The organism is Georgenia deserti (genome assembly GCF_042680605.1).
GTDB classification, from domain to species: domain Bacteria; phylum Actinomycetota; class Actinomycetes; order Actinomycetales; family Actinomycetaceae; genus Allobogoriella; species Allobogoriella deserti.
Genome location: NZ_JBHUEE010000006.1, coordinates 114,335 through 286,762 on the forward strand (window position 1 = coordinate 114,335; position 172,428 = coordinate 286,762).

At 71.3% G+C, this 172,428-nt stretch carries 159 protein-coding genes, 1 pseudogene and 1 riboswitch (1 of these 161 running past the window's edge); of the genes and pseudogenes, 88 read left to right on the forward strand and 72 right to left on the reverse strand.

Translation table 11 applies throughout. The features are described 5' to 3' along the window. Both ACFSE6_RS12160 and ACFSE6_RS12165 read left to right on the forward strand, forming a co-directional pair. On the forward strand, positions 1 to 1,055 hold the 3' portion of the coding sequence (locus tag ACFSE6_RS12160) for a PepSY-associated TM helix domain-containing protein (protein ID WP_388007182.1). The gene continues 364 nt to the left of window position 1, outside the view; the window shows 1,055 of its 1,419 coding nt (coding positions 365-1,419); the start codon falls outside the window, past its left edge; the stop codon is at positions 1,053 to 1,055. 77 nt (positions 1,056 to 1,132) lie between these two features. Beyond that, complete coding sequence (locus ACFSE6_RS12165) at positions 1,133 to 1,858, forward strand: class I SAM-dependent methyltransferase (protein WP_388007185.1); 726 nt, start codon at positions 1,133 to 1,135, stop codon at positions 1,856 to 1,858. 41 nt (positions 1,859 to 1,899) lie between these two features. On the opposite strand, the gene ACFSE6_RS12170 is transcribed toward ACFSE6_RS12165, so the two are convergent. Then, positions 1,900 to 2,745, reverse strand: coding sequence for a helix-turn-helix transcriptional regulator (locus ACFSE6_RS12170; protein WP_388007188.1), 846 nt, complete (start codon positions 2,743 to 2,745; stop codon positions 1,900 to 1,902). Between the two features lie 101 nt (positions 2,746 to 2,846). Here ACFSE6_RS12170 and ACFSE6_RS12175 point away from each other — a divergent pair, with 101 nt between their 5' ends. Continuing rightward, positions 2,847 to 3,851: an aldo/keto reductase gene (locus ACFSE6_RS12175; protein WP_388007191.1), complete on the forward strand. Its 1,005-nt coding sequence runs from the start codon at positions 2,847 to 2,849 to the stop codon at positions 3,849 to 3,851. On the opposite strand, the gene ACFSE6_RS12180 is transcribed toward ACFSE6_RS12175, so the two are convergent. From ACFSE6_RS12180 to ACFSE6_RS12190, 3 genes are all read right to left on the reverse strand, one after another. Next, a complete protein-coding gene (locus ACFSE6_RS12180; protein ID WP_388007194.1) occupies positions 3,809 to 5,473 on the reverse strand; it encodes a hypothetical protein in 1,665 nt (554 codons plus the stop codon). The genes ACFSE6_RS12175 and ACFSE6_RS12180 overlap by 43 nt on opposite strands. Continuing rightward, positions 5,470 to 6,225: an ABC transporter ATP-binding protein gene (locus tag ACFSE6_RS12185; RefSeq protein WP_388007197.1), complete on the reverse strand. Its 756-nt coding sequence runs from the start codon at positions 6,223 to 6,225 to the stop codon at positions 5,470 to 5,472. The genes ACFSE6_RS12180 and ACFSE6_RS12185 overlap by 4 nt, the downstream gene beginning before the upstream one ends. 167 nt (positions 6,226 to 6,392) lie before the next feature. Next, complete coding sequence (locus ACFSE6_RS12190; RefSeq protein ID WP_388007200.1) at positions 6,393 to 7,412, reverse strand: aldo/keto reductase; 1,020 nt, start codon at positions 7,410 to 7,412, stop codon at positions 6,393 to 6,395. Positions 7,413 to 7,516: 104 nt separating this feature from the next. On the opposite strand from ACFSE6_RS12190, the gene ACFSE6_RS12195 reads away from it, so the two are divergent. The 3 genes from ACFSE6_RS12195 to ACFSE6_RS12205 all read left to right on the forward strand — a co-directional run bounded on the left by ACFSE6_RS12195 (position 7,517) and on the right by ACFSE6_RS12205 (position 8,811). Then, positions 7,517 to 8,110, forward strand: a complete 594-nt coding sequence (locus ACFSE6_RS12195; protein ID WP_388007203.1) for a TetR/AcrR family transcriptional regulator — start codon at positions 7,517 to 7,519, stop codon at positions 8,108 to 8,110. An 84-nt stretch (positions 8,111 to 8,194) separates the two neighbouring features. After that, positions 8,195 to 8,422 carry a FitA-like ribbon-helix-helix domain-containing protein gene (locus tag ACFSE6_RS12200; protein WP_388007206.1) on the forward strand — a complete coding sequence of 76 codons (228 nt, stop codon included), beginning with the start codon at positions 8,195 to 8,197 and terminating at the stop codon, positions 8,420 to 8,422. Next, entirely contained in the window at positions 8,419 to 8,811 is a 393-nt protein-coding gene (locus ACFSE6_RS12205) for a type II toxin-antitoxin system VapC family toxin (protein WP_388007209.1), read from the forward strand. Before ACFSE6_RS12200 ends, ACFSE6_RS12205 begins: the two co-directional genes overlap by 4 nt. Positions 8,812 to 8,826: 15 nt before the next feature. On the opposite strand, the gene ACFSE6_RS12210 is transcribed toward ACFSE6_RS12205, so the two are convergent. Continuing rightward, entirely contained in the window at positions 8,827 to 10,689 is a 1,863-nt protein-coding gene (locus ACFSE6_RS12210) for a glycoside hydrolase family 2 protein (protein ID WP_388007212.1), read from the reverse strand. 64 nt (positions 10,690 to 10,753) lie between these two features. Here ACFSE6_RS12210 and ACFSE6_RS12215 point away from each other — a divergent pair, with 64 nt between their 5' ends. Continuing rightward, on the forward strand, positions 10,754 to 11,761 hold the full coding sequence (locus tag ACFSE6_RS12215) for a LacI family DNA-binding transcriptional regulator (protein ID WP_388007215.1): 1,008 nt from the start codon (positions 10,754 to 10,756) through the stop codon (positions 11,759 to 11,761). 19 nt (positions 11,762 to 11,780) lie between these two features. Here ACFSE6_RS12215 and ACFSE6_RS12220 read toward each other — a convergent pair whose 3' ends face one another. Both ACFSE6_RS12220 and ACFSE6_RS12225 read right to left on the reverse strand, forming a co-directional pair. Then, complete coding sequence (locus ACFSE6_RS12220) at positions 11,781 to 12,650, reverse strand: EamA family transporter (protein WP_388007218.1); 870 nt, start codon at positions 12,648 to 12,650, stop codon at positions 11,781 to 11,783. Between the two features lie 42 nt (positions 12,651 to 12,692). Next, entirely contained in the window at positions 12,693 to 12,818 is a 126-nt protein-coding gene (locus tag ACFSE6_RS12225; RefSeq protein ID WP_388007221.1) for a hypothetical protein, read from the reverse strand. 220 nt (positions 12,819 to 13,038) lie between these two features. On the opposite strand from ACFSE6_RS12225, the gene ACFSE6_RS12230 reads away from it, so the two are divergent. Genes ACFSE6_RS12230 through ACFSE6_RS12245 form a run of 4 tightly spaced genes read left to right on the forward strand, consistent with a single transcriptional unit; the run spans position 13,039 to position 16,471 of the window. Then, complete coding sequence (locus tag ACFSE6_RS12230) at positions 13,039 to 15,210, forward strand: FAD-dependent oxidoreductase (protein WP_388007224.1); 2,172 nt, start codon at positions 13,039 to 13,041, stop codon at positions 15,208 to 15,210. A gap of 33 nt (positions 15,211 to 15,243) precedes the next feature. Next, complete coding sequence (locus ACFSE6_RS12235) at positions 15,244 to 15,810, forward strand: TetR/AcrR family transcriptional regulator (RefSeq protein WP_388007227.1); 567 nt, start codon at positions 15,244 to 15,246, stop codon at positions 15,808 to 15,810. Beyond that, positions 15,807 to 16,160, forward strand: coding sequence for a DMT family transporter (locus ACFSE6_RS12240; protein WP_388007230.1), 354 nt, complete (start codon positions 15,807 to 15,809; stop codon positions 16,158 to 16,160). Before ACFSE6_RS12235 ends, ACFSE6_RS12240 begins: the two co-directional genes overlap by 4 nt. Beyond that, a complete protein-coding gene (locus ACFSE6_RS12245) occupies positions 16,157 to 16,471 on the forward strand; it encodes a DMT family transporter (protein ID WP_388007233.1) in 315 nt (104 codons plus the stop codon). Before ACFSE6_RS12240 ends, ACFSE6_RS12245 begins: the two co-directional genes overlap by 4 nt. A 160-nt stretch (positions 16,472 to 16,631) precedes the next feature. Here the strand turns inward: ACFSE6_RS12245 and ACFSE6_RS12250 are convergent, their stop codons facing one another. The 3 genes from ACFSE6_RS12250 to ACFSE6_RS12260 all read right to left on the reverse strand — a co-directional run bounded on the left by ACFSE6_RS12250 (position 16,632) and on the right by ACFSE6_RS12260 (position 21,555). Beyond that, positions 16,632 to 17,960 (reverse strand): multidrug effflux MFS transporter, encoded by a 1,329-nt coding sequence (locus tag ACFSE6_RS12250; RefSeq protein WP_388007236.1) that lies wholly within the window; start codon positions 17,958 to 17,960, stop codon positions 16,632 to 16,634. 126 nt (positions 17,961 to 18,086) lie between these two features. Then, entirely contained in the window at positions 18,087 to 20,231 is a 2,145-nt protein-coding gene (helR, locus tag ACFSE6_RS12255) for an RNA polymerase recycling motor ATPase HelR (protein WP_388007239.1), read from the reverse strand. Between the two features lie 112 nt (positions 20,232 to 20,343). Further along, positions 20,344 to 21,555, reverse strand: a complete 1,212-nt coding sequence (locus ACFSE6_RS12260; RefSeq protein WP_388007242.1) for an MFS transporter — start codon at positions 21,553 to 21,555, stop codon at positions 20,344 to 20,346. A gap of 36 nt (positions 21,556 to 21,591) precedes the next feature. Between ACFSE6_RS12260 and ACFSE6_RS12265 the strand changes: the two genes are divergently transcribed. The 3 genes from ACFSE6_RS12265 to ACFSE6_RS12275 are packed head-to-tail and all read left to right on the forward strand — an operon-like array spanning position 21,592 to position 24,010. Continuing rightward, on the forward strand, positions 21,592 to 22,203 hold the full coding sequence (locus ACFSE6_RS12265; RefSeq protein ID WP_388007245.1) for a sugar O-acetyltransferase: 612 nt from the start codon (positions 21,592 to 21,594) through the stop codon (positions 22,201 to 22,203). Between the two features lie 3 nt (positions 22,204 to 22,206). Then, positions 22,207 to 22,794 (forward strand): TetR/AcrR family transcriptional regulator, encoded by a 588-nt coding sequence (locus ACFSE6_RS12270; protein WP_388007248.1) that lies wholly within the window; start codon positions 22,207 to 22,209, stop codon positions 22,792 to 22,794. Between the two features lie 4 nt (positions 22,795 to 22,798). Next, positions 22,799 to 24,010 (forward strand): MFS transporter, encoded by a 1,212-nt coding sequence (locus ACFSE6_RS12275; RefSeq protein ID WP_388007251.1) that lies wholly within the window; start codon positions 22,799 to 22,801, stop codon positions 24,008 to 24,010. Positions 24,011 to 24,116: 106 nt separating this feature from the next. On the opposite strand, the gene ACFSE6_RS12280 is transcribed toward ACFSE6_RS12275, so the two are convergent. From ACFSE6_RS12280 to ACFSE6_RS12300, 5 genes are all read right to left on the reverse strand, one after another. Next, positions 24,117 to 25,061: a glycine betaine ABC transporter substrate-binding protein gene (locus ACFSE6_RS12280; protein WP_388007254.1), complete on the reverse strand. Its 945-nt coding sequence runs from the start codon at positions 25,059 to 25,061 to the stop codon at positions 24,117 to 24,119. Between the two features lie 36 nt (positions 25,062 to 25,097). Beyond that, positions 25,098 to 26,012 (reverse strand): ABC transporter permease, encoded by a 915-nt coding sequence (locus ACFSE6_RS12285; RefSeq protein ID WP_388007257.1) that lies wholly within the window; start codon positions 26,010 to 26,012, stop codon positions 25,098 to 25,100. After that, entirely contained in the window at positions 26,012 to 27,259 is a 1,248-nt protein-coding gene (locus ACFSE6_RS12290; RefSeq protein WP_388007260.1) for a quaternary amine ABC transporter ATP-binding protein, read from the reverse strand. The genes ACFSE6_RS12285 and ACFSE6_RS12290 overlap by 1 nt, the downstream gene beginning before the upstream one ends. A gap of 147 nt (positions 27,260 to 27,406) precedes the next feature. After that, on the reverse strand, positions 27,407 to 28,489 hold the full coding sequence (locus ACFSE6_RS12295; protein WP_388007263.1) for a proline racemase family protein: 1,083 nt from the start codon (positions 28,487 to 28,489) through the stop codon (positions 27,407 to 27,409). Further along, entirely contained in the window at positions 28,476 to 29,585 is a 1,110-nt protein-coding gene (locus ACFSE6_RS12300) for an alcohol dehydrogenase family protein (RefSeq protein ID WP_388007266.1), read from the reverse strand. The genes ACFSE6_RS12295 and ACFSE6_RS12300 overlap by 14 nt, the downstream gene beginning before the upstream one ends. Positions 29,586 to 29,712: 127 nt before the next feature. Between ACFSE6_RS12300 and ACFSE6_RS12305 the strand changes: the two genes are divergently transcribed. From ACFSE6_RS12305 to ACFSE6_RS12335, 7 genes are all read left to right on the forward strand, one after another. Continuing rightward, positions 29,713 to 30,657 (forward strand): NAD(P)-dependent oxidoreductase, encoded by a 945-nt coding sequence (locus ACFSE6_RS12305; RefSeq protein WP_388007269.1) that lies wholly within the window; start codon positions 29,713 to 29,715, stop codon positions 30,655 to 30,657. After that, a complete protein-coding gene (locus ACFSE6_RS12310) occupies positions 30,654 to 31,316 on the forward strand; it encodes a DUF998 domain-containing protein (RefSeq protein ID WP_388007272.1) in 663 nt (220 codons plus the stop codon). The genes ACFSE6_RS12305 and ACFSE6_RS12310 overlap by 4 nt, the downstream gene beginning before the upstream one ends. 168 nt (positions 31,317 to 31,484) lie before the next feature. Next, positions 31,485 to 32,432, forward strand: coding sequence for a mechanosensitive ion channel family protein (locus tag ACFSE6_RS12315; RefSeq protein ID WP_388007275.1), 948 nt, complete (start codon positions 31,485 to 31,487; stop codon positions 32,430 to 32,432). A 144-nt stretch (positions 32,433 to 32,576) separates the two neighbouring features. Beyond that, on the forward strand, positions 32,577 to 32,744 hold the full coding sequence (locus tag ACFSE6_RS12320; protein WP_388007278.1) for a hypothetical protein: 168 nt from the start codon (positions 32,577 to 32,579) through the stop codon (positions 32,742 to 32,744). A gap of 204 nt (positions 32,745 to 32,948) precedes the next feature. Further along, positions 32,949 to 34,235 carry an aspartate aminotransferase family protein gene (locus ACFSE6_RS12325; protein WP_388007281.1) on the forward strand — a complete coding sequence of 429 codons (1,287 nt, stop codon included), beginning with the start codon at positions 32,949 to 32,951 and terminating at the stop codon, positions 34,233 to 34,235. Continuing rightward, positions 34,235 to 35,509, forward strand: coding sequence for an ectoine hydrolase (gene doeA, locus ACFSE6_RS12330; protein ID WP_388007284.1), 1,275 nt, complete (start codon positions 34,235 to 34,237; stop codon positions 35,507 to 35,509). The genes ACFSE6_RS12325 and doeA overlap by 1 nt, the downstream gene beginning before the upstream one ends. An 11-nt stretch (positions 35,510 to 35,520) precedes the next feature. Further along, complete coding sequence (locus ACFSE6_RS12335) at positions 35,521 to 36,909, forward strand: NAD-dependent succinate-semialdehyde dehydrogenase (RefSeq protein ID WP_388007287.1); 1,389 nt, start codon at positions 35,521 to 35,523, stop codon at positions 36,907 to 36,909. A gap of 103 nt (positions 36,910 to 37,012) precedes the next feature. Here ACFSE6_RS12335 and ACFSE6_RS12340 read toward each other — a convergent pair whose 3' ends face one another. Continuing rightward, positions 37,013 to 38,500, reverse strand: a complete 1,488-nt coding sequence (locus ACFSE6_RS12340; RefSeq protein ID WP_388007290.1) for an LPXTG cell wall anchor domain-containing protein — start codon at positions 38,498 to 38,500, stop codon at positions 37,013 to 37,015. A 109-nt stretch (positions 38,501 to 38,609) separates the two neighbouring features. Beyond that, on the reverse strand, positions 38,610 to 41,783 hold the full coding sequence (locus ACFSE6_RS12345; RefSeq protein WP_388007293.1) for an AfsR/SARP family transcriptional regulator: 3,174 nt from the start codon (positions 41,781 to 41,783) through the stop codon (positions 38,610 to 38,612). Positions 41,784 to 41,943: 160 nt separating this feature from the next. Between ACFSE6_RS12345 and ACFSE6_RS12350 the strand changes: the two genes are divergently transcribed. Beyond that, a complete protein-coding gene (locus tag ACFSE6_RS12350; protein WP_388007296.1) occupies positions 41,944 to 43,347 on the forward strand; it encodes a UTP--glucose-1-phosphate uridylyltransferase in 1,404 nt (467 codons plus the stop codon). On the opposite strand, the gene ACFSE6_RS12355 is transcribed toward ACFSE6_RS12350, so the two are convergent. From ACFSE6_RS12355 to ACFSE6_RS12365, 3 genes are all read right to left on the reverse strand, one after another. Further along, on the reverse strand, positions 43,348 to 44,637 hold the full coding sequence (locus ACFSE6_RS12355; protein WP_465254152.1) for a DEAD/DEAH box helicase: 1,290 nt from the start codon (positions 44,635 to 44,637) through the stop codon (positions 43,348 to 43,350). Between the two features lie 212 nt (positions 44,638 to 44,849). Then, positions 44,850 to 45,641, reverse strand: coding sequence for a siderophore-interacting protein (locus ACFSE6_RS12360; protein WP_388007302.1), 792 nt, complete (start codon positions 45,639 to 45,641; stop codon positions 44,850 to 44,852). Between the two features lie 51 nt (positions 45,642 to 45,692). Beyond that, the gene (locus ACFSE6_RS12365) at positions 45,693 to 47,048 is read right to left on the reverse strand and encodes an alpha-amylase family glycosyl hydrolase (RefSeq protein ID WP_388007305.1); all 1,356 of its coding nucleotides are present in this window, start codon (positions 47,046 to 47,048) and stop codon (positions 45,693 to 45,695) included. A gap of 142 nt (positions 47,049 to 47,190) precedes the next feature. On the opposite strand from ACFSE6_RS12365, the gene ACFSE6_RS12370 reads away from it, so the two are divergent. From ACFSE6_RS12370 to ACFSE6_RS12390, 5 genes are all read left to right on the forward strand, one after another. Next, the gene (locus tag ACFSE6_RS12370; protein ID WP_388007308.1) at positions 47,191 to 47,364 is read left to right on the forward strand and encodes a hypothetical protein; all 174 of its coding nucleotides are present in this window, start codon (positions 47,191 to 47,193) and stop codon (positions 47,362 to 47,364) included. Between the two features lie 68 nt (positions 47,365 to 47,432). Further along, on the forward strand, positions 47,433 to 48,221 hold the full coding sequence (locus tag ACFSE6_RS12375) for an IclR family transcriptional regulator (protein ID WP_388007311.1): 789 nt from the start codon (positions 47,433 to 47,435) through the stop codon (positions 48,219 to 48,221). 167 nt (positions 48,222 to 48,388) lie between these two features. Beyond that, on the forward strand, positions 48,389 to 49,420 hold the full coding sequence (locus tag ACFSE6_RS12380) for a zinc-dependent alcohol dehydrogenase (RefSeq protein ID WP_388007314.1): 1,032 nt from the start codon (positions 48,389 to 48,391) through the stop codon (positions 49,418 to 49,420). A gap of 2 nt (positions 49,421 to 49,422) precedes the next feature. Further along, positions 49,423 to 50,613, forward strand: coding sequence for an L-rhamnonate dehydratase (rhmD, locus tag ACFSE6_RS12385; protein WP_388007317.1), 1,191 nt, complete (start codon positions 49,423 to 49,425; stop codon positions 50,611 to 50,613). A 70-nt stretch (positions 50,614 to 50,683) separates the two neighbouring features. Next, on the forward strand, positions 50,684 to 52,015 hold the full coding sequence (locus ACFSE6_RS12390) for a GntP family permease (RefSeq protein ID WP_388007320.1): 1,332 nt from the start codon (positions 50,684 to 50,686) through the stop codon (positions 52,013 to 52,015). A gap of 20 nt (positions 52,016 to 52,035) precedes the next feature. On the opposite strand, the gene ACFSE6_RS12395 is transcribed toward ACFSE6_RS12390, so the two are convergent. Beyond that, positions 52,036 to 53,085: a homocysteine S-methyltransferase family protein gene (locus ACFSE6_RS12395; protein WP_388007323.1), complete on the reverse strand. Its 1,050-nt coding sequence runs from the start codon at positions 53,083 to 53,085 to the stop codon at positions 52,036 to 52,038. A gap of 509 nt (positions 53,086 to 53,594) precedes the next feature. On the opposite strand from ACFSE6_RS12395, the gene ACFSE6_RS12400 reads away from it, so the two are divergent. Both ACFSE6_RS12400 and ACFSE6_RS12405 read left to right on the forward strand, forming a co-directional pair. Next, a complete protein-coding gene (locus tag ACFSE6_RS12400; RefSeq protein WP_388007326.1) occupies positions 53,595 to 54,200 on the forward strand; it encodes a DUF222 domain-containing protein in 606 nt (201 codons plus the stop codon). Positions 54,201 to 54,427: 227 nt separating this feature from the next. Then, positions 54,428 to 55,189, forward strand: coding sequence for an HNH endonuclease signature motif containing protein (locus ACFSE6_RS12405; RefSeq protein ID WP_388007329.1), 762 nt, complete (start codon positions 54,428 to 54,430; stop codon positions 55,187 to 55,189). An 81-nt stretch (positions 55,190 to 55,270) separates the two neighbouring features. Here the strand turns inward: ACFSE6_RS12405 and nhaA are convergent, their stop codons facing one another. The 6 genes from nhaA to ACFSE6_RS12435 form a co-directional block, all read right to left on the reverse strand. Beyond that, positions 55,271 to 57,106 carry a Na+/H+ antiporter NhaA gene (nhaA, locus tag ACFSE6_RS12410; RefSeq protein WP_388007332.1) on the reverse strand — a complete coding sequence of 612 codons (1,836 nt, stop codon included), beginning with the start codon at positions 57,104 to 57,106 and terminating at the stop codon, positions 55,271 to 55,273. Positions 57,107 to 57,144: 38 nt separating this feature from the next. Further along, positions 57,145 to 58,137, reverse strand: coding sequence for a helix-turn-helix transcriptional regulator (locus ACFSE6_RS12415; protein ID WP_388007335.1), 993 nt, complete (start codon positions 58,135 to 58,137; stop codon positions 57,145 to 57,147). A 314-nt stretch (positions 58,138 to 58,451) separates the two neighbouring features. Then, a complete protein-coding gene (locus ACFSE6_RS12420) occupies positions 58,452 to 58,988 on the reverse strand; it encodes a TetR/AcrR family transcriptional regulator (protein ID WP_388007338.1) in 537 nt (178 codons plus the stop codon). A gap of 88 nt (positions 58,989 to 59,076) precedes the next feature. Continuing rightward, positions 59,077 to 60,009, reverse strand: a complete 933-nt coding sequence (locus ACFSE6_RS12425; RefSeq protein WP_388007341.1) for an aldo/keto reductase — start codon at positions 60,007 to 60,009, stop codon at positions 59,077 to 59,079. A gap of 50 nt (positions 60,010 to 60,059) precedes the next feature. Beyond that, complete coding sequence (locus ACFSE6_RS12430; protein ID WP_388007344.1) at positions 60,060 to 62,408, reverse strand: GH116 family glycosyl hydrolase; 2,349 nt, start codon at positions 62,406 to 62,408, stop codon at positions 60,060 to 60,062. A gap of 8 nt (positions 62,409 to 62,416) precedes the next feature. Next, positions 62,417 to 63,205, reverse strand: a complete 789-nt coding sequence (locus ACFSE6_RS12435) for a DeoR/GlpR family DNA-binding transcription regulator (RefSeq protein WP_388007347.1) — start codon at positions 63,203 to 63,205, stop codon at positions 62,417 to 62,419. Positions 63,206 to 63,313: 108 nt separating this feature from the next. On the opposite strand from ACFSE6_RS12435, the gene ACFSE6_RS12440 reads away from it, so the two are divergent. Genes ACFSE6_RS12440 through ACFSE6_RS12485 form a run of 10 tightly spaced genes read left to right on the forward strand, consistent with a single transcriptional unit; the run spans position 63,314 to position 75,311 of the window. After that, entirely contained in the window at positions 63,314 to 64,249 is a 936-nt protein-coding gene (locus ACFSE6_RS12440) for a PfkB family carbohydrate kinase (protein ID WP_388007350.1), read from the forward strand. Beyond that, positions 64,246 to 65,136, forward strand: coding sequence for an aldolase (locus ACFSE6_RS12445; RefSeq protein WP_388007353.1), 891 nt, complete (start codon positions 64,246 to 64,248; stop codon positions 65,134 to 65,136). Before ACFSE6_RS12440 ends, ACFSE6_RS12445 begins: the two co-directional genes overlap by 4 nt. After that, positions 65,133 to 66,542, forward strand: a complete 1,410-nt coding sequence (locus tag ACFSE6_RS12450; protein ID WP_388007356.1) for a hypothetical protein — start codon at positions 65,133 to 65,135, stop codon at positions 66,540 to 66,542. The genes ACFSE6_RS12445 and ACFSE6_RS12450 overlap by 4 nt, the downstream gene beginning before the upstream one ends. A 25-nt stretch (positions 66,543 to 66,567) precedes the next feature. Then, positions 66,568 to 67,875: an ABC transporter substrate-binding protein gene (locus ACFSE6_RS12455; RefSeq protein ID WP_388007359.1), complete on the forward strand. Its 1,308-nt coding sequence runs from the start codon at positions 66,568 to 66,570 to the stop codon at positions 67,873 to 67,875. 20 nt (positions 67,876 to 67,895) lie between these two features. Beyond that, entirely contained in the window at positions 67,896 to 68,849 is a 954-nt protein-coding gene (locus ACFSE6_RS12460; protein ID WP_388007362.1) for a carbohydrate ABC transporter permease, read from the forward strand. Between the two features lie 10 nt (positions 68,850 to 68,859). Further along, positions 68,860 to 69,675, forward strand: coding sequence for a carbohydrate ABC transporter permease (locus ACFSE6_RS12465; protein ID WP_388007365.1), 816 nt, complete (start codon positions 68,860 to 68,862; stop codon positions 69,673 to 69,675). Positions 69,676 to 69,704: 29 nt separating this feature from the next. After that, positions 69,705 to 71,978, forward strand: coding sequence for a glycoside hydrolase family 31 protein (locus ACFSE6_RS12470; RefSeq protein ID WP_388007368.1), 2,274 nt, complete (start codon positions 69,705 to 69,707; stop codon positions 71,976 to 71,978). Positions 71,979 to 72,033: 55 nt separating this feature from the next. After that, on the forward strand, positions 72,034 to 73,092 hold the full coding sequence (locus tag ACFSE6_RS12475; RefSeq protein WP_388007371.1) for a M24 family metallopeptidase: 1,059 nt from the start codon (positions 72,034 to 72,036) through the stop codon (positions 73,090 to 73,092). Between the two features lie 24 nt (positions 73,093 to 73,116). Then, positions 73,117 to 74,571: an NAD-dependent succinate-semialdehyde dehydrogenase gene (locus tag ACFSE6_RS12480; protein WP_388007374.1), complete on the forward strand. Its 1,455-nt coding sequence runs from the start codon at positions 73,117 to 73,119 to the stop codon at positions 74,569 to 74,571. A 2-nt stretch (positions 74,572 to 74,573) separates the two neighbouring features. Continuing rightward, positions 74,574 to 75,311 (forward strand): TSUP family transporter, encoded by a 738-nt coding sequence (locus tag ACFSE6_RS12485; protein WP_388007377.1) that lies wholly within the window; start codon positions 74,574 to 74,576, stop codon positions 75,309 to 75,311. Positions 75,312 to 75,327: 16 nt separating this feature from the next. Here ACFSE6_RS12485 and ACFSE6_RS12490 read toward each other — a convergent pair whose 3' ends face one another. Genes ACFSE6_RS12490 through ACFSE6_RS12500 form a run of 3 tightly spaced genes read right to left on the reverse strand, consistent with a single transcriptional unit; the run spans position 75,328 to position 77,610 of the window. Further along, complete coding sequence (locus tag ACFSE6_RS12490; protein ID WP_388007380.1) at positions 75,328 to 75,993, reverse strand: cation diffusion facilitator family transporter; 666 nt, start codon at positions 75,991 to 75,993, stop codon at positions 75,328 to 75,330. Further along, complete coding sequence (locus tag ACFSE6_RS12495; protein ID WP_388007383.1) at positions 75,990 to 76,319, reverse strand: ArsR/SmtB family transcription factor; 330 nt, start codon at positions 76,317 to 76,319, stop codon at positions 75,990 to 75,992. Before ACFSE6_RS12495 ends, ACFSE6_RS12490 begins: the two co-directional genes overlap by 4 nt. A gap of 55 nt (positions 76,320 to 76,374) precedes the next feature. Continuing rightward, positions 76,375 to 77,610 (reverse strand): MFS transporter, encoded by a 1,236-nt coding sequence (locus ACFSE6_RS12500; protein WP_388007386.1) that lies wholly within the window; start codon positions 77,608 to 77,610, stop codon positions 76,375 to 76,377. A 300-nt stretch (positions 77,611 to 77,910) separates the two neighbouring features. Between ACFSE6_RS12500 and ACFSE6_RS12505 the strand changes: the two genes are divergently transcribed. The 6 genes from ACFSE6_RS12505 (at position 77,911) to ACFSE6_RS12530 (ending at position 84,342) form a co-directional block, all read left to right on the forward strand. Continuing rightward, positions 77,911 to 79,329: a hemolysin family protein gene (locus ACFSE6_RS12505; protein ID WP_388007389.1), complete on the forward strand. Its 1,419-nt coding sequence runs from the start codon at positions 77,911 to 77,913 to the stop codon at positions 79,327 to 79,329. Continuing rightward, positions 79,326 to 80,357: a CNNM domain-containing protein gene (locus ACFSE6_RS12510; protein WP_388007392.1), complete on the forward strand. Its 1,032-nt coding sequence runs from the start codon at positions 79,326 to 79,328 to the stop codon at positions 80,355 to 80,357. Before ACFSE6_RS12505 ends, ACFSE6_RS12510 begins: the two co-directional genes overlap by 4 nt. A 139-nt stretch (positions 80,358 to 80,496) precedes the next feature. Next, positions 80,497 to 81,612 (forward strand): alpha/beta hydrolase, encoded by a 1,116-nt coding sequence (locus ACFSE6_RS12515; protein ID WP_388007395.1) that lies wholly within the window; start codon positions 80,497 to 80,499, stop codon positions 81,610 to 81,612. 76 nt (positions 81,613 to 81,688) lie between these two features. Continuing rightward, the gene (locus tag ACFSE6_RS12520; RefSeq protein ID WP_388007669.1) at positions 81,689 to 82,576 is read left to right on the forward strand and encodes an aminoglycoside phosphotransferase family protein; all 888 of its coding nucleotides are present in this window, start codon (positions 81,689 to 81,691) and stop codon (positions 82,574 to 82,576) included. A 46-nt stretch (positions 82,577 to 82,622) separates the two neighbouring features. Continuing rightward, positions 82,623 to 83,507 (forward strand): transglutaminase-like domain-containing protein, encoded by an 885-nt coding sequence (locus ACFSE6_RS12525; RefSeq protein WP_388007398.1) that lies wholly within the window; start codon positions 82,623 to 82,625, stop codon positions 83,505 to 83,507. Between the two features lie 4 nt (positions 83,508 to 83,511). Further along, a complete protein-coding gene (locus ACFSE6_RS12530; protein ID WP_388007401.1) occupies positions 83,512 to 84,342 on the forward strand; it encodes a MerR family transcriptional regulator in 831 nt (276 codons plus the stop codon). A gap of 40 nt (positions 84,343 to 84,382) precedes the next feature. Here the strand turns inward: ACFSE6_RS12530 and ACFSE6_RS12535 are convergent, their stop codons facing one another. Together ACFSE6_RS12535 and ACFSE6_RS12540 are read right to left on the reverse strand one after the other, a co-directional pair. Further along, a complete protein-coding gene (locus ACFSE6_RS12535; RefSeq protein WP_388007404.1) occupies positions 84,383 to 85,285 on the reverse strand; it encodes a M56 family metallopeptidase in 903 nt (300 codons plus the stop codon). Positions 85,286 to 85,298: 13 nt separating this feature from the next. After that, positions 85,299 to 85,667, reverse strand: coding sequence for a BlaI/MecI/CopY family transcriptional regulator (locus ACFSE6_RS12540; RefSeq protein WP_388007407.1), 369 nt, complete (start codon positions 85,665 to 85,667; stop codon positions 85,299 to 85,301). A gap of 109 nt (positions 85,668 to 85,776) precedes the next feature. Between ACFSE6_RS12540 and ACFSE6_RS12545 the strand changes: the two genes are divergently transcribed. The 3 genes from ACFSE6_RS12545 to cydC are packed head-to-tail and all read left to right on the forward strand — an operon-like array spanning position 85,777 to position 91,851. Then, on the forward strand, positions 85,777 to 87,303 hold the full coding sequence (locus tag ACFSE6_RS12545) for a cytochrome ubiquinol oxidase subunit I (RefSeq protein ID WP_388007410.1): 1,527 nt from the start codon (positions 85,777 to 85,779) through the stop codon (positions 87,301 to 87,303). A 46-nt stretch (positions 87,304 to 87,349) separates the two neighbouring features. Then, positions 87,350 to 88,333 carry a cytochrome d ubiquinol oxidase subunit II gene (gene cydB / locus ACFSE6_RS12550; protein WP_388007413.1) on the forward strand — a complete coding sequence of 328 codons (984 nt, stop codon included), beginning with the start codon at positions 87,350 to 87,352 and terminating at the stop codon, positions 88,331 to 88,333. Then, positions 88,330 to 91,851, forward strand: coding sequence for a thiol reductant ABC exporter subunit CydC (gene cydC, locus ACFSE6_RS12555; RefSeq protein ID WP_388007416.1), 3,522 nt, complete (start codon positions 88,330 to 88,332; stop codon positions 91,849 to 91,851). The genes cydB and cydC overlap by 4 nt, the downstream gene beginning before the upstream one ends. Positions 91,852 to 91,926: 75 nt before the next feature. Here the strand turns inward: cydC and ACFSE6_RS12560 are convergent, their stop codons facing one another. Together ACFSE6_RS12560 and ACFSE6_RS12565 are read right to left on the reverse strand one after the other, a co-directional pair. Beyond that, a complete protein-coding gene (locus ACFSE6_RS12560) occupies positions 91,927 to 92,475 on the reverse strand; it encodes a hypothetical protein (protein WP_465254153.1) in 549 nt (182 codons plus the stop codon). Between the two features lie 164 nt (positions 92,476 to 92,639). Next, positions 92,640 to 93,611 carry an Acg family FMN-binding oxidoreductase gene (locus tag ACFSE6_RS12565; RefSeq protein ID WP_388007422.1) on the reverse strand — a complete coding sequence of 324 codons (972 nt, stop codon included), beginning with the start codon at positions 93,609 to 93,611 and terminating at the stop codon, positions 92,640 to 92,642. A gap of 121 nt (positions 93,612 to 93,732) precedes the next feature. Here ACFSE6_RS12565 and ACFSE6_RS12570 point away from each other — a divergent pair, with 121 nt between their 5' ends. The 6 genes from ACFSE6_RS12570 (at position 93,733) to ACFSE6_RS12595 (ending at position 100,073) form a co-directional block, all read left to right on the forward strand. Continuing rightward, entirely contained in the window at positions 93,733 to 94,404 is a 672-nt protein-coding gene (locus ACFSE6_RS12570) for a response regulator (RefSeq protein WP_388007425.1), read from the forward strand. Between the two features lie 8 nt (positions 94,405 to 94,412). After that, a complete protein-coding gene (locus ACFSE6_RS12575) occupies positions 94,413 to 96,164 on the forward strand; it encodes a sensor histidine kinase (protein WP_388007428.1) in 1,752 nt (583 codons plus the stop codon). Between the two features lie 74 nt (positions 96,165 to 96,238). Continuing rightward, positions 96,239 to 97,783 (forward strand): RNA polymerase sigma factor, encoded by a 1,545-nt coding sequence (locus tag ACFSE6_RS12580; RefSeq protein WP_388007431.1) that lies wholly within the window; start codon positions 96,239 to 96,241, stop codon positions 97,781 to 97,783. A gap of 8 nt (positions 97,784 to 97,791) precedes the next feature. Further along, positions 97,792 to 98,082 carry a DUF1905 domain-containing protein gene (locus tag ACFSE6_RS12585; RefSeq protein ID WP_465254154.1) on the forward strand — a complete coding sequence of 97 codons (291 nt, stop codon included), beginning with the start codon at positions 97,792 to 97,794 and terminating at the stop codon, positions 98,080 to 98,082. Between the two features lie 244 nt (positions 98,083 to 98,326). Continuing rightward, positions 98,327 to 99,298, forward strand: a complete 972-nt coding sequence (locus tag ACFSE6_RS12590) for an RNA polymerase subunit sigma-70 (RefSeq protein ID WP_388007437.1) — start codon at positions 98,327 to 98,329, stop codon at positions 99,296 to 99,298. Positions 99,299 to 99,473: 175 nt separating this feature from the next. Beyond that, the gene (locus ACFSE6_RS12595; protein ID WP_388007440.1) at positions 99,474 to 100,073 is read left to right on the forward strand and encodes a maleylpyruvate isomerase family mycothiol-dependent enzyme; all 600 of its coding nucleotides are present in this window, start codon (positions 99,474 to 99,476) and stop codon (positions 100,071 to 100,073) included. A 19-nt stretch (positions 100,074 to 100,092) separates the two neighbouring features. Here ACFSE6_RS12595 and ACFSE6_RS12600 read toward each other — a convergent pair whose 3' ends face one another. Genes ACFSE6_RS12600 through ACFSE6_RS12610 form a run of 3 tightly spaced genes read right to left on the reverse strand, consistent with a single transcriptional unit; the run spans position 100,093 to position 103,870 of the window. After that, entirely contained in the window at positions 100,093 to 102,087 is a 1,995-nt protein-coding gene (locus tag ACFSE6_RS12600) for an ABC1 kinase family protein (protein ID WP_388007443.1), read from the reverse strand. A 59-nt stretch (positions 102,088 to 102,146) separates the two neighbouring features. Next, positions 102,147 to 102,758: an MBL fold metallo-hydrolase gene (locus ACFSE6_RS12605; RefSeq protein WP_388007446.1), complete on the reverse strand. Its 612-nt coding sequence runs from the start codon at positions 102,756 to 102,758 to the stop codon at positions 102,147 to 102,149. Then, positions 102,758 to 103,870, reverse strand: coding sequence for an S-(hydroxymethyl)mycothiol dehydrogenase (locus tag ACFSE6_RS12610; protein WP_388007449.1), 1,113 nt, complete (start codon positions 103,868 to 103,870; stop codon positions 102,758 to 102,760). The genes ACFSE6_RS12605 and ACFSE6_RS12610 overlap by 1 nt, the downstream gene beginning before the upstream one ends. Positions 103,871 to 104,022: 152 nt before the next feature. On the opposite strand from ACFSE6_RS12610, the gene ACFSE6_RS12615 reads away from it, so the two are divergent. Both ACFSE6_RS12615 and ACFSE6_RS12620 read left to right on the forward strand, forming a co-directional pair. Next, positions 104,023 to 104,907 (forward strand): GNAT family N-acetyltransferase, encoded by an 885-nt coding sequence (locus ACFSE6_RS12615; protein ID WP_388007452.1) that lies wholly within the window; start codon positions 104,023 to 104,025, stop codon positions 104,905 to 104,907. 110 nt (positions 104,908 to 105,017) lie between these two features. After that, positions 105,018 to 106,220, forward strand: a complete 1,203-nt coding sequence (locus ACFSE6_RS12620; protein WP_388007455.1) for a low temperature requirement protein A — start codon at positions 105,018 to 105,020, stop codon at positions 106,218 to 106,220. Here the strand turns inward: ACFSE6_RS12620 and ACFSE6_RS12625 are convergent. Further along, positions 106,172 to 106,567 (reverse strand): hypothetical protein, encoded by a 396-nt coding sequence (locus ACFSE6_RS12625; RefSeq protein WP_388007458.1) that lies wholly within the window; start codon positions 106,565 to 106,567, stop codon positions 106,172 to 106,174. The two genes, ACFSE6_RS12620 and ACFSE6_RS12625, sit on opposite strands and share 49 nt — an antisense overlap. Before the next feature lie 4 nt (positions 106,568 to 106,571). Next, complete coding sequence (locus ACFSE6_RS12630; RefSeq protein ID WP_388007461.1) at positions 106,572 to 106,973, reverse strand: nuclear transport factor 2 family protein; 402 nt, start codon at positions 106,971 to 106,973, stop codon at positions 106,572 to 106,574. A 94-nt stretch (positions 106,974 to 107,067) separates the two neighbouring features. On the opposite strand from ACFSE6_RS12630, the gene ACFSE6_RS12635 reads away from it, so the two are divergent. Both ACFSE6_RS12635 and ACFSE6_RS12640 read left to right on the forward strand, forming a co-directional pair. Continuing rightward, on the forward strand, positions 107,068 to 107,811 hold the full coding sequence (locus ACFSE6_RS12635; protein ID WP_388007464.1) for a sigma factor-like helix-turn-helix DNA-binding protein: 744 nt from the start codon (positions 107,068 to 107,070) through the stop codon (positions 107,809 to 107,811). Positions 107,812 to 107,850: 39 nt separating this feature from the next. Beyond that, entirely contained in the window at positions 107,851 to 108,147 is a 297-nt protein-coding gene (locus ACFSE6_RS12640; RefSeq protein WP_388007467.1) for a DUF1540 domain-containing protein, read from the forward strand. A 32-nt stretch (positions 108,148 to 108,179) separates the two neighbouring features. On the opposite strand, the gene ACFSE6_RS12645 is transcribed toward ACFSE6_RS12640, so the two are convergent. Then, entirely contained in the window at positions 108,180 to 109,661 is a 1,482-nt protein-coding gene (locus ACFSE6_RS12645) for an aminotransferase-like domain-containing protein (RefSeq protein WP_388007470.1), read from the reverse strand. Positions 109,662 to 109,784: 123 nt separating this feature from the next. Here ACFSE6_RS12645 and ACFSE6_RS12650 point away from each other — a divergent pair, with 123 nt between their 5' ends. From ACFSE6_RS12650 to ACFSE6_RS12680, 7 genes are read left to right on the forward strand one after another with little or no spacing between them, the layout of a single operon-like run. Continuing rightward, a complete protein-coding gene (locus ACFSE6_RS12650; protein ID WP_388007473.1) occupies positions 109,785 to 111,077 on the forward strand; it encodes an ABC transporter substrate-binding protein in 1,293 nt (430 codons plus the stop codon). A 27-nt stretch (positions 111,078 to 111,104) separates the two neighbouring features. Beyond that, positions 111,105 to 112,073 carry a carbohydrate ABC transporter permease gene (locus tag ACFSE6_RS12655; RefSeq protein WP_388007476.1) on the forward strand — a complete coding sequence of 323 codons (969 nt, stop codon included), beginning with the start codon at positions 111,105 to 111,107 and terminating at the stop codon, positions 112,071 to 112,073. A 5-nt stretch (positions 112,074 to 112,078) separates the two neighbouring features. Then, positions 112,079 to 112,900 carry a carbohydrate ABC transporter permease gene (locus ACFSE6_RS12660; RefSeq protein WP_388007479.1) on the forward strand — a complete coding sequence of 274 codons (822 nt, stop codon included), beginning with the start codon at positions 112,079 to 112,081 and terminating at the stop codon, positions 112,898 to 112,900. 11 nt (positions 112,901 to 112,911) lie between these two features. Beyond that, positions 112,912 to 113,988, forward strand: coding sequence for a Gfo/Idh/MocA family protein (locus ACFSE6_RS12665; protein WP_388007482.1), 1,077 nt, complete (start codon positions 112,912 to 112,914; stop codon positions 113,986 to 113,988). Positions 113,989 to 114,028: 40 nt separating this feature from the next. Next, positions 114,029 to 114,394 carry a cupin domain-containing protein gene (locus ACFSE6_RS12670; RefSeq protein ID WP_388007485.1) on the forward strand — a complete coding sequence of 122 codons (366 nt, stop codon included), beginning with the start codon at positions 114,029 to 114,031 and terminating at the stop codon, positions 114,392 to 114,394. A gap of 2 nt (positions 114,395 to 114,396) precedes the next feature. Next, a complete protein-coding gene (locus ACFSE6_RS12675; RefSeq protein ID WP_388007488.1) occupies positions 114,397 to 115,626 on the forward strand; it encodes a Tm-1-like ATP-binding domain-containing protein in 1,230 nt (409 codons plus the stop codon). Position 115,627: 1 nt separating this feature from the next. Next, positions 115,628 to 116,455, forward strand: coding sequence for a phosphoenolpyruvate hydrolase family protein (locus ACFSE6_RS12680; RefSeq protein ID WP_388007491.1), 828 nt, complete (start codon positions 115,628 to 115,630; stop codon positions 116,453 to 116,455). 24 nt (positions 116,456 to 116,479) lie between these two features. On the opposite strand, the gene ACFSE6_RS12685 is transcribed toward ACFSE6_RS12680, so the two are convergent. Further along, positions 116,480 to 117,016 (reverse strand): dihydrofolate reductase family protein, encoded by a 537-nt coding sequence (locus ACFSE6_RS12685; RefSeq protein WP_388007494.1) that lies wholly within the window; start codon positions 117,014 to 117,016, stop codon positions 116,480 to 116,482. Positions 117,017 to 117,206: 190 nt separating this feature from the next. Between ACFSE6_RS12685 and ACFSE6_RS12690 the strand changes: the two genes are divergently transcribed. After that, the gene (locus ACFSE6_RS12690; RefSeq protein ID WP_388007497.1) at positions 117,207 to 117,911 is read left to right on the forward strand and encodes a DNA alkylation repair protein; all 705 of its coding nucleotides are present in this window, start codon (positions 117,207 to 117,209) and stop codon (positions 117,909 to 117,911) included. A gap of 38 nt (positions 117,912 to 117,949) precedes the next feature. Here ACFSE6_RS12690 and ACFSE6_RS12695 read toward each other — a convergent pair whose 3' ends face one another. Next, complete coding sequence (locus tag ACFSE6_RS12695; RefSeq protein WP_388007500.1) at positions 117,950 to 118,501, reverse strand: NUDIX domain-containing protein; 552 nt, start codon at positions 118,499 to 118,501, stop codon at positions 117,950 to 117,952. A 181-nt stretch (positions 118,502 to 118,682) separates the two neighbouring features. On the opposite strand from ACFSE6_RS12695, the gene ACFSE6_RS12700 reads away from it, so the two are divergent. Further along, entirely contained in the window at positions 118,683 to 119,303 is a 621-nt protein-coding gene (locus ACFSE6_RS12700; protein WP_388007503.1) for a P-loop nucleotide/nucleoside kinase family protein, read from the forward strand. 29 nt (positions 119,304 to 119,332) lie between these two features. On the opposite strand, the gene ACFSE6_RS12705 is transcribed toward ACFSE6_RS12700, so the two are convergent. Further along, positions 119,333 to 120,676: an FAD-binding oxidoreductase gene (locus tag ACFSE6_RS12705; protein WP_388007506.1), complete on the reverse strand. Its 1,344-nt coding sequence runs from the start codon at positions 120,674 to 120,676 to the stop codon at positions 119,333 to 119,335. A 120-nt stretch (positions 120,677 to 120,796) separates the two neighbouring features. On the opposite strand from ACFSE6_RS12705, the gene ACFSE6_RS12710 reads away from it, so the two are divergent. Further along, a complete protein-coding gene (locus ACFSE6_RS12710; protein ID WP_388007509.1) occupies positions 120,797 to 121,252 on the forward strand; it encodes a MarR family winged helix-turn-helix transcriptional regulator in 456 nt (151 codons plus the stop codon). Between the two features lie 27 nt (positions 121,253 to 121,279). Here ACFSE6_RS12710 and ACFSE6_RS12715 read toward each other — a convergent pair whose 3' ends face one another. From ACFSE6_RS12715 to ACFSE6_RS12735, 5 genes and pseudogenes are all read right to left on the reverse strand, one after another. Then, the gene (locus ACFSE6_RS12715; RefSeq protein WP_388007512.1) at positions 121,280 to 121,786 is read right to left on the reverse strand and encodes an SRPBCC family protein; all 507 of its coding nucleotides are present in this window, start codon (positions 121,784 to 121,786) and stop codon (positions 121,280 to 121,282) included. Beyond that, positions 121,786 to 122,118 carry an ArsR/SmtB family transcription factor gene (locus ACFSE6_RS12720; RefSeq protein WP_388007515.1) on the reverse strand — a complete coding sequence of 111 codons (333 nt, stop codon included), beginning with the start codon at positions 122,116 to 122,118 and terminating at the stop codon, positions 121,786 to 121,788. The genes ACFSE6_RS12715 and ACFSE6_RS12720 overlap by 1 nt, the downstream gene beginning before the upstream one ends. Positions 122,119 to 122,163: 45 nt before the next feature. Then, entirely contained in the window at positions 122,164 to 122,835 is a 672-nt protein-coding gene (locus tag ACFSE6_RS12725) for a DUF6596 domain-containing protein (protein ID WP_388007518.1), read from the reverse strand. A gap of 370 nt (positions 122,836 to 123,205) precedes the next feature. After that, positions 123,206 to 123,505, reverse strand: a pseudogene (locus tag ACFSE6_RS12730) (hypothetical protein); the annotation flags it as partial. Then, positions 123,387 to 123,773 (reverse strand): YciI family protein, encoded by a 387-nt coding sequence (locus tag ACFSE6_RS12735; RefSeq protein WP_388007521.1) that lies wholly within the window; start codon positions 123,771 to 123,773, stop codon positions 123,387 to 123,389. The pseudogene ACFSE6_RS12730 and the gene ACFSE6_RS12735, both read right to left, overlap by 119 nt. A gap of 166 nt (positions 123,774 to 123,939) precedes the next feature. On the opposite strand from ACFSE6_RS12735, the gene ACFSE6_RS12740 reads away from it, so the two are divergent. The 3 genes from ACFSE6_RS12740 (at position 123,940) to ACFSE6_RS12750 (ending at position 126,781) form a co-directional block, all read left to right on the forward strand. Continuing rightward, positions 123,940 to 125,373, forward strand: a complete 1,434-nt coding sequence (locus tag ACFSE6_RS12740) for a DHA2 family efflux MFS transporter permease subunit (RefSeq protein ID WP_388007524.1) — start codon at positions 123,940 to 123,942, stop codon at positions 125,371 to 125,373. A 185-nt stretch (positions 125,374 to 125,558) separates the two neighbouring features. Beyond that, positions 125,559 to 126,179 (forward strand): ClpP family protease, encoded by a 621-nt coding sequence (locus tag ACFSE6_RS12745; RefSeq protein WP_388007527.1) that lies wholly within the window; start codon positions 125,559 to 125,561, stop codon positions 126,177 to 126,179. After that, positions 126,176 to 126,781, forward strand: a complete 606-nt coding sequence (locus ACFSE6_RS12750; RefSeq protein WP_388007530.1) for a ClpP family protease — start codon at positions 126,176 to 126,178, stop codon at positions 126,779 to 126,781. Before ACFSE6_RS12745 ends, ACFSE6_RS12750 begins: the two co-directional genes overlap by 4 nt. A gap of 46 nt (positions 126,782 to 126,827) precedes the next feature. Here the strand turns inward: ACFSE6_RS12750 and ACFSE6_RS12755 are convergent, their stop codons facing one another. From ACFSE6_RS12755 to ACFSE6_RS12770, 4 genes are all read right to left on the reverse strand, one after another. Next, complete coding sequence (locus ACFSE6_RS12755; RefSeq protein WP_388007533.1) at positions 126,828 to 127,427, reverse strand: hypothetical protein; 600 nt, start codon at positions 127,425 to 127,427, stop codon at positions 126,828 to 126,830. Between the two features lie 36 nt (positions 127,428 to 127,463). After that, positions 127,464 to 128,144, reverse strand: a complete 681-nt coding sequence (locus tag ACFSE6_RS12760; RefSeq protein WP_388007536.1) for a hypothetical protein — start codon at positions 128,142 to 128,144, stop codon at positions 127,464 to 127,466. Positions 128,145 to 128,202: 58 nt separating this feature from the next. Continuing rightward, the gene (locus ACFSE6_RS12765; protein ID WP_388007539.1) at positions 128,203 to 128,589 is read right to left on the reverse strand and encodes a helix-turn-helix domain-containing protein; all 387 of its coding nucleotides are present in this window, start codon (positions 128,587 to 128,589) and stop codon (positions 128,203 to 128,205) included. A 96-nt stretch (positions 128,590 to 128,685) separates the two neighbouring features. After that, entirely contained in the window at positions 128,686 to 129,327 is a 642-nt protein-coding gene (locus ACFSE6_RS12770) for an SRPBCC family protein (RefSeq protein WP_388007542.1), read from the reverse strand. A 103-nt stretch (positions 129,328 to 129,430) separates the two neighbouring features. On the opposite strand from ACFSE6_RS12770, the gene ACFSE6_RS12775 reads away from it, so the two are divergent. Then, positions 129,431 to 129,901: a GNAT family N-acetyltransferase gene (locus ACFSE6_RS12775; protein WP_388007545.1), complete on the forward strand. Its 471-nt coding sequence runs from the start codon at positions 129,431 to 129,433 to the stop codon at positions 129,899 to 129,901. Between the two features lie 18 nt (positions 129,902 to 129,919). Here ACFSE6_RS12775 and ACFSE6_RS12780 read toward each other — a convergent pair whose 3' ends face one another. Then, positions 129,920 to 130,525, reverse strand: a complete 606-nt coding sequence (locus ACFSE6_RS12780) for a GrpB family protein (RefSeq protein ID WP_388007548.1) — start codon at positions 130,523 to 130,525, stop codon at positions 129,920 to 129,922. An 82-nt stretch (positions 130,526 to 130,607) separates the two neighbouring features. Between ACFSE6_RS12780 and ACFSE6_RS12785 the strand changes: the two genes are divergently transcribed. Then, positions 130,608 to 131,636, forward strand: a complete 1,029-nt coding sequence (locus tag ACFSE6_RS12785) for a GNAT family N-acetyltransferase (protein ID WP_388007551.1) — start codon at positions 130,608 to 130,610, stop codon at positions 131,634 to 131,636. Positions 131,637 to 131,653: 17 nt separating this feature from the next. Here the strand turns inward: ACFSE6_RS12785 and ACFSE6_RS12790 are convergent, their stop codons facing one another. Then, complete coding sequence (locus ACFSE6_RS12790) at positions 131,654 to 132,337, reverse strand: SRPBCC family protein (protein WP_388007554.1); 684 nt, start codon at positions 132,335 to 132,337, stop codon at positions 131,654 to 131,656. 82 nt (positions 132,338 to 132,419) lie between these two features. On the opposite strand from ACFSE6_RS12790, the gene ACFSE6_RS12795 reads away from it, so the two are divergent. Continuing rightward, a complete protein-coding gene (locus ACFSE6_RS12795; protein ID WP_388007557.1) occupies positions 132,420 to 132,977 on the forward strand; it encodes a TetR/AcrR family transcriptional regulator in 558 nt (185 codons plus the stop codon). A gap of 293 nt (positions 132,978 to 133,270) precedes the next feature. Here ACFSE6_RS12795 and ACFSE6_RS12800 read toward each other — a convergent pair whose 3' ends face one another. From ACFSE6_RS12800 to ACFSE6_RS12810, 3 genes are all read right to left on the reverse strand, one after another. Beyond that, positions 133,271 to 134,866, reverse strand: a complete 1,596-nt coding sequence (locus ACFSE6_RS12800; RefSeq protein ID WP_388007560.1) for an MDR family MFS transporter — start codon at positions 134,864 to 134,866, stop codon at positions 133,271 to 133,273. 95 nt (positions 134,867 to 134,961) lie between these two features. Then, positions 134,962 to 135,576: a TetR/AcrR family transcriptional regulator gene (locus ACFSE6_RS12805; protein WP_388007563.1), complete on the reverse strand. Its 615-nt coding sequence runs from the start codon at positions 135,574 to 135,576 to the stop codon at positions 134,962 to 134,964. A 63-nt stretch (positions 135,577 to 135,639) separates the two neighbouring features. Next, positions 135,640 to 135,888 (reverse strand): hypothetical protein, encoded by a 249-nt coding sequence (locus tag ACFSE6_RS12810; protein WP_388007566.1) that lies wholly within the window; start codon positions 135,886 to 135,888, stop codon positions 135,640 to 135,642. 136 nt (positions 135,889 to 136,024) lie between these two features. On the opposite strand from ACFSE6_RS12810, the gene ACFSE6_RS12815 reads away from it, so the two are divergent. The 7 genes from ACFSE6_RS12815 (at position 136,025) to ACFSE6_RS12845 (ending at position 143,986) form a co-directional block, all read left to right on the forward strand. Further along, positions 136,025 to 136,915 (forward strand): AAA family ATPase, encoded by an 891-nt coding sequence (locus tag ACFSE6_RS12815; RefSeq protein ID WP_388007569.1) that lies wholly within the window; start codon positions 136,025 to 136,027, stop codon positions 136,913 to 136,915. Then, complete coding sequence (locus tag ACFSE6_RS12820) at positions 136,912 to 138,021, forward strand: vWA domain-containing protein (RefSeq protein ID WP_388007572.1); 1,110 nt, start codon at positions 136,912 to 136,914, stop codon at positions 138,019 to 138,021. The genes ACFSE6_RS12815 and ACFSE6_RS12820 overlap by 4 nt, the downstream gene beginning before the upstream one ends. Before the next feature lie 66 nt (positions 138,022 to 138,087). Next, positions 138,088 to 139,242, forward strand: coding sequence for an XdhC family protein (locus tag ACFSE6_RS12825; protein ID WP_388007575.1), 1,155 nt, complete (start codon positions 138,088 to 138,090; stop codon positions 139,240 to 139,242). 98 nt (positions 139,243 to 139,340) lie between these two features. Continuing rightward, positions 139,341 to 139,880: a (2Fe-2S)-binding protein gene (locus ACFSE6_RS12830; protein WP_388007578.1), complete on the forward strand. Its 540-nt coding sequence runs from the start codon at positions 139,341 to 139,343 to the stop codon at positions 139,878 to 139,880. Beyond that, complete coding sequence (locus tag ACFSE6_RS12835) at positions 139,877 to 142,360, forward strand: xanthine dehydrogenase family protein molybdopterin-binding subunit (RefSeq protein ID WP_388007581.1); 2,484 nt, start codon at positions 139,877 to 139,879, stop codon at positions 142,358 to 142,360. The genes ACFSE6_RS12830 and ACFSE6_RS12835 overlap by 4 nt, the downstream gene beginning before the upstream one ends. Next, positions 142,357 to 143,214, forward strand: coding sequence for an FAD binding domain-containing protein (locus ACFSE6_RS12840; protein WP_388007584.1), 858 nt, complete (start codon positions 142,357 to 142,359; stop codon positions 143,212 to 143,214). Before ACFSE6_RS12835 ends, ACFSE6_RS12840 begins: the two co-directional genes overlap by 4 nt. A gap of 4 nt (positions 143,215 to 143,218) precedes the next feature. Further along, positions 143,219 to 143,986 (forward strand): SRPBCC family protein, encoded by a 768-nt coding sequence (locus tag ACFSE6_RS12845; protein WP_388007587.1) that lies wholly within the window; start codon positions 143,219 to 143,221, stop codon positions 143,984 to 143,986. A gap of 65 nt (positions 143,987 to 144,051) precedes the next feature. Here the strand turns inward: ACFSE6_RS12845 and ACFSE6_RS12850 are convergent, their stop codons facing one another. Continuing rightward, complete coding sequence (locus ACFSE6_RS12850) at positions 144,052 to 144,438, reverse strand: peptidoglycan-binding domain-containing protein (RefSeq protein WP_388007590.1); 387 nt, start codon at positions 144,436 to 144,438, stop codon at positions 144,052 to 144,054. 223 nt (positions 144,439 to 144,661) lie between these two features. Here ACFSE6_RS12850 and ACFSE6_RS12855 point away from each other — a divergent pair, with 223 nt between their 5' ends. Beyond that, positions 144,662 to 145,765, forward strand: coding sequence for a GntR family transcriptional regulator (locus tag ACFSE6_RS12855; protein WP_388007593.1), 1,104 nt, complete (start codon positions 144,662 to 144,664; stop codon positions 145,763 to 145,765). A gap of 4 nt (positions 145,766 to 145,769) precedes the next feature. On the opposite strand, the gene ACFSE6_RS12860 is transcribed toward ACFSE6_RS12855, so the two are convergent. The 6 genes from ACFSE6_RS12860 to ACFSE6_RS12885 are packed head-to-tail and all read right to left on the reverse strand — an operon-like array spanning position 145,770 to position 152,610. Next, positions 145,770 to 146,954 carry a glycoside hydrolase family 76 protein gene (locus tag ACFSE6_RS12860; RefSeq protein WP_388007595.1) on the reverse strand — a complete coding sequence of 395 codons (1,185 nt, stop codon included), beginning with the start codon at positions 146,952 to 146,954 and terminating at the stop codon, positions 145,770 to 145,772. A gap of 42 nt (positions 146,955 to 146,996) precedes the next feature. Then, a complete protein-coding gene (locus tag ACFSE6_RS12865) occupies positions 146,997 to 148,106 on the reverse strand; it encodes a glycoside hydrolase family 76 protein (protein WP_388007597.1) in 1,110 nt (369 codons plus the stop codon). Next, positions 148,103 to 149,380, reverse strand: a complete 1,278-nt coding sequence (locus ACFSE6_RS12870; RefSeq protein WP_388007600.1) for an ABC transporter substrate-binding protein — start codon at positions 149,378 to 149,380, stop codon at positions 148,103 to 148,105. Before ACFSE6_RS12870 ends, ACFSE6_RS12865 begins: the two co-directional genes overlap by 4 nt. Then, on the reverse strand, positions 149,364 to 150,254 hold the full coding sequence (locus ACFSE6_RS12875) for a carbohydrate ABC transporter permease (RefSeq protein WP_388007603.1): 891 nt from the start codon (positions 150,252 to 150,254) through the stop codon (positions 149,364 to 149,366). Before ACFSE6_RS12875 ends, ACFSE6_RS12870 begins: the two co-directional genes overlap by 17 nt. Continuing rightward, on the reverse strand, positions 150,251 to 151,198 hold the full coding sequence (locus ACFSE6_RS12880; protein WP_388007606.1) for a carbohydrate ABC transporter permease: 948 nt from the start codon (positions 151,196 to 151,198) through the stop codon (positions 150,251 to 150,253). Before ACFSE6_RS12880 ends, ACFSE6_RS12875 begins: the two co-directional genes overlap by 4 nt. Positions 151,199 to 151,248: 50 nt before the next feature. Continuing rightward, the gene (locus ACFSE6_RS12885) at positions 151,249 to 152,610 is read right to left on the reverse strand and encodes a glycoside hydrolase family 125 protein (RefSeq protein ID WP_388007609.1); all 1,362 of its coding nucleotides are present in this window, start codon (positions 152,608 to 152,610) and stop codon (positions 151,249 to 151,251) included. Positions 152,611 to 152,743: 133 nt separating this feature from the next. Between ACFSE6_RS12885 and ACFSE6_RS12890 the strand changes: the two genes are divergently transcribed. The 3 genes from ACFSE6_RS12890 to ACFSE6_RS12900 all read left to right on the forward strand — a co-directional run bounded on the left by ACFSE6_RS12890 (position 152,744) and on the right by ACFSE6_RS12900 (position 159,457). Beyond that, positions 152,744 to 157,705, forward strand: a complete 4,962-nt coding sequence (locus ACFSE6_RS12890) for an NAD-glutamate dehydrogenase (RefSeq protein ID WP_388007612.1) — start codon at positions 152,744 to 152,746, stop codon at positions 157,703 to 157,705. Positions 157,706 to 157,934: 229 nt separating this feature from the next. Then, the gene (locus tag ACFSE6_RS12895) at positions 157,935 to 158,861 is read left to right on the forward strand and encodes a helix-turn-helix transcriptional regulator (RefSeq protein WP_388007615.1); all 927 of its coding nucleotides are present in this window, start codon (positions 157,935 to 157,937) and stop codon (positions 158,859 to 158,861) included. Beyond that, a complete protein-coding gene (locus ACFSE6_RS12900; RefSeq protein WP_388007618.1) occupies positions 158,858 to 159,457 on the forward strand; it encodes a dihydrofolate reductase family protein in 600 nt (199 codons plus the stop codon). The genes ACFSE6_RS12895 and ACFSE6_RS12900 overlap by 4 nt, the downstream gene beginning before the upstream one ends. Before the next feature lie 62 nt (positions 159,458 to 159,519). On the opposite strand, the gene ACFSE6_RS12905 is transcribed toward ACFSE6_RS12900, so the two are convergent. Further along, complete coding sequence (locus ACFSE6_RS12905) at positions 159,520 to 160,818, reverse strand: TrkH family potassium uptake protein (RefSeq protein ID WP_465254155.1); 1,299 nt, start codon at positions 160,816 to 160,818, stop codon at positions 159,520 to 159,522. 338 nt (positions 160,819 to 161,156) lie between these two features. Here ACFSE6_RS12905 and ACFSE6_RS12910 point away from each other — a divergent pair, with 338 nt between their 5' ends. Both ACFSE6_RS12910 and ACFSE6_RS12915 read left to right on the forward strand, forming a co-directional pair. After that, entirely contained in the window at positions 161,157 to 162,428 is a 1,272-nt protein-coding gene (locus ACFSE6_RS12910; RefSeq protein ID WP_388007624.1) for a sensor histidine kinase, read from the forward strand. Further along, entirely contained in the window at positions 162,425 to 163,099 is a 675-nt protein-coding gene (locus ACFSE6_RS12915) for a response regulator (protein ID WP_388007627.1), read from the forward strand. The genes ACFSE6_RS12910 and ACFSE6_RS12915 overlap by 4 nt, the downstream gene beginning before the upstream one ends. A gap of 6 nt (positions 163,100 to 163,105) precedes the next feature. Here ACFSE6_RS12915 and chrA read toward each other — a convergent pair whose 3' ends face one another. The 5 genes from chrA to ACFSE6_RS12940 all read right to left on the reverse strand — a co-directional run bounded on the left by chrA (position 163,106) and on the right by ACFSE6_RS12940 (position 168,471). After that, on the reverse strand, positions 163,106 to 164,266 hold the full coding sequence (chrA, locus tag ACFSE6_RS12920) for a chromate efflux transporter (protein WP_388007630.1): 1,161 nt from the start codon (positions 164,264 to 164,266) through the stop codon (positions 163,106 to 163,108). A 128-nt stretch (positions 164,267 to 164,394) separates the two neighbouring features. Then, positions 164,395 to 165,078 carry an arsenate reductase ArsC gene (locus ACFSE6_RS12925; RefSeq protein ID WP_388007633.1) on the reverse strand — a complete coding sequence of 228 codons (684 nt, stop codon included), beginning with the start codon at positions 165,076 to 165,078 and terminating at the stop codon, positions 164,395 to 164,397. Between the two features lie 10 nt (positions 165,079 to 165,088). Continuing rightward, complete coding sequence (locus ACFSE6_RS12930) at positions 165,089 to 165,514, reverse strand: arsenate reductase ArsC (protein WP_388007636.1); 426 nt, start codon at positions 165,512 to 165,514, stop codon at positions 165,089 to 165,091. Next, complete coding sequence (locus ACFSE6_RS12935) at positions 165,511 to 166,224, reverse strand: arsenate reductase/protein-tyrosine-phosphatase family protein (RefSeq protein ID WP_388007639.1); 714 nt, start codon at positions 166,222 to 166,224, stop codon at positions 165,511 to 165,513. The genes ACFSE6_RS12930 and ACFSE6_RS12935 overlap by 4 nt, the downstream gene beginning before the upstream one ends. Positions 166,225 to 166,275: 51 nt before the next feature. After that, positions 166,276 to 168,471 carry a heavy metal translocating P-type ATPase gene (locus ACFSE6_RS12940; protein ID WP_388007642.1) on the reverse strand — a complete coding sequence of 732 codons (2,196 nt, stop codon included), beginning with the start codon at positions 168,469 to 168,471 and terminating at the stop codon, positions 166,276 to 166,278. Positions 168,472 to 168,617: 146 nt separating this feature from the next. Here ACFSE6_RS12940 and ACFSE6_RS12945 point away from each other — a divergent pair, with 146 nt between their 5' ends. After that, positions 168,618 to 169,925 carry an MFS transporter gene (locus ACFSE6_RS12945; RefSeq protein ID WP_388007644.1) on the forward strand — a complete coding sequence of 436 codons (1,308 nt, stop codon included), beginning with the start codon at positions 168,618 to 168,620 and terminating at the stop codon, positions 169,923 to 169,925. A gap of 157 nt (positions 169,926 to 170,082) precedes the next feature. Here ACFSE6_RS12945 and ACFSE6_RS12950 read toward each other — a convergent pair whose 3' ends face one another. Together ACFSE6_RS12950 and ACFSE6_RS12955 are read right to left on the reverse strand one after the other, a co-directional pair. Continuing rightward, the gene (locus ACFSE6_RS12950) at positions 170,083 to 170,805 is read right to left on the reverse strand and encodes a C40 family peptidase (RefSeq protein WP_388007646.1); all 723 of its coding nucleotides are present in this window, start codon (positions 170,803 to 170,805) and stop codon (positions 170,083 to 170,085) included. Continuing rightward, positions 170,805 to 170,970, reverse strand: a riboswitch (cyclic di-AMP (ydaO/yuaA leader). It overlaps the preceding gene by 1 nt. A 214-nt stretch (positions 170,971 to 171,184) precedes the next feature. Beyond that, on the reverse strand, positions 171,185 to 172,428 hold a 1,244-nt coding region (locus ACFSE6_RS12955), incomplete at its 5' end, for a DUF222 domain-containing protein (RefSeq protein ID WP_388007648.1).

Below are 172,428 nucleotides of genomic sequence, written 5' to 3' on the forward strand. Positions count from 1 at the left end.
GCGCCATCTTCATCGACCCGGTAACAGCCGAGGTGCGTGGTGACCTGCCCGTTTACGGCACGAGTGGAGCCCTGCCCTTACGCACGTGGGTGGATCAGTTCCACCGAAGCCTCGGGCTCGGCGACGTCGGCCGCCACTACAGCGAACTCGCCGCGAGCTGGGTGGGAATCGTCGCGGCCGTCGGAGTCGTGCTGTGGTTGCAGCGGTGGCGCACCACCCGGCATCGTCGCGAGCTGTTCATACCGGCCAGAACTCGGCGGGGCCACCGTGGGACGTTGTCCTGGCACACCTCGATCGGTATCTGGGTGGCTCTGGGTGCCCTGTTCCTCTCAGCCACCGGGATCACCTGGTCCCAGCATGCCGGCGCTCACGTCACTGACCTCAGAGCGGCCCTGAGTTGGCAGACTCCCGCTGTCTCCACCGAGCTCACGGCCGACGCCGATCCGTCCGCAGATCCGCACGCGGGTCATCACATGACAGAGCCGGGTGCTTCCCATGTCGATGCTGGGACGATCGACGACGTCCTGGCAGCCGGGCGGGAGGCGAACATCAACAGCGGGCACGTCGAGATCATGCCCCCGGCGGAAGCAGGCCAGGCCTGGACAGTCACCGAGATCCAACGGAGTTACCCCACCGAGGTCGACGCGGTCGCGGTCGACGGCGACACGCTCGAGGTCACGGATCGGGTGGACTTCTCCGAGTTCTCACTGCCCGCCAAGCTGGCGCGCTGGGGTGTCGACATCCACATGGGAACGATGTTCGGGCTACCCAATCAGATCCTGCTCATAGCGGTGGCCTTGGGAATCGCCACGATGGTCGTTCTCGGCTACCGCATGTGGTGGCAGCGGCGACCGACGCGCCCGCCGGGGACGTGGCGGCCCGGCCCGCCACCGGAGCCCGGTGCGCTCGTGCGGGCGCCGTGGTGGGCGATCTGCCTCGTGGTCGCCTGCGGCGTCGCCGTCGGTGTGTTCCTTCCGCTGTTCGGCCTGAGCCTGGTGGCGTTCGCCGTCGTCGACACCTTGGTCACCTTCCGACGGCGGACGCGAGGCTCCTAGGCGACGGACGGTCGAGCGGATTTGCCGGCACGGCAACGTCGGTTGCGGCAGGAGACCGGGGCGGGTGAGGTAGCTGTATGAGTACACACCGGCACCGGGAAGCACCGGCCTCGCCCCCGACGGCAAGCTCGCCCCCGACGGCAAGGCCGCGCGAGGAGGACTGGCCCGACGTCGCCGCCGCTGATTTCTGGGAGGAGCGCTACGCGGGCTCCGACCAGGTCTGGTCGGGCCGGGCCAACCGGACCGTCACAGACGTGGCCGCGGGTCTGACTCCAGGACGCGCGCTCGATCTGGGTTGCGGCGAGGGCGCCGATGTCATCTGGCTCGCGCGGCACGGCTGGGACGCGACCGGCGTCGACATCTCGCCCACGGCGGTCCGGCGTGCCACGGCGGCGGCCGAGACGCTCGGCCTTGCTGCCGAGGTCATCCGGTTCCACGCCGCCGACCTGTCCTCGTGGACCGCCGGCCGGCAGTACGACCTCGTCACCGCGAGCTTCCTGCACTCGCCGGTCCAGCTGCCACGCGAGGCGATCCTGCGCCGAGCCGCCGAGTTCGTCGCTCCCGGCGGTCACCTGCTCGTCGTCGCCCACGCGGCCCCGCCGCCGTGGTCGACGCACGCGCACGAGCACGAGGGTGGGCCGGCCCACCAGTTCCCGACGCCGCAGGAGGAACTGGACGTCCTCGCGCTCGATCCCACTGACTGGTCGACCGCCGTCGCGGAGATCCGCAGCCGCACCGCGGCGGATCCGGACGGTCATGAGGCGGTGTTGGAGGACAGCGTCCTACTCCTTCGACGCCGTTGACCTCTGGCGACGGGAGCCTGCGGCACGCCGATGCCGGCGTATCACCTCGCGGCGGTGAAGTCCTGGGTGCCGATCACCTGCAGTAGGGCGAGCTTCTCGGCGGCGTCGGTGCCCTCGACGGGGAAGAACGCGAGCATCTGCACATCCTCTTCTGGGGTGCGCAGCACCTCACACCGCAGGCAGATCAACCCGAGTTCGGGGTGCTGGATGTCCTTCCGGTCCTCGCGCCGTACGGCGACCTCGTGACGGTCCCACAACTCACGGAACTCCACGCTCGCGGCCAGCAGATCCCGGACCAGGGCGGCCACATCCTCGTCGGCCCCGCGGCGGGCGTAGGTGGCCCGCAGGTCGCTCACGTGCGCGGCGGACAGCCGGGCCCAGTCCTCACGCGGGAATAGCCGGGTGGTCGGCGGGTCGGTGAACCAGCGCCAGATGAGGTTCTGCGCACGGTTCTCCCGGGTCTCGCCGAGGCCCGAGAGGGTCTCGAACAGTGTGTTCGACCACAGGATCTCACCGAGGTCGCTGCAGATGCTGACCGGGATCTCGCCGAGACGTGTGGCGAGAGCGATGAGCCCGGGACGTACGTGCCCGCCGGCGATCCGGGGCGGTGGCGGAAACCCGGTGAGGTGGAAGAGGTGGTCGCGTTCGTCGAGGTCACACCGCAGAGCTCGGGCGATCGAGGCGACGACTGATTGCGACGGCGCGGAGCCGCGCGCCCGTTCGAGCCGTGTGTAGTGATCCGTGGAGACTCCGGCGAGTTGGGCGACTTCCTCACGGCGCAGCCCCGGGGTACGGCGCCGGGCCCCGGCCGGCAGACCGACGTCGGACGGGCGCAGCGTCTCGCGGCGGCGGCGCAGGAAGTCGGCCAGGCCGGCACGGTCGATCATGACGCCATCCTCCGCCCGGGCCCGCCCGATATCCAGGTCGAGCCAGTCCCTGGATAGGCCGTGCCTGGTGCGTGCGGGGCGCCGGGGCGACGCTCGAGGACATGGCTACTACCACGCACCACTCCGCCCCCGCCTTCCGCCGTCTGGGCCGCACGGGTCCGACCGTCAGTTCCCCCGGCCTTGGTTGCATGGGCCTGTCCGGCACCTACGGCCCGACGGACGACGACGAGAGCGTCCGCGTCGTTCACGCCTACCTCGACGGCGGTGGCACGTTGCTGGACACCGGTGACTTCTACGGCGTCGGCCACAACGAGCAGCTCATCGGTCGCGCGCTGGCCGGCCGCGACCGCGACGATGCCGTCCTGTCCGTGAAGTTCGGAGCTCGCCTGGACCCGGGTAGCCCGATGCCGAGCGGCTCCGACGGGCGACCGGCCGCAGTCCGCACCGCGCTGACCTACTCCCTCCGGCGGCTCGGTACCGACCACGTCGACATCTACCGCCTCGCCCGCCTCGACCCCGACGTGCCCATCGAGGAGACGGTTGGCGCCATGGCCGAACTGGTCGAGCAGGGCCACATCCGGCACATCGGCCTCAGCGAGGTCAGCGCCGAGACCATCCGCCGGGCCGCCGCCGTCGCACCGATCAGCGACGTCCAGCTCGAGTACTCCCTGCTGACCCGGGACATCGAGCGCGAGATCCTGCCCACCTGCCGCGAGCTCGGCATCTCCGTCACCGCCTACGGCGTGCTGGCCAAGGGACTCATCGGCGGAACGTCCGACCTCGGACCCCGGGCGATCTTCCCCCGACTCCAGGGGGCGAACCTCGAGCACAACACCGCACTCATCGAGCCGCTGCAGGAGATCGCCGAGGCCAAGGGCGGCACCCTCGCCCAACTCGCGATCGCGTGGGTCGCGGCGCGGGGCGAGGACATCGTGCCGGTTGTCGGGGCGCGGCGCGTGCCGCAGGTCGAGTCCATGCTCGGCAGCAACGCGCTGATCCTCGGCGCCGACGATCTCGCCCGCATCGACGAGCTGGTCCCGGCGGGGGCCGCACGCGGGACGCGTTACCCCGAGTTCGCGATGGCGGACCTGGACAGCGAACGCTGACCAGACTGACCCGACTGGCCTGGCCGGGTCAGCCGGGTCAGGTCGTCCGACTCCATCGCCGCCAGCAGCTCGGGCCCGCGGCGCTCCAGGTACCGTCGCGTCAGCGGCGCCAGCCCGAGCAGCGCCGCCAGGCCGATGGCTGCGCCGAGAACCACAGGGACCGGCCAGAGTGAGCCGGCGCCGACCAGCTGAGTGAGGACGACCGGCACCACTGCGACGGCGATCACGGCGGCGAAGATCGTCCACTGGCCACCGGCCGGGTTCCCGGCGTGGCTGGACGGGGACACCCGCTCGCGGGCGTCAGCACCGATGGCCGGCATCATGGCGCCGAACAGCGGGGCGCACGCGCACGCAGCCCCCGTCGCTGCCAGCGTCATCCCGAGCGCAACCGCCCACAGGGGCGAACCGCTGACCAGGCACAGCAGGACAGTCAACGCGAGGACCGGTAGGCCGAACAGCTGCAACCAGGCGAGGTACCTGCCGCGGACATCGGCGCGGACGGCTCCGGGAACGGTCAGCAGCTGCCACAGCGCGGTGCCGTCCAGGGCGTAGGTGTTGACCGCGACCATCGCCCCCAGCACCGCCGCCATGACGCCGATGAACGGCAGCGCCCAGTCCCAGGTGGTCGGCGCGACCAGGGCGATCATGAGCAGCGGGGTGAGCCAGGCGTGACCCAGGCCGAGTTTGCGGTGCGGGTCCCGGAACCACGTGGTGAGTTCCCGGCTTGTGACCGCCCGAACGGGGCCGCCGCCGGGGGACCGGGAGAACCCGGCGCGCTTCGCCGTGACGTTGCTCTGCGCCCGGGCGGGTGGCCGGCGCAGCGTGTACGCGGTGAGGGCGATCCACAGCATCCGAAGCCCGGTCCCGACGGCGAACAGGCCCACGACCGGCAATAGGACGGCGAGGAGCGAGGCCGACGACGTCACCGCCTCGAGGGCGGCCAGGCTCCAGCCGGTCGGCAGCACCAGCAGCACCCGCTCAACGGCCACGGGCACCGCACCGCCGACCGCCGGAGTGACGATCTCGGCGCTGCCCTCGCCCATGTCCGGCAGCACGAGCGCCACGATCGGCACCCAGCCGGCGAAGGAGATCGCCAGCAGCACGGACATCTGCAACGCCGTCAGCCACATCCCGACGCTCGTGCGGAGCATGCGAGCGACGGCGGCGCTCGCGCACCGGCCGAGCCACAGCAAGAAGTGCAGCTGCGCCAGCGCTGCCACGACGGCGACGACGACGGCGCCCGCCCCGTGCGGTGCGGCGAGCACGACGAGCCCGGCAAGCGCGACGGCCGTGACGACGGTCCCCACGCTGATCGCCTCGCTCGGCGCCATCTCGCGGGTGATCACGGCCGGCCGCCGTGGCAGGGTGCGGAACCACTGCGGATCCAGGACCGGTGCGGAACCGGGCAACAGCACCGGACCGAGCAGCCACATGAGGCCGAACGCGGAGACCGCCGCGGTCATCCAGCTCGGGTGCACCGTCCCGTCCCGGCCGAGCACGGCGAGGACGACGACGCCGGCCGCCGCCAGCAGTCCGGTGACCAACCCGAAGCCGCGCTCGTCGTTCGGCCCGTGCCGGATGATCCGCCATCGCAGTGCGGCGAACGCCGCGCGCATCCTCATTGCAGCCACGAGATCGGCCGCTGCGGCGCCGCGCCGACGAGGTCGACGAACGTGTCGTTCAACGTTCCGCCGGCGCGCACGTCGTCGATCGTGCCCTCGGTGAGGATCTTCCCGTCCTTGATGAGCGCCACGCGCTCGCAGGTGCGCTCGACGACGTCCATGATGTGGCTCGAGAGCAGGACGGTCCCGCCGCCGCGGACGTATTGGCTCAGCAGCCCCTCGATGGCACGGGCGGAGACCGGGTCGATGGCCTCGAACGGCTCGTCCAGGACCAGCACCCGCGGGCGGTGCAGCATGGCGACCGCCAGACCGATCTTCTTCCGCATGCCGGTGGAGTAGTCGACGATCAGCGTCGACGGCGCCCGGTCCAGCTCCAAGACCTCCAGCAGATCGGTCGCGCGTGAGCGCCACTCGCCCCCGATGCTGCGCAGTCGCGCGGTGTACTCCAGCAGCTCTGCACCGGTCAGCCGCTCGGGCAGCGACAACCCTTCCATCATGATGCCGAGCGCACCGAGCACGTCCTCGCGCTGGCCGGCGGCGTCGAACCCGGCGACCGTGACGGTGCCGGAGTCGGGAGTCAGCAGCCCGGCGATCATCGACAGCGTGGTGGACTTGCCCGCGCCGTTCGGCCCGACGATGCCGTAGAACATGCCGGCCGGGACGGTCAGGTCGATGGCGTCGACAGCAACGTGGTCGCCGAAGCGTTTGGTGAGCTGGGAGAGTTGGACGGCCGGGGTGCTGGACGCGCTCATGCGGACGTCGAACCGTCGGCGTCGGTGATCTCGCGGGTGGTGGGCCTTGCTGGAGCGGGGCTCCGGCGGGGATGGGGGCGCACGTATTCCTCCAGCGTCGTCCGCATCAGGAGTATCACGCCCCGGGCGAGGCCGTCGAGAGTCCGGCCCGCTCGAGCCGGCTCGCGTCAGGCCGCGGCGCGGTCGGCGGCAAGGCGGCGCCGCAACCCCACCTCCTGGATCGCCGGCGGCTGGTAGTCCTGGTCGAGCGTGCCGACGTCGGTTCCCGGCGGGACGATCTCGTCGATCCGGTCGAGGACGTCGTCCGGCAGCTCGACGTCTAGACCCTGGAGCAGGTCGTCGAGATGCGCCATGGTGCGTGGCCCCAGCAGGGCGCTGGTGATGCCCGGATGGGCGATGACGAAGGCCATGGCGAGGTGCGTCATCCGCAGCCCGGACTCCTCCGCGAGCGGGACGAGCTGCTCGACGGCGTCGAGTCGCCGTTCGTCGGTGAGGTGGCGGAAGACCTGGCCCCGTAGCAGGTCGTTCTCACCGCCCTTGCGGACGCGTCCGGTGAGCAGTCCCTGCCCGAACGGCCCCCAGGCCAGGGTGCCCATCCCGTACTGCTGCGCCAGCGGGAGGACGTCGCGCTCGCGGCCACGGTTGAGGATCGAGTACGGCGGCTGCTCGACCCGGAACCGCTGCAGCCCGGCCCGCTCGGCGACCCACTGTGCCTCGACGATGGTTGCCGGCGGCGTCGTCGACGAGCCGATCGCGCGGACCTTCCCGGCGCGGACGAGGTCCGTCAGGACCGAGAGCGTCTCCTCCAGGTCGGTGGCGGGATCCGGTCGCTGCAGCTGGTAGATGTCGATGTGGTCGGTGCCGAGTCGGCGCAGCGAGGCCTCGACGGCTCGGGTGATCCACCGACGCGAGGCTCCTTGCTGATTGGGGTCCTCGCCCATCGGCATGCCGACCTTCGTGGCCAGCACCACCTCGTCACGGCGGCCCTTGAGCGCCCGGCCGACGACCTCCTCCGCGTCGCCGTACCGGTCGGCGCAGTCGATGAGGTTGATGCCGGCGTCCAGTGCTCTGTTGATGATCCGGCCGGACTCGTCCGGGTCGTTACCCATCTGGCTGGCGAACATCAGGGTGCCGAGCGCGTACGGGCTCACGCGGATGCCGGTCTGGCCGAGGAGGCGGTACTTCATGGCGGGATCCTCACGGTGGGAGATGACATGCTAACCGGAACAACGTTCAGGAACTATACGGAACGCGGCTCCGGTTATCAACGGCTCCAGGCATACTGGACGGCATGACGACGGCGGAGCAGCGGACGGGCGAAGGCCGGCAGCGGCGGCGGCGCGTCGATGCCGAGCGGAATGTGCACGCCCTGCTCGAGTCCGCCAAGGCGGTGTTCGCCCGCTCCGGTGTCGACGCGCCGGCCCGTGAGATCACGGACGCGGCGGGTCTCGGCGTCGGCACGCTGTACCGGCACTTCCCGCGGCGTGCCGACCTCATCCTCGGCGTGCTGCAGCACGAGATCGACGCGTGCGCCGACGCCGCCCTGGCCATGCGCTCCGACGAGGCGCCGTACGCGGCGCTGCGCGCGTGGGTCGAGCAGTACGTCGAGCTGGTCGCCACCAAGCGGGGTCTCGCCGGTGCGTTGCACTCCGCGGATCCGGCGTTCGAAGGCCTGCACGACCGCGTCACCGAACGCCTCGAGCCGGCGGCCGCGGCGCTCCTGGCGGATGCGCACGCCGCGGGCGAGATCACCGGTGACGTCAGCGCTCGGGAGCTGCTGTACGCCGTCGGGTTGCTGTGTCAGCCCGTCCCCGCTGCCGACTTCGGCCTGGCCGAGAACCGTCGGATGGTCGAGGTGTTCGTGGGCGGGCTCCGGAGCGGCTGAGAGCTCGTACTCGCGTGCACGGCGCCGAGCCGGTGGGGTGAATCCCAGCCCGAACCCGCGCTTGCGGAGTGCTAGCATCGAGGCGTGCCGACGCTCTACATACGTCACGTCCCCGACGACGTCGCTGAGACGCTGAAGGAGCGCGCCGCGGCCGAGGGGAAGTCGTTGTCGGCCTACGTGGCCGCGGAGCTGGGTCGACTCGCCGCCCGTCCCACCAACGCCGAGGTCGTGGCCCGGCTACGACGGCGAGACCGCACCGAGGGGCCCAGCGCCGCAGAGATCGTCGACGTCCTGCGGGAGTCCCGGCGGTGATCGTCATCGACGCCTCGGCGATGGTCGAGGCGCTGATCGGCCGCGACGTCGACGGCGGGCTGCTCGAGGCGATGAGCGCGGAGGTCGCCGCCCCGCACCTGCTGGATGTCGAGGTCCTGTCGGTCCTGCGAGGGCTGGTTCTTGGCGGCAAGCTGCAGTCCGACGTCGCAGAGGCCGCACGTGCGGACCACTTCGAGCTGGCCGTCGACAGGTATGACACGGCCTCCGTGGCGGAACGGCTATGGGACCTGCGCCATCGCTACACCAGCTACGACGCGGCCTACCTCGCCCTGGCGGAGACCCTCGACGTCCCGCTGCACACGTGCGACACGAAGCTCGACAGCGGGGGGCACGACGTGACGGTGCGCGTCCACGCTCGTACGCACTGAGTCACCGGTCGGCCGTCAGTCCCGGCCGGTGACCGCCCGGCGGATCTGCTCGATAGGCACCTTCGGGGTGCGGTCGGCGGTGAGCAGGCCGTTGGTCTCCTGCATGGTGTCGGTGAGCTGGGTGTAGCAGGAGCCGGTGAGGAAGGAGCTGGCGCGGATCGCGTCGTACAGGGCGGTGATCCGGGCGATCCAGTCCTCGCCGTCGGCCGCCGTGGTGTACCCCCAGGCGTCCTCGCGGGCGGTGCCCGGCTGGTAGTTGACCCCACCGAACTCGGTGAGCATCACCGGCTGGCCGTGGTCGACGGCGTCGCCGACGAGGATTCGCCGGCCGGCCGGTCCGAACCCGACCATGAGTCGTGCCCGTGCGTCCTCGTCCGCGTAGGTCGTCGCCAGCACCGCGCCGTCGCCCTCGTAGTCGTGGACGGTGATGATGTCGGTGTTCTGCAACTCCCAACCGTCGTTGGAGACCACCGGTCGCGAGGGGTCGAGCGCGCGGGTGAGGTCGGTCAGTGCGCGGGAGTACGCCTGGTGCGCCGGGTCGTCGGCGACGTGCTGGATGCCCCAGGACTCGTTGAACGGCACCCAGGTGACGATGGAGGGGTGGGAGGCGTCGCGCTCGACGGCGTCCATCCATTCCCGGGTCAGTCGCTGGACGGCCGTCGCGGAGAACTCGTACGCCCCGGGCGTCTCGCCCCAGACGAGAATGCCGAGCCGGTCCGCCCAGTACAGGAACCGGGGATCCTCGACCTTCTGGTGGATCCGGCACGCGTTGAAGCCGAGTTCCTTGATGAGCTCGACCTCGCGCCGCAGCGCCTCGCGGGACGGAGCCGCGATGTGGCTCTCGGGCCAGTAGCCCTGATTGAGAACGGAACGCACGTGGTACGGGCGGCCGTTGAGCAGGAACGCGTCCCGGTCGGTCGCGGTGGTGCGCACACCGAGGTAGGAGCTGACGGCGTCGAGCGTGGCGCCTGCCGCGTCGGTCAGACGCACGGTCGTGTCCACCAGCCGCGGATGCTCGGGGGACCAGGTCAGCTCGTCCGCGGCTTGCCCGTTGCGCTGGCGGGCGATCGGCACGGTCAACTCCACCTCGGTCCTGGTGCGCGGAACCTCCACCTCGACCGTGCCGAAGTCCTCGTCGCGCTCGTCGAACCGCAGGTGCACGCCGATGCGGCTCCCGGCGGGCGCCGCGCCGCGCAGCCGGACGGTGAGGTCGACGGCGTGCGGTCCGGCGGGCAGCCACCTGAGATCGGCGATGCTCGCCTCCGGGACCGCCTCCAACCACACGGTCTGCCAGATGCCGGTGGTCCGCCGGTACCAGATCGCGTGGGCGCGCTCGTGCCAGTCCTGCTTCCCGCGCGGCTGGGTGAGGTCGTGCGGGTCGTCCTCGGCCCGCACCACCAGCGTGTGCTCGCTCTCCTGATCCAGCAGGTGGGTCACGTCGAACGTGAACGGGGTGTGCCCGCCCTCGTGCTCGCCGACGAACGCGCCGTCGATCCACACCGAGGCCCGGTAGTCGACCGCGCCGAAGTGCAGCAGAACCCTCGGCGAACGCTCGGACACCCCGGCCCCGGCCAGGTCCGCCCGGGTGATGCTCCGCTGGTACCAGACCACGGGGTGGAAGCCGGGCTCGTCGACGCCGGAGGCGACCGACTCCGGCGGGAACGGCACCCGGATCTCCCGGCTCGTGGGCAGCCCCGCGGCCCATCCCTCCGTGAGGCCGGTGTTGTCGTCGTCGTGCTGGAAGGCCCACACGCCGTCGAGGTCGGCCCAGGCGGCGCGCATGAGCTGGGGCCGCGGGTAGCTGCCGTCCTGCCGGCTGGCGAGCGGGAGGCCGCCGGGAGCGGGCGCGGTCTGGGCACGGGTCGCGTCGGAGGTCATACGGGCGAGCCTACCGATCATTCCAGCGCTGTAAAGCGGCGTCCGCGGCCGATACGGTAAGCCCGTGAAGAGGGTGACCCTGCAGGACGTCGCGGACCACGCCGGGGTGTCGATGAAGACCGTCTCCAACGTGGTGCGGAACTACCGGCACGTGAGCCCGGCGATGCGGGCGCGCGTGCAGGCCGCGATCGATGAACTCGGCTATCGACCCGACGTGCGGGGCCGTAACCTCGCCACCGGCCGGTCGGGGATGCTGGCGCTCGCGTTCCCGGACCTTCGGCGGCCCTACTTCGCCGAGCTGGCCCACACCTTCGCGCGGGTGAGCGTGGCCCGCGGGTACCGCCTGCTGCTCGAGGAGACCGGCGCCGACCCTGACGGCGAGCGCGCCGCGCTGCGCGACCGTGACGCCGGCCTGGTGGACGGCCTGATCGTCCACCCGCAGGCCTTGTCCGCCGCGGAGCTGAGCGAGCTGAGCCAGGACACGCCGGTGGTCTTCCTCGGCGAGGACGAGCAGCCGGCGGGCGCCGACCAGGTCGCCATCGACAACGTGGCCGCCGCCGACGACGCCGTCACCCATCTGGTCCGTGCCGGTCGGACCCGCATCGGGTTCCTCGGACACGAGACGGGCGCCCTGTCACGAACCTCGCAGCTGCGACTCGAGGGGTTCCGCCGGGGACTGGAACGGGCCGGCAGGCCCCTCGAAGAGACCCTGCTCATCGACCGCGACGAGGGAGACGCGGTCGGCGGTGAGCACGCACTCGCCGCCGCCCTCGACGGCGGTCTCGAGGTGGACGGGCTGGTCTGCCGCGACGACCTCGCCGCCGTCGGGGCGCTGCGGGCCCTGCGGCTGCGCGGGATCTCGGTACCGCAGGAGGTTGCCGTTGTCGGTTGGGACGACATCGAGCTCACGGCCAGTACAGTTCCCTCGCTGACCACGGTCGCGCCGGACGTGGATGCACTTGCCGAGCGTGCGCTCGACCTGTTGGTGGAGCGGATCGACGGCTCGGACGCGCCGGGTCGGAACGTGACCGTGCCGTACCAGCTCGTTGTCCGTGAGAGCGCGCCCGGGTAGTCAGCCCTTGGGCGCCGCCTCAGTTCGCCGTCGGCGCCGGCGGGTTCTGCCGGGTGATGCCGATGCTCGCCGCGACGACGCACGCCAGCGCCGCCCACTGCGCGAGGCCGAGATGCTCGGCGACGAAGAGGAAGCCGGCCAGCGCGGCGAATGCCGGCTCCAGGCTCATCAGGATCCCGAAGACGCCGGGCCGTAGTGACCGCAGGGCGACGAGCTCAGCGCTGTACGGGATCACCGAGCTCATCAGCGCCACCACGGCGCCGACGGCGAGCAGATGCAGCGAGGCGAGCTCGCCGGCGTGCCCGATCAGCTGTACCGGCGCGATCCCGACGGCGCCGACGAGCGAGGCGATGGCGAGTCCGTCGAGGCCGCGCCACCGTGCACCGGTGGACTTGCTGAGCAGGATGTAGCACGCCCACGCCGCTCCGGCCAGGAGGGCGAAGCCCACGCCGGGCGCCGTGATGTCGCCGGGCTCCAGCCCGAGCAGCAGGACTCCAACCGCGGCGAGTAGCACCCAGATCAGGTCCCGCGCTCGGCGCGAGCCGAGCAGGGCGACGGTCAGCGGGCCGATGAATTCGATGGTGACCGCGATGCCGATCGGGATGCGGGCGAAGGACTGGTAGATCGACCAGTTCATCAGCCCCAGGGCCGCGCCGAAGCCGAGGACCACGAGCCAGTCCTGCCGGCTGCGGCCTCGCAGGCGGGGCCGGGTGATCGCCAGCAGGATCAGCGTCGAGAAGGCCAGCCGGAGCCAGACCAGCGTGGTGGGGGAGGCCTCGTCGAAGAGCGTCTTGGCGATCCCGGCGCCGAACTGGACGGAGCAGATGCCGATCAGGACGAGCAGGACGGGGGCCCGGGCGGCCGACCGTGGCGACAGGCGAGGGATCACCGGGCCAGGCTATGTCGGCCGCGCGTCGACTTCGCCGTCGGCCTAGCCGGGCAGCAGGTCGAGGGTCGACAGCGCCGCCGCGAGAGCGGCCGCGACGGCGAGGACCGTGACGGGCACGATGACGATCGCCCGCTGACGTTGCCTGGTCCGGATGTCCGACGTGGCCATGGGTTTCTCCCGTTCCGTGGTGTCGAAGGCCGACGGCGCACCGGACGAACCGGCGCGGTAGCTGATGCAGGCGACCCTACGGAGCTCCTGATGGCGCCGTCGTCGGCCGCAGGGATGGTTGCGGTGCCGGTGCGGTCATTCCGTGGTCGGATATCGCCGCGGGTACCTTCCCTGCCGGTCACCCGGGGCGCGATGCTGAAGGCGGCCCGGGAGGACGCCGATGGATCACCACGGGAAGCCGGCCGCGAGTGCGGCACAGATGGACGCCGACGCGATCGTCGTCGGCAGCGGATTCGGCGGCGCCGTGGCCGCCGCGCGGCTCGCGCAGGCCGGGTTCTCGGTGCTCGTCCTGGAACGTGGTCGGCGGTGGCACGCCGGCACCTTCCCACGCGAGCCACGCCTCGAGGCCGGATGGCTTTGGCAGCTCGAGCAGGGCCTGTACGAGATCCGCTGGCTCGGCCGGATGGCCAGCGTCCACGGCGCAGGCTGGGGCGGTGGCTCGTTGGTGTACGCCAACGTCTTCGCGCGGCCGTACGACGCCGCACTGGATCCGCGTTGGCCCCGTCACCTCCGGCGGCACGCGCTCGACCCGTACTACGACCTCGCGGCGCACATGCTCGGTGTCGGCCCGGTGGCGGACGACCCCAGGACGGGCCGCCCACCGGCGCGGACCTCAATCATGGAGCATCTGGTCGACGACATGGGCATCGCTCCCGGGACGGTCCGCCCGAACGTCGCCGTGACGTTCGGCGAGACCGAACGGTGGCGACCGAACAGGCACGGCGCCGCGCGTCGCGGTTGCGCCTTCGTCGGTGAGTGCGTGCTCGGATGCAATCACGGCGCGAAGAACACCCTCGATGTGACCTACCTTCACGCCGCCGAGAAGGCCGGTGCCCGCGGCGTCACCGACACCGAGGTCCGGCGGATCGAGCAGGTCGAGGGCGGCTATCGCGTCATCGCCACGCGCCCGTCGGACCCGCGCTCACCGGATCGCGCATGGCAGGCCCCGCGACTGGTGCTGGCCGCGGGGGCCGTGGCCACCACGGAGCTACTGCTGCGCGCCCGCGACCTCGACCGGACCCTTCCTGACCTGTCACCTCGGCTGGGCGAGGGCTTCTCCGGGAACGGCGACTTCCTCACCCTCGGGGAGCTGCCCCAGCCGCCGGGCGACATGACCACAGGGCCCACCATCACCACCACGACGGTGCTCGACGTGCCCGAGGGCCGGACCACGGTCTGGTTCCAGGTCCAGGACGGCGCCTACCCGGTACCGCTGCGCGACCTGGCCGACGCCGTCCTCCCGGCACGTCGGTTGCGGGCCCTGGTCCGCAGGTGGCGCAAGACGGACCCGCGGCACGGGTTCGCCGTCCTCGCCATGGGCAAGGACTCTGCGGGCGGCCGCCTCCACCTCGGGCGCAACGGCCGCGCGAGGCTGCGCTGGCGCAACCGTTGGCAGGGCCACCTCTACCGGTCCCAGCGGCGCGTCGGTCCGCTCCTGGCCCGAGAGCTGCGTGCCCGCCTCTACAACCCGGTGACGTGGTCGGTGCTGCGCCGCACGGTCACCGTGCACCCGCTCGGTGGTGTCCCCGTCGGCCCGGACAAGGCGAGCGGTGTCGTGGACGAGGCCGGTGAGGTCCACGGCTACCCCGGCCTGTCCGTGATGGATGGATCGGTGCTGCCCGCGGCGACCGGTGTCAATCCCTCCGCCACGATCCTGGCGGTCGCGGAACGGTCGATCGAGACCGCCATCCGACGGTCGGGCCGGGAGCAGTGGCGGGCACCGGAGTGGGCCGAGGTGAAGCCAGTGCCGGTCCCGGAGGACGCCGCGTTCGCGTACCGGGCCGGCGTGCGAGCGGCGACGGCGGGTGACGGCGTCAGGTTCGACGAGCAGATGCGCTCGCGCCCGGGGCGGCGGCCGCACGTGACGATGTCGCTGCACGCGGACCTGCCGAGCCTGGACCGATTCCTCGCCGACCCGGACCACGCCATCGCCATGGACGGGCACATCGACATCGATGGGCTCGCCGTCGGCGCCGCGATCAGCGGCACACTCTCCCTCTTCCCGGACGGGCGCGCCGTGGCGATGCGCTACGACCTGCATTTCGAGGACGACGGCGGCCGGCCCTGGCACCTGAGCGGCGGCAAGAGTGTGCGGCGCCGGACGCCGGCTGGTCTGTTGACCGGCCTGACCCGCCTGCACACCGAGATTGGCCCGGACGACGGCGGCACAGGGGGAGGCCGCGTGCGGTTGGAGATCAGTGCCTCCGGCGTCGTCGGCCTGCTCCGCTCGATCCGGGGGGTGGGCTTCACCCGTCTCCGGCGGGTGCGGGCGGTGGTCCGGTTCGGTGCCTTCTTCGTGGCATCCGCACGACGGCGGCGTGAGGCGGCCTGACAGCTTTACCTTCCGGTTGGTAAAGTGCGTGGTATGGCCCCCACCACCCGCGAACGGATCCTGCACGCGGCGAAGGAACTTGCCGAGGAACATCGGTCCGTCACCGGCGTCACGATCTCGCTCGAGTCCGTCTCGGAGAGGTCGGGCCTGACCAAGCCCGGTCTGATGTACCACTTCGCCTCCAAGGAGGCGCTCATGGTCGGCCTCGTCGAGCAAGCGGCCGAAGAGTGGGACCGACGAATCCGCAACGCAGCCGGAGCCGACCCGGCCGACCTGTCCCCGTTCGACCGCCACCGCGGCTACGTCCGCACGGCGATGACCGCGGAACTCTCCCGCGCCGACTACTGGATCTTCGCCGATGCGCTCTACCAACCGAGCCTGGCGAGGCCCTGGCAGGAGCGGCTCGCGTCCTGGTTCGAGACCGATGGCGTAGGGCAGCAGGCGCGCGCCCTGCTCACCGCCGCCCGGTTCTGCGCCGATGGGGCCTGGGCCGCCGAGGCGACCGGTGTCTTCCCCGCTGAGGATCTGGCCGCCGTGTGCGAGCGCGCCCTGGGCCTGGTCGACGCCGCGGAGTTCGGGCAAGGCGAGGCGACCGCGTGAACCGCTGGGGCCTGCTCGCCGGCGCGATCCTCGCGGAGGTGGCAGGGACAATGGCGCTGCGTGCCAGCGTCGACCATGCCGGGTGGGCGCCCGTCGTCGTGGTGGGGTACGCCGCGGCCTATACCCTCCTCGGGCTCTCGCTGCGCAGCGGCCTGACGATCGGTGTCGCCTACGGCATCTGGGGCGCGTGCGGTGTGGCCCTGACCGCCGTGCTGGGCACGGTGCTCTTCGGCGAGGTCCTGAGTGGGGTGGCGATCCTCGGCCTCGGCCTCATCATCGTCGGCGTCGTCCTCATCGAGACCGGGGCACGCCACACCGAGCGCGCGGCGACGCAGGAGGTGAGGTCATGAGTTGGGTGTGGCTGGCCGTCGCGATCGCCGCCGAGATCCTCGCCACGCTGAGCCTGCGAGCCTCGGACGGGCTCCGCCGTCGCCGTTGGCTGATCCCCGTCGTGGCCGGGTATGCCGTGGCATTCGTCTGTCTCGCCCGTGCGCTCGCAGCTGGCATGGCCGTCGGCGTGGCCTACGGGATCTGGACGGCCGTCGGCATCGCCCTGGTGGCGCTGTTCGCGAGGGCGATCTGGAACGAGCCGCTGACCCGGCGGATGATCGCGGGCATCGCCGTGATCACGCTCGGCGTCGTCCTGGTCGAGGTGGGATAGCGGCAGGCGGCCCCGGGTGGACGCGGCGGCCAAGCGTGCCGGGCCGGACAAGGCGACGGGTTCGTGAGTCGCATCCTGTTCGAGGTGCTGCTTCCCCTCGCGACCCGCGCCGTCCGCCCATGCTCGAGGCGCGCGTCGGATCTGACCGGTCGCCACGCGGTCACCGGGTCGATCTGGCCGGCTCCGGTGTAATCTGCCGCGGCCGGACCACCAAGACCACGACGACGTTGGCGAGGACCATGCCGCCGGCGATGACCAGGGCCATCGCCGTTGCCCCGGTGCCCAGGATGCCGACCAGCGGCGCGGTCAGGGCCCCGACACCGAACTGGACCGCTCCGAGCAGCGCCGCGGCGGTGCCGGCGGCCTCGCCATGCCGCGACAGCGCCAGCGCGGGGGCGTTCGGCAGGGCCAGGCCCGCGGAGGCCAGCACCAGCCACAGTGGGATCAGGAGGCCGAACATCCCGGCGGTCTCGGTGGCGGCGAGCAGGAGGAGGACCAATCCGGCGACGGCACCGGCGGCCAGGGCACCGGTGAGGATCTGGGCCGGCGCGAAGCGCCGTAACAGGCGGACGTTGAACTGTGTGGCCGCGATCAGGCCGATCGCCCCCGCGCCGAAGACGAACCCGTACTCCTGCTCGCTCAACCCGTACTGCTCCTGGAACACGAACGAGGACCCGGAGACGTAGGCGAACATCGCCGCCATCGCCAGGCCGGCGACGAGGATCAGCCCGACGTAGGTCCGGTCTGTCAGGAGCCGACCGTAGACTCGGATGGTCCCGAGCGTGCCGCCGCTGCGGCGGGCAGATTTCGGCAGCGACTCCGGCAGGGCGAGCGCGGTGATGGTCAGGATCGCGACGCCGAGGACGGCGAGGACGACGAAGACGCCGCGCCACGAGGTCACGCCGAGGACGACTCCGCCCAGCGTCGGCGCGAGCACGGGTGCGGCACCCATGACGAGCATGAGCCGGGAGAGTGTCTTGGCCGCCGCCAGTCCGGTGAACAGATCGCGGACCACGGCCATGGCGACCACCGTTGCGGCGGCGGCGCCCAGACCCTGCAGCACGCGCAGCACGCCGAGTGTCGCGAGGTTCGGTGCGACGGCGCAGGCGAGTGAGGCCAGGACGTGCACGCAGACTCCGGCGAGCAACGGCGGGCGGCGGCCGACGGCGTCCGAGACCGGCCCGACGAGCAACTGGCCCAACGCCAGGCCGACCAGCGTCCCGGTCAGCGTGAGCTGGGCCGAGGCAGCCGTGGTCATCAGATCGTCGGTGATGGTCGGCAGCGCCGGCAGATACATGTCCACCGTCAGCGGGCCGATCGCGATGAGCACACCGAGAGTGAGGACGAGCCGCAGCCGCTCGCCGGACGTCATGCGTTCCCCGGGTGTGAGCGCCGGCCGCTCCGGGTCGTCATAATCTGGAGCTGGCCGGGCCGGCGCCTCCTGCTGCATCGGCGACGTCGTCACACGATCCTCATCCCCGTGCGTCATTCGCACGACTCCCTTCGCTCGACCGATGCCCGACGTCGCCAGCGTCCGGAAGCGTGCCGGAATTCCCGGCCCACTGCCGGCGGGTGCGCAGCCTCCTGCGCCGTCCCGACGCTGCGTCTCACACGTTCACGCCCGCAGGATCACCAACTGCTGAGTCGCTCGCGTCATGGCGACGTACTGGTCGACCGCGCCGGTGACACCGGCACCGAAGGACGCCGGCTCGATAAGGATCACGAGGTCGAACTCGAGTCCTTTGACCATGGCCGGACTCAACGAGCGCACCCGGTCGGTCGCGACGAACGTCGGGTCGCCGACGACGCAGGCCGTGCCGGCGGCATGCTCGGACAGCCACTCTTCGAGGATCGTCCCGAGCTCGTCCGAAGATCCGTACCTGACGGGCAGGCCGGTGCTCCGCACGGAGCTCGGCACGTTCGCGTCCGCGACGGCTGTGCGGATCACCGGTTCCGCCGCCGTCATGACCTCCTCAGGTGTGCGGTAGTTGACGCTCAGCGACGAGACGCGGACCTGGCCGAATCCGATGCGGGTCAGCCGCTCGGTCCACGGCTCGCCGAATCCGTGCCGGGCCTGCGCCCGGTCGCCGACGATGGTGAAACTGCGGGACGGGCAGCGCGCCAGCAGCATCTGCCACTCGGCGTCGGTCAGCTCCTGGGCCTCGTCGACGACGATGTGCGCGAACGGGCCGGCGAGCAGGTCTCGGGCCGTCCGCGGCAGCGCCGCCTCCTCGGTCAGTGCCTGCTGCATATCCGTGCCACGTAGCATCCGCATGAGCAGCAGATCGCTGTCGTCGGCATGGACGAGATCCTCGATGACGTCGGCCCGGCGTTGCCGTTCGAGTGTCGCTGCCGCCTCCTCACTGCGCCGGCGTCCCTGCGGGGTCCGATCGCCGAGGCGTCGGCGGGCGGCGTCCAGCAGGGGAAGGTCCGCGTCGGTCCAAGCTCGTGGGTCCGGACGGCGCAGCAGTCGGCGCTCGTCGCTGCTCAACCACGGTGCACACAGGCGCAGATAGGCGGGCACCTCCCACAGATCCGCCACGAGATCGCTCGCTTCCAGCATGGGCCACGCACGGTTCAGGGCCTCGGCCAGCTCCCGGTTCCGCCGCACCGAGGCGCTGACCTGCTCGACCGGGACCTCGGCCTCGTGACGTTCGGCGACGACGGCGACCACCTCGTCCCAGATCGTCTCGCGCGCCTCGTTGTGGGGTGTCCCCGGCTCGGGAGCCTCGAAGGCCCGCGCCCAGTCGTCCGCGTCGAACCAGACGTCCTCCCACGGTGTCTCGACCACGAGGCCGTCGGTCGGCGGCTCCCCGTAGATCGCGACCGCGGAATCGATGGCAGACACCATGTCCGCGGTCGACTTCAACCGCGCCACCGTGGGGTCCGCCTCGTGCCGGGCCTCGGCTCCCTCCGGGACGAGGTCGCGCAGCGTGCACGCCTGGACTCCCTCCTCGCCCAGGCTGGGTAGGACGTCCGCGATGTAGTTCAGGTACGGCCGGTGCGGGCCGACGAACAGCACCCCGCCGCGCCGGTGCCCGAGCTGGGGATCGGAGTAGACGAGGTAAGCGGCACGGTGCAGCGCGACGACGGTCTTGCCCGTCCCGGGTCCACCGTCGACCACGAGCGCACCGCCGGAGCCGGCGCGGATGATCGCGTCCTGGTCCGCCTGGATCGTGCCGAGCACGTCGCGCATTCGCGGTGACCGGCTGCTGCCGAGGCTGGCGATGAACGCCGACTGGTCGTCGAGCGCCGCGTGTGCGTCGAGTTCGTCGGGTGTGAACACCTCGTCCCAGTAGTCAGTGATCCGCCCACGGGACCAGCGGTACCGCCGTCTGCTCGCCAGACCCATGGGCTCGCCGTGCGTGGCGGCGAAGAACGGCTCCGCCGCCGGTGAGCGCCAGTCGACAAGGAGTCGACGGCCGGTAGCGTCGGTCAGTCCGAGCCGGCCGACGTAGACCGGGTCCGCGCCGCCGTCCGGCACCATGCGTCCTAGGCACAGGTCGAGCCCGAAGCGCCGCAGCGTGCGTAGCCGGGCGCTCATCCGGTGGATCTGCTGGTCGCGCTCGAGTGCGGCCGTCCCCGACCGCCCGGGTGATCTGCGTGCGGCCGCCAGACGGTCGGACGTCTCGACGATCGACTCCTCGAGCGTGCGGGCGATCGCCGAGAAGTGCCGCTCGTCGTCGGCGATGAGGGTCGGGTCCGCCTTGGCGGCGAGACGGGCCGGCAGGTCAAAGGCGCTCGTGGTGGCAGCGGTCACGGTCAGCTCCCGTGGCAGGCGGCGGGTGGACCGGCGATTCTGCGGCACCACGGGGGTCTTGCGGCAAGACCCCCCATGAGCTATAGCTTGAAACTGGCGGGGTACGGCGCCCTCACCCCTGGGCAGTGAGCGCGAGTGGTTGCCGCGGTCGCGCGGCCCCGGCGGCGAACGCCGCCACCACCAGCAGTGCGACGACGACGAGCATCGCCAGGCGCAGCCCGAGATGCTCGCCCACGAAACCGAGCAGGGGCGGCCCGACGAGGAAGGCCAGGTAGCCACTGGTCGCTACGGCACTGACGCGCTCCGAGGCCCGGTCGGGGTCGTCGCCGGCCGCGGAGATCGCCACCGGGAACCCCAATGAGGCACCGAGACCCCACAGGACGACGGCGACGCCCGCGGCCACGGCCGACGGCACGAAGACGACGACCGCGATGCCCGCCACCGCCAGGACGGCGCTCGCCCGCAGCACCGGCGCCCGACCGAGCCGCTCGACGACCGGGCCACCGGTGAACCGTCCGAGTGTCATCGCCGCCGCGAACCCGGCGTAGACCAGGGATCCGCTCGTCGCCGAGACGCCGTGCCCGTCCACCATGAGCAGGGGGAGCCAGTCGTTCGCGGCCCCCTCGGCGAAGGCCATGGCGAGGACGACGGCGCCGATGAGGAGCAGCCGTGAGTCGCGCCAGACGCTCGTGCGTGTCCCGGCCGCCTCCGGCACCGACCCGGCCGTCGCGTCGTCGGTGGCCGGGCGGACCGCACGTCCCGTGCCGGTGGGCAGTCCCGGTAGCGCCCAGGCCGCCAGGGCGGCCATCACGGCCGCCGCGGCGAGCAGGTGCCACGCCGGCGGGAACGCGATTCCGGTCAGCCCGATGCCGACCAGTGCCCCGATCACGGTGCCGAGACTGAAGCAGCCGTGCAGCACCGGAAGGACCTGTCGCCCGGTCTGTCGTTCCACCGCGGCACCTTCGATGTTGAGCCCGATCTCGCCGAGCCCGCCCCCGATGCCGAACGCGAGCAGGCCGGCGAAGACGCCGGGAGCGGACGAGGCCGCGCTCGCGATCCCGACCGACGCCGTGCCCACGAGGATGGCGATCGTGCCTGCGACGACGACCGGCCGTGCGCCCCAGCGCCGAACCAGCGGACCAGCGGAGAGGACGCCCGTCATCGAACCCACGGACAGGCCGAAGAGCACCAGGCCCATCTCGGCGGTGGAGGCGCCGACCGCGTCACGTACCGCCGGGGTGCGCGTCACCCAGGAGGACAGGCCGATGCCGACGAGCAGCGTGAGGGCGAACAGCGAGAGGCGACGGCGTCGCAGGTCGGTCACCGCGCCATCTTAGCCTCGATGTGTACGATCGTACACATGAGATCTCGGCCGCTGAGCACCGCGGAGGCCGCGCGTGCCTACTTTGCCGACGACGCGCGCAGCAACCACGAGCGCATGCTGGCCGGCGACCTGTATCTCTCCGACGACCCCACGATCGCCCAGCGCCAGGCCGACGCCGTCCGGGCGGTCGCTCACTTCGAGTCCGCCTACCGGGAGGACCCGGCGGGCGCCCAGGAGCTGCTCCGGGACCTGCTCGGCTCCGTCGGAGCGGAGGCGTTCCTGCGCGCACCGCTGTACCTGGATTACGGCAGCAACATCCATATCGGCGCGCGGACCTTCGTCAACAACGGCCTCACGGCCGCCGATGTCGCCGAGATCAGGATCGGTGACGATTGCCAGATCGGCCCCCACGTCCAGCTGCTCACCCCGACGCACCCGATCGACCCGCAGCAGCGGCTCGACAAGCTCGAGGCCGCTGAACCGATCACGATCGGCGACAACGTCTGGCTCGGCGGCGGCGTCATCGTCTGCCCCGGCGTGAGCATCGGCCGCGACTCGGTCGTCGGTGCCGGATCGGTGGTCACCCGCGACGTGCCTGCGGGCGTCGTCGCCGTCGGGAATCCGGCGCGCGTCATCCGCACGATCTGAGCTGTGCCCACCACCGAGCCGCCAGATCGCAAGACACCGGTTCGGCCGGCCCGCCGCCGGTACGACCCGGACCGGCGCGAGCGCATCGTCGAGGCCTGTCTCGACGTGATCGCCGCCGCCGGTGTCTCCGGGACATCCCACCGGCGGGTGGCTGCCGCCGCAGGGGTGCCGCTCGGTTCCATGACCTATCACTTCGACGGCATGGACGACCTGCTGCGCGCGGCGTTCACCCGATTCGCCGACGACGTGGCAGACGAGTTCGAACGTCGTATGCGGGCGGCCGGCAGCCGGCGCGAGGCCGCCGACGCCGTCGTCGCCCTCATTACCGGTGACGTCTTCAGCACCCGGCGCGAGCTCGTCCTCGTTCACGAGCTGTATGTGCTCGCCGTCCGCGACCCCGGCTACCGCACCGTGACGGCCGCGTGGATGAACCGCAGCCACCGGGCGCTCGAGCGGCACTTCGATCCCGCCACGGCCCGGATGCTCGACGCCCTCATCGAGGGACTGACCATTCAGCGCGCGCTGGAGACCGGTCACGAGGAGGCCGCCGACGTCGCCGAGGCTGTGCGCCGGATCGCCATGGCAGGATGAGCCGGTGAGCGTGGCGGCACCGGTCCGAGGTTTCTTCCGGGGGCGCCGCACACTTCCGCGCAGCGTCCTCGTGCTGGCGTCGATCTCCTTCACCGTGGCCGTCGGCTACGGCGTGATGCTCCCGGTCCTGCCCGTCTTCGCCTCGAGTTTCGGGGTGACCACCTTCGCGGCCTCCGCCGTCGTCTCCGCGTTCGCCTTCGCCCGGCTGGTGACTGCTCCCGGGGTCGGCCCGCTGCTCAACCGGATCGGCGAGCGTCCGGTGCTCGTCGCCGGGATCCTCATCGTCGCCGCCTCCAGCGCGGCGAGCGCGCTCGCCGCCAGCTATCTCCAGCTCCTGGTCTTCCGCGGACTCGGCGGTATCGGGTCGGCGATGTTCACGGTCTCGGGCATGACCCTGCTGCTGAACTCGGTGGCTCCGGAGGTCCGCGGACGTGCCTCGAGTCTGTACATGGGCGGGTTCCTGCTCGGAGGCATGGCCGGCCCGGCGGTCGGCGGCGCGCTCGCGGCCATCTCCCTGACGGCGCCGTTCTACTTCTACGCGGCCGCCCTCGTGGTCGCCGGAGCGATCGGCGCCCTGCTGCTGCGCTCCTCGGGCCGCGGCCGTGAGGAGGACGGTGCGGACGTGCGCCAGTTCCGGCTCGTGGCACGCGACCCGCGGTTCCAGGCGGCGGCCGTTGCCGGGCTCGGCCAGGGGTGGACGGCGTTCGGTGTCCGCTCCTCGCTGGTGCCGATCATGGTGGTCGAGGTGCTTCACCGCGAGCCGACGTGGACCGCCGTGGCGTTCACCGTCTCCTCCGTGGTGCAGGCGATCGCGCTGGGCCCGGCGGGGCGGTTCGTCGACTCCGTAGGGCGCCGCCCGGCCCTCATCGCCGCGGGCCTCCTCGGTGCGGTCGCCGTCGTCGGCGCGTCGTTCGCCACGGACATCTGGGTGCTGACCGCGGCGCTGTCCGTGTACGGCATCGCGGCCGCCTTCCTCTCCACCGCGCCCGCGGCGTCGGTGGGCGACGCGGCGGGCGCGCGGTCGGGGACGCCGGTCGCGGTCTTCTCGATGATCACCGACGTCGGCGCCATCTGCGGCCCGCTCGTGGCGGGATGGATCGCCGACGAGGGCTCCTACCCGCTGGCGTTCGGCGTCGGCGCCGTCATCATGGTCGCCGGCTCCGCGCTCGCGCTCCGGATGCCGAGCGGCCGGCCCGAGACCGGCGCGCGGGGGTAGCCCACGAGAGCCACAGGCTCACGCCGCGACCGCGAGCACACCGGGCATGACGAAGGCCGGGCGACGTCGTCGCCCGGCCTTCGCGGTCATGCTCAGTGACGCAGGATCACTCCAGCGGCTCGACCGCGTCGGGGTGCTCCTCGAGGAACGTCTCGGCGCCGGCGGCCGGGTCGTCCTCGTTGTCGACGGCGACGGTCTGCTCGAGCGCGCCGTAGGTGTCGTCGTCGAGGTGGATGCCGCCGATCCACTCGGCGACCTCCGGGAACTCCTCGCTGAAGCCGTCGCGCGCGAGGAAGTGCAGACCCTCGGACTCGCCGAGCGAGCCCTGCGGGTCCTCGAGGTCCTTCACCGGGTACTCGGCGTTGGCCCAGAACGGACGCCACAGCGTGACGAGGATGTCCTCCTCGTTGTTGGTGGCCTGCTCGAGCTCGGTGATCATCGCCGACGTCGAGGAGGTCTCCAGGGTGAAGCCGGCCTCATCGAGTCCGTAGTCGGGGATGACGTTGTCCTGCACGGCCTCGGTCAGGCCGGCACCGGCCTCGATGCCGACGATGCGGCCGTCGAACATGTCGACGTTGTCCGGCAGCTCCTCGATGGAGTCGATGTCGGTGTACTCCGGCACCGCAAGCGTGAGCTTGGCGTTGTCGTAGTAGGTGCCGATGTCCTCGATCGAGTCGGAGTACTGCTCCATGTAGGAGGCGTGGGTGACCTCTGGCCACGCCGAGGGGTAGATGTCGACGTCACCCTGCGACAGACCCGTGTAGAGCACGCCCGGGTCGTTGATCTCCTCGTGCTCGACCGTGTAGCCGGCTTCGGTGAGCATCTGGTCGAGCAGGTACGCGGTGCTCAGGCCGTCGGTCCAGGACGGGATGTAGCCGAGGGTGATGGTGCCGCCCCCACCGTCGCCACCATCCCCGCCGTCTCCGCTGCCGCCGCCGGTGTCGTCGCCGCCGCTGTCGTTACAGGCGGCGAGGGCGAGCCCGAGGGCGGCCGCGCCCGCTACGACGGCGGTCCGCCGACGGCGATGGCTCATCGTGCGGTGGGTTCTCATAGAGGTTCCTTCCCTTTCCGTTGGAAGTTCGTTCGTTCAGGAAGCCACGCCGGCCGACACGGCCGACTGTGCCTTGGCGGCGTTGTCGGCGCGCCGCCGCTTGACCATGGCGCCGAGGGACTTCTCGGTCGGCTGTCCGATCGCCCCGGTGAGGCGGTCGAGGAAGATCGCCAGGATGACGACGGCCAGACCGGCCTCGAATCCTTGGGCGACGTCGACTCGGGAGATGGCCTGCACGACCTCGTTCCCGAGACCGCCGGCGCCGACGAGTCCGGCGATGACGGCCATGGACAGGGCGAGCATGATGACCTGGTTGACGCCGGCCATGATGGTCGGCAGACCCAGCGGGAGCTGGATGCCGCGGAGGATCTGGCCGGGTGTGCCGCCGAACGCCTCGCCGGCCTCGACGGTCTCCTTGTCGACCTGGCGGATACCGAGTTCGGTCAGGCGTACTCCGGGTGCCATCGCGAACACGATCGTCGCGCAGACACCCGCTGCGACGCCGATGCCGAAGAAGATCACCACCGGCACCAGGTAGACGAAGCCCGGCATCGTCTGCATGAAGTCGAGGATGGGCTTGACGACGGTGCTGACCGCGGTGTTCCGCGCGGCCAGAATGCCGACGGGGATGGCGATGACGAGCGCGATCACGGTCGCGACGAGCACCAGGGAGAGCGTCTCCATGGCGGGTTCCCACATCTCCATGCTGGCCACCAGCAGCATGGCGATCAGGGAGAAGATCGCGAAGTTCCAGGAACGCACCACCAGGGCGAGGAGGGTGAAGATCGCGATCATCACGAGCTCGATGGGTGCGAGTAGCACGTCCGCCAGGCCGTCGACGAGGAACCGCAGCAGGTCGCTGATGAAATCGAGCAGCCAACCGAGGTTCGCGGTGATCCAGTCGATAGCACTGTCGACGGCGTCACCGATGGGAATACGTGGCAGGTTCATCAGAGCGCTCCGGCGGGGGCAAAGCGGGTGTCGTCGCCGGAGTCTGCGCCGGCGTCACCGTGGTTTCCGTTGGACTGGTGGGGTGAGAGCGCGCTGAGCAGCGTGACCCGCGGGATGATGCCCTCCAGGCGCCCCGCCTGGTTGACCACCGCCAGCGGCGCGCGGCTGGCGGCCGCGTGATGGAACAGCTCGGCCAGCGCGGTGTCCGGCGAGACGCGGATGACGTCGTCGCTCTTGATCGGCAGGGCCTCGGAGCCCTGGCGGACGGCGTCCGCGACGTCGTCCTCCCAGATCAGGCCGTGCACGGTGCGGTCTCGGCTGACCACGAGCAGCGAGGAGACCTGGTGCTCGCGCATGAGCTTGTGTGCGGCGCGCGGTCCGCTGTCCGGTCCGACGACGGCGACCGGCCGCTCCATCACCGTGCCGGCGGTCAGCACCTTCGTGCGGTCGACGTCCGCGACGAACTGCGCCACGTAGTCGGTCGCCGGCTCGTTGAGGATCTGCTCGGCGGTGCCGGACTGCACGATGCGGCCGTCGCGCATCATCGCGACGTGGTCACCCAGCCGCATCGCCTCGTTGAGGTCATGGGTGATGAACAGGATCGTCTTGCCCAGCTCGGACTGCAGCTCCAGGAGCTGGTCCTGCATCTCCTTGCGGATCAACGGGTCGAGTGCGCTGAACGCCTCGTCCATCAGCATGATGTCGGTACCGGCCGCGAGCGCGCGGGCGAGCCCCACGCGCTGGCGCATACCGCCGGAGAGCTGCGAGGGCAGGGAGTCACCCCAGCCGCCGAGGCCGACCATGCCGAGCGCCTCCTGGGCGCGCTGCTCGCGCTCGGCGCGGGAGACTCCGCGTAGTTCGAGCGCGTACGCGGCGTTCTCGCCGACGGTGCGGTGGGGCAGCAGGGCGAAGTGCTGGAACACCATGCTGACCTTGTTGCGCCGCACGTCGCGCAAGCCGGCGTCGGACAGGTTCGTGACTTCCTGGCCGTCGATGGTCAGGCTGCCGGCGGTCGGCTCGAGCAGCCCGTTGACCATGCGGATCAGGGTGGACTTGCCGGAGCCGGACAGGCCCATGACGACGAAGATCTCACCTGGCTTGACCTCGAAGGTGGCGTCGATCACCGCGGCGGTCAGCCCTTCACGTTGCAGCTGTTCGCGGTCGGCTCCCTCACGAAGCATCCGGACGCCCCGCTGCGGGCGGCGCCCGAAGACCTTCGTCAAGCCGGATGCCTCAATGGCTGGCACGGTTCTCCCGGGAGGGTCGGAAATTGGATTGTGGCCGGGCAGCACGGAGGGCCGCCCGAGCGCGGGAGTGTCGCTCGCGCCTTAATACCCTATCCACCGATCACGGAGATTGTGCCCAATCCACATCACGACGGCGTCACGGTCGTGTCAAGAAGAGGTATCGACTCCGGCCATGGGCCTGGCCAACGGTGGTGCCGGCCGCGAGAGCACGTTCTCCAGGTCGGAGTCGTCCACGAGCGGGTCGTCGAGGTCGACGGTGAGGCGTGAGTGCGCCATGAGGCGCGCACTGCCGGTGATCGTCGAGTGCAGGGCGGCGTAACTGCCGACCTGCGTGGGTTCACCGGCGGTGCCGACGAACCGGTTGCCGCGCGGTGAGATCGTCTCCAGCGACTCGCCCGGGCGGATGAGGCCGTGGCGGGCCATGAGCGCGAGCCGGGCCGAGGTCCCGGTCCCGGTGGGACTGCGGCAGAGCACACCGGGGTGGACGTAGGTCGCCGACCGCGCGGTGAACCGGCCGCGGCCGACGTCCTCGACCGGGCCCATGAAGTGGGCGAAGGGCAGCGGGCCGAGCGCTCCGAGCGCCGGGTGATCCTCGCGCAAACCCGGCCGTGCGGCTCGGACGAACGCGTCACCGAACGCGGTCAGGGCGATCTGTTCCTCGGCCACCAGGCAGAACCCGTGCGCCGAGGCGTCGATCATCGCGTAGTAGGCGCCGGACCACACCAGATCGAACTCCACCGTGCCGTAGTGCGGCACGTCCACGCTCAGGCCCTCGTCGGCGACATAGGCGGGCTCGCCGCGGGTGGTGACCGACCGCACACGCCCGTCGGTCACCAGCGCGGTGATCCGGGCCAGGCCGGCCGGGGACTCGAGGACGACGTGCTGCAGACCCTCCTGCATCGGGATCGCACCGCTCTGCAGCAGGGCTGTCGCGGTACAGATGGTGTTCGATCCCGAGTACAGGGGATAGCCCATCGCTTCCATGATGATGTAGCCCGCCTGCGCCTCCGGGTGGTTCGGCTCCACGATCAGGTCGACCGACATCGCGGGATCGCCGTACGGCTCGGAGAGCAGCAACCGTCGCAGTCCGTCGCCGTCCCGCTGGAGGTAGCGGGCCTTGTCGAGGACGGTCGCGCCGGGCAGCGGCTCGACACCGGCCGTCACGATCCGGCTGACGTCCCCGCCGGACTGGGTGTCGATGAGCTCGAGTGTGCGTTCACGGTGCGACATGGGGTGCTCCGACGGTGTCCCAGTGCCGGTCGGGAACCACGACCAGCTTGCCGATGTAGGTCTTGTGCATGAACGCGCGCTGCGCTGCGTGGAACTCGGACAACCGATAGGTGCGATCGAGCAGCGGCCGTACGGACCCGGACTCGATGTAGCCCACGATACGGCGGAAGTCTGTGCGGGTGCCCTGCGACGAACCGTGCAGCTGGAGCTGCTTGAGGTACATGGTCCGCAGATCGAGCTGCACCACGGCGCCTCCGATCGCTCCAGCGGTGGTGTAGCGGCCCTCCGGCCGCAGGATGCGCAGCAGGTCGTTGAACATCGGCCCGGCCACCAGGTCCGCGACCACGTCCACCGGCCCGTCGACGACCCGCTCCACCTCTGCGACCAGGTCACCGGCGTCACGCAGGATCACCGCCTCGGCGCCGATGTCGAGCAGCGCCTGCTCCTTCCCCGCGCTGGAGACCGCGTAGGGGATCGCACCACGCACACGGGCCAGCTGGAGGATCGCCGAGCCCACACCACCGGATGCGCCGGTGACCAGCACTCGCTCGCCTGCGCCCAGCTGGGCCCGCTCGAGCATCTGCTCGGCGGTCAGGTAGGCGCAGCAGAACGTGGCCAGCTCCGCGTCGGAGATGTCGGCGGCGACCTCGTGGGCGTTCTCGGCCGGCACCACCTGATACTCGGCGTAACCGCCGTCGCGGCCGTGGCCGATGTAGTCGATGTCCGCGAGGCTGTCGTCGCCCTCCGGACGGTTGTAGATGCTGAAGTCGACCATGACCCGCTGGCCGACCCGGTCCTCGGACACGCCGTCGCCGACGGCGACGATCTCACCGACGGAGTCCGTGCCCTGGATACGCGGGAACGTCAGCGTCGAGCGGCCGCGTCGCCAGGTGGAGACCGATCCCGGGTCGGTCTCGGTGCCGTAAGCCCCCTCCCGGACCCAGACGTCGGTGTTGTTCATGCCGCACGCATGCACGTCGATGAGCACCTCGCCGGGGGCCGGCACCGGGGTGGGCACGTCGCGGTGGACCAGCTGATCGAGGCCTCCGTGGCCGAGGAGCTGGACCGCCTTCATCACCCGAGGAATCGCCGCCATCTCCGCATGCTAGGGCGTGCGATGTTTCCGGTGGTTTACGGCGCGATCACGCCTCGGCCGCACCCTGTTGCCTAGGCTGGGGTGCGATGTCGAGAGCCCGCCGAACCGACGCCCAGCGGCGGCACTGATGCGCGTCCTCGTCCCCGACGCGCGACTGGTCGCGGCACTCGCTCCGGCCGGTGCGGACCATCCCGATCTCGACGTCGTCGTGTGGCACGTGGACTCCGATGCCGAGCCGCCCGCCGCCGAGGTGCTGGTCACCGAACGCCCGTCCGCACGCGAGCGGTTCGACCGTCCGGCGCGCATCCACCGCCTACGGCACATCCACCTCCTCTCGATCGGATACGAGTGGGTGCTGCCGCACCTGCGCCCGGATGTGGGGCTGAGCAACTCCCGCGGCGCCGTCGAGGACGCCACCGCCGAGTTCGCGCTCACGTTGCTGCTCGCATCCCTGCGCGATCTGCCTCGCGCCCACGTCCAGCAGCGTGAGCAGCGGTGGTCCGGATACACGACCCGGTCCCTGCACGGCGCCCGTGTGCTCGTGCTCGGCCACGGCGGCGTCGGCTCCGCCGTGGTCCGCCGCATCGAGGCGTTCGCCCCCGCAGCGGTGACCGTGGTGGCCGGCCGGGACCGGACCGAGGACGACGGCCGGCATGTCCACGGTGCGGCCGACCTGCCCGCGCTGGTCGCCGACGCGGACGTCGTCGTGGTGACGCTTCCGCACACTCCCCAGACCGAGCGAATCGTCGACGCCGACGTCATGCGCCGCATGCGCGACGGCGCGCTGCTGGTCAACGTCGGACGCGGCGCCGTCGTGGACACCGAGGCGCTCGTCGCCGAACTGCGCGCCGGACGGTTGCGTGCCGCGCTCGACGTCGTCGACCCCGAACCGCTGCCGCCCGGGCACCCGCTGTGGGACCTGCCCGGTTGCCTTCTCGCGCCGCACAACGGCGGTTCTACCGAGGAGTTCTGGCGGATCGCCACCGACCTGGCCCTCGCGCAGGTGCGGCGCCTGGCGTCCGGGCAGGTGCCGCTGAACCTCATCCGGGCCGAGGGCGGCGCCTGGGGATGAACCGGCCTGGCACGACGGCGGCACGCCGGTTGCTCGCCTGCGGCGCGGCGTCCGGGCCGGTCTTCCTGGGGAGCTTGCTCGCCCAGGCCGTGTGGCGCCCCGGGTTCGAGCTCGGCGAACACGCCATCTCGCTGCTCAGCCGCGGCGAGCACGGATGGACGCAGATCACCGCGTTCGTCCTCTCCGGCGCCCTGGTGCTGGCGGGAGCGCTCGGGGTGCGCGGGACGTTGCCACGCCTCGTCGGCACCTGGACCGGTGTGCTGCTCGGCCTCGTCGGCACCGGCATGGTGGTGATGGGGGTCTTCGTCGTCGACCCGGGTGTCGGGTTCCCGCCGGACGGGGAGCCGCCGGCCACCAGCTGGTCCGTCATCGGCGTGGTGCACAACCTCGGCACCGCCGTCGCGGTCAACGCCGCCGTCGTGGCCGCACTAGTCCTCGGTTGGCACGGTGCCCGTACCGGTGCCTGGGCCGCGGCCCTGGTCTGCCTGACCGTCGCCGCGACCGTAGGCGCCTGCGCGTGGCAGACCGGCCCGGGAGTGCCGGTCCGGATGAGCGTCGTCGCCGTCGTCCTCGGGTTGTTCCTCACCGGGGTGTTCCTGGTGCTGCGCCGCCGCTGCACCGTTGCGCCGGCCGCGCCGAACGACTCGCCCGGGGCGTGAGCCGATCCTGCGCCGCGCCACCCGCACGAGCGCGCGTCTCGGGGGCGGCGTGACCAACCGCATGCCGCTGCGCAGTTGCCGACAGCGGGGGACGAGTTGAGATTCTGGGACCGCACGCGCCCCATGCCCTGCGGTCTCCCGCCGTCGGGCTGACGGAAAGGGATCCAATTGTCAGGCATCTTCGCGCAGGCCGGGCCGCTGGCCGACTGGTTCTCGACCCGGGCCGGTGACCTGCTCTCGGGCCTGATCAACGTCGTCGTCATCATCCTGGTGGCGCTGGTGCTCCGCGCCGTCCTCGGGCGGGTCATCATGCGGGTGGTCGACAAGATCGTCCACTCCCAGCGCAAGCTCGGCCAGGCCCGCGCCACGGCGGGCCGCCTGGTCACCAAGCAGGTCGACGACAACGACGTGCGCCAGAAGCGTCAGGAGCAGCGCGCTCAGACCATCGGGTCGGTGCTGCGCTCGATCGCCTCGTTCGTCATCTTCGGGATGGCGTTCCTCATGATCCTCGGCGAGTTCGGCATCAACCTCGGGCCGGTCATCGCCAGCGCCGGTGTCCTCGGTCTCGCGATCGGCTTCGGCGCGCAAAGCCTCGTCCAGGACTTCCTCTCTGGCATCTTCCTCATGAGCGAGGACCAATTCGGCGTCGGTGACGTGGTCGACGTCGGGGACGCCGTCGGCACGGTCGAGTCCATGACCATGCGGATCACCAAGATCCGGGATCTCGACGGCAACCTCTGGTACGTGCGCAACGGCGAGATCCTGCGCGTGTGCAACATGAACCAGGACTGGGCGAACGCGGTCATCGAGATCCCGCTCGACTACTCGGTGGACATCCCGCGCGCCAAGGAGGTCATGGAACAGGGACTCGCGGACTTCGCGGCGGACCCGGAGTTCGCTCCCGAGCTGCTCGACCAGCCGATGGTGGCCGGCGTGACGGCCATCGGCAACGGCGCGGTGACCATGCGCGTGATGATCAAGACCAAGCCCGGCTCGCAGTTCGGCATCGGCCGCGCGGCCCGCGCCCGCCTCAAGGAACGGCTCGACCGCGAGGGCCTCAAGGTCGCCCTGCCGGTCTTCCCCGCCGCCGGCTCCGGAGCCACCGCCTCGGGCTGAGATCGCGGACCGATGTTTCGGTGCGATGACGCCGAAACAGCTCTGCAACAGAAGCGCTTGACCCCCGCGCCTCAAGGGTTCATATTCGCTACATGGCGTGACCCTGGCACGTGCTGAACGTGCCCCGTCCTGAGGGGGTCGATGATGGATCGCTGGTCCACCGTCGTCGAGGGATCCGACGCGCGCCGTCGCGCGCTGGCCCCGGGAACCGCCTGCGGGTCCGACACCGGGATCGCCGTGCGCCTGCCGCGCCGCCGCCGGGGCGCTCCCTCCTCCTCGCTCTACCGACATCGACGCCGCGCCGGGGTGTGAGACAGCCGGCGTGGCGCGTGACGGCCTGCCTCGAGGCAGCCGCAGCGCCCCCGCATCCCGGGGAGGAGTGACCACCTGAGGGCGACGTCGTCGTCCTCGGGCCCACTCATCCCTGAAACGCACCCCGACACCCGATCCGGCCGGCCCACCGGCCGCTGAAGGAGTTCACCACCCGCATGTAGAACCACGAGAAAGGTGCCGGCCATGGACACCAGTCCCTTCGAGGAGCGCGAGTCCGCCGTCCGCGGCTACTGCCGTGCGTATCCCACCGTGTTCGCCTCCGCGTCCAACGCGCGGCAGGTCGATGAGGACGGCAGGTCCTACATCGACTTCTTCGCCGGCGCCGGAGTGCTGAACTTCGGGCACAACAACCCCAGGATGAAGGAAGCGATGATCGCCTTCCTCCAGGCCGACGGCGTCGCCCACAGCCTCGACACGTACACGACGACGAAGCGGGACTTCGTCGAGAAGTTCCGGGACGTCGTGCTCGTGCCGCGAGGCATGGACCACCGCATGCAGTTCATGGGTCCGACCGGCACCAACGCCGTCGAGGCGGCGCTGAAGCTCGCTCGGCTCGCCACCGGCCGGCGGGAGGTCGTCGCCTTCAGTCACGGCTTCCACGGCATGACGCTCGGCTCGTTGGCCGCGACCGCCAACCAGGCGTTCCGGCAGTGGGCCGGCGTGCCGCTGACCGACGTCGTCCGACTCCCGTACGAGACGGCACCGGGCGGGCCGACCGCGATCGCCGAGTACCGCGAGGCGTTGCGTGACCCGTCCAGCGGCCAGCTGCCGCCGGCGGCGTTCCTCGTCGAGGTGCTGCAGGCCGAGGGCGGCGTCAACGCCGCCTCCGCGGAATGGCTACACGAGGTCCAGGACCTCGCCCGCGAGGTCGGCGCCCTCTTCATCATCGACGACATCCAGGCCGGCTGCGGCCGCACCGGGTCCTACTTCTCCTTCGACGGCATGGGCCTGGATCCGGACATCATCACCCTCGCCAAAGGGCTCGGTGGTTTCGGGACACCGATCGCGATGAACCTCAACAAGCCGTGGGTCGACGACCACTGGTCACCCGGCGCGCACACCGGCACCTTCCGTGGGCAGGGACTGTCCTTCGTAGCCGGCGCCGTCGCCCTCGACTACTTCACCGACGACGTCCTCATGCGAGAGGTGACCGCGAAGGGCGAACGGATGCGCGAGCGGCTCGAGCGGATCGCCGCCGCGCACCCCGACCGGGGCTGGGAGGTCCGCGGCCGCGGCATGATGCAGGCCCTGGACACCGGCGACGGCGCGTTCGCTGCCCAGGTCCAGCGTGCGGCGTTCGAGGCCGGTCTGCTCATCGGCCCGTGCGGCAGCGGTGGCCGCGTCATCAAGCTCATCCCGCCGCTGACCATCCCGGACGAGGACCTCGCCGAGGGCCTCGACCTGCTCGAGCAGGCGATCACCACGGTGGCGGACCGCGACAGCGCGGCGGCGACGGCGGAGGTGCACTGATGCGGATCCGTGACGACATGACCTTCCCACCGGCCGAGTACGAGCGCCGGCTGAACGAGCTGCGCCACCGGATGGCCGAGCGGCGGCTCGACGCGGTGGTCATCACCGACCCCGAGAACCTCATGTACCTCACCGACCACCAGACGACGGGGTACTCGTTCTTCCAGGCTCTGGTGGTGCCTCTCGAGGACGAGCCGTTCATGATCACCCGGGCGATGGAGGAGTCCAACGTCATCGAACGGACCTGGGTCGAGCACAGCCGGGCCTACCCGGACACCGGCGACGCGATCCAGGAGCTCGTCCTCGCGCTGAACCAGGCCGGTCTCGGGAACAAGCGGGTCGGCTACGAGCGCAACAGCTACTACTTCCCGGCCTACCAGCAGGACCGCATCCACACCTCGTTCCAGCACGGGGTGCTGATGGACTGCTTCGGCATCGTCGAAGCCGGCCGGATGCGCAAGTCCGACGTCGAGATCGAGGTGATGCGCAAGGCCGCCCGGGCAGCCGAGGCCGGGATGGCCGCGGGCCTCGAGGCCGCGGTGCCGGGCGCCACGGAGAACGAGGTCGCGGCGGCGATCTCCTCGGCCATGTTCCGGGCAGGCGGTGAGTTCCCGGCCGTCATGCCGTACGTCGCCTCCGGGCCGCGCACCATGATCGGCCACTCCACCTGGGAGGGCCGGACGATCCAGCCGGACGAGCCGGTCTTCCTCGAGGTCGGCGGGTGCTTCCGGCGGTATCACGCGGCGCTGATGCGCACCGTCTACACCGGTGAGCTCACCGAGTCCCTCGTCAGCGCGCAGGAGCGGATGAAGCTCGCGCTCGCCGAGCTCAAGAGCCTCATGGGGCCGGGTATGACCGTCTCCGACGCCGACTCGATCGTCCGGCGGATCATCTCCGACAACGAGGTGGGCGCCCGGCTCGTCACCCGGTCCGGGTACTCGATCGGCATCGCGTTCCCGCCGGCCTGGGACGAGGGGTACATCCTCTCGCTCAACCCCGGCGACTTCACCGTCCTCGAGCCGGGCATGACCTTCCACGTCATCCCGTGGATGTGGGGCGTCGACGGGGACAAGACCGTCGGCATCTCGGACACCATCCGCATCACCGAGGACGGCTGCGAGTCGTTCTTCACCCTGGACGAGGACTTCGTGGTCCATGACGGCGCCGGTGCCACGCTGACGCCGGTGGCCGACTTGGAACCGTCCGCCGAGGAGCGCGAGGCTCACGCCGAGGCCGAATCCGGGAGCGCCGCGGCCGGCGCCGAGATGCGCTGAGGAGGCACATCATGACTGTCACGACCGAGACCCTCGCCGCCGTCGACCCCAGCACCGGCGAGGTGGTCCGCGAGGTGCCCGCCGCCGGCCCGGACGAGATCACCGCCACGATCGACCGCGCACACCAGGCGTACCGCAGCTGGCGCGAGACCAGCTTCGCTGAGCGCGCGGAGGTGCTTCGGGCGGTGGCGAGGTACATGCGCGAACACACCGAAGAACTCGCCCCGCTGATGACCGAGGAGATGGGCAAGCCGATCACCGAGGCGCGCGGTGAGGTGGCGAAGGCGGCCTGGGCGGCCGAGCACTACGCCACTCATGCCGAGGAGTACCTCGCACCGGAGACGCTGGGCTCGGACGCCACCTCCAGCTACGTGCAGTACCTCCCGCTCGGACCCGTCCTCGGCGTGCTGCCGTGGAACGCCCCGTTCTGGCTGGCGTTCCGCTTCTGTGCGCCCGCCCTGATGGCCGGCAACACCTGCGTGATGAAGCACGACCCGCATGTGCCGGGGTGTGCTGCCGCGATCGCGCAGGTGTTCGACGCCGTCGGTGCGCCGGCCGGGATTTTCCAGGCGCTGCAGGCCCGCACCGCGGATGTGGAGCAGGCCGTCCGGGACCCGCGTATCCAGGCCGTCTCGTTCACTGGGTCGGACCGGGCCGGATCGGTCGTCGCCTCGATCGCGGCGAGTGAGATCAAGCCGGCGGTCCTCGAGCTCGGCGGCTCGGACCCGTGCCTGATCCTGGCGGACGCCGATCTGCGCCAGGCGGCGGACGTCGTCGCCCTGTCCCGGATCATCAACGCGGGCCAGTCCTGCATCGCGGCCAAGCGGATCATCGTCGAGCGGTCGGTGCACGAGGAGTTCGTCGAGCTCCTCTCCGAGCGCCTGGCCGCTCTCGTCGTCGGCGACCCCCGGGAGGAGACCACGCAGGTGGGGCCGATCGCCCGTGCGGACCTGCGGGAGAACCTGCACCGGCAGGTCACCGAGTCGGTCGCGGCGGGCGCCACGTGCGTCCTCGGCGGGGAGCTGCCCGACGGCCCGGGCTACTACTACCCGGTGACCCTGCTCACCGACGTCACACCCGGGATGAAAGCATGCACCGAGGAGACGTTCGGGCCGGTCGCCGTCGTCATGGCGGCCGAGGACGCCGAGGAGGCGATCGCCCTCGCCAACGACACCCCGTACGGCCTCGCCGCCGGCGTGTGGACGACGGCGGAGCGCGGCGAGGCCATGGCCCGCCGGATCGAGGCCGGCCAGGTGGCGGTCAACGGCATCGTCAAGACCGATCCTCGGCTGCCCAGCGGCGGGATCAAGCGCTCCGGGTACGGACGCGAGCTCGGCCCGCACGGCATCAAGGAGTTCGTCAACGCCCAGCAGGTGTGGGTCGGCCCGAAGGTCGAGTGAGTCCGTCGGACGGTGGCGATCGACAGCGACAGGGCCGCTCCCGTCGCCGGGAGCGGCCCTGTTCTGTGTCAGGCGTTCAGCCCGTCAGGCTGCGGCTGATCTGTCAGACGCGGTCTGCGATGAGCTGTCGCCGGGTACGCAGCAGCACCGCACCACCGGCGACGAACCCGAGGGCGATGAGCCCGAGCAGCGCGTGCTCGGCACCGGTCTCGGGCAGCGAACCCTCGCCCGCGCCGGCCTCGTCGTCACCGTTCTCCTGACCGGAGCCGGCCTCGTCACCCGAGCCCGCCTCGTCGTCACCGGAGCCGGAGCCCGGGTCCTGACCCGAGTCGTCCCCGTTGTCACCGTTGCCGGCGGCGACCACGGTCGCGGTGGTCTCGGCCGTGGCACCGGAGACGTCGGTCATACGCACGCCGTAGGTGCCCGGCTCGAGCTCCTCGGGGACCACGAGGTCCTGGGAGAAGGCGCCGTCGGCGTCGGCCTCGGCGGTGAACTCGTTCAGGGCGTTGCCCTCGGCGTCCAGGGTCTCGCCCTGGATGGTCGAGTTGGGGGTGTAGCCCTCGCCGGAGAGGGTGAACGCGTCACCCGGCGCGAGCTCGTCCGGCTCGATGCTGACGCTCGGGTCGAGCGTCTCCTCGACGTAGGTGACGGTGGTCTCCGCGGTCGCGCCGGAGGGGTCGGTCATGCGGATCACGTACTCGCCCGGCTCCAGCTCGATGGCCGAGCTGCGTGCGGTGAAGGCGCCGTTCGCGTCCGTCTGCACGGTCGACTCGCCGACGACGTTGCCGTCCGCGTCCAGCGTCTCGCCCTGCACGTCGGCGTTCGGCGTGTACCCCTCACCGGAGAGGGTGACCTCCTGGCCCGGGGTCAGCTCGCTCGGATCGACGCTCACGCTCGGGTTGAGCGAGTCGTCGAGGACCGTCGCGGTGGTCTCGGCCGTGGCGCCGCCGGCGTCGGTCATGCGCACGCCGTAGGTGCCCGGCTCGAGGTCGGCCGGGACCTCGAGGTCCTGGGAGAAGGCGCCGTCGGCGTCGGCCTCGGCGGTGAACTCGTTCAGGGCGTTGCCCTCGGCGTCCAGGGTCTCGCCCTGGATGGTCGAGTTGGGGGTGTAGCCCTCGCCGGAGAGGGTGAACGGGTCACCGGGGAAGAGCTGGTTCGGCTCGATGGTCACGCTCGGGTCGACGGACGCGTCCACGATCGTGACGTCGTCCTGCGCGGTGGCGCCGCTGACGTCGGTCAGCTGGACCACGTACTGGCCCGGGGTGAGCTGGTCCGGGACGATCAGGCCGCTCTCGGAGATCGCACCGGCGCTGTTCGCCTCGAAGCTCGCCTCGCCGACCACGTTCCCGTCGGAGTCGAGCGTCTGACCTTCGACGGTCGAGTCGGGCGTGTATCCCACACCCGACACGCTGAACTCGTCACCGACTGCCAGCTCGGAGGGGTCCACCACCACGGTGGGCTCCGGCGGGTCCACAGCGGCGGCGGCCGGCGCGGCGAGCCCCAGCGAGGCCAGCGCGGCGGCGGCCACCGCGGTCAGCCCGCGCCGGACGCGCGCACCCGCGGGTGCGGAGTGTCCTGAAACGGTCGTCATATCGCCTCTTTAGTTCGTCAACGTTCGGGCGCCCGCGCACACGGACGCCAACCATCCATGACATCGGCGGACGCTGACCGACCGCTTTCCGTTCGCTTACCGTCGTGGCTCACCCGCGCGCTGCCGGCGGGGCACCGGCGCCCTCGAGCGACGCAAGGGCCTCGCGCGCCCGGGTGTCGACGAGCCGGAGGCCGGACCGCTCGGCCAGGAGCAGGGCCCGCTCGAGGTGTCCTCGTGCCCGGTCGAGCTCACCGAGATCGCCGAGCGCCCGACCGGCCTCGATCTGCGCGCGCGCCTCGATGCCCCACATACCGGTCCTCGCCATCGTGTCCAAGGCACGCTCGGCCTCGGCCGACGCGGCCGCGGGGTCACCGAGGCCCCGGTGCGCGGCAGCCAGACCGCAGCGGATCGAGACCTCGCCGAACCGGAAGCCGATCGCCTGCGCCGTGGCCAGCGCCGCGCGGTAGTCCTCGAGGACCCCGTCGGTCCGTCCGCTGCGGAACCGTGCGGTGGCGAGCACCTCGACGGCGCCGACCTCGTGCCGGGGCTCGCCCAGGCGGCGGCCGAGCTGCAACGCCTGCTCACCCGCCTCCAGCGCCAGGTCGTACTCGCCGGTGTCGCAGCGCGTCTCCCCGAGGCAGATCAGCGCGTTGGCCTCCATGCCGCGGTTGCCGAGACGCCGCGCGATCTCGAGGCACTCGACGTACCGCGCGACGGCCGTCTCCAGTTCGCCGCGGTAGAGGGCCGCGTTCCCGAGCGCGCCGAGGATCCGCGCGCGGACGGAGTCGTTGTCCCCGGCGAGCGCCAGCGCGCGCCGGTGCTCCTCCAGGGCCAGGTCCGCCCGCCCCGCGGCGAGCCGGGCCACGCCGATGTAGTTGGTGTTCAGCGCCTGGGCGTCACGGTCACCGAGCTCGCGGGCCAGTTCCAACGCCTGCTCGTGGTACTCGGCGCTGCGCTCCGCGGGGCCGAGCTGCCCGGTGACCCGACCCAGGTGGTACAGCGAAGAGAGCTCTTCCTCGCGGTCGCCGATCTCCCGGCTGATCTCCCAGGCGCACAGGTGGGACGGTTCGGCGTCCTGGAATCGGCTCAGGGCGAACTGAGTCAGCCCGGTGAGGTTGAGGACCCGTGCCTCGGCCCGCCGGTCACCCTGTGCGCGGGCCGCCGCCAGGGCCGCCTCGCAGACCGTCAACCCCTCGGCGCCGTGCCCCCGCGTCCAGAAGTAGCCGCCGAGCGCGTCGGCGATGAGCCAGGCGTACCGGTTCCGTCCGCGGCGACCGGCGGCCAGCACCATCGCCACGAGGGTCGACCGTTCCTGGTCCAGCCACTCCAACGCCGCGGCCTCGTCTCCGGGGAACGGCGAGCCGCGGCGTCCGGTCGCCGGCGGCACCCGCCGCACGTCCGGGTGGACGACGTCGGCGGCGGCCCGGGCGGTGTCCAGGAAGTGATCCCAGAGCCGGTCCTCCGCCTCTCGAGTCTCCGGGTCCTCATCGGCTCGCGAGCGCGCGTACTCGCGGACGAGGTCGTGCAGCCGGAACCGGCCCGGCTCGCCGGCCGTCAGCAGATTGGCCGCGAGCAGGTCGTCGAGATGCTCGGCAGCGGTGACCGTGTCGCACCCGGCCAGTGCCGCGGCCGCGTCCGTGGTGACGTCGGGGCCCGGCACCACGCCGAGGAGCCGGAACAGTCGCGCGACGTCCGGGGCGAGCCGGGCGTAGGACAGGTCGAACGCCGCGCGGACCGCGGCCTGCTCGTCCCCCGGCACGCGCAGGTGGGCGAGCCGGCCGTGCCGGCGCATGGCGCTCACGTGGTCCGCGAGGCTCCGTCCCGGGTGGGCGCGCACGTTGGCGGCGGCGATGCGCAGCGCGAGCGGGAGTCCGGCGCACAGGGTCGCGAGCTCGGCGGCCGCGTCCGGCTCGGCCGCGAGCCGGCGAGCCGGGATCACGCCCGCGAGGACCTCCCGCGAGGTCGCCTGGTCCATCGGCTCGAGGACGACTTCCTCCGCACCGTCGAGCGCGACCAGCCCACGCAGTTCGTTCCGGCTCGTCACGAGAGCTGCACATCCCGTCCGTCCCGGCAGCAACGGGCGCACCTGGTCCGGGCCCGCCGCGTTGTCCAGCACCACGAGGACGCGGCGGTCCGCGAGCAGGGAGCGGTAGAGCGCGATCTGATCGGCCGGATCGGCGGGGAGTTGGCTGCCGACTACGCCGAGCGCCCGCAGGAATCGCTGCAGCACCGCCCCGCACGGCGACGGCCCGCCGGTGGAATGTCCGCCGAGGTCCGCGTACAGCTGGCCGTCCGGGAAGTGCGCCCGCACGGCATGGGCCACGTGGACGGCGAAGGCCGTCTTGCCCACGCCCGGCGGCCCGCACACGATCGTCGGTGGCGCGGACCCGGAACGGAGCCGGGCGGTCACCTCGGCGACGTGGGCGGTTCGGCCGGCGAAGCGCCGACTGTCCGGCGGAAGCTGCGCGGGCCGGACCGCCGGTGCCGTCGCCTCGTCCGCGGCACCGCCCTCGCCCGGTGCGCCGTCGTCCGCGCCGGCCAGGGCCTCGGCGTGCAACTGCCGGATCTCCTCCCCGGGCTCGATACCCAGTTCGTCGCGCAGGTGGCGCCACAGATCCTGGTAGACCTCGAGGGCCTCGGCACGCCGGCCCGTGTGCAGCAGGGCGCGCATCTGCAGGGTCCGGAAGCGCTCCCGGGCAGGGTGATTCGTGGTCAGGCCGGCGAGCTCGCCGAGCACCTCGCGCCCCCGGCCCAACTCGAGATCGACCTCGACGCGGCGCTCCAGCGCTTGCAGCCGGTCCTCCACGAGTCGGGGCACCACGGTGTGCTGCAACGCCTCCGAGTCGACGTCGGCGAGCGGCGTGCCACGCCACAGGTCCAACGCCGTGGTGAGGAGCTGCGACTCGCCGGCGATGTCCCCACTCGCTTGTGCCTGCCGCGCGCGGCGCACGCCGTCGGCGAAACGCGCGACATCGACCTGATCGCGGTCGACGTCGAGGAGGTACCCGTTCGGACGGGTGTGCAGCACGCGGAACTCGGGCCCGTCGTCCCCGAGGAGCCGGCGCAGACGGTTCGCGTAGACGTGCACCGTGGAGCGCGCCGACGACGGCGGGTCCGCGCCCCACAGTGCGTCCACGAGCCTGCCGTACGGCACGGTCCGGCCGACGTCGAGCAGCAGCGTGGCGAGCAGGATCCGCAGCGTGCTCCGACCCACCGGGATCCGCTCGGACCCGCGCCGGACCTCGAGTTCGCCCAGCAGCCCGAACCACAGCCGAGACGTCACGCTGCTGCGTTCCCCCCTGAAACCGATGACGTGCCCCGACGTCGAATCTAGTCCATGCGCGATTCCGCGCCGCGGCCGGTAGGTTTCCCCGGGGGTGCGCGCGGGTTGTGCGAGGGCCGGCGCGCCGGATCACGCTTCCTGGACGAAGGGCACGAAGACGATGAGTGACCGCGGACTCGAGCTGGCACGCGAGAAGATGACCGACGCCGGCGTGGCACCGGCGGCGATCGAGACGTTCACCCGGTTCTACCGGATTCTGGAGTCCGGCGAATCCGGTCTCATCCGCGAGGACGACGTCGAGCCGCTGCGGGACATCCCGCGCCACGCGGACCTGGACATCGCGGACGCGGACGCCGCCGCTGCGCTGGACCGCACCGCGATCATCAAGCTCAACGGGGGGCTCGGCACCTCGATGGGCATGGACAAGGCCAAGTCCCTGCTGCCGGTGCGTGCGTCCGGCGGCGAGATGCTCAGCTTCCTCGACGTCATCGCCGGCCAGGTCCGTGCCGCACGCGCTGCCACCGGGGCACGCCTGCCGCTCATCCTCATGAACTCCTTCCGCACGCGGGAGGACTCGCTCTCCGCACTCGCTCGTGCCGGCGACCTCGCCGTCGACGGGCTGCCGCTGGACTTCCTGCAGAACCGGGAGCCCAAGCTGCGCGCCGACACCCTGGAGCCGGTCGAGTGGCCGGCGGCTCCGGACCTCGAGTGGTGCCCACCCGGCCACGGCGACCTGTACCCGGCACTGCACGCCTCCGGCGTCGTCAAGGCCCTGCTGGAGGCGGGCTTCCGGTACGCCAGCGTGTCCAACGCGGACAACCTCGGGGCAGCGCCGGACGGCCGGATCGCCGCGTGGTTCGCCGCCTCGGGCGCGCCGTACGCCGCAGAGATGTCCCTCAAGACACCCGCGGACGTCAAGGGCGGACAGCTCGTGATCCGCAGGTCCGACGGACGGATCATCCAGCGCGAGACCGCGCAGACGCATCCCGATGACCTCGACATCGCCCTCGATCCGGAGCGGCACCGCTACTTCCACACCAACAACCTGTGGTTCGACCTCGAGGCGCTCGACGCTGAGTTGGAACGCACCGGCGGGGTGCTGGAACTGCCGCTCATCCGCAACGAGAAGACGGTGGACCCGACCGATCCCGACTCGCCTGCCGTGATCCAGATCGAGTCGGCGATGGGAGCCGCCGTAGCGGTGTTCGAGGGCGCGCAGGTCATCGAGGTGGGCCGGGAACGATTCCTCCCGGTGAAGACGACCAACGACCTGCTGCTCCTGCGCTCGGACGTCTACGACCTCACCGAGGACTACCGTCTGCGCGCCACGGCGACCCCACCACTGGTCAAGCTGTCCAAGACCTACAAGACGATCGGCGACTTCGATGCGAGGTTCCCGGCCGGTGCACCGTCGCTGCGGTCCGCCACGGCGCTGACGGTCGAGGGGGACTGGACGTTCGGCGCGGGTGTCACGGTCGAGGGTGACGCCGCGCTGCCCGACCGCGCGGAGCCCGCGAGAGTGCCGGACGGAGCGCGGGTCACCGCCGAGGGCGTCAGCGGCTGATCACCTCGCCGGGGACGTCGCCGCACGCCCGCGGGAGCGGCCGCGACCACCACGGCGCCGTCGGCCACGGCCGGATCCGCCGGGCTTCCCGGACGGAGCGCCGGCACCACCGCGAGCGGGTGCGGCCGTTGGGGATTCCGGTGCCGTCCAGGGCCCCGGGCGGCTGCGCTCGCCGGGTGCGAGCTCACGCAGCACCGGATGGTCGACCGTCCCGACGGACGTCGTGGCCGGCTTGATCCGCGCAGCCCGCATGAGGGCGCGCACGTCGCGGAGCTGGTCCTCGGTGGCCAGCGTGACGACCGTCCCGGCGGCACCGGCGCGCGCCGTGCGACCGGAGCGGTGCAGGTACGCCTTGTGCTCGGCCGGCGGGTCGGCGTGCACCACCAGGGCGACGTCGTCGACGTGGATACCGCGAGCGGCGATGTCGGTGGCCACCAGGGCGGTCGCCGTGCCGTCGTGGAACGCCGCGAGATTGCGGGTGCGGGCGTTCTGGCTGAGGTTGCCGTGCAGGTCGACGGCCGGGACGCCCTGGCCGTTGAGCTTCCGGGCGAGCGCCTTGGCGCCGTGCTTGGTCCGCGTGAACAGCACCGTCCGGCCGGGCGCGCTGGCCAGGTCCACGAGGACCGGGAGCCGTAGATCGCGCGGCAGCGTCAGCAGGTGGTGGTCCATCGCGGCCACGGGGGACTGGGCCGAGTCGGCTTGGTGCACTCGCGGGTCGGTGAGGTAGCGCCGGACGAGCACGTCGATGGCGTTGTCGAGAGTCGCCGAGAACAGCATGCGCTGGCCCCGCCTCGGCGTCGCGTCGAGAAGCCGGCGCACGGCGGGCAGGAACCCGAGGTCAGCCATGTGGTCGGCCTCGTCCAGCACCGTGATCTCGACCTCGGTCAGCGAGCAGTGCCCCTGACCGATGAGGTCCTCGAGGCGGCCGGGGCAGGCGATGAGGAGGTCGACGCCGCGGCGCAGTGCCTCGACCTGCGGTTGCTGGCCGACGCCGCCGAAGACGGTGGTGATCCGCAGCCCTGCCGCCTGGGCGAGCGGGCGGACGGCCTGCTCGATCTGGGCGGCCAGCTCCCGGGTCGGGGCGAGGACGAGTGCGCGCGGCCGACGCGCCTGCGGGCGGCGACCTGAACGGCGCAGCCGGGTCAGCAGCGGCAGGGCGAAGGCGAGCGTCTTGCCGGAGCCCGTCCGGCCACGTCCGAGGACGTCGCGGCCGGCGAGGGAGTCGGGCAGTGTCGCGGCCTGGATGGGGGTGGGGACGGTGATCCCGGCGTCGTGCAGGACGGCGGCCATGTCGCCGGGAAGGCCGAGGTCGGTGAAGGTGGACAGGGAAGGGCTGACTGAAGCAGCAGAAGTCACAGAGAATCTTTCGGTCGGCGTCTCGCCGCGGAGGTCCCCGCCGGCCGGCGGGATCGCGGAAGCGGAGCCCGCGATGGCGCGACATGTGCATCGCGCAGGGCCGGGGCAAGACCAGCCGGCCGCGAACCAGTCTACACGCGCGCCGCTCAGGAGCCGGTGAGGGCGGCGTCGTCCAGCTCGACGGCGGCCACCCACTCGCGCTTCAGGGCTCGCCACCGCTCGTCGTCGACCCCGCGGCGCCAGTACCCGGACGCGGACAGCTGCTCGCGGCTGACGCCCAGCTCGGCGCGCGCCCAGCGTCGCAGCACCCGCACGCAGTTGGCCTCGCCGTGGAGGAAGGCATGCGGAGCGCCGGCGGGCAGCTCACCGCGCTCGTGCGCGCCGATGACCGCCTCCTCCAAGGATTCGGTCCCGCGGATCACCCAGCTGATCCGGGTATCGGCCGGCGCCTGGAGGTCCTGCCGGTCCGCCTCGCTGGGCACCTCGACGAACGCGCGGGCGACGGCGTCGTGCGGCATGGCCTCGAGCGCGGCAGCGATCGCCGGCAGCGCGGCGTCGTCCCCGGCGAGTAGGTGCCAGCGAGCCTGCGGGTCGGGAGCGTAACCGCCACCGGGCCCGAGGAAGGTCACCTGATCGCCCGGCCGGACCCGCTGCGCCCAGGGACCGCCGTACCCCTCGTCGCCGTGCACCACGATGTCGATGTCCCAGGCGTCCTCCCGGACGTCGCGGATCGTGTAGGTGCGCAGGGTGGGACGTCCGTCCGGTTCCTCGGGCTCGGCCATGACCAGCTTGATGTACCGATCCGTGTACGAGGTCGGGTCCACGCGCGCGAGCTCGTCACCGGTCAGGGTCACCCGCACGAGATTCGGCGTGACGCGCCACGCAGCCGCGACGTCGACCGTGTGCGGTACCCGCTTGCGCTTCGGTGTCTCCGTCATGGTTAGGCAAGCCTAACCTCCGGACGGCCGTGGATGTCAGGACCGAGTGACTCAGCTCACGTCGGCTGCCTCGCCGGCGCCGAGCACGGCCCACCCGCGAGGGGGCACGGTCACGGTGGCGGCGTGCTCGTCGAGCTCACCGGACCCGGCGAGCAGCACGGTCGCGTCCGCGGCCGGAAGCCGCGCCCCGTCGTCGGCGATGTTGAGGGCCGTGACGACCGCCGCGCCGTCGGTCCCGGTGCGCAGTACCAGCCAGGTGTGAGCGACGTCGACGACGTCGGTGGCCGCCTCGTGCAGCCACGGGTTCCGGCGCCGGACGGCGATCAGGTCGCGGTGGGCTCGCCAGATCGGGTGGTCCGCCAGATCCCCCGGGCCGGGCGGCTGGGCCGGGAACGCCGGCCGGACGGCGTCGTCGCCGCCGAGCCGGTCCTCCTTCACGCCCGTCATGCCGAGCTCGTCGCCGGCGTAGACGGCGGGGGTACCGGCCACGGTCAGCAGGATGGCGACGGCGTGCGGGACCAGATCCTCGCCGACGGCGGAGGCGATCCGGGTGACGTCGTGGTTGCCGACGAAGGTGGCGGGGACGAACGTCTCGAGCATGCCGCGGTGGCGACCGAGGGCGTGCTCGGTCTCGAAGAGGTTGCGGTCCGCGATCCCGTGCCAGATGCCCTGCCACAGCTCGTACTGGGTGACGGTGTCCATCCCAGACCCGGCCACCAGCTGGGAGTAGTCGCCGTGGATGACCTCGCCGAGGAACCAGGCGTCCGGGTGGCGTTCGCGCACACGCGGCAGCACGGCCTGCCAGAACTGCGGCGGCACCGCGTAGGCCGCGTCGAGGCGCCAGCCGTCGATGCCCCGCTCGAGCCAGTACGTCATCACGTCGGTGACCTCGTCCACGACGGCCGGGGAAGAGTGGTCGAGCTCGACGAGGGCCTCGTGCCCCTCGAACACGTCGGCGGGGACCGGCCCGCCGGGTTCGTAGGAGTCCCAGTGGATCCGGAACAGGTTGGCCGTGGCGGCGTCACGGCCGTGGGCCTCGACCTCGGCGAACGCGGGATGGATGCGGGCCACGTGGTTGAAGACGCCGTCGAACAGGAGTCGGATTCCGCGCTCGCGGCACGCGGCGACCAGGCGGTCCACGTCGGCCTCGTCGCCCAGGCGCGGATCGAGGCGATAGTGATCGACCGTGTCGTAGCCGTGCGTCTCGGAGGCGAAGACCGGACCGAGCAGCAGGCCGTTGAGGCCGAGATCGACGAGGTGATCGAGCCACGGCTCGAGGTGGCGCAGCCGGTGGGCCGGGGCGCGCTCATCGTCCGTGGCCGGGCGGACGGGGGCGCCGGTGAAGCCGAGCGGGTACACGTGCCACCACAGGGCGTGGCGAACCCATTCCGGCTCGTCACGGGTCATGCGTCGGCCCTCCGCACGGTCAGGCGCCATCGATCGTCAGGCACCGTCGGTCGGTTCAGCTTCCCATGTGGCCGACGGATGCGAACGCGATGCAACTCCTGGCGTGGCCTGTCCGTTGGCCAGGGGTGGGAGGAGATGTCGCATGCACGAGCAGGACGACGCAGTGATCACTGACCGCCGGGCCGAAATGGCCGCCGAGCGGGCGCTCGTCGAGGCCGAGCGCGAGTTCTGGGATCGCATGGCGCGGGCGGGCCTCGACGAGGACACGGCCGAGGCTGATCCGGTGCTCAGGTCGACGGCTCGCGACGCAGGGTGACCCGGACCGCACCCGGTGTCGACCACCTGGGACGATGCTGACTCCGGTGATCGAGAGGAGGCGGCCCGATGAGTGTGGCGGAGCAGCCGGCGCGGACCGTGAAGTCCGCGGGGCGAGCACTGGAGCTCGTGGACCTCGTGGCCGAACGCGGCAGCGTGACCTTCCAGGACGTCGTCGACTCCGGCATCCCCAAGTCGAGCGCTCACGGCCTGCTCAGCACCCTGGTCCGCTCCGGGTGGCTCGAGCACTCACCGCAGGCGCGCCGGTACCGCCTCGGGCTGCATGCCTGGCAGGTGGGGCAGGCCTATGACGGTCACCGCACACTGCTGGAGTCCTCGCAGGCCGTCATGGACGACGTTCGTGACCGGGTCGGGGAGACCGTCCAACTCGCGCGGCTGGAAGGGATCGAGAACGTCTACATCGCGATCCGCCCGTCACCCAAGCCGATGCGGATGGCGTCCTCGGTCGGCATGCGGCTACACGCGCACGCCACCGGCATCGGCAAGGCGCTGCTCGGCACGCTCGACCCGGCCGAGGCGCGCCGGCGCCTGTCCGCCGTCGCGCTGCCGCGGTTGACGGAGAACACGGTGACCGACGTCGGCGCACTGATGCGGGTGATCACCCGCGCCCGCGAGGCGGGTTTCGCCGTCGACGACGAGGAGTTCATCGAGGGGTGCCGCTGCGTGGCCGTTCCCGTGACCACGGAGGCGGAGACGGGCGTCTGTGCCGCGCTGAGCATCACCATGCCGACCTCGCGCACGGCGGAGCGGTGGCCGCACTCGCTGTACCCCGTGCTCCGTGATGCCGCCGGGAGGATCCGCGCGGCCATGGGGGTGCCCGGATCGCTCTCGCCGTGAATCGGCCACGGCCGAGCATGGCTTGAACCATCACGGCGCCGCCTGCCATACTCCCGCGATTTCACGACCAGGAACCAAGGTTCACACATGTGAACCACCGGTTCGAAGGAGAATCGCGTGACGTATCCGGACGCCCCATGGCGGGGCGCAACCCTGGCAGGCGCCCGATGAAGGCCCTGCGCATGGCCGACGTCGGCCGCATGGACATCGTCGACCTGCCGGACCCGCACCCGGGTCCGGGCGAGGTCCTCATCCGGGTGATCGCCACCGGCATCTGCGGCTCGGACCTGCACGGCTTCACCGGTGAGAACGGCCGCCGGGTGCCGGGTCAGGTCATGGGGCATGAGTCGGTCGGGACCGTCGCAGCGGTCGGTGACGGTGTCACCGGGTTCCGTGTCGGAGCCCCGGTGACGTTCAACCCCGTCGTCGTCCCGGAGGCCGACGTCGAGGCGTACGCGGGACGCGAGCAGCTCAGCCCGAACAAGACGGTGGTCGGCGTCGCCCCCGACGTGGTCGCCTCCTTCGCGCAGTTCGTCGCCCTGCCGGCCCGCAACGTCGTGCTGCTCGAGGAGACGATGCCCCTCGAGTTCGGTGCGCTGGTCGAGCCGCTCGCGGTGGCCGTGCACGCGGTGCGGTGCGCCGGCGCCGGCTCCGAGGACGCCGTCCTCGTCACCGGTGCGGGGCCGATCGGTCAGTCCGTTGTCCTCGCGCTGCAGATGCACGGGGTGAGCCGGATCGCCGTGACCGAGGTGATGGCCTCGCGGCGCGAGCTCGTCGCCCAGCTCGGCGTGGCCGCCATCGACGCGACCCGCGCGGATGCCGGCGACGCCGTGGCCGCGGCGTTGGGTGGCCCGGCCGACCGGGCGATCGACGCCGTCGGCATCGAACCGACGCTGCGCTCGGCGCTGACCGCCACGCGCATCGGCGGCACCGTGTGCCTGGTCGGGATGGGCGCGCCGCAGCTGGCCCTCGACGCGTTCGCGATCAGCACGGGTGAGCGCGCGCTCGTCGGGTCCTTCACCTACTCCGCGCAGGACTTCGCCGACGCCGCCGCCTGGATCGGCACCGCGCCGGACCAGGCGCGCGCGCTCATCTCCCGGCAGGTGCCCCTCTCGGAAGGTCCGCAGGCCTTCACCGACCTCGCGGCCGGTGCCGACGTGCCCGGCAAGATCCTCGTCCGCCTCGACCAGGAGGGCTGAAGGTGGCCACCGCATCCGCCACGACACCTACGATCGCCCAGGTCCGCGCCTACACCGTCCGCGGCAAGGGCGCCGACTACCACGACCAGTCGGGCTACCACTGGATCGACGACCACATCGCGACGCCGATGTCGATCTACCCCGAGTACCGGCGGTCCCGGCAGAGCTTCGGCATCAACGTCCTCGGCACCCTCGTCGTCGAGATCGAGGCCGACGACGGCACCGTCGGATTCGCGGTCACGACGGCCGGCGAGATCGGCGCCTGGATCGTCGAGAAGCACCTCGCCCGGTTCCTCGAGGGCCGCCCGGTCACCGACCTCGAGCGCATCTGGGACCAGATGTACCGCTCGACCCTCTACTACGGCCGGCGCGGCGTGGTCCTCAACGCCATCAGTGGCGTCGACCTCGCCCTCTACGACCTGCTCGGGCGTCTGCGCGAGGAGCCGGTCTACGCCCTGCTCGGCGGTCCCGTGCGCGACGAGCTGCAGTTCTACGCCACCGGCGCCCGGCCCGACGTCGCGAAGGAGCTCGGGTTCATCGGCGGCAAGATGCCGCTGCATCACGGGCCCGCCGAGGGGGAGGAAGGCCTGCGGAAGAACCTCGACGCGCTCGCGGACATGCGCAGCCGGGTCGGCGAGGGCTTCTGGCTCATGTGGGACTGCTGGATGTCCCTCGACGTCGACTACGCCACCCGGTTGGCCGGCCGCGCCGCCGAGTACGGGCTGCGGTGGATCGAAGAGGCGCTCATCCCCGACGACTACTGGGGCTACGCGCAGCTCAAGCGCCAGGTCCCGGCAGGGATGCTGGTCACCACGGGCGAGCACGAAGCCACCCGCTGGGGATTCCGGCAGCTGCTGGAGACCGGTATCGACATCATCCAGCCCGACGTCGGCTGGTGCGGCGGCATCACGGAGCTGCTCAAGATCTCGGCGATGGCGGACGCCCACGGGACGATGGTCGTCCCGCACGGCTCGTCGGTGTACTCGTACCACTTCGTCGTCACGCGCACGAACAGCCCGTTCGCGGAGTTCCTCATGATGCACGAGACCGCGGAAGAGATCGTGCCCATGTTCGCCCCGCTGCTCCTCGGTGAGCCGGTGCCCGAGAACGGGCGGTTGCGCGTGCCGGACACGCCCGGCTTCGGCGTCGAGCTCAACCCCGAGGTCGAGCGCACCCGGCCGTTCACCCACTGACCCCGCCACCACCGGCCGAGAGCACCGGCGTGCCCCGGGATCACCGGCCACCCGAGTCCAAGGACGGACCATGATCGACATTCTCTGGCTCGCGCTCAGCATCGCGGTCATCGTGCTGCTGATCATCAAGGTCAAGCTGCACCCCGCCATCTCGCTCGTCCTCGGGACCCTGCTGCTCGGCACCCTGACGCAGGTCTCGACGGGTGAGCTGGTCGGCGTCGTCACCGGAGGTTTCGGTGAGCTCATGGCCGGCATCGGCCTGTCGGTCGGCTTCGGCATCATCCTCGGCCAGCTCATGTCCGACTCCGGCGGTGCGCGGGTGATCGCCCGGACGTTGGTGGGAGCGACGTCGGACCGGTTCGCGATGTTCGGGCTGGCCGGAGCGGCGTTCCTGCTCTCCATCCCGGTCTTCTACGACGTCACGTTCGTCATCCTCGTGCCGTTGGCGATCGCCATCGCGAAGGAAGCCCGCAAGCCGATGCCGCTGGCTGTTGGCTCGGTGGCGCTCGGCGCCGGCACCGCGCACACGATGGTGCCGCCGACGCCGAACCCGCTGGCGGCGGGCGAGATCATGAACTTCGACGTCGGCATCATGCTGCTGGTCGGCGGCATCGGCGGGTTCGTCTCGGTGCTCGGTGGTGTCGCCCTGTACTCGATGATCCTGCCCCGGGTGTGGCGGCCCGCCGGTGACGTCGACGGTGAGCCCGCCATGGTCGAACACGCAGGCGTGCGGCGCGAGCCCGGGTTCGTGCTGGCGCTGCTGCCGCTGCTGGTCCCGATCGCCATCATCCTCACCGGCACCGTGTGGTCGGCGACGGTCGAGGAGCTGCCCGGCTGGGCGGCGTTCGTGACCGACAAGACGATCGCGTTGCTGATCGGTGCCCTGGTGGCGTACCTCGTCGCCGCCCGCGGGATGAACCGGGACGAGATGAACGAGTCGGCGGGGACCGCGGTGCAGAGCGCCGGCCTCGTGCTTCTGGTGACCGGTGCCGGCGGCGCGTTCGGTGCGGTCATCGAGGCGGCCGGCATCGGTGACCTCATCGCCGAGTCGGTTTCCGCCTTCGGGGGCAACTTCTTCGTGGCGCTGCTCGCGTGCTACCTGGTGGGCATGGCGTTCCGCGTGGCGGTCGGCTCCGGCACGGTCGCGTCGATCACGACGATGACGATCATGGCCTCACTCGCGCCGGTGATCGGGGTCCACCCGGTGTGGGTCGCGATGGCGTGCCTGTCCGGGGCGCTGAGCCTCGGCCACCTCAACGACAGCGGGTTCTGGGTCACCGCCAAGATCCCGAACTTCTCCGTCACCGGTGGCCTGAAGGTCTACACGCTGCCGGAGTTCCTCGCCTCCGTCGTGGCGTTGGCGTTTACGCTCGTCGGCGCCACCGTGTTCCCGATGGGTTAGCGTGGCGGAATCGAGCACGGTCAGGCACGGTCCCCGAGGGCGGCGATGTGATCGGGCAGTCGCTCATGACTGCCGTACATGAAGTGGTGCTGCATCCGCTCCGAGTACCGGCTCGCCTCGGTGGTGCGGCCGACAGCCTCGGCCACCTCGCGGATCAGCATCGGTGAGGCGCCGCAGCAGACTCCGAGGTAGTTGACGCCGAGTGCCGCAGCCTCCCGGGCGAAGGCGCCGATCTCGTACCGGTTCGTCTGGAGCGGGTCCAGGGCCGTGGGGAAGGTGCGGCCGTGCGGAGAGGGCACCCTCGCGCCGTCGTCGGAGAGGTTGAAGAAGGTCGGTTCCTTCGCCGTCGTGCGGTAAGGGACGGGAAGAGCCCCGACGTGGCAGGAGACGGCGGCGCGAATCCGCCGGAGCCAGGGCAGCATCGTGTCCGGTCCGCGGAAGCAGTTCAGGCCGACGACGTCGGCCCCGGCCTGTTCGAGTCGCTGGCACGTCTCGACGATCCCGACGCCGTCGGCCATCTCGTCCATGGCCATGGGGGCGAGCGTCAGCACGATCGGGAGACCGGAGGCCCGCGCCGCCTCGAGTGCAGCGAGGGCTTCGCCGGCGTAATAGAACGTCTCGCCGATGATGAGGTCGGCGCCGGCCTCGACGGCCCAGCCGACCATCTCCTCGAACATGGCACGGACCTCGGTCTGCCGTGCGGTGTCGGCGGGATCCCAGACGTTGGTGTTGGAGATGTTGCCGGCCATGAGGTCACCCGGTCGGCGGTCGGCGACCTCGCGCGCGATGGCGAGTGCGGACCGGTTGAGCGGCTCCAGGAGATCTTCCTTGCCGATGACGCGCATCTTCTCGCGGTGGCCGTTGTAGGTGAACGCCTCGACGATGTCCGACCCGGCACGTTGGAAGTCGACGTGCAGGGCCCGGAGGGCCTCCGGATGGTCGAGCGCGACCTCGGGAACGAACTCGCCGGCGCTGAGGTAGCCCCGCCGTTCGAGCTCGAAGAGGAACCCCTCGGCGCAGATGACGGGGCCGGCGTCGAGGCGCCGGCTCAGCGTACGGTCGGTGGTCACGGCGAGCTCCTCGGTGGTGCGGGCGGTCGGTGGCGGCCATGCTGGCAAGCGCCCGGCTGGGAGTGGCGGCCGTCGGGGCGCCTGTTCGCATAGCGGACACCAGGCGGATCTCGTGAGGCGGCGTTCTCGATGCGTGGAGCGCGCGGCGCGTCATTGTCCGACGCGGTAGGCCGATCTCGGTGCTTCCGCGGAAGCGCACTGAGCCTCGGCGGCGCTCGCGCTTCAGCGGAAGCGTCTCGGGTATGGCGAACTGCCTGACCGTGCCGTTCGGCCGACCTGCCAGGTTCGCTGCCCGCCGGAACCGCCCCATGAGCTGGTCGGCCGAAATGTCAGCGGCGCCCCGTAGCGTACGAACACGCGTTCGAATCCCTGCGTGATCGTGAGATGGAGGCGAGAGCCATGACGACGACGTCGGACCCCGTCGCTGCAACAGAACCTGGGACCGGCCAGCCTGCCGGCGCCCAGCCTGCGCCGACGAGTCCGCTGATGAGAGCACGGCGGAACGGCCCTTGGAGGAGGTCGAGCTGGAACTGAGCACCTTGGCCGCCCAACTGGCGTCCGCAACATGCCGGTTCCTGCAGCTGGTCGCCGAGTTCGATGCCCGCCAGGGCTGGTCGCAGGTTCACGGGATCGTCTCGACGGCGCAATGGCTGTCCTGGCGATGCGGGCTCTCGGCCGGGACGGCGCGCGAGCAGGTGCGAGTGGCCCGTGCCCTTGCCGATCTGCCCGAGATCACCGCGGCATTCGCGGCCGGACAGCTGAGCTACTCGAAGGTGCGCGCGATCTCCCGCGTTGCCACGGCCGAGACCGAGCACGACCTTCTCCAGATCGCCGAGGCGGCGACGGCGAATCAGCTCGATCGGTTCTGTGCTGGCGTTCGGACCGCGTCCACCGTCGAGGGCGTCAACGAGCGGCACAGCGACCGGCGCCTGACATTCCGTACCGAGTGGGACGGGTCCGTGGCCTTCAGCGGCCGGTGCTCGCCGGAGGACGGGGCGGTCATCGTGGAGGCGCTGCGACGGGTGCAGGACCAGCTCGAGGCCGGCACCGCGCACACCAGCGACTCTCCGGCACCCCGGGCGAGGAGTCCAAGGTCGCCGCGGGCCGCGCCTTGATCGACGCATTGGTGCTGTTGTGCGAGCACGGCGTGCTCGGGCCCGCTGTGCCCGTCGAGAATCTCGAGAGCATCGATGCTGCCGACACCGTCGATGCCCCCGATGTGGACAGCTCCGGGGACACCGGACCGATCGATACCGGACAGAGCGAGGACCCATGCGCCTCGACCGGCCCGCGGATGCCCGGCGTCGCACGTGGATCGAGGCGCTCGGAAACGATCCTGCACGTGACCCTGGACGACCTCGCCGAGACACGGGTGGCTCCGGCCGAGACGTCGGCAAACCGCCGGCTGATCGGACCACGGCTCGAGTTCGGGCCGGCGCTCCACCCCGAGACCGCGCGTCGCCTGACCTGTGACACCGGGGTCGTTCTGCACATCCACGAGGCCGAGCAGGCGCCACCTGCTGACCCGCCCCGCCGTGTCCGACGCGCGAAGCAGCGTTTCCGGGTCACTCCGAGTGCGCGGTCCGGTCGGACGGTCGACCTCGGCCGGCGCCGTCGGACAGCGAGTGCGGCGCAGTTCCGTGCCCTGTGGGAGAGGGATCAGGGATGCCGATTTCCGGGCTGCGAACGGCGCCGGTACCTGCATGCTCACCACATCATTCACTGGGCCGACGGCGGCCCGACCGACCTGGACAACCTCGTGCTGCTGTGCGGCGAGCACCACCGCCTCCTGCACGAAGGCGGCTTCGTCATCGTCGCCGACGCCGACGCGGAGCTGACGTTCCAGTCGCCGGACGGCGTGGTCGTCGAGCCTGTGCCGGCATCGCCGACGGTCGACCTTGGTGCCGCGCTGCCGCTCGCGCTCGCCGGGCCGGTGCCGGCGAGCGACGATCCCCACCCGCTGGCGCCGACCGGGGGTGGCAGCAGGCTCGACCTCGACTATGCGCTCTCCATCGTCATGGGGAACTGGGACATCGCCCGACGGCGGGCGGAACGCGACCGCAGCGGTCCCGACTCGGCGCACAATTCCGAGTGTGCCGCGTGACGACGCGGCGGCCCGGCGGATCGTCCACGCTTCAGCGGAAGCGGACGATGAGCCGCTGGGGTGATCCGGACTCTCGGTGCGTCACTCGGGCCCGGTGCTCTCGCCGGCTCGTGCGTCCTCGAGCGCGGCGATGAGCGTGCGTGCGTCGTGTGACCCGCGGTGCCGGACGCCGTTGAGAAAGAACGTCGGTGTCCCCCGCGCCCCGCTGGCCCGCGCGCTGAGCATGTCTGCCCGAACCCGCGCGATGACGGACTCGTCGGCGACGTCGTCGTCGAAGCGGGACATGTCCAGCCCGAGGTCGACCGCATATCCGCGCAGATCGTCGGGCTCGAGCTGGGACTGATTGGCGAACAGCACGTCGTGCAGATCCCAGAACCGCCCCTGCCGCGCGGCCGCCTCCGCGGCGACTGCCGCACCGAACGCCCGGGGGTGCACGTCCTCGAGCGGCAGGTGCCGTACCACGTATCGGATGCGGTCACCGAAGTGGTGGCGCAGATCCGCCCACATCCCGGTGACGCGCGCGCAGAACGGACACTCGAAGTCCAGGTACTCGACCACGGTGATCGGCGCGTCGTCGTCACCGTGGATGTGATCCCGCCCGGGATCGACCTCCGGCGTGAGCACCGTCGGAAGGTCGGCGCTCGTCTCGCCCTTACGACGTGCCGTGGTGAACATCGCCAGGCCGATGAGCGAGGCGGCCACGATCGCGAGAAGCACGCCCACCGTGGCCGCTTGAGCCTGAGCGGGATCGGTGAAAGCCAGATCGATGATCAGCAGCGAGACCGTGAAGCCGATACCCGAGAGCGCCGCGCCACCGGCCACGCTTCCGGGCCCCACGCCGTCGGGGAGTCGGCCCAGCCCCAACCGGACCGCCAGCCCGGAACCGACCGTGATCCCGGCGAGCTTGCCGAGCACCAGACCGCCCGCGACGGCCCACATGATTGCCGACCCGAGCGCGGCCACGAGAGCCCCACCCCGCAGGTCGATCCCTGCGTTGGCGAGCACGAAGACCGGGACCACGACGAGCGAGACCGGCGTGCTGAGCGCCAGATGAAGCCGCTCGTTCACCGAGATCGACCGCGCGAGGCCAAGCTGCACGCTGCGCGCCGGGCCGGCTCCGGGGGACTGCCAGTAGTCACGGAAGAGGTACTTCGCACGGAGCACGTCGTGCCGCTCCGGCTCTCGGGACGGCACCAGCAGTCCCGCCGCCATGCCGGCCAGCGAGGGGTGCACCCCGGCAAGCACGGTGGCACCCCACAGCACGACGACGGCGAGGACGTACGGACCGCTTCGCCACTCGCGCGTGCGGCCGAGCAGCCACAGTGCAGCCAGGCAGGCGAGCGCCACCACGAGCGGCATCACCTCGACCGCCTCGGAGTAGACGACGCCGATGATGGCGACCGCGAGGAAGTCGTCCACCACGGACAACGTCAGCAGGAAGACGCGCAGCTGACTCGACATCCGCGGGCCGACGATCGCCAGGACTCCGAGTAGGAAGGCGGTGTCTGTCCCGACGACGACGCCCCACCCCTCCGGGGCCTCGGCCCCGGCGATCACCAGGTAGATCAGGGCAGGAGCCGCCACCCCGGCGGTTCCGGCCACGAGCGGGACGAGTCGGCTGCGGCGGTGCCGCAACGACCCGACCGAGAGCTCCTGGCGGACCTCGAGCCCCACGAGGAAGAAGAAGGCCACCATGAGGCCGTCGTTGACCCAGTGGTGCAGGTCCATGTCGAACCGCAGATCGCCGATCTCGAGGTTGATCCGCAGCTGCCAGAGCGCCTCATAGCTCGCGGACAGGGGCGAGTTCGCCCACACGAGCGCGACCACTGCCGCGCCGAGGAGCAGCAGTGCGCTACCGGTCTCGGACCGCAGTCGATCGAGGAGTGTCCGCAGGGGGCCGGGCCCCGGACTGTCCATGGCGGGAAGCCTAGGCCCGCCCGGGTCGACCGTCTCGATCAGGAGCGGAACTCCTCGGCGGAGCGGACATCCTCGCTCGGGCCGGGGTGCCCGGTGAGGTTGTGCTCGGTCACGTCGCGTCGGGCCACGTTCTCGCGGACTTGTGCCCTCTCGGTGTCGAGCCGCGCCTCGGCGTCCTGCGTCGCCGCCCAGGAAGCGAGCATCGCGAGCCCGTCCGCGGTGGGGGAGCCGGCTGGTGCGGTGTAGACGTTGAGCACCAGACCGGGCTCCGACGGCAGGTCCATGGACTCGAAATCGAGGTCGAGCTGGCCGACGACCGGATGCCGGACGCGCTTCACGCCGCTGCGGTGCAGGCTCACATCGTGAGAAGCCCAGCGCTGGCGGAAGAGTTCGCTCTGGGTCGAGAGCTCACCGACCAGTTTGATGAGGGCGCGATCGTGCGGATTACGCCCGGCCTCCAGGTGGAGCACCGCGGCGGCGTCGTTGGCGATCTGGTCGTAGTCGACGAAGAACTCCCGCGCGGCCTCGGGATACAGGTACACGAACCGTGTGGCGTTCGCCGGCCGGTGCGGATCGATGAGCACCGGTGCGTACAGCGCCCGGGCCAGCTGATTCATCGCCACGATGTCTTGGCGGCCGTTGCGCACCCATGCCGGGGCGCCCGTGATGGCGTCGAGGACCTGCTGGACGGCCGGGCGTACCGTCGTGGCCTGCCGAGGACGGCCGCGGCGCGCGGACGGTCCGGCCACCCGGGCCAGGGACATCAGATGCTCGCGTTCGGCCTCGTCGAGCTGGAGTGCGCGGGCGAGTGCGTCGAGCACGCCGTCCGAGGCGCCGGCGAGGTTCCCGCGTTCCATGCGCACGTAGTAGTCGACCGAGACCCCGGCGAGCATGGCGACCTCTTCCCGGCGCAGGCCGGTCACGCGGCGGTTCCCACCGTAGGCGGGCAGGCCTGCCTGATCCGGGGTGAGTCGCGCACGACGGGAGCTGAGGAACTCACGGACCTCGGCGCGATGGTCGATGTGTCCCATGCGGCCCCACGTTAGGCCGTGCCGCGCCGCGGAGGGAGGTCCTGCGAGTACCCGGATGGGTCGGCACTCCCAGCTGGCGCCGGCGCGCAGCAGGCTGGAGACCGCTCCCTCACCGACCGGAAGGAGAGCCTCGTGCTTCAGCAGTTCACCAACCTGCCGAGCCGACCGCGTGCCCGGCGAGTCGACTGCCCGACCTGCTCCGGGCTCGGGTTGGTCCGTGCCGGCCGGACGACGCCGGGCCCCACCGGACTTCCCGGACTACAAGTCCGAGGTCCTCGAGTGCCCCGCCTGCCACGGCCGGGGCTGGACCTCGCTCAGACCCGGACGAGCGGCGCGCAGAGGTGCTCGGCGAGGCGCTCGCGCAGCCGCGCGTCCACCTGTTCGTCCGTGAACGCCTCGAGGAACCACAGACCGTCCGCGCTGAGCCGCGTCACCATCCGGTCCAGGACGCCGTCGTCCGCGTCCCGGGTGACCGGGGGCGTCCACCGTGCCAGCAGGCGCGCCCACGGCGCGCGGAAGGCGGGGTGAGTGGCGGCGTCGAGCATGAGGAGGAGCTCCGAACGGGTGGAGCTGCGCGCCGAGGTCCGGACGTACGCACCGAGCCGCTCGTCGTCGCTGGCCTCCTCGTACGGCTTGGCGAGCTCCTGCAGGAGCGCCCGCTCCCACTGAGCGGCGACGTGTTCGTGCAGCGCGAGCAGCAGATCGTCCTTGGAGTGGAAGTGGTAGACGAGTCCGCCCTTCGTCAGGCCCGCCTCGTTCGCCACCGCCTCGAACGTGATGGCGGTCAGCCCGCGGGTCTCGAGCACCCGCTGGGCGGCGTCCAGAATGGGCAGGCGATGGGATTCGCGCATCGAACGACTCCGTCGTGAAACTCTCAGGGCGGCCCCAAGCCTCCCACGCTCCGCGCGTGGGTCGGACCAGCTGCCGCGTGTGGCGACCTCAGGGAACGGTGTAACCCGCCGCGCGGAAGAGCTCGTACCACTCGGCCCGGGTGAGCGGGAGCTCCGACCCCGCCGCGGCGCCCGCCACCCGCTCCGGCGTCGTGGTGCCGAGGACAACCTGCATCTGTGCGGGATGACGGGTGATCCACGCCGTGGCGACGGCGATGGCCGGGACGTCGTACTGCGCAGCCAGCCGGTCGATCACCGCGTTGAGCTCCGGGTACTCCGGTGAGCCGAGGAAGGGACCGGTGAAGAATCCGGCCTGGAACGGCGACCACGCCTGCACGGTGATGTCGTTGAGGCGGCAGTAGTCCAGCAGGCCGGCGTCCCGGCCGATCGACTGGTCGAGGTTGGCCATGTTGGCCGCCACGCCCTGCGCCACCAGCGGAGCGTGCGTGATCGACAGCTGCAGCTGATTCGCGACGATCGGCTGCCGAACCGATCGCTTGAGCAGCTCGATCTGGCCCGGGGTGTGGTTCGAGACCCCGAAGGCGCGAACCTTCCCCGCGGCGGCGAGCTCGTCGAAGGCGCGCGCGACCTCGTCCGGCTCGACCAGGGCGTCGGGTCGGTGCAGCAGCAAGATGTCGATGTAGTCGGTCCCCAGGGCCGCCAGCGAGCCGTTCACCGACTCGACGAGGTGCTCGTAGGAGAAGTCGAAGTACGGCCCGTCCTTCACGATGCCGGCCTTCGTCTGGATGACGAGCTTCTCGCGGTCGGCGGAGCTGAGCTGCATCGCCTCGGCGAAGCGGCGCTCGCAGCCGTGCGGCTCGGAGCCGTAGACGTCGGCGTGGTCGAGGAACGTGATGCCGGCGTCCATTGCGGTCCGCAGCAGTGTGCGGACCTCCTCGTCGGACTTGTCCTGGATGCGCATCAGGCCGAGAACGACGTTCGGGACGGTCAGGTCCGTGCCGGGCAGCGTGAAGGTCTTCATGGGTCCTTGGGTCTCGTCTCGTGCGTGCGGTCGCGACGCCCGGCTTCACCCTAGACCTGCTGGCCGGTCCCGTCCGTCGTCGCCGCCGTGCGGGCGGCGAGCCACCACGCCGCAAGGGGCCGCATGTTCAGCGGCGCCCTGAAGTGTCCGTCTCGATCGACGGCGGCCGGGGTCCGGAATTGCAGACCGGACCCGCCGTAGAGCACCTCACGTAGGCCGCCGGCGACGTGGTCAGCCTGTGCCGGAAGTCCGTAGTGGCGCAGCATCGCTGCGAACATCCACCCCGAACCGATGAGAACCTCGTTGACCTGCAGCTCCTCGCCGCCGTCGCGGTCGTAGCGCCGCAGCTCCCGCTCACCGATGAGCAACGGCCCGACGCGTCCGCCGTCGTAACCGAGATGGCAGATCTCGTACGCCGCGTCGAGATGTCCTTGGATGCGCTCGAGCGCTACGCCGGTCGACGCGCCGCAGACGTCGGCGTAGTACAGGCCCCAAACGGAGTCGGGCATGACGGCGTCGACATACTTTCCCTCGGACGCTGCGCGGAAGAATTCGCCGTTCCACAGCCGGCCCAGGACCTCCGCGGCGGCGTCACGGCGTGCGAGGAACAGCCCGGGATCCTCTGCGCGCCGTTCGGCTTCGCGCGCCGCGGCCGCCCACATCCCGGTGTGCAGCGCTGCGGTGTACGTCGAATGCCCCCGCAGCGCGAGGTTGTCCCAGGTGGTGTCCCCGAACTCGTCATGCCGGGGCACGGCGGCATCGAGCCGTTCGAGAGCCTCCCGCAGGCGCCGCCACGACTCGCCCGGCAGCTCCCGGTCGGTGAGCCGGGCGTGGGCCAGGCGCGCGAGGACATGCGCGGGCGTGGCATCGCGCCAGGTGTTGGGGTCGTCGCGCATCACATAACCGTTGAGTCGAACGAACGGATCCTCCGGGGCGCTACCGAGGTCGTGCGGGAGGTGCCCGGCACGGAGCATCCTGCGGTGCTCCGCGACTCGGTAGACCGGTCGCTCCCGCTGGTCCGCGCCGATCAACGCCTCCTCGAGGTCACCGAAGACGAGGTCGGCCAGTCGGGGCCAGGTCAGGCTCAGCGCCGGGAACGCGTAGTGCCACAGGTCGGTGGTGTCGTAGTAGTAGTAGCCCTCATCGAGCCCTTCGAGCAGACCGAGATGCTCGGAATCGGTGAGCAGTCCGTCAGGCGCCGGGTTGGCGCCGTCGATCCAGGCTGTCCCGAGCGAGGTGACGAGGCCAAGTTCGTTGATGACACACCCGGCGACTTCCCGCGACCAGCCGGCGCGGGTGAGCCGGGCCGACGTCGTCTCGTGCCAGGCGTCGATACGGGCGAGCCAGGCGTCGGCCTCAGAGTGCGCGCGCCCGGCCAGTTCGGTCGCGTCTGGGCGCGTGGTGGCGGCGTACCGACGCCGCCACGTCCGCCCGGAGCCGAACGTCACCTCGGGCCAGTCCATCGAAACGGCGAAACGCACCTGCGCGCTCGTACGCCCCGGCGCCAGGTGTGCGGCGACTGCGGAGCCGATCGGTTCGTGCCAGTGCGCGGGCCAACTTCCGTCGGGCGTCACACCAAGGCGGCCGGTGGTCGCGAAGGCGTGCCGGACCGCACCGAGCGTGAAGGCCTGCTCGTGGTCGGGAACGCCGGTCGCGTTCTGGTCCGTCTTGAACTCGACCTGGCGACTGAATTCCTCTGCTTCTCCGCTGACGCTGACGCAGGTCTCCGGAGCGAGCCGCCCAGGGAGGACCTCACGGGTCTGCCGTACAGCGGTTCCGGCGTCCGGTACGGTCGCCGGGCCGTTGCGGTTGCCGGCATGGTGGTGGCCCGGCCAGGCGCGGTCGCCGCGCTCATCGGTGGTGACCCAGGACGGGCACCAGCCCGCCAAGTTGGGCCAGAAGAGCGCGACGTCGACCCGCGGCAGCCGTTCGCCCGGGACCGCATGCACCTCGACGTCGAACACGACGACCGGCAGACCGGCCAGCTCCTCCTCGTCCGGCAGGACGGGGGAGAAGGCCGTCAGGGTCACCGTGAATGGCATGTCCGGGGCGGTGAGCCGTTCGAGACTCAGCGGAAACAGCGCGGCCACCTCGTGCCGTACGCCGGCCTGTGCGCGCAGGGTGCGGAAGTGGTGCCGCCCACCTAGCTCGTAATGCACCGCGAGGAACGCAGGCTCGACGTCCTGGACGAGGTGTGTGCCGGGGTGGAGGTGCCAGCGGCTGAACCGCCCGGTCAGATCGCGCGAGAAAGCGGGGCCGCCGATCGGACCGAGGAACAACCCGTGCCCGGGTCCGTCGTCGTGGCTGCGTGGCTTGGCGGTGAACGCGGCCTCGGGCGCGCCGCAGGTGGCAAAGGCGGTCCGGGCGCGCTCCCACCGCGTCATGCTGGTCTCAGGCATCTCGTCGATCAGTCGGAATCAGTGGTCAGGACCTCAACGCCGGCGCTCGCGAACGCGCGCGCCGTGCCCGCCTCGAGGGGTCGGTCGGTCACCAGCACGTCGATCCGGTCCAGCGGTCCGAGGCGAACCGGGGCTGCCACCTCGAACTTCGAGTGATCTGCCATGAGCACCACTCGGTTGGCGCTGCTGACCAGCGCCTGTTTGGTCGGCCGCTCGAGATCGGTGGCCACGAAGGTCCCGGAGCTGCGGACCGCGGCGGCGCCGAGGAAGAGGATGTCGGCGTACAGCCCGGCGAGCGCATCGATGGTCTGCTGGCCGATGAACGCCTGACTGGCGGCGAGGAGTTCGCCGCCCAGGCCGATGACCTGGGCGGCGGACAGGCTGAGGGCATGCTGCAGCACGGGAACCGAGTGGCTGATCACGCAGCCGTCGAACGAGCTCGGTAGAGCGGCCGCCACCTCGAAGGTGGTCGTCCCGGCGTCGACCGCGACGGTGGCACCCGGTTCGACGAGCTCGACGGCTCGGCGCGCCATGCGGCGCTTCGCCTCTCGTGCCTGCGCCCCGCGACTGGTGAAGTCGGCCGTTCGAAGCGTGCCGTGCGGCAGGCTCGCCCCGCCGTGCACCACACGGAGTTCGCCGGCCGCGGACAACTTGTGCAGATCGCGCCGGACCGTCATGTCCGAGACCTCGAGCAGATCCGCCAGCTGTGCGACGGACTGGAAGCCGTGGATCTGCAGCAGCCGGATGATCTCCGCGCGTCGCGCGTTCGCAGCGCGTGGGCGGGCCGACTCCCCCATCGCCACCTCCTTCGACGTGTTGTTAGTGGAGCATACTATGTTGACATTCAAACACCAGCGTGTTTACTAGGCACCAGCAAAACGCAGTCAGAGCTCAGGAGTTCACATATGGCCACGGCTACGGCGCCAGACCTGGTCTTCGTCGGGGCTCTCACGCTGGACGCGATCGCCCTCGTCGAGTCGAACCCGGTGCCCGACTCACGGCAGGTCGCTCTCGACGTCGCGCACGCCGGCGGTGGACCCGCCGCCACGGCGGCAGTTGCGGCCGCACGCCTGGGTGCCCGTACGGCCGTCGTCGGCACGGTGGGCCGTGACGCCGAAGGGGAACGCGTGCTCGCCGAACTCCGCGCGGAAGGTGTGGACACCGGCGGCATCCGTGTGGAGCCTGGTCGGCGTACCGGGGCGAGCGTGATCCTCGTCGACGCCGCGCACGGCACCCGTGCCATCGCGACCCGACCCGTCCCCGAGGTGGTCCTCGACGCTGCCGGTGCGGCGCTCGTCGACCGCGCCGCGTGGGTGCATGTCGACCACCTCGGGTGGCGCCCGGTTCGTGACCACCTCGCCGACTCCGGTGCTCCGGCGCGGTTGTCCGTCGACGGAGGGAACCCGATCGACGGGTTTACTGCGGCGGGTACGGACCTGTACGCGCCGACGGTCCCTGCGCTGCGTGAGCGCTTCGGACAGCATCCGGTCGAGCACCTGCTCTCCCTGGCGCTCGAGGAGGGCGCGCGCTCCGTCGTCGCCACGCTCGGCTCGGACGGCTCCGTCGCACGTGACGCCTCCGGTCGCCACCACTGGGCCGCGGGCCACCCGGTCGACGTGGTCAGCACCCTCGGTGCCGGGGACGTGTTCCACGGGGCGCTGCTGGTCGCGACCGCGAGCGGTATGCCTCTGCAGGACGCCTTGCCCTACGCCAATGTCGCCGCCGCGCTGTCCTGCCGCGGCCTCGACGGACGCAGCGCCGTTCCCACCGATCCCGAGGTCCGCGCCGTGCTCGGCGCGGCCTCGGCGACCGCAACCCGACCCGCCGAGGAGGCCCGATGAGCACGGCGACACCATCGCCCGCCACCCCTGACCTGACAGCCCTGCAACGCGCGTCGGGGGGTTACGCCATGCTCGCCGTCGACCAACGTGAGGCGATGAGGAACATGTTCGCCGACCATCAGGACGACCCGGTCAGCGACGAACAGGTGACCGCGTTCAAGGTGGCGGCCACGCGGCTCCTCACGCCGCACGCCTCGGCCGTGCTGGTGGACCGCCAGTTCGCATGGGACGCCGTGGTCGAACAGGACGTCGTCGCGGACGGGTGCGGCCTCATCGCCGCCGCCGACCGTTTCGCGCCCGCGCACGGCGAGCTCGTCGGAGAGGTGACGATCGACCCGGACGTGGTTCCCGAGCGTGTCCGCAGCCAGGGGGCTGTCGCCATGAAGCTGCTCGTCCTGTACCGACCCGACTCGGACCCGGCCGAACGGATCACCATGGTCGAGGAGTTCGTGGACCGCTGCCGTGGGGCCGGGCTCATCAGCATCATCGAGCCGGTCTCTCGCGCGCCCCTGGCGGGGGGCAGTTGGGATCACGACGCCGGCGTGCTCGCGGCGGCGCGGGAACTCGGCAGCCGCGGTGCCGACCTCTACAAGGCCGAGGTGCCGATGCGCGGCGAGGGCAAGCCGGACGAGATTCGTCGCCGCTGCGCGCAGATCAGTGAGGCGGTCGCGTCACCTTGGGTCGTGCTGTCCAGCGGAGTCCGCGAGCAGGACTTCCCCTCCGCGGTGGAGCATGCCTGCCGCGAAGGTGCCTCCGGCTTTCTCGCCGGACGGGCGGTCTGGGCCTCGTGCATCGGGTCCGACGATGTCGAGGCCGAGCTGCGCACCGCCGCGGTCGAGCGGTTGCGTCGCCTCGGCGAGATCGTCGACGCAACGGTAGGGCGGTGACAACCGTGCGCGTCGCCGTCATCCCTACCGCACGCCCGACCTTCGTGGTGGACGTCGCCCGCCGGCGTGCCGAGGACGCTCGCGACACGCTGCGGGATCTCGGCGCCGAGGTGGTCGGTCCCGGCGATCTCGTCATGACTCCCGAGGATGTCGAGCACGCTGCAGACACCTTGCAGGAGGACGTCGACCTCGTCGTCCACGTGTGCGCGTCCTTCTCCGACGCCAATCCCGCGCTCGAGCTCTACGCGGACCGGGACGAGCCGATCTTGCTGTGGTCGTTCCGGGAGCCGGGGCCGGTCGGCGATCGGTTGTGGCTGAACTCGCTGTGCGGCGCCAACCTCATCGGGCACGCACTCGTCCGCGCCGGCGCCGCGGTGCGCCTCGTGTACGGCGACCCCGACGAGCCGCAGGTACGTGAGACGTTGCGACGCGCACTCGGCGGCGAGTTGCCGCCGGCGCCGGACCTTCCGGCCGGGCACCGTGCACGCGCAGACGTGGACGAGGTGCGGGAGTCGCTCGACAGGTTGCGCGGCTCGACGATCGGGACCGTCGGTGACGCTCCCCCTGGGTTCACGCCGAGTGAGTACGACCCGGAGGTGCTCGAGCGCCTGCTCGGCCTGCGGGTCGAGCCTCTGAGCATCGACGAGACGTTCGCGAGGATCCGCGCCGTTCCGGACGAGGAGCAGCGGGCCGAGGTCGCCGACGCCACGGCCGCTCGACCCAGCCTGGCCGATCTGGATCCGCAGGAGGTCTCCCGGCACGCCGCCGTGACGACGGCGCTGCGCGATCACTCGGCCAGTCAGGCTGTCGCGGCGCTCGCGGTCCGCTGCTGGCCGGAGTTCCCCAGTCAGCTGGGCGTCTGCCCGTGCTCGTCGCTCTCCCGTCTCGCGGACGAGGGGCTGCCCACGCAGTGTGAGCGCGACGTGTACGGCGCCGCCACCATGCTGCTGCTCGGGGCTCTCGGGGGCGGGCCCACGTACCTGGTGGACACCGTTGACCTCGACGCCGAGCGCAACATCGTCCGGGTATGGCACTGCGGGTCTGCTGCCACCGAACTCGCCGCCGAACCTCGGAACGCCACGCAGTTCGTCCACTGCAACCGCAAGATCGGCGTCGCCGGGAACTTCCCGCTCCGCACCGGCCCGGTGGTGATGGCTCGGTTGACCGAGGATCCCGAGGACTCGAACCGCCTACGTCTGCTCATCGCCTCCGGTGAGTCGATCCTTGCCCCGAACCGCTTTCAGGGCAACAGCGCCGACGTCCACCTCGACGCCGACGCCACGCAGTTCGTCCACGGCCTCGTCACGGGTGGCTTCCCGCATCACACCGTCCTCGCCTGGACCGATGTGCGCCCTGCACTGCGCACCGCCGCCGACCTGCTCGGCATTCCCGTCATCGAATGGTGAACCGCACGTTCAAGGGAGAACACCGATGAATCACAACTCTGCACTGCCTCGCCGCCGCGCCCTCCAGCTCTTCGGTGTCGGTGGTCTGACCGCTGTCGCGACGGCCTGCGCCGGCCCTGGGTCCGGCGGGGGCTCGGACGCCGCCGAACAGGGCTCGGGGCCGGCGACCGACGGTCCGATCGAGGGCGACGTCTCCTTCGCCCATTGGCGGGCCGAGGACCAAGCGGTGTTCGCGGACCTCATCGACGCCTTCACCGCCGAGCACGGCGAGGTGAGCATCGCTCAGGAGATCTCGCCGTCGAACGACTACCAGACCACTGCGCTGCAGCGGATCCGTGGTGGGAACATCGGGGACCTGTTCGTGGCGTTCCGGGGCGCCCAGTTCGTCGACATGGTCAGCGCCGGTCTGTACGCGGACCTCACCGATACCGACGTCCTCGACAAGTACACCCCCGACCTCATCACCGCCGGCGAACAGGACGGCGTCCAGTACGGCTTGCCCTACCAGTTCGTCTTCAATCAGCCGATCACGAACCAGGACCTTCTCGAATCGGTGGGCGTGACGGAGCCGCCGACGGACTGGGACGGGTGGCTGGCCATGTGTGAGGCCGTCCTCTCGGCGGGCAAGGTTCCGATGGCATGGCCCGGTGGCGAGATCGGCAACGCAGGCCACCTCTTCAACGCCATGGTCATGAACAACGCGCCGAGCGACGACATGTGCACCAAGATCGAGACCGGCGAGTACGCCTGCACCGACGACTGGTTTCTCACCACGCTGCGGCAGTACGAGGAGCTGCGGCCGTACTTCCAGAACAACCCCACCGGCACCGCCGTCGAGCCCGCCGAGCAGATGTTCGCGCAGGGAGAGGCCGCGTTGCTCGCCACCGGTTCGTTCCACATGACCGCGGTCCGTGAGCTGGGCGCCGAATTCCCGATCGGCATGATGGCGCCGATCACCGTTGCCGCTGACGAGGCCAGGTACGAAGGTGTCTCGAACGCGACCTTCATCCTCGGGGTGAACACCGCGTCCGAGAACCAGGCCGCCGCGTACGCCTTCCTGAACTTCCTCTCCGACCCGGAGAACGCGGGCACCTACGCCAACGCCACGGCTCAGCACGTCACCGTGTCCGACGTCGAGTACGACGACGACGACCTCGCGGCCACCTCGGAGTGGCTCGAGAAGAACACGCTGCTGGCGCCGCGGTTCCAGTTCACCGACCTCGACATCCGCAATGCCGCCGAGCAGGCCTGCATCGACGTCGTCGGCGGCGCCACGCCGGAGCAGGCGGCCGAACGAGCCCAGGGCGTGATCGACCAACGCATCGAGAGCTGACCAGCGCACAAGGAGCTGTCATGACTGCGACCCACGCCGAGCCGGACGTCAGTGCTGCGCCCGGCCGGCCCGACCCGCGCCGGCGACGTCGCCGCGGATCTGCCCGGGTCCCGGCGCCGCTCTACCTCTTCCCGGTGCCGGCCCTCGCGATCTATGTGGTCTTCTTCGCCATCCCGGCGCTGCAGGCCATCCAGTACTCCGTCACCGACTGGGACGGGTTCAGCGCCGAGTACGACAGCGTGGGGCTGGGCAACTTCCAGCAGATCGCCGGCGGGGACAACCTCTTCGTCAACGCGCTGGGCAACAACCTGAAATTCATGCTCGTGGTGGTCGTCTTCCAGACGATCTTCGCGCTCCTGTTGGCCGTCCTCCTGGTACGCAACACCACTGGGTCGACCTTGTTGCGTGGGCTGTTCTTCTTCCCGACCGTTCTGTCCTCGGTCTCGGTCGCCTACATCTGGAAGTTCATCTACGACCCGAACTTCGGTCTCGCCAACAGCGTCCTCGAAGCTGTCGGCCTCGACAGCCTCACCAGCTCCTACCTGGGCAACGACGCGGCGGCGATCTACTGGGTCTCGATCGTGCAGGTGTGGTTCCACGCCGGCCAGATGATGGTCATCTTCATCGCGGGCCTGCAGTCCGTTCCCTCCGAGCTCTACGAGGCCGCCGAGCTGGACGGCGCGGGCAGGTGGAAGCAGTTCACCTCCATCACCTGGCCGATGATCGCCCCTGCCACCGCGATCGTCGTCGCCTATACGACGATCCAGTCCTTCAAGGCGTTCGACCTGATTCTCGGACTCGGCGGCAACCCGCCCAAGTCGAGCCTCGACATCCTCTCGACGCGGATCTACACCACGTTCGCCAACTCCGAGTTCGGTTACGCGGCGGCGGAGTCACTCATCTTCATGCTCTTCATCGCCGCCATTGTCGTCGCCCAGCGTCGCCTGCTGAAGCTGACGCAGAAAGACTTCTGAGGAGCTCGTGATGCGCGCCAATCCGGTGCGGGGCCTCGTCCTCGCCGTTTACGCCCTGCTCATCGTCGTCCCGGTGATCGTCGTGGTCATGGGCTCGTTCAAGAGCACCGAGGAACTCTTCGCCTCACCGTTCGGTCTGCCCGAGTCGTTCTCTTTCGCGAACTACGGCACGGTCCTCGGTGAGCAACAGCTCGACCAGGCCTTCCTGAACAGCGTCATGGTCACGCTGGCGTCCGTCCTGCTCACATTGTTGCTGGGCAGTCTCGCCGCGTACGGAACGGCGCGGATCCCGGGCTGGAAGGGGTGGTTGATCTTCGGGTTCCTCGTGCTGGGCATGTCGGTTCCGGCGCAAGCCAACATGATCCCGCAGTACGTGCTCTTCAATCAGCTGGGGCTGCTGGACAGCCGCATCGGCCTCGTCCTGATCAACGTCGTCGTCGGACTTCCGGTCTCCGTGTTCATCCTCGGTGGTTTCATGAAAACGCTGCCCCGCGAGGCCTACGAGGCCAGCTCGATCGACGGGGCAGGGCCGTTGCGGACCTACTGGTCTGTGGTGCTGCCCATGTCCGCGCCTTCGATCGCGGCCACGGCGATCTTCCTGTTCGTGATCCAGTGGAACGAGCTGCTCTATCCGCTGTTGTTCATCAGCTCGGACTCGAAGAAAACCATCCCGCTCGCCCTGTTGGACTTTCAAGGCGAGTTCCTCACCGACTATCCCTTGCTCTTCACCGGGGTCGTCATCGCGTCCGTGCCCATGGCGGTCGCCTACGTGCTCCTGCAGCGTTACTTCGTCGCCGGCATCACCGCGGGAGCCGTCAAGGGATGACCATCACGAAAGCCTTCATCCTCCGTCACGTGACCGGTGTCGCTCGCGAGGGTGACGCCGTCAGGCTGACAGTTCAGGCGTTACCCGCGATCGAACTGCCGGGCGCCCCAGGTTGGCTCACCGGCGAGGATCCGCTCGACCAGGGCATCGAGATCACGATGCCGAACCTTCCCCGTGACCTGACTCTGCCGCCGGTGGAACCGCGAGAGGTCGACGTCGTCATCACGATCGCGGAGCACGACGCGGCTCGCCTGGTCGTCGCACCGCCCGGAGCCCGCGTCCATCGGGAGCCCGCCTCCTGGCTCGGCATCGTCACCAATGACGCCATTGACCGACCGGACCTCAGCGAGGACCCGGGGACTGTCACCGTCCGCGGTGCGGAGGTCGAGGTGCGCGTCCGGCGCTCACCGTTCGCCGTCGAGATCCGTGACGGTGCCGGCCACACCGTGGCGCGCACCGCCGAACGGCTGCGTCAGGTCGCCGGGTTCCCGATGGCACCGGCGGTCATGCTCTACGACAACGGCCTGAGCCTGAACCTCGAGCTCGGCACGGACGAGGACATTCTGGGTTTCGGTGAGCAGTTCGGTCGGCTGGTCAAGAACGGGCAGCACCTGCGGCTGCGGACCGAGGACGCCCTCGGCACCGGAACGGGCATGGCCTACAAGCCGGTACCCGTGTGGCACTCGACGGCGGGATACACCGCGCTGGTCAACACGGGCGCGGTGGTTTCGGCCGACGTTGGACACAGTCGTCCGTCCGTGCTCGGAGTCCGGGTGGCGGACGAGGCCCTCGACCTCTACGTGATGACAGGAGCACATCCCCGTCGGCGACTGGGCGCCTACACCCGGCTGACCGGTCGGGCGCCACTGCCGCCGCTGTGGGCGTTCGGTTACTGGATGGGGCGGTGCCGGTACCGCTCGGCGCACGAGATGCTCGCCGTCGCCCGCACCATGCGCGAGCACGCGGTGCCGTGCGACGTGCTGCATCTCGATCCCGACTGGCTCGTGGTCGATCGGCTCAACACCGACTTCATCTGGAACACGGACCGCTTCGGAGACCGCCGGGAGTTCGTCAGCGCACTCGACGATCTCGGCTGCCGGTTGTCCGTCTGGGAGCTGCCGTACCTGGACCCGGCCTCTCCCCGGTACGCCGAGGCCCAGCAACGCGGCTATCTGGTGCGTGATGTGGACGGCGCGGTGGCGGAGCTGCGTGGTACGCCGACTCCCGACGGTCGCCATCGGGCGCTGATCGACTTCACCAATCCCGAGGCACGGAGCTGGTGGCAGCACCAGCACGACGTGTTCCTGGACGACGGTGTGGCTGTGTTCAAGACGGACTTCGGGGAGGGGCTGCCGGACGACGTCGCCCTCGCCGACGGGACGCCGCCCGTGCACGCCCACAACCTGTATCCGCTGCGCTACAACGCCGCCGTCTCCGATCACATCGCCGCGCACACCGGCCGCGCCCCCCTGGTGTGGGGCCGCTCGGGGTGGGCCGGCTCCCACCGTTACCCCGGGCAATGGGGCGGAGACGCGGAATCCACCGTCGCCGGGATGCAGGCCACGCTGCGCGGCGGCTTGTCGTACGCGATGAGTGCCCCCGGCTTCTGGAGCCACGACATCGGTGGGTTCTTCGGTCCCGAGCTCACCCCAGGGCTGTACGTCCGCTGGACGCAGTTCGGTGCCCTGTCCCCGCTCATGCGCGCGCACGGGTTGCGCCCACGAGAGCCGTGGGAGTTCGGCGAGGACGCCCTGACCGTCGCGCGGGAGTGGATCCGGCTGCGGTACTCGTTGCTTCCGTACCTGTGGCAGGCGGCCGGCGACTCCGCAGCGCTCGGTCTGCCGATGCTGCGCCCCTTGGCACTGGAGTTCCCCGACGACCCCGTCGCCGCCGGGATCGACGGCCAGTTCCTGCTCGGCAACGACCTCCTCGTGGTCCCGATCTTCGACGACGGCACGTCGCCGGTCATTCGGCGGTTCTACGTGCCCGACGGCGAGTGGCAGGACCTGCTCACGGGAGAGTCCGTCAGTGGGCCCGGATTCCGGAGCCAGGAGGTGCCGCTGGAACGCATGCCTGTGCTGGTGCGAGCCGGCGCAGTGATCCCGCGCGTGAACGTCGACGCTCACGTGCGGAATACCGATGACCTCCTCGGCCGGCCGTGGACGCTGCACACGTACGGCCGCGCCCCGGGAGAGTTCGACCTGCACGGCTTCGACGGCACGATCACCCGCGTCACGATCGCGAGGCGAAGGGTCAGCGCCGTCGGTTCGCAACCGATCGACGAGGTGGTCCGCCATCACTGATATCCCTCCCCTGGCCGGGCCCGGACCGGACCTGGACGAGAAGCTCGGCCGGCTCATGGCACATGTGCGCGAGCAGGACGGGGGCACCGTGGTGCTCCGTCACCAGGGCTCCTTGTCCTGGCTGCTCGGCGTGCGCTCACACGTGCCGCAGACCCTGGACGCGGCCTGCTTCGATCTCGTGGTCGAGGCACCGGCGGCGGAGGGGCCGGGAGGCGCTCGTCTGACGGTCGTGACGAACGCGATCGAGGCGCCGCGACTACGTGCGAGTGAACTGGCGGACCTGGACGCGGACTGGACCGTCGTGCCGTGGTGGGAGACACGGGAACCGGAGCTCCCGACCGGCCCTGACGTCCTGACCGACGTGGGGTACCCCGGTGCCCGGGTCGTCACGGGGCTCGGCGCGTTGCGGCGCAGCCTGACCCGCCATCAGGCCGAACAGCTCGAGACCGTCAGTCGGGACGCCGCTGCGGCGGCGACCGACACTGCCCGAGAGCTGACGCCGCGGACCACCGAGTACGCCGCCGCCGGACTCTTCAGCCGTGAGCTGCTGGCCCGCGGACTCGACCCGGTGGTGCTCCTCGTCGCCGGTGACACCCGGATCGGCCCGCATCGCCATCCGCTGCCCACGGGCGAAGCTCTCGGTCGCCGGGCGATGCTCGTTTGCTGTGCCCGGCGGCACGGCCTCATCGCCAGCGTCACCCGCACCGTGGCGTTCACTCCGCCTACGGCCGGCGAGCACGACGCCTACCACCGTCTGCTCGAGGTCGAGGGCGACTTCCTCGATGCGACGCGCCCGGGCCGGACCGTCGGGTCCGTCGTCGCTGCCGGGACCGCCGGATACGCCGTGCACGGCTTCGCACCCGAGGAGTGGCACCGCCACCATCAGGGCGGATTCTCCGGGTGGCAACCCCGCGAGTACCCCGCACATCCGGCGTCAACGGACGTCATTCCCGACGCCGCCGTGGTCGCCTGGAACCCCAGCGCGGCCGGATGGAAGGTCGAGGACACCTCGATCGTCTCCGACGCCGGGCCACGGCCGCTCGTCGTCGACCCGCGCTGGCCAACCCGCACGGTTCGCGGGCGCAGGCGGCCGGAACCGCTGATCCTCGACTGACCGACCCACGACGAAGGAGCCCTCATGGCCGCAACCCCGAAAGCCGACAACGGCACGATGCTCATCGACGGCCACTGGATCACCGCGACCGCACACGACGTACGTGCCCCCGCCGACGGCGCCGTCGTCGGCCACATCGACTGGGCGGGACCGGACGCCGCCACCTGTGCCGGCCGGGCAGCCGACGCAGCCGCCGACGCGTTCGCCGGCTGGGCGGACCGGCCCGCCCGCGAACGCGCCGACATTCTCCTGGAGGCCTCCCGGCTCATTGCTGAACGCAAGGAGGAGCTGGGCGCTCTCCTGGCGCGAGAGAGTGGCAAACGCCTACCCGAAGGAGTCGCGGAGCTCAACTTCTCCGCCGAGTACTTCCGGTGGTTCGCCGAGGAGGTCCGCCGGCCCCGGGGCCACCACCTCACGCCCGAGGCGCCTGGCCGTCACCACCTCACGACGCGGTGGCCCGCGGGCGTGGTCGCCAGCCTGACGCCATGGAACTTCCCGTGTTCCATCCAGGCGCGCAAGCTCGCGCCGGCGCTCGCCGCCGGGTGCACCGTCGTGGCCCGTGTGTCGGAGAAGGCGCCACTCGCTGTCACCGAGATGATCCGGTGCCTCACGGACGCCGGCGTCCCGGCCGGCGTCGTGAACCTGGTGCACGGCCCCGCCCGGGAGGTCACGACGGCACTGCTCGAGCACCGAGCGGTCCGCGTCGTGACCTTCACCGGTTCGACCGAGGTTGGCCGCCAGATCATGGCCACGGCCGCCGGGCGAGTAGTCCGGCCACTGCTCGAACTCGGCGGTGACGGTGCCTTCATCGTCTTCGACGACGCCGACCTCGACGCCGCCGTGGAGGGTGCAATGCTCGCCAAGTTCCGTAACAACGGGCAGTCGTGCGTCGCAGCCAACCGGTTCTTCGTCCAGGACGGTGTGTACGAGGAGTTCACCCGGCGACTGTCGGCACGCGTGGACGCCATGTCCGTCGGCGACCCACTGGCGTCCCAGACGCCCGACCTCGGTCCGCTGATCGACCAGGCCCGGGTCGAGGATGTGCACACGGTCGTCGAGGACGCGCTCGGCCGGGGTGCGCGGCGTCTCACCCGCGAGCACGAACTTCCGACCTCAGGGAGCTACTACGGCCCGGTGCTGCTCAGTGACGTGCCCGACGACGCACAGCTCGCCACGCGGGAGGTGTTCGGCCCCGCCGCAGGAGTCTTCCGGTTTACCGACGAAGATGACGTCGTCGCGCGCGCGAACGCCACCGAAATGGGGCTGGCCGGGTACGCCTTCACCCGGGACGCCGCCCGGTGCTGGCGCCTGAGCGAGCGGCTCGACGTCGGCATCCTCGGTGTCAACGATCCGTTGCCGTCCGTGGCCTACGCACCGATGGGCGGGACCAAGCAGTCCGGCCTTGGGCGCGAAGGGGCGGACCTCGGGCTCGAGGAGTTCCAGGAGCTGCGGTACGTCGCCTGGCGCGAAACCGCCTGACCGTGGCGCTCTCACCCGTCGACCTCGCCCTCGTCGCAGCCGCCGTGTTGCTCGGTGCGGGGACACAACGGGTGACCGGGCTGGGGTTCGGCCTGGTCAGCGCACCGTTCTTGGTGCTGTTGCTCGGCCCCTTCCACGGCGTCGTGCTTGCCAACGCCCTGGGCCTGTTCACCAGCGTGACGGTGCTGGTCCAGGTGTGGCGGCGGGTCGACCTCCGGCGCTTCGCGCTCCTGGCCGTGCCGGCGGCCGTGGCGATTGCGCCTGGGGCCTGGTTGGCCCTGACGGTCTCCGGTCCGGTGTTGTCCGTCGTCGTGGGCTCCGTCGCGTTCCTCGCCATTCTCGCCGTGGTCAGTTCGGAGCGGATGCGCGTCTTCCGGGGCCGTGGGGGAGGGGTCGCCGCCGGCGGCCTGTCCGGATTCATGAATGTCACCGCAGGGGTCGGAGGTCCGGCGATCACGTTGTACGCCCTGTCGACGGCGTGGGAGCACCGGTCGTTCGTCGCGACGGCCCAGTTGTACTTCGCCGTCGTCAGCGGGGCCTCGCTGCTGGCGAAGGGCTGGCCGGTGTTGGCGCCGACGGCGTGGGCAGTGGTGCTCGGTGGACTGGTCGTCGGCGTCGTCGCCGGGACGGCGTTGAGCTGGCGGATTCCCGCCAGCCGGGCTCAGAAGCTCGTGGCCGCGCTAGCGCTGGCGGGCTCACTGGCCACGGTGGCCAAAGGGGTCGTGGCGGTAGCGGCGTAGCGGTAGCCGCGCTTCTTCAGCGGTCGTCGTCGGGTTCCGGCTCGTCACCGACCAACTGTGCCAACGGTGTCCCGCACGCGTCACCGTTCCAGGCCTCGATACCCTCCCGGACCGCCCATGCGGCGATGATCAGCGCGGCCACCGGGTCGGCCCACCACCAGCCGAGTGTGCTGTTGAACGCCAGGCCGGCCAAGAGCACCGCCGAGAGCCAGGCGCAGACCAGGGTCTGGCGCGAATCAGCGACCGCGGACGCCGAACCCAGCTCGCGGCCGGTACGGCGCTCGAACCAGGACAACCCGGGCATGACCAGCAGACTGATGACGGCCAGCACCATCCCCACGGTCGAGTGGTCGGGCGCCGAGGCCGTCAGCAGGCTGCGCACGGCGTCGGCCGTCACGACGACGGCGAGCGCGAGGAAGGCGATCGCGACGGCTCGCATGGCCGTCTTCTCGCGCCGCTCGGGGGCGGGTGCGGAGAACTGCCAGGCGATCGCGGCGGCGGAGAGCACCTCGACCACCGAGTCCAGGCCGAAGCCGATCAGAGCTGAGGACGACGCCGCCCCGCCCGCGGCGAGGGCGATCACGGCCTCGGCCGCGTTGTAACTGATGGTCGCGGTGACGATCCAGCGGATCCGGCGCTGCAGGACCTGGCGTCGTGCACGGGGGAGCGGCGCAGCGGTCATTGGCACGTGCACTCCGGGCCGCAGCACTGGGGGTCCACGGCGAGGACAAGACCCAGGAGCTCGCCGAGGGCCGGTGCGAGGTGCGCGTCCGCGAGGCGGTACCACGTCCGGCGCCCCTCCTTCACGGACTGCACGAGACCACACCCACGCAGGCACGCGAGCTGATTGGAGACGACCTGCCGGCTGACGCCGAGGCCTTCTGCCAGGTCCGAGGGGCACGCCGGCGCCTCCCGCAGTGCGAGCAGGATCCGCGCACGCGTCGTGTCCGAGAGTGCGTACCCGAACCGCGACAGCGCTTCGGTGTGGGTCAGCGTCACGGTGGCCATGGGCCGACAGTACAGGGAATGCTGAACTGTCGGACGCGCTCGCGAGTGGGTCTGTCTACCCGCCGGCCACGAGTTCCGCCTCGACTCCCGGAACCTGTGCTCGCGCGCGGTCCAGCCGGACGCTGACCAACGCGAGGATGCAGCCCGTCGCCGCGAGCGCGGCGCCGACCCAGCCCGGTGCGAGGTACCCGAAGCCGCCGGCGATCACCAGCCCGCCGAGCCACGCCCCGAGCGAGTTCCCGACGTTGAACGCGGCGTGGTTCATCGCCGCACCGAGGAGCTCGGCATCCCCGGCGATCCGGATGATGCGTGACTGGATCGACGGGATGAGCGCCGATCCCGTCGCACCGACGCCGAAGACGAGGAGGAACAGCGCCACCGGCTGTGCGGCCAACGTCGCGTACAGCGCCATGATCACGATGTAGGTGCTGAACCCGAGCAGCAAGGTGCGGGTCAGGTCGCGGTCGCTGGCCCATCCGCCGATGACGTTGCCGACCGTCATCCCGACGCCGAGCGTCGCCAGGACCCACGGGACGGCGGACTCCGCCAGTCCTGCGCTGCGCGTGGTGACCTCGGCGATGTAGGAGTAGACGGCGAAGAAGCCGCCGAACCCGATCGCGCCGACGGCGAGCATCAACCACAGCCGTGGGTTCCGGAACGCGGCCAGCTCACGCAGCGCACCGCGGTCCGGATTGCCGGCCACCCGTGGCAGCGTGAGGAACGCGATCAGCAGGGCGACGGCGAAGATCACCGCGACGGCCACGTACGCCCAGCGCCATCCGGCGGTCTGCCCGAGGAGTGTGCCGAGGGGGACGCCCACGACGTTGGCGATGGTCAGCCCGGACAGGGCCAGCGCGACGCCGGCGCCCTGCTTGCCAGGGCCCATGAGTCGGGCCGCGAAGAGCGAGGCCACGCCGAAGTAGGCGCCGTGGGGCAACGCCGAGGCGAAGCGTGCGAGGGCCGTCAGCTCGAAGGTGGGCATGAGCGCGCTGGCGAGATTCGCCGTCGTGAAGGCTGCGGCCAGGATGAGGACCAGGGTGCGCTGTGAGAGTTTGGCCGCCACGACGGCGGTCACCGGAGCGCCGATCACCACACCGAGCGCGTAGACCGTGATGAGCCATCCGGCACGGGCGATCCCCGCCTGTGGGGCGGTGGCGAACCCGGGGATGAGCTCCTCTCCGATCTGCGGCAGCAGGCCCATCGAGACGAACTCGGTGGTGCCGATGCCGAACCCGCCGAGGGCGAGCGCGAAGAGGGCGAGATTGCGGCGGGTGGTGCTCAGCGGCGGCATGGTCTCCCTCGGACCGAGGCGGACAGGACCCGCGACGCTGCGCCGGACCAGTCTAGGAGCGCTCGGCGCCCGGCGGGAACGGCGCGCGGCGGGAACGGCGCCGACGGGAGCCGCGCAGGGGCGGGAACATCGGCGTGCCCTGGACCGTTGTGCTCGCGTCGGCCATCCCGCACCATGGAGGCCACCACGACCGCGCCCACGTGGGCGCCTGGCCGCGAACACACAGAGGACGATGGACGAGAGTTGTAGTACCAGCACCCAGGCCATGACCGAGCGCCTCCGCCGAGGGAGGACCGCCGGATGACCTGGGTGCTGACCTTACTGATCGGGATCCTCGTGATCCTTGCCGTCATTGCCGCGAACGGCTACTTCGTGGCGCAGGAGTTCGCCTACATGGCGGTCGACCGCTCTCGTTTGGGAGCCCGTGCCGAGGCCGGTGACCGCGCCGCTGCACGGGCCCTGACGATCACGCGGCGCACGTCGTTCATGCTCTCCGGGGCACAACTGGGCATCACCATCACCGGCCTGGTGGTCGGCTACGTCGCGGAGCCGTTGGTGGGCGAGTCGCTCGGGGAGGCCCTCGGCGGCGTCGGAGTACCGACCGCGGTCGGCGTGGGTGTCGGCACCGTGCTCGCGCTCGTGCTCTCAACCCTGGTGCAGATGCTCTTCGGTGAGCTGTTCCCGAAGAACCTCGCCATCGCCGCGCCGGAACGGGTCTCGCTCGCCCTGGCCGCGTCGACCGCGGTGTACCTCAAGGCGTTCGGCTGGCTCATCTGGGTCTTCGACAACGCCTCCAACGCCCTGCTGCGCCTGGTCCGGATCCAACCGGTGCACGACGTCGAACACTCGGCGACGGCGCGGGACCTCGAGTACATCGTGGCCGACTCCCGGGCCAGCGGGGACCTGCCCGCGGATCTGTCGGTCCTGCTCGACCGCATCCTCGACTTCCCGAACCAGGACGTCGAGCACGCGATGATCCCCCGCTCGCGGGCGGACAACGTCGGCCCGGACGAGACCCTCGCAGACATGCGCGCGCGGATGGCGCAGGGGCACACCCGTTACCCGGTGGTCGACGAAGACGACGTCGTCGGCGTCGTGCACATGACCGACCTGCTCGCCACGGAGCTGCCGGACGAGGCGCCGGTGACCGAGTTGATGCGTTCGCCACTCGTGCTGCCCACCACGATGGCGCTGCCGGACGCCTACCGGGAGCTGTCGGCCACCCGTAACGAGATGGCCTGCGTCGTCGACGAGTACGGCGGTTTCGCCGGTGTGCTCACCGTCGAGGACCTCGCCGAGGAGCTCGTCGGGGAGATCCAGGACGAGCACGACGCCCCCGAGCCCGCGGACCTGGAGCAGGCGGGCGAGAACAGCTGGCTGGTCGCCGGCGAGGTCCATGTCGACGAGATCGAGCGGGCGATCGGCCACGATCTGCCCGAGTCGGACGTCGAGACCATCGCCGGGCTGGCGATTGAGGCGCACGGCGCGCTGCCCGAGCCCGGGGACGTCGCCCGGGTCGAGCTGCCGCTCAAACCCTCGCTCCTCGCCCTGTCCGAGCCGCCCCCGCCGCCCGTGCTCGAGGTCGAGGTTCTCGACGTCGAGCGGCACGTGCCCGCGCGGCTGCGACTCACCGTGGTCGAGACCGACCCGGCCGACGGCGGCACGACTGACGGCGGTGGCGCCACCGACGGCGACCGGTCCGAGGAGGTCACCCGATGAGCGCGCCGACTGTGCTCGTGGCCACCGCCGCCATCATCGTGCTCAGCGCCTTCTTCGTCGCCGTCGAGTTCGCCACCCTCGGCGCCAAACGGCATCGCCTCGAGGCGAACGCGGCATCCAGTACCGCCTCCCGGGTGGCACTGCGTAACGCCAACGAACTCACCGTCCTCCTCGCCGGGTGCCAGCTCGGCATCACGGCCTGCACGCTGGCCCTCGGTCACGTGACCAAACCCGCGGTGCACCACTGGATCACCCCGGCCGCCGAGGCGCTCGGGGCACCGCGATGGACTGCCGACGTCGTCGGCTTCGTCCTCGCCCTGCTGCTGGTGACCTTCCTGCACCTGGTGGTGGGTGAGATGGCGCCGAAGTCTTGGGCGATCGCCCATCCGGAACGGTCCGCGACGATGCTCGCCCTGCCGATGCGCGCCGTCATGGTGGTCACCCGGCCGCTCCTGCTCGCCATCAACGAGGCCGCCAACTGGCTCGTCCGCCGCGCCGGGTTCGAGCCCGCGGAGGCCGTCGCCACCGGTCAGAACCAGGACGACCTGCGTCACCTCGTCGAGCACTCCGTGGAGGTCGGCACTCTCGACGGTGTCTCGTCGGCGCAGCTCCGGGGCGCCCTGGACCTGCAACGGCTCACGGTGGAGGAACTCACCGCGGGGCAACGCCGACCGATCAGCGTCCCCGAGACGGCGACGGCCGCGGACGTCCGCCGGGCGGCACGTGACTCCGGGCACCTGCGGATCCTCGTGGACCGCGCCGGCCGGACGACGGGAGTCGTCCATGTCCGCGACACGCTGCTGCTTCCCGGCGACGCGCCGATCACGGAGGTGACGCACCCGGTCTTCGAGCTCGACGCGGGCACGCCGCTGCACGCCGCCCTGTCCCGGATGCGGGAGGCGTCCAACCACCTGGCGCTGGTTCGCGCGACGGGTGGGGCCAAAGTCGTGACCATCTCGGACATCCTCGGGCGCGTCCTGCCCGCGGAGACCGAGCCGGCGGCCGCCGGCACCGACCAGGGACGCTAGGACTCGGCAGGCGGCGTCGGGCGGGAATCCGACGCCGCCGTTCCGGTCCACACCGACCCGGTAATGTGCGAGGCTTGCGGTGCTGGCGCAGACCGATCCCGCCCGCCCGCCGACCAGGCGCCGGTGGGCAAGGAGGCTGGTGAGACCCGTGCCGTCGACCCCCACGCGCACCCGGACCGGACGGCTCGCGCGAGCAGCTCTGCTCACCGGCGGCGCGCTGGCGGGCACGGCGGCCGCCGCCGTCGGGAGCTACGTCAGGCACAATCTCACCAGCCGTCGCCGGGAACTCGACGACGTCGCCGACGCCGGGTTCGTCGAGCGTCAGGTCGTCGTCGACGGCCGCCGCGTCAACTATGCCGAGGGCCCGGACAACGGCGCGCCCGTCGTGCTCCTGCACGGCCAGGGCTCGCGCTGGCAGGACGCGAGCCCGGTGCTGCCCGTCCTCGCCGAGGACCACCACGTCTTCGCCGTCGACGTCCCCGGTCACGGCGACTCCGACTGGCTGCCGGCGGAGGAGTACACCAACGCCCGGGTCGGCGAGATCCTCGCCGGTGCCCTCGAGGCCGCCGTCGGCGAACCGGCCATCGTTTCCGGGCACTCCTCCGGCGGGCTGCTCGCGCTGTGGATCGCCGCGCACCGCCCGGACCTGGTCAGCGGCCTGCTCCTCGAGGACCCGCCGCTGTTCTCCTCCGAGATGCCGCGCCTGCTGCGCACCACCGGCGGCACGCTCCCGCGCCTGGCCGAGGAGTATCTCGCCACGTCGGTGGTGGAGAGCTTCCAACGCTACTTCGTGGCCCGCGGCGACTACTTCGCCTTCTTCGGCCCCCTCGAGCAGCCGATCGTCGACTACTCGCTCCGGTGGCTCGACCGGCACCCGGACGAGCCGCTCCGGCTGTTCTTCCTGCCTCCGTTCGTGACCGTCTTCTTCGAGGGCCTCGTCCGGTACGACCCGGCCTTCGGCGCCGCATGGGTCCGGGATCTTTGGTACGAGGGTTTCGACACCGCAACCGCGTTGTCCGCCGTCGCCGCTCCCACCGTGCTCCTGCACACGAACTACTTCGACCATGCCCGTGGTTCGGCCTACCAGGACGGGATCCTCATGGCCGCCATGGACAGCGACGACGTTGAGCGCGCCCTCCGGCTGCTCCCGGGGGCCGATCTGTTGCAAGTGGCCTCCGGCCACCTCGTGCACGTCGAACGCCCGAACGCCTACCTCGACGCCCTGTTCGGGCTGTCCGAGGAGGTCAACGGCTGAGGGGTGGCCGGCGCCGGCGGCCTCCAACTCGGTTGCCAGCCGGTCCCGTGCGGCCCCAGGATGACTCGGCGTGGCCATGCACCAGGACGAGATCGACGTCGATGTCGCGACGGTCCGGCAACTCGTCGCCGACCAGCTCCCGCATCTGTCCCACCTGCCGGTGCGTGCCGTCGAGACCGCCGGCACGGTCAACGTGATCGTCCGGATCGGTGACCATCTCGCCGCACGCTTTCCCCGGCAAGCTGCAGACCCCGAGGCGCTACGCGAATCGCTGGAGGCCGAGGCGGCCGCAGCGCGTGAACTGGCGCACGTGAGCACGGTGCCCGCACCCGAGCCGGTTGCCGTCGGAAAGCCGGGCCGCGGCTACCCGCTGCCCTGGTCGGTCCAGACGTGGCTCGTGGGGACCGACGCGACCGAGTCCGATCCGGAGGCCTCGGACGCCTTCGCCCACGACCTCGCCGGTCTGCTCACCAGCCTGCGCGCCGCGGACACCCGCGGACGCCGATTCGGTGGCGCGGGTCGCGGCGGAGACCTGCGTGATCAGGACGCGTGGATGCAGACGTGCTTCGTGCGCAGCGAGAACCTGCTCGATGTGCCGCGTCTGCGCGGCGTGTGGGCCCGGCTGCGCGTCCTGCCCCGCACCGGGCCCGATGTCATGTCCCACCGTGACCTGATTCCGGGGAACGTCCTCGTCGAGAACGGGCGTCTCGCCGGGCTGCTCGACGGCGGGGACTTCGGCCCCGCTGATCCGGCCCTCGATCTGGTCTCGGCCTGGCACCTGCTCGACCGGCCGCGGCGGGCCCAGCTGCGCCGGCTGCTCGGCTCGGACGACGTCGAATGGGCCCGCGGCGCCGCCTGGGCGTTCGCCCAGGCCATGGGGCTCGTCTGGTACTACCTCGAGTCCAATCCGGTCATGGCCCGGGTCGGACGGCGGACGTTGAGCCGCGTGCTCGAGGAGTTCTGAGCCGGCGCGTTGACCCTGACACGGTGTCACCGGCTACTCCGGTCCCATGATCACCGCCACGGACCTCCTCCGTTACTACGCCGAGCCGGGCCCCATGACCCGGCTGCCCGACTCACGTCTGCTCGACGCTCTGCCCACCGACGCAGCGGAGCTCTGCCGGGTGAGCAGCGGTGTCATCGTCCACGAGATGCACGCCCGGCGGTACGGCGTCGACGACGCCGAAGACCGGCTCGAGGAGCTGGAGAACCGTCGCGCCGCCGACCTCGTTGCGCTGATCGACCGACGCGACCCGCAGCATCGACCGTTAGCGATGCGCCGCGCCCCACGGCGCCGGGTCATCGGCAACTGCCGCCAGCTCACCGTGCTGACCTGTGCTTTGCTGCGCCATGCCGGGATCCCGGCACGGGCGCGCGTCGGCTTCGCCTCGTACTTCGACGACCGGTGGGAGGACCACTGGATCGTCGAACGCTGGGATGCGTCCGCACGGCGGTGGGTCCGCTCCGACCCGCAGCTCGACGAGAACCACCGCGCGCTGCTCGGCTACGTGTTCGATCCGCTCGACCTGCCCCAGGGGACATTCCTCACCGGAGCCGAGGCCTGGCTGCGCTGCCGCCGCGGCGAGGAGGACCCGGCGATGTTCGGGATCTTCCAGTTCCGCGGCTGGGACCTCATCGCCGGCAACGTGCTGCGTGATCTTGCCGCCCTGCACAAGGTCGAGGTCATGCCCTGGGACGTGTGGGGCGTCATGCGCGAGGCGCCGGATGAGGAACTCATCGACGCGGTCGCCGTCGCCGTTGTGGCCGACGGCGTGGATGAGATGAGCCGGCTGTACCGGCGCGACGGAGTCCGGGTCCCTCCGGTGGTGCGCTCCCTGCGATTTCTGCGGGATGTCGATCTCCAGCTTTCGACGCGCGAGCTCGCGGGAGACTAGGGGCATGCTCGGCATCGGCGACTTCGCGCGCTATGGGCGCGTGTCCGTGCGCATGCTGCGGCACTACGACGCCCTCGGCCTGATGCGTCCCGCTCACATCGACGACAGCACTGGCTATCGGTACTACGAACCTGCCCAGCTCGCCCGGTTGAACCGGATCGTCGCGCTCAAGGATCTCGGGTTCACGCTGCAGCAGGTCGGCGAGATCCTCGAGGACAGGCTCACCGCCGACGAGCTGCGCGGCATGCTCCGGCTGCGGCGTGCGGAGCTCGAGCAGTCGATCGCCGCCGACCGGACTCGGCTCGCGGGTGTGGAGTCTCGCCTGGCCGGAATCGAGCAGGAAGGCCACCTGCCCCGGGACGAGGTGGTGGTCAAGGCGATCGCGCCGGTGCGGGTGGCCGAGGTGACCGGGACGGCACGGACGTTCGCGCCCGCGGACATCGGTCCGGTCCTGCGGCCGTTGTTCTCGGATCTGACGGGGCGGCTCGCGCAGGCCGGGGTGCCGGCGGTCGGCCCGGCGCTGGCGTACTACGACGACGGTCCGCGTGCCGGGGTGGCTGTGCACGCCGCGCTGCCGGTGAACGCAGGACCCGCCGACCCGGCTGCGATCGACGTGGACGTCGTCGATCTTCCCGCGATCCCGCGTGCCGCCACGGTCGTGCACCGCGGGCCGATGGACCGCGTCATCCCGACCACTCAGGCGCTCGCCGGTTGGATCGACGTCCACGGATACCGTTCCGCGGGCTATCACCGCGAGGTGTACCTGAGCTACGGAGTCGGCGACCCTTCTGAGTGGGCGACCGAACTGCAGGAACCGATCGCCCCGCACAGGTGACGGTTCCTCCGGAACCCGCCGAAGTCGGCACCGGCCCCGATCACCAGGGCAAGGCGCCGAGCGCTGCCTGCAGCCAGGGGGTGACGATGGCGACCGTCGGCACCGCGAGCACGGCGATCCCGAGGGTGTAGGTGCCCACGGTGAGCAGCCGCAGTCGTGTCCTGCGGGGCGTCCGGCCGGACAGGCGGCGCCGGAGCCGTCCGAGCCGCGCGCCGACCTCCTCCCCGGCCTCGGCCGTGGCGGCGAGCTTGGTCAGCGCGGAGTACAACGGCGCCGGATCGCGGTGCCGGGTGGCGGCGTCGTCGGCCAGCATCTCCAGCAGCCGGTTGACGGACTCGAGCGCCAGGCGACTGCGCACGAACTGCGGGAAGGCGATGTGCAGGGCGGTGAACGCCTCGACGACGAGGTCGTGACGTGCGCGCAGATGCGCCAGCTCGTGCGCCACCACCGCGTCCGTCTCGGCGGGCGTCAGAAGGTCGAGCGTCGCCTCGGTGAGCACCACCCGCCCGGGCCGGCCGGGGATGCAGTAGGCCAGCGGCAGGCGTGCCGCCAGCACGTGCAGGCGCGAGCGTTCGCGTGCCGCCCCCTCCAGGAGGTCGAGCATCTCGAGCTGGCGCCGGCGTCGCCGCCGCGTGTTCCACGCCAGCCGTGCCGTGACGACGGCGAGGCGGACCACGATCACCCCGGCCAGCACCAGCGCCAGCCCGGCACCGACGAACAGGGCCGGCCCTAGTGGGACGCGACCGCCGTGCAAGCCGCGGAGGATCTCTTCGGGTGCGGCCAGCGCGGCACCCACCGCCGCCAGCGCGGCCGCCAGCGCCACGCACTGCCAGAGCGCGACCGCGGCCCCCGGCACCTCCTCGAGTGGGCGGAACCGGCTGAGCGGCACCGGCGCGAGCATGGACAGCACGACGGCGAGGGCCGTCAGTGCGAGCGCCGTCATGCCCGTCGCGCGCTCAGCTCGGCTTCTCGGCCGCGCCGAGTGCGGCCCGGATGGCGTCGGCCTCCTGCGGCCCGACCCGTCCGACGAAGTGCTGCAGGGCGGCGGCGCGTGCCGACGGGTCCGCCGTGGCGCCGAGCGCGTCGAGCATGAGGTCCGCGACCGCCTGCTCACGCGACTGGGCGGGGGAGTACCGGTACGCCCGGCCCGCCTTCTCCTGGACGACGACGCCCTTCTTGGCGAGACGGTCCATGACGGTCATCACGGTGGTGTAGGCGAGCCGGCGGTCCGCGGTCAGCGCCTCGTGGACCTCCCGGACCGTGCACGGGCCGTCGGCGTCCCACAGGTACGCCATGACCTCGCTCTCCAGGTTGCCCATCGCCATGGCGGCCAGTGTACCGGGACCTACGTCCGCCGTCGTACGGGGATTACGTACTATCGAATCCGTACTACAGTAGGTAGTAGTTCCCGTTGGGCTTCCGGAAGGGCCTGCCATGGACACCCTGGACCTGTCACGGCTCCAGTTCGCCGTCGTGACGATCTACCACTACTTCTTCGTCCCGCTGTCGATCTCACTCGCGGCTCTGACCGCCGGCCTGCAGACCGCGTGGCTGCGCACCGGCCGTGAGCACCTGCGGGATCTCACCCTGCTGGTGGGCAAACTGCTCATGGCCACGTTCGCCGTCGGCGTCGTCACCGGGTTGGTGCAGGAGTTCCAGTTCGGCCTGTCCTGGAGCGCGTTCTCCCGGTTCTACGGCGACGTCTTCGGCCCGACGCTGGCCATCGAGGGCATGCTCGCGTTCTTCCTCGAGGCGACCTTCCTCGGCCTGTGGTTCTTCGGCTGGGACCGACTGCCCAGGCTCGCGCACCTCGCGACCATCTGGATCGTGGCCGTCGGCACCGTCATCTCCGCGTACGTCATCCTCGCCGCGAACTCCTTCATGCAGAACCCGGTGGCCTACCGGATGAACCCGGAGACCGGCCGCGCGGAGCTGTCGAACTTCCTCGACCTGCTCGCCAACCCCGTGCTGCACGCCGCGTTCCCGCACACCCTTGCCGGCGCCTTCATGACCGGCGGCGCACTCCTCATGGCGATCGGCGCGTGGCGGGCCTGGGGACGCCGCCCGGTGGTCGGCCGGGCTCTGGGAGCCGACGCCACCGCCTGGCGCACCCTCGCCCGGGCGGGGGCCTGGGTCACCGCGGTCGGCGGAGCAGCCGTCGCGGTGACCGGTGACCTGCTCGGCAAGGTGATGACGGACGTCCAGCCGATGAAGATGGCGGCGGCCGAGGCGCTGTACACCACGGAGACCGGTGCTCCGTTCTCCCTGTTCGCCGTCGGGTCCCTGGACGGGTCCGAGCGGTACTTCTCCCTGGAGATCCCCTATCTGCTCTCCTTCCTCGGGACCGGCGACATCGGTGGCACGATCCACGGGATCAACGACCTGCAGGCCGAGTACGAGCAGGTCTACGGAGCCGCGAGCTACGTCCCGTGGATCCCGGTCGCCTACTGGTCGTTCCGGCTGATGATCGGCACCGGCGTCCTCGCGATGCTCGCGGCCGCGGCGCTGCTGTGGCTCAGCCGCCGCGACCGCGTACCCGGCACGGCAGTGTCCGGGGCGAATGACGGCGCTGCGAATGACGGCGCTGCGGACGACGGCGCGGCGGGGAGCCTCGCGCGGCTGGTCACCACCGGTGGGCGAGCCCTCATGTGGTCGCTGCCCGTCCTCCCGCTGCTGCCGATCGCCGCGAACACCTTCGGCTGGGTGTTCACCGAGACCGCCCGGCAGCCCTGGCTCGCGTTCGGCCTTTTCCGCACCGAGGACGGCGTTTCGCCCGGGCTGACCGAGTCCGAGGTGCTCGCCTCACTCGTCGGGTTCGGCCTGCTGTACGGGCTGCTCGCCTACGTCTGGTTCCGGCTGGTCATGCACCTGGCCCGGCAGGATCTCGGCGGCTCGCCGTCGGCCCCTCACGACCAGCCCGACGACGCCGGCGCCGCACCGTCCATCGCCCCGGCGTACTGACCCGCCACTCGACCTGACCTGCCACTCGGACTGACCAGGAGATCTCATGGACCTGCCACTGCTCTGGTTCGGCCTCGTCGTGCTGTGCTGGGTGCTGTTCGTGGTGCTCGAGGGCTTCGACTTCGGCGTCGGCATGCTCGCCCCCGTGCTGGGGCGGGACTCCGGTCAGCGCGGTGCCGCCCTGCGAACGATCGCGCCGGTCTGGGACGGCAACGAGGTCTGGCTGGTGGCGGCGATCGGCGTGACCTTCGCGGCCTTCCCGGACTGGTACGCCGCGATGCTCGCCGGCCTCTACCTGCCGGCCGTCCTGCTGCTGCTCACCCTGGCCGTGCGCGGGGTCGCCCTCGAGTTCCGCGGCAAGAAGGACTCCGAGACCTGGCGCCGGCGCTGCGATCTCGCGCTCGCGGGCAGCTCGCTGGCCACCGCGGCAGCGGTCGGTGCCCTGCTCGGCGCTCTGACCGGAGGCCTCGCCCTGGACGAGAACGGTGACGTGGCGGGCTCCGGGATGGCCCGCACGCTCGGCGTCCTGGCCGAGCCGCACACCCTGGCTGGGGCCGTCGCCGGGGTGCTGGCCGCGCTGACGCTGGGGGCGACCTATCTCGGCCTGCGCACCACCGGCCCCGTGCGCGAGCGCGCCCGGACCTGGGCGGTGCCCGCGGCCGCGGCCGCGGCCGCGGCAGCCCTGGCGCTCGCCGTCGCCGGCGCGCCCCAGGCCCTGGCCGTGGCCGCGTTGGCCGTGGCGGCACTGGTGGCCGCGCGCGCCCAGCGCGAGGGATGGGCGTTCGGTCTCGCCGTGGCCGGCACCGGCCTGACCGTGGCAGCGGGATTCCTCGGCCGGTTCCCGGTCGTCCTCCCGAGCACGCTGGAGGACGGGTGGTCGCTCACCGTCGACGGCGCCGCCGCGAGCGACGTCGCCCTGCAGACCATCTCGGTCGCGGCGCTCCTCATTCTCCCCGGCGTGCTCGCCTACCAAGCCCTGGCGTACTGGGTCTTCCGGCGGCGGGTGGCCAGCGAACCGGTGGCGACATGAGCCGTGCCGGGACGAGCCGGTCGACGGGCCCGGTGGATCTGCGCCTGCTGCGGCTCGCCCGTCCGGCACGCCGTCCGCTCGTCGCGCTGGCGGCCACCTCGCTCGTGCAGGCGGCGGCGACGGTGGGGATCAGCGTGACGGCGGCCCACCTCGTGGTCACGCTCCTGACGGGCGGAAGCTGGTCCGCGGCCCTGCTCGCGCTCGCGGGAGCGCTGGCCGTGCGGGCGGGCGCCCGCGCCGCCGAACCGATCGCCGCGGAACGGGTCTCCGGACGGGTGGTCGAGGCGGCGCGCCACCGCGGGCTCGCCACACTCACGCGCGGGGCACACACGTCCTCCTCCGTCCGGCGAGCCGGTACCGATCCGGCGACGCTGCTGGCCACCGGGCTGGAACCGCTGCGGCCCTGGTACGCCTCCTATCTCCCGGCGCTGGTCGTCGCCGCCGTCCTGCCGCCCGCCGTCGTCGTGCTCATGCTGGCGATCGATCCGTCCTCGGCCCTGACCGTCCTGCTCACGCTGCCGCTCGTGCCGCTGTTCGCCGCACTCATCGGATGGGCCACCCAGCGGCAGGCCGCGGTCCAGTACACCCGGGGCGGCGCGTTGGCCGGTCACTTCCTCGACGTCGTCCGCGGGCTGGTCACCCTCAAGCTGTACGACCGCGGCGACCGTCAGGTCGAGGAGGTCCGCCGGGCGAGCCGCCGCTACGCCGGTGCCACGACGCGCGTGCTGTCCGTGGCATTCCTGTCCTCGACTGCGCTGGACCTCGTCGCCACCGTCTCGGTGGGGCTGGTGGCCGTCGGTGCCGGGGTGCGTCTCGCCGGTGGTGACATGGAGCTGTGGCCGGCGCTCGCCGTCATCCTCCTCGCCCCGGAGGCGTACCGGCCGTTGCGGGAGGCGGGGGCGCAGTTCCATGCCTCGGCGCAGGCCTCGGCCGTCATAGACGGGCTGGACGCGCTCGACCCGCGGCCGGGCGACGCGAGCGGGGGCGAGGCGGGACCGTCATCCCCCGATGTCGGTGCTCGCCGCGCGGCGGCCGGCGCGCCCGGGCTGGTCGAGCTCAGCGGCGCCGCCGTGCGGTATCCGGGGCGGCGCGATGATGTGCGCCTGCCCGACCTCTCGGTGGCCGCCGGCGAACTCGTGGCCGTCGCCGGACCGTCGGGCTCGGGGAAGACGACCCTGCTACGACTCCTCGCCGGCGCCGAACGACCGCGGGTCGGCACGGTGCGCACGGCGGACTGCGTGGTCGTTCCGCAGCGCGCGCCGCTGCCGTTGGCCCGCACGGTGCGGGAAGCGCTGACCGCCGGCCTGGAACCCGACCTCGCCGATGCACAGGCGCTGCCTGACGACGCCACCTTGCGTGAGCTGCTCGCCGCTCTCGGTGTCCGGCTCGGCCTCGACACTCCGCTCGGCGACGACGCCACCGGCATCTCGACCGGCCAGCGCCAGCGCCTCGCCGTCGCCTCCGCCGTCCTGCGCACCCGACTCAGACTCGCCTCCGGCACCCCCGCCGTCCTGCTGCTGGACGAGCCGACCGCCCATCTGGACACCACGGCGGAACGGGCTGTCGCCACCATGATGCGGGAGGCCGCCGAGGCCGGCGCGGCCGTGGTCGTCACCGCACACCGCTCCGCGCTGATCGCCGCTGCCGACCGCACGGTCACCGTGGCACCGTCCACGGGATCGACCGCGCCGGCGGGATCGACGCCGCGGACGACGGCGAGCGAACCGACCCGGCCGTCCTTGCCGGGCACGTCCGCGACGGGCGCGCGCACCGAGCCGGGCGGTGCCGGCTCCCGCGAGCCCGAGCCAGCCGGTCGCCGGACCGAGCAGCCACGGCTGTGGGACGGCGTGCGTCGCCGCTGGGCGTCCCTGGCGCCGCGCACCCGACTCGTTCTCGCCGGTGTGGCCGGGGCGCTGTCCGCGCTGTCCGGGGTCGGGTTGACGGTGGCGGCCTCCTGGCTCATCGTCCGCGCCGACGCGCAGCCGCCGATCCTCACGCTCTCGATCGCCGTCGTGTGCGTCCGTGCCTTCGCCATCGCCCGGCCGCTGTGGCGCTATCTCGAGCGTCTCGCCTCGCACGACGCCGCGCTCGGTCAGCTCGCCCTCTGGCGCGCCCAGGTGGTGGCCGACCTTCTCCCCCAGGTTCCCGGCCGCCTCACCACCCGCCGGGGTGCGCTGTTGAGCCGGGTCATCGACGACGTCGACGTCCGCCTCGACGGGCTGGTCCGCGGCGCGGTTCCCGGTGGTGCCGCGGTCGGTGCGCTGGTCACGCTCGCCGCGGTGATCGCGGTCTGGCACCCGGCGGCGGTGATCGCGCTCGCCGCCGGCATCGCCGCCGCGGCCGCCGTCGCCCTCGCGGCCGCACGCCGGGACCGCCGCATCGCGGTGGCGCGCGATGTCGCCCGGACCGACCTGCGCGACGCCGTCGTCGCCGCCGTGGAGAACGCCCACGAGCTCGCCGGTCCCGGCAGCCCGCTGCTGCGTGCCGCCCGCGCGCGAGGTGCGATCGCCACCCGCCTGGACGGCCGATCCGGTCGGGTCGACGCCCTGGCCACCGGTGGTGCGGAACTCGCCGGCGGCGTGCTCGTGGTCGGTGCCGCGCTGACCGCCGCCGGCGCGGCCGCAGGGCCACCGGAGACCGTCGGCGTCCTCGTCCTCGGCAGCCTCGTCACCGTCGAGGTGCTCGCCGCACTCGTGCCCGCGTGGCGCGCACTCAGTGCGGGGGCGACGGCCCGCGGGCGCCTGGCTGGGCTGCGCCCGGGCCGCGTAGGCGGCGACCAGTCCGGCACCCCCGCCCACTGCGTTAGCCCGCCGGGAGACCGTACCGCCCAGACCGGGCGTGAGGCCGCCAGTGCTGCCCTGACCCATCCGGGGGAGCGGGGCGGGCTGGTCGTCACGGATCTGGCCGTGGGGTGGGACGGTACGACCGTCCGCGACGGCATCGATCTCGCGATCCCGCCGGGTCTCAGCGCCGAGGTCAACTGGCCCTCGGGGGCGGGCAAGTCGACCCTGGCGGCCACGTTGACGGGGTTGGTCCCACCTTTGGGCGGCCGCATGGCCGTGGCAGGGCGGCCGGTCGAGCAGCTCGGCACGACCGAGCTGCGCCGCCGGGTCTGCCTCGCGGGCGACGCGGACCACGTCTTCGCCACGACGCTGCGTGAGAACCTCCGCCTGGCGCGCCCCGACGCCGACGACGCGGAGCTGGTCGACGCACTCCGGCGGGCGAGCCTCGGCCCCTGGCTCGACGGGTTGGCCGACGGGCTGGACACCTGGTTCGACTCGGGCGGGCATGCCCTCTCCGGCGGGGAACGCCGTCGTCTCGTCCTCGCCCGCGCCCTGCTGCGTGACCCCGAGGTGCTCATCCTCGACGAGCCCGAGGCCGGCCTCGACGCCGCCACCGCCGTCGAGCTGCTCGCCTCACTCCGTGCCGATGCCCGTGTCCGCGGCCGCGCCCTCCTGGTGCTGACCCACCTGCCCCGGGTCGACCGCCCGGCCCGCACCCTCGCGGCCGTCGGCTGAGCCGGCGGCCGCGCCGAGACGGGCCCCGCCGCCCGTTCGGGGAAACGGGCGGCGGGGCGTCCAGAGGTCGCGGCGTCAGCGCAGGATCGGCAGCCGCCGGACCAGGTCGGTGCGGCCCCAGCGGGCACCGAGGCCCCAGGTGTCGCCGGCCAGCGTCAGGGCGAGGACGACGACGGTGATGGCGCCGATGAGGTGATCGTCCAGGACGGGGTTGTTCTCGATCGGCATGGAGGCCACCCACATGAGCAGGTAGAGCACGGCGCCGGTGAGGGCCGCCAGCCGCATCCCGATCCCGAGCGTCAGGGCCAGGCCGATGCCGAGCAGGCCGATCATGAACAGCCAGTCCGCCCACGCGGTGCCGGCGATCGAGGTGAAGAACCCGTGCAGGGCGTTGTCCTCGGAAACCCCGAAGTTGAGGAACCCGAAGGTCGGGCTGCCTCCGTTGACCCAGGCGTCCGGGCCGAACCGGTCGACGGCGCCGGTCTCGCTGTTGACACCCGTGGAGTACCCCAGGGCGAGCAGCTTGTCGAAGAAGGCCCACAGGAAGGTCAGGCCGAGGGCGTACCGCAGGACGGCCAGCGCGTGGCGCGCGCTGCGGTGGGTGACGATGTCACGCTCGACCATGACGTCGAGGTGCTGGTGGCGTTCGACGACGCTCATTGTTCCTCTCCCCTCAGGAAGGGCCGGCGGCCCCGGTGGTTGATGTCTTCAGACTCCTGCGCCCGGGCCGCAGCCGGCAGGGCCGGTCGGCCGCAGGTGTCCGGGACCTTGGTCCCGGAGGGAACTGGTCAGCCCCGGAGAACCTCCTCGACCGGGCGCCGGGGCGTCCGCGGCAGATCACTGCGGCCGATGGCCTGCCAGCCGATCCGCACCAGCAGGTGCGGGACGAACCGCCCGCCGAGCAGGACGTCGCGCAGTTCCGCACGCGTCGCCGCCACCTCCACCGGCTGGCTGAGCGGGACCACCGACAGGCCGGCGTGGGTCGCGCGCAACCAGAGCGCGCTGAGCGCCTCCCCGGTGCGCAGCCACGCGGATGGCTCGTCGGCGTCCCCGCCGAGGACGACGACGCCGTCACCGTGGCGGACCAGGGCCGCGGCATCGCCGTCGTCCACGGCGAAGCGGGAGCCGGGCAGGGCTCCGTCTGCTGTGGGGAGCACCGCCCGAGGGATGCCGTCGGTTCCGTCGCGGCCGACCCAGGTGGCCTGTTCGTCGGCGGCGTACGGGTTGTGCTCGGCGAGAGCGTGGGCCCGACCGGCCAACAACTCCACCCGGAACCGTGCCACGGCGTCGGTCACCGCCTCGGCGTGGGCGCCCCATACGCGAGCCCCTGCTGCGAGGTTCTCCACGTGCTCCGCGGGCAGCGGCCACGAGGTGAACCGGCGCCGGTCCGTGCATCGCATCCGCAGCAGGGCGAGGTCGGTGCGCGCCGTCGGCGACGGCTCCGCCCGGGTGAGCCGGATCACGGCGAGCACGTCGGGATCGCAGCCGGGGGGTAGGCGCTCCACCGCCGCCGACCATCCCAGGGACGCGGCGGCGGTCTGCAGGTGGTGCAGGGCGGCGCCGCAGCTGATCACCAGCTCGCGGCCGTCCGGGTCCTCCACCGCGAGCAGCCGGCTCCGGTCGGCGATCAGGTGCAGCCCGTCGCCCTGGTCCTGCCAGATCCACGGCTGGGTGTTGTGCACGCTCGGTGCCAGGCACGCCAGCTCCACGAGCTCACGCACGTCGGCCGCCGTGCGCGGTCGCGCCAGATCAGCGGGCATCTCGCCTCCTTCTGAAGAAGGGTGCGTGGCGCTCGTGGAACGCACCAGGGACCAAGGTCCTGGCCGTCGCGGGACGTGCGTTCCGATGCCACCGCCGCGTGGCCGGGCTACCGTGACTGACGTGAGCGAGACGAACGAGAGTGCGCCGGAGCGCGTGCGTGTCTATCTCCTCGACGACCACGAGGTGGTCCGGCGCGGCATCCGGGAACTCCTGGAGTCCGAGCCCGGCATCGAGGTGGTCGGTGAGTCCGGTCTCGCGCAGGAGGCGGCCCGGCGCCTGCCCGCGCTGCGCCCGGACGTCGCCATCCTCGATGCGCGGCTGCCGGACGGCTCGGGCATCGACGTGTGCCGCGACGTCCGCTCCCAGGACCCGAGCATCAAGGCCCTCATCCTCACCTCGTACGACGATGACGAGGCACTCTTCGCGGCGATCATGGCCGGCGCTGCCGGCTACGTCCTCAAACAGGTCCGGGGCACCGATCTCGTCGACATGGTCCGGCGGGTGGCCGCAGGCCAGTCGACCCTCGACCCCTCGGTGACCGCCACCGTCCTCGAACGGATCCGGACCGGTCCGCCGGTGGACAGCGAGCTCGAGGCGCTCACCGACCAGGAACGCCGGATTCTCGACCTCATCGGTGAGGGACTGACCAACCGCCAGATCGCGGGCCGGCTGTTCCTCGCGGAGAAGACGGTGAAGAACTACGTCTCCTCGTTGCTCGCCAAACTCGGCCTGGCCAGCCGCACCCAGGCCGCGATCTTCGCTCTCAAGCACCCGCATCCGCGCCGGGACTGAGCCGCCGCATGACCGAGGAGCCTGGCGACGCCGCCGAACGACGCCCACTGAGTGAGGCGGACTTCGAGGACCTCCTGGAGGAGGTCCTCGCCCGCATGCATGAGGTCCGTGACCAGCAGGACCGGCTGCGGCTGCTCCTCGATGCCGTCGTCACCATGGCGGCCGACCTCAGTCTCGACGGGGTGCTCTCCCGGATCGTCGCCGTCGCCGGCCGCCTGGTCGGGGCCCGTTATGCGGCCCTCGGTGTGCTCGGCGAGGGCACGGGCAAGCGGCTGCGCACGTTCGTGCACCACGGTATCGACGACGACGTCGCGGCCCGGATCGGCGAGCTCCCGTCCGGGCACGGCCTTCTCGGGCTGCTCATCGACCGGCCGGAACCGATCCGGTTGCACGACCTCACCCGGCATCCCGCCTCCTACGGGGTGCCGCCGGGCCATCCGCCGATGCACTCCTTCCTCGGCGTCCCCGTGCGCATCCGGGACCAGGTCTTCGGGAACCTGTATCTCACCGAGAAGGCCGGCGGCGAGGACTTCACCGCCGAGGACGAGGAGATCGTGCTCGCGCTCGCCGCGGCCGCCGGTGTCGCGGTCGAGAACGCGCGGTTGTACGAGGAGACCACACGCCGGGCATCCTGGCTGCGGGCGACGGCGGAGATCACCACCCTGCTGACGGGTTCGGTCAGTTCCGACGACGCCCTGCTTGCGGTCGCGGACCGGGCCCGGGAGGTCGCCGGCGCCGCCGTGGCCTGGATCGCGACGGGACCGGATGCCGCACGACTGCGCGTCGTCGCCGTCTCCGGAATCGAGCTGAGCGACGCCGAGGTCGACGCTCTCCCGCTCGAGCATTCGCTCACCAGGTCGGTCGCCGAACGCGGGAGGGCGGTCTCGATCGCCGACGTGCGTCGCGAACCCGGTGCGATCCCGGTCGGCGACCTGCCGGGCCGGCAGGCGCTCGGTCCCGCGGTCATCGTCCCGATGGGGCCGGCGGCCGGGGTGGTCGGTGCGCTGGCGATCGCCTGGCACGCCGAGGACGCCACGCGGCGCGAGGTACCGGACACCGAGATGCCGGCGAGCTTCGCCGAGCAGGCCGCCCTCGCCCTCCAGGTCGCCCGCGCCCGTGAGGACCGGCAACGCGTCGCGGTCCTGGAGGACCGGGACCGGATCGGCCGGGACCTGCACGACCTCGTCATCCAGCGGCTGTTCGCCGTCGGTCTCGGTCTGCAGGGCGCTGCGCGGCTGGTGGACCGTCTCGAGGTGGTCGACCGGATCGAACGGGCCGTGGACGACCTCGACGAGACCATCAAGGACATCCGCCGGACCATCTTCGCGCTCGGCGCGCTGGAGGACGCCGAGGACGTGCAGAGCGAGATCGTCCGCCTGGTGGACCGGGCGGCGGCCACGATGAAGTTCCGCCCGCGCCTGCATCTCGAGGGGCCTGTCCGCACCCTGGTCGACGGCTCCCTCGCACCGGAGCTGCTGGCGGTGCTCGGCGAGGCGTTGTCCAACGCGAGCCGCCACGCCGCGGCCACCGCCGTGGACGTGACGGTGCAGGCGGGCGAGGAGATCACCCTGATCGTGCGCGACGACGGCCGTGGGATGACGGAGGACGTGCCGCACAGCGGTCTGGCGAACATCCGCCGGCGTGCCGAACGCCGCGGGGGCAGCTTCGCGATCGACTCGGCGCCCGGCGCGGGCACCGTCCTACGGTGGTCGGTCCCGGCCGGTGGCCTCGACAAGGCGCGCGGGGGCACGGCACCCTAAGGGCCAACCGAGCGGGCGGTGCCCGCGCAGCAGCGGCGTGCCCGCGGTGCGCCACGGAAGGTCAGGGGGCGCAGGTGACCGACGCGGCGGTGCGCCATGAGATCGACGCCGAGGACCTCGCCGCGTTCGAGGACATCTACCGCGACCATGCGGTCGAACTGCTCGCCTATGCCCGCAAGCTGACCTCGGACCCGGTTCAGGCCGAGGACTGGGTGGCCGAGACGTTCACCCGCACGCTCGGTGCCGTCCGGCGTGGGAAGGGCCCTACCGAGAACGTCCGTGGCTATCTCTTCACGGTGCTGCGCAACGTCCGTCACGAGTTCTACCGCACCGGAGCGCCGCTGCCGGTCGATGGCGTGCCGGAGGAGCACCCGGAGCTGACGGTGCCGGACCGCAGCGAGGATCTCGTGGACGGTTCGGTGGCCGCGGCCGCCTTCAAGTCACTGCCCGACCGGTGGCGTGACGTCCTGCTCATGACGGCGGTCGAGGACCGGCCCGTGGACGAGGTCGCCGAGCAGCTGTCGATGACACCTGGTGCGTGCGCGCAGCTGGCCCACCGCGCGCGGGACGGGCTGCGCTCGGCCTACCTGCAGGAGATGCTCCCGCCCGCGCAGGACGGCGTGTGCGAGGAGAACCGTGCGCTGCTGGTGCGCCGTGTGCGCGAACGTCTGCCACGACAGCAGAGTCGCTCCGTGGACCGGCATCTACGCCGGTGCGAGGAGTGCGCCGGTGCGGCCGCGCTGCTGCGGCTCGAGGTCACCCGCATGCGGACGCTGCCGATCTGGATGCTCATCGCTGTCGCAGGTCACAAGGGAGCGCTGATCCTGGGCGCCGCCGGCGTCTCCGCCGGGGCGACGGCGGCGGGTACCCAGGCGGGGCTGCTGTCCCGGCTGGTCCCCAAGCGCCACGGCGTCACGGCCGGTGTGGCCGGTGGGGTGGCGGCCGTCGCCGTGGCGGTCGCGGCCGCGGCCATGACCGCGAGCGAGCCGCCGCCCGAGCCGCCGCAGACGAGTTCCGACGCCGACGCCGGAGGGGACGGCGGGGGCGTCTCAGCCTCGAGCGGTCGGCAGAGTGAGTCGGCGGGCGACGGCGGCCCGACCCAACCGGCCGAGGAGCCCGCGGACCGGCCGGCCGGCGAGCCGGCGGATGCGCCACCGGCTGCGCCGTCGGACTCCGTTCCGTCGGTGCCTCCTGCGGACGGCCAGACGCAGGAGCCTGAGCCGGAACCTGAGCCCCAGCCTGAGCCGGCGCCCGAGCCTGAGCCCCGGCCTGAGCCGGCGCCCGAGCCTGAGCCGGCGCCCGAGCCAGAGCCGGAACCGGCTCCGGAGCCGCAGCCCGAGCCAGAGCCTGAACCGCAGCCGGCTCCTGAACCGGAGCCCGCGCCGACGCCGCCGGGCAATCCCGGCGAGCAGGGCCCTCCCGATCACGCGCCGGGAACGCCGCCCGACACGCCGGGACAGGGCGACCCGGGCAACGGGAACGGCGCCGGGAACGGTGGCAATCCGGGGAACAGCGGTGACGCGCCGCCACACGCGAACGACGTTGACGTCGAACTGCACCTGGGGGATCTCGCCGACGTGGACATCGGGCTCGATCTCGGCCTGAGCGGAACGTCCTGATGACGGCGATGGAGCTCGACTTCACCGGCGAGCTCTTCGAGTGGCGTGGACCGCCGCCGTACGTCTTCGTAGCCGTGCCGGATGACCCGAGCGATGCGATCCGCGAGATCGCGAACGCCGTCACCTATGGGTGGGGCGTCATACCGGTGACAGCCCGCATCGGACGGGCCGAGTTCACGACGTCGCTCTTCCCGAAGGACGGGCAGTACCTGCTGCCCGTCAAGCTCGCCGTGCGTCGGGCCGAGCGGATCGACGTCGGCGACGGGGTCGCCGTCTCCATAGACATCGCCCCGCCCTGAGCGCCACTGCACCGAGGCCGTGGCTGTGATGCAGCTCACACAACAGGGCGTGATCACCCCGGCATCACACCGTCTTCTCGGGTGGAGGCGACGCCTCCACGCACCGGTACGTCGCGTCGGCGCACCGGCTCGGCACGCAGGGGGCGCCGAGCCGGTCGCCGGCGCGGCGCGGCACCGTACCGCGCCGGATGGCGAGTCCAGTCATCACCTTGTCAGTCGACCGCGACACTGCTTCCGTGGTCACGTGACCACATCGGCACCGACGCGCCATGCCCTCGACGACGAGCTCGAGTCGCTCCGCGGACCGCTGACCGGCTACTGCTACCGCATGCTCGGCGCGGCGGCCGACGCTGACGACGCCGTCCAGGAGACGATGCTGCGCGCCACCCGCAGCCTCGACCGTTTCGATCCCCGGCGTGCCCGCCTGACCACCTGGGTGCACCGGATCGCCACGAACGTCTGTCTGGACATGCTGCGCGGCGCAGGGCGACGAGTACTGTCCGTCGACCTCGGCCCCGCCTCCGACGGCCCGGAAGGGCTCGGGACCCCTCTGCCGCCCGAGCGATTCGTCGAGCCCATGCCGGACTCGCGGCTCATCACCGCCACGGACCCCGCCGAGGTCATCGTCCAGCGCGAGAGCGTCCGGCTGGCGTTCGTCGCAGCCCTCCAGGCGCTCTCGCCGCGCGAGCGCGCCACCCTCGTGCTTCGCGATGTGCTCGCCTTCTCGGCGCAGGAGAGCGCAGACATCCTCGGCACGAGCGTTCCCGCAGTCACCAGTGCACTGCAGCGGGCACGCGCCCGACTGGAGGCGAGCCGCCCGGCACCCGACGACATCGCCGCCCCGGAGGACCCGGCCCAGCACGACCTGCTCCGCCGGTACATCGCCGCCTTCGAGGCGCACGACGTCGCCGCACTCACGGCGCTGCTGCGCGAGGACGCCGTCACCTCCATGCCGCCCTTCGCCTGGTGGATGCGCGGCGCCGCGGCCATCGCGCGCCTCATGGCCGCCAGCGACGCCTGCGCCCGCGACCGGCTGCTGCCGACGGCCATCAACGGCGGCCCGGGCCTCGGGCAGTACCGCCCGGACGGCGCCGGTGTGCTGCAGCCGTTCGCCCTCGTCCTCCTCGAGGTGCGTGGCGGCCTGGTGGACCAGACCGTCACCTTCCTCGGCACGGGCGCGCGTTTCGCCGAGTTCGGGCTTCCCGCCCACCCCTGACCCCGCCCACCCCTCACCCCTCCCGCGACTCGTCACCCGTGTGCCGATTCGTCCACGAGGTGCCGACGTGTCGCCATCGTGCGCGTCGGGCGAGGCGCTCGCGTGCGCGCCGCGATGAGTTTCCGGGGCCGCGGTCGTACAAGAGGCGACAGCACCCCGACCGGAAGGACCGGACATGACCACCGACACCATGCTCGCCACCGAGACGTTCGCCGAGCGGGAGCGACTCGCCCACCTGCTCGCCGGCCTGACACCCGAGCAGTGGTCGGCTCCCTCGTTGTGCACCGGCTGGCGCGTGCGCGAGGTCGTCGCTCACATCACCACTGCCTACCGCCTCGCGCCGAAGGCGTTTATGGACGGGCTGGCCCGGGAGAACTTCGACTTCGACCGTTTCGCCGATCGCCAGGCCCGTGCCGACACCGACGCCCTCTCCGACGCTGATCTGCTCGCCTCACTGCGCGAGAACGTCCGCCACCCGTGGCAGCCGCCCGGCGGCGGCCAGGCCGGCGCGCTCAGTCACGACGTCATCCACGGCCTCGACATCACCGAGGCACTCGGCCTCCCGGCCGTCCCGCCCGAACGGATCGCCCTTGTCCTCGGCAATGCCGGCGAGAAGAACCTCGAGTACTTCGGTGTGAACCTCGACGGCCTGCGCTTGGTGGCGACCGACTACGAGGTCAGCCTGGGCGAGGGCGACCCGGTCGAGCTGCCCGTCAAAGATGTTCTGCTCACCGTGACCGGACGTCGCCCGGTGCCGACGCCGCGCGGAGCCTGAGCGGTGGGGATCGGACGGGCTACACCCGCTCGGGCCGCCGTCGGAAGATCTGCACGAGCACGCGCAGCGCCAGGATCGCGCTGATCACCAGCAGGTTGTAGCCCAGGAGTGAGTGCAGGTGCAGATCGTCGCGGACCACGGGCCCGCCGTCGGACCACAGCAGCACGACGGCCATGATCCCGACCACGCCGGCCAGGGCCGTCAGCAGCACGTCGTGCAGCAGCCGAGTGATCCAGGCACGGTCGCGCTCGTCGGCGAAGATCCGGGCGTTGACCCCCAGCCGGCCGTGCTCGGCCGCACTCGCCACGCGTTCGATGCGCCGCGGCAGGCGCCGCAGCACCGGAAGCAGGGTGACGAGCTCCTCGGCGGCGCTGCGCCGCAGCTCGTTCGGAGTCAGTCGTTCGCCGACGTACTCGCCCGCCAGCTCCTTGCTCTGCGCGACCAGGTCGAACTCGGGAGCCAGCTGACGCAACGTGCCCTCCGCCGTCGCCATGGACCGGAAGACGGCCGCGATCTCCGGCGGGATCTCCAGCCCGTACCGCGAGACGATCCCGAACAGGGCGGCGAACATCTGCGCTCCGTGCGCGCCCGCGCCCGCGGAGTATCGCGCGATCACCCGCCCGACCTCTCGGCCCAGGCGCTCCTCGTCGACCTGGTCCGACGCCGGCGCGAGTTCGAGCAGCGCGTCGGTGACCGCCACCGGGTCACCGTGGTCGAAACCGAGCAGAAGGCGCTCGAGCGAGGCGCGCAGGGCGGCGTCCAGCCGGCCGACGGAGCCCAGATCAAGCAGGCCTACGCCGCCGTCGTCGAGGATGAAGATGTTGCCCGCGTGCGGGTCGGCGTGGAAGACGCCGTCGACCAGCACCTGCCGCAGCAGAGCGTCGAGGACGGCCCGGGCGACCTCGTTGCGGTCCAGGCCGAGGCGCTCGAGCAGGGGACCGGCCTCCGAGATCGGCCGGCCGCGCAGGCGCTCCATGACGAGGACCCGCGCCGTCGAGAGCTCCTCGTGCACGGCGGGTGTGCGTACCGGTGATCCGGACGGCTGTGCGCGGGCGACGGCACGGATGTTCTCGCACTCTACGCGGAAGTCGAGCTCCTCGCGGATCGCGGTAGCCAGGCCCTCGGCGAGCGCCGCGGTGCGCAGGCTGCGTGCCCAGCCGGTGGTGCGTTCCAGGCGCGCGCCGAGCCGGACGGCGATGTCCAGGTCCTGCTCGACCACCGGCCGGATGCCGGGGCGTTGCACCTTGACCACGACCTCGTCGCCGGTGGCCAGGCGTGCGGCGTGCACCTGACCGATCGACGCCGCCGCGAGCGGTGTGCGGTCGATCTCGGCGAATACCGTCTCCGCCGGTGCACCGAGCTCCTGCTCGAGAACGGCTGCCACCTCGGGCCAGGGCACGGGTGCCGCGGTGTCCCGCAAGGAGGCGAGCTCGTCGGCGATCTCAGCCGGGAGTTGATCGGCCCGGGTCGAGAGGACCTGCCCCATCTTCACGAAGGTGGTCCCGCACGCTCCGAGCGTCTCGCGCAACGCGCGGCCGAGCTGTGCCCGGGACGTCGGCGCTTCCAGGGCGCCGGACGTGCGCCGCCTGAGGTAGGGGCCCAGACCGTGCCGCAGGGCGATCCATACCACCTGGCCGGTGCGGCGCGCTCGACTCCAGCGACCCTTCAGCCCGCGCCCCCAGACCGTCGCCGGCGGGATCGACCCGAGCGGGGCGAACGCCTCGACGACGACGATGAACGCCATCGACGCCAGGAGCGTGAGCATGCCGGCCAGCAGCATGAACCAGACCTCCACCCAGCCCGGCGGCTGCGAATGCTCGGTCGCCGGGCGGAAGCGGGTCAGCGTGACGGCCATGACGGGCAGGACCGTCGCGGCGAACAGGCCGGTCGCGAGAATGCGCACCACGCCGAGTCGGATGCCGAGCAGGCGCTGGGCAGCGAAGCCGAGCAGGTAGGCCGTGAGAAGGGTCGAGACGACGGCGACCGGCGCGGTCAGCACGCTCAGCAGGTCCATGCCGATCAGTCTGGCGGGTGGGTGCTGATCGGTCGAGGTCGTTCGTCAGCGGGCCTTTGTCAGCGGTGCTTCTCCGCCCCGATCGTCGTGTCCTCGCCGTGTCCGGTGCGGACCACCGTCTCCTCCGGCAGGACGAACAGCTTCTCGGCGATGGACGCCTCGAGGGTCGGCAGATCCGAGTAGCTGCGCCCGGTCGCGCCCGGTCCGCCGTGGAACAGCGTGTCCCCGGTGAACACGCAGCCCAGGTCCGCCGCGTACAAGCAGACCCCGCCGGGGGCGTGACCAGGCGTGTGCAGCACCTGCAGCGAGGTGCCCGCCACCGAGACGTGCTCGCCGTCGGAGAGATTCAGGTCCCAGCTCGTCCCGGGATGGGTCAGGTCCCACAGGGGCCGGTCGTCGGGGTGCAGCAGGATCGGCGCACCGGTCCGCTCGCGCAGGTCCGGGGCCACCCGTACGTGGTCGTCGTGCGCGTGCGTGCACGCGATCGCGCGGACCGTGCGGTCGCCGACCAGGTCCAGGATGGCGTCGATGTCGTGCGGTGCGTCGATGACGACGCACTCGCGGTCGTCGCCGACCACCCAGATGTTGTTCTCGACGTCGTGCGTCTCACCGTCCAGGCTGAACGTGCCGGCGACCACGCCGTGGTCGACCCGGGCTGTCGTCTCACTCATCAGAGCACCACCACACTGCGCAGAACGGAACCGTCGTGCATCTTGTCGAAGGCCGCCTCGACGTCGTCCATCCCGATCTCCTCGGTGACGAACGTGTCGAGGTCGAGGCGGCCCTGCTGGTACAGGTCCACCAGCATCGGGAAGTCACGGGAGGGCAGGCAGTCGCCGTACCAGGAGGACTTCAGCGCGCCGCCGCGGCCGAACACGTCGAGCAGCGGCAGGTCGGGCACCGTCATCTCCGGGGTCGGCACGCCGACCAGCACCAGGATGCCGGCGAGGTCACGGGCGTAGAAGGCCTGCTTCCAGGTCTCCGGCCGGCCGACCGCCTCGATGACGACGTCGGCGCCCTCGGCGCCCTCGTAGGTCTCGGCGGCGATCCGCTTGATCTCCTCGATGGCGTCCGAACGGGAGGAGTCGACGGTGTGGGTGGCGCCGAGGCGCCGGGCTGTCTCGAGCTTCGCGGCGTCGATGTCGACGGCGATGATCGGGCTGGCCCCGGACAGGGCCGCGCCGGCGACGGCGGCCGCGCCGACGCCACCGCACCCGATGACCGCGACCGACTTGCCGCGGCCGGCGTTGCCGGTATTGATGGCGGCACCGATGCCGGCCATGACGCCGCACCCGAGCAGTCCGACGGCGGCCGGCCGGGCGGAGGGGTCGACCTTGGTGCACTGTCCGGCGGCGACCAGCGTCTTCTCGGCGAACGCGCCGATTCCCAGTGCCGGGCTGAGCTCGGTCCCGGCGTCGTCGCCCTCGGCCAGGGTCATCGCCTGGGTGGCGTTGTGCGTGTCGAAGCAGTACTGCAGCTCACCGCGCTTGCAGGCGCGGCACTTCCCGCAGACGGCCCGCCAGTTGAGGACGACGAAATCGCCCGGGGCCACGCCGGTGACGTCCTCGCCGACCGCTTCGACCACGCCGGCGGCCTCGTGCCCGAGCAGGAACGGGAAGTCGTCGTTGATCCCACCCTCGCGGTAGTGCAGGTCGGTGTGGCAGACCCCGCAGGTCTGAACCCGGACGAGTGCCTCGCCGGGTCCCGGGTCCGGCACATTGATGGTGGTGACCTCGACCGGCGCTCCCTTGGCGCGGGCGACCACTGCCTTGACGGTCTGCATCCTCGTCCCTTCTGCGCGGCTTCGCGTCCGACGGCGGACGGCTGCACGACGGACCTTACGGGTCCACGGCGGCGCCACGCTCGCCGGCACTGCGCGGACGGCACAGCGGCGGGTACTCGCGCGGCAAGGATTACCTGACTAAGGTCAGCTATATGCAGTCAGCGGAGCTGAGCGAAACGACGGCGGTCCTGCGGCATTTCAACCGGACTTATACCCAGCGGGTGGGCGTGCTCGAGGAGTCCTTCCTCGGCACCGGCCGCCCGTTGGCCGTCTCGCGGCTGCTGTTCGAGATCGGCCGGTCCGACGGGGCCTCGGTGGCCGACCTGCGCCGTCGTCTCGATCTCGACTCGGGGCAGCTCTCGCGCACGCTGCGTTACCTCGAGCGCCACGGGTTGATCGAGACGGTCCCGGACGAGAGCGACGGCCGGCGGCGCCTCGCCCGGCTCACCGCGGCGGGACGGCAGGCCTGGCTGGACCTGGACCGGCGGTCCGAGGCCAAGGCGACCGGGATCGTCGAGGCCCTCACCCCGCGTCAGCGGGCACGGCTCGCGGAGGCACTGATGACGGCGGACCTCCTGGTCCGCGCCGCGACCGTGCAGCTGCGTGAGGTCGAGGTCACCGATCCGCTCGCCCGTCGGGCGCAGCAGGCCTTCGTCGACGAGCTGCACGAGCGGTTCGGCTTCGCCGGTGGTGCGGCGGACGAGCCGGAGCCCGGATCGACGTTCGTCGTCGCCACCTCCGAGGGCTCCCCGGTCGCCTACGGTGGCATCCGACCCGCACCCGACACCGTCCCGGACGCCGCGGAGGTCAAACGCATGTGGGTCCACAGCGACTGGCGCGGTGCCGGCCTCGGTTCGCGCATGCTGCGCCACCTCGAGCAGCTCGCCCTCGAGCGCGGCTACCGGGAGATGGTGCTCGACACCAACGGGGCGTTGGCGGAGGCGATCGCGCTCTACGAGCGCTCCGGGTATCACCGCATCGAGCGGTACAACGACAACCCCGACGCCGAGCTCTTCTTTCGTAAGTCCTTGCGCTGACTGTCGCCGCTCTGGTCAGCCGCGAGAGTTGCGCAATGCCAGGTCAGCGCGCCATTGTCGCGCTCGCGGATCTGCGGAGGGTGTGCGGCACCCGCGGCATTGGAGGAAACATGGCGTCCATCGGCACACGTGCGAAGGTCATCCGGCCGGCCGGGCCGGAGCGCTCGGAGGTCGGGCCGGTCGAGCTCTTCTTCGACCTGGTCTACGTCTTCGCGATCATCCAGCTCTCGCACCTGCTGCTCGAACACCTGACCTGGCTCGGCGCCGCGCAGACGGTCGTGGTGTTTGCCGCGGTCTGGTGGGGGTGGAACTACACCGCCTGGATCATGAACTGGTTGCGTCCGGGCAGCACCGTCGTCCAACTGCTCACCGGTCTGCTGATGCTCGCCGCACTCGGGATGTCGGTGGCCATCCCGGACGCCTTCGGTGACCGCGCGCTGCTCTTCGTCGGGTGTTACCTCGCTATGGGGCTGGTGCGCCCGTTGTTCATGATCTGGGCGTTCCGCGGGCAGCGACTGGCGTCGAACTACCGGATGTTGCTGATCTGGTCCGCCGCAGCGGGTGCGCTGTGGATCGTCGGCGCATTCCTCGAACCGGACTCGCGGCTGCTCGTGTGGGTCCTCGCCGCCGTCGTCGACTACGCCGCACCGCTCGCGCAGTACCGCGTGCCCGGGGTCGGACACGCCCACATGCGGCTGTGGGACGCCGACCCGGAGCACCTGGCAGAGCGCAACCGGCTCGTCTTCATCATCGCGCTGGGCGAATCCATCCTCCTCATGGGCAACACGCTGGTCTCCGAGGGCGAGATCGACGGTGCATTGGTGGGCAGCCTTGTCCTCGGCTTCGCCGCCTTGTTCGTGCTCTGGTGGAACTACTTCGCCCTCGCGGGCCACGACGTCCAGGGCGGCGACGGCAGTACCGCCGCGCTCCGGTCCGCCTACGCGTACGCGCACGCGTTCATGGTGCTCGGGGCCATCGCGGTCGCCGTCTCGACCGAGCTGCGGCTCACGCACGAGCACCTCACGCCGGCGATGATCGTGGTGACCGTCGCCGGACCGCTCGTCTACCTCGTCGGCAACGTGCTCTTCCTGCGATCGCGATTCGGTCGGTTGGCCCGCTCCCGCTTCGTAGCCGCCGGTGTCCTGGTCCTCATCGGGGTGGTCGCGATGCTCACTCGCCACGACCTCCCCGTGCTCGTGCTGAGTCTCGCGGTCCTCGCCGTGACCGGGACGCTGGCGGCTCTCACCGCGATGTCCGGCAGGCGTCACGCCTCTGACCGGCGCCTCGGCGAGGTTGCGGACTCGGACACGTAGGCCCCCGACACGTAGGCGAAGGACTCCTCGAGAAGGTCCGCCCACAGACCGCTGCGTGCGAGTGGGACGCCGAGCCACTCGCGGGCGGGCCGGCCGCCGATCGCCATGCGGGCAGCCGTCCCGGCCTCGACCAGAGCGCTCGCTCGGGGCGCCGGCACCTTGACGACGAGCTCACCCTCGGGCGTGACGAATCCGACGATCTTTCCGCCCACCCGCACGGCCTCGCTGCCGAACATCGCCGCCCGGTCGACTCCGGGCCGGTCGGTGTACGCGCTCGCGAGGCGGTCCAGGATCTCCTGTGCCGCTCGACGGGTGCTCTGCGCTCCGTCGTCGCCTGTCCCGGCCATGACGTCACTCTACGTGTGCGGTCGCGGGGACGACCTCGCCGGCGGCGAGAGCGAACGGCAACTGGTCGAACAGGATCCGCATGGTCGTGATCCGCCCGTCGCGGACGGTGACCAACTCGGCCCCTGGTGCGCTCGGGACGTCGGGTGTCCGGGTGTCGTACAGGACGAGTGCGCGAGCGTCATCACCGTAGGCGGCGAGAAGCTCGGTGGCCTCGACCGTTGCGGCGAACTGCCCCATGAATCCCCGGAAGGCCTCGCCCCCCTGCAGCGGCCCCGCCGGGGTCTGGACCGCGATGTCAGGGGCGATGTACGCCATCGCACGGTCGAAGGCGTCCTGTGACCAGGTGCGGTGGTAGGCGAGGGCGATGTCCAGCGCCCCACGGCTCGTCTTTACGGACTCGTTCATGGTTCCTCCTCGATGTCGGTACCGGTACTGACACCGCGGGTCTGTGGATCGGAACGGTCGCAGGCCAAGATGTCCGCTGACGCGCACCTCGGACGTGACGTGGGTGCAGCCGTACCCGGACGATCCCCAGGCCCGGGAGGAGCGCCGCGAGACCATCGAGCTCGCGTTCGTCACGGCGCTGCAGGCGATACCGGCGCGCCAAGCAGCCGCCCTGGTCTTGGTGGACGTCTTCGGATACTCGACGGCGGAAGCCGCGCAGCTGTTGGGGGAGGGGGTGACGGTGGTCAAGGGGCTGCTGCAACGGGCGCGTCGGGCGATGCCGGTCACCCGGGCGAGCCGGCCGCCCGACGAGCCCGGCGTGGCGGAACTCGTCGCTCGATTCGCCGAGGCCTTCGAGGCGGACGACGTCGACACCCTGCTCACCCTGCTCACCGATGAGGCCTGGCTCGCCATGCCGCCGGCACCGCACCTGTATATAGGGCACGGCGACATTGCCGAATTCCTCCGTGCTTCGGCGGGCGGTCGTGGGGGAAAGCTAGTTCTCGAGCCGACGGTCGCGAATCGGCAACCGGCGTTCGGCTGCTACTTCCGCAACGAGGCCGGAACGTCCCCGAGCGGCGTCGTCGTCCTCGACGTCCACGACGGCGGAATCGGCGGGATCACGCGCTTCATCGATCCAGAACTGGTGGGCAGGTTCGGCCCCCGATCCCGCACCGGCAGTGCCGAATTAGGTCACGCTTTCCTTTCGGAAATGTGGTGCGGCGCGACGTCTCCTCGGAATTCGTCGACCGATTTTCTGCACCCCACTGGTGAAATGCTCGACGGCGTTCTATCGTGAATTCGTCGGTGGCGCCCAGCCGCCGCGAGGGAGGGCACCATGAGTACGCTCGCCGAGCTTCCCGCGGTCACCGAGTGCTCCGTGACCGGATGCTCCTACAACGACCACTCCAGCTGCCACGCCGCCGCGGTCACGATCGGCGGTGAGGGTGACGCACAGTGCGAGACGTTCATCCCGTTGGGCGTCAAGGGCGGCCTCGACAAGGTCGTCTCGCACGTGGGCGCCTGTCAGCGCCACGACTGCGACCACAACGTCGATCTCGAGTGTGCTGCACCGGCCGTGCGCGTCGGTCCCGGCCAGGACACCGCGGACTGCTTGACGTATCAGCCGCGCTGAGAGATGGCCGTCACTGGTCGCATTCGGCGACCTCAGGTGACCGCCGTCGTCAACGACATCTCGCGGAGACCGCCGTCCGTGTAGGCACGCCACGCGCGCGCCAGCCGGAGAACGCCTTCCTGCAGGACGTGAGGTGGCAGGGCGTACGGCAACCGCGTGTGGTCATCCGTTCGGCCCTCCGCCGAGAACACCGCACCAGGTAGCAGGGCCAGCCCGAAGCGGAGGGCGACCTGTGCCAGATGCGTGGCGTCGCCCTGTGGCAATCGAACCCACAGCGAGGCGCCGGCGCGGGGTTCCGCCCACGTCCAGTCCGGCAGGTGGTCGGCCAGCAGATCGGTCAAGGTGGCGAACCCCGCATCGAGTCCCTTGCGCCGCTCGGCGGCCGCGTCGTCGATGTGGTCGAACAGACGCCGGGCGATCTCCTGGCTCACCAACGAGGTGCCCAGATCTGTGCCGCCCTTGACCTGGGCCAGTCGCGAGATCACCCGGGACGGCGCACGGAGCCACCCGAGCCGCAGGCCGCCCCAGAACAGCTTGCTCATCGATCCGACTGTGATCACCCGGTCGCCGGCTCCCGTGAGGAGTGGTGGCGGGGGATCACCGCGGAAGGTGGTGCCCATCAGCGAGGTGTCGTCGATGAGCACGGCTTCCGACCTCTTGACGGCTGCGACCAGGCGGCGCCTCCGGTTCTCGGAGCACACGGCTCCGGTCGGGTTGTTCGCGGCGGCCTGCACGTAGACCAGGCGCGTCGAGCGGCCGCCGGCGAGCACTCGGTCGAGCTCGTCAGTGTCGAGGCCGTCGCGATCGACCGGCACGGAGCTGATCCTGCTGCCCTGGCGGGAGAACGCCTCCAGGGCGCCCCGGTAAGTCGGTTCCTCGACGACGACGCCGTCGCCCGGGTGCAGGCATCCGCGCGCGATCAGCTCCAGCGCCTGCTGTGCGCCCGACGTCACTAGCACCTCGTCCGGCGCGGTCGGGGTCCCCGCGGCCGAGTACCACGCGGCGATGCGCTCACGGAGCGTCGGCAGGCCGCGGGGGTGGTAGCCGTGATGGTCCATCGCAAGCGCGCGATAGTCCGCCCCGGTCAACCCGGCCGAGACGTCCGCGACCAGATCCAGGCTGGGTAGGGCGGCGTTGGCGAAGTCGACCGTGGCCAGCGGCCCGTTCAGAAACGAGGACGCGAGATGGTCCCCGGCGAGCTCGCTGCCCGAGACGGTCTCCCGCTTGCTCCCGGGGGTCGCGGCGCTGACCCACGTGCCGCTGCCCCGGCGGCGTTGCAGGCGGCCCGATTCGCGCAATGCGTGGTATGCCGTGACCACCGTCGTCCGGCTCACGAGCAGCGCGTCCGCGAGCGCGCGTTCCGCGGGTAGGACGGCGAGCGGTGGCAGCTCACCGCGATCGATCAGCTCTGCGATCCCGGTGCTGAGCCGATGATGCAGTGGCCCCGATTTCGCGCCAGTCGCGACGAGCATCCGTGCCAGGTGATCGGCCGAGTACACACTTCGGAAGTCCATTCAGGGACCAATTTCTCCTCTTTGGCTATGGAACGCCCAGGGCGGTACCGGCCAATGTAACGGACAGCCCAGCCAAAGCAGCAGGTGGCGCCGACGCATCGTCGACTCAGAGGGGAGTTGGTCATGACGTTTGTCCGAGGGAGGCTCGCAGTCGCCGGGGCACTGGCCCTTGGCGTCGGCCTGACGGGGTGCGCGACCGTGCCCGCCCCCGGTGGCGCGCAGGCGGCCGAGCCGCAGGACACGTCGCAGACGTTGCGGATCATGGGGCCGGACTTCCCGTACACAGAGGCCACCGTCGAGGAGTTCCGGCGTCGTCACCCGGACGTCTCCGTCGAGTATGTCGAAGGCGGCGTCTCGTTCGAGGACGGCAGCGCACAGACCATGCTCCGGTCCGGTCAGGGCCCCGACGTCCTGATGGTGAACTCCGGTCCCGGGCGCGTCGGCCTCCTCGCCGAGGCCGGCCTCATCACCCCGCTCGGCGACCTCTACGCCGAGCACGGACTCGAGGAGCGCTACCGGCCGGACGTGCTGGAGCAGATCCGCGCCGGCGCGAACGGCGGCGGCGAGATCTTCGAGATCGTCGAAGGCCTGGACGTGTTCCAGGTCTACTACAACGAGGAGATCTTCGCCGAGCACGGCCTCGAGGTACCGACGGCCTACGACGAGCTCCTCGACGCCTGCGCGACCCTCCGGGAGGCCGGGGTTCGGCCCCTGCTTGCCGGCGTCCGGGACAACTTTGCCGGCGGATGGCTGCTGGGCACACTCGTGCAGGCCTCGGCAGGCGCACAGGCTATGCGCGAAATCATCTACGACGACGAGCCGTTCGACCAGGACGCCGTGGTGCGCGCCGCTGAGATGCTCACCGAGCTGATCGACAACGGTTGCATCGACGCCGGGCAGGCTGCAGCGCTCGACGGGGCACAGGCGGAGGCGGGGTTCTGGCGCGGGAACGGCGCCATGGTGGTCCAGCCCCAGGGGCCGATCATCGAGGAACGGCACGACGGCGCGGACGTCTCCCACTTCGGGGCGTTCCCGATGCCGCCGGTCGATCCGACCGACCCTGCCCGACCGACAGCAGGGCTCGCGTTGAGCTGGATCGCGAGCAACAGCACGAGGTCTGCTTCTGCCGTCGAGGCGTGGCTGGCCTGGGTCTCGAGCGAGGACTACCTCGCGCTCACGGCGGAGAACGGCGGCACGCTCGTCCCGGCGCAGGTGGTCCCGGACGGCATCGAGGTGGCACCGGCGATCCGCGACGCCCTGGACAAGACGGCGGACGGGTCGGGGTACAACCCGAGCGTCTACCTGAACGAGGCGGCCAAGCAGGCCTGGTACGACGCCGTGCAAGGCCTCATCAGCGGCAGTGCCGAGCCGGCACCAGCCATGCGCGCGGTTGAGGACGCCCGCGCCACGAACTGACTCATCGACCGAGGGAGATCGAGAGTGATGGGTGTGTCCCAGCAGGTCGGCGTCGGCGCCGCGGTACCGGCCCCGACCGCCGCACGGCCCCCGGGCGGACGCCCGACGCAGCCGCGAAGCCGCCGCGGCGTCATGGTGGCGCTGATGCTCGCACCGTCGTTGGTGCTGCTCGCTGTCTTCGTGTTGGCGCCGTTGGCGCGCGGCATCCAGATGAGCTTCTATACGTGGGACGGCGTCGCCGCGGTGATGGACCGCGTCTGGCTGGAGAACTACGCGCGGGTCTGGACGGATCCGAACTTCCTGTGGGCGCTGGCCCGGACGGTCCTGTGGTGGGCCATCCACCTCAGTCTCGCCGTCGGTGGCGGTCTGCTGACCGCAGCGTTGATCAGCGAGATCCGATGGCGGTGGGCGCAGTCGCTTTTCCGTGGTCTTGCCTTTCTGCCGCACGTCCTCTCACTCGCGGTCGTCGGCGTCGTGTGGAGCCAGATGTACCACCCGACCATCGGGCTGCTGAACGGCGTCCTCGACCGCGTCGGCCTGGACGCGCTCGTCCATCCCTGGCTGGGCGAGGCCTCGACCGCGCTCCCCGCGGTCGGGATCGCGAGCGCCTGGCAGGCCTACGGCTTCTACATGGTGATCTTCCTGGCGAGCATCCAAGCGATCGACCCGGCCCTGCACGAGGCCGCCTCCATCGACGGGGCCGGACCGTGGCAGCGATTCCGGAACGTCACGATCCCGGCGCTGTACAACACGATGAGCCTGGTCATCGTGCTCGCGTTCATCAACGCGCTCAAGGGCTTCGGCACCGTCTGGGCCATGACGCAGGGTGGGCCGGACCGGTCCAGCGAGCTCGTGGCGGTCTACGCCTACCGCCAGGCGTTCGGCCTCGGTGACGTCGGTGCGGCCAGCGCCGCCGGGCTCAGCCTGGCCGTGATCGCCGTGCTGATCACCATGCTGTTCAACCGATGGCGCGACCGCCGCGCGAGCGAGGGGTGATCGCGATGCGCAGCAGCTCCGTACGCACCAGCCTGGTGGTGGTCGTGGCGCTGATCGTCGGCGTCACCCTGGTGCCCTTCATGTGGGCGATCACCAGCGCCTTCAAGAACGACACCGAGATCTTCGGTGACGCGCTCGGCCTGCCAGGGACGTGGCGCTGGGAAAACTTCGTGACCGTCTGGACGGACGGGAACTTCAGCACCTACTTCGTCAACAGCGCCCTCATCGCGGTGGCGGCCACTCTGCTGACGGTCGCGGTCACCACCCCGGCCGGCTACGTGTTCGGCAAGCTTGTGACCGGCCGCGGCCGCAACCTCTTCTACGTCTACCTGCTGGTCATGACGCTGCCGGTGGAGGCGATCATGGTGCCGACCTTCTACCAGCTCCGGGAGTTCTCGCTGGTCGACAGCCGCCTCGGGATCACGCTCGTCCTCGTGGCCACCGGCATCCCCATCGGCGTCTTCATCACCCGCAACTTCTTCCGCGACCTGCCGAGCGAGCTCATGGAATCGGCGCGAACCGAGGGTGCCGGTGACTGGCGCATCTTCCACACCATCATGTTGCCGCTGGCCAAGCCGCCGGTGCTGGCCGTTGCGGTGTTCAGCTTCCTCGGCGCCTGGAATGAGTACCAGCTCGCCGTGCTCCTCCTGCTCAGCGAGGAGAACCGCACCATCCCGCTGGGGCTCGCGCAGTTCCAGGGCCAGCACAGCGCCGACTACGGTGCCCTCTTCGCCGGCATCGTGCTGGCCATGATCCCGTCCATCGTCGTCTACCTGGTGCTGCAGCGCTCGTTCACCCGCGGGCTCGTCGCCGGCGCACTGAAATGAGGAACCGACCCGTGGTGACCTACCAGTTCGAACACTCCGAACGGCTCCGCTGCGCCTTCATCGGCGCCGGCGGGCACTCGTACCGGAACGTCTATCCCTCCTTCCAGTACGCCCCCGTGGACCTCGTCGCCGTGTGCGACACCGACGGCGACCGGGCGCGAGACTACGCGCGCACCTTCGGCGCCGGCCGGGCCCACAACGATCACCGCGAAATGCTCCGGGCCGAGAGCCCGGACGCCGTCTTCATCGTCACCGGCTACACCGACGACGGCGACGTCCAGGCCACCGCGCTCGCCGAGGACGCCCTGCGCGCCGGCGCCCACGTGTGGATGGAGAAGCCGACGGCATCCAACCACCCGGCCCTCGACCGACTGGAAGCGGTCGCGCAGGAGACCGGCCGATTCGTCATGACCGGCCTGAAGAAGGTGTTCACGCCGGCCATGGACAAGGTCACCGAGATCCTGGCGCGCCCGGAGTTCGGCGAGCCGTCCTCGATCTCGGTCCGTTACCCGCAGAGCCTGCCACCGATGGCCGAACGCTCCGACAGGAGGCGAATGGTCGGCTTCCTCGATCACATCTACCACCCCGCGGCCGTGCTGCATCACCTGATGGGCCCGGTGGAGCGGCTCTCGTACGAGTGGGAACCGCGCACCGGCGGGAGCGTCACGTCCCTGCGGTTCGCCTCTGGCGCCGTGGGCACGCTCCACCTGACGGCCGGCTCGGCCGCCACCAGCCCGCTCGAGCGGGTCGAGGTGGTCGGGGAGGGCGCGAACGTCGTCGTCGACAACGGGGTGCGGCTGACGTACTACCGCCGCGGCGCGTCGCTCCCGTACGGCCGGAGCGGCTCGTACCTGGTCGACGACGACACCGCGCCCCTGCGGTGGGAGCCGGAGTTTTCCCTGGGGCAGCTGTACAACAAGAACCTCTTCTACCTCGGCTACGTGCCCGAGATCGTCCACTTCTGCACCAGTGCGCTGACCGGGACGCCGCCGCAGAAGGGGACGCTGGCCGACGTCCGGGAGATCATGCGCCTCTACGAGGCGTACGTGCGCACCGAACCCGGCACCGTCGCGACGATCGAGAGATGACGCCCCCGATGACGACGACAGGACGACGAAGGAGAACGACATGACCCAGCACGAGATCCGCCTCACCCGCGCCGACGACGTGGTGACGGAGACACAGAGCTGGGGCCGCCTGGAGTGGATGGTCTCAGGCGCGCTCAACAACTCGGAGACGATGACCGTGGGGCGTTGTCACATCGCTCCCGGTGAGGCCAACCCGCGCCACTATCACCCCAACTGCGACGAGGTGCTGCACGTCCTGCGGGGCACGATCGAGCACACGGTCGACGACGAGCTCATCTCGATGGGGCCGGGCGACACCATCAGCATCCCGACCGGGGCCTGGCACAATGCCCGCAACGTGGGGACGGACGACGCGGTTTTCGTCATCACGTTCTCTTCCGCGGACCGCCAGGCGATCGGAGAGTGACGATGACGCGGCCCACCGTCGTCCTGCTCGGGACGCTGGACACCAAGGGCGGCGAGTACGAGTTCGTCCGGGAACGGCTGCATGCTGCTGGAGTTGACACCGTCGTGGTGGATGCCGGCGTTCTTGGCGAGCCGGCATTCCTGCCCGACGTCGCCCGCGAGGAGGTGTCGGCCGCGGGTGAGGCGGACCTGTCGGCGTTGCGGCGGGCGGGCGACCGCGGCGCTGCGGTGACGGCCATGGCTGCGGGCGCGGCCGCCGTCGTGGACCGCCTGCGGCGTGACGGGCGTTGCGACGGCGCGCTCGCCCTGGGCGGTACCGGCGGCACCTCGCTCGCCTCCCACGCCTTCCGGGTGCTGCCGCTCGGGATTCCCAAACTCATCGTCTCTACCGCTGCTTCCGGGGATACGCGGGCCTACGTCGGGGAGTCGGACCTGATGCTGATGCCCAGCGTCGTCGACGTCGCCGGCGTCAACCGGATCTCTGCGCAGATCCTCGGCAACGCGGCCGACGCCATGGCGGGCATGGTCACCTCGGCGCCGGTGTCCTGGCCGGACACAGCCAGCCTCATCGCCGCCAGCATGTTCGGTGTCACGACACCGTGCGTCGACCACGCGCGGAGCCTGCTGTCCGACCACGGCTACGAGGTGCTGGTCTTCCACATGACTGGGGTGGGTGGCGCCACGCTGGAGGCGCTGGCCGCCGAGGGGTACCTGTCCGGGGTGCTGGACGTGACGACGACGGAACTCGCCGACGAACTGGTCGGCGGCGTCTTCTCGGCCGGTCCGGACCGCCTCACGGCCGCCGGTCGCGCCGGCATCCCGCAGGTGGTGTCCGTCGGCGCGCTGGACATGGTCAACTTCGGCCCGCGCGAGACCGTGCCCGACCGGTTCGCCGAGCGCAACCTCTTCGTGCACAACCCGAGCATCACACTGATGCGGACCACGCCCGAGGAGTGCGAGCAGCTCGGCACCCGGGTCGCGACCCGGCTGTCCCGGTCGAGCGGACCGGTCACGCTGTTCCTGCCGCTGCGGGGAGTCTCCGCGCTCGCGGTCGAGGGCGCGCCGTTTCACGACCCGGCCGCGGATCAGGCTCTGTTCGACGCTATCCGCGCCCACGTCGACCGCTCCGTGGTGGACGTCGTCGAACTCGACCTCGCAGTCAACGACGAGGCCTTCAGCGCGGCGATGGCCGACCGATTGCACGAGTACCTGAGCACGAGAGGAACCTCCTGAGATGCCCCGATTCGACCGCACAGAGATCCTCACCCGACTGCGGGCAAAGCGCGACCGCGGCGAGCTCGTGATCGGAGGTGGCGCCGGGACCGGGCTGTCGGCGAAAGCCGAGGAGGCCGGCGGCATCGACCTTATCGTGCTGTACAACTCCGGCCGTTACCGCATGGCCGGACGCGGCTCGCTCGCCGGACTCATGGCATACGGGAACGCCAACGACATCGTGGTCGATATGGCACGTGAAGTCCTGCCGGTAGTGCGGCAAACGCCGGTCCTGGCCGGCGTCAACGGAACGGACCCGTTCTACGACCCGGAACGGTTCCTCGCCGATCTCGCGGGCCTGGGGTTCTCCGGGGTGCAGAACTTTCCGACCGTCGGTCTCATCGACGGTCTCTTCCGGGCAAACCTGGAGGAGACCGGGATGAGCTATGCGCTCGAGGTGGAGATGATCCGGCTCGCGGCCCAGCAGGACCTGCTCACCACCCCGTATGTGTTCTCCGCCGAGGACGCGGTCGCGATGACCGAGGCGGGGGCGGACATCGTGGTGGCGCATCTCGGGCTGACGACCGGCGGCAGCATCGGGGCGGAGTCCGCTCGGACGCTCGATGAGTGCGTGCCGCTCATCGAGGAGTGGGCCGCGGCCGCCCGGTCGGTCCGCTCGGACGTGCTCGTCCTCTGTCACGGCGGGCCAATCGCCGAGCCGCCGGATGTGCAGTACGTCGTCGAACGGTGCCCGAGCGTGGACGGTTTCTACGGCGCGTCCTCGATGGAACGCCTGCCGACCGAACGCGCGATCCGGGACACCGTCGCGCAGTTCACGACGTCGCGCTGAATCGCACCGGGTCGCGCCGAGGCCTCACCGCGCGACGTCCCAGACCTGCATCTGCACGCCGTTCGAGTACGTCTCGTGCTCGACGAGGTCGAGCCTGGCCTTCGTGCCGCCCGCGGCGGGGAAGAGCCGCTTGCCGCCGCCGAGCACGAGTGGAAAGACCAGCAGGTGGTAGCGGTCGACCAGGCCGGCCGCCAGCAGCCCCCGGGCCAGGGTGCCGGAGGCATGCACGAGGATCGTCCCCGCGGCGTCGGACTCCTTGAGGGTGCGGACCTCGTCGAGCGAACGAAGCACCGAGGTGTTCTGCCACTGCGGATTCTCCAACGACGAGGAGACGACGTACTTCGGCATCGCGTTGTACTCGGCGAACTCCTCCATGTCGGGCCAGACCGGAGCGAACTCGTCGTAGCTGACCCGGCCGAGCAGCAGGCATCCCGCCTCGGTCTGTTCGCGCCCTTTGAGCTCGTACATCTCCGGGACAGGCTTGACCTCGGTGTAGGTCCACTCGGGGTTCTCGATCACTCCGTCGAGGGTGATGAACTCGCTGACGATGAGGGTGCGCATCTGAAGCCTCCGTAGTCTCGTGCGGTCTCAGCTCGTCGTCGAACAGCCGCGCCCGATTCCGACATGTGCCGTGACTGTCCCACTCCGGCCGGCGCCGCACCAGACCCGCGGTTGGACGGGCTATACCGGTGGACGCTCGCCGTAGTGTCGGTGCCGAGAGGCGGGACCACCGGGTGGCGGAGGGGCGACGATGACGGCTGACCACGTACTCGTCGACGAGGTTCGGGCCGTACTCCGTGCCGCCGGCGACGCCGAACGTGCCCACGCGCAGCAGCGCTACATGAAGTCGGCGATGCCGTTCCACGGCGTCACCTCCGCGCACCTGACCCGCCTCCTGCGTCCTCTATACGCCGACCGAAGGACGGCCGACCGCGCCGCCTGGGAGGACACCGTCCGTGTCCTGTGGGACGGCGCGACGCACCGCGAGGAGCGCTACGCCGCCATTGCGTTGACGGGCCATCGTCACTACCGGCAGTGGCAGGACCCCGCGGCCCTCGAGCTGTACCGATACCTCGTCCTCACCGGGGCGTGGTGGGACTACGTGGACGACGTCGCCACCCACCGGGTCGCGCCGATCCTGGCGGCGTACCCGGAGACTGTCACGCCCCGGATACGTACGTGGGCGCGCGAGGAGGACATGTGGATTCGGCGCACCGCGATCCTGTCCCAGCTGCTCCGCAAGGCGGACACCGACAGGGACCTGCTCGAGGACGTGGTCCGCGCGAACCTCGCCGACTCGCGGTACGGCCACGAGTTCTTCATCCGCAAGGCGGTCGGCTGGGCGCTGCGTGACTTCGCCAAGACGGATCCTGGATGGGTCGGCGCGTTGCTCGACGAGCTCGGTGACCGGCTCAGCCCGCTGTCCCGCCGCGAGGCGTCGAAGCACCTGACCTGAGGGCGGCCCGCGCTGGGCCCCGTGTCGGCGCACCCGGATCAGCCCAGGCGACCCAGGGCGACCGCCGCGTGCAGCAGCGCGGCCATGGTCTCGCCGTCGTGGATCTCGCCGCGCCGCACGAGCTCGAGCACCTCAGGCCAGGGCGCCGCGCGCACCTGCGTGATGCCTTCCTCGGTCTGACCGTGTGTCGAGGCGTCCTCGACCGGGATCACGTGCTGGGCGAGGACGATCGTGCCGGGCGCGTCGCTCACGCCGTTGAGCGAGTACGTCGGCCCGAGCTCGCGCCACGACGACGCCGTGTGGCCGGTCTCCTCGAGCAGTTCTCGCCGGGCCGCGATCAACGGCTCCTCCCCGTCCGTGCCGCCGGCCGGGATCTCGAGCGACTCCCGCCCGATCGTGTACCGGAACTGCTGGATCAGCAGGACCTCGCCGTCGGCGGTGATCGGCACCACGAACACCGCCGGGTGCCGTACCTCGACCACGCCGTAGACGCCGTCGTCCCCGTCCGGCCGGGTCACCCGGTCCTCCCGGACGCGGATCCACGGATTCTCGTACACGGTCGACGACGCATGGGTCTGCCAGGAACTCACACTCCCATCCAACCGGAAAAGCCGTGGAAGCGATCGGGCCCGCCGGGTAGCGTCGCCTCCATGCAGCAGTACGTCTTCCCGCTGAGCTGACCGCCGGGCCGCGTTCACGGCCCGCGACGACAGCCGCTACGGCCGGCCGCTCGAGAGGTGGCGGGCTGCCCCTGTGTACGAAGGAAGAACTGTGCTACTGCTCATCTCCGGTGTTTCCGGTGTCGGCAAGTCGACCGCCCGCCTGCGCCTGCGCGAGAGGCTGGGGGACCGTTTCGAGTCCCACGAACTGTGCACGCTCGGTCCCGTCCCGGACGTTCCGACCGTCGCATGGCGCCAGCAGCAGGCGGAGGTCGCCGTCCGACGGGCGCTCGAGCTCGAGGCCGAAGGCCGGCACGTCCTGCTCGCCGGCGATCCCGTCCCCGCGGGCGAGGTGCTCGCCGCTCCGTCCGCCGACCGGATCGACGTCGCCGTGTGCCTGCTCGACGTGGACGAACCCTCACTCCACGCACGCCTCGACGGCCGCGCCGACCCGCCGGAGTGGCGGCACCGGCACCTCGCGTTCGCCGACTGGCTGCGTCGTCACGCCACCGACCCGACCCATCTGCCCGACGTCGTCACCACCGACGCCTGGCCGGAGATGGTCTGGGACCGGTGGGTCGGGCGGTCGGACCTCGTCGACGTCTGGTCGATGACTGTGCTCGACACCAGCCACCGTGACCCGGGCGACGTGGCCGACCGGCTGGCCGACTGGTGCCAGGCCGCTCTCGACGGCGGCGTACCCGTCTTCCGGCGAGGCTGGCACCTGGCCTGACTTGACCACTGATCGTCCCCGTTCCGTCGCTACGCCGGCGAGATATTGAGGTTCGACCGGAAGACGTTGTCCGGGTCGTAGGCCCGCTTGACCTCACGCAACCGCGCCAGCGTCTCGCCAGGGTAGGCCGCGGCGACGTCCTCGGTCGTGGCGCCGGCCATGAAGTTGACGTAGCCGGCGCCCGCGAGGCCGAGCTCGGAACCGGTGGTGGCGGCCCAGGCCTGCGCCACCGGGCTGAGGGCCGGGTCCGGGTACAGCGCGGCGACCGTCGTCATCACACCGCGACTGCGGTGTGCGAACGCCGTCGCCTCGGAGGGCACCCGGGCGACGGCCCCGCCCATGGGACGTAGGTTGACCACAGCCATCGGCGTCTCGGCCGCCGTGACGGCCTCGACGGCTCGCCGGCTCCAGCTCGCGTCCACCGTGTCCGCGAATCCTGTGGTCACCGCCGGGTAGACGACGTCGCCCGCGTTCGGTGGGCCCTCGATCATCGCTGCGTAGGGCTGCTCGCTGACCATGTCGGCGAGAACGGAACCGGCGTTGCGCAGCGGCGCGAGTGCCCGCTCGGCCTCCTCGGGAGCGCCGGACCAGCACACGATGGCCATGATCGCCGTCGCCCCGTGCATCTCCTCCGGCAGGAAGGGCACGGGCGGGGTCCGCATGACGTTGACCATCGCCGAGAGCTCGTCCGGCGCCGCACGGACGGCCGCGACAAGGGCCTTCAGGGTCTCGGGCGAGGCCTCGAACGCGAGGAAGCCGCCGACGACCGTCGAGGTCGGTACGAGCCGGAAGCTCATCGACGTCACCACACCGAAGTTCCCGCCTCCGCCGCGCAGCGCCCAGAACAGGTCCGGGTGCCGGTCGGCGTCGGCGACCACCACGGTGCCGTCGGCGAGGACTACCTCGGCGGCGAGGAGATTGTCGACGGTCAGGCCGTCCCGCCGACTCAGAAAGCCGATCCCGCCGCCGAGCACGAGCCCCGCGACGCCCACCGTCTTGGTGTCGCCGAACCCGGTCGCCAGGCCGTGCTCCGCGGCGGCGACCGTGTAGGCGCCGGCCGTCACCCCGCCCTGTGCCCGCCCCACCCGGGCCGCAGCATCGATCTCGACCCCGTCCATGAGCCGGGTGTCGAGGACCAGGCCGCCGTCGGCCAGGCTGTGCCGGCCGTAGCTGTGCCCGCCCGTACGGACCGCTAACGGCAGGCCGTCCTCCTGCGCCGCCCGCACGGCCGCCACGACGTCGTCGGTACTCGAGGCGCGCACCACCGCGGACGGCACCCGCGGTTCCCCCGCGAACTCCAGTCGCGTCGCCTCCTCGAACGTCGGTGACCCCGGCCGGGTCACCCGCTCTCCCAGCTGCTCCACAGCGTGCATCGCCACTCCTCCCTCGGTGGGGCAAGCCTGGCGCCGGCCCCTGACACGAGCTCAGATTAGAACGCTAAGGGTTTGAGGTCTAACGATTATTTCTCGAATCGTCCGCCGTAGAGTGCGCGCATGGAGACGACGGGGCGGCAACCGGTACCGGTGTGGATCTGGCAGACCACGCAGCGGATGTCGCGTGCCTTCGACGAGCGATTGCAGTCGCGAGGCGGGTCCCGTCCGATCTGGCATATCCTGCTCGCGCTCCGTTCGCGCCCGCAGGCCACCCAGCGCGAGATCGCCGCCGAGGTGGGCATCCGCGAGGCGACGTTGACCCACCATCTCCGCGCCATGGAGGACGCCGGCCTGATCACTCGGCATCGGGCACCGGAGAACCGACGCGTCCAGCAGATCGCTGCCACCGAGAAGGGGGACGCGTTGTTCGAGGACCTGCGGACCGTGGCGATGGACTTCGACCGTCAGTTGCGGACGGCGATCGGCTCGGCCGAGGAGATCGCGGCGTTCCGTGCCGCGCTCGAACGCATCTCGGCCGTCGTCGACGACGGCCGGCCGGTGCCGCTGCTCGACTGACTCCGTGAGGTGCTGTCGAGCCGGGGCTCAGCTGCCGTCAGTCAGCTCGATGGCAATCTGCTCGGCGATGTCGTAGCCGTCGTGCACCCCGGTCTCCATGCCCGACTCCATGATCGCGTCTCGGACCGCCCGGTCGGGCGCGGTGGTGAGGAGCTCGAGGGTGGTTCGCCCTCCGGACTCGGTGAAGGTGTAGCTGTTGAGTGTCGGCGGTGAGGTGTCATCCTCATCCGGCATTCCTTCGAAGATCTCCGTGCAGACCAAGCGTTCGTCCGGGACGACCTCGTGGTACTCGCCGTGGAAGGCGATCTCGTAGCCGCTGTTCGTGGTCATGACATAGCGCCACATACCGCCGACGCGCAGATCCACCTCGGCGCTCGTCACTGTGCCCTGCCTCCCTGCCCACCACCGCTTGATGAGTTCCGGGTCCGTGAAGACCTGATACACGACTGCGCGGGGTGCGTCGAACCGGCGCGTGATGAGGATCTCGGTCTCGCTCGGCAGCGTGACGACGGCGCTGCCCGTGGTCGGTGACATCAGTCGCTCTCCTTCAGGTCCTCGAGGACGGTGTCGACCGCCTCGAACCGCTCGTTCCACATCCACTCGTACCGGCTGACCCATCGGTGGATCGGCTCCAGCGGCGCCGGGTTCAGTCGGTACAGACGCCGACGCCCGTCATCACGGACGCCGACCAGGCCGACCTCGCGCAGCACCCGGAGGTGCTTGGACGCCTGAGGTTGTCCAAGACCGAGTTCATCGACGAGCTCACTCACCGACCGCTCGTGCCCGGCGAGGACGTCCAGGATCGCGCGGCGCCGGGGCTCGGCCACCGCATTGAACGCGTCGGTCGTCGTCGCTGCGCGTGCCATACGTCCATCATATGCCGATATCGGCATATGTCAACGCTGGGCGGCTCAGCCCTCGCGACGACGCCGCAGGTAGGCACGCTGTGCAGCGTCGTGCGTGAGGGAGATCGCCTTGTCGTAGGCCGCGACGGCATCGTCGGCCTGCCCCAGGCGGGCCAGCAGGTGCGCGCGGGTGGCCCAGGCGGGCTGGAAGCGCCGGGTCCGGTCGGCGATCTGGTCGAGTACGGCGAGACCTGCGGCCGGACCGTCGGTCTCGGCGACGACGGCGGCGAGGGCGGTCGCGCTGCCGTCGGACGGCGCGAGCTCGTGCAGCGCGGTGTGCAGGCGGCGCAAGGTCTGCCAGTCCGTCGGTTCCCCGTCCCGGCGAGCGCAGTGGGTCGCCTGGATGGCGGCCTCGAGCTGGAACCGCCCGACGGTGCGCCGGGCGTGCGCGGCGCGTAGATGGTCGTGCGCACGCGCGATCAGCGCGGCATTCCAGCGTGCCGGGTCCTGGTCGGCCAACGGGACGAACTGCCCGTCCGCCGTCGTCCGGGCTGGTGCCCGTGCCGACGAGAGCAGGACCAGTGCCGCCAGGCCGCGCACCTCGGGATCCTCCGGAGCGAGCTCGGCGAGGACCTCGACGAGGCGCAGGCTCTCCGGTGGGAGCGCGCGCGGCTCGGCATCGGCGGTGGCCCACTCGATGACGTACGCGCCGTAGACCGCCTCCAGGACCGCAGCCATACGGTCCGGTAGCGCGGAGCGGTCGGGGACCTCGAACGGGCCTGATCTGCTTGATCCGCCGCTTCGCCCGGACGAGGCGGGTGGCCATGGTCGCCGTCGGCACGGCGAACGCTCCCGCGATCTGCTCGGCTGTGAAGCCGAGCACCGTGTTCAGCATCAGTGGTGTGCGGACCGCACCATCGACCGCCGGGTGAGCGCACACCAGCATGAGCTCGAGCCGGTGGTCGCCGATCGCCTCCGGATCGACCTCGTCGACGACGGCGCCGTGCACGCGGGTCTCGTCCAGGTCGAGGGGCTCGGTGCGGGTCGCTTCGGCGGACTTCCACCGATCACGACGGCGATTGCGCGCCACCGTGAGCAGCCACGCCGCCGGGTTCTCCGGGACGCCGCGCTCGGGCCAGGTGGCCAGCGCGCGTTCCAGCGCGTCGCCGACGGCATCCTCGGCGGCTGCGAGATCGCCGTCGGCGGCCGCGAGCATCGCCACGAGACGGCCGTAACCGTCCCGGGCGGTCGCGGCCGCCGCGGCGTGGGCGTCCTCGCTCACGTGTCGGTCACTCGGCGGGCCCGGGGGCCGTCCAGGCGCCGCCGACGAACGAGGTGGCGGCGGGACGGACCTCGACGGAGCCGTAGGTGGCGCCCGGGCACTTCTCCGCCCACGCGAGCGCGGCATCGCCGTCGGCGACGTCGATGAGGAAGACGCCGGCGAGCGCCTCCTTCGTCTCCGCGAACGGGCCGTCCTGGATCTGAGTGGTTCCCGTCCGCCGGGTGACGGTGGTCGTCGCGTCGGAGAACTGCAGGACCTCCGCCGCGACGAGCACACCGGCCGCCTCCAGGGCCTTGGCGTACTCGTCGGAGAGACGCTCCATCTCCTCCAGGCCCTCGGCGGGGACCTCGCCGGGAGCGGGCTCGACGTTGTGCAGCAGCAGTGCGTAACGCATCGGTGTCTCCTTCGTCTCCTTCAGTGTGGCCGCTCGGGTGCGGCCCGTCACCGTCATGACGATCGGACGACGGCGGAATCGTCACCTCGATCCGCGAACCGAGCCAGCCGGGAATATTCGCGGCCACGGCGCCGCTTCCTGCTCACGTGCCGACAGGACGTGCCGCATGACCGGTCCCACCCCGACGACCACGACGGGCGCTGTCGGCCTGAGAGCGGACCGGGAACGTGGCCCCGTCCTCGGGGCGCTCATGCTCGCCACCTCGCTGGTGGCGCTCGATGCCACGATCCTCGCCACGGCAGCCACGACCATCGCCCGCGAGCTCGGTGCCTTTGCGCAGGTGCCGTGGCTGTTCTCCGGCTACACGCTCGCGCAGGCGGTGACCGTGCCGATCTACGGCCGGCTCGCGGACGTCCTCGGCCGCAAGCGCGTCATGCTCGCAGGTGTCGCGCTGTTCGTCGCCGGCTCGGTGCTGTGCGCCGTCGCCTGGTCGATGCCAGCCCTCATCGTCTTCCGTGTGGTGCAGGGGCTCGGCGCCGGCGCGATCCTGCCGATGTCGATGACCATCGTCAGCGACATCTACACCCTTGCCGAGCGTGCCAAGACGCAGGGATACCTCGCGAGCGTCTGGGCCATCGCCTCGGTCGCCGGCCCGACCCTCGGCGGGGTCTTCTCGCAGTTCGTCTCCTGGCGCTGGATCTTCTGGATCAACCTGCCGCTGGGCCTGGTCGCCGGAGTGCTGCTGTGGCGGAAGTTCCGCGATCCCGAACGTGACGGGGCCCGCGAGCCGATCGACTACGTCGGGGCTGTGCTGCTGACGGGCGGGAGCGCGCTCCTCGTGGGTGGCTTGCTCGAGGGCAGTGAGATCGGCTGGTCGGCGCCGGTGATCGTCGGTGCGTTCTCCGCGGCGGTCGTGCTCCTGAGCGCGTTCGTGGTGTGGGCACGCCGGGCGCGGTACCCGATCGTCGACCTGCGGGTGCTGCGCCGCCGGGTGGTCGCGACCTCGACCACGGCCTCGTTCATGGTCGGGGTGATCGTGCTCGGCCTGTCCACGTACGTGCCCATCTTCGCCCAGGGGGTCCTCGGCGTCGGACCGTTGGTCGCCGGGTTCGCGCTCGCCGCCCTCACCCTCGGCTGGCCGCTGACCGCCTCGTTCTCCGGCCGCGTCTACCTGCGGATCGGCTTCCGGAGCACCGGGCTCATCGGTGCCGGACTGGTCATCCTCGGCTCGACATTGACGTTGCTGCTCGGCGAGGACAGCCAGGTGTGGCACATCTCGGCCTTCGTGTTCGTCATCGGGTGCGGCATGGGCCTGACCGCCGTGCCCACGCTCATCGCCGCCCAGACCAGCGCCGCCTGGGCCGAGCGCGGCGCGGTGACAGGCACGAACATGTTCGCCCGGTCGCTCGGCTCTGCCGTCGGCGTGGCCGTCTTCGGTGCCGTCGTCAACGCCAACACGACGGTCGGCCCGGACGGCACGCCAGCGGGCCCGGGTCTCGCCGGAGCCGTGCACCTGGTGTTCTGGTGCGCCGTGGCGACGGCCGTCCTCATGCTCCTCGCCGTGGCTCTCATGCCGCGGGTGGGTCGCCCCGAGTCCTAGCCCGCAGCCCTCGCGACGTCGAAAGCCGACGGCGGCGGTCCCGGCTCGACGAGGTTGCCGAATCCGTCGAAAAATCGACAGATTCAGCAACCTCAGTGGTGGGACGGGCGCTTCGCTGCCGCGGGCAGATCTGCCGAGGGCAGGATCGCTCGCGCACCCTGTCATCGGGGGCTCAGGCTCGAGGTATGGCAGATGACAACGAGCACCCCACGTTCACCGAACGGATGCGGGACGACCTCGCGCACCGCCGCATCCTCGTCCTCGACGGCGTCCTCGAGGACGACAACGGCACGCAGTTGATGACCCGGCTGCTCACCTTGGCCGCCGACGACCCGAAGACCGACATCTCCCTGTGGATCCATTCCCCGGGTGGTTCGGTGCCGGCCATGCTCGCCCTCCGGGACCTCATGCGCACCGTGCCGTGCGACGTCACGACGGTCGCCATGGGCCTGGCGTGCAGCGCGGGCCAGTTTCTTCTGTCCGCGGGCACGCCGGGCAAGCGGTACGCCCTCGAGCATGCCAAGGTCCTCATGCACCAGGGTTCGTCCGGTATCGGCGGTTCGGCGGCCGAGGTCGAGCTGCAGGCCGACGACCTGCGTCAGACCCGGGACACCGTGCTCGGGCTCATCGCCGAGGACACCGGCCAGCCCCTGGAGAAGGTCTTCGAGGACTCGCTCCACGACCACTGGTACACGGCAGAGGAAGCCCGCGCGTACGGGTTCGTCGACCACGTCGCCCCCGGCTTCGCCGACCTCATGCCCCCCACCCGCAAGCACCCCGTCGGCCTGGGAGCGAACCCGTCATGAGCAGCTACACCATCCCCAACGTCATCGCCCAGAGCCCGCGCGGGGAGCGGATCCTCGACGTCTACTCCCAGCTGCTGTCCGAGCGGATCATCTACCTCGGCACGGCGATCGACGCCGGCGTCGCCAACACCGTCATCGCCCAGCTGCTCAACCTCGAGTCACTGTCCACCGACATCCCGATCAACCTCTACATCAACTGCGAGGGCGGCGACCCGGCGGCCATGCTGGCCGTCTACGACACGATGCAGTACGTGCGTGCGCCGGTGGCCACCACGTGCGTCGGCCAGGCGTTCGCCGCCGGCGCGGTGCTGCTCGCCGGAGGTGAGCCGGGTCAGCGCGCGATGCTCCCACACACCCGGATCGTGCTGCACCAGCCGGCTGTGCGGGGTCAGGGTGCAATTCCGGACCTCATCCTGCATGCGGACGAACTCGTGCGCGTGCGTGGCGAGATCGAGGAGGTGCTCTCCGCACACACCGGGCAGAGCGTGGAGACGCTGCGTCGTGACACCGATCGTGACCGGGTCTTCACGGCTCGGGCCGCGCTGGAGTACGGCCTGGTCGACACCGTGCTCGATCGCCGTCCGGTCTCGCGTGCCGCCTGAGCCCGCCCGTCCAGCGCGAGGAGCGCGGCACGGCCCTGGCGAGGTGTCAGCGGAAAGGGCGCCCGAACTCGAGGTGCGCGGCGCGCAACAACTGGACCAGCTCGCGTGGTCTGCCGTACATCCGCGGCAGATGAATCTCGGCGGCATCACCGCCGGCGATCCGGCCCATGCTTGCCACCCGGCGAGTGGCCTCACGGTCGTGCAGCCGGTAGGCGACCACCCGGAAGCCTTTGAACGGCGGCCGCATCACCGGTGACCGGCTGAGGAAGACGTCCCTGACCTGGGGCCACGGCACGCGGCCGATGACGTCCCAACGGTCGGGGACGCTCCACCGTCCGCCGCGTCGCCGCTCGACGCGGAGCTCCGTAGGCGTCAGCACGAGGCGCTGCGGCCGACGCCGCATCCTGATGAGGATCCACGCCGCGGCGAGGCCGAAACTCACCAGGAGCAGCGCGATGGGCACTGCCCCGACGGTGGCGGCACCTCCGCCATCGCGCTGTGCCACGGCGACGAGCAGGAGCACGCCGCACCCGGCGAACACGGAGGCACCGATCACCTCGATGAGCACATGACGTGCCCGTGCCCCGCGAGCGACCGTTCCACCGGCGCGCAAGGTGCTGAGGTCGTCGTCGACGGAACGTGGCACGGGCTCAGCCTATGGCCGGGCGCACGAACCAGGCCGTCACGATTGCCGGCCCGATTCCAGTGAGCCGGCGATGCGTTGCTGGAGCGCCTCGGTCGCGGCGTCCGGGAGCACGATCAGCCCCTCGAGCTCGCGGGTGGCCTGACGGTAAGCGGTCTGGCGTTCCGACTGGCTGGCCGCAGAGTCCTCGGCCATCGCCAGCAGCCGCTTCGCGCGCTCGAGTGCCGCCCGCTCCTCCGTGGAGAAGTCCGAGGCCCGCCGGCGCTTGGCCTCCGCCTCGGCGACGTCGAACCGGACCTGGAACTCGCGGACGGCCTCGCGGTACCGAGCGAGCTTGTGCGGGTCGCGAAGTTCGTCGACGTCGTCGGGTCGCAGCCCGTCGGCGTCACGCTTGGCGCGGTGGAAGTCGACGGTGACCTGCTCGCGCATGTCGGTCATCACGGGGTACTCGAGGACCTTGATGGTGTCGAGTTCGTAGTCGAGCCACCGCTTGGTGGTGTCCTCGTGCTCGGCGATCACGCGGTCGATCTCGGCGGTGGTGGCCTCTGCGGCCTCGGTGGCGGCGACCTTGTCCGCGTGCTTGAGCCGGTACAGCTCGATCTTGTCCCGGCGTCGTCGCTCGTCCCAGCGCTGGGCACCCTTGAGCCAGCCACCGACGATTCCCGCCATCGGGAAGATCAGCCACCAGTAGCTGAAGGCGTGCTGCCAGAACTCACTCACCCGAGAAGCGTAGACGCGCCCGGTGCGTCCGGGGCAGTGATGAATGTCAGAGAAGGCCTCACCCGACGAGGGCGAGCACCTGACCGTCGCCGGCCGAGCGCCGCGCCGGGGCCGCGACGTCGCGGGCACCGGCCGCGCCGTGCAGCTCGAGGGTCACGTCGGCCGTCAGATCCATCAGTGTGGTGTCGAGCGCGCGCGCGACCGCCGCGATCATCTCGCTCGAGGGCTCCTTGCGGCCGCGCTCGATCTCCGAGAGGTACTGCGGCGACATGCCGGCGGCCTCGGCGAGATCGGTCAGCGTCCTGCCCACCGCCCGGCGTCGTCGCCTGATCTGTCCGCCGAGGAGCTCGCGCCAGAGCGGCTCGCGCCGGTCGGTCCGGCGGCCCGGGACGTCGCTGCCGCCGGCACGACGCCGGACCTCGCCGATGCGGGTGATCTCGCCCATGTGAGCACTCAACCATCGCGGGGGCGGGGCCGTCAGCGGCTTCTGCTCACAGCAGACGAGCGGTCCCGTCCACCCACGCAGCTCAGGGCCGCATCGTCAGTCGTCGGGGACCTCGGCGCCGGAGAAGAAGGCGATCGTGCGGTCCGCGCGCTCGCGGGCGATCGGCTCCTCGGTGCCGCCCGCGACGTCGGCGGCGTACCACCCGTCGCCGCTGCGACGGACGAACTCCAGACCCTCCGGTGAGGCGCCCCATGCGTCCTCGTCGAACTCGCCACGACCCCCGCCGGTGGTCAGGTGCAGGTTCAGCCCCATGAGCGCCAGGTCCCAGCCGATGCCCACGGCCCCGGGACCGAAGGTCTTCCAGTGCTCGTCCTCGGGGGCGATGTGCTCGAGCGTGAGGCGGGTACGGTCCGCACCCTGCGGGTCCACCGTCAGCTCGATCCAGCTCATCCCGCCGCCGAACTCCCAGGTGGCGCTGAACCGGTGCGGCGGCTCGCAGGACTCGATGGTGCCGCCGGCGTTGTTCTCCACCTGGTAGCGCCCGCCCAGGCGGAGCTCGCCGGAGACGGGCGCGAACCAGCGCGGCAGTCGCTCGGGATCGGTGACGGCCTCCCAGACATCCTCAACCGTCGCGGGATAGGTGGTGGCCAGGGTAACGGTGCGGGACTGGCCCGCCTCGATCGTGCGGTCGCCGACCGTGCGGTCGACGGCGGCGATCCGGGTGCTGACATCGATCATGGCTTCTCCCTGGCTCCGGCGTCGGACAAAATATAGGTGCAAACTTATAAAACGGCAAGATGTCTAAGCTCTCCCTGTGACACCCGGGACCAGGATCCGCCCGATGACGGAGGCCGACTGGCCGGCGGTGTGGCCGTTCTTCGATCAGATCGTCCGCGAGGGGGAGACGTACGCCTACCCGGCCGACCTCACGGCCGACCAGGCGTGGTCGCTGTGGTCCGCACCCGCTCCCGGGCAGACCGTCGTCTACGACGACGGCGCGGTCCTCGGCAGTGCCATGATGGGGCCGAACCGCCCCGGCCGAGGCAGCCACGTGGGTACGGCGTCGTTCATGGTCTCCCCCGAGGCGCGCGGGCGCGGCGTCGGCCGGGCGCTCGCCGACTACGTGATCGCCTGGCACCGCGAGGCGGGCTACCGAGCGATCCAGTTCAACGCCGTCGTCGAGACGAACACGTCGGCCGTCAGGCTGTGGCAGTCGCTCGGATTCGCGATCGTCGGAACGGTGCCTGAGGCCTTCGACTCGCGCACGCACGGACTCGTCGGGCTGCACGTCATGCACAAGCGGCTGCGCTGAGCGGCGGCCGGGCCGGCCCTACGCGAGCAGCCCGGCCGCGACGAACGCGCGGTGGTAGATCGCGCGGATCACCTGCTGCTTGCGGGCGTTGTACTGCATGACATGCTCACCCCCGGCGTTGGCGGCCTCCGCCGCAGTGAGTTTGGCGTCCCGGTACAACTCCCGGTCCTGCGGCTGCGTACGCAGCCAGTCGCGGAAGATCCGGTGCCGCGCCACCTCGGCACAATCGGGGGAGAACACGTGGATGTTCGCGGCAGGGTCGGAGGCGGTCAGGCACCGATGGCCGTACCACCACGGCTCGCGGATCTGCAGCGAGAACCCGGCCGCCTCGAGCGGGGGGAGCCAGGCATCCTCGTCGGCGGAGTCGGGGACGGTGAGGTCGACGTCGATGATCGGCTTGGCGGGAAGTCCCGGCACCGAGGTCGATCCCACGTGCTCGACGGCGAGCGCCGTCGCACCGAGCGCCCCGCGCAGCCGGGAGGCCAGCTGCTCGAAGCTGTTCGGCCAGGTCGGGTCGTAGTCGACGACGGCGATCTCGCGCTGCGGTCCCTTGTCCACCCACGGGCTGGATCCCGGGGGTGGGGGAGTGTCGTCGAACGTGACGATGTCTGCCGCAGTGAGCATGACGCAGACCGTAGAACGCGAGTCGGTGCCGCGGAAGGGACATCGGTGCGGTGTCGTCTCGCCCGCTCGCTACCGTGGCGCTATGCCGACCCCGCTGAGCGAGCGTGCCGCCGCGCCCGAAACCGTCCATGAGCCGACCCATCCCGAGGTCACCTGGCGCGCCGCGACCGCGGCCGACGTCGAGACGGTCCTGGCGCTCTACCGCGCGGCGGGAGCCGTCGACCACCCGTACTTCGTCGTGCCGCGGCACGAGGTGACCGGGAAGTTCTCCAGCTCCACCGTCGACCCTGCGCGCGACACGATGATGGCCATCACGCCGTCCGGTGACGTGGTGGCCGCCGGCTCGGCCACGCTCGGTGCGGGCCGGGCAACCGAGGTCCAGACGTTCATCGCCGGCACCGTCCACCCCAACTGGCGGGGACGTGGGCTCGGGCGCGAGCTTGCCCGATGGCAGGTCGACCGGGCGCGCCAGCAGCTGGCCGGCGTCGACTCGGACCTGCCGGGCTCGATCGGCAACTTCACCGAGGACCATCAGGACGACGTCCTCGCGCTCATGGCCCGGTTCGGTCTGCAGACCCGGCGCTACTTCACCGAGATGGAGTGGCACGGGGGCCACGTTCCAGATGTCGCCGTGCCGGACGACGTGCGGATCGTGCCCTTCACCCGCGAGCTGTCCGAGGCGACCCGGCATGCCCGTAACGACGCCTTCCGCGACCACTGGGGCAGCCAACCCACCCACGAGGAGCGCTGGTCACAGAACCTCGTCGACAACGAGCACTTCCGGCCCGATCTCTCCCGGGTGGTCGTCGAGAAGGCGGCCGGCGGGCCGCGGGTGCTCGCCTTCGCGATGGCCTCAGTGGACGAGGAGAACTGGGCGGTGCGCGGTTGGCGCGTCGCCTACGTCGACCTCATCGGTGTGCGCCGGGAACGTCGAGGGCAGCGGCTCGCCCCGGCGGTCATGGCCGCGCAGATGCGTGCCGTCCGCGACGCCGGGCTCGACGGCACCATCCTCGACGTCGACACCGAGAACCCGACGGGCGCGCTCGGCCTCTACGAGCGGATGGGCTACACGCCGGCGCACCGCGGGCGGGCGCTTCTGCTGGAGATCTGAGCGGGTGACCGGCGCCGTCAGCTCCTGGTGCCGGGACGTGCCTGAGAAGACTTGCCGGAGCGGCACTGTCCCTGGTGGTGGTCGTTCTCGATCCCGGTACGCATAGCGTCCAGGGTGGCCGTCATCATCGGCGTCATGACCCGGTCGAGGAAGCGCTGGACCACCGGCCGCAGGAGTCGGGTGCGGGGGAGGAACGAGTAGACCCACTCGATCCGCGTGCCGCCGTCGACTCGGTGGAACCGGAACTCGGCGACGCCGTGATCGACGGCGAGGCGTTGCGGACTGGTGAATCCCCAGATCATGTACCGGAACGTCTCGGCAGTGTCGACGAGGACCTCCTCGGCGAGGTAGTGACCGTCCGAGAAGTGCACCCGACGCCGGTCTCCCTCCCGGGTACCGGGAGTCCAGTCGCCGACCAGCGCAGTGGTGGCCACGACCGTCGGGAAGTTCTCGAAACGGACGATCTCCTCGAGGCTGCGGCCCGGGGCGTTGTTCCAGGCGAGGACCTGCTCCGGAGTGGCATGCACGAGCACGTCGTGCCGTGCGCTCGCGTAACCGTGTCGCCGGACCTCCGGGCGCGCGCCGGGATACGTGGGTGGCTCGGTCGGCGGCTGCAACGCACGAAGCGCGGTCGTCAGCGTCGCGAGCGTCAGCATCGAGACGGCGATAGCCGCGTGGGTGCGGGTCCCGAGGCAGGCCATGATCCTCCATCGATGCGCTAGGTTGACGCCGTCAACCTAGCGCATCGAGGTTGACGGCGTCAACCATCTCTACGATGAGCGGATGCCGACATCGACGCGTGAGGCCCTCGTCGCCGCGGCCACCGACCTGCTCGACGAGGGCGGCCCGGAACGGGTGACCCTCCGGGAGGTCGGGCGGCGGTCCGGGGTGTCGCACAACGCGCCGTACAAGCACTTCACGGGTAAGCAGGATCTGCTCGCGGCCGTCGCGGCGCGCGAACTCGACGCTTATGCCGAGGCGCTGCGCGCGGGCGGCCACGACGGCGGGCTCTCCCGCGCCGTCGCCGCCTACGTCACCCGCGCGCTCGCCCATCCCGCCCGCTTCCGGCTCGTCTACGGTCCCTGGCCCGCCGGCGTCGGACAGCTCGGCGAGGCTGCGGAGCGCGCATGGACGAGCCTGGTCGAGACGGTGAGCGCCGAGCAGCGGGCCGGGTGGCTTCCGGTGACGATCGGCGCCGTCCGTCTCGCTGACCTCATCCGGTCGACCGTGCACGGCGCCGTCGACCTCGAGCTCGGTGGACACCTGACCAAGCACGAGCACGGTCCGGCGAGCCCGGTCGAGGTCGTCGAGGATCTGCTCGCCGCCCTCCGCCGCGATTGAGTCAGTGCCCGCCTGGGACGAAGCAGTGGTGCCCGGGTGAGCGCTTTCTCGCTCGCCCGGGCACCACTGATGCGGGTCGCAGCCGCTCGTCCCTCACGGCTACCTCCGACTCGGGCTCGTCAGTCGGCCATGTTGTCCGGCCGACTTCCTCACCCTCCGTCTGCGGCTGCCGCTCGTCCCTCACGGCTACCTCCGACTCGGGCTCGTCAGTCAGCCATGTTGTCCGGCCGACTTCCTCACCCTCCGTCTGCGGCAGCCGCTCGTCCCTCACGGCTACCTCCGACTCGGGCTCGTCAGTCGGCCATGACAGCCTCGCCGCGCGCCACCATGCCCGCCTCGTTCCCGAGCTTCACCTCGCGGAGGAACAGCGCCAGTACGAAGCCGATCAGCAGCAGCGGCACGAGGTACCAGAAGGCGGGCGCCAACGCGTCGGCGTACGCGTCGATGACCCCGCTGTGGAGCGGCTCGGGCAGATTCTGCACCGCCTGCGGCGTGATGGATTCCGCGGAGCCCTCGAGCTGCCCGGCCGCCTCCGGCGGAACCGTGGCGAAGACATCCGTGAGCCGATCGCTGAGGCGGCCGGTGAAGATCGTGCCGAAGAGGGCGACCCCGAGCGAGGCGCCGATCTCCCGGAAGAAGTTGTTGCTGGAGGTCGCGGTGCCGATCTCGTGCGGATCCACCGCGTTCTGCACCGCCAGCACGACCGGCTGCATGACCAGGCCGAGGCCCACGCCCAGCACGAAGATCATGACGCCGAACTGGACGGTCGAGGTGTCCCCGGTCAACGTGGTGAGCCAGGCGACCGCGGCGGCGGCGATCGCCATGCCGACGATCGGGTAGATCTTGTACCGCCCGGTCTTCGTGATCAGTCCGCCGGAGGCGATCGCGGTGAGCATGACGCCCGCCATCATCGGGATCATCAGCAGCCCGGACTCGGTCACGCCGGCACCGGTCGACATCTGCAGGAACGTCGGCAGGAAGCTCAGCGCCGCGAACATCCCCATCCCGATGACGAAGCCGATCGAGGTGGCGATGAGGAACGTCCGGTTCGCGAAGAGTCGCAGTGGGATGAGCGGCTCCGTGGCACGCAGCTCGACGACGATGAACGCCGCGATCGCGACGGCGGTCACTGCCACGAGTCCCAGCAGCCGTGTGTCGGACCAGTCGTATCCGGACTCGCCGCTCAGTGAGGTCCAGCTCGTGGTGAGGACCAGCCCCGCCGTTCCGACGGCCATCGTGAGGATGCCGGCGATGTCCACCGGCCGGCGTGAGCGGTGACTCGGCAGCTTGAGCGCCAGGACGGCGGCGACGAACGCCGCGATGCCGATCGGGATGTTGAGCCAGAAGCACCAGCGCCAGTCGGCGTGGTCGGTGAACAGACCGCCGAGCAGCGGACCGAGCACGGCGGAGATGCCGAACAGTGCACCCATCGGCCCCATGTACTTGCCCCGCTCCCGGGCGGGGACGATGTCGGCGATGATCGCCTGCGACAGGATCATCAGCCCGCCGCCGCCAAGTCCCTGCATGCCGCGCCAGAACACCAGACCGCCGAAGCTCTGGGTGAAACCCGCCCCGGCGGAGGCGACGGTGAACAAGGCGATGGCGATGAGGAAGGGCACGCGCCGCCCGTAGAGGTCGCCGAACTTGCCGTACAACGGCATGACGATGGCGACGCCGAGGATGTACGCGGTGACGACCCAGGCCTGGTGCTCGACGCCGCTGAGCTCACCGACGATCGTGGGCAGCGCCGTGCCGACGATGGACTGATCCAGCGAGGCCAGGAACATGCTCGCCATCAGCGCGCCGAAGATCGTCCAGATGAGCTTCCGGCTCAGGACGACGGTGGGTGCGGCGTCGGCCGGTGCGGCGCCGCCGGGTGGTGCAGTCATACGTCAACCTCCGTCTTGCTGAAGTGGGTGGCGGCGCCGTTGCCGATGGTCAGGGTCTGGTGGTGCGGCTGGGCCGGCGGGACGGCCGCGGGGCGTCAGCGGACGACGTCCTTGAAGGCGAGTGCGACGGCGTCCACGTGTGGTGCGACCGCGCCCGTGCGCCCGTGGGCCTCCCAGCGGACGAGTGCCGCGTGCGCGAGGGTCATGGTCGTCATGGCTGCGAGCTCGACGTCGACGGCAGCGGCCTCCGGGCCGAGTCGCTCGCGGATGAGCTCGAGCATCGTGTGCCGGTGCTCGTCGAACGCCGCGAGCTGGCGCGCGCTCAGGCGTGGCTCCTGGCGGGCGAGCTCGAGGGCGCGGCCCACCCGGTCGCGGCCGACGGTGCGGCTGGCGAGGACGAGCCGGGCGAGGTCGGCCAGGTCGTCGAAGAGCCGGCCGGTGGGCCCGCCGTCGGCGAAGGCCCGGACGTCCTCCGGAGCGAGCTCCCACGGTTCGATCGCGAGAACGGCGTCGTCCTTCGAACTGAAGTAATTGAAGAACGTCCGCCGTGAGACGCCCGCCTCGGCGCAGATGTCCTCCACGCTGACGGCGTCGAGGCCACGCTCGCCGACCAGGTGGTGCGCCGCGTCGACCAGCGCTTCCCGACGCGCCCGCTTCTGTCGCTCGCGCAGCCCGAGGTCCTGGTCGGCGAGGGGACTCAACTCACTCACGCCAGCAATTCTTGCACTCCGTGCATCTTTGCACCAGGTGCAATTCGTGTGACGACGGCCTCGCTATCTCCTGCGCACGGCGTTCGCCCAGACCCTGGCATAGCCCTCGCGTCCGTGCTCGTCGACGTACCGGATGCGCGCGGCCTTCGGCGTCCACGCCACGGCGACCCCCTCGACGAGGTGATGGCCGGCGCGGGTCTGGATCCAGGCCGCAACCGGCAGGGGTTCGTCGGCCTGGTGGATGGGCAGGCCGTACTGGGCGGGACCGAGGCTGTACGCCTGGTCGCGCAACGGGACCTGCTCGATCGCCATGGCGACAGAGTAGAGCACGGATCGAACATCTGTACGCCCAGGTCGTCCCTCACCCGCGACTCGTCATTCCTGTGCCGACTGGTCATTCCTGCACAGGTGCGGATACCGGCTGCCCTAGCTGGGTACGCTCCGGAGCATGAATCCTGACGAGGCGTTCAGCAGCCCGGACGCACTCGCGGACGCCCTCGCCGAAACCGGCTACCTCGCCGAGCCCGGCCTGGTCACGGTCACCTGGCTCGCCCACCGCCTGCAGCGGCCGGTCCTACTCGAGGGTGAGCCCGGAACCGGCAAGACCGCGTTGGCGGAGGCCGTCGCCGAGCTCACCGGGCGACCACTGATCCGGCTGCAGTGCTACGAGGGCATCGACGCCACCCAGGCCCTCTATGACTGGGACTTCCCGCGGCAGATCCTGCACCTGCGTACCGTGGAGGCGCTCGCGGCCGGCGAGTCACGGGACGCGGACGCCCTCGAGGCGGAGCTCTTCGACGAGCGCTTCCTCCTGGCCAGGCCGGTCCTGCGTGCCCTGCGGGAGAGTCCGTGCGTCCTTCTCGTCGACGAAATCGACCGTGCCGACGACGAGTTCGAGGCCTTCCTGCTCGAGGTGCTCTCCACCTGGCAGGTCACCGTCCCCGAGATCGGCACCGTCACCGCGCAGCGACCACCGTTCGTGGTGCTCACCTCGAACCGCACCCGGGATCTGCACGACGCGCTCAAGCGGCGCTGCCTCTACCACTGGATCGACCACCCGTCCCTGGAGCGTGAGCTCGCCATCGTGCGCAGCCGGCTACCCGACGTGGACGTCGCTCTGGCCGAGCAGGTGGTCGCCGTCGTCCAAGCCCTGCGCGGCGAGGCCGCCCTCGTCAAGCCTCCCGGCGTGGCCGAAACCCTCGACTGGGCGCGCGCCCTCGTGGCACTCCACGCCAGCCGTCTGGACGTCGAGCTCGCCGCCCGGACCCTCGGCACGGCCGTCAAGTACCGCGAGGACACCGAGCGGGTCCGGCAGGTCCTGGACCGCATGCTGGGGTGAGCGCCGTGCCGTGGAGCCCACCGGAGATGCTGCTCGGATTCGCTCGCGCCCTGCGCACGGCCGGTCTGCCGGTGACGGCGGACCGCGAACGGGCGTTCCTGCGCGCCGCGGCCGAGGTCGGTGCAGGCAATCGCGCCGCGGTGTACTGGGCCGGCCGCTGCACCCTGACCGCCGCACCCGCCGACCTCGGTCCCTACGACCAGATCTTCACGAGCTGGTTCGGCGGTGAGTCCCTCGATGCCGTCACCCACCGCGAGGTGCCCCGAGTCAGCACCGTCCAGGCCGCCGTGACCGACGGGGGTACCAGCGCCGAGGATGCGACCGACCAGACGCTGCGCGCCGCTGCGTCGGAGGTCGAGGTGCTCCGGCGTCGCGACGTCGCCGGCCTGGCGCCCGGCGAACGTGCCGCGTTGCAGCGCCTCTTCGCCACCTTGCGACCGTGCCCGCCGACCCGGCCGGCCAGGCGGCGCACGCCCACACCGGCCGGTGAGCTCGACGGACGGGCAAGTCTGCGGGCACAACTGCGTGGCCTGGGCGAGCCGACCCGGCTCCGCCACAGGCGACGGCGCACCCGGCCGCGTCGCGTCGTGCTGCTCGTGGACGTCTCCGGTTCGATGAGCGCGTACAGCGACGCACTGCTCCGGCTGGCCCACGCCGTCGTCCGTGCCGCCCCGCGAACCACCGAGGCGTTCACGCTCGGCACCCGACTGACCCACGTCACCCGGGCGTTGCGCCAGCGCGACCCCGACCGTGCCCTCCTCGACGCCGGTGCCAGCGTGCCGGACTGGTCGGGCGGGACCCGCCTGGGCGAGACGCTCGGCGCCTTCGTCGACCGGTGGGGGCGCCGCGGCCTCGCCCGGCAGGCCGTCGTCGTCATCTTCTCCGACGGTTGGGAGCGTCACGGCCCCGAGTTGCTCGGGGAGCAGGTGCGCCGCCTGCACCGGATCGCGCACCGCGTCATCTGGGTCAACCCACACCGGGGCAAGGCCGGCTACCGCCCGGTGCAGCAGGGGATGGTGGCCGCGCTGCCGTACGTGGACGAGTTCGTGGCCGGGCACTCGTTGGCGACGTTCGAAGACCTGCTGGACCTGGTGGCCCGTGCATGAGTACCCCGCTGTGCTCCGGCATGCGGCACCATGGTCAGGACGAGGACGTCCCGCGGAGGAGGCCCGATGCGTGAGGTGACCGACCAGCTTCTCGCCTGGTGGGAGCAGGGCCGGGCGGTCGCCATGGGCACCGTGGTGGCGACCTTCCGCTCGGCACCACGGCCGCCGGGCGCCGCCATGCTCGTCGGGCCGGACGGCGAGGCCGTCGGGTCGGTCTCCGGCGGCTGCGTCGAAGGGGCCGTCTACGACCTCGGCCAGGAGGTGCTCGAGACCCGTGTGCCGCAGCTCGAGCGGTACGGCATCAGTGACGACGACGCCTTCGCCGTCGGGCTGACGTGCGGCGGCATCCTCGACGTCTTCGTCGAACGGGTGGACCGCGAGACGTTCCCCGACCTGGGCGACGTGGTCGCGGACATCCGCGCCGGACGGCCGGTCGCCGTCGCCACCGTCGTCGCCCATCCGGACCCGCAGTCGGTGGGGCGCCGGATCGTCGTGCGGCCGGAGGGTGAGCCGGGCGCCGGGAGCCTCGGCAGTGCCCGCGCCGACGACGCCGTGACCGACGACGCGCGCGGTCTCCTCGCCGGCGGGCGCACGGCCACGCTCGAGTACGGCCCGGACGGCGAACGACGCGGTGAAGGCATGCGTGTCTTCGTCTCCTCCCACGCGCCCCGTGCCCGCATGTTCGTCTTCGGCGCCATCGATTTCGCCGCCGCCGTCGCCAGGATCGGCACCTTCCTCGACTACCGCGTCACGGTATGCGACGCGCGGCCCGTTTTTGCCACCGCGTCCCGATTCCCGGACGCCGACGAGGTGGTCGTGCGGTGGCCGCACGAGTACCTCGCCGAGGAGATCGCCGCAGGTCGCGTCGACGACCGCACGGTGGTGTGCGTCCTGACCCACGACCCCAAGTTCGACGTCCCGGTTCTCCAGGAGGCCCTTGCCGGACCGCCGCTCGCCTACATCGGTGCGATGGGATCGCGGCGGACCCACGCCGACCGGCTCGATCGCCTACGCGAGGCGGGTGTCACCGAAGAGCAGATCGCGCGGATCTCCAGCCCCATCGGCCTCGACCTCGGCGCCCGCACGCCGGAGGAGACGGCCGTGAGCATCGCCGCCGAGATCATCGCGTTGCGCTGGGGCGGCGCGGGGGAACGCCTCACCGAGACCTCCGGGCCGATCCATCACAGCGCGGAGATCGCGGCGCCGCTCGAGCGTTCCTGAGCGAGCCGGCGAGAGAAGGTCCGCGAATCGCTTGCCGAAAGGTGACCTGGACCACAAAGATCGGTACTGACGACGACGTCAACCTCCCTGGAGGAACGATGACCCGCATCACCGTCACGGTCGACGGAACGAGATACACCGACGACGTGGAGCCCAGGACGCTGCTGGTCCACTACCTGCGCGAGACCCTCGGCAAGACCGGCACCGTGGTGGGGTGCGACACCTCGAACTGCGGTGCCTGCACGGTCCACCTCGACGGCCGCAGCGTGAAGTCCTGCAACGTCCTGGCCGTCCAGGCCGACGGGCAGGAGGTCACCACGATCGAGGGGCTCGCGCAGGACGGCGAGCTCACCCCGGTCCAGCAGGCCTTCCACGAGTGCCACGCGCTGCAGTGCGGATACTGCACGCCCGGCATGATCATGCAGGCCGAGGACCTCATCGCCCACCACGACGACCTCACCGAGGAGAAGATCCGGGTGGGCATGGAGGGCAATCTCTGCCGGTGCACCGGCTACCACAACATCGTCAAGGCGGTGCAGCAGGCGGCCGGCGCCAACGGTGGCGCCGGGGTCTCGGCCGAGGCCGGCAACGGCCGTCCGGCGGCAGCCGAGCCCGCCACCGAGGAGGCACGGGCATGACTGTCACCGAGGACGCTCCGGCACCGGCAGGTGAGCCGGCGCGCGAGGTCGGCAGGGCCCGGCGCCGCAAGGAGGACCAGCGCCTCATCACCGGACGCACCCGCTGGACGGACAACATCCAGCTCCCCGGGATGCTCCACCTGTCCATGGTGCGCAGCCCCTTCGCCCACGCACGCATCACCTCGATCGAGACGGCCGAGGCGCGCAAGGCCGACGGCGTCGTCGCGGTGCTCACGGGGCAGGACCTGGCCGAGACCCAGGGGTCGCTCCCGTGCGCATGGCCCATCACCGAGGACCAGAAGGCGCCGCCGCACCCCGCCGTCGCGGTCGACCGGGTCGCCTTCTCCGGCGAGGTCGTCGCCGTCGTCATCGCGCGCAGCGCCGCCGCGGCCCGGGACGCCGCGGAACTGGTCGACGTCGAGTACGACGAACTGCCCGCCGCACTCGAGCTGCGCGCCGCCGCGGACGACGTGATGCTCGCTCACCCGGACCTCGGGACCAACCGGTCCGCCACCTGGACGTTCGACTCCGCCGAGGCCGGTACCGGCGAGAACGTCGAGGACGCTATTCGCGACGCCGAGGTGCTCATCGAGCGCGAGTACCGCCAGCAGCGGCTCATCCCTTCGTTCATGGAGCCCCGCTCGACCGTCGTGGACCCGACCGGCGAGCAGGTGGTCATGTGGTCAGCCACCCAAGTGCCGCACATCCTGCGCGTCATGCTCGCCATGACGCTCGGCGTGTCCGAGTCCAAGGTGCGGGTCATCGCCCCCGACGTCGGCGGCGGATTCGGCGGCAAGCTGCAGGTCACCCCGGAGGAGATCATCACCTTCCTCGCGGCGCGGCACACCGGCAAGCCGTGCAAGTGGACCGAGACCCGCAGCGAGTCCATGCTGGCCGCCCACCACGGCCGCGACCAGTGGCAGAAGCTCACGCTGGCCGCCAGGGCCGACGGCACGGTCACCGGGCTCAAGGTCGAGCTCCTCGCGGACATGGGCGCCTACCTCGGGCTGGTCACCCCGGGTGTGCCGATCCTCGGGGCGTTCATGTTCAACGCCATCTACAAGTTCCCGAGCTATCACTTCACCTGCACCAACGTCTTCACCAACAAGACGTGGACGGACGCCTACCGGGGCGCCGGCCGACCCGAGGCGACCTACGCCATCGAACGGCTCATGGACGAGCTCGCCGCCGAGGTCGGTCTCGACCCGATGGAGGTGCGGGAGAAGAACTGGATCACCCACGGGGAGTTTCCGTTCACCACGGTGGCGGGCCTGGAGTACGACTCCGGCAACTACGAGGCCGCCACGGCCCGCGCGAAGGAGCTCTTCGGTTACGACGAGCTGCGCCGCGAGCAGGCGCAGCGCCGCGCTGCCGGGGACCGCGTGCAGCTCGGGATCGGCATCTCCACCTTCACGGAGATGTGCGGTCTGGCCCCGTCCCGGGTGCTCGGCTCGCTGAACTACGGCGCCGGCGGCTGGGAGCACGCCGCGGTTCGGATGCTGCCCACCGGCAAGGTCGAGGTCATCACCGGTTCCTCCGCACACGGGCAGGGCCACGAGACCGCGTGGAGCCAGCTCGTCGCCGACCGGCTCGGCATCCCGTTCGAGGACGTCGAGGTGCTGCACGGGGACACCCAGATCTCGCACAAAGGCATGGACACCTACGGCTCGCGCTCCCTCGTGGTGGGCGGCCAGGCGGTGCTGGGCGCCGCCCAGAAGGTCATCGAGAAGGCCAAGCCGCTCGCGGCGCACGTCCTCGAGGCCAATGTCGACGATCTCGAGTTCGCCGGCGGAGCGTTCCAGGTCCGCGGCACCGACACCTCGATCGGCCTCGGCGATCTCGCGCTGGCCGCATTCGCCGCGCACGACCTGCCGGACGGGATGGAGGCCAGCCTGGACGCGGACGCCACGTTCGACCCGGCCAACTTCTCCTTCCCGCACGGCACCCACCTGTGCGCCGTCGAGGTCGACACCGAGACCGGGCAGACCACGATCCGGAAGTACGTCTCGGTCGACGACGTCGGCACCATCGTCAACCCGCAGATCGTCGAGGGACAGATCCACGGCGGCATCGTGCAGGGCATCGCGCAGGCGCTGTGGGAAGAGGCCGTCTACGACGAGAACGGCACACTCGTCTCGGGCTCGTTCGTCGACTACACGCTGCCGACGACGGCGGACACCATCTCCTTCACCACGGACCAGACGGTGTCCCCCGCCACCAGCAACGACATCGGGGCCAAGGGCGTCGGTGAGGCCGGCTGCATCGCCTCGACCCCCGCCGTCGTGAACGCGGTGGTCGACGCCGTCCGCCCGTTCGGCGTCAGCGACATCGTCATGCCCTGCACGCCCGAGCGCGTGTGGAAGGCCATCCAGGCCGGCACCGCAGGCGGCCGCGCGCCGACCGAGGCCGACGCCGCCGCACACTTCGAGCCCGGCACCCACAATCAGGGTGCCGGCCAGGTCGAGGGAGGCCCGCAATGATCCCCGCACCGTTCGACTACGCCGCACCCACCACGGTGCCGGAGGCGCTCTCGCTGCTCGCCGAGCACGGGGACGAGGCCAAGGTGCTCGCCGGCGGTCAATCCCTGCTGCCGGTGCTCCGGATGCGGCTGAACGCCCCCGAGATGCTGGTCGACCTCGGCAAGCTCACCGAACTGGTCGGGGTCACCGACCTCGGGGACAGGCTGCGCATCGGCGCGATGACGCCGTACTACCAGCTCCTCGCCGATCCGCTGGTCACCGCGCACGCGGGTGTGCTCGTCGAGGCGATCCGGGAGGTCGCCGACGAGCAGGTCCGGCACCGCGGCACCATCGGCGGCGCCCTGGCGCACGCGGATCCGGCCGGCGACGTCGGCGCACCCGTCCTCGTCCTCGACGCCACGCTCGTGGTGACCGGTATGGACGGGACCGAGCGGCGGGTGCCGGCCACCGAGTTCTTCGTCGACTACTTCACGACGGCCGTCGAGGAGGGAGAGATCCTCACCGCCGTCGAGATCCCGAAGCTCGACGGTTGGGGTTGCGCCTACGAGAAGTTCGTCCGCGTCTCCCACCAGTGGGCAATCGTCGGAGTCGCCGCCTGCGTGCGCGCCGAGGGCGGCACCATCGCCGAGGCCCGGATCGGGTTGACGAACATGGGCTCGACGCCGCTGCGTGCCACCGCCGTCGAGCAGGCTCTGGCCGGCCGGCCGGCCACCGAGGAGGGGATCGGTGACATCTGCGCCCGGGTCGGTGAGGGGACCGAGCCGCCGTCGGACCTCAACGGCGACGCCGACTACCGCCGTCACCTGGCCGGGGTGCTGACCCGGCGGGCCGTGCTGGCGGCGGCGGGAGCGTGATCGCGTGGAGCTGACGCACTCGTTCACCGTGCCGGCGGATCCGGCGACCACCTGGGAGCTGCTGACCGACCTCGACCGGGTCGGCAGCTGCTTCCCGGGCGCCACGGTCAAGGAAGCGACCGAGCAGGAGTTCTCCGGGACGGTCAAGGTCAAGCTCGGCCCGATCGCCATGCAGTACGCGGGCTCCGGGACGTTCGTCGAACGTGACGACGACGGCCACCGCGCCGTCATCGAGGCCAAGGGGAAGGACCGGCGCGGCAATGGCACCGCCGCGGCCACCGTGACGATGTCCCTGACCCCCGACGGCGAGGGCACCCGCGCCGACGTCACGACCGACCTGCAGGTCACGGGTAAACCGGCGCAGTTCGGTCGCGGCGTCATGCAGGACGTCTCGGACAAGCTCCTCGGCCAGTTCGTCGCCTGTATCGAACGCCGGCTCGGTGAGGGCGAGGGGGCCGACGGCGCAGGCAGCGGGTTGGACGCGGCCAGCTCGTCCGAGAAGGTGCCGGACGACGGGCCATCGCAGGAGGGCGCGTCGGCCACGACGGGGGCGGCACAGTCCGCGGCCACCGCGGCCGCCGGGGCACCCGCGGCGGCGACCGCCACCGCGGGCTCCCCGCCCGGACGGGCGGCGCCGGCACGAGAGGACGACGACGCCATCGACCTCGGATCCGCCGTCGCGCCCGTGCTGCTCCAGCGCTACAGCGGCGTCGCCGCAGCCGGCCTGATCGGGCTCCTCGTCGGCCTGCTCCTCGGGCGCCGGTGGAGGTAGCGCCCGCGCATCCGGCGACGACGGGTCGCACGCCGGCCCCTACCGGTAGGTCACCACCCTGCCGGTCACGGGCAGATCGGCTTGTCCAGCGGACGGCATCCGGCGACGAGTGAGCTCTGGGTCTTGTAGTCGACGACCCCGTCCGTCCGGCCGATCCACGGGTGCTTGCGTTGCCAGTCCACGACGGCGGCCAAGGTGTTCGAACCGAAGACGCCGTCCGGTGCGACGTCGTATCCGATCGCTCGGAGGTGGCACTGCCAGAAGGTCACACCCCGGTCGTACGGGGCGCTGCTGTCCCGGTCTCCGTAGCGGATCTCGTAGCCGTAGGCCGTGGAGAACGTGGCGCAGACGTCGTACGCCTGCGCCTGGGGCGCGAGCGCGACGGCTCCCGTGGTCCCCACCAGTGCGGTCGCGACGACCCCGACGATCCCGCGCAGGATCCTGTGCTTCACCAAGGTGTTCCCCATGTGATGGCCGCCGACGCAGCGCGTGCGTTGTGTGCGCGCTCGACGCTAGCAGTGCCGAGAGCCGGGCTCCCGGACCGGTCCGGTTATGGCCGGCGTCGCGGATCGACCACAATGAGCGGGTGCGGCCCGAGACGTTCATGAGGTGCGATCCGATGGACGGCTGTGCCCGGGCGGTCCGGACGCACCCGGCGAACGGGACGGGTCGCGCGTGACCGAGGCCCTCTACGCGAAGGTCTACGACACCCTTCGCTCCCGAATCGTCGACGGCGAACTCGCCGTCGGCGACCGGTTGCCGTCCCAGACGGAGCTGGCCGGGCAGTTCTCCGTCAGCGTCATCACCGTCAAACGCGCCCTCGACATGCTCCGTGACGACGGCTTCGTCACGCGACGGCCCCGGATCGGGACCGTCGTGGTCTCCCGTACGCCCGAGGAGACGGTGGACGGGGAGCGGCTCCCGCTCGTCGGCTATCTGGCACCGGGCTTTCACGACGCCTTCGGCTCGCACGTCCTCCTCGGTCTGCTCGCCGCCTCGCGGCACCACGCCCATGTGACCCTGGCGGTCACCGAGGGCGACGCCGACCTGGAGGAACGCCTCATCGAGGAGCAGCTCGCACGTGGGATCGAGGGACTGATCCTGCTTCCCTCCTCCTCCCAGGCCATCCCGCCGACGGTCGCCACCCTGCTCGGCCGGCGCTTCCCGATCGTCATCGTCGACCGCACGCTCGCCGGCATGCCCGTCAGCACGGTCACCTCCGACAACGTCGCCGGTGGCCGCATGGCTGCCGAGTACCTCTTCGACCGCGGCCACACCGGGATCGCGCTGGTGCTCTCGCCGAACGAGATCTCCTCGCTGGAGGAACGACGGCGTGGTGTCATCGCCGCGCACGCCGCCCATCAGGTGCGCCTGGACCCGGACCGGATCTTCACCGACGTCCGGTCGGTGATCCCCGGCTCGACGGTGACGGCCGAGCAGGACGTGGCCGAGCTCCGCGAGTTCCTGGCGTCCCGGCCGGACATCACGGCCTGCGTCACGGCGGAGTACCACTCGGCCCGGCTCGTCCTGCGCGCCGCCCAGGAGATCGGACGCCGCGTCCCGGAGGAGCTGTCGATCATCTGCTTCGACGCCCCGCCCGAGTTCGTCGACGCGGCGCTGCCGTTCACCCACGTCGAGCAGGACCAGCACACGATCGGCCGGCGAGCCTTCGACCTGCTCGCCCGTCAGCTCGGTGAGCGCGGGCTGGTGGCTCAGGAGACCGTCCCGGTCCGGATCGTCGAGGGCGGCTCCACAGGACCGGCCCCGCGGCAGGGCTGAGCAGTCAGCGCGAGCCGGCGCTCTCCTCCAGCGACGCGCGGACCTCGAGCGCCATCACTGCCGACAACTGGGTGGACAGGTCCGTCGTCGCCGATGCCGGGCCGGTCCAGTCCGGTCCGGCCAGCACCCGGCCGCCGCGGTTCCCGCTTTCCCAGAGCGCGTCCGTGCTCGTCCGGATGAACGCTGCGAGCTCGGCGGCCGGTCCTCCGGTGCCGGTCTCGTTGAGCAGCTCCCAGACGTAGCGGTAGTAGATGCCTGCGAACAGACCGCCGTCGCCCTGACCTTCCGAGCGGAAGACGCCGCCGTCGCCGAGCTCACGGACGGCGGCAGTGGCGGTACGGGTGGCCTCGGCCAGAAGCGACGCGTCACCATGCACACGGAAGGCCTCCACGAGCGCGCCGACCCACACGCCCTGGCAGTACGTGAAGATCCAGTCCTGGTCGATCGCGCCGTCACCGAGGCGGTTGATCCCGTCGGCCACGAGGGCCGAGTCCGGGTCCAGCAGCGTCTCCCGCAGCCATGTCACCGCCGCGTCCGCGTAGGAGAGGTAGCGTCCGTCACCGGTGTCGGCGTGCAGCCGGTAGGACAGGATCGCGAACGGGCCGTTGGAGGGTGCGTTCTTGTAGTCGAGCTGGTCGCGGCGCCACGCCACGCTGGGGCCGTAGGTCTCGTTCCACCCCTCGGTCGCGATCTCCTCCCAGAGGGCGACGGCGTCGTCGAGATGGTTCGTGCGGCCCGCGATGCGCCAGAGCCGGTGCAGGGCGAGCGCGTACCACCCCATGTCGTCGAAGTAGTCGTTGACCAGCCGGCCGTCGTTGCGGTGTCGGATGGCGCGGGCCAGACGCGTGGCGTCCGCGAGAGCGTCCCGGCTGCCGGTGCGCAGGTGGCCGTCGAGGCGGGCGTCGACCGCGTGCGCGAGCCACCAGTAGTGGAACTGGTCGTCGCTGCCGGGGCTCGTCGGGTACGTGTTGTGCAGCACCTGTGGCCACGCCGCACCGAAGTAGTGGATCAGTCCCCGCTGTCCGGCGGCTGCCCGGGCGCGCCACCGGCGGGCCGGCGCCGGGGACGGTGGCGCGGCCGCGTGAGCGGACGAGGCCAGGCCGGCCGGCGCGAGAGCGCCGGTGACCGCGGCCGCACCGATCGCGCCGAGTGCTCGCCGCCGGGTGAGGTGCGTCGTCGTCGGTGTCATGAGCGGACTCCTCCTTGAGTGTGTGGCTAGCGGTGGGCGTGCTCAGGGCTCCATCCGCGCGCGGACCTCGAGCGCCATGATGGCGCTGAGCAGCGTCGAGTAGCCCACCTGTGCGGGGGCCGGCCGCGTCCAGTCGTCGCCCGGGCGCAGGACGACCTCGCCGCCCGGCTCCGGGCGGGTACGGGCGTGCTCCCACAGGATGTCGGTGCTGGACCGGACGAAGTCGGCGACCGCGGCCACCGGGCGCTCGTCCAGCAGCTGTGCCGCGTAGCGGTACCAGACCCCCTTGAAGAGCCCGACGTCGCCGCCCGCGGCGTCCGGGACGTGGTCGTCGACCACCTCGCCCTCGTGGCGGAAGACACCACCGGTGGCGAGCTCACGGATCGACGTCAGCGCGCACCGTTCGGCCTTGTCGAGCCACGCGGCCTCCCCGGTGGTCCGGAACAGCTCCACGCACGCGCCGATGTACAGCCCCTGGTTGTAGGTGAAGCGCCACTGGGTGTCGATCTCCGTGCCGCCCTCCCGCCCGAGCCCGTCCTCCACGAAGCAGTCCGGGCCGACGAGATTCGCTTCCAGCCAGGCCGTCGCCGTCCGGGCACGCTCGAGGAAGCGTGGCTCGCCGGTGCGCCGGTGGAGCCGTGCGCCCAGGATGATCAACGGGCCGTTGGCCGGCGTGTTCTTGTAGTCCGGCTGCTGCCGGCGCCAGGACAGCGAGGCCCCGTGCGTGTCGTTCCAGCCGTACGTGACCACGTGGTCCCACAGCGCCAGCACGTCAGCGGTGACAGCGTCGGACTCGTCCGTCTCCGCGGTGGCCTCGGCCAGGCGCAGCAATGCCAAGGCGTACCAGAGCATGTCGTCGAAGTAGTCGTTGAACAGACTGTCACCGTTGCGGCGGCGGATGTTGTCCGCCACCCGGCGCGCGCTGTCCAGCCACGACTCCTCGCCCGTGCGGGCGTAGGCGTCCAGGCGGCAGTCGATGACGTGCGCGAGCCACCAGTAGTTGAAGAGCTCGTCGTCGCCGGCCGGGTGCGTGTTGTGCAGCAGCTGTGGCTCCGGTGCGCCGTAGAGCGCGTCGAGGCTGCGCTGGGCCAGGTCGGCCCGATCCGGCCAGGCCGCGGTGGCGCCGGGCGCGGGGGACTGCGTCGTGGTCATCGATTGGCCTCCAGGATCCGGTCTCCTTGTTCACGTGCACGTGCGAGCGCTTCCGGGCCCGAGCGCGCGCCCGAGGTGACCTGCTGCAGTTCGGGGATGAGGGCGAGCTGCTCGACGTCGGCGTAGCCGGGGACCGGCGGGCGGATCCGTGCCACCTCGACCGTCTCCACGATGGGCGCGAAACGCTCGTTCACTGCCCTGGTCGCGGCCTCGGCGGCCTCGACGTTGGCGGGGATCCATCCGCTCAGCTCGCTGAAGCTCAGGCTGTTCTCCGGCTCGAGCGCCCACCACTTCATGAGCTCCCACGCCCCCTCCGGCTCGGGCGCGTCGACCGGGATGACCAGACCGAAGCCGCCGAGGGCGGCTCCGCGGTCCCCGCGCGGGCCCGCGACCGCCGGGACGACGCCGTAGTCGAGCCCGTCCACGGCGTCCCAGGTGGGGAACTGCCACGGACCGTCGTACTTGATCGAGACCAGCCCCTGGGCGAAGGCGTCGATGCCGTCGGAGAAGCCGAGGTCGTAGACCCGGCGGCGGTGCAGCAGGTCGTCCCAGTAGTCCAGGACCTCCAGGCCCTCGGGGGAGTCGAACGCGGTGCGGCGTTCGGCGTCGTCGAGCATCTGTCCGCCTGCCTGCTGCAGGTACATGCTGAACAGGCCGACGTCCTGCAGGTCGAAACCCGCGCGCCGGAGCCTGCCGCCTTCCCGCACCGTCAGTGCCTCGGCGGCGTCGGCGAGCTCGGCCCAGGTGGTCGGCGGTGCCAGACCGGCCTCGTCCAGATGCGTGCGGTTGTAGAAGACGGCGCGCGAATCGACGAGCAGCGGGACGCCGAACGCCTCGCCGTCGATCTGCATCTCCCGCATCGCCTCGGGGTAGAACGCGCCGAGGTCGACGCCGTCGCGCTCGGCCCAGTCCTGGATCGACCTGAGGGCGCCGCGGCGGCCGTACTTGGCCGTCTGCCACCGGTCCCACAGCACGATGTCGGGCACGTTGCCCGCTGCGATTCCGGTGAGCAGCTTCTCCTCGAGCACGCCCTGAGGGGTGTACCGGACTTCGAAGTCGTTCTGGGCGGCGTTGAAGGCGTCGAGTTGCTGCTGGATCTGTGCGGCCTGGTCACCGCCCCAGCCGCCCCACATGCTGAGGATCCGCGCGCCCGAGGCGGTGAACCGGGCCGGGTTCGGCGGCGCGCACGAACCGAGCACGGTGGCGCCCATGCCCGCGGCGAGGGCACCGAGAACGGTGCGCCGGCTGAGCCGGCGGTCAGCGTGCGTTGACATGCGCGACCCCCTCGATGATGTAGCGCTGGGCGAAGATGAACAGCACGATCACCGGCAGGCTGGTGATCACCGTGCCCGCCATCAGAGGGCCGTAGTCCGTCTGGTAGTCCGTGACGAAGGAGGCCAGGCCCACCTGGACGGTCCACATCTCCTGGACGTTGAGCACGATGAGCGGCCACATGAAGTTGTTCCAGCCGGCCTGGAACGTCAGGATCGCCAGCACGGCGGCGCCGGCCTTGGCCAGCGGCAGGTAGACCTGCGCGAAGATCCGGAACTCGGAGGCGCCGTCGATGCGCGCGGCCTCCCCGAGCTCGGCGGGGATCGAGGAGAAGAACTGGCGCATGAAGAACACGGCGAACGCCCCGGCCGCGCCCGGCAGGATGATCGCCCAGTAGGTGTTCAGCAGGCCGACGCCGCCCTGCCCGATCAGGTTGTTGCCGCCGGCCAACGGAATCGCCCGCAGCACCAGGAAGCTCGGCACCATCGTCACGATCCCCGGGACCATGAGCGAGCCGAGCAGAGTGACGAACAGGGCACGCTTGCCGCGGAACTGCATCCGCGCGAACGCGTAGCCGGCGAGGGAGCCGAAGAACAGGTTCAGCACGACCCCACCGACGGCGAGGACGAGCGAGTTGAGGAAGTACCGCGCGAAGGGCACCTCGGTCATCACCCGGGTGTAGTTCTCGACCGTGACGGTGCGGGGGATGAGCTCGAGCGAGCCGGAGAGGATGTCACCGGCCGGCTTGAGCGAGGTGATCACCGTCCACAGCAACGGGAAGACGGTCAGGACCGAGACGGCGACGACGGCGATCCACCAGGCGGCCGCGGCGATCCGGCGGCGCGGCGTACCGGTGCGGACAGCGGGCGCGCTCATGTGTTGTCCTTCCCGGTGACGCGGGCGTTGATGACCGCGAACACCGCGATGATCGCGAACAGCACGAAGGAGATCGCGGACGCGTAGCCCATCTCGAGGTTCCCGAAGCCCTGCGTGTAGACGTAGTAGACGAGGGTGATCGTGGAGTTCGCCGGTCCGCCTTTGGTGAGCACGTACGCCTGGTCGAAGACCTGGAACGCGCCGATGACCAGCAGCGTCGAGACCAGAAAGGTCGTGCGGGACAGGCTCGGCAGGGTGATGTAGCGGAACTGCTGCCACCAGGTCGCGCCGTCGATGCGGGCCGCCTCGTAGAGCTGAGGCGGGATGCCCTGCAGCCCGCCCAGATAGATCATCATGTTGGTGCCGAAGCCGGCCCACACGCTCATGAGGACGATGGCCGGCATCGCCCACTGCGAGTCGTACAACCAGGCCGGCCCGTCGATGCCGAACCAGCCGAGCGCGACGTTGAGCATGCCGAACTGCGGGTTGAGCAGCCAGTACCAGATGGTGGCCGTCGCGACGGTCGAGGACACGACCGGGATGTAGAAGAAGGTCCGGAACAGGGCGGAGACCCGGACGTTGCGGTTGAGGAGCAACGCCGTCGCGAGGGCCACGACCAGTCCGAGCGGGACGAACATCAGCGTGTACCACGCCGTGTTCCGCAACGCGATGAAGAAGTACGGATCGAGGAAGAGCCGGCGGTAGTTCTCCAGTCCCAGCCACTGTGACTCACCGATGACCGAGTAGCTGGTGAAGCTCATGACCAGCGCCATCCCCGCAGGAATCACCACGAAGATCGCGAACAGCGCCATCGGCAGGGCCACGAAGGCCCACGCCCACCGTTCCTGGATGCGCCACTGCCGCGAGGGTCGGTTGCCCAGGGGTGGTGCGGAGCGCGTGCGCGCGCGTTCGCCCGGCGGTGCCGCCGGTGCTGTGGTCGTCATGTCCGATCACCTCCTCTGCCGATCGGCACGCCGCGTCGGTGCGGTGTGCGTTATGCCGTGCCACCCGGACGGGGCGCAGACCGCCCCTGCCGGGAATCGGTCGTCCCGGGAACGGGGCGGCCGAGGATGTCCAGGACGAGCTCGCAGAACATCGAGTCCGCCCAGCTGAACCACTCGCGGGTGAAGCGCTGCGGGTCGTCCACGTGGTACGACTCGCACATCCGACCGCGGCTCCGGTTCGCCGCGAGCACCTGCTCGACGACGGCGTGCTTGTCGGCCTCGTCCGTGGCGGTCAGCCCCCGGACGGCGGCGGCGATGGGCCAGACGTGCCGCGGGGGAGTGTGCGGGCTGCCGACGCCGTCGCCCGTGGCTCCGCGGGCGAAGGTCGGGTTCGCGTCGCTGAGGACGAACCGCCGCGTCGCGGCGTAGAGCGGGTCGTCCCCAGGGACGGCGCCGGTCAGCGGGAGCGAGAGCAGGCTGGGCATGTTCGCGTCGTCCATGAGGAGGTGGTGCCCGAGTCCGTCGACCTCGTAGGCGAGGATCCGCCCGTGGTCCGGGTGCTCGACGACGCCGTGCTCCAGCGTCGCGGCTTCGAGCTCGTCCGCCAGGGCCTCGGCGCGGCGGGCCAGCCCGCCGTCCTCGACCGGGCCGTCGGCGAGCTCGGCGAGGTCGCGCAGCGAGGCGACGGCGAACAGGTTGCCGGGGACGTTGTAGTGGTAGCGGCACGCGTCGTCGCTCGGGCGGAACGCGCTCCACGTCATGCCGGTCACGGCCACCGGGCTGCCGTGCCCCCCGCGCACGAGCGTGTCGGACGGCGGGCAATCGGTTCGCGCGAAGCGGTAAGGGGAGCGATTCTCGTGATCCTGCTCGGCCCGGAGCGTCTCGATGATCAGGTCGGCGCTCGCGCGGAACGCGTCGTCGAGGTGGTCGGTCCGTCCGGTGCCCGCCCAGAGCTGGTGGGCGAGCTGAAGCGGGAACGCGAGCGAGTCGACCTCGTACTTACGTTCCCAGATCCACGGGCTCATGTCCGTGTCGTCGTCCTGGTGGCCGGCGCCGTCGGCGCCTCGGTTGAACGCATTGGCGTACGGGTCGCGCAGGATCTGCCGGCTCTGTCGGCGCACCACCGCCGAGATGACGTCCGCCAGCGCGGGATCGGCGTGGGCCAGTGCGAGGTACGGACGCAGCTGTGCCGCCGAATCCCGGAGCCACATGGCCGGGATGTCGCCGGTGAGCACGAAGGCGGTGCCGTCGGCCTCCCAGCTGACGGCGTCGGTGAGCGTGCGCCGCATCGCGGCAGTGAACATCTCTGCCGCCTCGGCACCGAGTGCGGTACGGACCTCGGCGGACAGGTCGGCGAGAAGCGCCTCGTCGATCCCCGTCGGTGCTGCGCTCACCTCGCTGTGTGTGGCCACCGGACCTCCACTAGCAGTTGAATATATCGAATGAGTGGAAAGTAGCACATGGTGGCGGGGAGGGCCGGCCCGATAGGGTCGACTGCGGCCGGCGGGCCGGCCGGCCGCGGCACGACGGAGGGGTCGGACGGACATGCAGAGCACCTCGTCCACGCTCGCGGAATCGCGCAGCACCGTGCTTCGCGTCGCCGCTGAGACGGCGCCGTCGTTACCCGGCGGACCACCGCCGGACGAGGCCGAGGAACTCCTCGAGGGGTACTACCACGACGTCCTCACCGAGGACCTTCTCGCGCAGGAGCCACGTGACCTGCTCGGCGCCGCGCTCGCGCACCGCGCCGCCGCCGAGGTCCGCGCCCCGGGCGAGGCCGTGGTCAACGTGTTCACCCCGGCTCCGGACGAGCACGGCTGGTCGACCGGGCAGACGGTGGTCGAGATCGTCACGGACGACATGCCCTTCCTCGTCGACTCGGTCATCAACGAGCTCGGCCGTCAGGGCCTGACGGTCCGGCTCCTGGTGCATCCGCAGCCGGCGGTCCGGCGCGATCTGGGCGGCCGGCTGGTGGAGATCGTCCGCGGGCGCGCCACCGCCGCCGTCGTGGGAGGCGCCGCGCAGGGCGATCTCGTCCGCGAGTCGTGGATCCACGTCCAGGTCGCCGCCGTGACCGGTGAACGGCTCGAGCAGCTCGACGCCGGGCTGCGCCGTGTGCTCGCCGACGTCCGCGCCGCCGTCGAGGACTTCCCGCAGATGGAGGCCCGGGCCCGTGACATCTCCGCCCTGCTGCTGCAGGACCCGCCCTCCGGTGTGGACGAGGAGGACATCCAGCAGGCCCGTCAGCTGCTCGACTGGCTCGTCGGCGGACATTTCGTCTTCCTCGGTTACCGGGAGTACCGCCTGCTGCGCGGCCGGTCCGAGGACGAGGCGAGTCTCGGCGTCGTCCCGGGGTCCGGCCTGGGCATCCTCCGCGACTCCGGCGACGCCACGGCCACGACGCTGCCGCCCGCCGTCGCCCGCAAGGCCGCCGAGCCGGATCTGGTCATCGTCACCAAGGCGAACTCGATCTCCACGGTCCACCGCAACCGTCATCTCGACTACATCGGGGTCAAGCTCTTCGACGAGCTCGGCACAGTGGTCGGTGAACAGCGGTTCCTCGGCCTGTTCACCCCGAGCGCCTACTCGGCCCCGGTCGCCCAGGTCCCGTTCGTCAACGCCAAGGTCACCCAGGTCTTCCAGCGCACCGGGTTCTCCCGCTCCAGCCACCTCGGTAAGGACCTGCTCGCCGTCCTCAAGGCGTATCCGCGCAGTGAACTGTTCCAGGACGACGTCGACCACATCGCCGAGGTCGCGACCGCCGTCGTGCACCTGCGGGTGCGGCCCCGGACGCGGCTGTATCTGCGGACCGACGACTACCAACGGTTCACCTCATGTCTGGTGTACATCCCGCGGGAGCGGTACTCGGCCGAGGTCCAGCGCCGGATTCGGCGGCTGCTCGCGGACGCGCTCGGCGGGGACAGCTCGGGCCAAGGCGTGCAGGCCAACGAGATCGTCTCCGAGGAGTCCCCGCTCGCCCAGCTGCACGTCGTGGTCCGCGTCCCGCCGGGTGCCGTGGCTCCCGAGGCGGACGAGGCGGACCTGGAGCGCCGGATCATCGCCGCTGTGCGCACGTGGGAGGAGGACCTCGCCGAGTTGGCGGAGCAGCGGCTCGGCGCGGACGGTCCCGCCCTCGTCGATCACTTCACCTTCCCGGGCGGGTACAAGGAGGACTTCACCCTCGACGAGGCCGTCGACGATCTCCGGCACATCGAGGACCTGCTGCGCGCCGAACGCGATGACGGCGCGGACGCTGCGCTCGGGCTGAACCTCTACCGGCCCGGACGGGTCGCCGGCCGGGAGGTCGGTCCGGACGAGCGCCGCCTCAAGCTCTACCGGCACGGCGACCTGCCGCTCTCGGCGGTGCTGCCGATCTTCTCCGGACTCGGACTGGAGGTCGTCGACGAACGCCCCCACACCCTGGGTGAGGCCGACGGCCGCCGCGCCTACGTCTACGATTTCGGCCTGCGCGCCGCCACGGTCAGTGCGTGGGAGGGCGACCCGCAGGACGTGCGCGCCCGGCTGCAGGAGGCGTTCCGTGCCGTCTGGGACGGCCGCGCGGAGCCGGACGGGTTCAACGCGCTGGTCCTCCTCGCCGGCCTGACATGGCGGCAGGTGGTCGTGCTGCGCGCGGTGGCCGCGTACCTGCGCCAGGCGGGATCGATCTTCTCCCGCGAGTACGTCGAGACGGCGTTGCGGGAGAACCCTCAGATCGCGCGGATGCTCGTCGAGCTGTTCGAGACACGGTTCGACCCGGACGGTCCCGACGGCGTCGGCACGGGGAGTGCCCGCGGAGCGGCTGAGGAGGAGCTCGCCGAGCGGATCCGTACCGCGCTCGACGACGTCGCCTCCCTCAACCATGACCGGATCATCAGGGCCCTCCTCGCCGTCGTGCGAGCCACCGACCGCACGAACTACTACCAGCCGCCCGGGCCGATCGACGGTGCGGCCGACCGGAGCGCCGGGCACCGTCCGACCGTCGCCCTCAAACTCGCCCCACGACGGCTCGCCCTGCTGCCGGAGCCGCGCCCGTGGGCGGAGATCTTCGTCTACGGCGTCGCCGTCGAGGGCGTCCACCTGCGGTACGGCCCCGTGGCCCGCGGCGGCCTGCGCTGGTCCGACCGCCGCGAGGACTTCCGCACCGAGGTCCTGGGCCTGGTCAAGGCCCAGGCCGTCAAGAACGCGGTGATCGTCCCGGCCGGCGCCAAGGGCGGTTTCGTCGCCAAGCAGCTGCCCGACCCGGCCGGCCCCGGCGGGCGCGAGGCCTGGTACGAGGCAGGCACCCAGGCCTACCGGTTGTTCGTCTCCTCCCTCCTCGACGTCACCGACACCGTCGTCGACGACGCCGTCGTGCCGCCGCAGCGCCTGGTGCGTCACGATGCCGACGACCCGTACCTCGTGGTGGCGGCGGACAAGGGCACCGCCGCGTTCTCCGACGTCGCCAACGCCGTCGCCCGGGACTACGGGTTCTGGCTCGACGACGCCTTCGCCTCGGGCGGGTCGACCGGCTACGACCACAAGAAGATGGGCATCACCGCCCGCGGTGCCTGGGAGGCGGTCAAGCGGCACTTCCGCGAGCTCGGTCTCGACACTCAGCGCGAGGAGTTCACCGTCGCCGGCGTCGGCGACATGTCCGGGGATGTCTTCGGCAACGGGATGCTGCTCTCCGAGCACATCCGCCTGGTCGCCGCCTTCGATCATCGGCACATCTTCCTCGACCCGGACCCGGACCCCGCCCGGTCCTTCGCCGAGCGGCGGCGCATGTTCGGCCTCGGCCGGTCCACCTGGGCGGACTACGACACCTCGGTCCTCTCCGAGGGGGGCGGCATCCACCCCAGGACGGCGAAGTCGGTCGAGATCACCCCGCAGGTGCGCCGGAGGCTCGGCCTGGACGAGGACGTCACCCGGCTGGCCCCCGCCGAGCTCATCCGGGCCATCCTCACGGCGCCGGTCGACCTGCTGTGGAACGGCGGCATCGGGACCTACGTCAAGGCGTCCACCGAGACCGACGAGGACATCGGTGACCGCGCCAACGACGCGGTGCGCGTGGACGGGGCGCAGCTGCGCTGCCGCGTGGTCGGTGAAGGTGGCAACCTCGGGCTGAGCCAGCTCGGTCGCATCGAGGCGGCGCAGCGCGGGGTCAAGCTCAACACCGACGCCATCGACAACTCGGCCGGGGTCGACTCCTCGGACCACGAGGTCAACCTCAAGATCCTGCTCGCGAACGCGATCGCCGCCGGTGACCTCGACCGCGCCGACCGTGACGAGCTGCTCGCCTCGCTCACCGAGGACGTGGCGCGGCGGGTGCTGCGGCAGAACTACGAGCAGTCCGTGCTGCTGGGCAACGCCCGGACGGTCCAGCACCAGATGCTCGGCGCTCACCAGCGACTCATGCACTGGCTCGAGGAACGGGGCGACCTGGATCGTCGCCTCGAGTTCCTGCCCGACGACGCCGAGCTCGCCCGCCGCGCCGAGGGCGGGGTCGGCCTGACCTCGCCGGAGTTCGCCGTCTTCGTCGCCTACGCGAAGCTCGCGCTCAAGGCGGACCTGCTCGCCTCCGATCTCCCGGACGAACCGTGGTTCACCGCCGAGCTGCACGCGTACTTCCCCGAGGAGTTGCGCGAGCGCTTCGCCGGCGCGATGGAACGGCACCGGCTGCGGCGCGAGATCATCGCGACCCGCGTGGCGAACTCGGTCATCAATCGCGGCGGGACCACGTTCGTCTTCCGCGCGATGGAGGAGACCGGTGCGTCTTCCGCCCAGATCGCCCGCGCGTTCGTCGTCGCGCGGGAGATCTTCGGCATCGCGGAGTTCGTCCAGGCGGTCGAGGCGCTGGACAACGTGGTTGCCAGCGACACCCAGGCGCTGCTGTACCTGGAGTTCCGCCGGCTGCTCGACCGGGCCGTGCGCTGGATGGTCCAGCGGTACCCCGACGGGATCGACGTCGCCGCCGAGATCGACCGGCTCGGGCCAGCGGTCGCCCGGCTCGTCCCACAGGTGCCGGAGCTGCTGCGCGGCGACGCGCGCGTGGGCACCCAGGAACGTGCGGAGGTGCTCGTCGAGGCGGGCGTTCCAGCGGAGCTCGCGCGGCACGCCGCCGCGCTCGTCGAGCACTACGTCACGCTCGATGTCGTGGCCCTGGCTGAGCGCACCGGCTCAGGACTGGAGACGGTGGCGGGTGTGCGTGCAGCGGCGGAGGAACACTTCGGCGTCGACGTCCTGCTCACGCGCCTGGAGACGCTGCCGCGGGAGGAACGGTGGGACGCGCTCGCCCGCGCCGCCCTGCGCGACGACCTCTACGCCGTGCTCGCCGACCTGACCGCCGCCGTGCTCCAGGAGACCGACGACGACCTCGATCCGGACGAGAGGATCGCGGCGTGGGCGCGTGCGCACGCGGCGTTCACGCAGCGGGCGCGCGCCTCCGTCGACGGGGTGGCGCGGCTGGAGACCGTGGACCTCGCTCCGCTGTCGGTGGCCCTGCGAGCGCTCCGGGCAGGCGTGCGCTAACCGGCGGCGCACCCCACCCGCCGAGAGCCGACCGCCTCACCCGCCGAGAGCGGACCGCCCCATCCGCCGAGAGCGGACGATCGGGTCATGAGCGGACGTTTGAACGTCCGCTCACGGCACAGGTTTCCGCTCTCGGCGGCTGAGCATCGGAGGGTTGGGCTCTCGGCGGCGGCGTGATGCGCAAGAACGGTCGGGCGGCGGGCCGGACCCACCCGCAACACTGGTCCACATGGGTTCGTCCGGACGAGATCGGCTGCGTGCGCTCCTGGACGCCGTCCTCGACGAGGAGCACCGCACACTCGAGGACATGGCCGGCGGCGCGTACACCTCGCCGTACCACTTCAGCCGGCTGCTCTCCCGGGACACGGGTGAGGCGCCGGTGGCGATGCGGCGGCGGGTCATGCTCGAGCGCGCTGCCTGGCAGCTGCTCGGCGGAGCCAGCGTGACCGACGCGGCGTGGGACGCCGGCTACGAGTCGGTGGACGGGTTCAGCCGTGCCTTCGCCCGCGCCTATGGGCACACACCGAGCCGCCCGGTGAGCGGGCACTGGTTACCCGCACCGAACGGCATCCACTTCCACCCACCGACATCCCTCTGGGTCGCAGCGAAGGAACGATCGATGAACCCGCTGGCCGAGCAACTGATCGAGCACGACCTCGACGACACCCGCGACCTGCTCGAACTCGTACAGCAACTCCCGCGCGAGGAGTTCCTCGCCGAGCGACGGCCCGGCGCCACCGTGCTCAGCTGGGACGGCCCCGAACCGACCATCCAGGCAGTGCTCGAGCGGCAGGTCGGCTCGAAGGAGACCTGGCTCGCCTCGATCGAAGGGCTCGACGAGCCGGACCGGGACCACGCCGCCGACGCCGACGCGCTGCTGCGCCGCCACGACGCCGTCGCACCGCGGTGGCTGGCCGCCGTGCGGGACATCGACCGCCGTGGTGGCTGGGACGACCGCTTGATCGACGCCCTGTGCGATCCGCCGGAGAGCTTCGTGATGAGCAGCGTCATCGCCCATGTGCTCACCTACGCCGCGCACCGACGTCAGACGGTGCGGCTCATGCTGCGGGAGGCCGGGTACGACGTCGATCACGGCGACCCCATCGAATGGTTCCGCCGCCGCCGCGGTGACATCCCCGGAGAGGAGATCCGATGACCACCCTGACCTACTACACCGCCACCAGCCTCGACGGCTTCATCGCCGACCCGCAGGACTCCCTGGACTGGCTGCTCCGGCAACCCCAGGAGGGCCCCGAGGACGGCGAGGCCGAGGACGACGCCGCGGCGCGGTTCGGCTACGAGCGTTTCATCGCCGGCATCGGTGCCATCGTCATGGGGTCGACGACGTACGAGTGGATCCTGCGGCATCACGACGATGTCGCGGCCGAGATGGGTACCGGATGGCCCTACGCCATGCCGGCGTGGGTGATGACCACCCGTGATCTGGAGGTGACGGACGGGCGCGACGTCCGGCTCGCCTCCGGGGACGTGCGGGAGGTCTACGACGCGATGGTCGCGGCGGCCGGCGGGAAGAACCTGTGGCTCGTCGGCGGCGGGGACCTGGCCGGGCAGTTCGCCGACGCCGGTCTGCTCGACGAGGTGATCGCCACCGTCGCGCCCGTCACGCTCGGCAGCGGCCGTCCGCTGCTGAACCGCCGCCTCGAGCTCGAGCTGCTCGAGACGGCCGGATCGGGGCCGTTCCTGTGCGCCCGGTACCGCGTCGACGGGCCGCTGCTCGAGGACCGAACCTGACCTGGTCCGTTCTCGCCCGATGTCGGCCCTCGGTCGGCGACGGCGTCGGTCGGGGCCGTCCCTCAGCCGATGACCGCTGTCGACTCGGGGTAGCGGAACGCCTGCTGGTGACTGCGCATCGCCAGCGCCGTGCCGAGGGTGATCGGTCCGAGGCGGCCGAGGAACATCAGGACGCACAACAGGACCTGGTGGCCCGGCGCCAGGTCCGCGGTGATCCCGGTGGACAGCCCGACCGTGCCGAACGCGGAGATCACCTCGAACAGGATCTGGTCCAGGTCGAACGGTGAGCTCATCGCCAGGACGATCGTCGAGCCCATCACCGCGGCGACCGCCAGCAGCGCGACCGTGACGGCTTCACGGACCGTCCGTGGCGGCACGCGCCGGTGGAAGGCCGCGACGTCTCGGTCACCGCGCAGCTCGGCCCAGATGACGAAACCGAGCAGCGCGAACGTCGTCACCTTGATGCCGCCGGCGGTGCCACCGCTCCCGCCGCCGATGAACATGAGGACGTCGAGGCCGAGCCATGTCCCGGTGTTCATCTGACCGATGTCGACACTGTTGAACCCGGCCGTACGCGGGGTGACGCCCTGGAAGAGCGCGGCGAGCACCTTTCCCGGCCCGTCCAGCGGGCCCAGCGTGCCCGGGTTGTTCCACTCCGCGACGAGGACGAACAGCGTGCCGGCCGGCACCAGGACGGCGGTGGCGAGCACGGTGATCTTGGTGTGCAGCGTCCACCGACGTGGCGTGCGGAGGTGGCGGTAGAGCTCGATGAGCACCGGGAAGCCGATGCCGCCGAGGACGAACGCGAGCATGATCGGGACGCAGATCCACGGATCGGTGGCGAATCCCATGAGGCTGTCGCTGTACAGGGCGAAGCCGGCGTTGTTGAACGCGGAGATGGCGTGGAAGAGGCCGAGCCACAGCGCCCGCCCGAACGGCTCGCCGTAGCCGATCATCCAGCGCGCCGTCAGAATCACGGTGACCGCCGCCTCGAGGATGATCGTGGTGCGCAGCACGGTCAGCAGCAGTGAGGCGACGTCGCCCAGGCTCAGCGTCCGGGTCGAGGCTGCGGCGACGCGACGGGTCTGCAGCCCGAGGCGGCGCGAGATCATCAGGCCGAGTACCGAGGCCATCGTCATGACGCCGAAGCCGCCGATCTGGATCAGCACGGCGATGACCGCCTGGCCGAAGCCGCTCCAGTACTCCGGGGTGTCGACGACGATCAGCCCGGTCACGCAGATGGCCGAGACCGCGGTGAAGAAGGCCTCGAGGAAGCTCGCGTGTTCTCCGGTGGTCGCCACCGGGAGGAGCAACAGCAGCGTGCCGACGGCGATCCCGGCGACGAACCCGAGCGCGACCATCTGGACCGGCCGGCGCGGGTTGACCTCCTGTCCGGGCCCGGCGAGGCGGCGCCGCTCGCGCAGCACGCGACGCCATCGTTGCCACCGGTTCCCCTGCGGTGCCGGCGGGCGAGGGACCGACCGTGGCGGCCGGACGGCCGTCGCGGGGTGGCTTCTGCTCATCCCCGCGCGCTCCTCTCGTTGATCTCGACCCGGGGGCGGACTCTCCGTCCTCGATGGCGCAGTCGAGCCTAGGAACGTCGGCGCCGCCGCGGGCGCCACAACGGGGTCTCCGGGCGTCAGGATTCCGTCAAGATCACGAAGGGTCGGCCTGCCCGGCGTTGTGCCAGGCTGTGGCCGTGTCCGAGGCCACACGCATCACCCCGAGAGCCCCCGCGCCGGGTCGAGGCGGGGTCGCGCCGGCGCGCCGCATCACCGCGGTGGTGCTCATCGTGGTGGCGCTACCGCTGACCACCGTGGCCACGGTGGCGCTGCGGGATGCATTCGCGCTCGGCAGCCTGCTGCTGCTCTACCTGCTCGCCGTCGTCGTCATCGCCGCGATCGGTGGGCTGCTGCCCGGACTGGTCGCGGCTGCGGTGTCCTTCGCACTCGCGAACTGGTTCCTGACGATCCCGTACTACACGCTGCAGGTCGCCGAGCGCGATGCCATCGTCGAGCTGTCCGTCTTCGTCGTCGTGGCGGCCATCGTCAGCGCGCTCGTCGAGCTCGGGGCACGGGACCGCGCGGCGTACCGGGAGCGACTCGCCGAGCAGGCCGCCGCCACCCGTGAGCTGGAGGCGGCGGACCGCGTCCGTTCCGCGCTCATCGCCGCCGTCGGCCACGACCTGCGCACCCCGCTGGCCGGGACCAAGGCGGCCGTGAGCACGCTGCGCCAGGACGACGTCGACTACTCACCGGAGCAGCGGGAGAACCTGCTGGCGACGATCGAGGAGTCCACCGACCGACTGACCCGGGTGATCACCAACCTGCTCGACATGAGTCGCCTGCAGTCGGGTGCGCTGACCGCCCGGCACGAGCAGGTCGAGCTGGAGGAGGTCCTCGCCAGAGTCCTGGACGGCGTGCCGTCCGGCGCGGTTGCCGTCGAGCTGCCGGACGCGCTCCCCCCGGTGCGCGCCGACGCGGCACTGCTGGAACGGGTGCTCGACAACCTCGTGCAGAACGCCGTCCGCTACAGCCCGGCGGGCACGCCGGTGGAGATCACCGCAGCGGTGGGAACTGGACGGCCCGAGGCCGAGGCCGAGGGCGGGACCGAGGCCGAGGAGGACACCAGGTCCGGGACGGTGCCGGTGGATGTGCGGGTCATCGACCATGGGCCCGGCGTCCCGCCCGAGGCGTGGGAGCGCATGTTCGTCCCGCTCCAGCGGCTCGACGACCGTGGCACGGACTCGCACGTCGGACTCGGCCTGGCGATCGCCGACGGGTTGGCCGGAGCGATGGGAGCGACCCTCACCCCGTCGCAGACCCCGGGTGGCGGCCTGACGATGTCGGTGGCACTGCCGGTGGCACTGCCGATGGCCGACGACGGTGCGGCCGGACCCAGCACGGGCGCGGCCGGACCCGGTGCTGGCACGGGCGAGCCCGCCACGGGACACGGGGAGTCCCCGCCGTGAGGCTCTTGCTCGTCGAGGACGACGCCGCGCTCGTCCGGACCCTGACGATCAGCCTCGAGGTGCGGGGCTTCGAGGTCGACGCCGCCGGCAACGGCGCGAGTGCGCTGGCGGCCGCGCGCCGGGACCCGCCGGCCGTGGCCGTGGTGGACCTCGGCCTGCCGGACGTGGACGGTATCGAGGTGGTGCGTGGGCTGCGCTCCTGGTCGCAACTGCCCATCCTGGTGCTCTCCGCCCGCGATGCCGAACAGACCAAGATCGAGGCGCTGGAGGCCGGCGCCGACGACTACGTGACCAAGCCGTTCGGGATGGGCGAGCTGCTCGCCCGGCTGAATGCGGCCTTGCGGCGGGCCGGTCCGTCCTCGTCCGCCGCGGTGGTCCGGGCCGGCGAGCTGGCCATCGACCTCTCCGCCCACCGGATCGAACGCGACGGCCGGCAGGTGCACCTGACGCCGACCGAGTGGGATCTGCTCGAGGTCCTCGTGCGCGCGCAGGGCGCTCTGGTTCCGCGGCGGGACCTGCTCCAGGCGGTGTGGGGGCCGCGGTACGCGAGAGAGACCAACTACCTGCGGGTCTACCTTGCCCAGCTGCGCCGCAAGCTCGAAGCGGATCCCTCCGCGCCGCGGCACCTGATCACCGAGCCCGGCGTCGGCTACCGCTTCGAAGCGGACTGACGGTGCTCACAGCACGGCCCAACCGAGCAGCGCCGCGGCGACGACGACACCCCATGCCGGCGCCTTCCAGGCGGTGAGGGCCACGAATGCGACGGCGGCGATCGCCATGGCGACGGCGGACGTGACTCCCTCGGTGAACACCGGGTCGTAGAGCGCGGCGGCGAGCAGACCGACCACGCCCGCGTTGACACCCATGAGGGCGCGGCGGGCGCGCGGCGCGCGGCGGAGCCGCTCCCAGAAGGGCAGCACCCCGAGGACGAGCAGCGCTGAGGGGAGGAAAATGGCCAGCAGCGCGATCGCGGCGCCGGTCAGGCCGGTCGGACCGGACTCTGTGACGGCGCCGAGGTAGGCGGCGAAGGTGAACAGCGGACCGGGAACCGCCTGGGCCGCGCCGTAACCGGCGAGGAAGTTCTGATCCGCGACCAGGCCCGGCTGGACCGTCTCGGCACGGAGCAGCGGGAGCACGACGTGCCCGCCACCGAACACCAACGCTCCGGCGCGGTAGAAGCTGTCGATCAGCACCAGGGCGCCGTTGCGGGTCGCGCCCGCGGCCAACGGGAGCGCGGCGAGGAGCAGCGCGAAGAGCACCAGACACACGACGGCGAACCTCCGGCGCAACGCCACGGCCAGCCCCTCACCGGCGGCCGTGGTCTGCTCCGGGCGGAGCCAGACCAGACCGATGAGGCCGGCAACGAGGATCACCAGCACCTGCCCGAGTGCGGAGGGCAGCAGCATGGCGAGCACCATCCCGCCGACCGCGACGGCGGCGCGTTCCCGGTCCGGCGCCAGGCTGCGCGCCATGCCGAGCACGGCATGTGCGACGACGGCCACGGCGGCGGCCTTCAGGCCCTGGAGCCAGCCGGCGTCCGCTTCGGCGCCGAGGGCTTGAACGCCGAAGGCGAAAGCGACGAGCAGCGCGGCGGACGGCAACGTGAATGCGGTCCAGGCGGCGAGCATCCCGCCGAGGCCGGCGCGGCGGAGCCCGAGTGCCATGCCCACCTGGCTCGAGGCTGGCCCGGGGAGGAACTGGCACAGCGCCACCAGATCGGCGTACGCGCTCTCGCTTAGCCACCGCCGTCGCTCGACGAACGCCGAGCGGAAGTACCCGAGGTGGGCGATGGGGCCACCGAACGAGGTCAGGCCCAGGCCGAGGAAGGCGGTGAACACCTCGCGGACGGTGCCACGTGCTGGCCGGTCGCCGGAGCCGGGCTCGTTATCGGATCCGGGCGGGCCGCCGGATGCGGGCGGCCCACCGGAGGACGGTGCGGAGGGGCCGGACGAGTCGTCATGGCGCGTCACGACTGCAGTGTGGCAGTCCGGTCATCCTCGGACGCGAGCTCGGCGAGCAGCGTACGGACGCGTCCGTCGATCTCGTCACGGATCCGCCGGACGGCTTCGATCGTCGTCTCGGCGGGATCCTCGATGTCCCAGCCCTCGTAGCGCTTGCCGGGGTAGATGGGACACACGTCGCCGCAGCCCATGGAGATCACGACGTCGGCCGCGCGGACGACGTCGTCCGTGAGCGGTTTGGGGAACTCGTGGGTGATGTCGACGCCGATCTCCTCCATGGCGGTGACGACCTCGGGATGGATGGTCGCGGACGGCACCGTTCCGGCCGAGCGCACGTGCACCCGCCCGGCCGCCGCGTGATCGAGCAGGGCGGCGGCCATCTGGGACCGCCCGGCGTTCTGGCTGCACAGGAACAGCACCTCCGGGACGTCGTGCGGTGCCGCGCCCTTGGCCTGCGCGAGTGCGGTGAGCCGGTCCTGGGCGAACTTGCCGGCGAGGACGGGCAGATGCGCGGTGACCGTGGCCGTCCGGGCCAGGGCGGCGTGCGACTCGAAGACGACCCGTTCGACGGTCTCCTCGGCGAAGACGCCGTGGAACTTCGCGGTCAGGTCGTCGGTAATGGTGTGGAGCTCGTGCTCCGGGGAGAGCAGGCCGGGCAGTCCGTGGCCTCCGGCCGGGGTGGGGTCCATGGCATCTCCTTCAGGTGGTGGCGGGAACGAGCTCGGCGATGAGCTCTTCGACGCGGCCGCGGATGTCGTCGCGGACGCGACGCACGGCCTCGATGTCCTTGCCCGCGGGGTCCTCGAGCTCCCAGTCCTCGTACCGGACCCCGGGGAAGAACGGGCAGGTGTCACCGCAGCCCATGGTGATGACCACGTCGGAGGCGGCCACGTCGTCGGGCCGGATGATCTTGGGCTGCTCGGCGGTGATGTCGATGCCTTCCTCGGCCATGGCGGTCACCGCGACGGGGTTGATCTGGTCCGCCGGTTCCGAACCGGCGGAGCGGACCTCGACGCGGCCGTGGGAGAGCGCGGACATGTACCCGGCGGCCATCTGGGACCGGCCGGCGTTGTGGACGCAGACGAACATGACGCTGGGACGGTCGGTGGTGGTCTCGGCGGTCATCGGGACTCCTTCGGGGTCGTGGGTCTGGCGTGGGTGGGGTTCTCGGGCAGAGTCACGCGCGGGGCGAGATTGCTGACCCGGCGGTCGAGCTCCTCGTACGCAGCGTCGAACACGTCGGGCGTACCGACCGCAGCGGGGTCGGGCACGGACCAGTGCAGGTCGATCGGGACGTCGAGCTCCTCGTGGGCGCGGTCGCAGACGGTGACCAGGAGGTCGTCGTGGTGGCGGACGTCGGTGACGTGCCGTGGGCTGGCGGCGCGCAGGTCGAGGCCGTGCCGGCGCGCGGCGTCGAGGGCTCCGGCCGCGACGGCGGGAGCCGGGTGCGTGCCGGCCGAGGTGGCCGGCACGGCGCTGACGCGCTGCCACAGAGCGGCCGCCAGCTGGGAACGGGCGGAGTTTCCGGTGCAGACGAAGAGCACGCGCGGTGCGGTGCGTCCGGTCGGGACGCTCAGCAGGTCGAGCGTCTCGGGGACGAGCCGGAGGTAGCTGCGGCGTCGGTCGCCCTCGGAGCGGTGGCGGATCACGACGCCGGCTTCCTGCAGCACCTTGAGGTGGTGTGCGAGGAGGTTCGACGGCATCCGGAGCGCCTCGGCGAGCTCCGACGGCGCGGCGTCACCGAGGGACAGGGTGTCCACCACGCGTAGCCGGCCAGGGTCGGCCAGCGCGGCGTGCAACTCGGCACGGCGCTGAGTGGATGCTTCAGTGTTCATTGAGGCAATGCTCGTTGAGCTATATGCCGGATGTCAATGGTGGGCTCGGTTTCAGTCGCGGGACCGCAGATCCAGCCGCCGAAGCAGCTGGGCGTTGAGCGCCACCACCACGGTGGAGGCGGACATCAGCAGCGCGCCGATCGACATCGGCATCACGAAACCGACCGGCGCCAGCACGCCTGCGGCAAGTGGCACCGAGATGAGGTTGTAGCCGGCCGCCCACCACAGGTTCTGCTTCATCTTCCGGTAGCTGGCCAGCGAGAGGTCGACGACGGACAGCACCGACCGCGGGTCGTCGCCGGCGAGGATGACGCCGGCCGAGGCGATCGCGACGTCGGTCCCCGCGCCGATGGCGATTCCCACGTCGGCCTGCGTTAGGGCCGGGGCGTCGTTCACCCCGTCGCCGACCATCGCGACGCTGCGGCCTTCCTGCTGGAGCTCGCGGACTTTCGCCGACTTGTCCCCGGGACGGACACCGGCGAAGAAGCGGTCGATACCGAGGTCCGCAGCGACGGTCCGCGCGACAGCCTCAGCGTCCCCGGTGATCATCGCGACCTCGATGCCGCGTGCGTGCAGATCGGCGACGGCCGCGCGCGACTCTGGCCGGACCTCGTCCACCAGCTTCACCGCGCCGACCGCACGGCCGGCGCGCAGGACGTGGAGGACCGTCGCGCCGTCGTCGTGCCAGGCGGCCGCCTCATCGAGTTCGTTGAGGGCGGCTTCCTCGAGTAGCCGCGGGCCACCGACCCGGACCTCCTCGCCGTCGACCTGTGCCGTCACGCCGACGGCTGGCGCGGAAGTGAACCCTGTCGCACGCGGCACGTCGAGGCCGCGCTCGTGCGCGGCGCGGACGATCGCCCGAGCCAACGGGTGCTCGCTGTCGGACTCGGCCGCGGCCGCGGTGGCCAGCACGGCGTCGTCATCGGCGTCGTTGGCCTGGGCGGCGGCGACGTCGATGACGGCCGGCTCGCCGGTGGTGAGCGTGCCGGTCTTGTCGAAGAGCACGACGTCGACGGTGCGCGTGCGCTCCAGTGCCAACCTGTCCTTGATCAGCACGCCACCGCGGGCAGCGCGTTCGGTCGCGATGGAGACCACCAGCGGGATGGCGAGACCGAGCGCGTGCGGACAGGCGATGACCAGGACCGTCACGGTGCGGACGACGGCGTCGGCCGGCGCGCCGACGGCCGACCAGACTACGGCGGTGATGGCGGCCGCGCCGAGGGCGAACCAGAACAGCCAGCCGGCGGCCGTGTCCGCCAGTCGCTGCGCCCGGGAAGAGGAGTTCTGTGCGTCGCTGACCAGGCGCTGGATGCCGGCGAGGGCGGTGTCCTCGCCCGTGGCGGTGACCTCGACCCGGAGGCCCGAGTCGGTGGCGACCGTTCCCGCTGTGACCTCGTCGCCGACGCTCCGAGCGACGGTTCGGGACTCGCCGGTGACCATGGACTCGTCCATCGCCGCCTGACCGTCCACCACGCGCCCGTCGGCCGGGATCGAGCCGCCGGGTCGGATGACGACGACATCGCCCACGCGCAACTCGTCCGGGGAGACCGGGACGATCGCGTCGTCGTCGACGCGCTCGGCCTGGTCGGGCAGCAGTGCGGCGAGGGAGTCGAGGGCTGAGGTGGTTCGGGCCAAGGACCGCATCTCGATCCAGTGGCCGAGAAGCATGATGACGATCAGCAGCGCCAGCTCCCACCAGAACTCGAGTTGGTCGTCGAGCAGACCGAGGGTTGAGCCCCAGGAGGCGCCGAAGGCCACGGTGATGGCCAGTCCGATGAGGAGCATCATCCCGGGCCGACGGGAACGGAGCTCGTCTGCGGCGCCGGTGAGGAACGGGCGTCCACCCGACAGGAACATCGCGGTGCCCAGGACGGGTGCGATCCACCGGATGGCCGGGTGTTCGGGCAGCTCGTAGCCCATAAGGGTGGCGAACATCGCCGAGAGCATGACGACCGGCACGGCAAGGACGAGGTTGGACCAGAACAGACGCCGGAACTGGGCGACATGGTCGGCGTGTCCGCCGTGCTGGCTGTGGCCGCCGTGTTCGGCGTGTCCGCCGCGATCCGGTTGGTCCCCGTGTCCGCCGTGCGGGCCGTGGCCACCGTGCCCCGGGTGGTCCTCACCCGCCCCGTGCTCGCTGCCGCGGGCACCGTTCGTGTGGTCGTCCACGGCGCCGTCCGACGGCTGGTGGTGGGCGTGGTCCACAGGCTCGTCCCGTTCGTGCATGGCGTGTGTCCGTTCCGTCATCACTCAGCTCCTTGGTGCACAATACCCCTAGGGGGTATAGTGCTCGCGTCAACGGGCCAGGTAGGCACGGTATTCCCGGCCGGTGCCGTCGTTCTCGACGGACGGTGCGCCGGGCGCCTGGACGGACGGTCAGTAGCGTGTGGCGGGTGACAGGCACGGCGCCGCCCGGCGGCCGAGACGGTCCGCATCGACCCGATCCGCATCGACCCGCACTCCGGACCGTGCTGGCCGGACTCTGTGTCACCGAGATTGTCAGCTGGGGCGTGCTGTACTACGCCTTCCCGGTGCTGGCGCCGCGGATCGCCGCGGACACCGGGTGGTCGAACGCGTCCATCACCGCAGCCTTCTCCGCGGGCCTGGTCGTCGCGGCCGTCGTCGGTATCCCCGTCGGCCGCATGCTCGACCGTCGAGGTCCGCACGTCCTGATGACGGCGGGCTCGGTGCTGGCCGTCCTGGCGTTGGTGTTGATCGCCCGTGCGACGTCGTTCGGTGCCTTCGCCGTCGGCTGGATCGTGGCCGGCCTCGCCATGGCCGGCGTGCTCTATCCACCCGCTTTCGCGGCCTTGACCCGGTGGTACGGACCGCGTCGACTGGTCGCGCTGACAGCTGTCACCCTGATCGCCGGCCTCGCCAGTACAGTCTTTGCGCCGCTGACTGAAGTGCTCGCAGCCAGGTGGGACTGGCGGGAGACATACCTGTCGCTGGCCGTGGGACTAGCTGTCGTCACGGTGCCGGTGCACGCCGTTGTCCTGCGCCGGCCATGGCCGGCCGAGCCGATGGTGACGCCGGTGGGCCAGGAGGGTGGCACCCCGGGGGCGGTGGGTGCGCGCGAAGCCACCCCGGGGGTCGCCTCCTCCGACGCCGGCTATGCCCAGGGTGTGGTCCGGAGCCGGCCGTTCGTTCTGCTGACGGTGGGCATGACGGCCGGCGTCCTCGCCATGTTCGCCGCCCTCATCAACCTCGTGCCGCTGCTCGCGGAGCGGGGCGCGTCGTCGTCGCTCGCCGCGATCGCGCTCGGCGCCGGTGGGATCGGCCAGGTCGCCGGACGTCTCGGATACGCCGCCCTGAACCGACGCCTCGGTGTCCGGCCCCGCACGCTGGTCGTCTATGGCGTCATTCCGGTGACCACGGCGGCCTTCGTCCTTGGCCCGAACCATGCCGCATGGCTTCTCTTCGTCGCGATCGCGGCGGGCGTCGGCCGCGGGATCGCGACGTTGCTCCAGGCCACCGCGGTCACCGATCGATGGGGGCCGCGCGCCTACGGCCGGATCTCCGGAGTTCTGTCCGCCCCGATCATGGCGGCCAGCGCCCTGGCGCCCTGGCTGGGTGCCGGGGGAGCGGAACTGCTGGGCAGCTATGCAGCGATGTATCTCGCCCTGGCCGGACTGGGTGTCCTCGCCGTCGTCCTGCTCGCGTTCAGCGTTCCGGAGCCGCCGGCGCGCCGGCGGCTCTGAATATCGTCCATCGGTGGTTGGTGGATCAGCGCCGTCCGCGGCTGCAGGCCACAGCAGGACCCGTCGGCGCACGACCGGGCCGGAGGGTCGCCCCATGACAGACGTCGGGCCCGCATCCGTGAGGAGGATGCGGGCCCGACGTGCAGGTGGCGGCCGGTCAGGCCACGCGGATGAAGGTCGGGTCCGACATGAAGATCTCACGCTCGGACAGCGGGTTACCCGGGCTGTGCGCGGCGATGTACTGGTTGTCGCCGGTGTAGATGCCGACGTGACCCGGCCACCACACGAGGTCGCCCGGCTGCGCCTCGCTCTGCGAGATCTGCGTGCCGGCGTAGAGCTGCTCGCTCGAGCTACGCGGGAGCTCGACACCGAGCTGCGAGAACACGTACTGAGTGAAGCCGGAGCAGTCGAAGCCCGACGGTGTCGAGCCGCCGTAGACGTACGGCGTGCCGACGTACTGGCGCGCGATGTCCACGGCGCTGCTGGTGGAGCTCTCCGTGCTGGTCTCCGTGCTGGTCTCAGTCTCGGTGCTGGTCTCGCCGGAGCTGCTCGACGAGCTCGAACCGATCGAGCCCTCCGTGCCGTCCGGGATGGTCAGCTCGTCACCGACGTAGATGGTGGCCGAGGAGTCAAGGCCGTTGGCCTCGGCGATCGCCTCGACGCTCGTGCCCTGCTCGGCCGCAATCTCGGAGACGGTGTCCCCGGACTCGACGATGTGGCCGGTGTCGGCCGACGCCGTGGGCGCCGCGAACGCGACGGTGAGGCCGGCGGCGGCGGTGGCCAGGGCGCCGCGGCGGGCGAATCGGCCGCCCGGCGTGGCGCTGAGGAACGTCGTGGGGCGCACGTCGGCGCGATGACGTGCCCTGGTGCGTGCGGTCATGTGTCTCTCCTTGATGCCGACGGGGTGAGCTGTCGGGTTCGGATGGAGAGCACCCGGCTCGGCTGGGCCGAGCTTCACCCCTGGCCCGGGTTCACTCCCGGTCCGGTGGTTCCCCCGTCCCTGCCTCTGGTCCGTCGGGGCCGCGGACGGCGGCAGGGTTTGGCATCCGCCCGCGCACTTCCCTGGAGGGTTCGAGAAGCGGCCCGACCGTAACCACACGGACCGCCAATTGTCACGCTTCGGTAACGGTGATCACGAAATGGTAACGACCTAGGCCCTTCGTGACCGGGCGCGATACCCGGCGCGCCGGAGTCGGGATACCGGGCGAGCTCGGGCGTCGGTTGCTGCCGAGCGGGGGCGCCTGGTTGCAGACTCGTGTTCAGGTGGGTGGTCGGGTGGGTTTGATTTCGGTGCCGTCGGCTCGGAGGAAGGTCCATCGGCCGTTTTTGCTGATGACGGTGATGTCGTGGGCGTGGATGTGGTCGTGGTGGTGCCAGCAGACCAGGAGTCCGAGGTCGATGCGGGTGGGGCCGTATTGGTCGTACCACCACAGGCTGTGGTGGATCTCGCCCTCGCCGGGCGGGGCGTTGCAGTCCGGGAAGACGCAGTGTCGGTCGCGGGCGATGATCGCGCGGGTCTGGCCGGGGGTGAAGAGGCGTTCTTCGCGGCCGGAGTCCAGGATTTCGCTGTCGGGGCCGAAGATGACGCGGTGGATCTGGGACTGACAGGCGAGCCGGGCGAGTTGACGGGGACTGATCGGGGTGCCGTCGGTCAGGGTGGCTGGTTCGGTCCCGGTCATGATGGTGTTGTCCACGCTGGCGGGGATGATGATCCCGTCCGGCACGCCGCCGGAGGCTTTGCCGGGTCTCAGGCCGGGTCTCTGGCTGGGTCTCTGGCTGGGTCTCTGGCTGGGTCTCTGGCCCGGTCTGTGGGCGGTTTCCTGGCTGGCGGGAACGAGGGCTGACCGGGCCGGCTCGATCGAGCCGCTGGTCTGTTGCGAGCCGTTCGAAGCGTTGGAACCGGCCGTGCCGGCCGTGTCGTTCGAACTGCTGGAGCTGTTCGAGCCGGCCGTACCGGCCGCCTCGGTCGTGGTCGCTGTGCCGGCCGTGGTCTCTGTGCCGGTCGTGCTGATCGTGCCGGCCGTGCTGTCGGTGCCGGCCGCAGTGTTGGTCGTGGTGTTGGTCGTGGTCGGCGTGATCTCGACAGCGTCGGAGTCGCCGTCCGCGCCCGTGCCGTCGACCTTCGCGCTGTCGCCACCCGTGCCGTCGACCTTCGTGCTGTCGGCCTTCGTGCTGTCGACCTTCGTGCCGTCGACGTCCGCGCCTTGGGCGGTGGTGCCGCTGTCGGCGCTGACGGCGATGGCGGTGGTGTCGTTGTCTGTGTGGGGGTGGGTGGCTTGGATGAGGTGGGTGAGGGTCTCGTGGGAGACGTGGACAGCGAGGTGGGGGCGGATGCGTGCGCCGGGTTTGAGGGTGCCGGAGTCCAGGGCGAGGTGGGCCAGGCCGGTCAACGCGTTCGCGCGGCGCTGGGTCTGGGTGCGGGGGTCGTTCGCCGAGGGGGTGCCCATCCGGGCGCGGAGGGCTTCATCGAGGAGTTGGCCGTTGGCTGGTGAGAGCCATCCGC

Bases quoted from the DNA above. Each gene is read 5' to 3' on its own strand.
- ACFSE6_RS12165 (WP_388007185.1), top strand. From the start codon at position 1,133: ATGAGTACACACCGGCACCGGGAAGCACCGGCCTCGCCCCCGACGGCA.
- ACFSE6_RS12170 (WP_388007188.1), bottom strand. From the start codon at position 2,745: ATGATCGACCGTGCCGGCCTGGCCGACTTCCTGCGCCGCCGCCGCGAG.
- ACFSE6_RS12175 (WP_388007191.1), top strand. From the start codon at position 2,847: ATGGCTACTACCACGCACCACTCCGCCCCCGCCTTCCGCCGTCTGGGC.
- ACFSE6_RS12180 (WP_388007194.1), bottom strand. From the start codon at position 5,473: ATGAGGATGCGCGCGGCGTTCGCCGCACTGCGATGGCGGATCATCCGG.
- ACFSE6_RS12185 (WP_388007197.1), bottom strand. From the start codon at position 6,225: ATGAGCGCGTCCAGCACCCCGGCCGTCCAACTCTCCCAGCTCACCAAA.
- ACFSE6_RS12190 (WP_388007200.1), bottom strand. From the start codon at position 7,412: ATGAAGTACCGCCTCCTCGGCCAGACCGGCATCCGCGTGAGCCCGTAC.
- ACFSE6_RS12195 (WP_388007203.1), top strand. From the start codon at position 7,517: ATGACGACGGCGGAGCAGCGGACGGGCGAAGGCCGGCAGCGGCGGCGG.
- ACFSE6_RS12210 (WP_388007212.1), bottom strand. From the start codon at position 10,689: ATGACCTCCGACGCGACCCGTGCCCAGACCGCGCCCGCTCCCGGCGGC.
- ACFSE6_RS12225 (WP_388007221.1), bottom strand. From the start codon at position 12,818: ATGGCCACGTCGGACATCCGGACCAGGCAACGTCAGCGGGCGATCGTC.
- ACFSE6_RS12230 (WP_388007224.1), top strand. From the start codon at position 13,039: ATGGATCACCACGGGAAGCCGGCCGCGAGTGCGGCACAGATGGACGCC.
- ACFSE6_RS12235 (WP_388007227.1), top strand. From the start codon at position 15,244: ATGGCCCCCACCACCCGCGAACGGATCCTGCACGCGGCGAAGGAACTT.
- ACFSE6_RS12245 (WP_388007233.1), top strand. From the start codon at position 16,157: ATGAGTTGGGTGTGGCTGGCCGTCGCGATCGCCGCCGAGATCCTCGCC.
- ACFSE6_RS12250 (WP_388007236.1), bottom strand. From the start codon at position 17,960: ATGACGCACGGGGATGAGGATCGTGTGACGACGTCGCCGATGCAGCAG.
- ACFSE6_RS12265 (WP_388007245.1), top strand. From the start codon at position 21,592: ATGAGATCTCGGCCGCTGAGCACCGCGGAGGCCGCGCGTGCCTACTTT.
- ACFSE6_RS12280 (WP_388007254.1), bottom strand. From the start codon at position 25,061: ATGAGAACCCACCGCACGATGAGCCATCGCCGTCGGCGGACCGCCGTC.
- ACFSE6_RS12285 (WP_388007257.1), bottom strand. From the start codon at position 26,012: ATGAACCTGCCACGTATTCCCATCGGTGACGCCGTCGACAGTGCTATC.
- ACFSE6_RS12295 (WP_388007263.1), bottom strand. From the start codon at position 28,489: ATGTCGCACCGTGAACGCACACTCGAGCTCATCGACACCCAGTCCGGC.
- ACFSE6_RS12300 (WP_388007266.1), bottom strand. From the start codon at position 29,585: ATGGCGGCGATTCCTCGGGTGATGAAGGCGGTCCAGCTCCTCGGCCAC.
- ACFSE6_RS12305 (WP_388007269.1), top strand. From the start codon at position 29,713: ATGCGCGTCCTCGTCCCCGACGCGCGACTGGTCGCGGCACTCGCTCCG.
- ACFSE6_RS12310 (WP_388007272.1), top strand. From the start codon at position 30,654: ATGAACCGGCCTGGCACGACGGCGGCACGCCGGTTGCTCGCCTGCGGC.
- ACFSE6_RS12320 (WP_388007278.1), top strand. From the start codon at position 32,577: ATGGATCGCTGGTCCACCGTCGTCGAGGGATCCGACGCGCGCCGTCGC.
- ACFSE6_RS12325 (WP_388007281.1), top strand. From the start codon at position 32,949: ATGGACACCAGTCCCTTCGAGGAGCGCGAGTCCGCCGTCCGCGGCTAC.
- doeA (WP_388007284.1), top strand. From the start codon at position 34,235: ATGCGGATCCGTGACGACATGACCTTCCCACCGGCCGAGTACGAGCGC.
- ACFSE6_RS12335 (WP_388007287.1), top strand. From the start codon at position 35,521: ATGACTGTCACGACCGAGACCCTCGCCGCCGTCGACCCCAGCACCGGC.
- ACFSE6_RS12340 (WP_388007290.1), bottom strand. From the start codon at position 38,500: ATGACGACCGTTTCAGGACACTCCGCACCCGCGGGTGCGCGCGTCCGG.
- ACFSE6_RS12350 (WP_388007296.1), top strand. From the start codon at position 41,944: ATGAGTGACCGCGGACTCGAGCTGGCACGCGAGAAGATGACCGACGCC.
- ACFSE6_RS12355 (WP_465254152.1), bottom strand. From the start codon at position 44,637: ATGGCCGCCGTCCTGCACGACGCCGGGATCACCGTCCCCACCCCCATC.
- ACFSE6_RS12360 (WP_388007302.1), bottom strand. From the start codon at position 45,641: ATGACGGAGACACCGAAGCGCAAGCGGGTACCGCACACGGTCGACGTC.
- ACFSE6_RS12365 (WP_388007305.1), bottom strand. From the start codon at position 47,048: ATGACCCGTGACGAGCCGGAATGGGTTCGCCACGCCCTGTGGTGGCAC.
- ACFSE6_RS12370 (WP_388007308.1), top strand. From the start codon at position 47,191: ATGCACGAGCAGGACGACGCAGTGATCACTGACCGCCGGGCCGAAATG.
- ACFSE6_RS12375 (WP_388007311.1), top strand. From the start codon at position 47,433: ATGAGTGTGGCGGAGCAGCCGGCGCGGACCGTGAAGTCCGCGGGGCGA.
- ACFSE6_RS12380 (WP_388007314.1), top strand. From the start codon at position 48,389: ATGAAGGCCCTGCGCATGGCCGACGTCGGCCGCATGGACATCGTCGAC.
- ACFSE6_RS12390 (WP_388007320.1), top strand. From the start codon at position 50,684: ATGATCGACATTCTCTGGCTCGCGCTCAGCATCGCGGTCATCGTGCTG.
- nhaA (WP_388007332.1), bottom strand. From the start codon at position 57,106: ATGGACAGTCCGGGGCCCGGCCCCCTGCGGACACTCCTCGATCGACTG.
- ACFSE6_RS12415 (WP_388007335.1), bottom strand. From the start codon at position 58,137: ATGGGACACATCGACCATCGCGCCGAGGTCCGTGAGTTCCTCAGCTCC.
- ACFSE6_RS12420 (WP_388007338.1), bottom strand. From the start codon at position 58,988: ATGCGCGAATCCCATCGCCTGCCCATTCTGGACGCCGCCCAGCGGGTG.
- ACFSE6_RS12425 (WP_388007341.1), bottom strand. From the start codon at position 60,009: ATGAAGACCTTCACGCTGCCCGGCACGGACCTGACCGTCCCGAACGTC.
- ACFSE6_RS12430 (WP_388007344.1), bottom strand. From the start codon at position 62,408: ATGCCTGAGACCAGCATGACGCGGTGGGAGCGCGCCCGGACCGCCTTT.
- ACFSE6_RS12435 (WP_388007347.1), bottom strand. From the start codon at position 63,205: ATGGGGGAGTCGGCCCGCCCACGCGCTGCGAACGCGCGACGCGCGGAG.
- ACFSE6_RS12440 (WP_388007350.1), top strand. From the start codon at position 63,314: ATGGCCACGGCTACGGCGCCAGACCTGGTCTTCGTCGGGGCTCTCACG.
- ACFSE6_RS12445 (WP_388007353.1), top strand. From the start codon at position 64,246: ATGAGCACGGCGACACCATCGCCCGCCACCCCTGACCTGACAGCCCTG.
- ACFSE6_RS12455 (WP_388007359.1), top strand. From the start codon at position 66,568: ATGAATCACAACTCTGCACTGCCTCGCCGCCGCGCCCTCCAGCTCTTC.
- ACFSE6_RS12460 (WP_388007362.1), top strand. From the start codon at position 67,896: ATGACTGCGACCCACGCCGAGCCGGACGTCAGTGCTGCGCCCGGCCGG.
- ACFSE6_RS12465 (WP_388007365.1), top strand. From the start codon at position 68,860: ATGCGCGCCAATCCGGTGCGGGGCCTCGTCCTCGCCGTTTACGCCCTG.
- ACFSE6_RS12475 (WP_388007371.1), top strand. From the start codon at position 72,034: ATGGCACATGTGCGCGAGCAGGACGGGGGCACCGTGGTGCTCCGTCAC.
- ACFSE6_RS12480 (WP_388007374.1), top strand. From the start codon at position 73,117: ATGGCCGCAACCCCGAAAGCCGACAACGGCACGATGCTCATCGACGGC.
- ACFSE6_RS12490 (WP_388007380.1), bottom strand. From the start codon at position 75,993: ATGACCGCTGCGCCGCTCCCCCGTGCACGACGCCAGGTCCTGCAGCGC.
- ACFSE6_RS12495 (WP_388007383.1), bottom strand. From the start codon at position 76,319: ATGGCCACCGTGACGCTGACCCACACCGAAGCGCTGTCGCGGTTCGGG.
- ACFSE6_RS12500 (WP_388007386.1), bottom strand. From the start codon at position 77,610: ATGCCGCCGCTGAGCACCACCCGCCGCAATCTCGCCCTCTTCGCGCTC.
- ACFSE6_RS12505 (WP_388007389.1), top strand. From the start codon at position 77,911: ATGACCTGGGTGCTGACCTTACTGATCGGGATCCTCGTGATCCTTGCC.
- ACFSE6_RS12510 (WP_388007392.1), top strand. From the start codon at position 79,326: ATGAGCGCGCCGACTGTGCTCGTGGCCACCGCCGCCATCATCGTGCTC.
- ACFSE6_RS12520 (WP_388007669.1), top strand. From the start codon at position 81,689: ATGCACCAGGACGAGATCGACGTCGATGTCGCGACGGTCCGGCAACTC.
- ACFSE6_RS12525 (WP_388007398.1), top strand. From the start codon at position 82,623: ATGATCACCGCCACGGACCTCCTCCGTTACTACGCCGAGCCGGGCCCC.
- ACFSE6_RS12530 (WP_388007401.1), top strand. From the start codon at position 83,512: ATGCTCGGCATCGGCGACTTCGCGCGCTATGGGCGCGTGTCCGTGCGC.
- ACFSE6_RS12535 (WP_388007404.1), bottom strand. From the start codon at position 85,285: ATGACGGCGCTCGCACTGACGGCCCTCGCCGTCGTGCTGTCCATGCTC.
- ACFSE6_RS12540 (WP_388007407.1), bottom strand. From the start codon at position 85,667: ATGGCGATGGGCAACCTGGAGAGCGAGGTCATGGCGTACCTGTGGGAC.
- ACFSE6_RS12545 (WP_388007410.1), top strand. From the start codon at position 85,777: ATGGACACCCTGGACCTGTCACGGCTCCAGTTCGCCGTCGTGACGATC.
- cydB (WP_388007413.1), top strand. From the start codon at position 87,350: ATGGACCTGCCACTGCTCTGGTTCGGCCTCGTCGTGCTGTGCTGGGTG.
- cydC (WP_388007416.1), top strand. From the start codon at position 88,330: ATGAGCCGTGCCGGGACGAGCCGGTCGACGGGCCCGGTGGATCTGCGC.
- ACFSE6_RS12560 (WP_465254153.1), bottom strand. From the start codon at position 92,475: ATGGTCGAGCGTGACATCGTCACCCACCGCAGCGCGCGCCACGCGCTG.
- ACFSE6_RS12565 (WP_388007422.1), bottom strand. From the start codon at position 93,611: ATGCCCGCTGATCTGGCGCGACCGCGCACGGCGGCCGACGTGCGTGAG.
- ACFSE6_RS12575 (WP_388007428.1), top strand. From the start codon at position 94,413: ATGACCGAGGAGCCTGGCGACGCCGCCGAACGACGCCCACTGAGTGAG.
- ACFSE6_RS12585 (WP_465254154.1), top strand. From the start codon at position 97,792: ATGGAGCTCGACTTCACCGGCGAGCTCTTCGAGTGGCGTGGACCGCCG.
- ACFSE6_RS12595 (WP_388007440.1), top strand. From the start codon at position 99,474: ATGACCACCGACACCATGCTCGCCACCGAGACGTTCGCCGAGCGGGAG.
- ACFSE6_RS12600 (WP_388007443.1), bottom strand. From the start codon at position 102,087: ATGGACCTGCTGAGCGTGCTGACCGCGCCGGTCGCCGTCGTCTCGACC.
- ACFSE6_RS12605 (WP_388007446.1), bottom strand. From the start codon at position 102,758: ATGAGTGAGACGACAGCCCGGGTCGACCACGGCGTGGTCGCCGGCACG.
- ACFSE6_RS12610 (WP_388007449.1), bottom strand. From the start codon at position 103,870: ATGCAGACCGTCAAGGCAGTGGTCGCCCGCGCCAAGGGAGCGCCGGTC.
- ACFSE6_RS12615 (WP_388007452.1), top strand. From the start codon at position 104,023: ATGCAGTCAGCGGAGCTGAGCGAAACGACGGCGGTCCTGCGGCATTTC.
- ACFSE6_RS12620 (WP_388007455.1), top strand. From the start codon at position 105,018: ATGGCGTCCATCGGCACACGTGCGAAGGTCATCCGGCCGGCCGGGCCG.
- ACFSE6_RS12625 (WP_388007458.1), bottom strand. From the start codon at position 106,567: ATGGCCGGGACAGGCGACGACGGAGCGCAGAGCACCCGTCGAGCGGCA.
- ACFSE6_RS12630 (WP_388007461.1), bottom strand. From the start codon at position 106,973: ATGAACGAGTCCGTAAAGACGAGCCGTGGGGCGCTGGACATCGCCCTC.
- ACFSE6_RS12640 (WP_388007467.1), top strand. From the start codon at position 107,851: ATGAGTACGCTCGCCGAGCTTCCCGCGGTCACCGAGTGCTCCGTGACC.
- ACFSE6_RS12645 (WP_388007470.1), bottom strand. From the start codon at position 109,661: ATGGACTTCCGAAGTGTGTACTCGGCCGATCACCTGGCACGGATGCTC.
- ACFSE6_RS12650 (WP_388007473.1), top strand. From the start codon at position 109,785: ATGACGTTTGTCCGAGGGAGGCTCGCAGTCGCCGGGGCACTGGCCCTT.
- ACFSE6_RS12655 (WP_388007476.1), top strand. From the start codon at position 111,105: ATGGGTGTGTCCCAGCAGGTCGGCGTCGGCGCCGCGGTACCGGCCCCG.
- ACFSE6_RS12660 (WP_388007479.1), top strand. From the start codon at position 112,079: ATGCGCAGCAGCTCCGTACGCACCAGCCTGGTGGTGGTCGTGGCGCTG.
- ACFSE6_RS12670 (WP_388007485.1), top strand. From the start codon at position 114,029: ATGACCCAGCACGAGATCCGCCTCACCCGCGCCGACGACGTGGTGACG.
- ACFSE6_RS12675 (WP_388007488.1), top strand. From the start codon at position 114,397: ATGACGCGGCCCACCGTCGTCCTGCTCGGGACGCTGGACACCAAGGGC.
- ACFSE6_RS12680 (WP_388007491.1), top strand. From the start codon at position 115,628: ATGCCCCGATTCGACCGCACAGAGATCCTCACCCGACTGCGGGCAAAG.
- ACFSE6_RS12685 (WP_388007494.1), bottom strand. From the start codon at position 117,016: ATGCGCACCCTCATCGTCAGCGAGTTCATCACCCTCGACGGAGTGATC.
- ACFSE6_RS12690 (WP_388007497.1), top strand. From the start codon at position 117,207: ATGACGGCTGACCACGTACTCGTCGACGAGGTTCGGGCCGTACTCCGT.
- ACFSE6_RS12705 (WP_388007506.1), bottom strand. From the start codon at position 120,676: ATGCACGCTGTGGAGCAGCTGGGAGAGCGGGTGACCCGGCCGGGGTCA.
- ACFSE6_RS12710 (WP_388007509.1), top strand. From the start codon at position 120,797: ATGGAGACGACGGGGCGGCAACCGGTACCGGTGTGGATCTGGCAGACC.
- ACFSE6_RS12715 (WP_388007512.1), bottom strand. From the start codon at position 121,786: ATGTCACCGACCACGGGCAGCGCCGTCGTCACGCTGCCGAGCGAGACC.
- ACFSE6_RS12720 (WP_388007515.1), bottom strand. From the start codon at position 122,118: ATGGCACGCGCAGCGACGACGACCGACGCGTTCAATGCGGTGGCCGAG.
- ACFSE6_RS12725 (WP_388007518.1), bottom strand. From the start codon at position 122,835: ATGGCTGCGGTCCTGGAGGCGGTCTACGGCGCGTACGTCATCGAGTGG.
- ACFSE6_RS12735 (WP_388007521.1), bottom strand. From the start codon at position 123,773: ATGCGTTACGCACTGCTGCTGCACAACGTCGAGCCCGCTCCCGGCGAG.
- ACFSE6_RS12740 (WP_388007524.1), top strand. From the start codon at position 123,940: ATGACCGGTCCCACCCCGACGACCACGACGGGCGCTGTCGGCCTGAGA.
- ACFSE6_RS12745 (WP_388007527.1), top strand. From the start codon at position 125,559: ATGGCAGATGACAACGAGCACCCCACGTTCACCGAACGGATGCGGGAC.
- ACFSE6_RS12750 (WP_388007530.1), top strand. From the start codon at position 126,176: ATGAGCAGCTACACCATCCCCAACGTCATCGCCCAGAGCCCGCGCGGG.
- ACFSE6_RS12765 (WP_388007539.1), bottom strand. From the start codon at position 128,589: ATGGGCGAGATCACCCGCATCGGCGAGGTCCGGCGTCGTGCCGGCGGC.
- ACFSE6_RS12770 (WP_388007542.1), bottom strand. From the start codon at position 129,327: ATGATCGATGTCAGCACCCGGATCGCCGCCGTCGACCGCACGGTCGGC.
- ACFSE6_RS12775 (WP_388007545.1), top strand. From the start codon at position 129,431: ATGACGGAGGCCGACTGGCCGGCGGTGTGGCCGTTCTTCGATCAGATC.
- ACFSE6_RS12780 (WP_388007548.1), bottom strand. From the start codon at position 130,525: ATGCTCACTGCGGCAGACATCGTCACGTTCGACGACACTCCCCCACCC.
- ACFSE6_RS12785 (WP_388007551.1), top strand. From the start codon at position 130,608: ATGCCGACCCCGCTGAGCGAGCGTGCCGCCGCGCCCGAAACCGTCCAT.
- ACFSE6_RS12790 (WP_388007554.1), bottom strand. From the start codon at position 132,337: ATGGCCTGCCTCGGGACCCGCACCCACGCGGCTATCGCCGTCTCGATG.
- ACFSE6_RS12795 (WP_388007557.1), top strand. From the start codon at position 132,420: ATGCCGACATCGACGCGTGAGGCCCTCGTCGCCGCGGCCACCGACCTG.
- ACFSE6_RS12800 (WP_388007560.1), bottom strand. From the start codon at position 134,866: ATGACTGCACCACCCGGCGGCGCCGCACCGGCCGACGCCGCACCCACC.
- ACFSE6_RS12810 (WP_388007566.1), bottom strand. From the start codon at position 135,888: ATGGCGATCGAGCAGGTCCCGTTGCGCGACCAGGCGTACAGCCTCGGT.
- ACFSE6_RS12815 (WP_388007569.1), top strand. From the start codon at position 136,025: ATGAATCCTGACGAGGCGTTCAGCAGCCCGGACGCACTCGCGGACGCC.
- ACFSE6_RS12825 (WP_388007575.1), top strand. From the start codon at position 138,088: ATGCGTGAGGTGACCGACCAGCTTCTCGCCTGGTGGGAGCAGGGCCGG.
- ACFSE6_RS12830 (WP_388007578.1), top strand. From the start codon at position 139,341: ATGACCCGCATCACCGTCACGGTCGACGGAACGAGATACACCGACGAC.
- ACFSE6_RS12835 (WP_388007581.1), top strand. From the start codon at position 139,877: ATGACTGTCACCGAGGACGCTCCGGCACCGGCAGGTGAGCCGGCGCGC.
- ACFSE6_RS12840 (WP_388007584.1), top strand. From the start codon at position 142,357: ATGATCCCCGCACCGTTCGACTACGCCGCACCCACCACGGTGCCGGAG.
- ACFSE6_RS12860 (WP_388007595.1), bottom strand. From the start codon at position 146,954: ATGACACCGACGACGACGCACCTCACCCGGCGGCGAGCACTCGGCGCG.
- ACFSE6_RS12865 (WP_388007597.1), bottom strand. From the start codon at position 148,106: ATGACCACGACGCAGTCCCCCGCGCCCGGCGCCACCGCGGCCTGGCCG.
- ACFSE6_RS12870 (WP_388007600.1), bottom strand. From the start codon at position 149,380: ATGTCAACGCACGCTGACCGCCGGCTCAGCCGGCGCACCGTTCTCGGT.
- ACFSE6_RS12875 (WP_388007603.1), bottom strand. From the start codon at position 150,254: ATGAGCGCGCCCGCTGTCCGCACCGGTACGCCGCGCCGCCGGATCGCC.
- ACFSE6_RS12880 (WP_388007606.1), bottom strand. From the start codon at position 151,198: ATGACGACCACAGCACCGGCGGCACCGCCGGGCGAACGCGCGCGCACG.
- ACFSE6_RS12890 (WP_388007612.1), top strand. From the start codon at position 152,744: ATGCAGAGCACCTCGTCCACGCTCGCGGAATCGCGCAGCACCGTGCTT.
- ACFSE6_RS12895 (WP_388007615.1), top strand. From the start codon at position 157,935: ATGGGTTCGTCCGGACGAGATCGGCTGCGTGCGCTCCTGGACGCCGTC.
- ACFSE6_RS12900 (WP_388007618.1), top strand. From the start codon at position 158,858: ATGACCACCCTGACCTACTACACCGCCACCAGCCTCGACGGCTTCATC.
- ACFSE6_RS12905 (WP_465254155.1), bottom strand. From the start codon at position 160,818: ATGGTCGCGCTCGGGTTCGTCGCCGGGATCGCCGTCGGCACGCTGCTG.
- ACFSE6_RS12925 (WP_388007633.1), bottom strand. From the start codon at position 165,078: ATGGACCCCACCCCGGCCGGAGGCCACGGACTGCCCGGCCTGCTCTCC.
- ACFSE6_RS12930 (WP_388007636.1), bottom strand. From the start codon at position 165,514: ATGACCGCCGAGACCACCACCGACCGTCCCAGCGTCATGTTCGTCTGC.
- ACFSE6_RS12935 (WP_388007639.1), bottom strand. From the start codon at position 166,224: ATGAACACTGAAGCATCCACTCAGCGCCGTGCCGAGTTGCACGCCGCG.
- ACFSE6_RS12940 (WP_388007642.1), bottom strand. From the start codon at position 168,471: ATGACGGAACGGACACACGCCATGCACGAACGGGACGAGCCTGTGGAC.
- ACFSE6_RS12950 (WP_388007646.1), bottom strand. From the start codon at position 170,805: ATGACCGCACGCACCAGGGCACGTCATCGCGCCGACGTGCGCCCCACG.